This is a genomic window from Hydrogenophaga sedimenti (assembly GCF_051857515.1).
Lineage (GTDB): Bacteria > Pseudomonadota > Gammaproteobacteria > Burkholderiales > Burkholderiaceae_C > Hydrogenophaga.
The window spans coordinates 109,376-333,450 of record NZ_JBPZHA010000004.1 but is presented as its reverse complement, the minus strand read 5'-3'; the positions used below and the strand labels follow the sequence as shown (position 1 = coordinate 333,450).

Genomic DNA, 224,075 nt, shown 5'->3' with positions numbered 1-224,075 from the left:
CCTTTTCGTGCGTAGTGCATCTGCGTCACGTTGGCGCCCGCCTTGGCGCGCAGGGGCTGGCGCTGCAGGCCGGCGGCTTCGGCGCGCAGGGCTTCGATGCGCGCATCGGCCTCATCACCGTGTTTGCCGCCGTCGTCCAGCGCCACCCGGTGGCGGCCCTCGTAGGCCTCGGTGTCGCCGCGCGCGGCCACCCACTGGCTGCGCACCGGCGACAGGCCCTGGCGGATGTCGATGCGGGCCTGCGGGTCGGTGTAGGGCCCCGAGGTGTCGTAGACCGTGACCTGTTCGCCGTTGGTCAGCGCGATCTCGCGCATCGGCACCTGCACGCCGGGCAGCGCGCCAGGCACGTGGACCTTGCGCGACTGGGGAAACGGCTCTCGGGTGAGCGTGAGCAGCTGCTGGAGCTTGTCGGGGGCGTTCATGGGGCGGTCTCCTGTTTGAAAAAGCTGTTGCGAAACGAACAGCTCCGGAGGACCGCCCGGAGGGACCTCGGGCGTGGGCGGCTTCGCCCCATGCACGGGTCCTTCAAGGCAACGCTCTTCTTTCGCCGGTACTAGCCGGATCAAGTTCGCGGGTTCGGTTCTTCAACCATCTCAGCGCCAGACCTTGTAAGGCCGGTGCACCCCGGAGCAGGCGCGCAGTGTAGCGCGGAAATTCTTGAGCCATCTCAATGTCCCTTCGGAAAGGGCCCGCCGGCGCGCCGACCGCGGGCGGTGCTGTGTACGCTGGGCGGCATGCACTGGTTCACCGGAATTCTTCTGTTCGGGGTGGCGATGGCCCTTGCCGTGTCGGGGCTGGGCGTGCTCGGCGCCCGGCGCTGGGCCGGGGCCACGCGCGCCATCCATGCGCGGCTGGACGCACAGCGCCGGGCGACCGGACCGCTCCGCTACGACCCGCGCGAAATCGACCACCTGCCGGCGCCCGTGCAGCGGTACTTCCGCGCCGTGCTCACCCCCGGGCAGCCCCTGGTCACCGCGGTCACCCTGTCACACACGGGCCAGTTCAACATGTCGTCCACCGACGAGCAGTGGAAGCCGTTCACCTCGCGCCAGCGGGTGGTCGTGCAGCGGCCCGGCTTTCTGTGGGACGCCCGCATCGCCATGCTGCCCGGCCTGCCGGTGCGCGTGCACGACAGCTATGCCGGTGGCCAGGGGCTGCTGCGGGCGGCCGTGCTGGGCCTGTTCCGTGTCGCCGATCTGCAGGGCGACGGCGAGCTGGCGCGCGGCGAGCTGATGCGCTTCCTCGCCGAGGCCGCCTGGTACCCCACGGCCCTGTTGCCCAGCCAGGGCGTGCAATGGACCGCGGTGGACGGGGACAGTGCCAACGCCACCCTCACGGACGGCGCACTCTCGCTCACGCTGCTGTTCCAGTTCGACGGGGAGGGCATGGTGCGCTCGGTGTTCGCCCAGGCGCGTGGCCGCATGGTGGGCCGGCAGATCGACATGGCGCCCTGGGAGGGCTCCTGGTCTGACCACCGGCGCGTCGATGGCATGACCGTGCCCTTCGCCGGCGAGGTCGCCTGGCTGCTGCCCGAAGGCCGCAAGACCTACTGGCGCGGCACCGTCACCGCGCTCGGCTATGAGTGGTCGGCCTGAACCGCCCGCGCGGGACGGCCCTGGCGCCGCTGCAATCCCTTGATGGCTTCGAACCAGACCACGCTCAGCACCCCCAGCCCGCAGGCCGCGGCCAGTTCGTGCGCCGGCAGCGGTGCAAAACGCAGCAACCCGACGACCCAGGGGATGTAGAGGGCCGCCAGCAGCATGGCCAGCGCCATGCCCACGACCCCCCAGAGCATGGCGTTGGGCGCGCGCAGCGTGACCCAGACCGGGGCGGTCGCCGAGCGGTTGGAAAAGATCAGCGACAGGTTGCCCACCACCAGCGTGGCAAAGGCAAAGGCGCGGGCCTCTTCTTCGGGCAGGCGGGGTGCGGCCCAGGCGAAGGCACCCAGCACGACCGCCAGCACGCCCAGTCCCTGCAGCAGCGCGAACCACAGGCTCAGGCCGCCGAACAGCGGCGCGCGGGCGTCGCGGGGCGGTCGCTGCATCACGTCACGGTCGGCGGGCTCGTTTTCAAAGGCGATCGAACAGGCGGGATCGATGATGAGTTCGAGAAAGGCGATGTGCATCGGGAACAGCAGCGAGGGCCAGCCGAACAGCACCGGCAGCAGGGCCATGCCGGCGATCGGCACATGCACCGCGAGCACGTAGGACATGGCCTTGCGCAGGTTGTCGAAGATGCGCCGCCCCAGCCGCATGGCGCGCACGATGGCGGCGAAGTCGTCGTCCACCAGCACCAGCGAGGCCGATTCGCGCGCCACGTCGGTGCCGCGCTGGCCCATCGCCACACCCACGTGCGCGGCCCGCAGCGCGGGGGCGTCATTCACGCCGTCGCCGGTCATGGCGACGATCTCGCCACGCGCCTTCAGGGCCTGCACGATGCGCAGCTTCTGCTCGGGCGCGATGCGGGCGCAGACGCTCACGCGGGCCATGCGCTCGCTCAGCGCGGTGTCGTCGAGCGTGGCCATCTCGTCGCCCGACAGCACCTCGGCCCCGGAGCCCGCCAGCCCGGCCTGCTGCGCAATCGCCAGGGCGGTCGCCGGGTAGTCGCCGGTGATCATCACCACGCGGATGCCCGCGGCGCGGCACTCGGCGATGGCGGCCGGCACCTGCGGCCGCACCGGGTCGGCCAGCCCCAGCAGGCCGACGAAAGTGAAATCGAAATCGTGTTCGCCTTCGGGCCAGTCCTGGCCCTCGAACGTGCCGCTGGCCACCGCGAGCACGCGCAACCCTTGGGCGGCCAGGCCGTCCACCACGCTGGCGATGTGGGCCCTCTGCGCGCTGTCGAGGTGGCACAGGTCCATCACCGCCTCGGGAGCCCCCTTGGCCGCGACCGTCTGCGTGGCACCGTCCGATGCCGCCCACACGTGCGACATCGCGCGCAGCGCCGGGCTCAGCCCGTAGGTCTGCACCAGACGCCAGTCGCGGTGCAGGTGTTCGGTGCCGGCGAGGAAGCGTTCGCCGAGCTGGTGGAACGCCTTCTCCATCGGATCGAAGGGGTCCACCACGCTCGCCAGGATCGAGAACTCGACCAGCGTGTGGAAGGCCTCGGGCAGCGGTACGTTGTCCAGCGACGCCAGCGCCAGCCGGTCCGGCAGCGCCGCGCCACCGGCGGCCAGGTGCGTCACCGCCATGCGGTTGCCGGTGAGGGTGCCGGTCTTGTCGCTGCACAGCACGGTGGTCGCGCCCAGGGTCTCGATCGCGTTGATGCGCCGGGTGAGCACCCCTTCCCTGGACAGGCGGCGCGCGCCCAGCGCCGGGAACACGGTCATCACCACCGGGTATTCCTCCGGCAGCATCGCCATCGCCAGCGCGATGCCGGCCAGCACCGCCTGCAGCCAGTCGCCGCGCACCAGGCCATGGACCACCACCAGGGCCAGGCTCAGCACCAGCGCCAGCAGGGCGAGGTTGCGCACCAGCCGGGTGGTCTGTTTCTGCAGCGGCGAGGTTTCGTGGCCGACCTGGCCGAGCGCGCTGCCGATGCGGCCGATCTCGCTGCGCGCGCCGGTGGCGGTGACGCGTGCCAGCGCGTGGCCCTGCACGATCAGCGTGCCGGCGTACACCGTGGGCAGGTCGTCGCCGCCGGGGCGCGCGCCGCGGCCGGACGCAGAGGCCGGCGCCTGCGCCAGTTCGACCGCCAGGGCCGCGCGCTTGCCCACCGGCACCGCTTCCCCGGTCAGCAGCGACTCGTCGGCCTGCACGCCGTCGGCCGACAGCAGCAGGGCGTCCGCCGGGACCCGGTCGCCCTCGCTCAGTTGCAGCAGGTCGCCACGCACCACGTCGCTGCCGGCGATGCGCTGCGGTGTGCCGTCGCGGATCACCAGCGCGCGCGGGCTGGTCAGGTCGCGCAGCGCCTCGATGGCGCGTTCGGTCTTGCCTTCCTGGTACAGCGTCAGTCCCAGCGTGATCACCACGAAGGCGAGCAGGGTCAGGCCCTCCCGCAGATCGCCGAACACCAGGTAGAGCGAGGCCGCGGCCAGCAGGAGCAGGAACATGGGCTCGCGCGCCGTCTCGACCGCGATGGACAGCAGGCTGCGGCGTTGCCCGCCGGGCAGCACGTTGGCGCCGTCCCGGGTCAGGCGCTGTGCCGCTTCGGCCGCGGTCAGGCCGGTGGTGATGTCGGCGTCGTGGGTGTTCGTGGTGTTCAAGAGTCGCTCGCGGGTTCAGGGCCAGCAGTGGCGCTGGCGCGTGGAATCTTGCTCCAGTGTGCACCCGGGCCGGTGTGCTGTCGAACCGCCGTGGCTGCCGTTCTCGCCCACGTTCCGGGTGCCGTTCTACCCCCGGCGCCAAGACAGCACCATGTACTTTGTCGCCACTGCGATCCAGGGCACTTCGTTCGGCGAAGCCCTGGCTTCGCGAGCTCGGCGGCCTGCTGGCTTTGCAGACGCGCTGAGGAACTGCCTGCATGGTGACTACCTTATGCTCTACGAGTCTTCCGAACAGGCAGGGAAATCATGTCCAGGGAACCCATGCGCAGCAACACCATGACCGAAGCCGATACCTGCCGGGTGCATGTCACCCCGAGGCTGGTGGAAGCCGGCTGGGCCACCGAGCCCAGCTTCATGGGCGAACAACGCAGCTTCACCAATGGCCGGATCGTGGTCGCCGGTGGCGTGGTGCGCCGGGGGCCCCAAAAGCGGGCCGACTACCTGCTGTTCTACCGGCGCGACTTTCCCCTGGCCGTGGTCGAAGCCAAGGAAACCAGCCTGCCCGCCGAAAACGCCGTGCAGCAGGCGCGCGAATACGCTGAAATTCTTGGCCTCAAGTTCGCTTACGCCACAAACGGCCTGCGCATCATCGAGATCGACTACACCACCGGCACCGAGCGCGAGGTGGACCGCTACGCCACGCCCGACGAACTCTTCGCCCGGCTCAGCGCCGCCGCGCAGTGGCCGCAAAGCGCAGCGGCGCACCTGCTCGAACCCTTCAACCTCGCGGCCGGCAAAGTGCCGCGCTACTACCAGCAGATCGCCATCGACCGCGTGATCGAAGCCATCTTGCTCGGGCAGCCGCGCGTGCTGGCCACGTTGGCCACCGGCACCGGCAAGACCTGCGTGGCCTTCCAGGTCTGCTGGAAGCTCTGGAGCAGCCGCTGGAACCGCACCGGCGAGCACCGCCGTCCCAAGATCCTGTTCCTGGCCGACCGCAACATCCTGGTGGACGATCCCATGGCCAAGATGTTTGCGCCCTTTGGTGACGCCCGGCACAAGGTTGCCAGCAGCGATCTCAGCCAGGGGCGTGACATGTACTTCGGCATCTACCAGGCGCTCACGACCGCCAGCGAAGACGTGTTCCGCCAGTACCGGCCCGACTTCTTCGACCTCATCGTCATTGACGAATGCCACCGCGGCTCCGCCCGCGACAACAGCGCCTGGCGCACCGTGCTCGACCACTTCGAGCCAGCCGTCAAGTTCGGCATGACCGCCACCCCCCTGCGTGAGGAAACCCGCGACAGCTACGCCTACTTCGGCAACCCGGTCACCACCTACAGCCTGCGCCAGGGCATCGAAGACGGCTTCCTCGCTCCCTACCGCGTACACCGCGTCATCACCACCGTGGACGCCGCTGGCTGGCGCCCCGGCAAAGACGAACTCGACCGCTACGGCCGCGAGGTGCCCGACGACGAATACCAGACCAGGGACTTCGAGCGCGTGGTCGCCCTGCGCGCGCGCACCCGCGCCATGGCCCGCCACCTGAGCGACTTCCTCAAAGGCACCGACCGTTTCGCCAAGACCATCGTGTTCTGTGTCGACCAGGAACACGCCGCCGAAATGCGCCAGGAACTGCTCAACCTCAACCGCGACCTCGTCCAGCGCTACCCCGACTACGTCTGCCGCGTCACCGCCGACGAAGGCGCCATCGGCCTCACGCATCTCGCGAACTTCCAGGACGTCGACAAACCCACCCCGGTCATCCTCACCACCTCGCAACTGCTCACCACCGGCGTGGACGCCGAAATGGTCAAGAACGTGGTGCTGGCCCGCGTGGTCGGCTCACGGTCCGAGTTCAAGCAGATCATCGGGCGCGGCACCCGGCTCAAGGTCGATTACGGCAAGGAATACTTCAACATCATCGACTTCACCGGCACCGCCACTCGCCACTTCGCCGATCCCGATTTCGACGGCGAACCCGCCCGCATCGAAGAAGTGCTGCTGGACGAAGAGGGCCACCAGGTACAGGTCATCGCACAGATCGAGCCTGCCGCCGATGACGTGCCCGGGGACGCCGACGCCGTGTGGGCGCCGCGCGAAGAACAGATGGGCCCTGGCGCAGGCCATCTGCTCGGCGAGCCACCCGCCGAACCGCGCAAGTTCTACATCGACGGCGGTGAGGTCGAGGTCATCGGCCACCTCGTCTACGACCTCGACACCGACGGCAAGAAGCTCCAGGTCGTCAAATACACCGACTATTCCGGCCGCGCCGTGCGCACCCTCTACCCGACTCGCGAAGCGCTGCAGTCCGCCTGGGCCAACCCCGACACCCGCCGCGAAGTGTTGCGCGAACTCACCGAACGCGGCATCAGCTTCGAAGAGCTTGCCAACAGCAGCGAACAGCCCGACGCCGACCCCTTCGACCTGCTCTGCCACCTGGCCTGGAACGCGCCCCTGCGCACCCGCCGCGAGCGCGCCGAACAGGCCCGCCGCCGCGTGCAAGACCTGTTTGCCCAGCACGGGGACACCGCCCGCGAAATCCTCTCGCTGATGCTCGACCGTTACATCGAGCGCGGCATCTTCCAGTTCCAGGCCCTCTCCGAACTGATGAAAGTCCAGCCGTTCGACCGCTACGGCAGCCCGGCCGAAATCGCCGTGCGCCATTTCGGCGGCGTCAACGGCATGAAAGACGCCGTCGCCCAGCTGCAGACCGCGCTCTACCCCTGAATAACCAGAAAACCGCACCGATTCCATGGCCAAAGCCAAAGCCCCGCTGACCACCCGCGACAACCTCTCCGCCCTCATCGGCACCGCCCGCAAGATCCTGCGCAAAGACAAGGGCCTCAACGGTGACGTGGACCGCCTGCCCCTGCTCACCTGGGTCATGTTCCTCAAGTTCCTCGACGACCTGGAACTCATGCACGAGCAGGAAGCCCAGCTCGACGGCCGGCGCTACAAGCCCATCATCGAAGCCCCCTACCGCTGGCGCGACTGGGCCGCCCGCGAAGACGGCATCAGTGGCGACGAACTGCTGGCCTTCATCGGCCAGGAAGCCGCCATCCGCACCGACGGCAGTGTCGGCAAAGGCCTGTTCGCCTACCTGCGCGGCCTGGCCGCCACCGGCGACAAAGGCAGCCAGCGCGAAGTCATCGCCAACGTCTTCAAAGGTGTGCAGAACCGCATGGTCAGCGGCTACCTGCTGCGCGACATCCTCAACAAGATCAACGGCATCCACTTCAGCGCCAGCGAAGAGATCCACACCCTCTCGCACCTGTACGAATCCATGCTGCGCGAAATGCGCGACGCCGCCGGCGACGCCGGCGAGTTCTATACCCCGCGCCCCGTGGTGCGCTTCATGGTGCAGGTGAGCGACCCGCGCCTGGGCGAAACCGTGCTCGACCCCGCCTGCGGCACCGGCGGCTTCCTGGTCGAAAGCTACGACCACCTCGCCCCGCAGGTCGCCACGCCCGAACAGCGCCGCAGCCTGCAACGCAGCACCCTGTTCGGGCAGGAAGCCAAGCCGCTGCCCTACATGCTCACGCAGATGAACCTGCTGCTGCACGGGCTCGAAGCGCCGCAGATCGCCTACGGCAACACGCTGGAACGCCGCATCAGCGAAATCGGCCACAGCGACCGCGTGGACGTGATCCTCACCAACCCACCCTTTGGTGGCGAAGAAGAGGTCGGCATCAAGGCCAACTTCCCGCCCAACATGCAGACCGCCGAAACCGCCCTGCTGTTCCTGCAATACATCATGCGCATGCTGCGCGTGGCTGGCGCGCCTGTGCCGGGCAGCCGCAAGACGGCCGAGCGCGGTGGCCGCGCCGCCGTCGTCGTGCCCAACGGCACCCTGTTCGGCGACGGCATCAGCGCCGTCATCAAGCAGGAACTGCTCAAGGAATTCAAGCTGCACACCATCGTGCGCCTGCCCCAGGGCGTGTTCGCGCCCTACACCGACATCCCCGCCAACCTGCTGTTCTTCGAACGCGGTGGCCCCACCGACACCATCTGGTTCTACGAACTTCCCCTGCCCGAAGGCCGCAAAAAGTACAGCAAGACCGCGCCCCTGCAGTACGAAGAATTTGCCCCCGTGCTGGCCTGGTGGAACGCCCGCGAAGAAGGCCCCCACGCCTGGAAAGTCAGCGCCGTCGACGTGGTCGCGCGCGGCCACAACCTGGACTTCAAGAACCCCCACGCCAAGGTCGGCCTCGAACACGCCGACCCGAAGGACCTGATCGCCTCCATGCGCAGCCACGAAGCCGAGGTGGTGCGCCTGCTCGCCGACATCGAAGCCCTGGTCAACGAGGTGCAGACGTGAGCAAGCAAGCCCTGCCGGCAAGTCCGGATCTGGCCGGCTACACCGCCGTCCACGGCGACATCGTTGCCCTGCTCGAAGAAGCCCGCCGCGCCGCCGCGCGCAGCGTCAACGCGCTGATGACGGCCAGCTACTGGGAGATCGGGCGGCGCATCGTTGAACTGGAGCAGGGCGGCAAGGACAGGGCCGAATACGGACAAGCTCTGCTCAAGCGCCTGTCCGCCGATCTGTCCCAGCGCTTTGGTCGTGGATTCTCCGAACGCAACCTGGAGCAGATGCGGCTGTTCTACCTCGCCTGGACGCCTGCGCAGATTTCGCAGACAGCGTCTGCGAAATCGACCCCTGCCCGGATTTCGCAGACAGCGTCTGGGGAACGGGCTTTGCGCGCGATATCCGAGACACCGTCTCGGCATTCGATCGACATCACCGCTCTGGCCCAGGCCTTCCCGCTGCCCTGGTCGGCCTATGTGCGGCTGCTGTCCGTCAAGAACACCGCCGCCCGCCGCTTTTACGAAACCGAAGCCCTGCGCTGCGGCTGGAGCGTGCGCCAGCTCGACCGGCAGGTCAACAGCCAGTTCTACGAACGCATCGCCCTCTCGCACAACAAGGCGGCCATGCTCGAAAAGGCCGAAACCGCCCAACCGGGCGACGCCATCACGCCCGAGCAGGCGCTCAAAGACCCCTTCGTGCTCGAATTCCTCCAGCTCAAGGACGAGTACTCCGAGTCCGACCTGGAAGACGCGCTCATCCAGCACCTGGCCGACTTCCTGCTGGAGCTGGGCGACGACTTCGCTTTTGTTGGCCGCCAGCGCCGCCTGCGGCTGGACGACAGCTGGTTCCGCGTGGATCTGCTGTTCTTCCACCGCCGCCTGCGCTGCCTGCTGGTGATCGACCTGAAGATCGGCAAGTTCAGCCACGCCGACGCCGGCCAGATGCACCTGTACCTGAACTACGCCCGCGAACACTGGATGAAGCCCGGCGAGAACCCGCCCGTGGGCCTGGTGCTGTGCACCAGCAAGGGCGCCAACGAAGCGCGCTACGCCCTCGACGGCCTGCCCAACAAGGTCATGGCCGCCGAATACCAGACCGTGCTGCCCGACGCCCAGTTGCTCGAAGCCGAGCTGGAACGTTCGCGCCGCGAGCTGGAAGCGCGGCGCGTGGGGCGCGGTGGGGATGTGGGGGTGGGGGAATGAAGGCTTGGTCTCTGGTTGCGCTGTCGGACCTGCTGACCCCGGACAACGAACCCGTTGCCGTGCGACAGGACCAGCAGTACCCCAACTTCGGTATCTACAGCTTTGGTCGCGGACTCTTTGCCAAGCCGCCCATTGACGGCATGCAGACCAGTGCGAGCACGCTGTACCGCGTTCGGGCGGGCAATTTCATCTACAGCCGCCTCTTTGCGTTTGAAGGTTCCTACGGGCTGGTGGATGAAGTTTTCGATGGCCACTTCATATCGAACGAATACCCCGGCTTCGCCGTGGATCGTTCGCGGCTGGAGCCCGGCTTTCTCAAGTGGTATTTCCAGTGTCCAAACGTCTGGCAGGCGATCGCCATGGGCAGCAAGGGTGTGGGCTCGCGACGCATCCGCGTGCAGCCCGACAAGGTTCTGGCCCATCAAATGCCGCTCCCGCCGCTGGCCGAACAGCAGACCATCGTCGCTCGCCTCGACGCGCTGGCCGACAAGACCCGGCAGGTGGAAGCGCATCTGGACGCGGTGGAGCGTGACGCCGAACATCTTCTGGCGCTGCAATTCCGTGACGCAATTTCGAATGTCCGGTTTTGCCCTTTGACTCAAGTTGCATCAATCATTCGGAGGCCGGTGGCGATTGATGTATCCCTCAAATACCGGGAGGTAGGAGCGCGTTCGTTTGGCAAGGGTTTGTTCGTGAAACCAGACTTTGACGGTGCAGAGGCCACATGGCAAAAGCCTGTGTGGGTCAAGCAGGGGGACCTGGTGCTGAGCAATATCAAAGCGTGGGAAGGTGCTGTTGCAGTGGCCAACCACCAGCACGACGGGTGTATCGCCTCGCACAGGTACATCACTTGTGAACCAGACCCAGGGCAAGCAACTTCTGGGTTCTTGGCCTACTACCTTCTTTCCGCGGATGGGTTGGAAAAGATCGGACTGGCTTCGCCGGGGACTGCAGATCGCAATCGAACGCTGAGTCTTGGGAATCTCTCAAAAATTGAAGTTCCTGTGCCCGCTTTGAGCGTGCAAAAGAAGTTCAATGAGTTGCAAGCTGAAGTGTCAAAGCTCAAAGCCCGCCACGCCGCCATCCGCGCCGCCAACGCTGCACTGCTGCCCGCCACGCTCGAACGCGTGTTCGCCCCCGCACCATGACCGTCACCCTCGCCCAGATCCTCCCGTTCCTGCTCACCGCCGTGCTGCTCACGGCCACGCCGGGGCCCGACAACCTCATGGTGTTGGGCGTGGGCGCGTCCAAAGGTCGGCGCCTGGGCATGGCCTTCGGGTTGGGTTGTGCCACCGGATGCCTGAGCCACACCGTGTTGGCGGCGCTGGGTGTGTCGGCGGTGCTGGCGGCGTCGCCCGTGGCGTTCACGGCCCTGCGGGTGCTCGGTGGCGGTTACCTCGTCTGGCTGGGCATCGGCGCGCTGCGCAGCCGCGGTGGTGCCGGTGTGGCCGCTGCGCCAGAGGGCAGCACGGGTGAAACGTCGCTCTCGCGCCAGTTCCTCAAGGGCATGCTGGCCAACGCCATCAATCCCAAGGTGGTGCTGTTCTTCCTGTCGTTCCTGCCGCAGTTCGTGGTGCCGGCGCAGGGCCATGTGCCGCTGCAGATGGCGGTGCTGGGTCTGGTGTTCACGCTGCAGGCGGCCGTGCTGTTCGGCGCGCTGGGCTGGTTCGCCGGCGGCATCGGCCAGTGGCTGCAGCGCCGGCCGCGCGCCGGCCTGTGGCTGGACCGCGTGAGTGGCGTGGTGTTCGTCGGGCTGGGGGTGCGGATGGCGCTGTCGCGCTGACCCGGATCTGCCGGTGACGGCGGGCCGTCGGCCTCAGGCCACCGGTGGTTTGAACTTCGCTCGCGCGGCCGCCACCTTGGCGCGCGCATGGCAACCCGGTTCGTGGTCGTTCACCAGGCCCATGGCCTGCATGAACGCGTAGGCGGTGGTCGGGCCGACGAATGCCCAGCCGCGCTTCTTGAGGTCTTTGGACATGGCCACGGACGCGGCGTGGGTGGAGACCGTCTGCGGCGCGGCGAGGGTCGCGGGGTCGGGCTCGAAGCGCCAGAAGTAGGCGCCCAGCGAACCGAACTCCTTCACCAGCGCCTGCGCGCCGGCCGCGTTGCGGATGACGGCCTCGATCTTGCCGCGGTGGCGCACGATGCCTTCGTCCTGCAGCAGGCGTTCCACGTCCCTGGGGCCGAAGGCGGCGATGCGGTCGAAGTCGAAACCGAGGAAGGCGAGGCGGAAGTGTTCGCGTTTGCCCAGGATGGTGCGCCACGAGAGGCCCGACTGAAAGGCTTCGAGACAGACCTTCTCGAACAGGCGCCGGTCGTCCGCGACCGGGAAGCCCCATTCGGCGTCGTGGTAGGCCGGGAATTCGGGGGCACCGTCGCACCAGCGGCAGCGGGGCAGGCCGTCGCCAGCATGGGGTCCAGGGGGGGAATGGCTCATGGTGGGGCTCCTTGTGGCGCAGTGTCGCTCAGGCTTGCAGGCGCGGGGTGACGAGCGCGGCCAGCCACTGCATGAACACCTGCACCCGCTGCGGCAGGTGGCGCCGGTGGGCGTAGACGATGGACACCGGCAGCGGAGCGGCCCGCCAGCGCGGCAGCACCTCCACCAGCCGCCGCGCCTGCAGGTGGGCGCGCATGCCGGCCTCGGGCACCTGGATGATCCCCAGGCCGGCCAGCGCGGCCGCTTCGTAGGCGGCCGTGGTGTTGACGGTCAGCGCGCCCTGCATGGGCAGCGCGTGCACCGCCCCGTCCGCGTCCACGTGCTCGAAACCCTCGGGCCGGCTGCCCAGCGTGGACACGTAGTGCACCAGGCGGTGCGAAGCGAGGTCGGCCAGCGTACGGGGTTTGCCATGGGCCTTGAGATAGGCGGGGCTGGCCAGATTGACCATGCGGTAGCTGCCCAGGGGCCGCGCGACCAGGCTGGAGTCGGCCAGCCGCCCGACGCGCAGCACGCAGTCAAAACCTTCGCGCACCAGATCCACCCGGCGGTCCACCGAAGACAGCTCGATCTCCAGCGCCGGGTGCTCGGCCAGGAAGCGCGGCAGCGCGGGGATGACCAGTTCGTGCGCCAGGGTCTGCGGCATGTCCACGCGCAGCCGGCCCCGCAGGCTGCGGGGTTCGTCCTGGAACAGCCCGCGCAATTCGTCGATGTCGGCCAGCAGATCCTGCGCGCGCTCGTGCACGACCCGACCGTCCTGCGTGAGCTGCACGCGGCGTGTGGTCCGGTGCAGCAGGCGGGTGCCGAGCTCGGCCTCGGCCTCGCGCACGGCGGCGGACACGCTGGTGCGTGGCAGGCCCAGCTGGTCGGCGGCGGCGCTGAAGCTGGCCAGGTCGGCCACGCGCACAAAGACGCGCAACGATTCGGTGAGGTTCATGTGGCTCGATTGGATGGATTTTTTGCACAGTCTAGACAGAAGCATGTGGTTTATCAAAGAGAAGTCGATCAATAGACTGCCTCCCTGTTCCATCCACCGCTTCAAAGGACTTCCCCATGACCTCCCGAAAAATCGCGCTCGTCACCGGTGCCAGCCGCGGCCTGGGCCGCAACGCCGCACTGCGGCTGGCCGGACGCGGCCACGACCTGATCGCCACCTACCGCCAGGGCGCGACCGACGCCCGGACCCTGGTGCAGGAAGCACAGGCCCTGGGCGCGCGCGCCGTGGCCCTGCCGCTGGACCTGGGCGACAGCGCGGGCTTTGCGGGCTTTGCCGACGCGGTGCGGGCCGCGCTGCGCGACCACTGGCAACGCGACACCTTCGATGCCCTGCTCAACAACGCGGGCAGCGGGTCCTATGCCACGTTTGCCACCACCACCGAGGCGCAGTTCGACGAGATGCTGCGCATCCATCTCAAGGGACCGTTCTTCCTGACGCAGGCACTGCTGCCCCTGATCGCGGACGGTGGCCGCGTCGTCAACGTGTCGTCGGGGCTGACGCGTTTTTCCCTGCCCGGTTACGCGGCCTACGCGGCCATGAAGGGCGGTGTGGAGGTGCTCACGCGTTACCTGGCGCTGGAGCTGGGTGCGCGCCGCATCGCGGTCAACACCGTGGCGCCCGGGGCAATCGCCACCGACTTCGGGGGCGGCGCCGTGCGCGACAACCCGCAGCTCAACGGCCTGATCGCTTCACAGACGGCGCTGGGGCGCGTGGGCGCGCCGGACGACATCGGGCCGGTCATGGCCGCGCTGCTGTCGGACGATCTGGGCTGGGTCAACGGGCAGCGTGTCGAGGTCTCGGGCGGCATCCATCTCTGACGCGGGAGCGGCGGGCTGTCAGCGGCCCAGGCCACGTCAGCCGTGGATCGCGCCATTCGCTGCCGTGAACCCCGCGTCGGGCGAGAGGGTGAAGCAGAACGTGGCGCCCTGACCGGGCGCCGCGTTCACCAGGATCCGGCCGCCGTGGCGCTCGACGATGCGCCGCACCGTGGCCAGACCGACGCCCGTGCCCTGGAACTCGCTTTGCTGGTGCAGGCGCTGGAAGGGCTCGAACAGGCGGTGGGCCTTGATCATGTCGAAGCCGGCGCCGTTGTCGCTGACGCAGAAGCCCCACTGGCCCGAGAGTTCGCCTTCGTACACGCGGATGCGCGGGGCAGCGGTCTTGCCGGTGTATTTCCAGGCGTTGTCCAGCAGGTTGACCAGCAGGGCTTCGGTCAGGCTGGCGTCGCCGTCGGCGACCAGGCCCGGCTGCACCTCGAACCAGACGTTTCGCGCCGGGTCGGTGGCCGCCAGTTCCTGCAGCCGGCGCGTGGCCATGGCCGAGAGATCGACCCTTTCGCGGTGCAGCGGCGCCTTGGCGTAACGCGAGAGGGCGAGCAGGCCTTCGATGAGCTCGGCCATCTTCTGCGTGCCCTGCCGGATGCGCTGCAGGTAGCTCCGGCCTTCGTCGTCGAGCCGCTCGGTGTAACCGCTTTCGAGGATCTGTGCGAAGCCGTTGACCGACCGCAGGGGCGCGCGCAGGTCGTGGCTGACCGAGTAGGCGAAGCTGTCGAGGTCGCGGTTGGCGGCGCTGAGTTCGGCGGTGCGCTCCTGCACGCGCTGCTCCAGTTCGGCGTTCAGGCGCAGCACTTCCTGCTCGGCGCGCTTGCGTTCGGTCAGGTCCAGCACGTGCGACACCCGCTTGACCGCATGGCCCTCGGCGTCGCGCAGCACGGTGACGTCGATCAGCACCGGGAAGATGCGGCCGTCGCGCGCGATGTGCTCGCTTTCGAAGATGCAGTGGTCCTGGGTGTCGAGGGCCGACAGCACGATCTGCAGGTCGGTGTGGCAGCGCAAGGGATACAGGGTCTCGACGGGTGCGCCGGTGAGGTCCCCGGGCGCGTAGCCGCGCTGCCGGGAGAACGCGGGGTTGGCTGCGATGACGGTGTTGGTGACGGCGTCGGACACCAGCAGGCCGACCTCGGAGCGTTCGAAGGCTTCGGCCCAGAGGTGCAGGCCGGCTTCGGCCTGGCGCCGCTCCGTGAGGTCGTGGAACGAGACCAGCAGCCCGTCTTTCATGGCGATCGCGCTGGTTTCGACGATGCAGATCTCGTTGCCCTGCCGGTGCACGGCGTATTCGCCGCCGGGCAGCTCGACCCGTTCCTGGCCCATGGATTGCCGGGCCCTCTGCCACTGGGCCTGTGCCTTGGCGCGCTGGGAGGGATCGGGGTAGGCCAGCCGGAACCAGGTGTCGACGTGGTCGATCTGGTGGCGCCCGTAGCCGAACAGCGAGGCGAAGCGGGCGTTGGTGTTGAGGACACGGCCGTCGGGGCCGATGAAGGCCAGGGCCACGGGAGCGTGTTCGAACAGCAGCTCGAAGCGCTCGCGGCTCTCGCGCAGGGCATTGACCAGATCGGTGAGCGAGCGGGTGAACACCGCCACCTCGCCGTCGCCGTGCGGCTCGGGCAGGGGGCCCATCAAGCCCTGTGCGTCCAGTTGCTGCGCGGCCTCGCTCACGCGCTCCAGCGGCCGCATCTGGCGACCGACAAGGTGCCACATCAGCAGCGAGAACACCATGGTGACCACCATGCCGCACAGTACCGTGATCAGCGCCAGCCGGTTGGCGCCGATGAACGCCACGTCTTCGGCCGCACGGATCACCACCGTCCAGCCCAGCCCCGGAAACAGGCCCGAGCCGCCGGCCGGGGCCGCGGTGGTCAGGTAGCGGCCGCCATCGGGCCAGGTCTCCAGGCGGGTGTCCATCCGGCCACTGGCGCTCTCGCGCAGCGATGCCAGCGCACCGAACGGGGTGCGCATGGCCGGGACCCCCGGGCTGCCGACGATCACCCGTCCTTCGCGGTCGAACAGGAGCATTTCCAGGCGCTCGTCCTCGACCGAGGCCAGGAGCTGGGCACGCAGCTCGTAGGCCCAGTCCAGGCTCAGGTGGGCCGCCAGCACCCCGATGAACTGGCCGTCCTTGTCGAGTACCGGCAGCGACACGTCCAGCAGCCGCATCGGCAGTTCGTCCCAGCGGGCGGGCGGCAGCAGCTTGGCCAGCAGCGTGGCTTCGTGGGCGCCTTCGAAATACAGCCCCTGGCTGCCCTGCACGAACCAGCTGCGCTGGGGCACCTGGGCGCCGGCCAGGCGCGGCTCGGTGCTGGCGATGATGGTGCCGTGCACGTCGGTCAGGCCGACCCAGGCATAGACCGGGTAGGTGTGCTGCATCTCCAGCAGCGCGGCCTGCTTTTCCTGCACGCTGCGGGCCGGATTGCGGATGCGTTCCAGGCGCGAGAGGAACTGCATTTCCTTGCCGCGGCTCTGCATGTCGTGGGCCATCTGGGTCGACATGCGGGTGGCCAGGTGGCGCTGCAGGGTGAACGCGTCCTGCTCGATCTGCGAGCGCGTCAGGTGACCGACGATCAGGGTGAAGCCGGCGACGCTGGCCAGTGCCAGCACGCCGATCAGGAGCACGACCTGGAACCGCAGGCTGTTTCTGTAGTTACGCAACAACGCGAGCCTCTTGTCGCTGGATTTCCCGGATGGCGGGACCACCGGGGGCGGGGGCGCGGAGCTTGTCGGGTCTGCCGGCCAGTCTGACCCATCATAGGCAGGAAACCACAGGGCAATCAGGGGAAAAGGGGCCGGGGTCGGTGTTTTGTCGCGCTTGGGCCGGCGCTCACAGGCCGCTTCAGGCGGCTTCCCGTTGCAGCCGGCTGATCATGAACTCGGCCGCCTCCAGGATGTGACGCCGCGCCAGCCGCTCGGCGGTCTCGCCGTCGCCGGCCGCCACGGCGGCCAGCATGGCCTCGTGCTGGTCCCAGATGTCGCGCGGCTTGTCGTCGCGCATCAGGACCGCGCCCATGACGCGCTGGGTCTGGGTCCAGTGGGTTTCCATCGACGGCGCCACCAGCGGGTTGCCCGAGAGCGAGTAGATGACGTCGTGGAAGGCCATGTCGGCGGCAATCATCTCGCTGTAGGAGCCGCCGGCCACGGCCTTGCGCCCGGCGCGGATCAGGGCCGGACCGCGCGCCGCGGCCGCCTTGGCGTTGTGTTGGGCGGCGCAGCGGAAGGCCAGCCCTTCGATCACCGCGCGCACCTCGTACATGTGGCGCACGTGCTGCAGGTCCAGCGGCGCCACCTGCAGGCCCCGGCCGGGGGCGTCGATCAGCACGCCTTCCTTGCGCAGCACGGTCAGGGCCTGCTGCACCGGCTGGCGCGAGATGCCCAGCTGCTGCGCCAGCTGCTCCTGGATGATGCGTTCGCCCGGTCGCAGCTGGCCCGAGGCGATGCTGGAGAGGATCGAGCGGTGGACCTGCTCGACCAGGCTGGGAGCAGATTGCAGGGGTTTCATGGGCCCCATGGTAGTGGGCCTTGGGTGGTTGGCGCTCAGGAACCTGCCCGCCAGCGCCGCTCCGCCTCGTCCCAGGCCCCCAGCGCCTGCAGGTCGGGCACCCAGGCCAGGCCGCTCTTGGCGTCGGACGACGCGGCCTCGGGCGTGACGATCACGTCCAGCAGGGCGGGCCGGCCGGCGCGCAGCTCGGCCAGCGCGCGGGCGATGGCGGCGTCCAGTTCGTCGGCCTTCTCCACCCGCTCGCCGTGCATGTGGAAGGCGCGCGCCATGGCGGCGTGGTCGGCGAACTGCAGGTGGGTGCCGACCACCTTGCCGTGCGTCTCCTGCTGGTCGCGCACCTCGATCGCCCACGAACCGTTGTTGGCCACCACGATCAGCACCGGCGCTTTCTGCCGCACGGCGGTGTCGATCTCCATGGCGTTGAAGCCGAAGGCGCCGTCGCCGGTGGCGACCACCACGGTGCGGCCCGGGCAGGCCAGGCTGGCGGCGATGCCAAACGGCGTGCCGACACCGATGCAGCCCAGCGAGCCGGGGTCGAGGTAGGTGCTGGCGGGCAGCCCGACGCGCGCGAACGAGAGGAAGTCGCCACCGTCGGCGACCACGATGGCGTCGGCCGGCAGGGCCTCGCGCAGCGCGGCCAGCACGCGGTTGGGGTGCAGGCGGCCGTCGCTGCCGTTGGGGGCGTCCTTCATGGACTGCGCGAGCTTGGCCGAGCGCTGGCGGTGCTGCTGGCGCAGGCCGGCGAGCCAGGCGCCGTCGCTGGCGGGCGGTGTGGCGGGGGCGGCGTCGAGCATGGCCTGCAGCGCCAGGCCGGGGTTGGCCAACACCTCGACCGCGCCGCGCCGGTTGTCGCGCAACTCGGCGGCGGTGTCCGCGATGCGCAGGAATTTCGCGTCGCCAAAGATGGCGGGTGAACCGAAGGCGAGCTGGAAGTCCAGCCGGCGGCCGACCGTGATCACCAGGTCGGCCTGGCCCATGACCGAGCCGCGCATGGCCGCGACCACGCTGTGGTGGTCGTCGGGCACCAGGCCCTTGCTCTCGCCGGTGTCGAGGTAGGCGGCGCCGGTTTTTTCGAGCAGGGCACACAGGGCCGGGCCGGCACCGCGCGCGCCGCGGCCGCTGATGAACAGCGGGCGTTTCGCAGCCCACAGCAGCTCCACCGCGGCCTGCACCGCCTGCGGGTGCGGTGGCGCAGGCAGGGCGGCGGGCGACGCGAACACCTCGGGCAGCTGCATCGGCACCGCCACGTCGGCGCGCAGCGTGTCGATGGGGAAGTCGAGGTAGACCGGGCCGGGTTCGCCGGCCTCGCCCAGCGCGCGCGCCGTGGCCTCGGCCAGTTCCTGCGGCACCAGGTCGGGGTGGCGCACGGTGCGGGCGTAGCGGGTGAGGCTGCGCACGAGATCGGTGTGCACGATGTCCTGCAGCGCGCCGCGGTTTTCCTGCGGCGTGGGCGGCAGGCCCGAGAGCACCAGCACCGAGGCCTTGGCGACGTGGGCGTTGGCGATGCCGGTCATGGCGTTGGTGACGCCCGGACCGGCCGTGACCAGGGCCACGCCGAGCCCGCCGGTCAGCTGCGCCTCGGCGTGCGCCATGTAGACCGCGGCGCGTTCGTCGCGCACGTCCACGATGCGGATGCCCTCGGCGTCCAGCCGCATCCAGATCGGCATGATGTGCCCGCCGCACAGGGCGTAGACGCGCTGGACGCCGCGCGCCTTGAGGAAACGGGCGATGACGGCGGCGGCGGACTGTTCGCCGATCGGGGGTGGGGCCATGGTTTGTCTCCGGGGGGATTGACGTTGACTGAATTCTGAATTCAGAATTCGGAAAAATCAACCCATCCCACCCAACCGCTTTCACTTCGGAGACAGACCATGGGCCAGTTGCTCACCATCGCCGACGCCGTCGCCACCCACGCGCGGCTGACGCCCCACAAGCTCGCCGTGCGCGATTCGCACCGGCGCCTGAGCTACGCCGAATGGGACGCGCGCGCCACGCGGCTGGCCGCCGGGCTGCTCGGCCTGGGCCTGGCCAAGGGCGACCGCGTGGCCGTGATCGCGCACAACCGGCTGGAGTGGATGGAGATCTACGCCGGCATGGCGCGCGCCGGGCTGCTGGTGGTGCCGCTGAACTTCCGCCTGACCGGGCCGGAGATCGCCTACATCCTGGGCCACGCCGAGGTCGGCGCGGTGGTCGCGGGGCCGGGCTTCTGCGCGACGGTCGATGCCGTGCGCGGCGAGCTGAGCGTTCCGCAGGACCGCTTCATCGCGCTGGGCGCCGAGGAGGTGCCCGACGGCTGGACCGGTTACGAAGCGCTGCTGGACGGTGCCGACACGGCGATGCGCCTGCCCGAGGTCGGCCCGCAGGACCACTGCGCGCTGATGTACACCTCAGGCACCACCGGCCGGCCCAAGGGCGCGATCCGGGCGCACGGCGGCAGCACCCTGATCGCGCTGGCCACCGCACTGGAGATGGGCTTCACGCGCGACGACACGGCGTTGCTGGTGATGCCGCTGTGCCACGCCAACTCGCTGTACTTCGGCACCACCTTCGTGCACCTGGGCGCGACCATCGTGATCGACGACCGCCCCAGCTTCGACCCCGAGGCGGTGATGCAGACGCTGGCACAGGACCGCGTGACCTTCACCTCGCTGGTGCCCACGCACTACATCATGATGCTGTCGCTGCCCGCCGACGTGAAGCGCCGGTACGACCTGAGCGCGGTGGGCAAGCTGATGATTTCGTCGGCCCCGGCGCGGCCCGACACCAAGCGCGGGATCATGGAGCTGTTCCCCAACGGCCAGCTGTACGAGCTCTACGGCTCGACCGAGGCCGGCTGGGTGACGCTGCTGCGGCCCGACGAGCAGCTCAGCAAGCTCGGCTCGGTGGGCCGCGAATGGGCGGGCAGCGGCGCGATCCGCCTGCTCGACCACGAGCGCAAGGAGGTGGCCGACGGCGAGGTGGGCGAGCTGTTCTCGCGCACCGCCTATGTGTTCGAGGGCTACTGGCGCAACCCGGAGAAGACGGCCGAGGCGATGGACGGACTGTCGTGTTCGGTGGGCGACATGGCAAGGCGCGACGAAGACGGCTACATCTGGCTGGTCGACCGCAAGAGCAACATGATCATCAGCGGCGGCGAGAACGTGTACCCCTCGGAGGTCGAGGGCGTGATCGGCCAGCACCCGGCGGTGCGCGACGTGGCGGTGGTCGGCGTGCCGCACGAGAAGTGGGGCGAGACGCCGCTGGCGGTGGTGGTGCTGAAGCAGGGCATGGGCGCGACCGAGGCCGAGCTGCGCGACTGGTGCCGCGAGCGCATGGCCGGTTTCAAGTGCCCGGCGCGGGTGGTCTTTGCCGACGATACCGAGATGCCGCGCACGGCGACCGGCAAGGTGTTGCACCGCGTGCTGCGCCAGCGCTTCACCACCTCTTGAGGCACAGGAGCGCCGTCCCGGACGGCGTCTTGTCCTACACGTCCACGCGGCCGATTCCGATGCGGGCGGGCAGGGAGGGTTCCTAGACTGAAGTCACCCGGCGGGAGGAAAGAAAGTCCGCCGCAGGCCTTCAACCCACGCTCCGCGTGAGCAACTTCAGAGGAACCCCATCATGAACAAGAGCAAGCTGAACCGCATGGCACTGGTGGTGGCGACCGTCACCCTGGCGTCCGCCGCGGGTGCGCAGACGGTCGACAACTGGAAGAGTGGCAACGGCGACCAGGTCTGGCGCAACGGCACCGGCGAACTCTGCTGGAGAAACAGCTACTGGACGCCGGCCACGGCCCACCCCGACTGCGACGGTGCGATCAAGCCGCCCCCGCCCGCCCCGGTGGCCCAGGCGCCCGCTCCGGCCCCGGAACCTGCACCGGCTCCCGTGCCCGCACCCCCGCCGCCGCCCGCACCGGCCCCGATCCAGTCGATGAGCTTCCAGGCCGAAACCCTGTTCGACTTCGACAAGTCCGTGATCAAGCCGACCGGCAAGACCGCGCTCGATGGCCTGGTGGCCGAGCTGTCCAAGGTGAATGTCGAAACCCTGATTGCGGTGGGCCACACCGACGCGATCGGGACCGACGCCTACAACCAGGCGCTGTCGATCCGGCGGGTGGAAGCCGTGAAGGCCTATCTGGTGAGCAAGGGCGTTCCCGCGGACCAGATCAAGACCGAGGGCAAGGGTGAATCGCAGCCGGTGGCGTCGAACCAGACCCGCGACGGCCGGGCCCAGAACCGCCGCGTCGAGATCGAGGTGGTGGGCACCCGCAAGCCCTGACGTCCGGCAGCGGTTTTGCACGGGGGCATCGCGCCAGGGGCGCGGTGCCCTTTTCCGTGTCCGCGGGTCAGGCCGCCGAGCGCCCCTCGACCAGCTTCACGACAGCCCACAGCACCCGGTTGGCGGGCGTGGGCACGCCCAGCGCCTCACCCCGGCGCACCACGTAGCCGTTGAGGAAGTCGATCTCGCTGGGCTTGCCGCGCATCAGGTCCTGTGCGGTGGAGGAGTATTGCGAGGGCATGGTTTCGGCGATGCGGCGCACGGCCAGTTCGACATCGCCCGGCAGGGTCACGCCGTCGGCCGCCGCGACCGCCCGGCACTCGGCGACCACGTCGCGCATGATGGCCGGCACGCCGGGCTGCTTGACCAGTTCCCCGTAGACGATGTGGCCCACGGCCGAGAGCGCGTTGTAGGCGCAGTTGAGGATCAGCTTGGCCCAGAGCGCGCCGCGCACGTTGTCGCTGACCTCGGTCGGCACGCCGGCGGCGATCAGGGCCTGTGCGACCGCAGCGCTGCTGGGCGAGGGCTCGATCACCAGTTCGCCGCGCCCGTGGTGGCGCAGGTGGCCGGGGCCGGCCATCTCGGTCGCCACATAGACCACGGCGGCGGCCACCTCCACACCGGGCAGCACCGCGCGCAGCCGCTCGGCGTTGTCCACGCCGTTCTGCAGGCACAGCACCAGGGCGCCGGGTTTCAGGTGCGGCCGAATCTGCCCGCCCGCGCTCTCGGTGTCGGGCGACTTCACCGCGAACAGCACCAGGTCGGCACCGGCCACCGCAGAGGCCTCGGTGCTGGCCGACACCGGCACGGTTTCGTCGAAGCGCTGGGTCTGCATGCGCAGCCCCAGCGCGTTGAAGACCTGCACGTGCTGCGGCCGGCCGATCAGCGTGACATGGTGGCCGGCACGGGCCAGCATGCCGCCGTAGTAGCAGCCGACAGCGCCGGCGCCGAGCACGGCAACACGAAGAGGGGAGGGGTTGGCGGTGGTCATGCAGGCATTCTAGGAACGAACGCCGCGAGGATGGAGACGGTCCGGCGCCGGGCCGCCCCAAGCCGGGCCAGCCCCCTTGGGGGGCCGCGCCCCGCGCAGCGGCGGAGCGTGGGGGCTCAGATCCCCAGGAGCTTCGAGATCGCCGCGATGTGGGCCGGCGTCGGCTTCTCGGACGGCATTTCGTCTTCTGCCGCGCTGGCGTCTTCGTGGGCCTGGATCGCGGCGACCATCGCGTACTGGTTCTCCCACGACAGGGTCTTGCCTTCGGGGCACATGTCGCGCAGCGTGCCGAACCAGTAGTAACCGTCCTTGCCGCCGAACAGCTTGTCGATGCCGCCGGCGTCGCCGGACTTCAGGCCGGCGCCGCTGAGAATGAGCTTGAGTTTGTGGTGCGAGACGGCGTAGTGCATGGGTGGAGCAGGGTGCAGGGAAAAGTCGGCGATTGTACGAAGGGCGCCACTGCGGGTGCGCCCCGCTTTACGGCTGGCATCGCCCTTGCTACAACGAAACATCGCCATCTCATGGCTTTGACCAGGTGCATGCCCATGTCCGCAGACGCTTCTTCTTCCGCCGGTGACCTGCCTGAAACGGCACAGACGCCGCACCCGCGCCACATCCGGCTCACCTCGCACTCCGGCGGCTTCGGGGCGTTGCCCATCGTCTGGGGTGCGGCCACGGCGCGCGAACGCGGGCCGGTGGTGGGCACCACGCTCAACGTGTCGAACCGCAACGTGATCGGCACCCACAGCGGCAGCTACAGCGTCTACCGCGCGCTGGCCGTGGCGGCGGGGGCGCTCAAGCGCGAACACCGCGCCGACCTGACCAACACCGCGCCCACCGACGTCATCGGTCCCTACCCGCAGTGGGCCGACCCGGGCAAGATCGTCAGCATGGACCCCTGGGGCGCGGTGATCGCCGACGTGTATTCGAACGAGCTGGAGGCGGGCTACGACATCCGGCCGACGATTGCCGTGACCAAGGCGCACGTGATCCTGCCCGAGGTGATCGACGCGCTGCAGAAGGGGCGGCTCCAACCCGATGGAAAGTTCCTCACGGCGGGCGGCGCGGCCGTGGTGACCAAGGTGGCGGTGGAGCCGGTGTGGTACCTGCCGGGCGTGGCGAAGCGCTTTGGCTGCACCGAGGCGGTGTTGCGCCGCGTGCTGTTCGAAGAGACCGGCGGCATGTACCCCGAGCTGGTCACGCGCTCCGACCTCGAAGTCTTCCTGCCACCGATCGGCGGGCAGACGGTCTACATCTTCGGCAACCCGCGCGACCTGGCCGACCCGTCGGTGACGCTGACAGCGCGCGTGCACGACGAGTGCAACGGCTCGGACGTGTTCGGCTCCGACATCTGCACCTGCCGGCCCTACCTCACGCACGCGATCGAAGAGTGCATCCAGGGCGCGCAGCGCGGTGGTGTGGGGCTCGTGTCCTACTCGCGCAAGGAGGGCCGGGCGCTCGGCGAGGTGACCAAGTTCCTGGTCTACAACGCGCGCAAGCGCCAGGTGGGCGGGGACACGGCCGACCAGTATTTCGCGCGCACCGAATGCGTGGCCGGCGTGCAGGACATGCGCTTCCAGGAGCTGATGCCCGACGTGCTGCACTGGCTGGGCATCACCAAGATCCACCGGCTCGTCTCCATGAGCAACATGAAGTACGACGCCATCACCGGCTCGGGCATCGAGGTCGGCGAGCGCATCAACATCCCGGACGAACTGATCCCCGCCGACGCGCGGGTGGAGATGGACGCCAAGATGGCGGCGGGCTACTTCACGCCCGGCGTGGTGCCCGACGCCGAGGAACTCAAGATCGCCAAGGGCCGGGGGCTCGCTTGATCACGGACACCCACACACCCGCCGGCGCGGCCCACACGCTGCGCTCCACCACCGCCGTGCGCGAGCGCTCGGGCCAGCTGCTGGCCCGTGCCCGCGCGGGCGAATCCGGCTGTTTCGCGGTCAACGACGGCGCGCTGGCGCTGGCCGCCAGCACCGTGGCCGAGCTCACCCGCGCGCGCTTCCCCGACGGGCGCATCCCGTACCACAGCCGCTGGCGGCACTTCGAGGCCGGCGGCGTGGACCGCGCGGGCCAGCTCGACGCGCTGCTGGGCCCGGTGGACGCGGCGGCCCGCGCCCGCGCGCAGATCGACCTGGCGCTGGTGAGCGTGCTGCTCGACGCCGGTGCCGGCCCGCAATGGCGCCACCACGAGGCCGCCAGCGGCCAGGGCTTCGCGCGCTCCGAAGGCCTGGGGGTGGCGAGTTTCCATGCGTTCACCGCGGGCCTGTTTTCCAGCGACCCGGCGCAGCCGCTGCGGGCGGACGCCGCCGGCCTGGCCGCGCTCACGGCGGCGCGCCTCGGGGTGGCGTTTCAGGTGACCGAGGACAACCCGCTGGTGGGGCTGGAGGGCCGCGCCGCGTTGCTGCGCCACCTGGGCGCGGTGATGGCCGTGCAGCCGGCGGTGTTCGGCTTGGCCGGACGGCCCGGTGGCCTGTTCGACGCGCTCACCGCGGACGGCGCCGGCACGGTGGCGGCGCACGCCATTCTGGTCCTGCTGCTGGACACGCTCTCGGGCATCTGGCCGGCGCAGAACACCATCGGCGATCAGGCGCTCGGCGACTGCTGGCGGCACCCCGCGGTGCAGGGTGAGGGCCTCACCGCCGGCTGGGTGCCGTTCCACAAGCTCTCGCAGTGGCTCACGTATTCGCTGCTGGAGCCGTTCGAATGGGCCGGCGTGCGCGTGACCGGGCTGGACGCGCTGACCGGCCTGCCTGAGTACCGCAACGGCGGCCTGCTGATCGACGCCGGCGTGCTGCGCCCGCTGCCCGCCGACTGGGCCACGCGGCCCTGGCAGGCGGGCGACGAATTCATCGTCGAGTGGCGCGCGCTCACCGTGGCGCTGCTCGACGAGCTGGCGCCGCTGGTGCGCACCGAGCTGGGCCTGAGCGCCGACCAGATGCCGCTGGCCTGCGTGCTCGAAGGCGGCACCTGGGCCGCGGGCCGCCTGCTGGCCCAGCGGCTGCGCGACGGCCTGCCGCCGCTCAACATCGTCAGCGACGGCACGGTTTTCTGATTCCCTTCACACAACAACACCGAGGCCCCACCATGAGCAACGTCCACCTCATCGACCACCCGCTGGTGCAGCACAAGCTCACGCTGATGCGCCGCAAGGACGCGAGCACCAACAGCTTCCGCCGCCTGCTCAACGAACTGTCCCTGCTCATGACCTACGAGGTCACGCGCGACATGCCGATGCAGGACATCCAGATCGAGACGCCGCTGGAGACCATGACCGCCAAGGTCATCGACGGCAAGAAGCTGGTCTTCGTGTCCATCCTGCGCGCGGGCAACGGCATCCTGGAGGGCATGCTCAACGTGGTGCCGGGCGCGCGCGTCGGTCACATCGGCCTCTACCGCGACCCCAAGACGCTGACCGCGGTCGAGTACTACTTCAAGATGCCTTCGGACATGCACGAGCGCGACGTGATCGTGGTCGACCCGATGCTGGCCACCGGCAACTCGGCCATCGCGGCCATCGACCGCCTCAAGGAGACGCGGCCCAAGTCGATCAAGTTCGTCTGCCTGCTGACCTGCCCCGAGGGCCTGGCCGCGCTGCAGAAGGCGCACCCCGACGTGCCGATCTACACCGCGGCGATCGACCGCCAGCTCAACGAGCACGGCTACATCCTGCCCGGCCTGGGCGACGCAGGCGACCGCATCTTCGGCACCCGCTGAGCGCGGCGTATGCTGGCGCCCGACCCTGGAGAACCCCGACCATGCCCAGCCCGCAGACCCTGCTGATGTTCGCCGCCGCCTCGCTGGCGCTGGCGGTGATTCCCGGCCCCACCATGTTGCTGGCGCTGTCCAACGGCATGGGCGGCGGCATGCGCCGGGCCGTCTGGGGCATGGCCGGAGCCATCCTGGGCAGTGCGCTGGTGATCGCGGTCGTGGCGGTGGGCCTGGGCTCTCTGCTCGCGGCCTCGGCCACGCTGTTCGAGGCGTTGCGCGCCGTGGGCGTGCTCTACCTGCTGTGGCTGGCGGTGCAGCTCTGGCGCAGCCCGCCGCTGGACGTGCGCGATGCGCTGGCCCACGTGCCGGGGCAGCAGGCGCAGGGCCGTGCGGCCTTCGTGCGCAGCCTGCTGGTGGCGCTGTCCAATCCCAAGTCGCTGCTGTTCTTCGCCGCCTTCCTGCCGCAGTTCATCGACCCGGCCCAGGCCCTGGCACCGCAGTACGCGGCGCTGGGTGGGCTGTTCGTCGCCATCGACGCGCTGGTGATGGTGGCCTACGCCCTGGCCGGGCGGCAAGCGGTGCGCTGGCTCTCGGGCGATGGCCTGCGCTGGCTGCACCGCGGCTGCGCGGTGGGTATGGGCCTGCTGGCCGTCCTGCTGGCGGGCTACCGCCGACATGCCGCCTGACCGGAAGCCGCCATGCTCGACCTGCTGATCACCCACGCGACCCTGCCCGACGGCCGCACCGACATGTCGGTCGCGGTGCAGGACGGCCGCATTGTCGACGTGAGCGAGGGCCTGCGGGCGCCGGCGCACGAGACGCTCGACGCCGCCGGCCAGCTGCTCTCGCCGCCGTTCTGCGACCCGCACTTCCACATGGACGCGACGCTGAGCTACGGCCTGCCGCGGGTGAACCAGAGCGGCACGCTGCTGGAAGGCATCGCGCTCTGGGGCGAGCTCAAGCCGCTGCTGACCGAAGAGGCACTGGTGGAGCGGGCGCTGACCTACTGCGACTGGGCGGTGGCCAAGGGCCTGCTGGCGATCCGCAGCCATGTGGACACCAGCGACCCGAGCCTGGTGCCGGTGCGGGCGATGCTCGAAGTGAAAAAACGTGTGGCGCCGTATCTGGATCTGCAACTGGTCGCTTTCCCGCAGGACGGCGTGCTGCGTTCCCCGGGCGGCTTCGACAACCTCAAGCGTGCGCTGGACCTGGGCGTGGACGTGGTCGGCGGCATCCCGCATTTCGAACGGACCATGAGCGAGGGCGCGGCCAGCGTGAAGCTGCTGTGCGAACTCGCCGCCGAGCGCGGCCTGCCGGTGGACATGCACTGCGACGAGAGCGACGACCCGCTCTCGCGCCACATCGAGACGCTGGCGTTTGAAACCCAGCGCCTCGGCCTGCAGGGCCGCGTCACAGGCTCGCACCTCACCTCCATGCACAGCATGGACAGCTACTACGTGAGCAAGCTGATCCCGCTGATCGCCGAGGCCGGCGTGAGCGCGGTGGCCAACCCGCTGATCAACATCACGCTGCAGGGCCGGCACGACAGCTACCCGAAGCGCCGCGGCATGACGCGCGTGCCCGAGCTGATGGCCGCCGGCGTGACCGTGGCCTTCGGCCACGACTGCGTGATGGACCCCTGGTATTCGCTGGGCAGCGGCGACATGCTGGAGGTGGCCCACATGGGCCTGCATGTGGCGCAGATGACCAGCCAGGCCGGCATGCGCCAGTGCTTCGACGCGGTGACGGTGAACGCCGCCAAGGTGATGGGCCTGGGCGGCCACGGCATCGAGGCCGGGAAGGACGCGAGCTTCGTGCTGCTTCAGGCGCGCGATGCGGTGGACGCGATCCGCCTGCGCGCGACGCGGCTGAAGGTCTGGCGCCAGGGGGTGCTGCTGGCGCAGACCGCGCCGGCCCAGGCGCAGCTGTCGCTGCCCGGCCGGCCGGACCACACCGCCTTCACGCCGGCGCGAGCAGGCGGCGGCTGATCTCGTCGTCGGTCAGTCCGGCCACATCCACCCGCTTGGTGCGGCCCGAGGCGCCCAGTTCGATGGTGATGGCCGACTTGGGCACATCGCAGACATCGGACAGAAAGGCGATCAGCGCCTTGTTGGCCGCGCCGTCGACCGGCGGTGCCTTGAGCTGGATCTTGGGCTTGCCGTCGTGCAGGCCGACGCACTGCGTCTGCTTCGCGCCGGGCTGGCAGTAGACAACGATCCGGCCCATGCTGCGGGATCAGCTCTTCTTGACGAACTCGGACTTGAGCTGCATCGCGCCGAAGCCTTCGATCTTGCAGTCGATGTCGTGGTCGCCCTCGACCAGGCGGATGTTCTTGACCTTGGTGCCGACCTTGATGACGGCCGACGAGCCCTTGAGCTTGAGGTCCTTGACCAGGGTCACGCTGTCGCCGTCGGCGAGCAGGTTGCCGAACGCGTCTTTCCAGACCTTGGCGGCTTCGGCGGGTTCGTCGCCACCGGTCTTGCTCCACTCGTGGGCGCATTCGGGGCAGATGAGCAGGTCACCGTCTTCGTAGGTGAAGGCGGACTGGCATTTCGGGCAGGGGGGCAGGGACATGAGGGCTTCTTGTGCGGTGTTCGCGCGGTGCGCGCAGGCCGACACTGTACCCGCGCCTCTGTCCGCGAAGCCTCAGGCCTCCTGCAGCCGGTAGGGCATCTGCTTGTCCAGCGTGTCCTGTTCGCGGAACTGGCGCGGCGACTGGCCGGTGGTGCGCTTGAACACCTTGGAGAAGCCGAAGGCGTCCTGGTAACCCACGGCCTGCGCGATCTGCTCCAGCGTCTGGCGGGTCTCGGACAGCAGCTGGACCGCCTTCTGCATGCGCAGGGTGCGCAGGTGGTTCAGCGGCGTGTCGCCCAGCGCGCCGCGGAAACGTTCGGCCAGGGCCGAGCGCGAAAGACCGACCTGCTGGCCCAGTTCTTCCAGCGTCCAGCCATGGGCGAGGTTGCCGTGCATGAGGGTGATGACCTGGCGGATCTGGCGGTCGGCGATGGCCTGATGCCAGCCCGGTGTGTCCTGCTGCTCGCGCTGAGCGATCTCGCGCAGCGCGAAGGCGAACAGCGCGTCCAGCAGACCGTGGGTGACGGAAGCGGCGCCCAGGTCCTGGTCGCTGAGCTCGCGGTCGAGCAGGCCGATGGTCAGCGGCAGGGCCGAGAGCTGGGGCAGGCTGCCGGCTCGCAGCACGAACCACGCCGGCAGGCCGCGCAGGAAGGGGTGCAGCGGGTCGTGCCAGAGCTGGTAGGCCGCGCTGATGACCTGGGTGGGTCCGCTGTCGGGCACTGGCGTCTGGTCGTCGCCGGCGAAGCGCGCGATCGGCACGGTGGTGCTCTGCCGGGGCGGCTGGCGGTCCAGCGAGAGCAGGTGCACGCAGCCGCGCGCCATCAGCACCAGGTCGCCGGCCTGCAGCTCGATCGGTTCGTCCAGGTTGGGCGCGTGCACGAAGGCCCGGCCGCGCGTGACGGTGTGCAGCCCGAAGCTGCGGTCGCAGGGGAAACGCAGCGCGGCCTCGGGCGTGAGCGCGTGCAGGTCGAGCAGGCGCCGTCGCAGGCCGGCGACATGGAGGATGTCGGAAAGGATGTCCATGGGCGGGATTTTATGGACGATCAGACATGAATGGTGGAATTTCATGCATTCCAGTTTTTCCGGCGGGAAAACACACTGGGGCCCTTCCATCACACACCAAGGAGTTTCCAGATGACCACCACCCTCGTGATCGGCGCCAGCGGCCAGATCGGTGCCACCCTAGCCGACCTGCTCGCCGCCCAGGGCCAGACCGTGCGCCGCGCCACCAGCCGCGCGCCTTCCCGACCCGGCGACGTCCAGGTCGACATGGCCACCCGCGAAGGCCTGGCCGCGGCGCTGGCCGGCGCCGACCAGCTGTTCCTGATGTGCCCGCCCGGTTTCGCCAACCAGCACGAGCTGCTGATCCCCGCCATCGACGCGGCCCAGGCCGCGGGCGTGCGCAAGGTGCTGATGCTCTCGGCGATGGGCGCCAACGCCGACGACAGCATCCCGCTGCGCCGCGCCGAGCTGCACCTGGAGCGTTCGGGCCTGGCCTGGAACGTGATCCGGCCCAACTGGTTCATGCAGAACTTCCACACCTTCTGGCTGCACGGCATCCAGACCCAGGGCCAGATCTTTCTGCCGGTGGGCCACGCCAAGGGCAGCTTCATCGACACGCGCGACATCGCCGCCGTGGCGGCGAAGCTGCTGTCGTCGGACGACTTCGTGAACGCAGCGCACGACCTGACCGGCAGCGAGTCGCTGGACCACACGCAGGTCGCGGCCATCCTGTCGGCGGCGGCGGGCCGGACCATCGGCTACACCGACATCCCCCAAGACGCGATGCGCCAGGGCCTGCTGGGCGCTGGCCTGCCGGCGGACTATGCCGAGTTCCTGCTGGTGATCCTCGGTGCCTTCAAGGCGGGCTATTCGGAACGCATCACCGATGGCGTGCAGCGCATCACCGGGAAGGCGCCGATCCGGCTCGAACAGTACGCGCAGGACTTCAAGGCCCACTGGGCCTGAGCCCCCGGCAAGGGTCGGAAATCCGTTTTCCGGGCCGCGGGCGGGGTCGGATTTCCGTTCGCCACCGTGGCCTGAACGCCGGTTTTCCGGGGAAAAACCGGCGCGCAGGGGCCCGGTCTACGGGTTAACACCGACTGGCACGCGCCTTGCGCCATGGGCTGCACACTGCGCCCATGAAGCACCTGCGCCTGCTCCCCCTTCTGCTGCTCCTGACCCTGACCGCCCGGGCCGAATCCTCCAGCCTGCTGACGCTGGAGAAGATCTCGCGCACCGGCACGATCAGCCTCGGCCACCGCGAGTCGTCGGTGCCGTTCTCCTATTACGACAACAAGCGCCAGGTGGTCGGCTACTCGCACGACCTGATGCTGGCCGTGGTCGAGCGCATCCGCCGCGAACTCAAGCTGCCGGCGCTGGCCGTCAAGCTGGTGCCGGTCACCTCGCAGAACCGGATTCCGCTGGTGCAGAACGGCTCGGTTGATCTGGAGTGCGGCTCCACCACCCACAACCGCGACCGCGAGCGCCAGGTGGCGTTCTCGGTGTCGATCTTCCAGACCAGCTCCCGCCTGCTGACGCGGCGCGACTCGGGTGTCCAGGAACTGGCCGACCTCAAGGGGCGCCGCGTCGCGGTGACCGCCGGCACGACCAGCGAGCGCTCGCTGCTGCTGCACAGCGAGTCCACCGGCCACCGCTTCGACATCGTGACCGTCAAGGACCACGGCGACGGCTTCAACCGTGTGCAGGAAGGGCGCGCCGAGGCCTTTCTGATGGACGAGGCGATGCTCTACGGCCTGCGCGTGCGGGCCGACCGCCCCGACGACTGGCGCGTGGTCGGGGCGCCGATGGCGGCCGAGGTCTATGCCTGCATGTTGCGCAAGGACGACCCCCGCTTCAAGGCGCTGGTGGACCGCGGCCTGACCGACCTGATGGTCTCGGGCGAGGCGCTGAAGATCTACCGCCGCTGGTTCCAGTCGCCGATCCCGCCCAAGGGACTCAACCTGAACTGGCCCGCGCCCGAGCCCCTGCTGGAGCTGTACCGCTCGCCCAACGACCGCCCGCTGGGCTGACATCTTTTCCGTTCTCTTTTTTTCACCCACCCCAAGGAGTCACCATGAAGAAAACCCTGATCGCCGTCGCCGCCGTGCTGGCCGCCTCCGCCGCCGTCGCGCAGACCGCCGACACGCTCAAGAAGATCAAGGACAGCGGCAGCATCACCCTGGGTGTGCGCGAATCCTCCGGTCTGTCCTACACCATCGGCAACGGCAAGTACGTCGGCTTCCACACCGAGATGGCCGAGCGCGTGATCGCCGACCTGCAGAAGCAGCTGGGCCTGGCCAAGCTGGAAGTGAAGTACCAGCCGGTGACTTCGCAGAACCGCATTCCGCTGGTGCAGAACGGCACCGTGGACCTCGAGTGCGGCTCGACCACCAACAACGCGGCCCGTCAGAAGGACGTGTCCTTCGCCATGACCACCTACGTCGAGGAAGTGCGCATCGCCGTCAAGGCCAACTCGGGCATCACCTCCATCGCCCAGCTGGCCGGCAAGAAGGTCGCCACCACCACCGGCACCACCTCCGTCCAGACCCTGCGCAAGCACGAGCGTGCGACCAACGTGAACTTCGAGGAAGTGTTCGGCAAGGACCACGCCGACAGCTTCCTGCTGCTCGAATCGGGCCGCGCCGACGCCTTCGTGATGGACGGCTCGATCCTGGCCGCCAACATCGCCAAGTCCAAGGCCCCGGCCGACTACAAGATCGTCGGCGAAGTGCTGTCGGTCGAGCCGATCGCCTGCATGCTGCGCAAGGACGACACCGCCTTCAAGAAGGCCGTGGACGACTCCATCAAGAACCAGATCAAGGACGGCTCGCTGACCAAGCTGTACGACAAGTGGTTCATGCAGCCGATCCCGCCGGCCAACGCCAAGATCGGCCTGCCGCTGTCGGACGCCACCAAGGCCGCCTGGGCCGCGCCGAACGACAAGCCGATGGAAGACTACGCGAAGAAGTAAGGCCCCCACGCTCCGCCGCTGCGCGGGTCGCTGCCCCCCGAGGGGGCTGGGCCTGCCTTGGGGCGGCCCGGCGGCGGGCCCGGCGTACCCCCACGCTCCACCGCCGCACGGGTCGCTTTTTCTAGAACAAGGAATTCACCATGAGCACATGGGATTGGCAGGTGTTCTGCAAGGACACCATCGATGGCGAGGTCAGGCCCAGCTGTTTCGGCGCGGGCGGTGACATCACCTACCTGGACTGGTTGCTCTCGGCCTGGGGCTGGACGCTGTCCGTGGCCCTGCTGGCGCTGGTCATCGCGCTCGTGGTCGGTTCGGTCATGGGCATCTTCCGCACCACGCCGAGCAAGGCGCTGGTGGCGATCGGCAACGCCTGGACCGAGCTGTTCCGCAACATTCCGCTGCTGGTGCAGGTGTTCCTTTGGTACCACGTGCTGCCGTCGCTGATCCCGGCACTCAAGAGCTTTCCCAGCTTCATCCTGGTGGTGTTCGCGCTGGGCTTCTTCACTTCGGCGCGCATCGCCGAGCAGGTGCGCGCGGGCATCCAGAGCCTGCCCAAGGGCCAGCGCTACGCCGGGCTGGCGATGGGCCTGACGCTGCCCCAGACCTACCGCTACGTGCTGCTGCCGATGGCCTTTCGCATCGTCATCCCGCCGCTGACCAGCGAGAGCATGAACATCATCAAGAACTCGTCGGTGGCCTTTGCGGTCTCCATCGCCGAGCTGACCATGTTCGCCATGCAGGCGCAGGAAGAGACCTCGCGCGGCATCGAGGTCTACCTGGCCGTGACCGGCCTGTACTTCATCTCCGCCTTCGCCATCAACCGCATCGCCCTGTTCATCGAACACCGGGTGCAGGTGCCCGGCATGATCGGAGGCCACTGACATGAACCTCGACTTTTCGTTCCTGAACTGGGACGTGCTCACGGGCTTCGTGCTCAAGGGCCTGGTCTTCTCGGTGCAGCTCACGCTGGTGGCCATGATCGGCGGCATCGCGCTGGGCACGGTGCTGGCGCTGATGCGGCTGTCGGGCAAGAAGTGGCTGGTGATGCCGGCCGCCTTCTACGTCAACACCCTGCGCTCGATCCCGCTGGTGATGGTGATCCTGTGGTTCTTCCTGCTGATCCCGCTGATGATCGGCAAGCCCATGGGCGCGGAGCTGTCGGCCATCATCACCTTCACGGTGTTCGAGGCGGCCTATTACTCCGAGATCATGCGCGCCGGCATCCAGAGCGTGCCCAAGGGCCAGGTGCACGCCGGCTACGCGGTGGGCATGACCTATGGACAGACCATGCAGCTGATCGTGCTGCCGCAGGCCTTCCGCAACATGCTGCCGGTGCTGATGACCCAGACCATCATCCTGTTCCAGGACACCTCGCTGGTCTACGCGATCGGCGCCTACGACCTGCTCAAGGGCTTCGAGGTCGCGGGCAAGAACTTCAACCGCCCGGTCGAGACCTACCTGGTCGCTGCCGTCGTCTATTTCGTCATTTGTTTCTCGCTGTCGATGCTGGTGCGTCGCCTGCAGAAGAAGATTGCCATCATTCGCTGAGCGGCTGGAGAAGAACCATGATCGACATCAAGAACGTTTCCAAGTGGTACGGCAGCTTCCAGGTGCTGACCGATTGCACGACCTCGATCCAGAAGGGGGAGGTGGTGGTGGTCTGCGGTCCTTCGGGCTCGGGCAAGTCCACGCTGATCAAGACCGTCAATGCGCTGGAGCCCTTCCAGAAGGGCGACATCATCGTGGACGGCACCAGCATCGCCGACCCGAAGACCAACCTGCCCAAGCTGCGCAGCCGCGTGGGCATGGTGTTCCAGCACTTCGAGCTGTTCCCGCACCTGACCGTGACCGAGAACCTGACGCTGGCACAGATCAAGGTGCTGGGCCGCAACGCCGACGAGGCCAAGACCCGGGGCCTGAAGATGCTCGACCGCGTGGGCCTGATGGCGCACAAGGACAAGTTTCCCGGCCAGCTCTCGGGTGGCCAGCAGCAACGCGTGGCCATCGCCCGCGCGCTGTCGATGGACCCGATCGTGATGTTGTTCGACGAGCCGACCTCGGCGCTCGATCCCGAGATGGTCGGCGAGGTGCTGGACGTGATGGTGCAGCTGGCCAACGAAGGCATGACCATGATGTGCGTGACCCACGAAATGGGCTTCGCGAAGAAGGTCAGCCACCGCGTGATCTTCATGGACGCGGGCAAGATCGTGGAAGATTGCCGCCGCGACGAGTTCTTCGGCAACCCCGACGCCCGTTCGCCGCGCGCCAAGGACTTCCTCTCCAAGATTCTTCAGCATTGAACCGGCCCCCCGACGCCCCGCAGGACACCACTGGCCACGCCGCCCTGACGCCCGGAGCCGCCCCCGCGGGCGCCGGGTGGGGCCGGCTGGTGCGCCGGGCGCTGCTGCTGCTGCTCGGGGTGGCCCTGGTCGCGCTGGCCGGGGTCGGGGTCTACCAGCGCAGCTTTGCGCAAGGGGAGCACAGCCTCAAGGCCGCCACCAACAGCCGGCTGGACCTGTTCGCCTCGGTGGTCGAGGCGCGTGTGCGCCGGCTGGAACCGGTGCCGGCCACCATCCAGCTCAACCCGACCGTGCTGGCGCTGCTGCGGGCGCCGGACCCGGCGCGTGAGCGGGCGGCCAACGACTACCTGGCCCGCCTGAACGCCCACCTGGGCAGCGTGGCGGTCTATGTGCTCGATGTGCGCGGCGTCGTGCTGGCCTCGAGCAACCTCACCGAGCGCGACGACAGCCTGCTGGGCGAAGACGTGTCGTACCGGCCGTATTACCTCGAAGCGCTGGCGGGCCGCTCGACCCGCCACTTCGCCATCGGCAGCGGCGGCCAGGCGGGCTACTTCGCCTCGCACCCGATCTACGACGGCCCGCGGGTGCTGGGCGTGGCGGCGATCAAGATCGGTCTGGACGCGCTGGAGCAGACCTGGCCGATGCTGGCGGCGCCGGCCCTGGTGGCCGACGCCAACCAGGTCGTGATCCTGTCTTCGCAGCCCGCCTGGCGCTACACCTCGCTGTCCCCGCTGCCCGCCGAGCGCCGGGTCGACCTGCAGCTGGCGCGGACCTACGGCGCGCTGCGGGTGCCACAGTTTCCGATCGAGGTGATGCTCTCGGTCGACGAGGACACGCAGGAGGTGCAGGGCGCCGTCTCGGGCGACGAGGCGCGGCACCGCAACGCGCTCGGCGCGGGCGGCAACCGGGCCGGGCACCTGGTGCTCGGGCGTTCGCTGGACGGCATGGACTGGCGCGTGCTGATCTTCGCCAGTCTGGCCGCGGTGCGGCAGCAGGCGCTGATCGACGGCGTGGGCGGTGCGGTCACGGCGGCGTTCCTGATCCTGCTGGCGCTGTACTGGACCCAGCGGCGGCGGATCGAGAAGGAGCGTCTGGCCTCCCGGCGGCTCCTGGAGCAGGCCAACGCCGAGCTGGAACACCAGGTCGGCCTGCGCACGCAGGAACTCACCGACACCAACGAGCAGCTGCGGCGCGAGGTCGCCGAGCGCGAGCAGACCGAGAAGACCCTGCGCGCCGCGCAGGACGAGCTGGTGCACGCCGGCAAGATGGCGGTGCTGGGCCAGCTGGCCGCCAGCATCACGCACGAGCTGACCCAGCCGCTGGGCGGCATCCGCACGCTGGCGGGCAACGCGGCCGAGTTCATGCGCCGCGGCAACCACGGCGCGGCGCAGGACAACCTGTCCATCGTCGCGCGCCTGGTCGAGCAGATGGCGCGCATCATCGACCCGCTCAAGAGCTTCTCGCGCAAGTCCAGTGCCTCGCCCGGTGCGACCGACGTCGGCCGCGTGGTCGAGCAGGCGCTGTTCCTGTTCCAGTTGCGCCTGCGCCACGACCAGGTGCGGGTGGACAACCGCTGCGAGCCCGGCTGCTGGCATGGCTGGTGCGACGCCAACCGGCTGGAACAGGTGCTGGTCAACCTGGTCGGCAACGCGCTGGACGCGATGCGCGAATCGGGCGAGCGCGTGCTGACCCTGACCGCCGAGCGCCGCGAGCAGGGCGGCGTGCCGGTGGTGGCGCTGGAAGTGCGCGACAGCGGCAAGGGCCTGAGCGAGACCGACCTGCAGCGCCTGTTCGAACCCTTCTACACGACCAAGCCCAGCGGGGTCGGCCTGGGGCTGGGCCTGGCGATCTGTCGCGACCTTGTCGCAGAATTCGGCGGTGACCTGCAGGCGCACAACCACCCCGACGGCGGGGCCTGCTTCGTCCTGACCGTGCCCGTGGAACCGCCCGTCGACACCCCGACCCCGACCCGATGAACTCCTCCCTGACCGTTTTCCTGGTCGAAGACGACACCGATCTGCAGCTGGGCTGCGTGCAGGCCCTGCAACTGGCCGACATCGACGTGCGCGCCTTCGGCTCCGTCGAGGCTGTGCTGCCGCACCTGAGCCCCGGCATGGCCGGCGTGGTCGTGACCGACATGCGCCTGCCCGGCGCCGACGGCATGGCGCTGATCGAAGAAGCGCGCGACATGGACCCGGACCTGCCGGTCATCATGATCACCGGCCACGGCGACGTGAACCTGGCGGTGCAGGCGATGCGCAGCGGCGCCTACGACTTCATTCCCAAGCCGTTCTCGCCCGAGCAGCTGGTCGAGGTGGTGCAGCGCGCGCTGGACAAGCGCCGCCTGACGCTGGAGGTCGCCAACCTGCGGCGCGCGCTCACGCTCAGCGAAGGCCTGGAAGGCAAGCTGGTCGGCCACGCGCCCGCGATCGCCCGCGTGCGCCAGCTGATCACCGAGATCGCCGATTCGCCGGTCGACGTGCTGATCCGCGGCGAGACCGGCACCGGCAAGGAGGTGGTGGCGCGGGCGCTGCACGACCACTCGCGCCGCCGCAACGCGCCCTACGTCGCGCTCAACTGCGGCGGCCTGCCCGACAGCCTGCTCGACAGCGAGCTGTTCGGCCACGAACCCGGCGCCTTCACCGGCGCACAGAAGCGCCGCATCGGCCGCATCGAACACGCCAACGGCGGCACCCTGTTCCTCGACGAACTGGAAAGCATGCCGATGGGCGTGCAGGTCAAGCTGCTGCGCGTGCTGCAGGAGCGCTGCATCGAGCGCCTGGGCTCGAACCAGAGCATCCCGGTCGACGTGCGCGTGGTCGCCGCCACCAAGGACGACCTGCTGGCGCGCGCGCAGCAGGGCAGCTTCCGCGCCGACCTGGTGTACCGGCTCAACGTGGTCAACATCGAACTGCCCGCGCTGCGCGAACGGCGCGAAGACATCCCCATGCTGCTGGAGCACTTCATGCTGCTGGCGGCCAGCCGCTACGACCGCCCCGAGCCGCGCCTGTCGCCGGCCCAGCTGCGCCAGCTGATGGCGCGCGACTGGCCGGGCAACGTGCGCGAGCTGCGCAACGTGGCCGACGCGCTGGTGCTGGGCGTCGGGCCGCAATGGGTGTCGCCGCACGCGGCGCCCGCCGGGTCGACCGGCGGCGACGGCGAACCCAGCCTGTCCGAGACGGTGGACCAGTTCGAGCGCAACCTGATCGCCGACGCGCTGGAGCGCCACGCCGGCAATGTGGGCCAGACCGCCAAGGCGCTCAACGTGCCCAAGACGACCCTGGTCGACAAGATCCGCAGGCACGGCCTGCGGTAGGGGCCGGAGATGTCCGACCTGGGGCGGAGCGACCGCATCACCGAGACCTTCGACGGGTATTCGCTGACGGGGCGGTACCTCCATGCGGCGTCTACTGGAGGGTGTGACCTGCTGGCCATTCATGGGGCGCGGTCCGACCATCTGCGGTTGGACCCCTTGCTGCTGCCGTTGCGTGCCGCGGGGGTCGGAAGCCTGGGGTTCGACCTGTCGGGGCATACCGGGCGCTCGCCCCTGGCCATCACGGAGACATCGCTGGCCAACAACCTTCGCGAAGCCTTGCGCTTTGCCCGGCTGCTGGGCTCCCGCCTGGACACGGTGTTCGGTCACAGCCTGGGCGGGGCGCTGGCGATGAAGGTGGCCGAGCAGTGCGGACAGGCGGTCCGGACCTTGATCCTCAGTGGCCCGGCGCTTTACCCGGAGGCCGCTTTCGCGGTGGCGCACTACGGGCCGGCGTTCACCAGGGCGATCTCGACACCCTATGGCTTCATGGATTCCCCCTCGCTGACGTTCCTGCGGCGTTTCACAGGTCGGGTGATCCTGATCACCGGGCAATACGACGGCCTGCCCGCCGACCAGCACGGCGGTGTTGGCGGTCGCTCGGCGGGGCTGGTCGAGGTTCCGGAGGGCCCGGGATTGCGCCGCACGGTCTACAGCCCCATTCCGGCGGAGGTGTTCGAGGCGATCCGGGAGGCGGCTGGAGACCGGCTCAGCGAGATCGTGCTCGACGGCTGCGACCACAAGGTCTTCCCGCACCTCGCCGATCACCCGGCGGTGGCCTGTTCTCTGGCGCAGCGGCTCCAGCAGCTGATGGCCGGTGGCCAGCCTGCTGCAGGTTGCCGCATCGCGACCAGCGGCGCCGCGCAGACCCTGTAGCGGGTTGCCGGATCGCTGCTCAGCCCATCAGGCTGCGCAGCACCTCTTCGGCGGTCGCTGGCGCGTTCATCGCCTCGGGTCGACCGCCCGACTGCGCCACCGCGTCGCGCAGCGCCTCGAACACGCTGATGGCCAGCATGAAGGGTGGTTCGCCCACGGCCTTGCTGCCGTGCACGTTGTCCTCGCGGTTCGCCTCGGGCCAGAGGTCGACCTGGAAGTGCGCCGGGACGTCGCCGCTGGTCGGGATCTTGTAGGTGCTGGGGGCGTGGGTCTGCAGCAGGCCCTTGCCGTTCCAGACCAGCTGCTCGGTCGTCAGCCAGCCCATGCCCTGCACGAAGCCGCCCTCGATCTGGCCGATGTCGATCGCCGGGTTGATGCTGCGGCCCACGTCGTGCAGGATGTCCACCTTCAGCACGCGGCTCTCGCCGGTCAGGGTGTCGATCGCGACCTCGCTCACCGCCGCGCCGTAGGCGAAGTAGTAGAACGGCCGGCCCAGCATGGTGGTCTTGTCGTAGTGGATCTTGGGCGTGCGGTAGAAGCCGTCGCTCCAGAGCTGGATGCGGTTGGCGTACGCCGCGCCCACCACGTCTTCCCAGCGGCGGGTGGTCTTTTCCGTGATGACCTGGCCGCCAGCGAAACGCACCGAACCCGCGCCCACACCGTCCAGCCCGGCCACGAAGGCCGCGAGGTTCTGCCGCACCTGGCGCGCCGCGAACTGGGCGGCGCGACCGTTCAGGTCGGTGCCGCTGCTGGCCGCGGTGGCGCTGGCGTTGGGCACCTTGCTGGTGTCGCTGGCGGTGGACAGCACGCGCTCGAACGGCACGCCCAGCTCGTCGGCCACGATGGCTGCGACCTTGGTGTTCAGGCCCTGGCCCATCTCGGTGCCGCCGTGGTTCACCTGCACGCTGCCGTCGGTGTAGACGTGGACCAGCGCGCCGGCCTGGTTGAACAGCGTGGCGGTGAAGCTGATGCCGAACTTGACCGGCGTGAGCGCGATGCCTTTCTGGATGACGGGGCTCTGCGCGTTGAAGGCCCGGATCTGCTCGCGCCGCTCGCGGTAGCCGCTGGTCAGCGCCAGCTGCGTCATCAGCGGTTCAAGGATGTTGTCTTCCACCGTCATCTGGTAGTGGGTGACGTTCCGGTCCTTGATGCCATAGAGGTTGCGCAGCCGCACGTCCAGCGGGTCCTGGTCCAGCGCGCGAGCGATGTCGCCCAGGATGCGTTCGATCACGATCACGCCCTGCGGACCGCCGAAGCCGCGGAAGGCGGTGTGGCTCTGCGTGTTCGTCTTGCAGCGGTAGGAATGGACCGCGACGTCTTCGAGGAAGTAGGCGTTGTCGGCGTGGAAGATGGCGCGGTCGGCCACCGGGCCCGAGAGGTCGGCCGAGAAGCCGCAGTTGGCCAGCATCTCCAGCTCCAGCCCGCACAGCAGGCCGGTGTCGTCGAAGCCGACGCGGTAGTGGTAGGCGAAGGGGTGGCGCTTGCCGGTGACCATGAAGTCGTCGTCGCGGTCCAGCCGCAGCTTGACGGGGCACTTGAGCTGGTTCGCGGCGATGGCGGCCCAGACCGCGAGGTGACCTGCCTGCGTTTCCTTGCCGCCGAAGCCGCCGCCCATGCGCCGGCATTCCACCGTGACCGCGTGGTTGGCCAGGCCTAGCGCGTGCGAGACCCAGTGCTGCACTTCGCCCGGGTGCTGGGTGCTGCTGTAGACCCACCACTGCTGCTGTTCCAGCGGCAGCACGTAGGCGATCTGGCCTTCGAGATAGAAGTGTTCCTGGCCACCGACCTCGAACGCGCCTTCCAGCTGGTGCGGGGCACGCTTCAGGGCCGCTGTCGCGTCGCCGCGCTTCACGTGCACCGGCGGCAGCACGTAGCTTTCCAGCGCGTGGGCTTCGTGCACGGTGAGCACCGGGGCCAGTGCTTCGATGTCCCACTTCACCAGCCGCGCCGCGCGGCGTGCGGTCATCACGTCGTCGGCCACGATGAGCCCGCCGACCTGGCCAAGGAACTGCACCGTGCCCTGCGCGAACACCGGTTCGTCGTGCGCGAAGGCGGCGAGCATGGTGTCGCCGGGGATGTCATCGGGGCCGATGAAGGCGCGCACGCCGGGCAGGGCGAGCGCGGCGCTGGCGTCGATGCCCCGGAGCGTGCCGTGCGCCACCGGCGAACACACCGGCGCGGCGTGCAGCGTGCCGCGCACCTCGGGAATGTCGTCGATGTAGGTCGCGGCACCGGCCACCTGGGCACGGGCGCTTTCGTGAAACCGGGAGACCCCCGCCGCCGGTGCGACCGCAGCGTTGTCCACCACAAGCTTGAGATCCGGTGCGTTCATGCCAGGGCCTCCACGGTCTTGAGGCTGTCGAGATTGATGCCCTGCAGGCCCTGGCTCTCCAGCCAGAAGCGCTGCAGCAGGTTGCCCAGCACGGTCTGCCGGTAGGCGGCGCTGGCGCGCATGTCGCTGATGGGCTGGAACTCGGCGCGCAACGCGGCGGCGCCCGCCATCACGGTGTCGGCGGTCCAGGGCTGGCCGAGCAGGGCGGCTTCGGTCTGGCGGGCCCGGGCGGGCGTCGCGGCCACGCCGCCGGCGCCGATGCTCACCTGCTGCACCACGCCGGCCTTGACGGTCATCTGGATCGCGAGGCAGACGGCGGAGATGTCGTCGTCAAAGCGTTTGCTGATCTTGTACACACGTTCGGTGGCATGCCCCGTCGGCCGCGGCACCTTGATCCAGCACAGCAGCTCGTCGGGTCGCATCACGTTCGTGCGGTAGCCGGTGTAGAGGTCTTCCAGCCGCAGCTCGCGGTGGGCGATCTCGCCGCCCGCCTTGGTCTTTTTCCAGCGCATCAGCACCACGCTGGCACCCAGCGCGATCAGCAGCGGCATCGAATCCCCGATGGGCGAGCCGTTGGCCACATTGCCGCCCAGCGTGCCCGAGTTGCGCACCGGCAGGCCGGCGAAGCGCTGACCGAAGGTCTGCAGCTGGGGCCGTTCCTTCACCAGGGCCGCGAAGGCGTCGGTCAGGGTGACGGCGGCGCCGATGGCGATGTGGTGCGGGTAGGTTTCCACTCGCCGCAGTTCGCGTGCGGCGGTCACGTCCAGCACCTGCGGGAAGCGCTTGTGCATCTTCGTGACCCACAGGCCGACGTCGGTGGTGCCGGCCACGACCTGGGCCCTCGGGTGGGCGGCGCGGGTCTGCAGCAGTGTGGCCAGTGTGCGCGGGCGCAGGTAGCTGGTGTCCTTGTCCGCTGGCTTCTTCAACTCCTTGAGTGCCGCCACCGTCGCCGCTTCGTCCACGGCGCAGCCGGCGGGCAGGGGCAGCGAACCCATCTGCTGCGCCGCGTCCAGGATCGGCCGGTAGCCGGTGCAGCGGCACAGGTTGCCGGAGAGGTCCACCTGCGCCTGCTCGCGGGTGATGTTCTTTCCGCCGTTCGTGTTCTGGTACATCCCGAACAGGCTCATGACAAAGCCCGGCGTGCAGAAGCCGCACTGGCTGCCGTGGCACTGCACCATGGCTTCCTGACTGGGGTGCAGTTCACCCGAGGGCGAAACAATGTCTTCGGCGGTGAACACCGCCATGCCGTCCACCGAATGCGCCAGCCGGATGCAGCTGTTGATGGCCTTGTATTGCAGCCTTCCGTCCACGGCCTCACCCAGCACCACGGTGCAGGCGCCGCAGTCGCCTTCGCCACAACCCTCCTTGGTCGCGCTCAGGTGCAGGTCTTCGCGCAGCACTTCCAGCAGGGTGCGGTCGGGCGCCACGCCAGGCACGGTCACGGCCTCGCCGCGGCGCAGGAATCTCAGGGTTTGTCCGGAGTTGGGAGCATTCATGCGGGGCAGCATAGCGCCAGGCTGCGTGGCACAACATATGCTCAGGCATATGGCGAGAATGCCGGAACCCCCATCCGCAAGCATGATGCAAGGGTATGAAATACATGTCCATGTTCGACAAGATTGACCTGCACCTGATCCGCGTGCTGCACACGGTCCTGACCGAGCGCAGCGTGTCGCGGGCGGCGTTGCGGCTGGGCATGCACCAGCCGGCGGTCAGCGCGGCGCTCAAGCGCCTGCGCGAACTGGCCGGGGACCCCCTTCTGGTGCGTTCGGGCGCCAGCATGGTGCCCACTGTCGCCGGCCTGCGCATGATCGAACCGGCGGCCGGCATCCTGCGCAGCGCCGAGATGCTGTTCTCCGACGCCCGGGCCTTCGACCCGGCGACCGCGACCCACAGCTTCAGCCTGGCCGCCAGCGACTACCTGGACCCGCTGTTCCTGCCCCAGCTGGTGACCCAGATCAAGGCCAGCGCGCCGCACTGCGGCATCGAGATCCATCCGCTGTCGGCCGACGCCGACTACCGCTCGCACCTGGCCCAGGGCCAGTACGAGGTGGTGATCGGCAACTGGCCCAAGCCGCCGGAAGACCTGCACCTGGGCCGTCTGTTCGGCGACGAGGTGGTGAGCCTGGTGGCCAGCCACCACCCGGCGGCGCGCCGGGGCTGGGACATCGACGCCTGGCTGGCGGCCGAACACATCGCCCCGACGCCGACCCACCCCGGCGCCCGGGGCTTCATCGACGAACACCTGGACAGCCAGGGCCTGTCGCGCAACATCGTGGCCCGCTGCCCGCACTTCGGGCTGATCCCGGCCATGGTGGCCGGCAGCCTGCTGGTGCTGACCACGGGCCGCCAGTACGCCGAGCGCTTCACCGCGTCGTTGCCGGTGCAGGTGCTGGCCTGCCCGGTGCCGTTCCCGCGCATGATGTATTACCAGCTCTGGCACGAGCGCACCCACACCTCCAGCGCCAGCCGCTGGCTGCGCGAGCAGATCAAATCGGTCGCGGCCTCGCTGCGCCGGCCCGAAGCGCAGGCGGATGCGGCATGACAATGGCAGCTTTGCCCCGAACAACAAGAAGGAGATCGCCTTGACGACCCCCCGACTGCAACTGACCGGCATCACCAAGCGCTACCCCGGTGTGGTGGCCAACAGCAACGTCTCGCTCTCCGTCGCGCCTGGCGAAATCCACGCGGTGCTGGGCGAGAACGGCGCCGGCAAGTCCACGCTGATGAAGATCATCTACGGCTCGGTCAAACCCGACGAAGGTGCGGTGATGTTCAACGGTCGCCCGGTGCACATCCGCAACCCGCAGGAAGCGCGGGCGCTGGGCATTAGCATGGTGTTCCAGCACTTCTCGCTGTTCGACACCATCACGGTGGCCGAAAACGTCTGGCTGGGTCTGGACAAGTCGCTCACCCTGGCCGAGGTGACGGCCAGCATCGACGCCACGGCGGCGGAGTACGGACTGGACATCGACCCCAAGCGCCCGGTGCACACGCTGTCCGTCGGCGAGATGCAGCGGGTCGAGATCATCCGTGCGCTGCTGACCAGCCCGCAGCTGCTGATCCTGGACGAGCCGACCTCGGTGCTGACGCCACAGGCGGTCGAAAAGCTCTTTGTCGTTCTGAAGAAGCTCGCGTCCGAAGGCTGCTCGATCCTCTACATCAGCCACAAGCTGCACGAGATCCGCGAACTCTGCACCGCCTGCACCGTGTTGCGCGGCGGTCTGGTCACCGGGGTCTGCAACCCGCAGAACGAAAGCAACGCCTCGCTGTCGCGCCTGATGATCGGCGCCGAACCGCCCGCGCTGCAGGCGCGTGCGCTCAACGCCGGGGCGGCGGTGCTGGAGGTCCAGGGGCTGACCCTGGCCAGCGGCGACCCCTTTGGCACCGACCTGGCGGGCATCGCGCTGACGGTGCGCGCCGGCGAGGTGGTCGGCATCGCCGGCGTCTCGGGCAACGGCCAGGCCGAGCTGCTCTATGCGCTCTCGGGCGAAGACACCCACGCGCCCGCCGGCAGCGTCCGGGTGGGAGGGCAGGACGCTTCCCGGCTGCCGCCGGGCCGGCGCCGCGCGCTCGGCCTGCATTTCGTGCCCGAGGAGCGGCTGGGCCGCGGTGCGGTGCCGACGCTGTCGCTGGCGCACAACCTGCTGCTCACGCGCCGCGACACGCTGGGCCGGGGCGGATGGCTGCGGCTGGGTGCGCTCAAGGCGCAGGCCGAGGACATCATCGCCCGCTACAAGGTCAAGGCCAACGGGCCCGGCGCGGCGGCCAAGTCGCTCTCGGGCGGCAACCTGCAGAAATTCATCGTCGGTCGCGAGATCGAAGCGAAGCCGAAGCTGCTGATCGTCAGCCAGCCGACCTGGGGCGTCGACGTCGGCGCCTCGGCCCAGATCCGCAGCGAGATCCTCGCGCTGCGCGACGCGGGCTGCGCGGTGCTGGTGGTGAGCGAGGAACTGGACGAGCTGTTCGAGATCAGCGACCGGCTGCACGTGATCGCCAAGGGGCGGCTCTCGCCCCCGATCGATCGCGCCAGGGCGACGGTGGAACTGATCGGCGAATGGATGTCGGGCCTCTGGGACGGCGCGAACCACAACCACAAGGAGAGCGCGCATGCTGCGGCTTGAAGTCCGTCCCCAACCCTCGGCTCGCTGGGGCTACGCCTCGCCCTTGCTGGCGCTGACCATCACCGTGGTCATCGGTGTGATCCTGTTTGCGCTGCTGGGCAAGGACCCGGTGCGCGGCCTGCAGGTGTTTTTCTGGGAACCGCTCAAGAGCACCTACGCGCTGACCGAACTGATGGTCAAGGCCACCCCGTTGCTGATCATCTCGCTCGGGCTGGCGGTGTGTTTCCGCTCCAACGTTTGGAACATCGGCGCCGAGGGCCAGTACGTCGTCGGCGCGATCTTCTCGGCCGGCGTGGCACTGTCGGCCGGGCCGGACACCGGGCGCGGCGTGGTGGTGCTGATCCTGCTGGCGGGGATGTTCGGCGGCATGCTCTGGGCCGGCATCACGGCGCTGCTGCGCGACCGCTTCAACGCCAACGAGATCCTGGTCAGCCTGATGCTGGTCTATGTGGCGATCCAGGTGCTCAACTACCTGGTCTACGGGCCTTGGAAGGACCCGCTGGGCTACAACTTCCCGCAGACCAAGACCTTCGACGCGGTGACCCAGATTCCCAAGCTGGTGCAGGGCACGCGGCTGAACATCGGCCTGCTGCTGGCGCTGGCCGGCGTCGCCGGTGCCTGGCTGTTCCTGTTCCGCACCTACGCCGGTTTCGCGCAGATCGTCGGCGGCCTGGCGCCCGCCGCCGCGCGTTACGCGGGTTTCTCGTCGCGCAAGGCCCTGTGGGTGGCGCTGCTGACTTCGGGCGCGGCCGCCGGTCTGGCGGGCGGGCTGGAGGTGGCCGGGCCGATCGGCCAGCTCACCCCCTATGTGCCGATGGGCTACGGCTTCGCGGCCATCATCGTGGCCTTTGTCGGCCGCCTGCACCCGGTGGGCATCGTGTTCTCGGCCATCCTGATGAGCATGTTCTACATCGGCGGTGAACTCGCGCAGTCGCGCATGGGCCTGCCCAAGTCGATCACCGGCGTGTTCCAGGGGCTGCTGCTGTTCGCGCTGCTGGCCTGCGACACGCTGATCGCCTACCGCGTGGTCTGGAAGAAGTAAGAAGGAGACGCTGACATGGATTCCACCGCTCTCCTCATTGCCGCCTCGCTCAACGCCGGCACCGTGCTGGCGATCGCTTCGCTGGGCCTGCTGATCAACGAAAAGGCCGGCATCGTCAACCTCGGCGCCGAGGGCATGATGCTGTGCGCCGCGCTGGCGGGTTTTGCCGCCGTGGTGCACACCGGCAGCCCGCTGCTGGGTTTTGCCGCCGGCATGCTGGTCGGCGCACTGCTGGCCGCGATCTTTGGCGTGCTGGTGATCTGGCTCAACACCAACCAGTACGCGACCGGGCTGGCGCTGACGCTGTTCGGCGGAGGCTTCTCGGCGTTCGCCGGCACCAGCTACGTGCAGGCCAAGCTGAACACCACGCCGGCGACACCGATTCCGGTGCTGTCCGACATTCCGTTCCTGGGCGCTGCGCTGTTCCGCCACCACCCGATGGTCTATGTGTGCATGGCGCTCATGGCCGGCCTGATCTGGTTCCTGTGGCGCACACGCGCAGGGCTGGTGCTGCGCAGCGTGGGCGAGAGCCCCGAGTCGGCGCACGCGCTGGGTTATCCGGTGCGCCGCATCCGTTTCCTGGCGGTGATCGCCGGTGGCGCGCTGTGCGGCCTGGCGGGTGCCTATGTGTCGACCGCCTACACGCCGCTGTGGGTCGAGGGCATGATCGCCGGCAAGGGCTGGATCGCGCTGGCACTGACCACCTTCGCGACCTGGCGCCCGGCACGCGTGTTGCTTGGTGCCTACCTGTTCGGTTTCGTGACCATGCTGCAGTTCCACCTGCAGGGCATGGGCGTCAATGTGCCCAGCCAGTTCCTGACCATGATGCCGTACCTGGCGACCATCGTGGTGCTGGTTCTGATCTCGCGCAACCCGACCTGGATCCGCATCAACATGCCCGCGTCGATCGGGAAACCGTTCTATCCGGGTTCATAATTTCCCTTTCACCCCAACCCACCAAGAGGTTTTCATGACCGACCTGAACAAACGCTCCCTCATCAAGCTCGCGGCGCTCACCGCCGTGGCCAGCGCGGCCCTGATCGGCTGCGGCAAGAAGGAAGAAGCACCTGCGGCTCCCGCTCCTGCACCGGCCCCGGCCGCGGCGGCTCCCGCACCCGCCGCTGAGCCCTTGAAGGTGGCGTTTGCCTACGTCGGCCCGGTCGGCGACGGCGGCTGGACATTCGCGCACGACAACGCCCGCAAGGCGCTGGAGGCCGAGTTCGGCGACAAGATCAAGACCAGCTTCGTCGAAGGCGTGCCCGAAGGCCCCGACGCCGAGCGCGTGATGCGTGACCTGGCCGGCCAGGGCAACAAGGTCATCTTCGGCACCACCTTCGGCTACATGGAGCCCATGCTCAAGGTCGCGCCCGAGTTCAAGGACGTGAAGTTCGAGCACGCCACCGGCTACAAGACGGCCGAGAACATGCGCACCTACGACAGCCGCACCTACGAAGGCGCGTACATGGCCGGCGTGATCGCCGGTTCCATGACCAAGACCAACACGCTGGGCGTGGTGGCCTCGATCCCAATTCCCGAAGTGATCCGCAACATCAACAGCTTCACCTTGGGCGCCCAGTCGGTGAACCCCAAGGTCAAGACCAAGGTGGTCTGGGTCAACGGCTGGTTCGATCCGCCGAAGGAAACCGAAGCCGCGACCTCGCTGATCAACGGCGGCGCCGACGTGCTGATGCAGAACACCGACTCGCCGGCCGTGCTCAAGACCGCCGAAGAAAAGGGCAAGCGCGCCTTCGGCTGGGATTCCGACATGACCGCCTACGGCCCCAAGGCCCACCTGGCCTCGTCCGTCATCAACTGGGGGCCGTACTACAAGAAGGCCGTCAAGGACGCGCTGGAAGGCACCTGGGCCACCGGCGGCGTCTGGTGGGGCGTGAAGGAAGGCGCGATCGACATCGTCTCGATCGCCGCCGACGTGCCGGCCGAAGCCAAGGCCAAGATCGACACCGTCAAGGCCGGTCTGAAGGATGGCTCCTTCGCGATCTGGAAGGGCCCGATCGTGGGCCAGGACGGCAAGGAAGTGCTGGCCAAGGACGTGGTCGCCGACGACAAGTTCCTGGGCGGCATCAAGTTCTACGTCAAGGGCGTGGAAGGCAAGCTGCCGAACTGAGGCACACCCCTGCGCCGCTTCGCGTCTTCCCCCCAGGGGGACCACACCAGTGGCCCGGCAGAGCCGGTTCCACGGTGTGTGCTGGCCTGAAGGCACGCGCGCCGGCAACGTCTCAGCGCCGCTGCACCCGCAGCGGCGTTTTTCTTTGGAGGTTCCATGATCGAGCGACAACTCTGGCACCCGTTGATTGCGGGGATTCATCTGCGGGACGATCCGGTGGCGGTGGAGCTGCTGGGGCAGGCGCTGGTGCTCTGGCGCGAGCCGGGGCACGAAGGCGCCGCCGGGTTGGTGCATGCTTGGGCCGACCGCTGTCCGCACCGCGGGGCCAGGCTCTCTCTCGGGCGTGTGCTCAACCACCTGCACGGCGCGCGGCTGGAGTGCCCCTACCACGGCTGGCAGTTCGCGGGCGAGGTGGCGGCGCGCCAGGGACACGGCGAGCCGGTGGCCGTGGGGCGCAGCGTGCACGTGCCGGCCGCGCCGGCGTTCGAGCCACCCGCCGCGCACTGCGTGGAGGTGTTCGAGGCGCAGGAGCGCCATGGTCTGGTCTGGGTGCGGCTGGAACGGGCGGACCGGTCTGTGGTGCCGGCCGCTCTGTGCGAGCCGCCGCTGTTCGACGCCTGGAATGACCCGGTGTGGCGCCAGGTGCTGTGCGGGCCGTACGAGGTGGGGACCAGCGCGCCGCGTCTGGTGGAGAACTTCCTGGACCTGAGCCATTTCGGCTTCGTGCACGAGGGCTGGCTGGGCGCGCGCAGCCACGCGCAGGTCGAGACCGGACGGGTCGACGAAAGCCCCGAGGGTGTGAAGGCGCGCGAATGCAAGGCCTGGCAGCCTCGGGCCTATGCGGGCGCGGAGGATGGCGCCTGGATCGCCTACCGCTACGACGTGCCGCACCCATTTGCCGCCATCCTGCGCAAGGATGCGGCCGAAGGCGACCCGGTGAGCAACGCGATCGCGCTGTTCATCCGCCCCGATGGCCCCGAGGCCTGCACCGCCTGGTTCACGATGGCGACCCTGGGCGACCTCTCGGACGACGAAGAGTTGCGCGAGTTCCAGAACGCGGTGTTCGCTCAGGACCGGCCGGTGGTGGAATCGCAGCAGCCCAAGCGTCTGCCGATCGGCAAGGACGGCCCCGTCGGGGAGGTCCACGGCCCGGCCGACCGCATGTCCAGCGCCTACCGGCGCTACCTCGCACGCCTGGGGATGTCGCTGGGTGTCTGCTGAACGAAAAGGAAACTCCATGAATGCCATCGAACTCGCGCGAGCGATTCCCAAGGCCGAGCTGCACATCCACATCGAAGGCTCGCTGGAGCCGGAGCTGATCTTTGCGCTGGCGCAGCGCAATGGCGTGGCTTTGAGCTATCCCAGCGTGGAGGCGCTGCGCGCGGCCTACGCCTTCACCGACCTGCAGAGCTTCCTGGACATCTACTACGCCGGCGCCAGCGTGCTGCTGACCGCGCAGGACTTCCACGACATGGCCTGGGCCTACTTCCTGCGCGCCAGGGCCGACCACGTCCTGCACACCGAGCTGTTCTTCGACCCACAGACCCACACGGCGCGCGGCGTGCCGATCGCGGCGGTGATCGAGGGGCTGACGGGCGCCTGCCGCCAGGCCGAGGCCGAACTCGGCATCAGCTCGGCGCTGATCCTGTGTTTCCTGCGCCATCTGAGCGAAGAGGATGCGTTCGCCACGCTGGAAGCCGCACTGCCTTACCGCGAGCACTTCATCGGCGTTGGCCTCGATTCGAGTGAGCTGGGGCACCCGCCATCGAAGTTCCAGCGCGTCTTCGCGCGCTGCCGCGAACTGGGGCTGAAGCTGGTCGCACACGCCGGCGAGGAGGGGCCGCCAGCCTACATGCGCGAGGCGATCGACCTGTTGCAGGTGCAGCGCATCGACCACGGCGTGGCCGTGATGCAGGACGCCGCACTGATGGCGGAACTGGCGCGTTCGCGCATGCCGCTGACGGTGTGCCCGCTGTCCAATCTCAAGCTGTGCGTGGTGAAGGACCTGCGCGACCACCCGCTCAAGAAGATGCTCGACGCCGGGCTGTGCGCCACGGTCAACTCCGACGACCCGGCCTATTTCGGCGGCTACATGAACGCGAACTTCGAACAGACCGTGCAGGCGCTTCAACTCAGCCGCGAGGACGTGATCCGGCTGGCGAAGAACAGTTTCGAGGCCAGCTTCGTCAGTGAAGAGCGGCGGACGGCCTGTCTGGAAGAACTGGAGCGCGTGACCGCGGCCTGATCCGCTCCGGTAAAATCTCAGGCAGCGAGCCGGTGCTTCCCCGGCTCGCTTCTTTTTGTCCCCCGGAAGCCATGTAGAGGACCACCATGTACAAAAACCTCGCAGCCGCACTCGCGGCCGCCTGTTTTTTCTCCCCCGCTTTTTCCCAACCGCCGGCCCCGCCGGTCAAGGCTGCCTTCGTCTACGTCGCACCGTTGACCGACGCGGGCTGGGTGCGCCAGCACGACCAGGGCCGCCTCGCGGTCGAGGCCGCCTTGCCCGGTCAGGTCAAGACCACGTTCGTCGAGAACGTGGCCGAAGGCCCGGATGCCGAGCGCGTGATCCGTGACCTGGCGATGCAGGGCAACCAGATCATCTTCACGCCCAGCTTCGGCTACATGGAGCCCACGCTCAAGGTGGCCCAGGAGTTTCCGGGCGTGAAGTTCGAGTCGGTCACCGGTTTCAAGACGGCACCCAACGTGGCCGCGTCCAACGCGCGCTACTACGAAGGCCGCTATCTCGCCGGCATCGCCGCAGGGCGGATGGCGACGCAGGCCGGCTATGTCGCCGGTTTCCCGATTCCCGAGGTGATCCAGGGCATCAACGCCTTTGCCCTGGGCATGCGCTCGGTCAACCCCAAGGCCACCGTGCGCGTGGTGTTCCTGGGCGAGTGGTTCAACCCACCGCGCGAGCGCGACGCTGCGCTGAGCTTGATGAACCAGGGCGCCGAAGTGCTGGCGTTCCACACCGGCTCCAACGCGGTGATGGTGGCGGCGCAGGAGCGCGGCAAACTCGCCGTGGCCTACCACTCCGACATGCGCAAGGTCGCGCCCGACGCGCAGGTGGCGGCGGTCACGCACCAGTGGGGCGACTACTACACGCGCCGCGTCAAGGCGGTGCTGGACGGCAGCTGGAAAAGCGGCCAGGTGTGGGGCGGTGTGCGCGAGGGCATGATCCGCGTCGACAGCTTCGGCAGCAAGGTGCCCGCCGCCGTGCAGGCCGAGGTGCAGAAGCGGCAGGCCGAGATGGCTGCCGGCAAGCTGGCGGTGTTCACCGGTGGCCAGCACGGCGTGAAGGACAACGAAGGCAAGACCGTGATCGCTCCCGGACAGTCGCTGCAGGACGAGGCCATCCTCGGCATGAACTGGTTTGTCGACGGTGTGATTGGCAAGATCTCGCGCTGAAGCAGGACACGGTTGTGTGACAGGTTGCACGGCCCGATGAGGGTTATGCAACAGGCGGTATGCGCGGCACTGGCGTGGCGGATAAGCTTCGCCGGTGATGAAAGCCTACCGCGCTGCACTGCTCCGATTCGGCGACGACCACCAACCCCTGTATGAATCCGACGGCCTGCTGGTCGTCGGGCCCGATGCGCATGGCCGCAAGGTAGTGCGCGCCGTCGGCGACCACGACACGCTGATCGACCGCTTTGCCGGTGTGGCGGTGGAAGACCTTCGAGGGCATCTGATTGCACCGGGCTTCATCGACCTGCACGTGCATTACCCGCAGACCGACGTGATCGGTGCGCCCGCAGCCGGCCTGCTGCCCTGGCTCGAGAACTACACCTTTCCCCACGAATCGCGCTTCGCCGACAAGGACTACGCACGCGGCGTGGCCGAGTTCTTCTTCGACGAGCTGGCGCGCCACGGCGTCACCACCGCGCTGACCTTCGCCACCTCGCACCCTGCGTCGGTCGACGCCGCGTTCGACGCGGCGCAGGCAAGGGGTCTGCGCTTCATCACCGGTAAGGTGCTGCAGGACCGTCACAGCCCCGACGGCGTGCGCGACCAGACCGAGCAGAGCCTGATCGACACCGAAGCACTGATCCGGCGCTGGCACGGCGTGGACCGGCTGGGCTACGCCATCACCCCGCGCTTTGCGCCCACCAGCAGCGAGGCGCAACTGCGTGGTGCGGGCGAGCTGGCGGCCAAGTACGGCGACGTGTGGATCCAGTCGCATGTGGCCGAAAACCACGATGAGGTGCGCTGGGTGGCCGAGCTGTACCCGCAGGCGCGCAGCTACTTGGGGGTGTACGGCGACTTCGGCCTGCTGCGCGAGCGTGCCGTCTACGCCCATTGCATCCACCTGGATGCGCACGACCGGCTTCTCATGCGTGAAACCGGCACGGCCGCGGCCGTCAGTCCCACCAGCAACCTTTTCCTGGGCAGCGGCTTCTTCGACTACGCCGCGGCCGACGCGGCCGGCATGCGCTACGGCCTGGCCAGCGATGTGGGCGGCGGGACCAGCTTCTCGCCCTTCCACACCATGATGGCCGCCTACTACGTGGGGCGCGAAGGGCACACCAAGCCGGGGCTGAGTCTCTCGCCGGGCCAGCTCTGGTGGCAACACACGGCGGGCGCCGCGCGCGCGCTCGGTCTGGACGGCGTGGTCGGCAACCTGCAGCCGGGCCACGAAGCCGACTTCGTGGTGCTGAACCCGAAGGCCACGCCACTGCTGGCGCGCAAGACGGCGCAGGCCGGCAGCCTGGATGAGCTGCTGTTCGCGCTGATCGTGCTGGGCGACGACCGGGTCGTGGTGCGCGCTCACACGGCGTGATGTCTGGAGACGGCGCCGGGTGCGCCGTCCTTACAATTGCGGGCTATTCACGGAGCACGCAGCATGAGCATCAAGAGCGACAAATGGATCCGCCGCATGGCCGAGCAGCACGGCATGATCGAGCCTTTCGAGCCGGGCCAGATCCGGCAGAACGCCGCGGGCCAGAAGATCGTCAGCTACGGCACCAGCAGCTACGGCTACGACATCCGCTGCGCGCCCGAATTCAAGGTCTTCACCAACATCCACAGCACCGTGGTGGATCCGAAGAACTTTGACGAGAACAGCTTCGTGGACATCAACAAGGATGTCTGCGTGATCCCGCCCAACAGCTTTGCGCTGGCCCGCACGATGGAGTATTTCCGCATCCCGCGCAGCGTGCTCACCATCTGCCTGGGCAAGAGCACCTACGCCCGCTGCGGCATCATCGTCAACGTCACTCCCTTCGAGCCTGAGTGGGAGGGGTATGTGACGCTGGAGTTCTCCAACACCACACCGTTGCCGGCCAAGATCTACGCCGGTGAAGGCTGCGCCCAGGTGCTGTTCTTCGAGAGCGACGAGGTCTGCGAGACCAGCTACAAGGACCGCGGCGGCAAGTACCAGGGCCAGGTCGGCGTCACCCTGCCCAAGACCTGAGCGCTTGCTTTTGGCCGGAAAGGCCCTATTTCTGCCTTGATATTTGTCAGGCAGTCTTCACGCGCGCCAGATAAAATTAGGGAGATCTCTCGATTCGGCGCCGGAATGCGGCGAAATTGAGGCCTCACATGGTGCCCGCCAGCCGGGTGTTAGCTCCTACCGACCCAGAATGTCCGACCCGAACGTCCACGCCTTGCCCCCCGAGCCGATTCCGCTCGGGCAGCCCCTGCCGCACCGCAAAGTGATCCGCGGCTGGCTGACACCGATCGCCGAGCAACGCACGGCGCTGGGCATCGTGCTGCTGGCTGTCGACTGGGCGGTGTTCCTGGCCCTGATCGTCGGGACGGTGCTGCTGGACGCCTGGTGGGCCAAGCTGCTGTGCGGCCTGGTCGCCGGCTTTGTCATCGGCCGCCTGTTCATCATCGGCCACGACGCCTGCCATCAGAGCTACACCCCGCACCGCGGCCTCAACCGCATCCTGGGCCGCATCGCGATGATGCCCTCGCTCACCCCCTACAGCCTGTGGGAAGTCGGGCACAACGTCGTGCACCACGGCTACACCAACCTCAAGGGTGTGGACTTCGTCTGGGCGCCGCTGACCCGCGAAGAGTTCGATGGCCTCAAGCCCGGTCGCCGTTTCATGGAGCGCATCTACCGCAGTGGCTGGGGCCCAGCGCTGTATTACCTGGTCGAGATGTGGTGGAACCGCATGTACTTCCCGCGCAAGACCTACATGGGCACCAACCGCCCGGAGTTCACGCGCGACGGCGTGCTGGTGACGGTCTATGCCGTGCTGTGGATCGCCGCCCTGATCGGCGCCGCCTACGGCACCGGCCAGTCGGCCTGGGCACTGGTGGGCTATGGCTTCGTGGTGCCGTTCCTGTTCTGGAACGCGATGATCGGTTTCGTGGTCTACGTGCACCACACGCACACCGCCGTGCAGTGGCACGACGACAAACACGCCTGGGCCAGGGCGGCTCCCTTCGTCTCGACTACGGTGCACCTGACCTTCCCGATGAAGATCGGCGCCCTGATGCACCACATCATGGAGCACACCGCCCACCATGTGGATATGAGCGTGCCGCTGTACAAGCTCAAGAACGCGCAGAAGCTGCTGGAAGACACGCTGCCCGGCCGCATCATCATCCAGCGCTTCTCCTGGCGCTGGTACTTCGAGACCGCGCGCAAGTGCAAGCTCTACGACTTCACGCGCCGCTGCTGGACCGACTTCCAGGGCCGCCCGACCAGCGACTTCAAGCCCGCGGTGGCCTGAAGACCACAGCTCCGGTACTTTCGCAAGCGCTGCCTCGGCAGCGCTTTTTGTTGCTGCTTTCGTTTGCATAATGCAGCGTTGGCCCCGACGCTGGTGGCCCGAGGAGCGCACAGATGAAATGGGAAAACAACCGCCAGTCGGACAACATCGAAGACCGCCGCAGCGAGAGCGGCGGCATGGGTGGCATGTTCGGTGGTGGAGGTGGTGCGCCACGCCGTGTGGGTGGCCGGGGCATCGGTTTCGGCACCATCGTGATCGCGCTGCTGGCCAGCTGGATCTTCGGCATCAATCCGCTGACCGTGCTGGGCGTGCTCGGCGGTGGCGGTGACCTGGCGCCCGACTCGGCCCAGACCGCGCCCGCGCCATCGGGCAGGACCGACAAGCCCGACGACGAGATGGGACGGTTCGTGTCCTCGGTGCTGGCCGGGACCGAAGACGTCTGGACCACGCTGTTCCAGCAGAGTGGCAGCCAGTACGAGAAGCCGCACATGGTGCTCTACCGCGGTGTCACGCCCACCGCCTGCGGCACCGGTCAGTCGGCCATGGGGCCGTTCTACTGCCCGGGCGACCACAAGGTCTACATCGATCTGGCGTTTTACGACACCATGCGCCGCCAGCTCGGCGCGCCGGGCGACTTTGCCCAGGCCTACGTGATCGCGCACGAGGTCGGCCATCACGTGCAGAACCTCACCGGGATTTCCGGCAAGGTCGAGCAGGCCAGGCAGCGTGTGAGCGAGCGCGAGTACAACGCGCTGTCGGTGCGGCTGGAGCTGCAGGCCGACTGTTTTGCCGGCATCTGGGCGTTCCACAACCACAAGAGCAAGGCGATCCTGGAGCCGGGTGACGTCGAGGAAGCGCTCAATGCCGCGGCGGCCATCGGCGACGACACACTGCAGAAACGCAGCCAGGGTTATGCGGTGCCCGACAGTTTCACCCACGGCACCAGCGAACAGCGCCAGCGCTGGTTCCACAAGGGACTGGAAGCGGGCAACGTCCAGGCCTGCGACACCTTCAACACGCGCCAGCTCTGACCCTGTCCCGGCGGTCTGGGGGAGACCCTTGGCGGCGGCCTTGTAAGTGGCATCTGGGCCTGAAAGGGTCAAAGTGAGACAATAAGGGGCTAACCCGAAAGTCCATGACCCAATCCTTTTCCGAACTCCAGCTCTCTCCCAACCTTGCCCGCGCCATTGCGGAGATGGGCTACGAGAGCATGACGCCCATCCAGGCAGAGGCCATTCCGGTCGTGCTGCAAGGGCGTGACGTGATGGGTGCCGCGCAGACCGGCACCGGCAAGACGGCGGCCTTCTCGCTGCCGCTGCTGCAGCGCATGCTCAAGCACGAGAACGCCTCCACCTCCCCCGCCCGCCATCCCGTGCGCGCCCTGGTGCTGCTGCCCACGCGCGAGCTGGCCGACCAGGTGGCCGACCAGATCAAGCAGTACGCCAAGTACACCCAGCTGCGCAGCACCGTGGTGTTTGGCGGCATGGACATGAAGCCGCAGACGCTGGAGCTCAAGAAGGGCGTCGAGGTGCTGGTGGCCACGCCGGGCCGGCTGCTGGACCACATCGAGGCCAAGAACGCGGTGCTCAACCAGGTCGAGTACGTGGTGCTCGACGAGGCCGACCGCATGCTGGACATCGGGTTCCTGCCCGACCTGCAGCGCATCCTGAGCTACCTGCCCAAGACCCGCACCACGCTGCTGTTCTCGGCGACGTTCTCGCCCGAAATCAAGCGCCTGGCCGGCAGCTACCTGCAGGACCCGATCACCATCGAGGTCGCGCGTTCCAACGCCACGGCCTCGACCGTGGAGCAGCACTTCTACCGCGTCGACGACGACGACAAGCGCGCCGTGCTGCGCCAGATCGTGCGCGAGCGAGGCGTGACGCAGGCCTTCGTGTTCGTCAACAGCAAGCTCGGTTGCGCCCGCCTGGCGCGTTCGCTGGAGCGCGACGGTCTCAAGACCACGGCGCTGCACGGCGACAAGAGCCAGGACGAGCGCCTGAAGGCGCTGGACGCGTTCAAGCAGGGCCAGGTCGATCTGCTGGTCTGTACCGACGTGGCCGCGCGCGGCCTGGACATCAAGGACGTGCCGGCGGTGTTCAACTTCGACATCCCGTTCAACGCCGAAGACTATGTGCACCGCATCGGCCGCACCGGTCGCGCCGGCGCCTCCGGCCTGGCCGTCTCCTTCGTGAGTGGCAAGGACACGCGCCTGATGGGCGACATCGAGAAGCTGATCGGCAAGAAGTTCGAGCTCGAAGCGGTGGAACTGGAGGCCGACAAGCGCCCGGCCGGCCGTTTCAACGACGGGCAGCGCGCCTGGCGCGAGGGCGATGCGGGCAACGCCGAAGGCCCGCGCGATGGCGGGCGTGAAGGCCGCGAAATCCGCGAAGCGCGCCAGAGCCGCGAAGGCCGTTCCAGCCGCGAGGACCGGGCCGCCGACCGCCGCCCGATGCGGCCTGCGCGCGCGCCGGCCGATCCGCTGTTCGACAAACCTTACGAACCGACACCGGCCAACGACGCCAAGCCGGCGTGGGAAGAGGCGGCGCCCAAGCCGAGCCGCCTCTCGCCGAACATCAAGACGCGCAAGAAGGTGGCTGCGCTGTTCAAGCCGACCGAGAGCACCCCGACGGAAAACGCCTGAGCGTTGGCTCAGGCCAGCCCGGGTTTCTGGGCCTGCTCGCAGCGTACGTGGATGCGTTCCACGCCGCCGGTACCGATCCGAGCCGCCGTCAGGCAACCGCCCCAGACGCAGCCTGTGTCCAGCGCCAGCAGGTCGCTGCGATGCACATCGCCCAGGGTCGACCAGTGGCCGAATGCGATCCGTTCGCCGCCGCTGCGCCGGTCGGGCACCTCGAACCAGGGCATGAACCCCTCGGGTGCCGACGCGGCGCTGTCCTTGGTCTCGAACTCCATCACGCCATCGGAGCTGCAGAACCGCAGCCGGGTCAGCGCATTGACGATCACGCGCAGGCGGTCCAGGCCCCGCAGATCGTCGCTCCAGCGGTCCGGGCGGTTTCCGTACATGTTGTGCAGGAACACGCCCCAGTCCGGTCCCCGCAGTTCGTTTTCCAGTTCCCGGGCCAGCGCCAGCGTCTGCGCCGCGTCCCATTGCGGCAGCGCGCCCGCGTGCACCATCAGCCAGCCCTGCACCTGCAGCGCCATCGGTCGCTTGCGCAGCCAGTCGAGCAGCGGGTCCCGGTCGGGTGCCTGCAGGATGTCGTCCAGCGTGTCGCTGCGGTGCGGCTTGCGCACGCCGTGTGCGACCGCCAGCAGGTGCAGGTCGTGGTTGCCCAGCAGGCAGTCCGCCGCGCCGTCGAGCGCCACCATGCGCCGCAACACCGCCAGCGATTGCGGGCCACGGTTGACCAGGTCGCCCAGGAGGACCAGGGTGTCGCGGCTGGGTGAAAACGCGATTTCGTCGAGCAGGCGGCCCAGGGCCGCGTCGCAGCCCTGCACATCGCCGATCAGGTAAAGTGCCATCGCCCGATTATGGATACCCTGCTCATCATCTTCCTCACCCTGCTCAACGGCGCGTTCGCGATGTCCGAGATGTCGCTGGCGGCCAGCCGCAAGGCCAGGCTCACCGCGATGGCCGAGGCGGGCGACAAGGGCGCGCAGACCGCGCTGCTGCTGCTGGAGCACCCGACCCAGTTCCTGTCGTCGGTGCAGGTGGGCATCACCTCGATCGGCATGCTCAACGGCATCGTGGGCGAGGCCGCGTTCAGCGATGGCGTGGCGGCGTCGCTGGTGGGCTGGGGTCTCGCGGCGCGCACCGCCGAGGCCGTGGCGACCGGCATCGTGGTGGCGGTCATCACCTTCGTGACCATCGTCTTCGGCGAACTGGTGCCCAAACGCATCGGCCAGCTCTATCCGGAAACCGTGGCGCGCTGGGTGTCGCGGCCCATGGCTTTCGTGGCCAAGGCGGCCAAACCCTTTGTCTGGTTGCTGACGCACACCACGCAGTGGGTGCTCAAGCTGCTGCGCATCGACACCAATGCGCAGCAGTTCGTGACCGAAGAAGAAATCAACGCCAGCCTGGAGGAGGGGGTGGACGCCGGCATCATCGAGGCGCACGAGCACCAGATGGTGCGCAACGTGTTCCTGCTCGACGACCGGCAGCTGATTTCGATCATGGTGCCGCGCGCCGACATCCGCTGGCTCGACGCGTCGGACAGCGTGGAGCATGGGGCGGCCCGGGCCTGGTCCGACGGGCACTCGTGGTACCCGGTGTGCCGTGGCGGACTCGACGATGTGGTCGGGGTGATCCATCTGCCGCGCCTGCTGGCGCTGCGCGAGTCGAATGCGGCGGGAACCATCGGTGAGCACGCGCAGCCCGCCACCTTCGTGCCCGAGACGCTGACGGGCATGGAACTGCTGGAGCAGTTCCGCGCCCGCGCCACGCGCATGGCCTTCGTGGTCGACGAGTACGGCGTGGTGCAGGGCCTGATGACGCCGCTGGACCTGCTCGAAGCCATCACTGGCGAGCTGTCGCCGGAGCGGCCGGTCGACGCCTGGGCGACCCGGCAGGACGACGGCTCCTGGCGGGTCGATGGCGCGATGCCGGTGGCCGAGCTCAAGGCCCGGCTGGACATCGACGAACTGCCGGAAGAAGACCGCGGCCGCTACAACACCGTGGCGGGCCTGATGCAGAGCGTGGCCGGCGAACTGCTGGCACAGGGCGACCACATCGACTGTGCGGGCTGGCGCTTCGAGGTGATCAAGCTCGAAGGGCGTCGCATCGACCAGGTGCAGATCCGCACGCTCGCCCACACCCTCAGCGGTGCGTGAACAGCCACTCCCGGAACGCCTGCGCCGCCGCCGACAGACGCTTGCCGCGCGGCACCACGACATGCCAGCGGCGGATCAGCGGAAAGCCTTTCACATCCAGCTGCACCAGTTCGCCCAGCGCGAGTTCGGCCGTCACCGTGTGCGCTGACAGCACGGCCAGACCCAGGCCGCCGGCCACAGTCTGCTTGATCGCCTCGTTGCTGCCCACCTCCAGCCGGTTCTTCAGCGTGATGCCGTGCGTCGCGAAGAATTTTTCGGTGGTCAGCCGTGTGCCCGAGCCGGCCTCGCGCAGGATGAAAGGCTCGTCCCTGAGGCGCGCGGGCGCGATGCGTTGCCGGCCCACCAGCGGATGTCCGGGTGGCGCCACCAGCACCAGCGGGTTGTCGGCAAACGGCTCGCTCAGCACGTCCAGCTGCTCGGGTGGCTGGCCCATGATGTAGAGATCGTCCTGGTTGTTCGCCAGGCGTTGCAGCAGGTTCTCGCGGTTGCCCACCACCATGGCGACGTCGATGCCGGGGTGCGCTGCGCAGAAGCCGCCCAGCAGCTTGGGCACCGTGTACTTCACCGTGGTCAGGATGGCCAGCTTGAGGCTGCCGCGCTCGATGCCCTGCAAGGCCGACAGGTCTTCCGAGAGCCGTTCCAGCCGCGCCTGGATGTCGCCGCAGGCCTCGGCCAGGGCCTGACCCGCCGCCGTCAGGTAGATCTTCTTGCCCAGTTGCTCGAACAGCGGCTGACCCACGGTTTCCGACAGCTGCTTGACCTGCAGCGAGAGCGTGGGCGGCGAGAGGTGCAGGGCCTCGGCCGCGCGCGCGAAGCTGTTGTGCTGCGCGACCGCGTGAAAGATGCGCAACTGGTGAAGGGTGGCGTGGCGCAGGTTCAAGATGGCCTCATATTGTTTTGAAAATCAAAACGTCATCGTAAGAACATTTTACTTTTATTTATTGTTGATCCGCCCAAAAATCCGTCCCATTCCATCCAACACAAGGAGCAATGCAGATGGCGACGAAGACCTACAACGCGGGCGTCAAGGAATACCGCAGCACGTACTGGGAACCCCACTACACCCCCAAGGACACCGACATCCTGGCGTGTTTCAAGATCACGCCGCAGGCCGGCGTGGACCGCGAGGAAGTGGCCGCCGCCGTGGCCGCCGAGTCGTCCACCGGCACCTGGACCACGGTCTGGACCGACCTGCTGACCGACCTGGACTACTACAAGGGCCGCGCCTACCGCATCGAGGACGTGCCCGGCGACGACACCTGCTTCTACGCCTTCGTGGCCTACCCGATCGACCTGTTCGAAGAAGGTTCGGTGGTCAACGTGCTGACTTCGCTGGTGGGCAATGTGTTCGGTTTCAAGGCCCTGCGCGCCCTGCGGCTGGAAGACATCCGCTTCCCGATCGCGTACGTGAAGACCTGCGGCGGCCCGCCCCACGGCATCCAGGTCGAGCGCGACATCATGAACAAGTACGGCCGCCCGCTGCTGGGCTGCACCATCAAGCCCAAGCTCGGGCTCTCGGGCAAGAACTACGGCCGCGCCGTGTACGAATGCCTGCGCGGTGGCCTGGACTTCACCAAGGACGACGAGAACGTCAACAGCCAGCCCTTCATGCGGTGGCGCCAGCGCTTCGACTTCGTGCAGGAAGCCATCGAGAAGGCCGAGCGCGAGACCGGCGAGCGCAAGGGCCACTACCTGAACGTGACCGCGCCCACGCCCGAAGAGATGTACAAGCGCGCCGAGTACGCCAAGGAGTTGGGCTCGCCGATCATCATGCACGACTACCTGACCGGTGGCCTGTGCGCCAACACGGGGCTGGCCAACTGGTGCCGCGACAACGGCATGCTGCTGCACATCCACCGTGCCATGCACGCCGTGCTCGACCGCAACCCGCACCACGGCATCCACTTCCGCGTGCTGACCAAGGTGCTGCGCCTCTCGGGCGGCGACCACCTGCACTCCGGCACCGTGGTGGGCAAGCTCGAAGGTGACCGCGCCTCCACCCTGGGCTGGATCGACCTCATGCGCGACGCGTTCATCAAGGAAGACCGCAGCCGCGGCATCTTCTTCGACCAGGACTTCGGCTCCATGCCCGGCGTGATCCCGGTCGCCTCCGGCGGCATCCACGTCTGGCACATGCCGGCGCTGGTCAACATCTTCGGTGACGACTCGGTGCTGCAGTTCGGTGGCGGCACGCTGGGCCACCCCTGGGGCAACGCCGCCGGCGCCGCCGCCAACCGCGTCGCGCTGGAAGCCTGCGTCAAGGCACGCAACGAAGGCGTGGCGGTGGAGAAGGAAGGCAAGGCCGTGCTGAGCGAGGCCGCCAAACACTCGCCCGAACTCAGGATCGCCATGGAAACCTGGAAAGAGATCAAGTTCGAGTTCGACACGGTCGACAAGCTCGACCTGGCCCACAAGTGATCACGCCCCACCGATTCTGAAAGGACACACACCATGAGCATGCAGGACTACCACAGCCGCCTCTCCGACCCCGCCAGCCGCAAGTTCGAGACCTTCTCGTACCTGCCCGCGATGACCACCGAAGAAATCCGAAAGCAGGTGGAATACCTCGTGAAGAAGGGCCTGAACCCGGCCATCGAACACACCGAGCCGCAGTACCTGATGGACTCCTACTGGTACATGTGGAAGCTGCCCATGTTCGGCGAGACCGATGTGGACAAGGTGCTGGCCGAGTGCGAGGCCTGCCGCCAGGCCAACCCCGACAACCACGTGCGCCTGATCGGCTACGACAACTTCAAGCAGTCGCAGGGCGCTTCGATGGTCATCTTCCGGGGAAAAACGGTCTGATGGTTGACCTCTCCGCGCCGCGCTCCGAAGAGCGGGGCGCGGGGTGGCTGACGCAGTGAGGTCAAGGGGGAGACGGCCGCAGGCCGGCGGAGGACACGAACGGAGTCGGCCGCCCCGTGCCACGCGGTGCAGGCCAACGAAGTACAGGAGACGAACATGAGCAACACCATCGACGCCTACAGCGTCGCGCAACAACCCTACTACCGCCCGGTGGCCGACGAGGTCGAGCTGTTCGAGGCGGCCTATTCGGTGCGCATGCCCATGATGCTCAAGGGCCCCACCGGCTGCGGCAAGACCCGCTTCGTCGAGCACATGGCCTGGAAGCTCAACAAGCCCCTCATCACCGTCGCCTGCAACGAAGACATGACGGCCAGCGACCTCGTCGGCCGCTTCCTGCTCGACGCCAACGGCACCCGCTGGCAGGACGGCCCGCTGGCCACCGCCGCGCGCCACGGCGCCATCTGCTACCTCGACGAAGTCGTCGAAGCGCGGCAGGACACGACGGTGGTGATCCACCCGCTGACCGACAACCGCCGCGTGCTGCCGCTGGAGAAGAAGGGCGAGCTGGTCAAGGCCCACCCCGACTTCCAGATCGTCATCTCCTACAACCCGGGCTACCAGAGCCTGATGAAGGACCTGAAGCAGTCGACCAAGCAGCGTTTCGGCGCGCTCGATTTCAACTACCCCGAACACGCTGTCGAAGCCGAGATCGTGGCGCACGAAACCGGCGTGGGTCTGGACGTCGCCGGCAAGCTGGTCGGCATCGCCGAGCGCGCACGCAACCTCAAGGGCCACGGCCTGGACGAGGGCATCTCCACCCGCATGCTGATCTACGCGGGCAGCCTGATTGCCCAGGGCGTGGCCGCGCAGGCCGCCTGCCGCGTGGCCCTGGTGCGCCCGATCACGGACGATCCGGACATGCGCGATGCGCTGGATGCAGCCGTCGCGACGTTCTTCTGATACGGCAGGCTTCGCCATGAGCGTCCACCTCCACGACCACGCCGAGTGGACCGACCCGCTGGAGCCCTCCTCGCGCGAGCTGCTGGAGCGTTGCTGGCCGGATGCGACCAAGGTGTTCTCCGCGCGCGGGCTGGACAACTACGTCAAGGGTGCCGCCGCGTTGCGCGGCCTGGGCCGGGGCCACGAGCTGGTCAACGCCTGGATCGATGGCGCGCCGCAGGTGGCGCAGGAGATCGGCGAGGACGTGGTCGGTGAACTGGCGACCACCGCGCTGCTGCTCTCGTCCAAGACCTCCGGATCGGTGATCGAGCTGGTGCTGGCGACCGCGCCCACTGCCGCACGCCGCCTGGCCGATGGCGCGCTGTTCCTGCAGTACCTGCAGTTCCTCAACACGCTCGTGGCGCAGGCGCCGCGCGGCCTGCGGCCCATGCTGGGGCAGCTCGACGCGCTGTTCGGCCAGCTCACACTCGGCGGTCTGCGGCGCTGGGCCACCTGGGGTGCGCAGGCGCACCGCACGAACTATGAGGAACAGATCGCCTACTTCGGCCTGCAGTCCAAAGAGTCGCTGGCCATGCTGCAGAAGGAGCGCAAGGGCACGCTGCTGGTGGACGTGCAGCGGCGCATCAACATGTACCTGCGTGCGCTCTGGGGCCGCGACTTCTACATGCGCCCCACGGCCGGGGATTTTGAATCCCGCGACGGCTACCGCCCCTTCATCGAGGACCACTTCATCCACCTGCCCGACGCCTACGACGCGATCGAAGGCAATGCCGGCAACGTGGACGCCACGCAGCTGTACCGCGCCGCCGCCGCGCACGCCGCTGCGCATCTGGTGTTCACGCGCCGGCCGATCTCGGCCGAGTCGCTCAGCCCCTGGCAGATGGCGCTGATCGGCCTGGTGGAGGACGCGCGGGTGGAAGCGCTGACGCTGGCGCGTTTTCCCGGCCTGCGTCCGCTCTGGGCGCAGCTGCACACCGCGCAGGCTGCGCAAAACCAGACGGCCGGTGACTGGCTGAACCGCCTGGCGCGCGCGCTGCTCGACCCGGCCTTTGAAGACGCGCATCCCTGGATCGCGCAGGGCCGCGCGCTGCTGGCCGAGGCCTTGCCGCGCATGCAGACCGATCCGCACGACCCCACCGTGTCCTGGGAGATCGGCGTGCAGCTGGCACACCGCTACCGCGAGTTCACGCAAGGCCCGAGCTTCCAGCCGCGCACCGACCTGCAGAGCGCGGCCTACCGCGACGACAACCGCTACTTCTGGGCCTTCGACGGCTTCGACTTCGAGCGCTCCATCGCGGCCGGTTACGAACCGCCGCAGCAGCTGCGCAAGCAGGTCAACCTGATGGAATTCGTCAACGAGCTGGAGGTCGAAGGAGCGGGCGACGACGCGCAGGAGGTCTGGGTGCTTGGCACCGAACTCTTCCCCTACGAAGACCTGGGCGTGTCCTTCAATGAAAGCGAAGGCCGCGAGCCGGTGTTGCCGCCGGTGCACTACGGCGAGTGGGACCACCTGATCCAGCTCGAACGCCCGGCCTGGGCCACGGTGCAGGAGCGCCGCCCCAGGGCCGGCGACGCGGCGGTGATCGACGGCATCCTCACTGAACACCGGCGCCTGATCGGCCGCATGAAACACATCCTGGACGCGATGCAGCCGCAGGGCGTGCAGCGCATCCGCCAGCTCGAAGACGGCGACGAGATCGACCTCAACGCCGCGCTGGCCTCGGTGATCGAGATGCGCATGGGGCGCCAGCCCGACCCGCGCATCATGATGCGCAGCGTGCGCAAGACGCGTGACATCTCGGTCCTCGTCTTGCTCGATCTCTCTCAATCGACGAACGACAAGGTCGCGGGCCAGGAGCACACGGTGCTGGAACTCACGCGCGCGGCCTGCGCGCTGCTGGCCGACGCGATCCAGAAGGTGGGCGACCCGTTCGCCATCCACGGCTTCTGCTCCGACGGCCGGCACGACGTGAACTACTGGCGCTTCAAGGACTTTGACCAGCCCTACGACGCGCTGGCCAAGGCCCGCCTGGCCGGCATGGAAGGGCAGCTCTCCACCCGCATGGGCGCGGCCATCCGCCACGCCACCGCCGCGCTGAAGGCGCAGCGCAGCGGCAAGAAGCTGCTGCTCGTCATCACCGACGGCGAACCGGCCGACGTGGACGTGCGCGATCCGCAGTACCTGCGCCACGACACCAAAAAGGCGGTGGAAGAAGCGGGCCGCCACGGGGTCATCACCTACTGCATGAGCCTGGACCCGCGCGCCGATCAGTACGTGCGCCGTATCTTCGGCGAGCGCCACTACCTGGTGGTGGACAAGGTCGAACGACTGCCCGAAAAACTGCCGGTGCTGTACGCTGGCCTGACGCGATAACCCGGAACCCCACCATGAGCATGATCCACAGCCGCCAGCAGACCTACGCCGGCATCGCCCACGAAGAGCACCACGGCATGACCATGACCGGGCGCATCGTCCGCGACGCCTGGGTGTTCGGCCTGCTGCCCGAGGGCGATGGTTTTGCGGGCAAGAGCGCGGGCGATCTGCAGAACCTGTTCGAGGCCGTGCACAAGGCCTGGGAGCGCTACGGCCAGTTGCCCAGCCGCCTGCCAGCCGAACTGGCGCAGCGCCACGAGCGCATCCACGCCGAAGCGGTGACGCGGGCCAGATCGATGGGCTGGGACGCCGAGCTGGGCGACGACGACTGAGGCCGCTGTCCCGCGCCAAGCGCTGGATGCGGGCCAGCGCCCGGCACGCCAGCGCACGCGCTGCGGCTATGCTCGGCAGCTCCCCGCCGACCTCGACCCAGCCTCCTCATGACCGCCCGCCTGATCCGCTTCAACAAACCCTATGGCGTGTTGAGCCAGTTCACGGCCGAGGGCAAGTGGCGAGGCCTCAAGGACCACATTCACCTGCCCGGCGTCTACGTGGCCGGGCGGCTGGACGCCGACAGCGAAGGCCTGCTGCTGCTCACCGACGATGGCCAGTTGCAGGCCCGCATCGCAGACCCGCGGTTCAAGATGGAGAAGACCTACTGGGTGCAGGTGGAGGGCCTGCCCGGTGAAGCCGCGCTGGCGGCGCTGCGCAGCGGCGTGGTGCTCAACGACGGCCCCACGCTGCCCGCCAGAGCGCGCCTGCTGGAGCCGCCCCCGGTGGTGTGGGAGCGCCACCCGCCCATCCGCGAGCGCAAGGCCATCCCCACCGCGTGGATCGAACTCATCATCCGCGAGGGCCGCAACCGCCAGGTGCGGCGCATGACCGCCGCGGTGGGTCATCCCACGCTGCGGCTCATCCGCGCGGCCATCGGGCCACACACGCTTGAGGGTCTGGCGCCCGGCGCCTGGGCGGAGTGAGTCGCCGGTCGGGTCGCGCAGTCAGGCGGCGCGACGCGGTGCCAGGTGCACGCCCGCCAGCATGCAGCGCACCGAGCCGCCCGCCAGTTCGATGGTCGGCACATCCAGTGGCAGCAGCCGGGCCGACTGTTCGATGGCGCGGCGCTGGTGGTCCGTGAGGCACGCGGCGGCGCGGGCCGACAGCGCGAGCACGCGGCCGTTCGGTGTGGACAGCTCGATCGCGTTGCCCGCGAAGTCGGCCACCTGCTGCTGCGTGATGGGCAGCACCTCGCGCCCGGTTTCTTCCAGCCGCTGGCGCAGCTCCTGCGCGCGGGCGCGGTCGGTGATGGCGTCGAGCGCGACCAGCGCGAACTGTGTGGCGATGCACATCAGCACGTTGGTGTGGTAGATCGGCCGGCCCTGTGTGTCGGCGGTGTCGAACACCAGCGGCTCGTAGTTGAAGTGCGTCGCGAAATGTTCGAGCGCGACCGGGTCGGCGCGGTGCGAGCGCGCGGTGAAGGCGATGCGCGCCAGGTGGTCCAGCACCATCGCGCCCGTGCCTTCGAGGAACAGGCCGTCGTGTTCGAGCCCGCTGTAGTCGATCACGTCCTGCACGCGGTAGTGCTGCTTCAGAAATTCCAGCACGTCGCTGCGCCGCTCGCGCCGGCGGCTGGGGTTGAACATGGGGTAGACCGCCACGTGCCCGCCCGGGTGGGTGGAGAACCAGTTGTTGGGGAACACCGAGTCGGGCGTCTGGTCGCGACCGTCGTCGTCGAACAGGTGCACCGCCACGCCCGCGCTGCGCAGCGTGTCGGCGGCGCGGCTCACTTCGTCGAAGGCGCGTTGCGCCACTTCGTCGGCGGGCCGGTCGGGTGAACGCTGGAAACCGTTGTCTGCCGCGGTCTCCGGGTTGGGCCTGAAGTGGCGCGGGCGGACCATCACCACCGCCGGCGGCGCCTGGATGGACATGGGCTGGGCCGTGCGGGGCAGGGCGGTGGTGGCGTCCATCAGGCGCCCACCTTGGTGGTTGCCCCCGCGGCCACGGGCGCGCGCAGCGTGCCGAACAGGTTCTTGGGGTCGGCCAGCTGCGGGATCAGCGCGATGCGCTCACCCAAGCCCAGCCTTTCGGCGGTCTGCTGCATGAAGCGCAGGGCGGAGAAGTCTTCGAGCGCGAAGCCGACCGAGTCGAACACGGTGACCTGCCCGGCGCTGTCGCGTCCGGCGCGTTCGCCACGCAGCACCTGCCAGAGTTCGGTGACGGCGAAGTCCGCCGGCTTGTGCTGGATCTCGCCCTCCACGCGCGACTGCGGTTCGTACTCGACGAAGACCTTGGCGGCGTCGAGGATGTCGCCGTGCAGCTCGGTCTTGCCCGGGCAGTCGCCGCCCACGGCGTTGAGGTGCATGCCGGGCTCGATCATGTCGGGCGTGAGGATCAGCGCCATCGCCTTGTCGGCGGTGACGGTGGTCACGATGTCTGCGCCCCTGACCGCTTCGGCCGTGCTCTGACACACCGTGATCCGCAGGCCGCTGCCTTGCAGGTTGGCCACCAGCTTGGCGCTGGCGGCCGGGTCCACGTCGTACAGGCGCAGGTCGGTGATGCCGACCAGGTGCTGGAAGGCCAGGGCCTGGAACTCGCTCTGCGCGCCATTGCCGATCAGCGCCATCACGCGGCTGTCGGGGCGGGCCAGGGTCTTCGCGGCCAGGGCCGACATGGCGGCGGTGCGCAGCGCGGTGGTCAGCGTGAGCTCGCTCAGGAACAGCGGCGCGCCGGTGTCCACGTCGGCCAGCACGCCAAATGCCATCACGGTCGACAGGCCCAGGCGGGTGTTGCCGGGGTGGCCGTTGACGTACTTGAAGCTGTAGCGGTGGTCGTCGGCCACGGGCATGAGCTCGATCACGCCGCCGGCCGAGTGCGCGGCCACGCGGGCGGTCTTGTCGAAGTCGGCCCAGCGCCCGAAGTCGGCGCGGATGTTGGCGGCGATGGCTTCGATGCTGGCGGCCACGCCGTGGCGGCGCACCAGTTCGGCGGCTTCGGGGGCACCCAGGTACAAGGTGCCGGCTTCGACGAAGCGGGCGAGGTCGGGGTTGTGGACAGTGGTTTTCATGGTCGTCTCCGGCAAAAGCCCAGGCAATGACTGGGGGAGCAGGCAGTGTGCGGGCCGGTGATGGCAATGAAAAGTGGCAACTCTTTATGAAAATGGCAGAAAATCTGTCATTTCGGTAGGCCTGAATGGCGTTTTGATCATGGATGACCTCGACCAGCAACTCATCGCCCTGCTGCGGCAGGACGCCCGCCTCTCGGTGGCCGACCTGGCGCACAAGCTCAGGGTCTCGCGCGGCACCGTCACCAACCGGCTGCGCAAGCTCGAAGACACGCAGGTGATCGTGGGCTACACGGTGCGCCTGAAACCCGAAGCGCAGACCGAACGCATCCGCGCCTGGATGGGCGTGCTGGTCGAGGGCAACCAGACGCGGCTGGTGATCGCCAGCCTGCTGGGCGAACCGGCGGTGGCGGCGCTGCACGACACCAACGGCCGCTGGGACCTGCTGGCCGAGCTGGAGGTGGGCTCGATGGCCGAGCTGTCCCAGGCGCTGGAGCGCATCCGCCTGGTCAGCGGCATCCGCGGCACGGAGACCAGCATCCTGCTCAACAGCTACCGCTGAGACAAAAAAAAACCGGCCGAAGCCGGGCGAAGAGTACCGCCTCGCGCGTTCAGTTGCCGACGCGCGACGCGAGATCGTCCAGACCGGTGTGGCGCACATGGCCCGGGGCGTCGTCGGCGCCACGGGTGCGGGTGCGGGTGTGACCCGGGGCGTCATCGGCGCCGCGGGTGCGGGTCCGCGTCTGGCCCGGGGCGGTCACGCTGCCCTGGGTGGTCTGTCCGGGGGCGTTCACCGTGCCGATGGTGTTCAGGCCCGGGGCGGTGAGGGTGCCGCGACCGCGCACGCGGCCGTCGCTGTCGTCCGGTGCATCCGCCACACCGTTGTCTTCCACGCCACGGGGCCGGTCGCGGCCGCTGATGTGACCGTCGGCGTGGTGGTTCGGGCCGTCGTCGGTGCCGCGGCCACGGCCGCGGTCGTCGCTGCTGGTGGTGGTGGTGCTCGAGGACGAGGAACTGCTGGAGGAGGTCGAGCTGGAGGTCGTGGCGCTGCTGGACGAGCGGGAGTCGTCGCTGCTACGGCCCCGGCTTTCGCTCGAACCGGAACGGCCGCTGCTGTCCGAGCCCGAACGCCCGCCGCTGGAAGAGCCCGAGGAGCCGCCGCCCGACGAACCTCCGCTGGAAGAGCCGCCACTCGAGGCGCCGCCGCCGGAAGAGCCGCCGCTCGATGAACCGCCGCTGGAAGAACCCGAGGAACCACCTTTGCCGCTGCCCGAGTTGGAGCCGCCGCCGGAGCTGCCGCCGGAGCTGGAGCCGCCGCCCGAGGCCGACGAACCGCCCGAGGAACCCCCGGAAGAGCCGCCCTTGGAATCGCCGCCCTTGCCGCTGCCGCTGTTGCTGCCGCCGGAGGACGAGCCGCTGGAACCGCCGCCGCTGCCGGAGCTGCCCGAACCACCGTCTTTGGCCAGCACGGTTGCGGAAGCCATGGCCAGCGCCACGGCGGTGATGAGGGTCGCGAGATGGGTCTTCTTGAAGGTGACCATGGTTTTCTCCTGAGGTGTGTGTGAACGGGGAACTGATCTGTATGTGTGGGAAGTTTTCTCACGCATGGCGGCATTTTGGGTGGGAAAATTTCCCACGTCAAGTGTTTGTGTGAATTTTTCCCACATGAAGTGTTAAACTTCGTGTCATCCCCTCCAGAGCCCGCCGGTCCCAGCCATGTCTGCCTCTCCCGAACCTTCTGCTGCCCTGCGCGGCGCCGCACCCGGTGGCCCTTCGCCTGCGCTGGTGCGGGCACTGCGCAAGCTGCTGCGTCCGCTGGTGCGCCTGATGCTGGCGCACGGCATCACCTATCCCTATCTGTCGGACCTGCTCAAGGGACTGTTCGTCGAGGTGGCGGAGCAGGACTTCCGGCTGGACCACAAGCCGCCCACGGACAGCCGCGTGAGCCTGGTCAGCGGCGTGCACCGCAAGGACGTGGCACGGCTGCGCAGCCTGCTGGACAGCGCGGAGCCCATCGAACCGTCGGTGGTGCCGCGCGGCGCCCAGCTGGTGGCGCACTGGATGGGGCAACCCAAATACCTGCTGGAAGACGGCAGCCCGCGGCCGCTGGCACGGCTGGTCAGCGAAGGTGGCGAGCTGTCGTTCGAGGCGCTGGTCACCAGCGTGAACAGCGACATCCGCTCGCGCGTGGTGCTCGACGAATGGCTGAGCCTGGGGGTGGTGCACCTCGATGAAGTCGGGCGCGTCTGCCTGAACACCGCAGCCTTCGTGCCCACGCACGGCGCCGACGAAAAGGCCTTCTACCTGGGCCACAACCTGCACGACCACGCGGCCGCCGCGGTGCACAACCTGCTGGCCGGCAAGCCGCCGTTCATGGAGCGCAGCGTGCACTACAACGCGCTGACCCCGGCCTCGGTCGAGAAGCTCAACAAGATGTCCGAGCAGCTGGGCATGAAGGCCCTGCTGGCGATCAACAAGGCTGCGATGGACGCCGAGACCCAGGACCAGGCGGCCGCCGAGGCCGGTGGTGCCGCGGCCGACCAGCGCTTCACCTTTGGCACCTATTTCTTCACCGAGCGTGTCGCCGATGAGCCCGCCGGCGAGCCGACCCAGGGAGGCCGCGCGCCATGACGCTCTCGCTCGCGCTGCGCCGGCTGGGCGCACTGGTGCCCCTGTTGGCGCTGGTGGCCTGCGGCACGGTGGCCAATGCGCCCCAGACGCCCGGCGCGGCCGCGTGCAGCGTCGCTTCGCTGACCAACCCGGCAAAGATGGCGCCCGGCCTGGGCGGCAGCGGGGCGCCGGTGGCGCGGGGGCCGGACCCCGGTGGCATCGGCGGGACGGGGCAGCCCTTGCAGGCGGCGGTGGGCAACGGCCTGGGCGGCACCGGCGCACCGGTGGTGGCGCAGGGCGGCGGCAGTGGCATCGGGGGCACCGGCAAACCGCTGGCCTCGGGCGACAAGGGGCTGGGCGGTACCGGCATCGTGGGTGTGGTGACCGGCTTTGCCAGCATCTGTGTCAACGGTGTCGAGGTGGAATACGACCCGTCGACGCCGTTGGAGCGCGACGGGGAAGCCGCGTCCCTCTCGGCGCTCGACGTCGGACAGCTGGTGGCCTTGCAGGCCAGCGGCGAGGGCGACCAGTTGCGCGCCAGCCGCGTGGTGGTGATCGACGCGGCGGTCGGTCCCCTGACCGCGGTCGACCTGTCCACGGGCCGGTTCGCGGTCATGGGCCAGCCGGCCCTGGCGCTCGAAAAAGGCGACCTGCAGGGGCTGGCGGCCGGCGACTGGGTGCGGGTCAGCGGGCAGCGCGTGCACAGTGGCGAGATCCGTGCGACGCGGGTGCAGCGGGTCGCGACCCCGGCGAAGGCTTTCGTGTCCGGCACCTATGCGGTGGCGGGTGTTGCCGGGCTGTCCGTGGGCGGAACGCCACTGACGGTCGCCGACCTGCCGCCGGGTCTGCGCGAAGGGCAGGAGGTGGGCGTCAGCGGCGACTGGGAAGCCGGCCGTCTGCGGGTGCGCGAGTGGCGCATCCAGCCCACGCGCCAGGCGCTGGACGGCACCCGCGACGTGCTGCTACAAGGCTATGTGCACGGTCTGCGTGGTGGCGAACTGCAGCTGGGCTACGAATCGCTCCGGCTCGACGACAAGGTGAAGGTGTTCGGCGGCAACCTGCAGTCGCTGAAGGTGGACCAGTCGGTGCAGGTGCGGGCGCGTGTGGACGAGCAGCACCGCTTGACGGTGCAGCGCATCGAGCTGCGGACGGAGGGCCGGCGCGGCGAGTTCGTGCGTTCGTCCACCGCCTCGGCACCAGCGACCGCCGCCTCGGCAGCCATCCTTTCGACCACCCCGGCGGCGACCGGCAGCTCGGGCGGCGATGCCTCCGGCGGCAATGCCTCGCGCAATGGCGTCTCGGACGATGGCGGAGGCCGGGGCCGTGGTGGCAGCGGGTCTTCGGGCAGTGGCTCGTCCGGCAGCGGCCGTGGAGGTTCTTCTGGTGGCAGCGGTTCGTCGGGCAGCAGTGGTTCCTCGGGCGGCAGCGGCTCGTCGGGTGGCTCGTCCGGAGGCTCTTCTGGCAGCGGTTCCTCTGGCAGTGGGTCGTCCGGCAGCAGTGGCTCATCGGGCAGCGGCTCCTCGGGCAGCAGTGGCTCATCGGGCAGCGGCTCCTCGGGCAGCAGCGGTTCTTCGGGGAGCAGTGGCTCCTCGGGCAGCAGCGGATCGTCCAGCGGGAGCGGGTCTTCGGGCAGCAGTGGTTCTTCGGGCGGCGATTCCGGTGGCGACTCCGGGCGTGGTCGCAACCGCGGCGGACGCAACTGAAGGATTCAGGGCCGCGCGGCGATCGCGACCTGCCACCAGGCCGGCAGCAGCCGGCGCACCTCGGCCCGCGCATAGCGGTCGTCCAGCAGCCAGACCACGCCGCGGTCCTGCTCTGAACGGATCACGCGCCCGGCCGCCTGCACCACCTTCATCACGCCGGGAAACAGGTAGGTGGCGTCGTGGCCGTTGCCGGTCAGCGCCTGCAGCCGCTCGCGCATGCGCTCGTTGTCGGCGTTGACCTGCGGCATGCCCAGCGTCGCGATGAAGGCGCCCACCAGGCGCTCGCCCGGCAGGTCGATGCCCTCGCCGAACGCACCGCCCAGCACGGCGAAACCGATGCCGCGGCCGCCGTCGGCGAAGCGGGCGATGAAGGCGTCGCGGTCGGCCTCGGCCATGCCCCGGGTCTGTGACCAGACCGGGATGTCGGTGGTGGTCTGGCCCAGGCGCTGCAGCGCGCGGTCGAGGTAGTCGAAGCTGCTGAAGAACGCCAGGTAGTTGCCCGGCCGCTCGTGGTACTGCGCCGCGATCACCTGCACCAGCGCGTCCAGCGAACGCTCGCGGTCGCGGTAGCGGGTCGAGATCCAGGGTGCGATGCGCACCTGCAACTGCTCGGCCGCGAACGGCGAGGGCAGGTCGATGTGTGCTGTGTCCTCGGGCAGGCCAAGCATGGAACGGATGTGCCCGACCGGGGCCAGCGTGGCGGAAAACAGCGTGGCGCTGCGCGCACCCTGCCAGCGCTCCTGCAGCCAGGGGCCGGGCACCACGTTGCGGATGCGCAGGGTCGGCAGGCGCCGCCCGCGCCCGCCGGGCGCCGCGGCCCAGGGGCCGGCTTCGCACAGCGAGTGCTCGCCGAACTGTTCGGCGATGCGCACGAAGTGCATCGCCTCGAAAGCCCACAGCAGCAGCGGCGCGTCGGCTGCGGTGTCGCGGGCCGTCGCGAGCTGTTCGGTGATGGCGGCGGCGGTGTTCTGCAGCGTGGTCAGCCAGTCGGCCGGCACGCCCCCGGGCAGCGGCGTGGCGTCGCTGTCCGGCGTTTCCAGCTCGCGCGCCAGCGCACTCCAGCGCCGGTGCAGCGTGTCCATCGCCCTTCTGACATCGGGCGGTGCGCTGTGGCGCAACCGAAGGAACTCGTTCGCGTCGAGCGTGGCGCTGTACATCTTGCGGGCCCGCTCGATCAGGTTGTGCGCCTCGTCGACCAGCAGCGTGACCTGCCAGCCTTCTTCCTGCGCCAGCGCGAACCAGTGCGCGCCCACATCGAACCAGTGGTTGTAGTCGCCCACCAGCACATCGCTCCAGCGCTGCATCTCCTGCCCGAGGTAGTAGGGGCAGATGCCGTGCGCCAGGGCGGTCTCGCGCAGCGTGTCGCGGTCCAGCCAGGCGGTCTGCGCCGCGGCCGCGCGCGCGGCGGGCAGGCGGTCGTAAAAGCCCCTGGCCAGCGGGCAGGACTCGCCATGACAGGCCTTGTCGGGGTGTTCGCAGGCCTTGTCGCGCGCAACCCGCTCCAGCACCCGCAGCGGCAGGCGCTGCGGCGCACCCAGGCGCGCCAATCCGTCCAGCGCGAGCTGGCGCCCGGTCGTGCGCGCGGTCAGGAACAGCAGGCGGTCGGTGTGCTGGGACGGAGCGGCACGCAGGCCGCCGAACAGGGTGGCCAGGGTCTTGCCGATGCCGGTCGGCGCCTGCGCCAGCAGGTGGCGGCTGCGGACCTGGGCGCGGTAGACATCGGCGGCCAGTTCACGCTGGCCCGGCCGGAAGGCGTCGAACGGAAAGGCGAGCGCCGACAGTGCCGCATCGCGCTGGCGGCGGTGCGCCTGTTCCGCGCGCGCCCAGTCCAGGTAGCGCCGGCACAGGTCGCCGAAGAAGGCCTGGAGTTCTTCCGCACTGCAGGACTCGCTGAGCACCGTCTCCTGGCCGCTGTCGATGTCGAAGTACACCAGCGCCACCTCGATGTGCGCCAGCCCGAGCTGCTCGCACAGCATCCAGCCGTACACGCGGGCCTGCGCCCGGTGCAGCGCCTGGTGGTTGGGCGGCACCAGGCCCGCGTCGCCGCGCCGGGTCTTGATCTCTTCGACCCGCTTCGCGACGCTGTCGAAGCCGTCGGCGCGGCCCTGCACCGTCAGCGGTCCGTGCCGCGCGCTCAGCGGCACTTCGCGCTGGTAGCCGGCGGCGCGCCGGGCGGTCACGGTCTGGTGGCCGGCGATGCCTTCGGTGCCGGTGGGCGAGGGCGTGAAGCGCAGGTCGAGGTCGCCGCTGCGGGCGGTGAAGTGGCAGAGTGTGCGCACCGCGACCAGCAGCGGCTCGTCCGTCAGGAAAGCCGCCTCGGCGGCGGCAGGAGGGGAGGCGGGATCGGTCACGGGGCGTCGGCCTGATTGACAGCGATGGTACTGGATATATAGTCAGTCCCCCGTGCCAGAAAGCCCCGACGCCCTCCCCCCCATCGGCCGTGTGCACCACCGCCGTCTGCGCGAGATCCACCGCTCGGCCGGCTGGCCTTGCCAGGACATGGTCGAGGTCGAACTGCTGGCCGCCGGCCTGCTGGAGCGCCAGCTGGACGAGGGGCGCGAGCGGCTGCGCGTGACCGATGCCGGCATCCAGCTGCTCGCGCGCGTGTTCGCCGGCAACAAGGCCGCGCGCTCGGCGCACGAGGCCCTGGTCGAGCAGGTGGCCACCGCGATGGCTCGGGCCGGGCGCCTGGCCTGGCGCGGGCTGGCGCTGCGGGTGGCGCTGCCGATGGAGTTGCTGCTCGGCGAACCCGCCGACCTGGTGGTGCAGGAGCCCCGCCCCGCGGGCTTGTGGACCGAGCTGGCCGCACCCGAGCCGCCACCGGCGCACGGCTGGTGCATGGCCTGCCCCGACGTGTTCTCGATCCGGCACAGCTCGGTTGAGGCCTACCTCGAGCCGGTGGTGCACGAGATCAAGGTGCACCGATCCGACCTGCTGGGCGACCTCAAGCGGCCAGCCAAGCGCGCGGCCTACCTGGGGATGGCCGGCGCCTGCTGGTACGTGCTGGGCGAAGACGCGAAGGGGCGGCCGATCGGCGGGCCCGAAGAGATCCCGCCGGAATGTGGCGTGATGCTGGTCGAGCGCGGCGTGCTGCGGGTGGCCCGCGAGGCGCCCCGGCGCGCGATGGAGCGGCTGCCGTTCCACGTCTGGATGGCACTGGCCAAGGCCGGACCGGCCTGGCGCGAGGACGACGCGCCGCAACAGGCCCTTTGACCGGGAGGCCGGCCAGCGCCGGCTACAATCGCCGGGTCATTGGGGAGTAGCCGCTCTTCACCCCGAAGAGGTTTGCGTCAACACACTTGTCCGTTCCAGGACATGGCGCCGACAGTCCCGCACCTGGCAAGACCTTTGACCACGATGCCCCGCATGAGGCCGGGGGTGCGTCGTGGTCAAACGCGTTCTGCGCCGGCCCGTGAAAGATCCCATGCTGGAATCCCTCTTCGTCTCCACCGGTGTCGTTGCCCTGGCCGAAATCGGCGACAAGACGCAACTGCTCGCCTTCATCCTCGCGGCCCGCTTCAAGAAGCCGCTGCCCATCATTGCCGGCATCCTGCTGGCGACCATCGTCAACCACGGCCTGGCCGGTGCGCTGGGCGCCTGGATCACGGCCAACGTCAGCCCCGAGGTGCTGCGCTGGGTGCTCGGCGCCTCGTTCATCGGCATGGCGATCTGGACCCTGATTCCCGACAAGATCGAGGAAGAAGAAACCCAGGTCGCGCAGAAGCTGGGCGTGTTCGGCGCCACGCTGATCACCTTCTTCCTGGCCGAGATGGGCGACAAGACACAGATCGCCACGGTGGCGATGGCGGCGCACTATGCGACGCCGCTGCTGGTGGTCATCGGCACCACGCTGGGCATGCTGATCGCGGACGTGCCGGCGGTGTTCGTCGGCGACCGCCTGGCCAACAAGATCCCGATGAAGCTGGTGCACTCGATCGCCGCCGGCATCTTTGCGGTGCTGGGCGTGGCGACCCTGCTGGGGGCGGGCAGCCGCCTCGGCTTCTGACTTTCTGACGGCTCCCTGGCGTGACCCTGTGATAGCCTCACGCCGACTTTTGTAACGGAGTGTTTGCATGGATGTCGCTGGCGGTTGGCGTCGGTCTCCGGCGGTGAAGGACATCACCGCCGGCCTGCGGTGCTGGCCCATCATCAGTTTCATGGCGCTCAGCGACGTGCGCGCCCGCTACAAGCGCAGCGTGCTCGGCCCGCTGTGGCTGACGCTGGGCACGGCCTTCGGCTCCATCGGCCTGGGCCTGCTCTGGAGCGAGCTGATGCACATCCCGGCCGCGCAGTTCGTGCCGACCCTGACGGCCGGTCTGATCCTCTGGCAATTCATTGCCGGTGTGCTCAGCGAATCCAGCACCGTGTATGCGCGCCAGTCGTCGGTGATCCGCAACCTCAGCCTGCCGCTGTCGATCTACCCGCCTCAGCTGGTGCTGCGGCACGTGGTGAACCTGCTGCACAACCTGCCCATCCTGCTCGTCGTGGGGTTGCTGTACGGCTTGCCCGTGGGGTGGGCCACGCTGCTGGTGGTGCCGGCGCTGTTGCTTCTGGTGCTGAACCTCTACTGGGTCTGTGTGGTGGTGAGCATCCTGGGTGCGCGCTTTCGCGACCTGGAGCACATCATCGGCGCCGTGCTGCCGCTGCTGATGTTCATCAGCCCGGTGTTCTACCGGCCCAACTACCTGCCGTTCAGCGAGAAGATCCTCTGGTTCAACCCGCTGTCGCACGCCATCGAGCTGGTGCGTTCGCCCCTGCTGGGCCACGCGCCACCGATGTTCGTGGTCTGGGCCAACCTGGGAGCGCTGGCCGCCGGCCTGGCGCTGGCGTTCTGGCTCTTCAACGACAAGCGCGACCGCATCGCGTTCTGGATCTGAGCATGGCAAGACTGACGCTCCGGAACGTGACGGTGCAATACCCGATCTACAACAGCCGCAGCTTCTCGCTGCGCAACCAGATCCTGCGCGTGAGCACCGGCGGGCGCATCGAGCGCGACGCCGGACAGGTCAGCGTGGTGACGGCGCTCAAGGACGTGTCCTTCGACCTGCGCGATGGCGACGCGGTGGCGCTGATGGGCCACAACGGCGCCGGCAAGAGCACCATGCTGCGCACGCTGGCGGGGGTCTACACGCCGATCTCTGGCAGCATCGAACGCCAGGGCCGTGTCTCCACCATGCTCGAACTCGGGGCCGGCATCGACGGCGAACTCTCGGGCTACGAGAACATCACGCGCATGGGCGTGCTGCTGGGCATGAGCCTGAAGGAAATCGAGGCCCATGTGGCCGACATCGAGACCTTCTGCCAGCTCGGCGACTTCCTTCGCCTGCCGGTGCGGACCTATTCCTCGGGCATGTCGACGCGGCTGATGTTCGCGGTGGCGACCACGGTGCAGCCGGAAATCCTGCTGGTCGACGAGATCTTCGGCATGGGCGATGCCGAGTTCCAGGTCAATGCCAAGCGGCGCATGGAGAGCCTGATCCAGAAGGTCGGCATCTTCGTCTTCGCGACCCACAACGACGAACTGATCGAGCGCTACTGCAACCGCTTCTTCCGGCTGGAGCATGGCACGGTGCGCGAGATGAGCCGGGCCGAAGCCCTGGCGGCCCACTACGCGGCCACCGGCCGGCAGTGAGCACGTCGGGGATCAGTAGTGCGGCGGCAGCTCGTCGCGCAGGCTGCGAAAGCCCGGCGGCTGCGAATCGTCCTGGTGTTGCCGCAGCCGGCTGACCTCGTGGATCAGCATGGCGATCTGGTCGTGCTGCTTGACCACCATGGTGTTGAGCGTGTCGACCAGGTCTTCCAGGTAGCTGATCTTGATCTCCAGCTGCGCCAGGCGTTCGTCGGTGTCGGCGCTCATGCCGGCAGGAAACCTTCGACCGAGAGGTAGCGCTCGCCGGTGTCGTAGTTGAAGCCGAGCACGCGGGCGTTGGCCGGCAGCTCGGGCAGTTTCTGCGCGATGGCCTGCAGCGTGGCGCCAGAGGAAATGCCGACCAGCATGCCTTCTTCGCTCGCACAGCGGCGGGCCATTTCGCGCGCGGGCTCTGCGTCGACCTGGATCACGCCGTCGAGCAGCTCGGTCTTGAGGTTGCCTGGGATGAAGCCGGCGCCGATGCCCTGGATCGGGTGGGGCGAGGGGGCGCCACCCGAGATCACCGGCGAGGCGGTGGGCTCGACCGCATACACCTTGAGCTGCGGCCACTGGGCCTTGAGCACCTGGGCGCAACCGCTGAGGTGGCCGCCAGTGCCGACACCGGTGATCAGCACGTCCAGGCCCTCTGGGAAGTCGGCCAGGATTTCCTGCGCCGTGGTCTTGGCATGCACCGCGATGTTGGCCGGGTTGTCGAACTGCATCGGCATCCAGGCGCCGGGCGTGCTGGCCACGATCTCCTGTGCGCGGGCGATCGAGCCTTTCATGCCCTTTTCACGCGGCGTCAGATCGAAGCTGGCGCCGTAGGCCAGCATCAGGCGGCGGCGCTCGACGCTCATGCTGTCGGGCATCACGAGGACCAGCTTGTAGCCCTTGACGGCGGCGACCATGGCCAGGCCGATGCCGGTGTTGCCCGAGGTGGGCTCGACGATGGTGCCGCCGGGCTTGAGGGCCCCCGAGGCTTCGGCGTCTTCCACCATCGACAACGCGATGCGGTCCTTGATCGAGCCGCCCGGGTTGCTGCGTTCGGACTTGATCCACACCTGCTGGCTGGCGCCGGCGAACAGGCGGTTGATGCGGATGTGCGGCGTGCCGCCGATGGTCTGGAGGATGTTCTGGGCTTTCATGTCGGGTCCTTGGGTTGAAGGTCGATGGAGGCGGAGTTCATGCAGTATCGCAGCCCGCTGGGCGCAGGGCCATCTTCAAACACGTGGCCCAGGTGGGCACCGCACTGGCTGCACACGGTCTCGGTGCGCACCATGCCGTGGCTGCGGTCGGTGATCTCGGTGATGGCGCCGGGAATCGCCTTCCAGAAACTGGGCCAGCCGCAACCGGCGTCGAACTTGGTGCCCGAGTCGAACAGGTGGTTGCCGCAGCAGACGCAGTGGTAGCTGCCGTCGGCCCAGACTTCCTCGTACTTGCCGGTGAAGGGTCGTTCGGTGTGGGCACGGCGGGTCACCTCGAACGCGGCCGGTTCGGCGCCCTTCTCGGCCAGCAGGGCGCGCCATTCGGCCTCGGTCTTCTGGATCGGAAATTGGCTCATGTGCGGCTCCGGTTGGTGGTGTCTGGGGTGGGACCGTATTGTCGCTCCGGGGTGGTTTCAGGCATGATGTGGGGTTTGAAAACGAACGACCGTTCTTTTTTTATCAAGCCAAGGAGACAACCCCCATGCTGGGCCAGATGCAAAGCCAACCGCTGCTGATTTCCAACCTCATCGTCCACGCCGACCGCCACCACCACGGCACCGAAATCGTCTCGCGCCGCGTCGAGGGCGACATCCACCGCACCACCTGGGGCAACATCGCCGCCCGCGCGCGCCGCGTGGCCAATGCACTGGACAGCCTGCACCTGGGATTCGGCGAGCGCGTCGGCACGCTGGCCTGGAACGGCTACCGCCACCTGGAGCTGTATTTCGGTGTCAGCGGCTCGGGTCGCGTGCTGCACACGCTCAACCCGCGCCTGCACCCCGAGCAGCTGGTCTGGATCGTCAACCACGCCGACGACCGGGCCCTGTGTTTCGACATGACCTTCCTGCCGCTGGTGCAGGCGGTCTGGAGCAAGTGCCCGGGCGTCAAGCACTGGATCGCGCTGTGCGATGCCGACAAGCTGCCGGCCGACACCGGCATCCCCAACCTGCGCAGCTACGAAGCCTGGGTCGGCGGCGCCGACGACACCTACACCTGGCCCGAGTTCGACGAGAACTGCGCGTCCAGCATGTGCTACACCAGTGGCACCACCGGCAACCCCAAGGGCGCCGTGTATTCGCACCGCTCCACGCTGCTGCACGCCTACGGCGCGGCGCTGCCCGATGCGCTGGGCTGCTCGGCGCGCGATTCCATCCTGCCCGTGGTGCCCATGTTCCACGTCAACGCCTGGGGCCTGCCGTACTCCGCGGCGGCGGTCGGCTGCAAGCTGGTCTTCCCCGGCCCGGCGCTGGACGGCAAGTCGGTCTACGAACTGATCGAGGGCGAGAAGGTGAGCATGGCCGCGGGTGTGCCCACGGTCTGGCAGATGCTGCTGGGCCACATGCAGGCCAACGGGCTGAAGTTCAGCACGCTCAAGCGCACCGTGATCGGTGGTTCGGCCTGTCCGCCGGCCATGATCAACGCCTTCAACGACCAGTACGGTGTCGAGGTGTTGCACGCCTGGGGCATGACCGAGATGTCGCCGCTGGGCACCGTGTGCACGCTCAAGAATTCGCAGGTCGTGCTGCCGGCCGACGAGAAGCTCAAGGTGCGCCTGAAGCAGGGTCGCAGCGTGTTCGGCGTCGACATGAAGATCGTCGACGAACTGGGGGTGGAGCAGCCCTGGGACGGCAAGGCCTACGGCGACCTGCTGGTGCGTGGTCCCTGGATCATCGCGAGCTATTTCAAGGGTGAGGGTGGTGACCCGCTGCAGTACGACAAGGCCGGCCGGGGCTGGTTCCCGACCGGTGACGTCGCGACCATCGACGCCGACGGCTTCATGCAGATCACCGACCGCAGCAAGGACGTGATCAAGTCCGGCGGCGAGTGGATCAGTTCGATCGACGTCGAGAACATCGCCATGGCCCACCCGGCGGTGGCGATGGCGGCCTGCATCGGCATGAAGCATCCCAAGTGGGACGAACGCCCGATCGTGGTGGTGGTGAAGAAGCCCGGCACCGAGGTCACGCGCGAGGAACTGCTGGCCTTCTACGAGGGCAAGATCGCCAAGTGGCAGATCCCGGACGACGCGGTGTTTGTCGATGCGATCCCGCTGGGCGCGACCGGCAAGATGCAGAAGATGACGCTGCGCCAGCAGCTCGCCGACTACAAGCTGCCGACGCTCTGAGTGCGGGGGCTCGTGGACCCTTGCCGGCCCACGAGCCACATGCCGGTCGCGATCGTGGCCAGCGTGATGCCGTAGAACACCATCTGCATGCCCGAGGGCTGCGGGTCGTAGCCGATCAGGCCGTGCAGCAGCGTGCCCAGCGCCGATGAATCGGAGAGCAGGGCGCTGGTGTCCCACAGCGGGGTCGCCAGGCTGGGCAGCACGTCGGCCTGCACCAGCAGCCGCGCCACCTGCGAGGCCATGCTCGCCGCGAGCAGCAGCACCAGGACGCCGGCGGCGCCGAAGAACCACCGGAGCGGGATGCGCAGCATGCCGGCGTAGAGCAGGCCACCGACCAGGGCGCCCGCTGCGATGCCGGCTGCGCCGCCGGCCAACGTGTCGCGCAGGCCGTTTTCGCTGCTGGTGGCCACGCCGTACAGGAACAGCACCGTCTCCGCGCCTTCGCGCAGCACGGCCAGCGCCACCACCAGGAAGATCGCGGAATGCGCCTTGTTGCCGTCCTGGATGGCCTTGGCCATGTTCTTCACGTTCATCGCCATCTCGCGGCCGTGGCTGGACATCCAGATGTTGTGCCAGGCCAGCATGCACACCGCCAGCATCAGCACGCCGGCGTTGAACAGTTCCTGTCCGGCGCCATCGGCCCAGTTGGAAATCGCACCCATGCTGGAGGCGACCGCCACGGCGCCCAGCAAGCCGGCGATGAGTCCCGCACCCATCCAGCGTTCACGCCGCGGAATGCCGCGCGTGGCCGCGGCCATCACACCGATGATGAGGGCGGCTTCCAGCGATTCGCGGAAAACGATGAGTGCAGCGGCGAACATGGGGGGCGCTCCGGGGATGTGCGCTTATTCGGCGACGATGGTGCCTTGGGCACCGGCTTCCTTCTCGTGGAACTCTTCGACGAAGTTGTAGCGGCCGGGCTTGAGCGGGCCGAGGTGGACGACGGCCGAGGACTTGGCGGGAATGACCTTCTCGCGGCTCAGTGGCTTGCTCTCGAATTCGGCGGGCGTGCCGTCGTTGTTGACCACCTTCAGGTCGAACTTCTTGCCGGCCGGCACCTTGACTTCCTTGGGCGAGAAGACGTGGTTGTCGATGGTCAGCGTGATCACGTCGTCCGCGGCCATGGCGGAGGAGGCTGCGCAGAGGGACAGGGCGGCGAGCGCGAATTTCATGGGGACGTTCCTGGAGGGTTCAAGAGAATGGGAGAGGGGAAACAGGCTTCATGAGAATGACAGTGATTATCATTATATGTGTCTGATGCCATGGATGCAAAAGCGGCCGCAGCCTGGCGCCGGTGCTACGGAACTGAAAGCAGAGTCGCCTGCGCGATAGCGCCTAGGGCATTCCCTGAGCGTGCTGCCGGGGTCCGACGCTACGCTGACGCCTTCCCTTTCTCCAGGAGATGTCACGTGAAGTTCGCACACCAGTCTGTTGCCGCTGCCGCTCTCGTCTTGGCCTTCGGTGCCGCCCACGCCCAGAAGGGTGAAACCGTCAAGATTGCCTGGATCGATCCGCTCTCGGGCCTGATGGCGCCGGTCGGCTCCAACCAGCTCAAGAGCTTCCAGTTCTTCGCCGAGAAGTTCAGTGCCAACAACCCCGCCGGCGTGAAGTTCGAGGTCATTGGCCTGGACAACAAGCTCAGCCCGGCCGAAAGCCTGAACGCGTTCAAGGCCGCGCTGGACCAGGGTGTGCGCTACATCACCCAGGGCAATGGTTCGTCGGTGGCCGGTGCGCTGATCGATGCCGTCAACAAGCACAACGAGCGCAACCCGGGCAAGGAAGTCATCTTCCTGAACCACTCGGCCGTGGACCCCGACTTCACCAACAGCAAGTGCAGCTACTGGCACTTCCGCTTCGACGCCGACACCTCGATGAAGATGGAGGCGCTGACCACCTTCATGAAGGACAAGCCCGACGTCAAGAAGGTCTACCTGCTCAACCAGAACTACTCGCACGGTCAGCAGGTCGCCAAGTTCGCCAAGGAAACCCTGGCCCGCAAGCGCCCCGACGTGCAGATCGTCGGCGAAGACCTGCACCCGCTGGCCCAGGTGCGCGACTTCTCGCCCTACATCGCCAAGATCAAAGCCTCCGGCGCCGACACCGTGATCACCGGCAACTGGGGCTCCGACCTCGCGCTGCTGGTCAAGGCCGCCAACGAAGGTGGCTACACCGGCAAGTTCTTCACCTACTACACCGGCGTGACCGGCACGCCGACCGCGCTGGGTACCGCCGCCGAAGGCCGCGTGTTCCAGATCGCCTACAACCACTACAACATGGGTGGGCAGGTTGGAAAGTGGGCCGATGAATTCAAGACCAAGTTCAACGACGACTTCTACACCGGCTCGGTGATCCACATCTACAACGCGCTGGGCAGCGCCATGGCCAAGGCCAAGTCGACCGACCCGGTGAAGGTGGCCGCGGCGCTGGAAGGCATGAAGTTCAACAGCTTCAGTGGCGAGGTCGAAATGCGCAAGCTGGACCACCAGCTGCTGCAGCCGCTGTTCCTGACGGTCTGGCAGAAGGCCGACAAGAAGTACCCGTACAGCCCGGAAAACACCGGCATGACGCTGGCCCCGGTCAAGGAGTTCCCGGCCTACATCTCCAGCACGCCCACCAGCTGCCAGATGAAGCGGCCTGGATAAGGAGTCACCCCCGCGCCGCTTCGCGTCACCCCCTCCAGGGGGCAACGCGTTGCGGCCCGGCGGAGCCGGTTCCGCCGCGTTCTGGATGCAGGCACTTTGCTCCGCCCATGTGCTGGGTTGGATGATGTGAAACCAGTGCTCCTGACGGGCCATACTCGGCCTGCCTTCGCTTACCTTCCCCCAACCGATTCGCCCTCGAAAGGCCATTCATGGAGTTCTTCATCATCTCCATGCTCAACGGCGTGAGCTACGGCTTGCTGCTGTTCATGTTGAGCTCGGGGCTGACGCTCATCTTCAGCATGATGGGCGTGCTCAATTTCGCGCACGCCAGCTTCTACATGATCGGTGCCTACATCGGCTACACGGTGTCGAGCCTGATCGGCTTCTGGCCCGCGCTGATCGTCGCGCCGCTGGCGGTCGGTGTGCTGGGAGCGCTGTTCGAGCGGCTGTCGCTGCGCAAGGTGCACAAGTTCGGCCATGTGCCCGAGCTGCTCGTGACCTTCGGCCTGTCGTACATCGTGCTGGAGCTGGTGCAGCTGATCTGGGGCCGCACGGCGGTCGAGTTCACCCCGCCCGAGGCCCTGCGTGGCCCCGCCTTCACGCTGGTGCACCACGCGACCGAGGGCCTGCACCTGGTCATGGGCGCCGCCAGCCAGGCGGCCTGCAGCGCCGAGGGTGTGATCTGCACACCGTTCCCGGCCACGCGCGCTTTCATGATGGGCATCGCGGTGCTGATGCTGGTGGCGCTGTGGCTGCTGCTCACGCGCACCCGCATCGGTCTGGTGATCCAGGCCGCGCTCACGCACCCGGAAATGGTCGAGAGCCTGGGCCACAACGTGCCGCGCGTGCTGATGATGGTGTTCGGTGCGGGCACCGGCCTGGCCGGTCTGGCCGGCGTGATCGGCGGCAGCACCTTCGTGACCGAGCCGGCGATGGCCGGCACCGTGGGATCGGTGATCTTCGTGGTGGTGGTGGTCGGCGGCATGGGCTCGCTCTCGGGAGCCTTCCTGGCCTCGGTGCTGATCGGTGTGATCCAGACCTTTGCGGTGGGGCTGGACCACTCGTTCGTCAGCGTGGCGCAGCAGCTGGGCTGGACCCTGTCGGCTGCGGCACAGAACAGCTCGGTGCTCAAGCTCACGCTGTCGCAGGTCGCGCCGATCCTGCCGTATCTGTTCCTGGTGCTGATCCTGATCTTCCGGCCCAAGGGTCTTCTCGGGACGCGCGAAGGGTAAGCCGACATGTCCAAGCAGTACTACGAATTCAAACCCTGGAACGTCGGGCGGTGGGTCATCTGGTCGCTGTTCGCGCTGGTCCTTCTGGTGGCACCCAGGGTGTTCACCAGCAGCCTGTCGGTGACCATGCTGGCGCAGATGGGCATCGCGATCATCGCCTGCCTGTCCTACAACATCCTGCTCGGGCAGGGCGGCATGCTCAGCTTCGGGCATGCGGTCTACACCGGTCTCGGGTCCTATGTCGCCATCCACGCGCTCAATGCGGCCGCCGGTGGCTCCTGGCCGATTCCGGTCAGCCTGGTGCCGATCGTCGGTGGTTTCGCGGGGCTGTTCTTCGCGATCCTGTTCGGCTATGTGACGACCAAGAAGGCCGGCACGCCGTTCGCGATGATCACGCTGGGCATGGCCGAGCTGGTGTTCGCGATGTCGCTGATGTTCTCGGACTTCTTCGGCGGTGAGGCCGGTGTCTCGGGCAACCGGGTGATCGGTGAGCCCTTCCTGGGCATCAGCTTCGGTCCGCCGATCCAGGTCTATTACCTGATCGCGCTCTACACCTTCGTCTGCGTGGCGCTGATGTTCGCCTTCACCCGCACGCCGCTGGGCCGCATCCTGAACGCGGTGCGCGACAACCCCGAGCGGGTCGAGTTCATCGGCTACAACACGCAGAAGGTGCGCTACCTCGCGTTCATGATCGCCGGCTTCTTCGCCGGCATCGCGGGCGGCCTGGGTGCCCTCAACTTCGAGATCGTGACGGCCGAGGTGGTGGGGGCCGCGCGCTCGGGCGGTTACCTGCTGTTCACCTTCCTGGGCGGCGCGACCTTCTTCTTCGGTCCGATCATCGGCGGCGTCCTGATGGTGCTGGCGGCCGTGCTGCTGTCGGAGTTGACCAAGGCCTGGCTGCTCTACCTGGGCCTGATCTTCCTGTTCATGGTGATGTACGCGCCGGGCGGCATCGCCAGTCTGATCATGATGAACCTGCGTGTGGCCTCGTTCGGGCGGCTGCGCGAGATCTGGGTGGCCTACCTGGCGCTGGGCGTGACGGCGTTGCTGGTGCTGCTGGGTGCCGGGTCGATGGTCGAGATGATCTACCACCTCAAGCTCAATGCCGCCATGGGCGACTCGGTGAAATACCTGGGCGTGGAGCTCAACACCAAGGCCGGGGCGACCTGGTTCGGCGCGCTGTTCGTGACGCTGACCTGCCTGGGCGTGTTCGAGATCGCGCGCCGGCATTTCACCGCCCAGTGGTCGGCGATCCAGACCGACATCGAAAAAGAGATCAAGCGCCGGGAGACGGAATGAGCATCACCCCCCACGCCGCCAACCCCGAGCGGTTCGACCAGGGCATGAGCCATGTGCACGCGGGCGGATACGCCCTCGAACTGCGCGACCTGCGCAAGAGCTTCGGCAAGACCGAGATCATCCGCGGTGCCAACCTGGCGGTGCGCGCCGGCGAGCGCATCGCCATCATCGGCCCCAACGGCGCGGGCAAGTCCACGCTGTTCAACCTGATCTCGGGCCGCTTCGCGCCCACCAGCGGCGAGGTGCTGCTCAACGGCACCCGCATCGACGGCAGGAAGCCGTTCGAGATCAACCGCCTTGGCCTCTCGCGCAGCTTCCAGATCACCAACATCTTCCCCAAGCTCAGCGTGTTCGAGAACCTGCGCTGCGGCGTGCTGTGGAGCCTGGGTTACCGCTACACGCTGTTCCGCTTTCTCGCCGACCTGACCGACGCCAACGAACGGGCCGAAGAACTGATGCGCATGATCCGGCTCGACAAGAAGCGCGACACGCTGGCGATGAGCCTGACCTACGCCGAACAGCGCGCGCTGGAGATCGGCATCACCATCGCCGGAGGCGCCAACGTGATCCTGCTGGACGAACCCACGGCCGGCATGAGCAAGAGCGAAACCAGCCGCTTCATCGACCTGATCCGCGAGGTGACGGTGGGCAAGACCCTGCTGACGGTGGAACACGACATGGGCGTGGTGTTCGGCCTGGCCGACAAGATCGCGGTGGTGGTCTACGGCGAGGTGATCGCCTTCGACACGCCCGAGGCGGTGCGCGCCAATCCGAAGGTGCAGGAGGCCTATCTCGGATCGGTGCTGGCCGACCAGCAGGCCGCCGAGGCCGGGCATTGAAGGAGGCCCCGACATGCTGAACATCGAGAACCTCCACGCCTACTACGGCAAGAGCCATGTGCTGCACGGCGTGAGCTTTGGCGTCGGGCAGGGCGAGATCGTCGCGCTGCTGGGCCGCAACGGCTCGGGCCGTTCCACCACCGCCAAGGCCATCATGGGTCTGGTCGACTGCGAAGGCCGCATCGACTGGAAGGGCCAGCCCATCCGCGGCAAGAAGCCCTTCGAAGTCGCCCACCTGGGCATTGGCTACGTGCCCGAGAACCGCGACATCTTCCCCAAGCTCACGGTGCACCAGAACCTGCTGCTGGGCCAGAAAGGCAAGGGCAAGGGCGCGCGCTGGAGCTTCGACGACATGTACGCCATGTTCCCGCGCCTCAAGGAGCGCCAGCACACCGAGGCCGGCGTGCTCTCGGGCGGCGAGCAGCAGATGCTGACCCTGTGCCGCACGCTGATGGGTGACCCCGATCTGATCATCATCGACGAGCCGACCGAGGGCCTGGCGCCCAAGATCGTGGAGCTGGTGGGCGAGTACCTGCAGAAGCTCAAGGCGCGCGGTCTCTCGGTGCTGCTGATCGAGCAGAAGCTCACCATCGCGATGAACATCTCGGACCGTGCCCTGGTGATGGGCCACGGCAGCATCGTGTTCGAAGGCACGCCGGACGGCCTGCGCGCAGACCCCTATACCCGGAAAGAGTGGCTGGAGGTCTGAGTGACCCGCTGGCGACAAGCGGCGCTTGCCGCAGCGCACAATTTTCCTAAAATCGCACGACCGTTCGTTTTTGAATCGTTTTTCCGCTTCACCCCAGAGGAGATTCCATGACCGCTGAGTACCAGGTCCACGGCGATGTGGCCGTCATTTCGCTGAACAACCCGCCGGTCAACGGCCTGGGTCTGTCCACCCGCCAAGCCATCGTCGACGGGCTGGAGAAGGCCGAGAACGACCCGGCCGTCAAGGCCATCGTGCTGACCGGCGCCGGCAAGGCGTTTTCGGGCGGTGCCGACATCCGCGAGTTCGGTTCGCCCAAGGCGATCCAGGAACCCAACCTGCTCTCCGTCATCGTCCGCGTCGAGAACACCACCAAGCCGGTGATCGCGGCCGTGCACAGCGTCTGCATGGGCGGCGGCCTCGAACTCGCTCTCGGTGCGCACTACCGCATCGCCGCCCCCGGCTGCAACGTGGCCCTGCCCGAGGTCAAGCTGGGCCTGATCCCCGGCGCTGGTGGCACGCAGCGCCTGCCGCGCGTGCTGGGCGTCGAAGCCGCGCTGAACATGATCGTCGGCGGCGAGCCGGTCAAGAGCGAGATGCTGGCTCAGCTGCCGGGTCAGAAGCTGTTCGACAAGCTGGCCGCCTCGCCCGAAGCGCTGGCCGAAGAAGCGCTGGCCTTCGCCCGCGAGATGGCCGCCAAACACGCCGACGGCTCGGCCTTCCCGCTGGTGCGCAATCTGCCTTGCAAACACAAGGACGGCGACGCCTACTTCCAGTTTGCGCGCAACATGGTCAAGGGCATGGCCAAGAACTTCCCGGCGCCCGCCAAGTGCGTGGACGCGGTCGAAGCCGCGACCAAGAAGAAGTTCAACGACGGCATGGTGTTCGAGCGCGAGATCTTCATCAATCTGATGTGGACGCCCGAGTGCAAGTCGCTGCGCCACCTGTTCACGGCCGAGCGCGCCGCCAGCAAGATCCCCGACGTGCCGGAAGACACGCCCAAGCGCGACATCCAGTCGGTGGCCGTGATCGGCGCCGGCACCATGGGCGGCGGCATCACCATGAACTTCCTCAACGCCGGCATCCCGGTGAAGATGCTGGAGATGAAGCAGGAGGCGCTGGACCGCGGCATCGCGACCATCCGCAAGAACTACGAAGCCCAGGTCAAGAAGGGCAAGCTCAAGCAGGACAAGTACGAGCAGCGCATGGGCCTGCTCTCCACCACGCTGAGCTACGACGATCTGGGTGCGGCCGACCTGGTGATCGAGGCCGTGTTCGAAGAGATCGGCGTCAAGGAAGCGGTGTTCAAGGAACTCGACCGCGTGATGAAGCCCGGCGCCATCCTGGCCTCCAACACCTCCACGCTGGACGTCAACAAGATCGCGAACTTCACCAAGCGTCCGCAGGACGTGGTGGGCATGCACTTCTTCAGCCCCGCCAACGTGATGAAGCTGCTGGAAGTGGTGCGTGGTGACGCGACCGCCAAGGACGTGCTGGCCACCGTGATGGCCATCTCCAAGAAGATCAAGAAGACGGCCGTGGTCTCCGGCGTCTGCGACGGCTTCATCGGCAACCGCATGATCGAGCAGTACGGCCGCCAGGGTGGCTTCCTGCTCGACGAAGGCTGCACGCCCGAGCAGGTGGACAAGGCGATGGAGAAGTTCGGCATGGCCATGGGCCCGTTCCGCATGGGCGACCTGGCCGGCAACGACATCGGCTGGGCGATCCGCAAGCGCCGCTACCAGGAAAAGCCGGACATGAAGTACAGCAAGACCGCCGACCTGCTGTGCGAGAAGGGCCGCTTCGGCCAGAAGACCGGCGCCGGCTGGTACGACTACGTGCCGGGCAAGCGCGACGCGATCCCGAACGCCGAGGTGGTGAAGATGATCGAGGACCACCGGGCCGCCGCCGGCATCACGCCGCGCAAGATTTCCGACGAAGAGATCGTGCAGCGCCTGGTGTTCAGCCTGGTGAACGAAGCCGCGCACATCCTGGAAGAGGGCATCGCCAACAAGGCCAGCGACATCGACGTGGTCTACATCTTCGGTTACGGCTTCCCGGTCTACCGCGGCGGCCCGCTGAACTACGCCAACGAAGTCGGCCTGTTCAACGTGGTCCAGGCCATGAAGCGCTTTGCGAAGAACCCGCTGGACGACGCGAAGTTCTGGACGCCTGCCCCCCTGCTGGCCAAGCTGGCCGCAGAGGGAAAAACTTTCTGATGACCGCACGAATCAAGATTTGAGGAACCCATCATGACCAACGCCGTCATCGTCTCCACCGCCCGCACACCCCTGACCAAGAGCTGGAAGGGCGCTTTCAACATGACCCACGGCGCCACGCTCGGCGGACACGCCGTGCAGCACGCCGTGCAGCGCGCCGGCATCGACGCTTCGGAAGTCGAAGACGTGATCATGGGTTGCGCCAACCCCGAGGGCGCGACGGGCGCCAACATCGCGCGCCAGATCGCGCTCAAGGCCGGCCTGCCGATCACGGTATCCGGCATGACCGTCAACCGCTTCTGCTCGTCCGGCCTGCAGACCATCGCCCTGGCCGCGCAGCGCATCATCGCCGGCGAAGGCTCGGTGTATGTGGCCGGTGGCGTGGAAAGCATCTCCTGCGTGCAGCAGGAAATGAACGTGCACATGCTCAAGGACCTCGCGCTGGAGAAGATCAAGCCTGAGATCTACTGGAACATGCTGCAGACCGCCGAACAGGTGGCCAAGCGCTACGGCATCGGCCGCGACGCGATGGACGAGTACGGCGCCGCCAGCCAGCAACGTGCCACGGCCGCGCTGGAAGCCGGCCTGTTCAAGGCCGAGATCGCGCCCATCACCGTGACCGCCGGCGTGGCCGACAAGGTCATGGGTCTGATGACCAAGCAGGTCACGGTCGAGAACGACGAAGGCATCCGCGCCGGCACCACCAAGGAAGGCATCTCCGGTCTGCGTTCGGCCCTGCCGGGCGGCCTGGTCACGGCCGGCAACGCCAGCCAGTTCAGCGACGGCGCCGGTGCCTGCGTGCTGATGGACGAGACCCTGGCCGAAAAGCGTGGCCTGCAGCCGCTGGGCCGCTTTCTGGGCTTCGCGGTTGCCGGCTGTGAGCCCGACGAAATGGGCATCGGCCCGGTGTTCGCCATCCCCAAGGTGCTCGCGCGCCTGGGCCTGAAGGTCAGCGACATCGACCTGTGGGAACTCAACGAAGCGTTTGCGGTGCAGGTGCTGTACTGCCGCGACAAGCTGGGCATCCCGGCCGACCGCCTGAACGTCAACGGCGGCGCCATCGCCGTGGGCCACCCCTACGGCGTGTCGGGCCAGCGCCTGACCGGCCATGCGCTGATCGAAGGCAAGCGCCGCGGCGCCAAGCGCGTCTGCGTGACCATGTGCATCGGCGGCGGCATGGGCGCTGCCGGGGTTTTCGAGGTTCTCTGAACATGGCGGAGCCGGTCACGGTCAGCCCCGAGGTCTTCCTCGCCATGGGCCGCGAGGTCCTGGCGAAGCAGCCGTTTTCGGTGCTGATCGGTGCCGAGCTGGCCGCACTCTCGCCCGGGCGCTGCGAGCTGCACGTCCCGGTGTCGGAGTCGGTCAAGCAGCAGTTCGGTTTCGTGCATGGCGGCGTGGTGAGCTACGCCGCCGACAACGCGCTGACCTACGCGGGCGGTACCGCGCTGCGGGTGCCGGTGGTGACCTCGGAGTTCAAGATCAACTACTTGCGCCCCGCCATCGGCGAGCGCCTGATCGCGCGCGCCGAGGCCGTGCACACCGGCAAGACGCAGGCGGTCTGCCGCTGCGACGTGTTCGTGGTGCAGAACGGCGAGGAGAAGCTCTGCGCGGTGGCACAGGGCACCATCGCGGCCCTGCCGCCGGCCGCTCCGGCCCCCTGACGCGGAGCACCCGGACGTGAACCCCTACCGGATCGGCGCAGGCGCAGGCTACGCCGGGGACCGGATCGACCCGGCCCTGGACCTGGCACAGCGCGGGCAGCTCGATGCGCTGGTGTTCGAGTGCCTGGCCGAACGCACCATCGCTCTCGCGCAGTTGCGCCGCCGCGCCGACCCAGATGCGGGCTTCGATCCGATGCTGATGGCCCGCATGCGGGCGGTGCTGCCGGCCTGCATGGCGCAGGGCACGACGGTCATCACCAACATGGGTGCGGCCAACCCGCTGGCGGCCGGCCACGCGGTGCTGGCGGTGGCGCGCGAACTGAAGCTGCCGCGCCTGCGGGTGGCGGTGGTGCTGGGCGACGACGTGCTCGACTGGGTGCGGCAGCACGATGCGCCGCTGCTGGACAGCGCCGACACGGTGCGATCGCTGGATGGCCGGCTGATCTCCGCCAACGCCTACCTGGGTGCCGACGCCCTGCTGCCGGCGCTGGCGGCGAAGCCCGATGTGGTCATCACCGGGCGCGTGGCCGATCCCTCGCTGTTTCTCGCACCGCTGATGCAGCACTTCGGCTGGGCCCACGACGACTGGCACCGGCTGGGCCAGGGGCTGGTGGTCGGGCACCTGCTGGAATGCGCGGCGCAGGTCAGCGGCGGTTACCTGGCCGACCCGGGCCGGGTGGACGTGCCCGACCTGCACCGGGTGGGCTTTCCGCTGGCCGAGGTGCAGGCCGATGGCCGTGCGGTCATCACCAAGCTGCCGGGCACCGGCGGTCGTGTGGACCGGCTGGGCTGCACAGCGCAGCTCCTGTACGAAGTCGAAGACCCGGCGGCCTACCTGCAGGCCGATGTGACCGGCGACTTTTCCCGGGTTCGCTTCACCGAAGCGGGCAGCGACCGGGTGAGCGTGACCGGTGCCACCGGCCATGCGCGCCCCGACCGGCTCAAGGTGACGCTCGGGTACGCGGACGGCTTCATCGGCGAAGGCCAGATTTCCTACGCCGGTCCGGGTGCGCGTGGGCGGGGTGAGCTGGCGCTGGAGATTCTGCGGCATCGGCTGGCAGACGCTGCTTTGTCGCCATCGCTCGCGGGGCTCGAACAGCGCGCCGAGCTGATCGGTGTCAACGCCATGCATGGCCCGGCACTTGGCGCGGACCGCGAGCCTTACGAGGTGCGCGTGCGGCTGGCGGTGCGCTGCGACAACCGAGCCCAGGCCGAGCGCGTGGGCCACGAGGTCGAAGCGCTGTACCTCAACGGTCCGGCGGCCGGCGGCGGCGTCACGCAGTCGGTGCGTGAGGTGGTCGCGGTGGCGTCGATGCTCATTCCGCGCGAGGCGGTGCGGCCCCGCTGCGAGATCCTGGAGTGGATGGCATGAACCCGCCCCCACGCATCCTGCGCGACATCGCGCTCGCCCGCTCGGGCGACAAGGGCAACCGCGCCACGCTCAGCGTGATCGCGCTGGACGCCGCCGACTTTCCGGTCATCGACCGCTGGCTGACGGCCGAACGGGTGCGCCTCCATTTCGAGGGCCTGGTCCATGGCGCCGTCGATCGCTACCCGCTGCCGCAGCTGTCGGCGGTGCACTTCGTGCTGCATGATGCCCTGGCGGGCGGCGTCACGCGGTCGCTGGCACTGGACGCGCACGGCAAGACCTTGAGCGCGGCGCTGCTGGACATGCCGTTGCCCGAATGAGTTCCGTTTGACACCACATACGAGGAGACACCCCATGCGTTCACTGACCCGAGTCCTGGCCACGGCGGCCGCCGCACTGGCCTGCACCGCCGCGCTGGCGCAGACCTACCCCGACCGGCCGATCAAGGCCGTGGTGCCGTTCGCCGCCGGCAGCGCCACCGACCAGATCGGCCGCGCCTTCGCGCAGAAGATGCAGGAAGCGCTGGGCCAGCCCATCGTGATCGACAACAAGCCGGGCGTGAACGGCATGCTGGGCGCGGACGCGGTGGCCAAGGCCGCACCCGACGGTTACACCCTCCTGATCGGCACCAACAGCACCAATGCCGCACTCAAGAGCCTGATGAAGCAGCTGCCCTACGACCAGGACAAGGCCTTCGCGCCGGTGGCCTACATGGGCTCGGTGCCGCTGATCATCGCGGTGCACCCGGACGTGCCGGCCAAGACGCTCAAGGAACTGGTGGCGATGGCCAAGGCCAAGCCGGGAAGTGTCAACTTCGCCAGTGCCAGCACCTCGCAGCTGGTGTCGACCGAGATGTTCGCCGGCATGGCCGGCATCGAACTGACCAACGTGCCCTACAAGAGCGGCCCGGCCGCGATGACCGACCTGATCGGTGGCGTGGTGCAGATGTTCAGCGCCGACTTCGCCGTCATGCTGCCGCAGGTCAAAGCGGGCAAGGTGCGTGGCCTGGCGGTGACTTCGACCAGGCGTTCGGCGGCGGTGCCCGACATTCCCACCGTGAACGAGGCGCTGGGCATCAAGGACTACGAACTGATCGCCTACTTCGCGATGTACGTGCCCGCCGGCACCCCCGCCGACGTGGTCGCCAAACTCAACCGGGCGGCGAACGCCGCGGCCAACAGCAAGGAGGTGCAGGAGAAGTTCGCCGGCATCGGCTTTGCGGTGGAGCCCGGCACGCCGGAGGACCTGGCCAGACGCGGTGTGAGCGAGACCGCCAAGTGGGCCAAGGCCATCAAAGACGCCAAGATCGAACCGCAATAAGACCTGACCTCCGACCATGAGCCTGCGCCCCACCATCGATTTCCTGCTCAACGACTGGCTGTCCGTCGAGCGCCTGAACCAGCGCGAACGCTTCGCCGACCACAGCCGCGAGACCTTCGACGCGGTGCTCGACACCTGCGAGCGCATCGCGCGCGAGAAGTACGCACCGTTCAACCGCGTGGTGGACACGCAGGAGCCGCACTTCGACGGCGAGAAGGTGATCCTGCCGCAGGCCACGCACGACGCGCAGAAGGCGTACGCGGAGAGCGGCATGCTGAGCGCCGCACAGGACTACGACATCGGCGGCATGCAGCTGCCCTACACCGTGGAGGCGGCGGCCAACGCCTTCTTCGCCATGGCCTCGGTCAGCATCGGATCGGGCATGCTCACCACCGGCAACGCCAACCTGCTGATGAAGCACGGCACCGAGGCGCAGAAGCGCGTGTTCGCGCTCAACGAGTTCGGCGGGCGCTTCTCCGGCACCATGTGCCTGAGCGAGCCGCAGGCCGGTTCGTCGCTGAGCGACGTGGCGACCCGCGCCGTGCCGGACGGGGAGGGCTTCGAGACCGATCCGCTCGGTCCGCGCTACCGGCTCAAGGGCAACAAGATGTGGATCTCGGCCGGCGAGCACGAGCTGACCGAGAACATCATTCATCTGGTGCTGGCCAAGATCCCCGATGCACACGGCAAGCTGGTGCCGGGCACGCGCGGCATCTCGCTCTTCATCGTGCCCAAGAAGCTGGTCGACACCGAAGGTCAGCTGACCGGCGAACGCAACGACGTGGCGCTGGCGGGACTGAACCACAAGTGCGGCTGGCGCGGCACGACCAACACGCTGCTGAACTTCGGCGAGGGCAAGTACCCGGTGCGCGGCGGTGCCGGCGGTGGCCTGGATGGCGCTGGTGCCGGCGCCGTGGGCTACCTGGTCGGCGAGCCCGGCAAGGGCCTGTACTGCATGTTCCACATGATGAACGAGGCCCGCATCGGCGTCGGCCTGGCCGCGACCATGCTGGGCATGGCGGGCTACCACGCCTCGCTGGACTACGCGAAGAACCGGCCGCAGGGTCGGCCGATCTCCTCCGGCGGAAAAGACGCCGCGGCGCCGCAGGTGCGGATCATCGAACACGCCGACGTCAAGCGCATGCTGCTGGCGCAGAAGAGCTATGCCGAAGGTGCGCTGGCGCTGGAGCTGTACTGCGCCCGTCTGGTCGACGAGCAGCACACCGGTGCGCCCGAGGCGGCCGACGACGCGCGCCTGTTGCTGGAGGTGCTGACGCCGATCGCCAAGAGCTGGCCCAGCGAGTGGTGCCTGGAGGCCAACTCGCTGGCGATCCAGGTGCATGGTGGCTACGGCTACACGCGCGATTTCCCGGTCGAGCAGTACTGGCGCGACAACCGCCTGAACATGATCCACGAGGGCACGCACGGCATCCAGGGCATGGACCTGCTGGGTCGCAAGGTGCTGATGGAGAACGGCAAGGGCCTGCAGCTGCTGGCCGGCCGTGTCAACGCCACCATCGAACGTGCGATCCAGATCCCCGAATTCGCTGCGCACGCCAGCGCCCTGGGCCAGGCGCTGCAGGCCGTGGGCGCGACCACCAAGGCCGCCTGGGCCACGGCGAATCCGACCGAGGCGCTGGCCAACGCCGTGCCCTACCTGCAGGCCTTCGGCCACACGGTGCTGGCCTGGGTCTGGCTCGATGTCGCCCTGGCCGCGCACGCCGCGGCCGACAGCAGCGCACGCACCGGCCGCCTGGCCGCGGCGCGCTTCTTCTTCCACTACGAGCTGCCCAAGATCGGCGCCTGGCTGCAGGTGGTGCGCGAGCGCGACCTGACTTGCGCCGGGCTGGCCGAAGACGCTTTCTGATTTCCCACCATTCCAAGGAGACATCCATGACACGCACCATTCCCCAACTCTTTGACCTCAAGGGCAAGACCGCCCTGGTGACCGGCGGCTCGCGCGGCCTGGGCCTGCAGATGGCCCACGCCCTGGGCGAAGCCGGCGCCCGCGTCGTGATCAGTTCGCGCAAGGCCAGCGACCTCGAAGAGGCCACAGCCGAACTGCAGGCCGCCGGCATCGACGCGCGCTGGATCGCCGCCGACTGCCAGCACGAGGAAGACATCCGCCGCCTGGTCAGCGAGACGCTGCAGCGCGCGGGCGACGTCGACATCCTGGTCAACAACGCCGGTGCCGCCTGGGGCGCGCCCGCCGAGGACCATCCGCTCGAAGCCTGGGACAAGGTGATGAACCTGAACGTGCGCAGCTACTTCTTCCTGAGCCAGCTGATCGCCAAGGCCAGCATGATCCCGAAGAAGCGAGGCAGCATCATCAACACCGCCTCCATCGCGGGCCTGGGCGGCAACCCCTCGGGCATGAAGACGATTGCCTACAACACCTCCAAGGGCGCCGTCATCAACTTCACCCGCGCGCTGGCCGCCGAATGGGGCGAACATGGCATCCGCGTCAACGCGATCTGCCCGGGCTTCTTCCCGAGCAAGATGACCGCCGGCACCTTGAAGGCCATGGGCGAGGAGCAACTGGCCGCCCATGCGCCGCTGCGCCGCCTGGGCGACGACGAAGACCTCAAGGGCCTGACCGTGCTCTACGCCTCCGACGCCGGCAAACACATCACCGGCCAGTGGCTGGCGGTGGATGGCGGGGTGTCGGTGATCACCGGGGGCTGACCCTTCCCTGCCTGCGGGGGTCGCCCGCAGGTCGTGACTTTTGGCACTCCCCGGGACCCGGGACGGCGTGATGAACTCCGTCCCATCCACGATCCCGGGAGCCATTGTCATGAAGCCATTCTTCGGTGCCGCCGCCGCTGCGGCAGCCCTTCCTGCCCTGCGGCGCGTGTGCCTCTGGGGCGCGCTGGCCGCGACCCTCGGGCTCGCCGCTTGCGGGGGCGGCGCTGCCGCCGATTCCCCCAGCCCGGTGGCGGAGAGCAAGACCCAGGGGCTGACCAGCCAGCAGGCCGGGGCGCTGGCCGGCCTCAACCGACAGACGCTGGCGGCTGCAGCGATCGATTCGGACACCGGGACCGCACCCGCGGCGGCGCCCGAGCGCAAGGCCTTCGTGAAGGTCACGATGTACCGCTTCTACAACACGCGGACCGGTGCCCACTTCTACACCGTCAGCACCACCGAGCGCGACAACATCCAGGCCACCCTGCCGTATTTCACCTACGAAGGCGCGGCCTACGAGGTGTACGGGCAGGCGGCAGCCGGGCTGAGTCCGGTCTACCGCTTCTTCAACCGGAACACGGGCACCCATCTCTACACCATCAGCGAAACCGAGAAATCCGCGATCCTGGCCAACTACCCGTACTTCTCGCTCGACGGTGTCGCGTTCTACGCCAGCACGACCCAGCAATCGGGCATGCGCCCCGTCTACCGCTTCTACCAGACCGTCGGTGGCTTCCATTTCTACACCGCCAGCGAGACGGAAAAGAACAGCCTGCTCGGCGCGGGCAACGGCTACAGCCTGGACGGTCCCGCCTACTACATCCCGGTGCCGCAGATCACGTGCACGCCGCCACTGGTGCCCAACAGCGATGGCACCGCCTGTGTGAATCCGCCGCCCACCTTGCCGGCGGGGTCCTACCTGGACAACCGGCTGACGGGCCGGTGGCAATACATCACGACCTTCCTGGACGGCACCCAGTACGGCAGCTTCTACACCTTCGGCGCCAACGGCTACTTCGACTACACCCTGATCTACAAGGGCCCGACCGCCAGCTGCATCGCGTTCCGCCAGGCCGTCGCCTACCACCAGGGCAGCTACGGTGTGGTGGGGTCCATCAGCGACGCGGCCAACGCGGGCAGGATATACCTGCTCGACACGGCCAACTATGTGGAGTACACCCGCTGCAACGGCGTGGTCGAGCGGGTGCCATGGCAGGGGTCGCAACCGCACTTCCATTGGGCGGGCTTCTCGGGCGGCTTGCTCTACACCAACCACACCGACGACGCGCAGGTCGCCAACACCGGCAATCTGGGGCACGTCAAGACACAGTGATTTCCTGACTCCGAAGGGACAGCGGCAGCCCCGAATGGCTGTATCGTTGTCCCATGAAATTCGAAGTCCACATTCCCTTCGTCGAACTGCTCGGCTTTGAGCTGCAGCGGTTCGAGAACGGCGAGGCGCAGATCGGATTCCACTCGAAGCCCGAGCACCAGAACTCGTTCAACGTGGTGCACGGCGGCGCCAGCATGACGCTGCTGGACGTGGTGATGGCGCACGCCGCGCGCTCGGTCGAGCCGGCCATGGGCTGCGTCACCATCGAGATGAAGACCAGCTTCATGCGCCCGGCCAAGGGTGCGATCACGGCGCACGGCAAGCTGCTGCACCGCACCGCCACCATGGCCTTCACCGAAGGCCGCATCGTCGACGCCGCGGGCAAGCTCTGCGCACACGCCACCGGCACCTTCAAGTTCGTGCCGCGCCTGCCGGTCGGCAGGTCCACCCAGCCACTCAACAACCTGCGCACCGACTGAGTAGCGCAGCGCTTTTTCAAAACACGGAGACACACCATGGCCAAGAACCAGCAGATCCTTCTCGACAACCGCCCGCAGGGCGAAGCCACTGTCGGCAACTTCAAACTCGTCACCACCGAGACGCCGCCGCTCAAGGACGGCCAGGTGCTGGTGCGCCACCACTACCTCAGCCTGGACCCGTACATGCGCGGGCGCATGAACGACAGCAAGAGCTACGCCGCCTCGCAGCCGCTGGGCGAGGTGATGATCGGCGGCACGGTCGGCGAGGTGGTCGACTCGCGCCATCCCAAGTACCTGCCGGGTGACCGCGTGGTCGGCATGGGCGGCTGGCAGGAATTCAGCGTGGTCGACGCGGTGCAGCCCGGCGCGCTGCGCAAGGTCGACACCACGCACGTGCCGCTGTCGTACTACCTGGGCGCGGTCGGCATGCCGGGCGTGACCGCCTGGTACGGTCTGGTGAAGATCATCGCGCCCAAGGCCGGCGACACGGTGGTCATCAGCGCGGCCACGGGTGCGGTCGGCAGCGCCTTCGGTGCGCTGGCCAAGGCGCGTGGCTGCCGCGTGGTCGGCATTGCCGGTGGTCCCGAGAAGTGCGCCTATGCGGTCAAGGAACTGGGTTTCGACGCCTGCATCGACTACAAGCAGCACAAGGACATGTACTCGCTGGCCAAGGCGCTCAAGCAGGAGTGCCCCAACGGCATCGACGGCTACTTCGAGAACGTGGGCGGCATGATCCTGGACGCGGTGTTGCTGCGCATGAACGCCTTCGGCCGCATTGCCGTCTGCGGAATGATCGCCGGCTACGACGGCCAGCCGCTGCCGCTGGCCAACCCGGCGCTGATCCTGGTCAACCGCCTCAAGATCGAAGGCTTCATCGTCAGCGAACACATGGAGGTCTGGCCCGAGGCGCTGACCGAGCTGGGCACGCTGGTGGCGCAGGGCAAGCTGCGGCCGCGCGAAACCATTGCCGAAGGCATCGCATCCGCCCCTGAAGCCTTCATGGGCCTGCTCAAGGGCAAGAATTTCGGCAAGCAGTTGGTGAAGCTCATTTAGCCCCCCCCCCTCGCGCCGCCTGCGGCGTCACCCCCCAGGGGACGCCACTGGCGGCCCGGCGGAGCCGGTTCCACGGTGGCCTCGACCGAAGTCACCGCTTTCGTTGGAGGTGTCTTCATGCGTGCGACCCACGAAGTCTTCAACCAGCCTGCGCCGCTGGTGGATGTCAACCTGTTCGAGGGCAACCGGGCGTTGCAGGATGCGCTGCGCTTCAACGCGCCGTCGCTCGACACCGCGCCGCTGCATGCCCTGGGCCAGCAGGTCGGCAGCGCGGAGATGCAGCAACATGCGCGCCTGGCCAATGTGTTCACGCCGCAGCTCAAGAGCCACAGCCGCTTCGGCCACCGCATCGACCAGGTCGAGTTCCACCCGAGCTACCACGCGCTGATGTCGGCGGCCACCGCCGCCGGCCTGCATGGCACCCCCTGGGCGCACACCAGCCGCGACGCCGGGCCGCCCCAAGGCGCGGCAGCCCCCTCGGGGGGCAGCGAACCACACGAAGTGGGGAGCGTGGGGGCGCACACCCTCCGTGCGGCCGCCTTCATGCTGTTCACCGAACTGGAGCCGTCTGTCCTCTGTCCGATCTCGATGACCTACGCGGTCACGCCGGCGCTCAGGGACAACCCGGCGATCTACCGCGACTGGGCGCCGCAGCTCACCAGCCGCGCCTACGACCCGACACTGACGTTGTGGAAGGACAAGACCGGCGTGACCATGGGCATGGGCATGACCGAGAAGCAGGGCGGCTCGGACGTGCGCGCCAACACCACGCAGGCCGTGCCCGATGGCTCGGACGGCTGGGGCCAGCGCTTCAGCGTCACCGGCCACAAGTGGTTCTTCTCGGCCCCGATGTGTGATGCGTTCCTGATCCTGGCGCAGACACCGAGTGGCCTGTCGTGCCTGTTCCTGCCGCGCGTGCTGCCCGACGGTTCGCTCAACCAGTTGTTCATCCAGCGCCTGAAGGACAAGCTGGGCAACAAGGCCAATGCGAGTTCGGAGGTCGAGTTTGCCGGCGCCACCGCCTGGCTGGTGGGCGAAGAAGGGCGTGGCGTGCCGCAGATCCTGGCGATGGGCACCATGACGCGGCTCGACTGTGCCCTGGGCACCAGTGCGCTGATGCGCCACGCGCTGTCGATCGCCGTGCACCACACCCGCCAGCGCTCGGCCTTCGGCAGGAAGCTGGTGGAGCAGCCGCTGATGAAAAACGTGCTGGCAGACCTGGCGCTGGAGTCGGAGGCGGCCACCGCGCTGTCGATGCGGCTGGCGCGCAGCTTTGACCGCGCGGCAGGCGACGAGCACGAACGCGTGATGCAGCGCCTGCTGACCCCGGTGGCCAAGTTCTGGATCTGCAAGCGCGGCAGCTACTTCGCGCAGGAGGCGATGGAGTGCCTGGGCGGCAACGGCTACGTGGAGGAGGGCGGCGAAGGCATCATGGCCCGCATCTACCGCGAGATGCCGGTGAACTCGATCTGGGAGGGCGCGGGCAACATCATGGCGCTGGACCTGTTGCGGGCCCTGCGCAAGGCCGACGCCGCGGCCGCGCTGGCGCACGAACTCGCGCCCGCGCGGGGCCTGCACCCGGCGCTGGACCATCTGGCCGACCGCCTGCCGGTTCGGGTCGAACAGATGGCCAGCGAGATGGAAGCCCGGCGGCTGGCGCAGGACGTGGCGCTGGCGGTGCAGGCGGCCCTGCTGGCCCGGACGGCCCCCTCCGCCGTGTTTGGCGCGTTCTGCGATTCGCGCCTGGGTGGGCGTTGGGGTCTGTGCTTCGGCTCGCTGGGCGAAGGGGCCGATATGGATGGATTGATTGCGCGCGCCCTTCCCCCGTCGGAGGGATGAAACGCCCCGAATTTTTCCGAATTTGATTTCGATCAAGGAGCGACCAACAAGCGCAACCGTATCCCATACGTATTCCATACGCTGTGCTGCATAAATTAGAAAGCTTTGGAGCGCCTGCCATGGGCGCCCGTGTTCTTGCGACGAAAGTTTTCCATATGAGCAGCAACAACCCCCTCGCCGATCGCTTCATTTTCGACGACCCCAAGTACCTGAAGCTCGCGGAAGAAAACGCCGAGCGGTACCAGAACGGTGACCCGTTCCCCAGCATCTATTTCGACAACTTCCTGCCTCTGGATGTGGCGGAAGCGGTCTGGCAGGAGTTTCCGAAGCCCGACCAGGCCGACTGGAACGACCTGCGCCGTCCCGACGAAACCAAGATGCTCTGCGCCGACGAGCGCGAGTTCGGCCCGGTGACCCGCCAGCTGATGTACCAGTTCAACTCCAACGGCTTCCTGGCCTTCCTGGAGAAGCTGACCGGCATCAAGAACCTGATTCCCGATCCCTCGATGTCCGGTGGCGGTCTGCACCAGACCCTGCCGGGCGGCCTGCTCAAGCTGCACGCCGACTTCAACCTGCACAACGAGCTCAAGCTCGACCGCCGCGTCAACATCCTGATCTACATGAACAAGGACTGGCAGGACGAGTGGGGCGGCCACCTGGAACTGTGGGACAAGGACTGCAAGCGCATGGGCAACAAGATTGCGCCGATGTTCAACCGCCTGGGCATGTTCTCGACCACCAGCGAGTCGTTCCACGGCCATCCGGACCCGCTGACCTGCCCGCCCGGCAACAGCCGCAAGTCGATCGCGCTGTACTACTACACCAACGGTCGCCAGAAGACCTCCGAAGCGGATGCGCACACCACCATCTTCAAGGCTCGCCCGGGTGAGCAGTTGGGTGGTCTGCAACTGCACAAGATCCAGGACTGGGTGCCGCCCGTGATCTGGCGCGGCATCCGCGACTGGCGGGCCAAGGCCCAGTTCAAGGGCCAGGCCAAGCGCTGACCGGCGATGAGCGAACAGCACGCATCCCCATCCGTCAACAGCGCGCAGAAATTCGGTGCGCTGATGGCCTTCGCGCTGGCGGTGATGGCTGGCCTGGCGCACTACCGTGGTCACGCCGGTTCGCGCAACATCAGCCTGGCGCTGATGTTCGCCCTGGGCGGGCTGGCGCTGGCGCGTCCAGCGTGGCTGATGCCCGTCGAACGGCTGTGGATGCGGCTGGGCGAAGCGATGGGGCGGGTGGTGCAGCCCATCGTGCTGGGCGCGATCTATTTCCTGCTGATCACACCCGTGGCGCTGGTGGGGCGCCTGTTCGGTCGTGATCCCCTGCGCATGCGACGGCAGTCCGGCGCCAGCTACTGGATCGAGCGCGAAGTGAAGACCATCGATCCCGACTCCTTCAAGCATCCCTACTGACATCCATCGATCCCGGGCGCCTTCACATGTCTTTTTTCTCTGAACTGCTGGCTTTTCTGCGCACCCGCAAGAAGCTCTGGCTGCTGCCGCTGATTCTGGTGATTGTCCTGATCGGAAGCCTGTTGATCCTGGCCCAGGGCTCCGTCCTGGCCCCGTTCATCTACACGTTGTTCTGATCCATGAACATTCTGGGCATTTCCGCCTACTACCACGATTCGGCGGCTTGCCTGGTGATGGGCAACAAGGTGGTGGCTGCGGCGCAGGAAGAGCGGTTCACCCGCAAGAAGCACGACAGCGACTTTCCCTCGAAGGCCGTGGCTTACTGCCTGTCGCAGGCCGGCATTGCGCCGTCGCAGGTCGACCAGGTGGTGTTCTATGACAAGCCGTTCCTGAAGTTCGAGCGCCTGTTCGAGACCTACCTGGCCTTCGCCCCCAGGGGCCTGAAGAGCTTTGCGACCTCGCTGCCGGTCTGGGTCAAGGACAAGCTGTTCCAGCGCCGGGTGATCGAGCAGGATCTGGCGAAGGCGCTGGGCGACAAGGTGGGCTGGGGCGAGCGCCTGCTGTTCTCCGAGCACCACCTGAGCCATGCCGCGAGTGCGTTCTTTCCATCGCCGTACGAACGCGCCGCCGTGCTCACCATGGACGGTGTGGGCGAATGGACCACGACCTCGCTGGCGATCGGCAATGGCAGCGATCTGCAGATTGCCCGCGAAATCCAGTTTCCCCATTCGCTGGGTTTGCTTTATTCGGCCCTGACCTATTACACCGGTTTCAAGGTCAATTCCGGCGAATACAAGGTCATGGGTCTGGCGCCTTATGGCGAACCGCGTTTTGCCAAACTGATCCGTGACCACCTGATCGATGTGAAGGACGACGGCAGCTTCACGCTGGACATGTCGTATTTCAATTACTGCACCGGTCTGACCATGACCAGCGAGAAGTTCCACGATGTGTTCGGCGGCCCGCCGCGCGAACCGGAGTCGGAGCTGACGCAGCGCGAAATGGACCTGGCCGCCTCGATCCAGGCTGTGGTCGAGGACGTGGTCCTCAAGATGGCGCGCAGCCTGGCCAAAGAAACGGGTGAACGCAACCTGTGCCTGGCCGGTGGCGTGGCGCTGAACTGCGTGGCCAACGGCAAGCTGCTGCGCGACGGCAGCTTCGACCATGTCTGGATCCAGCCGGCCGCCGGTGACGCGGGCGGTGCCCTGGGGGCGGCCCTGGCCGTGGCGCACCTGCACAACAAGGCGCCGCGTGCGCTGGTGCCGGGTGGCGACGGCATGGCCGGTTCCTACCTGGGCCCGGCCTACGGCATGGCCGAGATCGAGGCCGGCCTGCAGGGTTCGGTCTACACGGTGCTCGACGACGACGCCATCATCGAGCAGACGGCGCAAGCGCTGGCCAGCGGCAAGGCCATCGGCTGGATGCAGGGACGCATGGAGTTCGGCCCGCGTTCGCTCGGCGGCCGCAGCATCCTGGCCGATCCCCGCTCGCCGCACATGCAGAGGCAGCTGAACCTCAAGGTCAAGTACCGCGAATCGTTCCGGCCCTTTGCCCCCAGCGTGCTGCGCGAAGAGGTGGCCAACTGGTTCGAGCTCGACGGCGACAGCCCCTACATGCTGCTGGTGGCCGACGTGAAGCCGGAACACCGCCGGGCCATGACCGCGGAGGAAGACGCCCTGTTCGGCATCGAGAAGCTCAACGTGCCCCGTTCGAGCATTCCCTCGGTGACGCACGTGGACTACTCGGCGCGCATCCAGACGGTGACCGCGTCGACCAATCCGCGCTACCACGCGCTGATCAAGCGCTTCCAGGAACTCACCGGCTGTCCGGTGCTGGTCAACACCTCGTTCAACGTGCGTGGCGAGCCCATTGTCTGCACGGCGCAGGACGCGCTGCGCTGCTTCATGGGCACCGAGCTGGACGTGCTGGTGGTGGGCAACGCCATCCTGCGCAAGGAAGACCAGCCCGAGAGCCTGCGCGAGAACTACCAGGACCTGTACGAACTCGATTGACCATGGAACAGAAGCCGTCCCGCGTCCGCAACCTGGTCTTCTATGGCATCGCGCTGTCGCCCCTGCTGGCGATCGTGGGCGTGCTGGTCTACTTCACCTTCCTGACCAACGCGTTTCCGCAGGCCTACCGGCAGTACATCCGCAACATCAATTTCGACTGCTTCGATGTGGTGCCCGACCACCGCTACGTCTACCGCATGAAGTCCGGCGAATGCCACTTCAACAACGCGGAGTACAGCACGGTCCAGACCATCGATGCCAATGGCTTTCGCAACGCGAACCCGAAGGTCCCGTATGACGCCAAGGTGGTGCTGCTCGGCGACTCGCACACCTACGGCTTCTCGGTCAACGACGCGGACACGCTGAACGCCCAGCTCAAGAGCCGGCACAACATCGACGCGCTGAATCTGGGGGTGCCGATCTACGCCACCTACCGCGAGCTGGCCGCGGCCGAGGACCACGCGCCCAACGCGCAGGTGCTGGTGCTGCAGTACTGCGAGAACGACCTTGGCGAAAACGCCGAGTACCTGACCCTGCCGGCGGACCAGGAGCCCGAAAACCGCAAGGGCATCCTGCAGAACATCACCCTGGCCAAAGAGGTCTACCACGCCCGCAAGGCCGCGGGAACGCCGCTGGGCGACACCTTCCGGGGCATTGCACAGGTGATCCGCGAGGGGGAGTACGCCAACCGCTGGGAGATGAAGCAGGAAGACCGCACGCGCGACTACGAGGGCGAGGCGCAGGCGTTCTCGGACATCCTGGCGCGGCACATGGACTACCTCAAGGGCCGGCGCCTGATCATCTACGAGTCCTCCAGCTACGGCCGCAACAACACGCGCTTCATGCACTCGTTCACCAAGGTGCTGCGCGAGAGGCTGCCCGAACTGCAGTTCGAAGTGCTGGACGTCACCACCGCGACCAACAAGCACGACTACTTCTGGCTCGACGACCACCCGCGCGCCAGCTTCTACGCCAAGCTGGCCGACATGCTGGCGCCGCACCTCAAGCCGGGCGCCTGACCCGGCCCGTTTCGCTCACTCCTCGGCGTCGACCGGCTCCCCGGACCCTGCCGTTCCGGTGGCGCTGCTGCAGAACTTGTAGCCCACGCCCGGTTCGTTGATCAGGTGGACCGGGTCGGCGGGCCGGTCTTCCAGCTTGGCGCGCAGCTGCGCGATGTACAGCCGCAGGTAGTGGGTCTGCTCGGCGTTGCCCGGCCCCCAGACGGTCGACAGCAGCTGGCGGCGCGGCACCACCTTGTCGGCCGAGCGCACCAGCACTTCCAGCAACTTGAACTCGGTCGGCGTGAGGCGCACCCGCTCGCCCTTGCGGGTGACCGTGTGGCTGCCGGTGTCGATGACCAGGTCGCCGGCTTCAAACACCAGCGGACCACGTGCCGAGGGTTGCCGACGGCGCGCAGCCACCCGGATGCGCGCCATCAGCTCGGGCACCGAGAACGGCTTGACCAGGTAGTCTTCGGCGCCGCGGTCCAGCAGGCGGATGCGGGTGTCCTCGTTGTGCTCGGCCGAGATCACCACCACCGACAGGTTGGCGCGCAGCAGCTCGTCCAGCAGTTGCTCGCCATTGCCGTCGGGCAGGTTCAGGTCGAGCAGCACCACCTGGAAGCGGTCGCGGGCCTGCCGCAGCTGGGCCTGCGCCTCCTGGATCCGGGTGGCCACCACGACTTCATGTCCTTCGAGCTGCAGCGGTTGCAGCAGCGCGCTGCGCAGGCGCGAGTCGTCTTCGATCAGCAGGATGTTCGGCTTCATGAGATCGGTTCTTCTTCGATGATCGGCGGCGGGACGGTCATGGCGGTTTCGCTCGACAGCGGCAGCACACATTCGAACACGGACCCGCCGCCGTCCCGCGGTTTCCAGTGGATTTCGCCGCCGTGGGCCTTGAGGATGGCGCGGCACAGCGCGAGGCCCACACCGGTGCCCATGCGCTGGCGGTTGTCCTCCTCGGGCAGGCTGGGCACCTGCTTGAGGGCGCGCCCGCGCTCGAACACCTGGAACAGGCGCAGCTGCAGGGTCGGTGCGATGCCGGGCCCGCGGTCCATCACGGCGATGTGCAGCATGCGGTCTTCGGTCCAGGCCCGGATGTGCGGCGGTTGCCGTCCCGCGTACGAGCGGGCGTTGTCCAGCAGGTTGTCGAACACCTGGGCCAGCAGGATGGCGTCGCACCGGATCAGCGGCAGGCCCGGGGCCAGGTCGGCGGTGGCGCGCCATTCGGGGTCGCGGGTGCGGAAGCGGTGCAGCACGCTGCCCAGCAGGTCTTCGATCGACTCCCATTCCAGCTGCAGCGAGAACGCCTGGGCGTCCAGGCGGGCCAGCTGCAGCATGTTGCCGGTGACCCGCTTGAGGTGCTCGACCTCGTCGATGATGTTGTCCAGCATGCGCTGTTTCTCGCGCTGGCCCAGTTGCTGTTCGTGGGTCCGCATCTGTGACGCGTGCGACAGGATGGTGGTCAGCGGGGTGCGGTATTCGTGCGACACCGCCGACAGCACCAGGTTGCTGTGCTGGCGCCGGAAGGCCGCCTTGCTGGCGGCGGTCGCCTTGCGGGCCCGCTGGGCCCGTTCCAGCGCCATGCCGAACAGGTTGCACAGGGTTTGTGCCGCGTCCAGATCGGCCCGGGACTTCGCGCCTTCGCTCCGCCAGGTCAGCAGCGCTGCACCCAGGGTCGACTGCTGTCCGGTCAGCGGCAGGCAGATGCCGCGCGGGCCGGCCGACACCGGCGCCTGGCTCGAGATGCACTGCTGCATGGCCGCCAGCTGGGCGTCGTCGAAGGTGCCCCAGTGGGCCGGCTCGCTCTCGCGCGCCGCATCCGGGGGATCGGCGGGGGAGTCCGACACGTCGGCCGCGATGATCAGGCTGACCTGGGCATCGACCATGCTGGTCAGCGCCGAGCCGATGAAGGGCGAGACCTGCGCCGGGTCCTCGCTGCGGTTGAGCGTGTTGCTGACCCCGTTGAGGGTCTTGAGCTGGCCGATGCGCTGCTGCAGCGCCAGACCGACGATGCGCAGCCGCGAGGTCAGGGCACCCACCACCAGGCTCACGCCCAGCGCCACGATCAGGATCACGTCGTGGTGCAGGCCCAGCTTGAACTGCAGGCTGCCGATCGGGGGCGCAAACAGGTAGTTGAAGGCCAGCGCGGCGACCAGGGCAAACACCACGGCCATCAGCGGCGTGACGAACAGCGACGCCAGCGCCGAGGTCAGGATCAGGGTGACCGTGATGGCCGCCAGCCCCAGCTCCAGCGTGTTCTGCATCCAGTCCATGCAGGCGAAGCCGGCGATCCAGACCAGGGCACTGATGACCCAGCGGGGTCTGGCAAGCACACCCCGTTCGACCGACAGCGGGTCGTCCAGCAGGTCCATGAAAGGGCGAAGAATGGCCATGGCTCCTATTGTCGTGGGTGTGACCGCGGATTTTCGCGTTTGATGCACACTGCGGCTGGTCGTCATTCCCGACCCGAGGTACCGCAGACATGGCTTCGATTTTCGTGCCCGAGGGCAGCGTTCCCATCCTTCACCACTACCCGATGTCGCCGTTTGCGGAAAAGGCGCGGCTGATGCTGGGCTTCAAGGGGCTGGACTGGCAGAGCGTCTACATCCCCAGCGTGATGCCCAAGCCGGATGTGGTGGCGCTCACCGGCGGCTACCGCCGCACACCGATCCTGCAGATCGGTGCCGACATCTGGTGCGACACCGCCCTGATCGCCACGGTGCTCGAACACCTCAAGCCGGCGCCGGCGCTGTTTCCCGACGCCGTCAAGGGCGTGGCGCGGATCGTGGCCCAGTGGGCCGACAGCACGCTGTTCTGGGCCTCGATGGGGCACAACCTCGGCCCCAGGGGCGCCGCCGCCCTGTTCGCCAACCAGCCGCCCGAAGCGGCGCAGACCTTTGCCGCCGACCGCGGCGCCATGAGCAGCGGCATGACCCGCGTGCGTCCGGGCGATGCCGCGTCGGCCTACCGCAGCTACCTGCGGCGGCTGGCGCACATGCTGCACGGCCAGTCCTTCCTGCTGGGCGACGCGCCCTGCATCGCCGACTTCGCGGCTTACCACCCGCTCTGGTTCACCCGCCACCTGGTGCCGCCGATGGCCGGCATCCTGGAAGCGACGCCCGAGGTGCTGGCCTGGATGGACCGCATGGCGGCCATCGGCCACGGCAAGCCCACGAAACTCGGTGCCAGCGACGCCATCGCGATCGCGGCCGCCGCCGAGCCCGCCCCCCTGTCGCCCGAGGTGTTCCAGGACGACCACGGCATCGCCCTGGGCAGCCGCGTCACCGTGGCCGCCGAGAGCTTCGGCCCCGAGACCACCGAAGGCATCCTGCTGGCCGCCACCCGCACGCACTACACGCTGGAGCGCCACGACGAACGCGCCGGGCGCCTGCATGTGCATTTCCCCCGCGTGGGCTACGTGCTGCGGGAAGTGCGCGCTTGAGCGGGCCGACGGTTTTCGGTGCGGGTGGCGCCCTGCAGTGGCGCTGCCTGCCGTTCCACGCCATGGGCGCGGACACGCTCTACCGCCTGCTGCGCCTGCGCAGCGAGGTCTTTGTGGTCGAACAGAACTGCCTGTTCCAGGACATGGACGGGCTGGATGCGCAGTGCCTGCATGTGCTGGGCGAAGTGGTGGACGCGCAGGGCGTGGTCCATCTGCACGCGAGCACCCGCCTGGTGCCGCCCGGCGTGTCGTTCGCCGAGGCCAGCATCGGCCGCGTGGTGACCTCGCCGGCGGCTCGCGGCGGCGGCATCGGCCACGCGCTGATGGCCGAGTCGGTGCGGCAGCTGACCGCGCTGTGGAGGCCGCAACCGATCCGCATCGGTGCGCAGGCGCACCTCGAAGCGTTCTACAACCGGCACGGCTTCGTGTCCGACGACAAGCCCTACGTCGAAGACGGCATCCCGCACATCGAGATGCTCAGACCCTGATACCGCCATTCACAGGAGACAACACCCATGATCAACGACTTCAAAGGCAAGACCGCCGTGCTGACCGGCGCCGGCTCCGGCTTCGGGCTGGAGTGCGCCCGCATCGGCGCCCGGCTGGGCATGAACCTGGTGCTGGTCGACGTGCAGCAGGACGCGCTGGACAAGGCCCAGGCCGAGCTGGAAGCCGCCGGCGCGACCGTGCTGGCGCGCAAGGTCGATGTGTCCGACGCCGCGCAGATGGAAGCCCTGGCGCAGGCGGTGCAACAGCGCTTTGGCGCGCCGCACTTCGTGTTCAACAACGCCGGCGTCGGCTCCGGCGGCCTGATCTGGGAGAACTCGGTCAAGGAGTGGAACTGGGTCATGGGCGTGAACGTCTGGGGCGTGATCCACGGGGTGCGCCTGTTCACCCCGATGATGCTGGCCGCCGCCAAGGCCGATCCCGCCTACCAGGGCCACATCGTCAACACCGCCAGCATGGCCGGCCTGCTGACGCCGCCCAACATGGGCGTCTACAACGTCAGCAAGCATGCGGTGGTGAGCCTGACCGAGACGCTGTACCAGGACCTGAAGCTGGTGACCGACCAGATCAGCGCCAGCGTGCTCTGCCCGTACTTCGTGCCCACCGGCATCAACAAGAGCGAGCGCAACAAGCCGGCCGACATGGCCGACGAGAAACCGACGCAGAGCCAGCTGATCGGCCAGGCCATGACCGACAAGGCGGTCGGTTCGGGCAAGGTGACGGCCACGCACATGGCCGAAGCGGTGTTCCACGCCATCGGCCACGACCAGTTCTACATCTACAGCCACCCCAAGGCGCTGGGCAACGCGAAGTCGCGTTTCGACGCCATCGTCGCCGGCACCAACCCGCCCGACCCGTTCGCCGAACGGCCGGAGATCGGCGTGGGTCTGCGGCAGGCGCTGCGCGCGGGCTGAGGGGCGCCATGGACGGCGTCGGTCACGCGCTGTTCGACACCGCCATCGGCACCTGCGGCATGGCCTGGGGGCCGGCGGGCATCACGGCGGTGCAACTGCCCGAGCCCACGCCGGAGGGCACGCGCCAGCGCATGCTGCGGCACCTGCCGGCGCCCGTCCCCGAGGGCGATCCACCGCCTTCGGTGCAGTCGGCCATCACCGAGCTGAAAGCGGCCTTGCGCGGCGAGCGACCGGCCGACCTGCGCCACCTGCCGCTGGACATGTCGCGTCTCACACCCTTCCTGCAGCGGGTCTACGAGCGCGCCCGCGCGATCCCGCCCGGCCAGGTGATGACCTACGGCGAACTGGCCACCGAGCTGGGCGACAAGGGTCTGGCCCGCGCCATCGGTCAGGCCATGGGCGCCAACCCGTTCGCGCCCGTCGTGCCCTGCCACCGCGTGCTCGCGGCGGGCGGCCAGCCCGGCGGTTTCTCCGCCAGCGGCGGCGCCATCACCAAGTGGCGCCTGCTGGAGATCGAGGGCTACCAGCCTGGCGGCGGGCCCTCGCTGTTCGACTGACGCCCGCAGGCTGCCGCGCAGGGTTGTTCCGGGCCCGCCGGGCGGCGTTCCGGCCGCGCCGCGACAATCCCCCGATGCTTTCGCGTTACCTCAAGATGGCCCTGGTGCTGGGCCTGCTCTCTGCCATCGGCCCCTTCGCCATCGACATGTACCTGCCCGCGCTGCCCGACATCGGGCGCAGCCTGGGGGCAGAGGTTGGGCCGGTCCAGCTCACCCTCACCGCGTTCTTTCTTTCCATCGGCCTGGGGCAGTTGCTCTACGGCCCGGTGTCCGACATGGTGGGCCGCAAGCCGCCGCTGTACGCGGGCCTGGTGCTGTTCGCGCTGGCCAGCATCGGCTGTGCGCTGGCCACCGACATCCACACCCTGGTGGCGCTGCGCTTCCTGCAGGGGCTGGGCGCGGCCGCCGGCATGGCGATCCCGCGCGCCATCGTGCGCGACCTGCACACCGGCGCCGAGGCCGCGCGCCTGATGTCGCTGCTGATGCTGGTGTTCAGCGTCTCGCCCATCCTGGCGCCGCTGGCGGGCAGCGGCGTGATCGCGCTGACCGGCTGGCGCGGCGTGTTCTGGGCGGTGGCGCTGGCGGCGGTGGCCGGGCTGCTGCTGGTGCGCGGTGCGCTGGTGGAAACGCGCAGCGAAGCCGAGCGGGTGGACAGCAGCCTGGGCAGCGCGCTGCGCGGCTACGGCCTGCTGCTGCGCGACGCGCACTTCCTGGGCCTGGTGTTCATCGGCGCCTTCGCGATGGCGGGGTTCTTCGTCTATCTCGCCGGCTCGCCCTTCGTGCTGATCAACCACTACGGCCTCACGCCCACGCAATACAGCCTGGCCTTCGGGGTCAACGCGGCCGCTTTCATCGGCGCCGCGCAACTGACCGGGCCGCTGGGCCGGCGCTTCGGGCTGGCGGCGCTGGCCAAAGGCGCGGTGACCGTCTCCGGGCTGGTGCTGCTCGCGCTGCTGCTGTACTACCTCTCTGGTGGTGACAGCCTGGTGGTGCTGATCGCGCTCAACTTCGTGGCCACGGCCTTCATGGGCCTGGTGATCCCCACCGTGTCGGTGCTGGCGCTGGAAGAGCACGGCGCGATCGCGGGCACCGCGTCGGCGCTGATGGGCACGCTGCAGATGCTCTGCGGCTCGGCCGCCATGGGCGTGGTCGGCCTGTTCGCCAACGGCCTGCCGCTGCCCATGGTGCTGGGCATGGCGACCGGGGGCCTCTCTGCCCTGGCGCTGAGCTGGATCACCTTGCGCAAGCCCGCGCACGGCGCCCCGGTGCAAAGAGTTCGGGGCTAGCCCCCTCAGTCGCCGTCTTGCGAGGCGGCGGCCAGTCCCTCCGCCAGCGCCCGCGCCGACAGCGGCGCACAACCCTCGGCCTTGTTGCTGATCGTGACGTAGGCGTTCTGCCCCGCGCCGGTCACGCCGCGCACCGTGCGCACGATCAGCGCGCGCGTCTCGGCGTCCACGTCGTGGATGCGGTCGTAGGGTTCGTAGGAGCGCTGCGCGTCCTCGTAGCCGTAGGCGCCGTGCAGCGGGTTCAGGTTCCAGCGGCAGACCATCGGCCCGGGCCAGAGCGCGCGCAGGATGGGCAACTGCTCGGCCAGGCGCGGCATCTTGGCGTGCAGGCCCAGGCAGTAGGTGGCGCCGGTCTCCTTGAGCACGGCCGCCAGCTGCGGCGCGATGGCGGGCGAGAGCCACTCCGGGTCGCGCACCTCCACCGCCACCACGCCGTCGGGCGTGGCGCCGCGCACATCGGGCAGCGCCCGCAGCAGGGCGCGCAGCCGCTCCAGCAACAGCGGCAGGCGCTGCAACTGCGAAAACGGCAACGGGCTGAGCTGGAACACCAGCGCGCCCACCTTGTCGCCCAGCCCCGCCAGCGCTGGGGTGATGAACTCCTGCGTCGCCAGCACCGGGTCCAGAAACGCCGTGTTGGGCTGGCGGCCCTGGCCCTGTTCGCCGCGCACCAGCGCGTCCGTCACCAGCGCCGGCGCCTTCACCACGAAGCGGAAATCGTCGGGCACCTGATCCGCAAAGCGCGCGTACTGCCCCTCGGTCAGCGGGCGGTAGAACGACCGGTCAATGCCCACGCAGCGCAGCAGCGGGTGCTGCGCGTAGGCGGTCAGCCCGTTCTTGGCCAGCACTGCCTCGCTGTAAGGCCCTTCGTCCCACACGATGCCGGCCCAGCCCGGGTAGCTCCAGGTCGAGGCGCCCAGGCGGATGCGCGGGTTCAGGCGGGCGGCGAGGGTTCGGGTGGCGTCGTCTGGCGGAAGAAGGTGGACTTCGCTGGAGCGGCGGAGGGGTTTGGTGGGCGCGGTGTCGTCTTCCGCCTCGTCGGGCGCGACCGCAGGCGGCTTCGGGTTGGCCGGTGGAGGTGCCGGCGGTGCGCCGAACAGATCGTCCTGCATGTGTGTCCGGGCCTGCCGCTCACCGGGCTGGCGCGTCTCCTGCGCCGTCCTCAAACGCCGCGCGCACGGCTTCCACCAGCTGGCCGTGCACCCCGTAGAAGACACCGCGTTCTTCAAAGATCGTCGGCAGTTCCTGCCGCAGCTTGCCGCTGACCACCCACTGGCTCTGGTGGAGCGAACGGATGATGCGGTCCGCGTCGGCGTCCGGCATCTCTACCCAGCGCTTGATGGCGGCACGTGCGGCGTCGTGCTGGCGCAGCAGCAGGGCCTCTTGCGCCATCTCGTGTTCCACCGTCTGGCGCAGCAGCTCGCTCAGGTAGCGTGTGTGCGCGGTCAGGTCCAGGTAGCGCCAGACGTGCTGCGCGTCGTCGGACTGCAGGAACTCGAAATTGGTCTCCACCCCATCGGGGCACACCCGGTGCTGCGCGAAGCGGTAGCCGTCGGCATAGGCCTGCATGAACGGCCGGGACACCACCTCCAGCACCTGGTCGTACTGCGCCCGCCCTTTGGCCGAGCCGGCGATCGTGGCCGACACCGGCACCACGATGTTCGGCGGCACCACCTGGTCCGCCGCCAGTAAATGGTTCACCAGAAAGCGGTGCACCCGCCCATTGCCGTCGGCCAGCGGGTGCAGGTAGACAAACGCGAACGACACCGCCGCCGCCCGCGCAACACTGTTGGCGCCTCGCGTGCGCCGTTCGGTCAGCCGCAGCGCGTCCAGCATGCCGGGCACCATGTCTTCGCCCGGCGCGATGTAGTGCACCAGCTGCGCGCGAAAACTGCTCTGCCCCACAAACACGGGCGACTGGCGGACCCCCACCCGCAGCGCGTACGGACCCAGCACCGCCTGCTGCAAGGTCAGCAGGTGATCGGGTGACATGGGGTCGTCCAGCCGGCCGCTGAATTCGCCGATGGCGGCGGCAAAGCGGCGCACCTTGTCGTCCTGGTCGGCCTCGTGCTCCACGGCAAAGCTCGCACGCGACTCCTTGAAGGTCAGCCAGGCCGCGCTGCGCAACAGCAGCTCCGGGCCATAGGTGTCGTCCAGCCGCTGCACGCCGGCCGCCACGTCGTACAGCCAGCCACGATCTGCCTCCGGCTCCAGGTAGACCAGCGGGCAGAACTCCGGCGAGCCGGGCAGGTTGTCGTTCACCCGCCAGCGCCGCACCCGCTCGGGCTGCGGCGCGGCAAGGTACTGCCCGGCGTCGATGGCGTCCACGTAGCCCATGTTGGCCGCCGTGTCGGGCACGTCCAGCCGCCGCCCGGTGAACCACTCATACAAGAAAGCTGTGCGGCGCGCGTAGCGGCCGGTGGGTTCGTCCCGCGCCCAGGCCGCCACCTCGGCGGGGTCCAGCGCGGCAAACAGGCGCGAGAAAAACTCGAAATGCAGCCGCTCGTACTTCAACCCGAACTCGAAATGCCCCCGGAAACTATCGTCCGGCTGGTACTGCGCCGGCCAGGTCAGCACCTCGTGGCCGTCCACCACCTCGCGCTGGCGCACGGACCCCAGGCGGCTGCGGCTGAACAGCGGCTGCACGAGGCGGATGCCGTGGACTTGGGCCAGGCGCTGGAAACCGAGGAAGGTGTCGGCCATGGTGGTGTTTGGATAGGAGGAACACCATTTTGATAGAAAACGGCCAGATTTGTAGAGAAACGTTAGAAATTCGGTCAAGGGGCAGAACGATGCCCTACGCGCTTGTTGCAGGTCACCACCTGTTGAATGTGGGGGCGGCGGTTGCCTGCTTGTGACAAGACGTTGCAGAATGGTCGCTCGAACGCACAACAACCAATTACATTCCAGACCAGAGGAGGGAGGCCATGGTCCATCTACATCCGACGCCGCTGCAAAGCTCGCTCAAATCAGCGGGTTGCGGGCTACGTCGTTGATTTTTGGCGGTAAGGGTTTGCGAGGCGCGTCGCGTAATGTGGGAAGGTCTTGACAGTATCTCTGTGCTCAGATTAGCGATTGTCTGTTTGAGATATTGCCTTTGGGTGTTTACCCCTTGCCGAAAAAGGTAAGACATGAGCCCTGAAATAATTGTTTTATTTTTATGAGGAACGCGCGTATTTAGATCGAATTTTGCGATTTTGATTTTCGCCGAGCTTGGGGTGCTATGATTTGGCTTCACTATTTTGTTTGAATGAATTTGGATTTCGATTTGATGTTGGAGGTTGTATTATGTATTGGTGGGTGACTGTGAAGATGATGATTTTCGATATGAATTTATTTCTAACGGGAGGTGATTTTAATGAGGCTTATGATTGCGTTTTTGTTGCCCGCTTTTTTGCTGGGATGTTCGTCAAAACCTAGTTCCTCGGATGTGAAAGAGGCGCTTTCTAAACAGTTGGTTTCACAATGTAAATTTGCGAAAATTAGTGATGTCAATCTGGATGAAGTGATTCAGCCGGAATTGAGTAACTCCAATAAGGTTGTTGTTAAATATTCTTATGAATTAGGGGTTAAGGTCGACGGTGGGTACGTGGATGATCTTCGCCGTTGGGAAAAGTCGCAAGAAGTTAAAAAACAAATAGGTGAACTATATGATAAACCCGGCGAATCTAAAGTTTTATTGGATAAGTGGATTCACCGAGAAAGGCTTCCGTCAAACGCTTCGAACGAGGAATATGAGGCCGAGGAGGTTGAATCGCGCAGACTGGAACGGCTAGTAGAATTTGAGCGCTATGAGCGCGTTAAGAAATTTGTTGGCTCGACCGATGGGATGTTTGCCCTTGGTGATGATTTTGGTCCTCCTCCGGCCATTAAATTGATCGAAAAAATTAAAGAGCCAGATTTTCCAACCGAATGTATCGACTATTCCCAATCAACACCTTTTGGGCTGCTGCACTCTACTTTGCGACGCGAAGGGCCTGTAAATGCAGTTAATCAATATATCAATGGTGTTTCGGTTAAAATTGCGGCGGAAGGTGTGATGCTCAAGACGGATGCAGGCTGGACTTTCCGTTAGGCATTCTTGGTGGTTTTCGGTTTAAGCTATGGTTGCAATATGGCTTTGGATTTGAGGTTTACCATTTTGACGCGATCGAATAAGGATGTCTGGTGCTTGCTAGGTGTTGTCGAATTTGAAAACACTTGCGCCTAGAGATGATTAATTCGATGTGATCTGCGTCGCTCGCAAATCAGCACCTAATTCTTGGATGAACCTCGTGGAGTCGATCTATCTGCCGACCGAAGATGTGGTGCAAGCACAGGTACTGGTTGATTTGCCGTTCAGTTTTTTAAGTGGCTTGAGGTTCCCCTCTACCCCTGTGGCAAACTCGTCCGCTTCGTTGAAAACCGGGCCGCTGGCGCCCCTTGGGACATGCAGAAAATCATCGCGCAGATCGCGCAAGAGATCAGGGTTGAGCCGCGGCAGGTGCTGGCCGCGGTGGAGTTGCTGGACGGGGGGGCGACGGTGCCTTTCATCGCCCGCTACCGCAAGGAAGTGACCGGCGGGCTGGACGACGTCCAGCTGCGCGAGCTGGAGTACCGCCTGGGTTACCTGCGCGAGCTGGAAGACCGCCGCGCAACCGTGCTCAAGGCCATTGACGAGCAGGGCAAGCTGACCGACGCGCTGCGCGTGGCCATTGCCCAGGCGCCGACCAAGCAGGAGCTGGAAGACATCTACCTGCCGTTCAAGCTCAAGCGCCGCACCAAGGGGCAGATCGCCCGCGAGTTCGGCATCGAGCCGCTGGCCGACAAGCTGTTTGCCGACCCGACGCTGGACCCGCTGACCGAGGCGGCCGCCTTCACCAAGCCGCCCGAGGTGCTGGACGACGGCAAGCCGGGCGCGGACTTCTCGACGCCGCAGGCCGTGCTGGACGGGGTGCGCGACATCCTCTCGGAGCGCTGGGCCGAAAACCCGGCGCTGGTGCAGTCGCTGCGCGAATGGCTGTGGGCCGAGGGCCTGCTGCAGAGCAAGCTGGTGGCAGGCAAGGACGAGAACAACGCCGATGTGGCCAAGTTCCGCGACTATTTTGAATACGACGAGCCGATCGGCCGCGTGCCGTCGCACCGGGCGCTGGCGGTGTTCCGCGGCCGGGCGCTGGAGATCCTGGACGCCAAGCTGGTGCTGCCCGAGATGCCCGAGCCGGGCAAACCATCATTGGCCGAGGGCAAGATTGCGCTGCACCTGGGCTGGAGCCACCAGGGGCGCAAGGCGGACGACCTGATCCGCAAGTGCGTGGCCTGGACCTGGCGCGTGAAGCTGAGCCTCTCGACCGAGCGCGACCTGTTCACCCGCCTGCGCGAGAGCGCCGAGGCGGTGGCGATCAAGGTGTTTGCCGACAACCTGCGCGACCTGCTGCTGGCTGCGCCCGCCGGCCAGAAGGCCGTGATGGGCCTGGACCCGGGCATCCGCACGGGGGTGAAGGTGGCGGTGGTGGACGCGACCGGCAAGCTGGTGGCGACCAACACGGTCTATCCCCATGAACCCAGGCGCGACTGGGACGGTTCCCTTCACACGCTGGCGCTGCTGTGCCGCCAGCACGGCGTGCAGCTGATCGCGATCGGCAACGGCACGGCCAGCCGCGAGACCGACAAGCTGGCCGGTGAACTGATCAAGATGCTGGCCAAGGCGGGCATCGAGGGCGTGCAGAAGGTGGTGGTGAGCGAGGCGGGCGCCTCGGTCTATTCCGCCAGCGAATTTGCCAGCCTGGAAATGCCGGACGTGGACGTGAGCCTGCGCGGCGCGGCGTCGATTGCCCGACGCCTGCAGGACCCGCTGGCCGAGCTGGTGAAGATCGACCCCAAGAGCATCGGCGTGGGCCAGTACCAGCACGACGTGAACCAGAGCGAGCTGGCGCGCACGCTGGACACGGTGGTGGAAGACTGCGTGAACGGCGTGGGCGTGGACCTGAATACGGCCAGCGTGCCGCTGCTGACCCGCGTCTCGGGCCTGTCGGGCTCGGTGGCCAAGGCGGTGGTGCGCTGGCGCGAAGCCAACGGCGCCTTCAGGAACCGCCAGCAGCTGCTGGACGTGACCGGCCTGGGCGCCAAGACGTTTGAACTGGCGGCGGGCTTCCTGCGCATCCGCGATGGCGACAACCCGCTGGACATGACCGGGGTGCACCCGGAAACCTATCCCGTGGTCGAGCAGATCATCGCCAAGACCGGCCAGCCGGTGGCGAACCTGATGGGCCGGGCCGACATGCTCAAGACGCTGCGGCCCGAGCTGTTCGCCAACGAGAAGTTCGGCGTCATCACGGTCAAGGACATCCTGGGCGAGCTGGAAAAGCCGGGCCGCGACCCGCGCCCGGACTTCCAGGTGGCGCGCTTCAACGAGGGCGTGGACGACATCGCCGACCTGCGCGAAGGCATGGTGCTGGAGGGCACGGTGAGCAACGTGGCCCAGTTCGGCGCCTTTGTGGACCTGGGCGTGCACCAGGACGGGCTGATCCACGTGAGCCAGCTGAGCCACAAGTTCGTCAACGACGCGCGCGAGGTGGTCAAGACCGGCGACATCGTCAAGGTCAAGGTGCTGGAGGTCGACGCGGCCCGCAAGCGCATCAGCCTGACCATGAAGCTGGACGCCGCGCCCGCCCGCAAGGACGGCCCGCGCGACAACCGGTTCGAGCCGTCCCGCGGCGGCCCGCTCGGCGGCGACCACGGCCGGGGGCAGGGGAACCACGGTGGCGGCCAGCGCCAGCCCGAACAGGCCGGCGCCATGGCCTCGGCCTTTGCGAAGCTGCAGGGCCTGAACAAGCGTTAAGCCTGTCACGCCGGCCGGGGGGCGGGTTGGCGGGGACTCAAGTCGGGGTCCGGGTGGTCGATAGAGGTGGTGTTCATTCCTCCACCCGAACCTCGGACTTCTGACCATGGAACTCGAAGCCCTGCTCAATTACCCGCGCGCCCTGCCGGCGATGCCGCGCGCTGTGTCGGACCTGCTGGTCGAGATGAACCGGGAGGACCCGAGCCCCAAACGGGTCTCCGAACTCATCGGACGCGACCCGGCCCTCACCACCCGCGTGCTGCGCCTGTCGAACTCGGCGTTTTTCCGGGTCAGCCGCAAGATCGGCAGCGCCGACGAAGCGGTGGCCCTGCTGGGCATGACCCACACGCGCTCGCTGGTGATGGCGGCCGCGCTCGGCGGCAGCTTCAAGAACGTGCCCGGCATCGACCTCAAGCAGTTCTGGCGCTACAGCCTGCAGGCGGCCGAGATCGCGCGTTCGCTCTCCGAGACCCTGCACCAGAACCAGAGCGGCGCGTTCACGGCCGGTCTGATCCACGCCATCGGCATCCTGGTCATGCACATCGCCATGCCCGATCGCATGGCGCCGCTGGACCTCTCGACCTCTCCGCTGGACTTCAACCGCGCCGCGGCCGAAAAGGCGGCGCTGGGCTATTGCTACGCCGAGGTCGGCGCCGGCCTGGTCGAGCGCTGGCAGTTCCCGGTCGAGATGGTGTCGGCCCTGGCCAACCAGATTTCCCCGTTCGAGGGCGAGGCCTACGACCCGCTGGCCGGGGTGTTGCACCTGGCCTCGTGGCGGGCGCGGGCCCAAGAGCTCCAGCTGGACGACAACGGGCTGGCCGCGACGTTCCCGGACATGGTCGGCCTGACGCTGGGCCTGGAGCTGGACAGCGTGCTGGGCAAGGACCCGTCGGAATGGTCGATTTCCCAGGCCCTGGGCGCTTTCATCGGCTGAACGCCGTTCAACCCCTCAAGTCCCGCTCGCGACGGTCGAAACTCTAACCACCCCCTCTCCAACACCACCCAAGGGAACCGCGCCATGCATCTCGATAAATTGCTCAAGCAACCGAATGCCCTGCCGTCCGCACCCAAGGTGGTGCGCAAGCTGATGGAGACCTTCGACAAGGAAGAGGTCGACCTGCTGCAGGCGGCGGCGCTGATCGAGTCCGATCCGGTGCTGACCGCCAAGCTCATCAAGACCGCCAACTCGGCCTTCTTCGGGCTGCACCGTTCGGTCACCAACGCCCGCGAGGCGATGAACATGATGGGCCTGATCAAGGTGCGCGCACTGGTGATCGGCGCGGCCCTGGGCGACGGGTTTCACCGCCTGGGCGGCGTCAACCTCGGCCAGTTCTGGCGCTACAGCATCAACAGCGCCAACCTGTCCCGCTACATCGCGCTGCCGATCCGCATCGACGAAAGCACCGCCTTCACCGCCGGCCTGGTGCACGGCATCGGCGAGCTGGTGATGCACGCCGGCATGCCCGAGGCCATGATCGACCTGGACCGCAGCATTCCCATGCTCGACCTCAAGCGGGCGCGCGCCGAGCGCGGCCTGTTCGGCTACAGCTACGCCGAAGTCGGCGCCGCGCTGGCCCGCGAGTGGAAGTTTCCCAAGAAGATGATCAACGCGATCGAGCACCAGGCCGCGCCGTTCGACAACGACGTCTACGAACCGATTGCCGGCGTGATCCACATCGCTTCGTGGCGCGCGCGGGCCGAAGAGCTGGCGCTGGGCAGCGAGGCCCTGATCAACACCTATCCCGATCCGATCGGTCTGGTGCTGGGCATCGACCCCGACACCGTGATCGGCGAAGAGATTCCGTCGCTGACCCGCACGGTGCAGGAAGACACGGTCGACATTTCCTGAGTCTGCCCCGGGCGCCGGACCACGCGCCCCGGCCGGCGGTTCAGCTCTTGAGCCGCAGCATCATGGTGACCGCGCTGGCAATCGCCTGCTCGATGACCAGCGTCTCGGCAAAGTCCTTGCCGTGCATCAGCGCACCGATCCACTTGCGTTCCGTCAGGGTCTGGTTCCAGCTCGGGTGCTGCGTGGCCGCGACCACGATGCGCCGCAGGTTCTCGCGGTCCGCCTCCGCGATCTGACCCGGACCGAACACCGCGCGCCAGTTGCCCAGCTCGGTGTTCACCCCCAGCTCGGTGAGCGAGGGCACACCGTACAGGGACTTGCGCGACGAGATCGCCAGCGGCACCAGCGCCTTGCTTTCGATGTCCGTCTGGAACTCGCTGTAGCTGGAGATGGCGATTTGCGCCGTGCCCTTGTCCAGCAGGGCGACCGCCTCGCGGCCGCTGGCGGTGGGCAGGTAGCTGAGCCGGTTCAGGTCCAGCCGCAACTGCCGCGCCATCATGCCGGCCAGCATGTGGTCGACCCCGCCCGACGAACCGCCCGTGAACGCCACCGTGCCCAGATCCTTGCGCATCGCGTCGAGCAGCGCGGGCATGGTCGTCAGCTTCGATCCGGCCTTGGCGACCAGCACCATGAAGTCGTTGGTCAGGCGGGCCACGGGCGTCACGCGGGCCAGCGTGACCTCCGGCTTGCCGACCGCGATCGCCCCCAGCATCACCATGCCGCCCACCAGCAGGGCCGAAGGGTCCTGGCTGAACCGCGCGACGAAATCGGCCAGGCCTAGCGTGCCGCCCTTGCCGCCCTTGTTTTCGTACTCGACCTTGCCCGCGAGGCCGGCGGCCTGGATCGAGGCACCGAGCGCCCGGCCGGTCTGGTCCCAGCCGCCGCCCGCGCCGCCGGGGATGTAGATGCGCACCGAAGGCAGGGCGCGCGGGGCCGCGGCGGTCTGGGCCATCAGCGGCGTGGCCGTGCTCCACACGGCGCTGCCCACCGTTCCGGCGATCAACAGGCTTCGACGTTTCATGCGCAGGTCTCCTCCGGTTTGAGGTCAAATGGGCATTTCAGTCACGCCGACTGTCACTCTGCTGTCAGCGGCGTCGGGACTTACCCGGATCACTCAACACCGTCTCCATGTCTTCCTTGCGCCTTTACGCGGGTCCTGCCGCGCTGCGCCACCTGCGCGAACACGGCCTGCGTCCGCAGGACGTGGGTGCCATTCCGGCCGCCGCCGGTGGTCCCAAGGGCCTGATCCTCGGGCCGCTGGACCGTTTCCTGTTCGGCCAGTGGCTGCCGCAGAGCAGCCAGCCGGTCGATCTCATCGGCGCCTCCATCGGCGCCTGGCGCATGGCCACGGCCTGCCTGCAGGACAGCGTCGCCGCGCTCCACCGGCTCGAACGCGACTACATCGCGCAGCACTACGAGCTGCCGCCCGGGCAGAAGACGCCGACCGCCGACCAGGTCAGCGGCCAGTTCGGCCACAACCTGCGGCAGTTCTACGGCGGCCGCATCGCCGAGGTGCTCGGCCACCCGCGCTACCGCCTGCACATCGTCACCTCGCGCGGGCGCCACGTGCTCGCGCAGGAGGGCCGGCTGCGCACGCCGCTGGGCTACGCGGCGGCCTTCGCCGCCAACGCGGTGAGCCGCAAGGCGCTGGGGCACTGGCTGGAGCGCGTGGTCTTCTCGTCGGCCGACGCGGGGGCGATGGCGCCGCTGCCGTTCGACCCGCGCGACTTCCGCACCCGCCAGGTCGCGCTCACCGCCGAGAACTTCATGCCGGCGCTGCAGGCCAGCTGCTCGATCCCGTTCGTGCTGCGCGCGGTGCACCAGATTCCCGGTGCGCCCGCCGGCGCCTACTGGGACGGCGGCATCACCGACTACCACCTGCACCTGCGCTACCGCACGCCCGACGCCTCGCCCATCGTGCTCTACCCGCATTTCCAGCGCGCGGTGGTGCCCGGCTGGCTCGACAAGGCCTGGAAGCGGCGGCATGTCTCCAGCGCCGCGCTCGACCGCATGCTCGTGATCGCGCCCGACCCCGGGTGGGTGCACACGCTGCCCGGCGGCAAGCTGCCCGACCGCACCGACTTCACCCGCCACGGCCAGAACCTCGCGGCCCGCATGAAGGTCTGGAACGGCGCCACCGCCGCCGCCACCGAGCTCGCCGATGAGTTTGCGGCCTGGCTGGCGCGGCCCGACCTGTCGCGGGTCGAAGCGCTCTGAACCGTCCCGCCCAAGGAAAAGAACCATGACCATCGAACTGTCCAAAGAACTGCGCGCCCAGGCCGTCGCGTCCATCGAACGCTATTTCCGCGAACACATGGACGAGAAGATCGGCAACATCGCCGCGGGCGGCCTGCTGGGTTTTTTCCTCGAAGAGATCGGCCCGGTGGTCTACAACAAGGCGGTGGCGGATGTGCAGGAGCGGCTGCAGACGCGCGTCTCGGAGATCGATCTGGAAGTCCACGAAGACGAGTTCCAGTACTGGCGCAAACACGAGCGCCAGGCCCGGGCGCCCAAACGCTAGCGCGCCGCCTAGCCCGCGGGCTGCAGGCGCAGGTAGCGGCCGTACTTGTCGGCCAGATAGCCCTCGGCGTGTTCGAGCATGAAGTAGCGGAAGGCTTCGGCCGAGGGTGAGAGCAGCTTGGAGAGCGTGTGCACCACGTTCCAGGCGCGCACGATGGGCGTGCCTTCGACGTCGAGGATGGCGATCAGGCCGTGTTCGAGTTCGAGGCCGATGGTGTGCAGCGAGAGGAAGCTGATGCCCATGCCGGCCATCACCGCCTGCTTGATGGTCTCGTTGCTGCCCATCTCCATCACCACGCGCGGCTCCATGCGCGATTTCTCCAGGAAGTTCTCCATCGCCGCGCGCGTGCCGGAGCCGCGTTCGCGCAGGATGAACCCGTAGGGGCGCAGGCTCTCGACGGTCGGGTGGCCGATCTTGAGCAGCGGGTGGTCGACCGGCGCGACGAACACGTGCGGGTGCGCCGCGAAGGGCTCGGTGCGGGTGGCCAGCTCCTTGGGCGGCCGGCCCATGACGGCGATGTCCACCTCGTTGCCGTGCAACATCTTCACCAGCTGCTCGCGGTTGCCCACCGCCAGCCGGATTTCCACGCCCTCGTGCTCGCGCTGGAACTGCGCCAGCAGCGGCGGCAGGAAGTACTTGGCGGTGCTGACCATGCCGATGGTCAGCTGCCCGACCTCCACCTGCTTGAGGCGCGCGGCCGCGTCCTCGGCGTCCTTGAGCGTGGCGAGCACCTTGCGCGCGTAGACCAGCATGTATTCGCCCGCGGTCGTGAGCGCGACCTGGCGCCCGTTGCGCTCGAACAGCGGCATCCCGACATGGCCTTCCAGTTCCTTGACCTGCATGGTCACGGCCGGCGGTGTCAGGTGCAGGGCCTCGGCCGCGCGCGCGAAGCTGAGGTGGCGGGCGACCTCGTTGAACACCCGGAGCTGGCGGAAGGTGGCGTTCTTCATTCAGTGATTGCTTAAGTGAAAGTCAATTACTTGTGAATTTACCTTATTTCAACGGCGCCATACAGTCCGCCTCACCCCTGAAATTCCATTGTGTGAAAAAAGGTGAACGGACATGCTCAAGGCCCTGATCTTCGATGTGGACGGCACGCTCGCCGATACCGAAGGCCTGCACCTGGAGGCTTTCAACCACGCTTTCCGTGAGGAAGGGCTGGACTGGCGCTGGGGCGTGGACGAGTACATCCGCCTGCTGGAGATCTCCGGCGGCCGCGAGCGCCTGATGCACCATTGGCGCAGTGTGAACGCCGGTCTCAAGGAGGTCGACAACGGCGCCGTGCAGGACCTGGTCGCTCGGCTGCACGAACTCAAGACCGCCTATTACGAAAGCGCCGTGCTGCAGGGCGCGGTCAGCCTGCGGCCCGGCGTGCTGGCGCTGATGAGCGAAGCGCGTGCCCAGGGCCTGCAACTGGCGATCGCCACCACCACCTCGCCGGTCAACATCGCCGCCCTGCTGCGCACCGCCATCGGCCCCGACTGGCGCGAGCACTTCCTCTCGGTCGGCGACGCCAGCAACGCGCCGATCAAGAAGCCCAACCCGCAGGTCTACATGAAGGTGCTGGCCGAGCTGGGCCTGCGGGCCGCCGACTGCGTGGCCTTCGAAGACTCGGCCAACGGCCTGAAGGCGGCGCTGGCCGCCGGCCTGGACACCGTGATCACCCCCAACCGCTTCACCGCCCACCACGACTTCAAGGGCGCGTTGCGCACCGTCGCCGACCTGACCCAGGTCAGCGTGCCGCGGCTGCGCGAGTGGCACGCCCGCTGAAGACGCCCGCCGAGACCCCCGTTTCCCTCCACCACCGACCACCATGTCCGCCATCCGCATCGCCCCGTCCATCCTCTCCGCCGACTTCGCCCGCCTGGGCGAGGAAGTGCGCGCCATCGAAGCCGCCGGCGCCGACCTGGTGCATTTCGACGTGATGGACAACCATTACGTGCCCAACCTGACCATCGGCCCGCTGGTCTGCGAGGCGATCCGTCCGCACGTGAAGATCGGCATCGACGTGCACCTGATGGTCGAGCCGGTGGACGCGCTGATCCCGCTGTTCGCCAAGGCCGGCGCCAACCTCATCAGCTTCCACCCCGAGGCCAGCCGCCACGTCGACCGCACGCTGCAGCTGATCCGCGACCACGGCTGCAAGGCCGGCCTCGCGTTCAACCCGGCCACGCCGCTCGAATGGATGGACCACGTCATGGACAAGCTGGACCTGGTCCTGCTCATGAGCGTGAACCCCGGCTTCGGCGGCCAGCAGTTCATCCCGTCCACGCTGTCCAAGCTGCGCGCCGCGCGCCAGCGCATCGACGCCTTCGCCGCCGACACCGGCCGCGACATCTGGCTCGAGGTCGACGGCGGCGTCAAGGTCGACAACATCGCGCAGATCGTGGCCGCCGGGGCCGACACCCTGGTCGCCGGCAGCGCCGTGTTCGGCGCGCCCGACAACGACGGCGGCTACCGCAACGTCATGAACACCTTGCGCAGCAACGCTGCCAAAGCCTCCCATTCCTGAAACCCCCGAAAGCTCCCCATGACCACGCGCCGCCGCTTCACGCTCACGCAATACCTGATCGAACAACGCCGCCGCTTTCCCGGTGCCAGCGGCGATTTCAATGCCCTGCTGCTCGACGTGGCGCTGGCCTGCAAGGCCATCGCGCGCTCGGTCGCCTTCGGTGAACTCGGCGGCGTGCTGGGCAATCCGGCGGCCGATGTGGCGACGGCCGTCAACGTGCAGGGCGAGGAACAGAAGCGCCTGGACGTGATCAGCAACGCCTACTTCACCGAGATGACGGAGTGGGGCGGCCACCTCGCGGGCATGGCGTCCGAGGAGATGGACCACCCGTACCAGATTCCCGAGACGCAGCAGCGCGGCAAGTACCTGCTGGTGTTTGATCCGCTCGACGGCTCCTCGAACATCGACGTCAACGTGACCGTGGGCTCTATCTTCTCCATCCTGCGCGCGCCGCAGGACGCGATCGACTCCGGCCGCGACGTGGTCGAGGCCGACTTCCTGCAGCCCGGCACCCAGCAGCTCGCCGCCGGCTACGCGCTCTACGGCCCGACCACCATGCTGGTGCTGACGGTGGGCAACGGCGTGGCCGGGTTCACGCTGGACCCGAACCTGGGCCAGTTCATGCTGACCCACCCGAACCTGCAGATTCCGGAAGACACGCACGAGTTCGCGATCAATGCGTCCAACAGCCGCTTCTGGGAAGCGCCGGTGAAGCGCTATGTGGACGAGTGCCTGGCCGGCAAGACCGGCGCGCGCGGCAAGGACTTCAACATGCGCTGGATCGCTTCGATGGTCGCCGAGGCGCACCGCATCCTGATGCGCGGCGGCATCTTCATGTACCCCAAGGACACCAAGGACCCGAGCAAGCACGGTCGCCTGCGCCTGCTCTACGAAGCCAACCCGGTGGGCATGCTGATCGAACAGGCCGGCGGCCGCGCCAGCACCGGCCGCGAACCGGTGCTGGCCACCCAGCCCACCGCGCTGCACCAGCGCATCGGCCTGGTGTTCGGCAGCAAGAACGAGGTGGAGCGCATCGAGCGCTACCACCGCGAGCCCGCCGCCTACAAGGAAACCAATCCCCTGTTCGCCGAGCGCTCACTCTTTCGCGACTGAACGCGCACCGAATTTTTCATCTCCGGAGACAAAGCCATGTCAGAACGACACCCCATCATCGCCATCACTGGTTCATCGGGCGCCGGCACCTCGACGGTGACCCGCACCTTCCAGAACATCTTCCGCCGCGAAGAGCTCCAGGCCGCGGTCATCGAAGGCGACAGCTTCCACCGCTTCGACCGCAAGGCCATGAAGGCGCGCATGGCCGAAGAAGAGGCCAAGGGCAACCAGCACTTCAGCCATTTCGGGGCCGAGGGCAACCTGTTCGACGAGATCGAGGGCCTGTTCCGCCAGTACGCCACCGACGGCACCGGTCGTTGCCGCAAGTACCTGCACAACGCGGAAGAAGCCGCGCCCTACCAGCAGGAGGCGGGCACCTTCACGCCCTGGGAAGCCATTCCCGACGGCACCGACCTGCTGTTCTACGAAGGCCTGCACGGCGCGGTGAAGACCGACGCCGTGGACATCGCGCAGTACCCCGACCTGCTGATCGGCGTGGTGCCCTCGATCAACCTGGAGTGGACGCAGAAGCTGATCCGCGACAAGACCCAGCGCGGCTACAGCCAGGAGGCGGTGGTCGACACCATCCTGCGCCGCATGCCCGACTACGTGAACTACATCGTGCCGCAGTTCGGCCTGACGCACGTGAACTTCCAGCGCATCCCCGTGGTGGACACGAGCAACCCCTTCATCGCGCGCGACATTCCCAGCGCCGACGAGAGCATGGTGGTGATCCGCTTCGCCAAGCCCAAGGGCATCGACTTCCAGTACCTGCTCAACATGATCAACGGCTCCTGGATGAGCCGGGCCAACACCATCGTGGTGCCTGGCGGAAAGATGGAGATCGCGATGCAGCTGATCTTCACGCCGTTCATCTGGCGAATGATGGAACGGAAAAAGCGCGCCTTCGGCCACGCCTGATCGGAACCGGAGACAACCATGCAGAACCCTTCCCCTGAACTCGCCCGCTCGATGGCGAACGCCATCCGCATGCTCGCCGTCGACGCGGTCGAGAAAGCCAAGTCCGGCCACCCCGGCGCCCCCATGGGCATGGCCGACATCGCCGAGGTGCTCTGGAACCGGCACCTGCGGCACAACCCGGCCAACCCGCAATGGGCCGACCGCGACCGCTTCGTGCTCTCCAACGGCCACGGCTCGATGCTGATCTATGCCTTGCTGCACCTGACTGGCTACGACCTGCCGATGGAAGAGCTGAAGAACTTCCGCCAGCTGCACAGCAAGACCGCGGGCCACCCCGAGGTCGGCATCACGCCCGGCGTGGAAACCACCACCGGCCCGCTGGGCCAGGGCATCAGCAATGCCGTCGGCATGGCGCTGGCCGAGAAGCTGCTGGCGGCCGAATTCAACCGCGATGGTCACCGCGTCGTCGACCACTTCACCTACGCCTTCCTGGGCGACGGCTGCATGATGGAAGGCATCAGCCACGAGGCCTGCGCGCTCGCCGGCACGCTGCGCCTCTCGAAGCTGGTGGCGTTCTACGACGACAACGGCATCTCGATCGACGGCCATGTCGAGGGCTGGTTCACCGACGACACACCGAAGCGCTTCGAGGCCTACGGCTGGCACGTGATCCCCAAGGTCGACGGCCACGATCCGGTGGCCATCGAGGCCGCGCTGGCCGCGGCGAAGCAGCAGGGCGCCCGCGCCGACGGCAAGCCGACGCTGATCTGCTGCCAGACCGTGATCGGCATGGGCTCGCCCAACAAGGCCGGCACGCACGACGTGCACGGTGCCGCTCTCGGCGCGGCCGAGGTGCAGGCCACGCGCGACGCCCTGGGCTGGACGGCGGCGCCGTTCGAGATCCCGCTGGAGATTGCCACGGCCTGGAACGCCCTGGAACGCGGCGCGCAGGCCGAGCGCGAATGGCGCCAGCGCTTCGAGGCCTACCGCACCGCGTTTCCCGCCGAGGCGGCCGAGTTCGAACGCCGCATGGCCGGTGATCTGCTGCCCGCGTTCGCCGAACAGCTGCCGTCGTTGCTCGCCGCCATCGCCGCGAAGCCGGACGCCGTGGCCACCCGCAAGGCGAGCCAGAACGCGCTGGACGTGCTGGCGCCGCTGGTGCCCGAGTTCTTCGGCGGCAGCGCCGACCTCACGGGCTCGAACCTGACCAACTTCAAGGGTTGTGTCAAAGCGGGCAGGGACACCTGGGGCAACCACCTGAGCTACGGCGTGCGCGAGTTCGGCATGGCCGCGCTCATGAACGGCATGGCGCTGCACGGCGGCTTCATCCCCTACGGCGGCACCTTCCTGACCTTCAGCGACTACAGCCGCAACGCCATCCGCATGGCTGCGCTGATGAAGCAGCGCGTGATCCATGTGTTCACGCACGACAGCATCGGCCTGGGCGAAGACGGCCCGACCCACCAGAGCGTGGAGCACGTGCCCAGCCTGCGCATCATCCCGGGCCTGGACGTCTGGCGACCGGCCGACGGACTGGAGACGGCGGTGGCCTGGGCGCACGCGATCGAACGCCGCGACGGCCCGAGTGCGCTGTGCCTCTCGCGCCAGAACCTGCCGCGCGTGGCGACCATCGAACAGACCGCCGCGATCCGCCAGGGTGGCTATGTGCTCAGCGACATGGAGGAACCGCAGGCGGTGATCGTCGCCACCGGCTCCGAGGTCGAGATCGCGCTGGCGGCCCAGGCCGCGCTCGCCCTCGACGGTGTGCGCACCCGCGTGGTGTCGATGCCGTGCTCCAACCTGTTCGACCGCCAGGGCGCGGCCTACCAGGACCGCGTGCTGCCGCTGGCCCTGCCCACCGTGGCGGTGGAGGCTGCGCACCCGGACTTCTGGCGCAAGTATGTGGGCCGCACCGGCGCGGTGATCGGCATCGCCAGCTTCGGCGAATCGGCCCCGGCCAAGGACCTCTACGCGCACTTTGGCATCACGGCCGCGGCGGTGGTGGCGGCGGTGAAAGGGCGGCTTTCGTGAGCGCGTATCCCTTTGACCTGATCCTGTTCGACCTCGACGGCACGCTGGTCGAGACCGCGCCGGAGATTGCCGATGCGGTCAACGACACGCTCACCGCACTCGGACACCCCGCGGTCTCGCAGCAGGAGGTGGACGACTGGATCGGCCACGGCACGCGCGAGCTGCTGATCCAGGCGCTGGCCAGGGTGCTGGACACCCCGGCAGAAACCGTGCGCAGCGCGGAGGCCTTTCCGCGGATCGAAGCCGAGTTCGCGCGCCACTACCAGGCGCGCTGCGGCACCCGCAGCCGGCTCTACCCACACGTGCTGGAGAGCCTGCAGGCCCTGCGCGCCGCGGGGGTGTCGCTGGTGCTGATGACCAACAAGGAAGGGCGCTACACGCAGACGGTGCTGGACGTGCACGGCCTGTCGCCGCTGTTCGACCGGGTCATCAGCGGCGACACGCTGCCGGTGAAGAAGCCCGACCCGGCCGGCGTGCACGACTGCCTGGAGATGTTCGACGTGCTGCAGGCGCGCGCGCTGTTCGTGGGCGACTCCAGCATCGACGTGGCCACCGCGCGCAACGCGGGCATCAGCGTCTGGGCGCTGCCCTATGGCTACAACATGGGCGAACCCATCGAGGCCTGTGCGCCCGACCGGGTGATCCCCGATCTTTCGGCGTTGACCACCCTGCCGGCCCTGCGCGCCAGCGCCGCGCCGGTCTGAACGCCTTTTCTTTTTCCATTTCATTTCGGAGACATCGGACATGGCTATCAAAGTCGGTATCAATGGTTTTGGCCGCATCGGCCGCAACGTGCTGCGCAGCGCGATCCAGAACTTCCCGGACATCGAGATCGTTGCCATCAACGACCTGCTCGAACCCGACTACCTGGCCTACATGCTGCAGTACGACAGCGTGCACGGCCGCTTCAAGGGCACCGTTTCGGTCGAAGGCAACACCCTGGTCGTCAACGGCAAGAAGATCCGCCTGACCGCCGAGAAGGACCCGACGGCCCTGAAGTGGAACGAAGTCGGCGCCGACATCGTGATCGAATCCACCGGCATCTTCCTGGACAAGGCCGGCGGCGAGAAGCACCTGGCCGCGGGCGCCAAGAAGGTGATCTTCTCTGCCCCGTCCAAGGACGACACCCCGATGTTCGTCTTCGGCGTCAACGACAAGACCTACGCCGGCCAGTCCATCATCTCCAACGCCTCCTGCACCACCAACTGCCTGGCCCCCGTGGCCAAGGTGCTGCACGACAAGTGGGGCATCAAGCGCGGCCTGATGACCACCGTGCACGCGGCGACCGCCACGCAGAAGACCGTGGACGGCCCGTCCAACAAGGACTGGCGCGGCGGCCGCGGCATCCTGGAAAACATCATCCCGTCCTCCACCGGTGCCGCCAAGGCCGTGGGCGTGGTGATCCCCGAGCTGAACAAGAAGCTGACCGGCATGAGCTTCCGCGTGCCGACCTCCGACGTGTCGGTGGTCGACCTGACCGTCGAGCTCAACAGCGAAGCCACCTACGAAGAGATCAAGGCCGAGATGAAGGCGCAGAGCCAGGGCGCCTTGAAGGGCGTGCTGGGCTACACGGAAGACAAGGTGGTGGCCACCGACTTCCGCGGCGAGACCTGCACCTCGGTGTTCGACGCCGACGCCGGCATCGCGCTGGACAAGACCTTCGTGAAGGTCGTGAGCTGGTACGACAACGAGTGGGGCTACTCCAACAAGTGCCTGGAGATGGCACGGGTCGTGGCGCGCGGCTGAGGGGAGGGCAGCATGAACTTCCTCCGATTCAGCGAGGTCTGCGCCAGTGGTTTTGCGCGCGGCAAGCGGGTGTTCATCCGCGCGGATCTCAATGTGCCCCTGAACGACAGCGGCGAGATCACCGAAGACACGCGCGTCCGCGCCTCGATCCCGGCGATCCGCATGGCGCTGGACGCCGGTGCGGCGGTGATGGTCACGTCCCACCTGGGCCGACCGACCGAAGGTGTGTTCCGGCCCGAAGACTCGCTCTCGCCGGTGGCACGGCGGCTGTCCGAGTTGCTGGGTCTCGAGGTGCGTCTGGTGCCGGACTGGGTCGACGGCGGCTTCGCGGTCGGCCCGGGCGAGGTGGTGCTGCTGGAGAACTGCCGCCTGAACGTGGGCGAGAAGAAGAACAAGCCCGAGCTGGCCGCCAAGCTGGGCCAGCTGTGCGACATCTTCGTGCACGACGCTTTCGGCACCGCGCACCGCGCCGAAGGCACGACCTACGGCATCGCCGGGACCGCGCCGATCGCCTGCGCCGGGCCGCTGCTGGCGGCCGAGATGGACGCGATTTCGCGCGCCCTGGCCAATCCCCGCCGACCCCTGGTGGCCATCGTCGCCGGCTCCAAGGTCTCGACCAAGTTGAGCATCCTGCAGAGCCTGGCGAAGAACGTGGACGGCCTGATCGTCGGCGGCGGCATCGCCAACACCTTCATGCTGGCCGCCGGTCTGAAGATCGGCAAGAGCCTGGCCGAACCCGACCTGCTGGGCGAGGCCACGGCGGTGATCGCGGCCATGAAGGCGCGCGGCGCCGAGGTGCCGATCCCCGAAGACGTGGTCTGCGCCAAGAGCTTCAGCGCCGACGCCGCCGCGACGGTGAAGGCCGCGACCGAGGTGGACGACGACGACCTGATCCTGGACATCGGCCCGAAGACGGCGGCCAGGCTGGCCGCGCAGCTCAAGGGCGCCGGCACGATCGTCTGGAACGGCCCGGTGGGCGTGTTCGAGTTCGCGGCCTTCGAGGGCGGCACCAGGGCCATTGCCAAGGCGATTGCCGAGAGCAGCGCCTTTTCCATCGCCGGCGGTGGCGACACGCTCGCCGCCATCGCCAAGTACGGCATCGAGAAGGACGTGGGCTACATCTCGACCGGCGGTGGTGCCTTCCTCGAAGTGCTCGAAGGCCGGACGCTGCCGGCGTTCGAGATCCTCGCGCGCCGTGCCGCACCCTGATTTTTTCAATCCAACGGAGACACTTTCATGGCCCTGATTTCCCTTCGGCAACTGCTCGACCACGCGGCAGAACACAGCTACGGCCTGCCGGCCTTCAACGTCAACAACATGGAGCAGGTGCAGGCCATCATGCAGGCCGCCGCGGCCGTGGACAGCCCGGTCATCCTGCAGGGGTCGGCGGGTGCCCGCTCCTACGCGGGCGAGCCCTTCCTGCGCCACCTGATCGCCGCCGCGATCGAGATGTACCCGCACATCCCCGTCTGCATGCACCAGGACCACGGCGCCACGCCCGCGATCTGCGGCCGCTCCATCCAGTCGGGCTTCAGCTCGGTGATGATGGACGGCAGCCTGCTGGCCGACGGAAAGACGCCGGCGAGCTACGAATACAACGTGGCCACGACGAAGCAGGTGGTGGACCTGGCCCACGCTTGCGGGGTCTCGGTCGAAGGTGAGCTCGGTTGCCTGGGTTCGCTGGAGACCGGCAAGGCCGGCGAAGAAGACGGCCACGGCGCCGAGGGCGTGCTGGACCACTCGGCCCTGCTGACCGATCCCGACGAGGCTGCGGACTTCGTGCGCCAGACCCAGGTGGACGCGCTGGCCATCGCCATCGGCACCAGCCACGGCGCCTACAAGTTCAGCAGCAAGCCCAGTGGCAAGGTGCTGCGCATCGACCGCGTGAAGGAGATCCACCAGCGCATCCCCAACGTGCACCTGGTGATGCACGGCTCGTCGAGCGTGCCGGAGGACTGGCTGGCCATCATCAACCAGCACGGCGGCGACATGGGGCAGACCTACGGCGTGCCGGTGGAAGAGATCGTCGAAGGCATCAGGAACGGCGTGCGCAAGGTCAACATCGACACCGACCTGCGCATGGCCAGCACCGGCGCGATCCGCAAGCACCTGGCCGAAGACCGCAAGAACTTCGACCCGCGCAAGTTCTACAAGGAGGCCACCAAGGCGATGCAGGCGATCTGCGCCGCGCGCTACGAAGCCTTCGGCTCGGCAGGCATGGCCAGCAAGATCACCCAGGTGCACAGCCTGGAGACGATGCAGAAGCGCTACGACAAGGGCGAGCTGGCGGCCCGGGTGGCCTGAGCCGCGATCCGCGGGACCAGCCGCGCCCGGGACACGGGGCCGGGCGGCGGCTGCGTTAGATTGCGGTGATGAACCGTCCCCTGCACGCCGATCCCTCCGTCATCGATTCGCGCCAGGCCGCCTGGCGGCTGCTGGTGGCGCTGGGTCTGGTGGTGCTGGGCAACAGCAGCATGTACGTGGTGTCGGTGGTGCTGCCCACGGTGCAGCGCGAGTTCGGTATCGACCGCGCCAGCGCCTCGTTGCCCTACACCTTCATGATGGTCTGCCTGGGCATCGGCGGCATCTGGACCGGCCGCATGGCCGACCGGCACGGCCTGATGAAGGTGCTCTGGGTCGGCGCGCTGGCGGTGGCGGGCGGTTTCCTCTGGGCCGCGCAGTCCGGCAGCATCTGGACCTTCGGCCTCGCGCACGGACTGCTCGGTCTGCTCGGTGGCGCCGCGACCTTCGCGCCGCTGCTGGCCGACACCTCGTTGTGGTGGAACCGGCGGCGCGGCATCGCGGTGGCGATCTGCGCCAGCGGCAACTACATCGCCGGCGCGCTCTGGCCGCCGCTGGTGCAGCACGGCATCGAGACCATCGGCTGGCGCCCCACTTACACGATCATGGGCGTGGTCTGCGGCCTGGGCATGCTGGCGCTGTCGGGCCTCATGCGCCAGCGACCGCCGCAGGCCGCGCCGGTGCCGGTGGATGCGGCCGCTGCCGCGCCGGCCGCAGACCGCAGCCGCCCCTTCGGCCTCCGGCCTTCGCAGGCCCAGTGGTTGCTGTGCGTGGCCGGGGTGGGCTGCTGTGTCGCCATGTCGATGCCCCAGGTGCACATCGTGGCCTATTGCACCGACCTGGGTTATGGCGCGGCGCGCGGTGCCGAGATGCTGTCGCTGATGCTGGCCAGCGGCATCGTCAGCCGGCTGGTGTCGGGCGTCGTCTGCGACCGCATCGGTGGCATCCGCACCCTGCTGCTGGGCTCGGTGCTGCAGGGCGTGGCGCTGCTGCTGTTCCTGCCGTTCGATGGCATGGTGCCGCTGTATGTGGTCTCGGCCCTGTTCGGCCTGTTCCAGGGCGGCATCGTGCCGTCCTACGCCATCATCGTCCGCGAGCACTTCGCGCTGCAGGAAGTGGGCGCCCGGGTCGGCGCGGTGATCATGGCCACGCTGCTCGGCATGGCGCTGGGCGGCTGGCTCTCGGGCTGGATCTTCGACCAGACCGGCAGTTACGACGCCGCCTTCATCAACGGCATTGCCTGGAACCTGCTCAACCTGGCGATCACCGGCTGGCTGTACCGGCGCCTGAGATCAGGCTCCCGCTAGCCACCCGCGGCGGTCCACCGGCGCGCGCGGGGCGGCTGCGTCATGCCAGCGTGTCGGCCCAGATGTTGCGCGCCCAGGCGTGCGCGTACTGGGCTTCGGCCTCGCTGGCGGCGCTGGAGAGGCCACCCGCGCCGGGCACGGTGAGCATGGTCTTCTTCTCGGCGTCGTAGCGGTGCACGCTGCTCACGTGCATGGCGGCCGTGGCGGTCACGAAGCTGTAGCAGGTGTTGGCGTAGAGCGGCTGCGGTGGCGGCGCCTGTCCCTGCAGCAGCGCGACCACGGCCGCGGCGCAGGTCTTGCCGTGCTGGTTGGCCATGTGGCCCGACTTGGGCATGGCCGGTGCGATCTGGATCGCGTCGCCGAGCACGTGGATGTGTTTCGCAGCCTTCGACTCGAAGCTGAGGAAGTCGACCTCGCACCAGCGGCCGTTGGCGGTCGCCAGGCCGCTGCGCACCGCGATGTCGCCGGCCCGCATCTCGGGCAGCACATTGGCGACCGCGGCCCTGACGTCGTCCTGCAGATCGAACTTCAGCGTCAGGGTGGCCGCGTCGACGTCGGCGAGCCGGTGCTTGGGCCGGTATTCGATCAGGCCCGGGTAGTGTTCCGACCAGGCCTGGAGGAACAGGGCCTTCTTCGACACGATGTCGTCGTTGGCGTCGAACACGATGACCTTGCTGCGCGGCTTGGCCTGCTTGAAGTAGCTGGCCACCATGCAGGCGCGTTCGTAGGGGCCGGGCGGGCAGCGGTAGGGCGCGGGGGGAATGGTGAGCGCGTAGACGCCGCCGTCGGGCATGGCTTCGAGCTGGCGCCGCAGCGCCACGGTCTGCGGGCCGGCCTTCCAGGCGTGCAGCACCTTTTCGCGGGCGCCCTCGGCCGACAGGCCGGGCAGCGCGTCCCAGAGGAAGTCGATGCCGGGCGAGAGGATCAGCCGGTCGTAGGGCAGCTCGGCGCCGCCGGCCAGACGGACACGGCGCCGGTCGGTGTCGATCGCGCTCACGCGATCGCGCACGATCCGCACGCCGTGGTGCCGCGCCAGCGCGTCGTACGACAGGGTGATGTCGGCCAGGGCCCTGCTGCCCTGGAGCACGAGGTTGGAGACCGGACAGGAGACAAAGGCCGCCGCGGGTTCGACCAGCGTGACCTCGATGCCGTGGTCGGAGAACAGCCGCAGGTACTTGGCCGCGGTGGCGCCACCAAAGCCGCCACCGACCACCACCACCCGGGGCGGTTGCCCGCCGACCGCGGCGCAACCCGCGAGGCTGGCCGCGCCGGCGACCCTCGCGAGCACCGAACCGGCGCCCAGGCCCTGGACCAGCCGGCGGCGTTGCATGACGGGATGGTTCATTTCGTCTGCCCCGCGAAGTAGGTGGCGATGTCGCGCAGCTGTTCGTCGGTGTAGCCCCTGGACAGCTGGTGCATCAGGGTGGCGCTCTGGCGGCCGTTCTTGAAGTCCAGCAGCTTGTGCAGCAGTTCGTCGCGGTCGCGCCCGGCCAGCGCGGGCATGCCGTCGAGCGCGCGGCCGTCGGTGCCGTGGCAGGTGGCGCAGGCCGCGGCCCAGACGCGCACCTGGGCGACCTCGGCGGTCGCCGTGGCGGCCGTGGCCGCGAGCAGGGTGGCCAGACTCCACCGCAGGACTGGTTTCAAGAGCGTCTCCTTCGCTGCGGCGCCGCGTGGCGCCCGGGGGTGATCAGCATAAACTCCCGACCAGATCATCCCCGGAGTCACCGTGTCGCCCGATCGCCGCCAGGCCCTGAAGACCACCAGCAGCGTGCTGGCCATGCTGGCCACGCACGGCGTCGTGGGCTGGCCGCAGGCGCTTGCGGCCGACGCCCGCGCCGGTTTTGCCGCCGACACGCTGGACGGCGCCCTGGCCGCGCTGGGCAGCCGGCCCGCGACCAGCGGCCAGGTGCAGCTCACCGCACTGGACATCGTCGAGGACGGCAGCGTCGCGCCGGTGCGGGTGGTCAGCCTGCTGCCGGGCACGACCGAGATCCACCTGCTGGTCGAGAAGAACCCGGTGCCGCTGTCGGCCAGCTTCCGTTTTCCGGCGGGCACGCTGCCCGACATCCAGCTGCGGGTGAAGATGGCCGAGAGCAGCCGCGTGGTGGCGGTGGTGCGCGCCGACGGCAAGCTCTACATGGCCAGCAAGCAGACGGCGGTCACCGTCGGCAGCTGCGGAGGATGAGCCGGCCATGAACGAACCGATCAAGATCCGCGCCACGCTGGCCGCCGGTGAGACCACGGTCCGCGTGCTGGTGCCGCACGTGATGGAGTCCGGCAACCGCAAGGACCCGGCCGGCCAGCTCATCCCGGCCCACCACATCACCGACCTGCTGGTCACCCACAACGGCCGCACCGTGCTGCAGGCCGACGTGGGCCCTTCGGTGTCGCGCGATCCGCTGCTGGCCTTCCGCTTCAAAGGCGGCCAGGCGGGCGATCGCATCCGCGTGGAATGGCGCGACAACCGCGGCGGCAGCGGAGCGGGCGAGGCGGCGATCCTGGGCTGAAACCGCCCGTTCCGGCGCTCAGCGTTTGGCGGCCTGCGCCGCGGCGGCATCGGCCGCCATTTTGCGAATCTGCGCCGGGGTGCCGTCCCACATCTCGAAGAAGCCCTCGCTCTGCCTGACCTGTATCCAGGTCGACCAGCGCGTGTGGTCCAGCGCCGGGTCGGTCATGGCGAGGTCCTTCTGTTCGATGCCGATGCTCAGCGAGCCACCTCGCTGGTAGCCCGGCTGGGCCTGCGCCTGCTTCACCGTGGCCTGCACGCGCTGCAGTTCGGCCTGGGTGGCGGGCGGCAGGCTGTAGACCAGCCAGCGGCGGCCCGGGCCGGGCGCGTCCAGACCCAGCGTCGCGACCGAGGAGGTGGTCAGTGTCAGCGGCAGTTTCCGGTCGACCGGCTCGAAGGCACCCGCCACCTTGGGCTTGAGCTGGATCAGCAACTGGGGCGCTGCGCCGGGCGGCGGTGCGATGCGCACGTCGGCCTGGACCGCGACCATGAAATGCGCCGGATTGGCCTCCAGCAACTGGCCGGAGAGCTGGGTCAGTCGCGGGATCGCGCTCAGCGGGATGCCGCCGCAGGCGGTCAGCAGGGCGGCGGCGGACAGCAGCAGGCTGCGGCGGGTCCAGGCCAGGGCGGTGCGGTGTGACATGGTCTTAAAATGATCGTTATCAGATAAAAAATTATTGTAAAACAATAAAAATAGATTCGTCCACCCACCACCGACCGGATCTCCGATGAACGCTTTTCCTTCCGACCGCAAGGCCTTGTCGCTGCAGCGCGTGCGCCGCATCAGCCGCTGGATGGTGGCCGCCTGCTGGGCGCTGCTGGTGGGGCTGCCGCTGGCCCTGGTGTTCTACTGGGCCACGGCCAGCGACGCCATGCTCGCCAGCCATGCCAATCTGCCGCCACCGCTGATCCAGGGGCCGCTGGCGCCCTGGCAGCGGGTGGCCGCGGGCGCGGTGATGGGCGTGCCGCTGGCGCTGCTGCTGGCGGGCGTGTGGCAGGCGCGGCGCTGTTTCGCCATGTTTGCCCAGGGGCAGGTGTTCACGCTGCAGGCGACGGTGCTGCTGCGGCGCTTTGCCGGCTGGGTCGCCTGGGCCGCGCTGGCGGCCCTGCTCTCGGGCGCCGTCACCTCGGTGCTGCTGACGCTGCACAACCCGCCGGGCCAGCGGCAACTGGCCATCGGCATCGGCTCCGACCATGTGTTCACGCTGTTCTTCGCCGGCCTGGTCTGGCTGATGGCGGCGGTGATCGGCGAAGGTCAGACGCTGGCCGAAGAGAACGAGGGCTTTGTCTGATGTCCATCGTTGTGCAACTGGACGTGATGATGGCGCGGCGCAAGGTCCGGTCGCGCGACCTGGCCGAACACATCGGCATCACCGAGGCCAACATGTCCCTGCTCAAGCAGGGCAAGGTCAAGGGCGTGCGCTTCGAGACACTGGAAAAAATCTGCGAATACCTGCAGTGCCAGCCGGGCGACCTGCTGGCCTATGTTCCGGAACACTTGCCGGATGTCGCGCCGGACCCAGGTCCGGCGGTCCCCTGAGCGCGGACAGGGTCAGAAGCGCAGGCCGAGGTTGAGCGAGTAGCCGTTGACGCTGGCGCCGCCGCTGTCGAGGTAGTTCATGTAGTCGACGCTCAGCGAGAGCTTGCTGGTCGGCATCAGCCTAAGACCGCCGCCGTAAGAAAGCTTCTTGTCGGAGCCCGAACCCAGGCCCTGGAAGCTGATCTTGCTGCTGGCCATGCCGACGCGGCCGAACACTTCGACCGGGCCGAGGCCGAATTTCGGCGTGACATACAGCCCGTAGAGCTGATCGACCTTGCCGCTGTACTGGGTGCCGGTGTTGCTGGCGGTGTAGGTGCCCTTGCCGGAATTGAGGCCGCCGATGGCTTCGAGCGCGAATCCGTCGGTGAGCTGCAGCCCGACCAGGCCGCGCACCATGTTCGGGCTGGCGCTGGCGCGCAGGCCGATGACGGGCACCGACAGCTTGAGCGAGAGGTTGGAATAGCCCAGTTCCCCGTACACGCTCTGGGCCTGGGCGGCCGGGCTGCCGAGGGCCGCGAGCAGTGCGGCCGCGGCCAGGAGTTGCTTCTTCATGGGCGCTCCTTGTGCGGGTTGGTCTGGATCGATTCTAGGAGCGCCGCGAGGTTCCCGGGGGCGGCTTTGCGGGGCTGTTCCTTTGTTGCCACACGGCCCGATCCGATAATCGCGACCGAATGCACACCCTTGAACAACTGCGCCATGGCGCCCTGGCCGGCGCCACCCGGCTAGACCTTTCCTGCGGCCTGACCGCGCTGCCCGACGAGGTGCTGGCGCTGGCCGACACGCTGGAGGTGCTCAACCTCAGCGGCAACCGCCTGACCGACCTGCCGGACTGGCTGCCACGGCTGCACCGCCTGAAGGTGGTGTTCGGCTCGGACAACCCCTTCACCACGCTGCCCGAAGTGCTGGGCGAATGCGCCTCGCTGGAAATGGTGGGCTTCAAGGCCTGCCAGATCCGGCAGGTGCCGGTCGCCGCGCTGCCGCCGCGGCTGCGCTGGCTGATCCTGACCGACAACGCGATCGAGACCCTGCCCGATGCCGTGGGCGAGCGCCCCCGCATGCAGAAGCTCATGCTGGCGGGCAACCGGCTGCGGGCGCTGCCCGAGGGGCTGGCGAACGCGCAGCGGCTGGAGTTGTTGCGCATCTCGGCCAACCGTTTCGAGCGGCTGCCGGCCTGGCTGACCGCGCTGCCACGCCTGAGCTGGCTGGCGCTGGCGGGCAACCCGCTGGGCTGGGCCGCGCCGGCGGGCCCCGGGCTGCCATCGATCAACTGGTCGGCGGTGCAGGTGGGCGATTTGCTGGGCGAGGGCGCATCGGGCCGCGCCGTGCGCGCGCGGGTCGCGGGCCATGCCGACGAACTGGCGCTCAAGCTGTTCCGCGGTGCGGTCACCAGCGACGGCCTGGCCGAACACGAAATGGCGGCCAGCGGCTTTGTCGGCGCGCACCCGACGCTGTGCACGCCGGTGGCGAAGCTGCAGGGGCACCCGGAAGGTGCGATGGGCATGTTCCTGCCGCTGATTCCGCCATCGCACACGTTGCTCGCCGGGCCGCCCAGCCTGGACAGCTGCACGCGCGACGTGTATCCCGCCGGCTGGCGCATCGCGGCCGGGCCGGCGCGGCGCCTGCTGCGCGACATGGCCGACGCGCTGGCCCACCTGCACCGCCAGGGCGCGACCCACGGCGACTTCTACGCCCACAACATCCTGTTCGACCCGGCCACCGGCGGGGCCCTGCTCAGCGACTTCGGCGCGGCGGCCCTGCTGCCGGCCGACCAGCCGGCGCTGGCGCGCGCGCTGCAGGCGCTGGAGGTGCGCTCGTTTGGCTGCCTGCTGGAGGAACTCGGGGAAAGACTCGATGTCACACACGGCGAACCGCTGCATGACATGATGGCCGCTCTGGCGCAGGCCTGCATGGCCACCGATCCCGGTGACCGGCCCACCATGGCCGAGGTCGCGCACGATTTGTCCAAGGAGATGGCATGAGTTGGCTGGTGCTGGGTTTGTTGCTGTTTCTGGGCGTGCATTCGGTTGCCATCGTCTCGCCCTCCGGGCGTGACCAACTGGTGGCGCGTCTGGGCGAAGGCCCCTGGAAAGGCCTGTATTCGCTGGTGTCGGCGGTCGGGCTGGGTCTGATCGTCTGGGGCTACGGTCTGGCGCGCGAGAACCCGGTGCTGCTCTACAGCCTGCCCGGTGGCTTCCGCCACCTCGCGGCCTTGCTGCTGTTGCCCGTGTTCGTGCTGCTGCTGGCGGCCTACCTGCCGGGTCGCATCCAGCGCGCGGCGAAGCACCCGATGCTGCTGGCGGTGAAGCTCTGGGCCTTCGCCCACCTGCTGGCGCAGTCCGCGACCGGCGGCAGCCTGGCCGATGTGCTGCTGTTTGGCGGCTTCCTGCTCTGGGCCGTGGCCGACCGCATCTCGCTCAAGCGCCGCGCGCAGGCCGGCGCGTTGCGCACGGTGCCGGCGCTGCCGGCGAGTGCGGCCAACGACGTGATCGCGGTGGTTGGCGGGCTGGCGCTGTATGGGCTCACGGTGATGTGGGCGCACGGGGCGCTGTTCGGGGTTCGACCGTTCGGGTGATTGAAATGACCCCCCTGCGCCGCTTCGCGTCTTCCCCCCTGTCCGGGGGGACGACACCTGTGGCCCGGCGAAGCCGGTTCCACGGTGCCTGCTGGTTGCTGTTGGCCTGTTCTGCAACCGCGTTCGCCGCGACGCCCAGGGTCGAGGTGGTGAGCACCGGGCTGCAGAACCCCTGGGGGCTGGCGTTCATCGACGGAGGCCGCATGCTGGTGACCGAGCGGCCGGGCCGCCTGCGGGTGGTGCAGCCCGACGGCCAGCTGGGCGCGCCGCTGGCGGGGCTGCCGAAGATCGAGGCGGGCGGGCAGGGTGGTCTGCTCGACGTGATCGCCGACAGCCGCTTCGAGCGCAACCGCACCATTTACTTCTGCTTCTCCGAACCCGGGCCGGGCGGCAACTCGACCGCACTGGCGGTGGCGCAGTTGTCGGACGACGCGACGCGGCTGGAGAACGTCAGGACCATCTTCAGCCAGAAGCCCAAGGTGGCCAGTTCGGCGCACTTCGGCTGCCGCATTGTCGAGGCCAGGGACCAGACCCTGTTCCTCACGCTGGGCGAGCGCTTCTCGCGCAAGGACGACGCGCAGAAGCTCGACAACCACCTGGGCAAGGTCGTGCGGCTGCGCAAGGACGGCAGCGCGCCGCCCGACAACCCGTTCGCCACCACGCCGGGCGCGCTGCCGGAAATCTGGAGCCTTGGCCACCGCAACCTGCAGGGCGCGGCCCTCGGCCCGGACGGTCGCCTGTGGACCATCGAACACGGCCCCCAGGGCGGCGACGAAGTCAATCGCCCGGAGGCCGGCAAGAACTACGGCTGGCCGGTCATCACCTACGGCGAGAACTACGGCGGTGGTGCCATCGGCGAGGGCATCACGGCCAAGGCCGGCATGGAGCAGCCGCTGCACTACTGGGTGCCCTCGATCGCCCCCTCGGGCATGGCCTGGGTCACCAGCGAACGCTACGGCAAGGCCTGGGTCGGCAGCATGCTGGTCGGCTCGCTCAAGTTCGGCCACCTGGCGCGGCTGAGCTTCCAGGGCACGAAGCTGGTGAAGGAAGAGAAGTTGCTGCCCAAGCTCGGTGAGCGGCTGCGCGATGTGCGCCAGGGGCCGGACGGCTTCATCTACCTGCTGACGGACGAGTCCGACGGGCGCCTGCTGCGGCTCGTGCCCTGACGCCGCTCTGGCGGCGCATGCATTAACCTCTCTGGGTTTTCCGGGCGCCGCGCCGGGTTCCGCCTTCGGGCCGGGACTTCGGCGCGATTTCACCTGCCGCTTGACCGCAGGCGCGCCCGGGCACGGTTCCCGCACACATTCCATCCACCCTTTCCCTGGATCTGCACCCATGACGAACATCGCCCCTGCCCAAGCCCTGCTGAACACCCTGGACGGTGTGGTGACCTCGGTCATCGACGCCGCCGCCATCGAGACCGACAAGCTGGGGCAGTTCCCCGCCAGCAGCCTGGCCGCGCTGCGCAGCGCCGGCCTGCTGGGCCTGATCAGCGACGCCAGCGTCGGTGGCGCCGGTGGTGACCTGGGCCACGCCAGCAAGGCCGTGCGCCGCATCGCGCAGTCCTGCCCCTCGACCGCCATGATCCTGGCGATGCACTTCAGCGCCGTGGCCGTGATCGAAAAGTTCGGCAACGAAGCCACGCGCAAGGCCGTCGCCGCCGGACAGCACCTGAGCACGCTGGCGTTCTCCGAAGCCGGTTCGCGCAGCCACTTCTGGGCCCCCACCAGCACCGCCCGTGCCGACGGCAGCGACGTGCTGCTCGACGCGGCCAAGAGCTGGGTCACCACCGCCGGCCACGCCGATTCCTACGTGTGGTCCAGCCAGCCGATGGCCGCCGCCGGCGCCAGCACGATCTGGCTGGTGCCGCGCACCAGCGCCGGCCTGACCACCGTGGCGCCGTTCGACGGCCTGGGCCTGCGCGGCAACGCGTCGTCGCCGGTGCGCGCCGAGGGCGTGCGCCTGCCGCAGTCCGCGATGCTGGGTGCCGACGGCACGGGCTTCGACGTGATGATGGGCGTGGTGCTGCCCTGGTTCTCGGTGCTCAACGCCTCGGGTTCGGTGGGCATGATGGAAGGCGCGATCACCCGCGCCGCCGCCCACGTCAACGCCACCCGCTTCGCCCACCTGGGCACCAGCATCGCCGACCTGCCGACCGCCCGCGCCTACATCGCCCGCGCCAAGATCCAGGCCGACAGCGCGGCCGTGTTGCTGGACGACACCGTGGCCGCCATCGCCGGTGGCCGTGCCGACGCGATGCTGCGCGTGCTGCAGGTCAAGGCCCACGCCGCCGAATCGGCCATGCAGGTCACCGACCTGGCGATGCGCGTCTGTGGTGGCGCCGCCTTCCGCAAGGAAGTCGGCATCGAGCGTCTGTTCCGCGACGCGCGCGCCGCGTCCGTCATGGCGCCGACGTCGGACGTGCTGTACGACTTCATCGGCAAGGCCACGCTGGGCATGGACCTGTTCTGAACCCGCCGCACCGACAAGGAAACGACATGTCTCAAACACTGATTCTCGGCGCCGTCGCCTACGCGCCCAAGGTCGTCACCATCTGGGAAGGCTTCAAGGAGTTCTTCGTCCGCCACGGCCTGCCCTTCGACTTCATCCTGTACTCCAACTACGAGCGCCAGGTCGAGGCGCAGTTCAGCGGTGAAGTGCATGTGGCCTGGAACTCGCCGCTGGCCTGGCTGCGCGCCGAGCGCATGGCCAGGGCGCGCGGCGTGTCTGACCAGGTGCGTGCCATCGCCATGCGCGACACCGACTGCGACCTGAGCTCGGTCATCGTGGTGCGTACCGGCGCCGGCATCAACACGCTGGCCGACCTGCGCGGCAAACGCATCGGCGTGGGCGCGATCGACTCGCCGCAGGCCACGCTGATCCCGCTGCAGTGGCTGCGCGAGCAGGGCATCGACCCCGACACGGCCATGACCGTGGTGCGCCACGACGTGCTCGGCGGCAAACACGGTGACCACGTGGGCGGCGAACGCGATGCGGCGCGCGCCCTGGTGGCGGGCGAGGTCGACGCGGCCGTGATGATCGACGGCAACCACCTGGCGTTCACGCAGGAGGGCACGCTGCCCGCCGGCCGCACCACGGTGCTGGCGCGCACGCCGGCGTTCGACCACTGCAACTTCACCACCAGCCCCGGCGCGCCAGCCGAGCTGATGGCGCGCTTCGAGCAACTGATCCGCGCCATGTCGTTCGACGACCCAGTCGTGCGCCCGCTGCTTGAGCTCGAAGGCCTGCGCGAATGGAAGGACGGCCGCACCAGCGGTTACGCCTGGCTGGACCGCGCGGTCGATGCCACCGGCTTCTACGACGCGCAAGGCAACATCACCGCCGATGGATACCACTACTGATCTGTCGACCGCTCCGGTGCTCGACCTGGGCGCGCTGGGCATGGACACCGGTGCCCATGTGCTGGTGGCCCACGCCCTGCGCCAGCGCGACCCGGCCCTGCCGCTGCGCGTGCGCGGCAGCCACCCCGAGTTGGGCGTGCACCTGTCCGGCTGGTGCCGCAAGCGCGGGCTGGCGGTGCAGAGCGTGGATGGCGAACACCGCATCGCGCCCGGCCCGGGCGAAGCCCAGCGCTGGCGTGGCGCGCAGCGGGCCGGCGCGTCCGACCCGGCCGCGGGCGGTGCGGTGGTGTCCCAGCCCAGCGCCCGCTGGGGCGTGGCTGCTCGCGGCGCGCTGGTGGAAGCGGGCGCGCCCGAGTTCCACTTCCCGCTGTCCGAGAAGGCCGCGCTCTGGGCCGACGACGCCGCGCGTCTCTACGCGACCGCCGTCGCCGCGCAATGGGACCCGAACGAGGCCATCGACTGGGCCGCGCCCTTCGAGCTGCCCACCGAGGTGGAAGACGCCGTGGTCCAGGTGATGACCTACCTGGTCGAGAACGAAAACGCCGCCCTGCTGGTGCCCGCGCGTTTTCTCGGTCAGATGCACCCGCACTTCCGCGAGGTGCTGCAGTGTCTGGCGATCACCATCGCCGACGAGGCGCGGCACGTCGAGGTGTTCACGCGCCGCATCGGCCTCAAGGGCCGCGGCCCGGCCCTGTCAACCGCCGGCGCGCAGGCCTCGCTCAAGACCCTGTTCGACGAGCCCGAGTTTTCGGTCGCGTCGTTCCTGCTGTCGGTGCTGGGCGAAGGCACGTTCGTCAACCTGCTGAACTTCCTCAACACCTACGCACCCGACCCGGTCACGCGCCAGATCTGCCGCCTGGCCAGCCGCGACGAAGCCCGCCACGTGGCCTTCGGCATGTCGCACCTGGCCTGGCAGATGGAACAGGACGCGGACCTGAAACACCGCCTGAACGCGGCGGTCGAGCGGCGCTACGACGAGCTGGCCAGCACCGATGGCCTGAACGAAGAAGTGTTCGACGCGCTGATCCTGCTGGCCGCCGGCGCCTTCACGCCCGAGGCCATTGCCGAAGGCTACGAGCGCGTGCAGCGCCTCAAGCAGGAGATGGCCGAAGGGCGGCGCGCGCGCCTGGTCAAACTCGGCTTTGCCACCGAGCAGGCGCAGGCCATGTCCGAACGTCACACCCGCAATTTCATGTGAGCCCCCGATGACCACAACGTCCACCACCCAACCCCGCCTCACCAGCCTCTCGCACGGTGGCGGCTGCGGCTGCAAGATCGCGCCCGGCGTGCTGTCCGACATCCTCAAGGGCACGGCGGCGATGCCGATTCCCAAGGAGCTGCTGGTCGGTATCGAGACCGCCGACGACGCGGCGGTCTACCAGCTCAACGACGAGCAGGCGCTGATCGCCACCACCGACTTCTTCATGCCCATCGTCGACGACCCGTTCGACTTCGGCCGCATCGCCGCCACCAACGCGATCAGCGACGTCTACGCCATGGGCGGCACGCCCATCATGGCGCTGGCCCTGGTCGGCATGCCGATCAGCGTGCTGTCGACGGAGACCATCGGCAAGATCCTCGAAGGCGGACAGAGCGTGTGCCGCGCCGCCGGCATCCCGATCGCTGGCGGCCACACCATCGATTCGGTCGAACCGATCTATGGGCTGGTGGCGCTCGGCCTGGTGCATCCAAAACGTGTCAAGCGAAACGCCGACGCGAAGGTCGGTGACCGCCTGATCCTGGGCAAGCCGCTGGGTGTGGGCGTGCTCTCGGCCGCGCTCAAGAAGGACAGGCTGGGCGCCGACGGCTATGCGCAGATGATCGCGAACACCACCCAGCTGAACACCCCCGGCCCCGACCTGGCGGCGCTGGACGGCGTGCATGCGCTCACCGATGTGACCGGCTTCGGTCTGGCCGGCCACGCGCTGGAGATGGCGCGCGGCTCGAACACCACCGTGCGGCTGGACATGGGCAAGGTGCCGCTGATCGGCGGCGTGCGCGAACTCGCGGCCCAGGGTCTTGTGACTGGCGCCAGCGGCCGCAACTGGGCGGCCTACGGCAACGAAGTCCGCCTGGCCGCATCGCTGCCGCCAGTGGATCAGGCACTCATCACCGACCCGCAGACCAGCGGCGGCCTGCTGGTGGCCTGCGCTCCTGACACCGTGGCGCAGGTGCTGGCGGTGTTCGAGAAACATGGTTTCGCCGCGGCGACCGAGGTCGGCGAGATCGTGGCGGCGCGCGACGACGGCGTGCGCCTGCAGGTAGACTGAATCTTCTGACCCTTCCAAGGAGGTGATCGTGAAACACTGGCTTCGCTCCAACCGCGGCTTCGTCCTCTTCCTGCTCTGCTTCGGCATCTTCCGCACCGCCATTGCCGACTGGAACCCGGTGCCCTCGGGCTCGATGCGGCCGACCATCCTGGAAGGCGACGTGGTCTTCGTCAACCGCATCGCCTACGACCTCAAGCTGCCGCTGACCGAGATCTCGCTGGCCCGGCTCGGCGAGCCGCAGCGCGGCGACATCATCACCTTCAGTTCACCCACCGACGGCACGCGCCTGATCAAGCGGGTGGTCGCGCTGCCGGGCGATGTGGTGGCGATGCAGAACGAGGTGCTGTCGGTCAACGGGCAGGTGGCGCGCTACGAGGGCCTGCAGCCGGCCGAGGAAGCGCTGGCGCCCGGTGTGGTGGTGCGTGCGATGCGCGCGACCGAGTCGGTGCACGGCACCGAGCACGCGGTGCAGTTCCTCGAAGGCGCCAACGGCCGCCACAGCTTCGAGGCGGTCACCGTGCCCGAGGGCCACTACTTTGTGCTCGGCGACAACCGCGACAACAGCGCCGATTCGCGCTACATCGGCTTCGTACCGCGCGAGAAGCTGATCGGCCGCGCGATGCGCGTGCTGGTCTCAGCCGACATCACCGACCGCTGGCAACCGCGCTTCTCGCGCTGGGTCTCGCCGCTGCTCTGACGCCATGGCCGGGGCCGCCGCTCCCGAGGGCTTTGCCGACCACGCGGCCTACATCGCCGCCGCGCCCGACGCTGTGCAGCCCCTGCTGCGCGAGATCCTGGCGCGGGTGCAGGCGCTGATCCCCGACGCCCGGCCCTGCATCAGCTACCAGATGCCCGCGTTCCGGGCCGGGGCTGCGAGCGGAAAGGCCAGGGGCAAGACGCAGGGCAAGGTCTTCTTCTACTGTGCCGCCTTCCAGCGCCACATCGGCGTCTACCCGCCGGTCACCGCCGACACCGCGCTGGTCGAGGAACTCGCGCCCTGGCGCAATGAGAAAGGCAACCTCGCCTTTGCGCTGAACGAGCCCATGCCGTTCGCGCTGATCGAGCGCGTGGCGCTCGCGCTCGCAGCCCAATACGCAGCACCCAGCTCCCGGAGTTCGACATGACCGTACCCCGCATCCTCGTCTTCGACATCTTCGGCACCGTGGTCGACTGGCACGGCTCCATCGTGCGCGAGCTGCGGCAGCGCTTCCCGCAGGTCGATGCCGATGCCTTCGCCATCGCCTGGCGCGCGGGCTACCAGCCGGCGATGGAGGCGGTGCGCTCCGGTGGCCGCGGCTTCGTCAAGCTCGACGTGCTGCACCGCGAAATCCTGGACGGCCTGCTGCCGCGTTTCGGTCTCGCGGCCCTGGACGACGCGCAGCGCGCCGAACTCAACGGCGTCTGGCACCGGCTCGATCCCTGGCCCGACAGCGTCGCCGGCCTCACGCGGCTCAAGGCGCGCTTCACCATCTGCTCGCTCTCCAACGGCAACATCGGCCTGCTCACCGACATGGCCAAGCGCGCGGGCCTGCCCTGGGACTGCGTGCTCAGCGGCGAGGTGTTCCAGGCCTACAAGCCCGACCCGCGCGTCTACCGTGGCGCGGCCGCCGTGTTCGACGCTGCGCCGGGCGAGGTGCTGATGGTCGCGGCGCACCAGGACGACCTCGCCGCCGCACGGGACAACGGACTGCAGACCGCCTACATCGAACGTCCGCTGGAGTTCGGCGTGGCGCACCCGAAAGACGTGTCGCCGGTCGCGGCCAATACCCTGCACGCGCGCGACCTGCTGCACCTGGCCGACCAGCTGGGCTGCTGATCGGCGCCGGACCCGGTCAGGACGTCGACAGCGACGCCTTGATCTGCCGGATGCTGGACACGTCGCCCAGGAACACCTGGATCACGTCCTTCTCCGCGGCGGTCAGGTCCTGGCTCTCCAGCAGCTTTGCTTTCTTCACGATCAGCTCCAGCGCTTCGGCCAGGTGGCCGATCTGCCGGCCGTAGCTGCCGACCCGCGCCAGTGCCCGCTGCTCGACGGCGGGGTTCGACGAGGTGCCGAGGTGGATGTTGAACAGGTGGAACTGCCAGTTGGGCAGGATGGGCTGGTTCAGGCTGGCTGGTGCCAGCTGCCAGGTGAGGGGAACGGTGACTGGCTGCTGCTGCGACATGGAGGACTCCCGTGGTGAGCCGCCGGACGGTGGCGCTCGAACCATACAAGAGCCGTGCCAGCGCGCGCGTGACGCACGCACTTGATGCGGGTCAAGACTTCACCCCGGCAGAGGCCTACAGTGAATTGGTCCCATCCACCCGGAGACACCATCATGGGCTTCCTGCACACCTCCCCCAAAGCCTTGCTCGCCCTGGGCCTGCTGGCCTGTGTCACGGTCGCCTCGGCCCAGCCCAAGGTCACCAACGGCATCCTCACCGACGAAAAAGGCATGAGCCTCTACGTGTGGGACAACGACCTGACCGTGCCGGGCAAGAGTCTGTGCACCGGGCCGTGCACCATCACGTGGCCACCGATGCTCGCGAAGGAGGGTGCCAAGGCCTTCGACGACCACACGCTGCTGGCGCGCGAGGACGGCGCGCTGCAATGGGCACACAAGGGCCGGCCGCTGTACCACTCGGCCAACGACCGGCAGCCCGGCGACCACAAGGGCGACGGCTTTCGGGGCATCTGGCACCTCGTCAGACCCTGAGGTGCCTCAGGCGCCGACGGGCGTGCACAGCTCCACCAGGATGCCGTCCGGGCAGCGCACATAGGACACCACCTGCCCCCAGGGCTTCTGCGAGGGCGCCGCCATCTCGCGCGCACCCGCCGCCACGGCGCGGGCATGGGCCGCCGGCACGTCGTCCGTGACCAGCGCGATCTCGAACCCCAGCGGTTGCGCGGACTGGTCCGCAGGCACATGGCCGCCAGCGAAGTTCAGATCACCGAGCGCATGTGCCGCGAACGAGAGCGTGGTCCCGCCCGTCTCCAGCTCGCCGTAGGTGCCGCTTTCGTGCAGGAAGCGGCGCTGCAGGCCAAAGGCCTGCTCGAAGAAGGCCAGCGAGGCGGCGACTTCGGGGACGTAGACGATGGTGTAGCCGAACTTCATGGGGAACCTCCAGTCATGGCGCCTGGCCCGACGGGCCGCGCCGGTGGGATCACGGGCGCCGGTACTTCGCCACAAACCCGCGGTCGATCCGGTCCTTCCAGCGCCAGGCCCAGCCGCCCTCGGCGTGCAGCGGCCCCCAGCTGGCGATGGCGTGGCCGGCGCCGCAGGAGATCAGGTTGAGGGTGTTCTTCGGCGGGTGGTGGGGCTTGAGCGGCTGGCCGCTGTTGGTGGCCAGCAGATTGTCGGCCAGGGGCGGGCCGGCGCGCACGGCGTAGACGCCGCTCCTGGGATGTGGCTGGTCGACGCGGGCCGAGACGTCGCCGGCCGCGAAGACGTCGGGGTGGCTGGTGCTCTGCTGGAACTGGTTGACCTGCACATGGCCCGACTCGCTGAGCGCCAGGCCGCTGCCCTGCAGCCAGGCGGGGGCGTGGGTGCCGATGGCGAGGATGGGGATGTCGCAGGCGAGCCCGGTGCCGCTGCCCAGCCGCACCACGCCCTGGTCGATGCCGACGCAGGTGTCGCGCAGCACCGTGATGTTCAGCCGCCTGAGCCGCCGCAGCACGCGGGCCTGCAGGCCCGCGGGATAGTTGGCGGCGGGCTCGCCGCCGCCGGTGATGAGGGTGAAGCAGGCGCCGTGGACGCCGGCGCTGCGCAGCCGCTGTTCGGCCGCGAACAGCAGCTCCAGCCCGCCCGCGCCCGCGCCGATCACGGCCACCGACAGGGCGCGTGCCTGCGCCTGTTCGAGCACCCTGGGCCAGTGCGCGGCGAACACTTCGATCGGCCGCACGATCAGCGCATGCGCCGCCGCACCGGGCATCTCGGCCTCCAGCCGCTGGCGGTCGATCACCGCGCCGGTGTCGATCGAGAGGAACTGGTAGGGCAGGTCCGGCGGCAGGATCTCGTCCTGCGAACGGCTCTGGGCCACGGGGCTCAGGCGCACGCGGCGCCCGGCGGTGTCGATGCCGGTGCAGCGGGCGCGGACCCACTTCGCGCCGGCGGCCTTGATCAGGGGTTCGAGCGGGATCTGGCAGTCCTGCTCGCTGTAGTGGCCGGCGACGAAGCCCGGCGTCATGCCGCTGTAGGTCTGGTGCGGGTAGGGCGTGAGGACGGTGACGTCGAGGTCGGCGGGGCGGTTCTGCGCCAGCCGCGAGAGGACATGCACATGGGCATGTCCCGCGCCGAGCAGCAGCAGCTTCTTGATTCCGTGGTGCATGGTGCCCCGATGTTACGGGGTGTGTCGTCAGGGGTTGCTCACGCCCCAGCGCAGCTCGGTGACCCAGCCGGTGCTCTGGCTGGCGGTGTTGTCGCTGTCGGCGCCGAGCAGCACGGTGGCCACCTTGGGCAGTTCGCCGCGCGGGGTCTGTGCGCCCTGCGGCAGCTCGTCGCCGAACAGGGTGATGAAGTCCTGCGCGAGATCGCGGTTCTCGGCGGCCCACTGGCCGGCGGGGGTTTCGCTGCCGCGCAGGCTGATGTAGCGCACGCGGCGCGAGTAGGGGTTGGCGCCCTGCAGGCCGGCGGCGTGGCCGCTGTCCCAGACATAGCAGATGGTCGCGGCGGGCAGGGCTTCGCCGCTGACGCTGCGCGCCAGCCGCAGCACGGTGCGCTCGACGAAGGGCACACGGTCCAGCGGGTGGTCGAACATGGCACAGACCTTGAGCGCGGCATCGTCGCCGGCCTTGGTCGTGAGGTCGGGCGCTGCCTTGCCGCCCGCGAGCGGCTGGTCGAGCCGCCAGCGCCACGACAGGCGTGCGGGCGCGGCGTCCCTGAGGTCGTGCACCAGGGTGCCGTAGGACGAGGCCGTCACCACCTTGACCGCCGGCTGGCCGTCGACCTTGCCGGCCTCGAACAGGGTGGGCGGGATGTCGGCCTTCTTCTTCGGGAAGCCGACATAGCGCCAGCCGGCGTGGAGCGCGCCGTCGGGCTGCACCAGCGGCGGCAGGGTCTGGGCCTGGGCTTGCTGCATGGCCAGCAGCAGGGCGGCGACCGGCAGGCAGCGAACGAAACGGCGGTTCATGAGCGCCTCCAGTCGTGGTACTGCTTCACCCAGGCCAGCAGCTTCTGGGGCTGGTGCGCGCGCTTCCATTCGCCGGCCGCGTACTTGTTGGCCTCGGCCAGCGTGGGGTAGGTGTGGATGGTGCCCAGGATCTTGTTCAGGCCCAGGCCGTGTTTCATGGCCAGCACGTATTCGGCCAGCAGGTCGGCCGCGTGCGTGCCGACGATGGTCACGCCCAGGATGGTGTCCTTGCCCGGCACGGTGAGCACCTTGACGAAGCCGCGGGCCTCGCTGTCCGCGATGGCGCGGTCGAGGTCGTCGATGCCGTACTTCGTGACTTCGTACGGGATGTTCTTCTCTTTGGCGTCCTGCTCGTTCAGGCCCACGCGCGCGACCTCGGGGTCGATGAAGGTGGCCCAGGGGATGACCGAGTAGTCGGCCTTGAATTTCTTGAAATCGCCGAACAGCGCGTTGACCGCGGCGTACCAGGCCTGGTGCGCGGCCACGTGGGTGAACTGGAACGGCCCGGCGACGTCGCCCGCCGCGTAGATGTTCGGGTAGAGGGTCTGCAGGTACTCGTTGGTCTCGATGGTGCGGCCGGTCGGGATGCCCAGGTCTTCCAGGCCGTAGCCGGTGAGCCGCGCCACGCGGCCGACGGCGCAGAGCAACTGGTCGAAGGCCAGGCGCTTCTCGACGCCGCCGTGCTCCACCACCAGGATCTTTTCCCCGCCCACCACCTCGCAGCGCAGCGCCTTGTGCCCCGTGAGCACCGCGACGCCATCGGCTTCGAGGGCGGCCTTCGCCAGCGCGCTCACTTCCGCGTCTTCGCGCACCATGAGGCGCGGTGCCATTTCCACCTGCGTCACCCGCGAGCCCAGGCGCGCGAAGGCCTGTGCGAGTTCGCAGCCGATCGGGCCGCCGCCGAGCACCACGAGGCGCCCGGGCACCTCGTCGAGCTGTGCGAAGGTCTCCCACAGCGTGTCGCTGGTGACGTAGCCGACGTCGTCGAGACCCGGCAGCGGCGGCACGAAAGGCCTTGCGCCGGCCGCGATCACGGTGCTGCGTGCGGTCAGCCTCTGCGTCCCGCCGCCATTCAGCGCGATCTCCACCGTCCACGGGTTCACCAGCTTCGCGTGACCCTGCAGCACCTCGACGCCCAGGCCGGTGTAGCGCTCCACGCTGTCGTGCGGCTCGATCGCGCGGACGACGTCCCGGATGCGTTGCATCACGGCCCGGAAGCTGAAGGCGGGCACGGCGTCGCCCAGGCCATAGTTCGACGCGTGGCGCATCTGCTGCGCCAGCTTGGCGCTGCGGATCAGCGCCTTGCTCGGCACGCAGCCGTAGTTCAGGCAGTCGCCGCCCATCTTGTGGGCCTCGACCAGCGTGACCCTGGCCTTCACGGCGGCGGCGATGTAGGCCGAGACCAGCCCACCCGCGCCCGCTCCGATCACGATCAGGTTGCGGTCGAAGGATTTGGGCCGCACGCCGGCCCACGCCGCATAGACCTGGCGCTTCTGCACCGCCTCGACGAGCTTGCGGGCGATCAGCGGGAACAGGCCCAGCAGCACGAAGCTGCCCAGCAGGCCGGGGCTGAGGATGCCGCGCAGCGACTGGAGCTGCCCGAGCTGCGTGCCTGCGTTCACATAGACCGCGGTGCCCGCGAGCATGCCCAACTGGCTGACCCAGTAGAAGGTGCGGGTCTTCATCGCCGTCAGGCCCATCAGCAGGTTGATCACGAAGAAGGGCACGACCGGGATCAGGCGCAGCGTGAACAGGTAGAAGGCGCCGTCCTTGCGGATGCCCTGGTCGATGTCGACCAGCCGCTGGCCGAAGCGCGCCTGCACGCTGTCGCGCAGCAGGAAGCGCGCGGTGAGAAAGGCCAGCGTGGCGCCGATGCTGGAGGCGAACGACACCAGCAGCAGGCCCCAGCCCAGGCCGAAGATCGCGCCGCCGGCCAGCGTGACGATGGTGGCGCCGGGCAGCGAGAGCGCGGTGACCGCGACATAGACCAGGAAGAAGCCCGCCGCCAGCAGCAGTGGCTGCTGTTCGCGCAGCGCGGACAGAGAGGCCTGGCTCGCGCGCAGGAAGTCGAGGCTGAAGAAGCGGCCGAGGTCGAACGCGAAGAAGGCCGCGATGCCCAGCAGCACGGCAACCAGCAACAGGATTTTTCGGGTGGACAAGGCGGCTCCAGCGGGTGGGGAACACTAACGCAGTTTGTGGTCGGTCGCTGGCGTGAAGGTTTTCTTACGCCGCCGGTGCCGGCGCGTCCGCCCGCGCAGCCTGCTCGCACAGGTAGTCCAGCAGGCGCTCGGCGGCTGGCGTGAGGTCGCCGTGGCGGCGGTAGCAGATCGCAAACTCGCGGTGAGCCCATTCGTTCAGCAGCGGGATGATGCGCACCTGCCCGGCCGAGACGTAGATCTCGCTGACCTGTCGCGGCACCACGCTGATGCCCAGGCCCGCGGCCACCACGCGGAACGCGGCGTCGAAGTTGGACACCACGACGCGGTAGCTCATGTGTCGGCCCGCCCTGGCGGCGGCGCGGCCCAGCATGGTGTGGACCGCGGTGGAGGGCGGCAGGCCCACGTGCTCGTGGGCCAGGGTGTCCTCGAAGTGCAGGGCCTCGTGCTGCGCCAGCGGATGGTCCAGCGGCACCGCCAGGGTCAGCTCGTCGCGCCGGTAGGGCCGGTGTTCCAGGCCGCCAAAGTCGATGCTGCTCCAGCACACGCCCAGCGAGGCCACGCCCTCGCGCACGGCGGCCACGATGTCCTTGGAGAAGCGCTCCTCGATGTCGACCTTGATGTCCTGGTGCTCGGGCACGCGCATGAAGGCCGTCAGGTCGTCGAGCAGCGATTCGGCGATGGCGGAGGCGCTGGCCACCACCCGCACCTGGCCCTTGATGCCGCCCTTGAACGCGGCCATGTCGGCCTCGATGCGGTCGAGCGTGAAGAGCAGGGTGCGCGCGTGCTCCAGCAGCGCGCGGCCGGCCGGGGTGGGCACGGCGCCGCGCCGCCCGCGCACCAGCACCTGCGTGCCCACCGTGTCCTCCAGCTGCGCGATGCGTTTGCTGATGGCCGACGGTTCGATGTGCTCCTGCGCCGCGGCGTCCTTCATGTTGCCGTGGTCGCACACGGCCACCAGCAGGCGCAGCGATTTGATGTCGAGGTCTCGCACCGGGAAAACCCTTGTATTAAGTTCCGTTTCGGAATTTATCGGCTTCCAAAACACCACTCACGGATGAGTTGGGAAATCATAAACTGCACTCCCGACACCACCAACCCCTGTTTGGAGCCCCCGCAATGTCCCACCTGCCCACCCGTGCCGTGATCCGCGAAGTCGGTCTGCGCGATGGCCTGCAGAGCATCCAGACCACCGTGCCGACCGCGCACAAGTGCGAGTGGATCGCCGACGCTTTTGCCGCCGGCCAGACCGAGATCGAGGTGGGTTCCTTCGTGCCGCCGAAACTGCTGCCGCAGCTGGCCGACACCGCCGAGGTGCTGGCCTTTGCGAAGACGCTGCCGGGCCTGAAGGCCAGCGTGCTGGTGCCCAACCTCAAGGGCGCCGAGCGCGCCATCGACGGCGGCGCGCACCTGATGATCCTGCCGCTGTCGGCCAGCCACGCGCACAGCCTGGCCAACCTGCGCAAGACGCCCGACGAGGTGGTGGACGAAATGAAGCGCATCCGCGCCGCGCGCGACGCGGCCGGCAGCCAGACGCTGATTGAAGGCGGCGTGGGCACGGCCTTCGGCTGCACCATCCAGGGTGAGGTGAAAACCAGCGAAGTGCTGCGCCTGATGCAGGCCCTGCTGGACGCCGGCGCCGACCGCGTGAGCCTGGCCGACACCGTGGGCTATGCCGACCCAAACACGGTGCGAGATCTATCCGAACAGGCACTGAAGATCGCCGGCGACCGCTTCTGCTGCGGCCACTTCCACGACACGCGTGGCCTGGCGCTGGCCAACGTCTACGCGGCACTCGAAGTGGGCGTGACCCGCTTCGATGCCTCGCTGGCCGGCATCGGCGGCTGCCCGCACGCGCCCGGCGCCAGCGGCAACGCGGCCAGCGAAGACCTGGCTTTCATGCTGCAGGCCTGCGGCGTGACGACCGGCATCGATATCGATCAACTGCTGGCGCTGCGCGCCAAGGTGGTGGGCTGGCTGCCGGGTGAACCCACCCACGGCGCGCTCTGGCGCGCCGGCCTGCCGAAGACGGCACCGGTGGCCGCCGCCGCCCACTGAACCTGTTTCCCTTCCAACGAACCGAACACCCACCATGCCCACCGAATCCACCGGCCTGCCCCTCGAAGGCGTGCGCGTCATCGAATTCACCCACATGGTCATGGGCCCGACCTGCGGCATGATCCTGGCCGACCTCGGCGCCGAGGTCATCAAGGTCGAGCCGCCCGGCGGCGACAAGACGCGCAGCCTGCCGGGCCTGGGCATCGGCTTCTTCCGCAGCTTCAACCGCAACAAGAAGAGCGTGGTGCTCGATATCCAGACCGAAGAGGGCCTGGCCACCGCCAAGGAACTGATCGGCCAGTGCGACGTGCTGCTGGAGAACTTCCGGCCCGGCCTGATGGACAAGCTGGGCCTGGGCAGCGAGGCGCTGCGCGCGCTGTTCCCGCGCCTGATCTACGTCTCGCACAAGGGCTTCCTGCCCGGCCCTTACGAGAGCCGGCTGGCGCTGGACGAGGTGGTGCAGAACATGGCCGGCCTGACCTACATGACCGGTCCGGTGGGCCGCCCGCTGCGCGCGGGCAGCTCGGTCAACGACATCATGGGCGGCATGTTCGGCGCCATCGGTGTGCTGGCCGCGCTGCGCGAACGCGACCGCAGTGGTGGCACCGGCAAAGGCCAGGAGATCCAGAGCGCGCTGTTCGAGAACTGCGTGTTGCTGGCCTCGCAGCACATGCAGCAGTTCCAGATGACGGGCGAAGCAGCGCCACCGTTCCCCTCGCGCATTTCGGCCTGGAGCGTGTACGACACCTTCACGGTGGCCGGTGGCGAGCAGCTGTTCGTCGGTGCCGTGAGCGACAAGCAGTTCGCGACGCTGTGCCAGGTGATCGATCGCCCCGACCTCGCCGACGACCCGGCGCTGGCGACCAACGCGCAGCGTGTCGCCGTGCGTCCCGACCTGTTGAAAAAGCTGGGCGAGACCCTGCAGCACCTGGACCTGGAGACCCTGTGCGCGAAGCTGCAGGCCGCGGGCCTGCCCTACGCCAAGGTGGTGCGTCCGGACCAGCTGGTGCACGACGAACACCTGATCGCCAGTGGTGGCCTGGTGCCCATGGGCACCGAGGACGGCGGCGAGACCCAGGTCGTGCTGCTGCCGCTGCTGATGGGCGGTCGCCGGCCCGGCGTGCGCCACCCGCTGCCGGCGATCGGTGAGCACACCGATGAGGTGCTGGGCCGCCTCACCAAGGCATCCGCCTGAGCTTTTGCCCGTTTTCCGAACCACACAACACCAGGAGACCTCCATGACCAAGACCTTCCAGCGCCGCACCCTCATCACCCTGGCCTCGGCCTGCCTCTTTGCCGCGGCGCCCGCCTGGGCACAATCCGGCGCGCCGCTGCGCGTGATCCTGCCGGTGGGTGCCGGCTCCGGGGTGGACACCATCGTGCGCGCCGCGCAGAACGCGCTGTCCAAGGCGCTCGGCCAGTCCGTGGTGATCGAGAACCTGCCCGGCGCCGGTGGCATCACCGGCACCTCGGCCCTGGTCAAGGCCGCGCCCGACGGCAACACCGTGGCCTTCATCTCCAACAACCACGCGGTCAATCCCAGCGTGTTCAAGACCATGCCCTACGACAGCCTGAACGACATCACGCCCATCAGCGTGGTCGGGGGCTCGCCCTTCGTGCTGGTGGTCAACCCGGCCAAGGTGCCGGTCAAGAACGTCAAGGAGATGCAGGCGCTGCTCAAGGGCAAGCCCGGCGGCTTCAACATGGGCTCGTCGGGCAACGGCACGATCATCCACCTGGCGGGCGAGATGTTCGTCGACGCGCTGGACGTGCAGGTGCAGCACATCCCCTACAAGGGCATGGGCCCGATGCTGACCGACATCATCGGCGGGCAGGTCGAGTTCGGCGCCGCGGCCGTGCCGGCCGCCCAGGGCCATCTCGCATCGGGCCGGCTCAAGGCGATCGGCGTGATGGGCAAACAGCGCGTGGCCTCGCTGCCGGACGTGCCGACCATCGCCGAACAGGGCTTCCCCGATGTCGACATCGCCGGCTGGTTCGCGGTCATCGGCCCCAAGGGTCTGCCGGCGGCCCAGGTGGAGCGCCTGCACAAGGGGGTCGTGGCGGCCTTCAACGATCCCGAGGTCAAGGCGGCCATGGCCAAGCAGGACAACATCATCAACCCGACCACGCCGGACGCCGCCGCCAGGTTCCTGAAGGTCGAGCAGGACCGCTACGCGCGCCTGGTCACCAAGGCCAACATCAAGCTGGACTGAGCGGTGGCCCTCTACGCACTGGACGACAAGGCGCCCCGGCTGGCGCCCGGTGCCTGGGTGGCCGAGTCGGCCCAGGTGGTGGGTGACGTGACCCTTGGTGAGGGCGTCGGCGTGTGGTTCGGGGCGGTGGTCAGGGCCGACAACGAGCCGATGCACATTGGCGCGGGCAGCAACGTGCAGGAGTCCGCGGTGCTGCATTCCGACCCCGGCTTCCCGCTGGCCATCGGCGAGAACGTGACCGTGGGCCACCAGGCCATGCTGCACGGTTGCACCATCGGCGACGGCTCGCTGATCGGCATCGGTGCGGTGGTGCTCAACGGCGCGGCGATCGGCAGGCACTGCCTGGTGGGGGCCGGCGCGCTGGTGACCGAAGGCAAGGTGTTTCCCGACGGCAGCCTCATCGTCGGCAGCCCTGCGGTGGTCCGGCGCCCGCTCACACCCGAGCAGATCGCGGGCCTGGCCGCCAGCGCGGCGCACTACCGGGAGAACGCGCAGCGTTTTGCGCGGGGCCTGCGGCGCCTGGACTAGCCTGACCGGATCTTCCCGGGGCGTCGGGTGGCCGTGCCAGATAATCCCCGACATGTCCGGTTTCTCCCGTCTCCTGCGTTGGCTGCCCTTGGTGCTGCTGGGCGGCCTGATTGCCTACGTGGTGATCGCACAGCCCTTCGACTGGCACGCGGTGCTGCACCACATCGTCACCATGTCGCCGCTGCTGTGGGCGCAGTTGCTGGGCGTGTTCGTGGTCTGTTATGCGGCGCGCATCTGGCGCTGGGTGGTGTTCACGCGCGCGGTGGGCGTCGAGGTGCCGCTGTGGCGCAACGCGGTGATCTACATGTCGGGCTTCGGCATGGGGCTGGTGCTGCACAAGGCCGGCGAGGCGATGCGGGTGCTCTACCTGCGGCCCTACGGCATGAGCTACGCCAACGGTGTTGGCGCCTTTCTGGCCGACCGGCTGCTGGACATCCTGATCGCCGGCATCCTGGCCTGCTCGGGCATCGCGCTGTTCACCGGCCATTCCGACTGGGCGGTGGCGGCGACGGCGGTGTGTCTGGTCGCGATGTGGGTGCTGCGCTCTTCGCTGGCGCGCGAGTTCGTGCGGCGCCTGCCGCTGGGCCGCCTCTCGGCCTATGCGCACGAGGGCATGCACGCGATGTCGGTGCTGCTCTCGGGCACCACGCTGCTTCGCGCGGTGTTGCTGAGCGTGGCGACCTGGTGCGCGCAGGGCTCGGCCCTGTATTTCGCGCTGAAGGCGATGGGCTCGCCGGTGGACTGGACGCTGGCGGTGTCGGCCTATTCGATCGGGCTGTTCGCCGGTGCCGCGGCCATCGTGCCGGGTGGCCTGGGCGCGGCCGAAGCCGCGATCATGCTGCTGCTGGTGAGCAAGGGCGTCGACAAGGAGGTCGCGCTCGCCGCCGCCGTGGTCGGTCGCGGTGTGCCGCAGTGGGCCGGCATGTTGACCGGGCTGCTGTGCATGGCCTTCCTCGGTTCGGCGGTCGAACCGTCCGCGAGCGAGGCCAAGCCGACGGAACCGGTCGAGCCGGTCTGAGGGAACGGCTAGCGCAGGCGCTGCCAGCCCCAGCCGATGCGCAGCGCGGTCGTGACCGCGCACAGGGCCGCGAAGCCATAGGCCAGCGCCGGGAACCACGCCGGCCACAGGCACATGGCGGCGAAGGTGGCGATGGTCTCGGTCGCCTCGGTCAGTCCGCCGAGAAAGTAGAAGCTCTTGCCCGGCAGGGAGGTGTCGGTGAGCTGCCGCTTTTCCGCCAGCACCGCGAAGGCCAGGAAGCTGCTGCCGGTGCCGATGAAGCTGGCCAGCAGCACGGCGGCCGGCAGCGCATGGCGCAGCGGGTCGGCGACGGCGAAGGCCAGCGGGATCGCGGCGTAGAACAGGAAGTCCAGCGTGATGTCCAGAAAGCCGCCGCGGTCGGTCGGCTGCGTGGCCCGGGCCACCGCACCGTCCAGGCCGTCGAGCAGGCGCGAGAGCAGCAGCAGCCCCAGCCCCGCCAGCGGGTGCTGCAGCGCGATCGCCAGCGCCGCGGCCATGCCCGCCGCAAAGCCCGCGAGGCTGACCGTGTCGGCGCCGATGCCCATGCGCACCAGCACCGCCGCCGCGCGGTTCAGTGCCGGCCGCAGTGCCGCCTGCACCGCCTTATCCAGCATGGTCCAGCTCCACCACGCGTGCAGGGTCGGCGATGTCGGCCCGGTCGTGCGTGACCAGGATGGCGGGAATCTGGCGCACCCGGATCTGGCCGAACACGAAGGCGCGGAACTGTTCTCGCAGCGCCGTGTCCAGGCGCGAGAACGGTTCGTCCAGCAGCAGGGCGCGCGGCTGGGCAAGCAGGGCGCGCATCAGCGCGATGCGCGCGCGCTGGCCGCCCGAGAGCGTGGCGGGGTCGCGGTCACCGAAGCCGCCGAGCCCCGCCTCATCGAGTGCCTGTTGCACCTGCGCCTGCCGCGCGGCAGGCGGTCCGGGTGGAACGGCGAACCGCAGGTTTTCGGCCACCGTCATGTGGGCGAACAGCAACGGGTCCTGGAACAGCAGGCCGATGCCGCGCCGCGCGGTCGGTCGCTGGCCGAGGTCTTCGCCGTCCAGGGCGACGGAACCCTCGAAACGCAGCGGTGCCGTGCCCTCGGCCACCTGGTCCAGCGTGCCGGCGATCGCGGCCAGCAGCGAACTCTTGCCGCAGCCGCTCGGGCCCATGAGGGTGAGGATTTCGCCCGGCCCGACCTGCAGGCGCAACTCCTGCAGCAGACAGCGGCCGGGGCTGCCGAGGCGGTGAAGGTGGACCGAGAGTGTCATGGCCTGCCGACTGTAAAGCGGCGCGGCCGCCCGACCCACGCGGCGAGCGCGAACGCCAGCACCGGCAGCCCGAACTGCAGGCCGGCGTAGGCACTGGTGAGCGAGCGTTGCGCACCGGCCGCCAGCGTGACCGCTTCGGTGGTCACGCTGGAAAAACGCCCGGCGCCGACGTAGAGCGTGGGCAGGTACTGCGCCACGCTGACCGCAAAGCCGACGGCGGCCGTGGCGGCCAGCGCGCGGCGCAGCAGCGGCCACTTGACCGCCACCAGGAAGCGCCAGCGGCCGTGGCCCAGGCTGGCGCTCACGGCCGCCAGCCGCGGGTCGACGCCAAGGTAGGCGGGAGAGAGCGTGAGCAGGGCGTAGGGCAGCACCATCACCGTGTGCGCGAACAGCAGGCCGCTCCATTGGCCCTCCGCGTGCGCCCACAGCGCGCCCCGGTACAGGCCCACGACCCAGAGCACGCCGGGCAGCACCAGCGGCAGGCAAAGCAGCGGCCGCAGGGCCTGGTCCCAGCCGCGCGGCGCCAGCTCCAGCCAGGCCACGCACCAGAGCAGCGCCAGCAGGCTGCTCGCCAGCGCAAGCACCAGGGTGACACCCACGGTGCCGCCGCTGTGCCAGACGCTCAGCCAGGCTTCGGCGGTCAGCGCCTCGGGCCAGAGCGCCGGAAAGGCCCAGACGCCAGCCACGCTGCCCACGGCGAGCGCCGCCAGCACCGCGAGGTACAGGCCGGTCAGCAGCGACCAGGCCGGTGTGAGACGCGAGGAAGGTTCATGGGGCGCTGCACCGCGCCGGCCACCCGTGCGAGCCCGCCGAGGCATCTGCCGCACGGCGAGCGCCGCGACCAGCACCGCCAGCGCCAGCACGCCGCCGGCCGCCGCGCCGCGGGCGTTGACCGTGAGGTCCGCGTCCTGCAGCCATTGCCAGGCCAGCACCGCCTGCGTCGGTGGCGAGGCCGGGCCGATCACCAGCGCCATGTCGACCACGGTCAGTCCGTAGGCCAGCACGGCCAGCAGCGGCCAGTGCAGCCGCGGTGCGAGCTGCGGCCAGACCACGCACCACCAGGCGCGCAGGGGCGCGTAGCCCAGGGTCTGCGCCAGCGCGTGCTCGGCGCGCCAGCGGCGGCGCAGGTCGTCGCGCTGCAGCTGCGTCGCCGCGGCCCAGAGCAGGAAGGGGATTTCCTTGGCGACCAGAGCGAGGATCAGCCCGAGGCCCCACGGGTCCTGTGTCGTCGGCCAGGGCGGCGGCAGGGTGAATCCGGTGAGCCAGGGTGAGAACGCGCGCAGCAGCCAGCCGCTGGGCGAGAGCAGGAACACCAGGCCAATGGCGAAGGCCGCGTGCGGCGTCGCCAGCATCCACGGCAGGCCGCGCAGCCAGCGGTCGAGCGAGCGGTGCACGAAGCCCTGGGCCAGCAAATGCGCCGCCCCCCACCAGGCCAGCGCGGTCGAGGCCAGTCCGGTCCAGAGGCTCAGGCCCAGCGCATGCAGCCATTGCGGGTCGTCCCCCAGTGCGGCCCAGGCCGCAGCGTCCAGCAGACTGGCCAGCGACCAGCCGGCCACGGCCAGCATCGGCAGGCCAGCGAGCAACAGCAGGGTCAAGGCCATCACCAAGGGCAGGCGGGTCATGGCGTCCCGGATTGACCCAGCTGCGCGGGGGTGCTCATGAATACCTTCGCAGCCACTCCTTCTCGAGCGGCTCGACCCAGGCCGCGTGCGGCTCGGGCAGCGTCGGCGCGGTCACGGCGACCTGACCGGGCAGCGGCTGCGAGGGGAACAGGGCGCGCTCGGCGGCGGGCAGCTTCGTGAGGTCGAGCACGGTCGGATCGCCCCACTGCGCGATGTCGGCCTTGCGCGCCTGCGCCCGGGCCGAGAGCAGGAAGTTGGCGACCACCTGCGCGCCCGCAGCGGCCCTGGCGTTGTACGGAATCGCGACGAAGTGCGTGTTGCCGATCGTGCCTTTGGCGAACTGCCAAGCCGACACTGTGGGCGCGAGGCGTTTGGCGGCGATCTCGTTGGCCGGTTCGTTGGGGTTGAAGGTCAGCGCCAGCAGCAGCTCGCCGTCGCTCATCATCTGGCGGATCGCGGCCGGGTTCTGCGGGAACTGCTTGCCACCGCGCCAGAGTTGCGGGTGCAACGCGTCGAGGAATTGCCAGAGCGGGGCGGTCACGCGCTCGAAGTCGCTGGCGACCGGTGGCCGGGACAACACCGACGCATCGGTCACGTGCTCGCTCAGCGCCTGCTTGACGAAGGTGGTGCCGGTGAAATCCGGCGGGCGCGGGTAGCTGATGCGCCCGGGCTGGCGGCGCGCGAGCGCGAGCAGCTCGGCCATGTTCTGCGGCGGCTGTGGCAGGCGCTTGCTGTCGGCGTAGAGGGTGAACTGCGCCATGCCCCAGGGCGATTCCAGGCCCTCGGTCGGCACCGAGAAGTCGTTGCGCGTGGTCGGCTTGCCGGTGGTGTCGACATACCGGAAGTTCGGCAGCGCCTCGGCCCAGGGGGCCAGCAGCAGGGCTTCGCGCTTCATGGCCGCGAAGTTCTCGCCGTTGATCCAGATCAGGTCGACGGTGCCATCGCCGGACTGGCGGCCGGCGGCCTTCTCGGCGCGCACGCGCTTGACCACATCCGCCGCGTCGCTGATCTTCACGTGTTCCAGCGTGAGGCCGTGTGAGGCCTTGAGTTCCGCCGCCGCCCACTGGATGTAGGCGTTGATGCGGTCGCTGCCGGCCCAGGCGTTGAAGTACACGGTCTGGCCGCGCGCGGCCTTCTCGAGGTCGGTCCAGGCGGTCGCGGGCCTGGTGGCGGTCTGGGCGAAGGCCGGCGCGAGGCTGCCGGCGCCGAGTGCGCCGACGGCTTGCAACAGGCTGCGGCGGCGCAGGACGGGGGCGGAATGCTTCAATCGGTTCTCCGGAGTCGGTACGGACGGCCCGAGCTTAGCGCGTGCTGCCCAGGCCCAGGCGGCGCGCCAGAATGGGCCCGAACACCAGATGGTCCAGCGACCAGTGGCCCACGCCGTGCAGCGCCAGCGCCGCCAGCAGCACGCCCCAGGTGATGTGCTGCTGCAGGGCGGCGGGCGCGATGTCGGGCAGGCTGATGGCCGCCACCACGTTGACCACGCTCAGACCCAGCGCGGCAAAGCGCCCGCCCAGGCCCAGGAGCAGCAGCACCGGCAATACCAGCTCGCCGCCGGTGCCCATGACGGCCGCCAGTTCCGGCGGCAGCAGCGGCACCCGGTATTCGTCGTTGAACAGCAGCAGCGTGGTGTCCCAGTCGCGGATCTTGGTCAGGCCCGAGAGAAAGAACACCTGCGCCAGGTAGGCGCGGGCGGCCAGCGTGGCGAGGTCGGTCGCGGACTGCAGCAACTGCTGGCTGGCGCGCAGCCAGGTGGGGGCGGTGTTCATCGTGGGTCTCCGGGTCGGGGCATGGGTGGTGAACGTTGGGCTGCGCCAAGCACGACGCCGTCTGCCACGGCGTTGTGGAGCCAGGCGGTGAGGTCGAACGCCGTGCCGGTGGTGTTGGCGACCTCGCCGGCGCCGTCGAGCGCGCGCGGCAGATCGGCGCCCGCCAGGAGCAGGCGCAGCAGGGCGGCGGCGGGCGCGTCGATGGCGGCGACCCGCGGACGCAGGCCGGCGCGCCAGACCAGGGCGATCTCGTTCACCGGCTCCCGGCAGCGGCGCCAGGCCTCGTCCAGCGTGGGCGTTCCGCCAAGGTGTGCGTTGACGATGCTGGCCACCGGCCAGTGGCTCTGCACCACCAGCAGTCTGGGCACCAGTCGCAGCGTCAGCCCGGCGGGGTCGGGGGCTTGCAGCAGGGCAAAGCTGGCGGGGTCGACCCGGGCGTCGTCGGCCGCGGCCGCGCGGTGCAAGGCCCACTCGACGCGCGCCACGTCCGCCAGCCAGGGCAGGCCGGCGAGTTGGGGGTCGTCCTGCACGAAGGCGGGCAGGGCATCGCCCCAGCGCGCGATGTCGCCGCGTTGCGGCGGGTGCCGGTGCCAGAGCGCGCGCGCCAGCATGGCGAAACTCTCGACCCCGAGCACGGCGCACACGACCGGGTAGGCCGCCTGCAGCGCGCGTTCGGCCAGCGCGTGACCGTTGGCGCGGTAGGCGAGAAGACCGCGCGCCGACTGGGCGTGGCGGTGATCGATCAGCGACGCCAGGCGTGCGGAGGCTTCGTGTGCCATCGGTGAAGCCGGGAGCGCGAACAGGGTATCGAGCAGCGCCTGCTGCGCGGAGGCCAGGGCGGTGGGCGGGTTCATGCGGGCACCGCCGTGCGCTGTCTGTCCAGGGCACCGGTGCCGACCTCGCGGGCGCGTTGCGCTTCATCGAGCAGCACGGACAGCGGAGGGACCTCGGTGTCCCACTCGATCAGCGTGGGCACCGCGCCGAAGCGCCGCACCGCCTGCGCGTACAGCGACCAGACCTCGGGGCACACGCGGCTGCCGTGGTCGTCGATCACGATGTCGCCCATGTCCGCGTGGCCGGCGAGATGCAGTTCCGCGACCGCTGCGGGATCGATGGCGTCCAGCCAGTCCCTGGCATCGGCCAGGGGATCGCCGGTTTCACCGCGCAGCGCGGCGTTGCGGGTGTTCACATAGATGTTGTTGACGTCGACCAGCAGGCTGCAGCCGGTGTGCCGCGCGAGCGCGTTGAGGAAGGCCGGTTCGTCCATGTCGGCCTCGCGCCAGCGCAGGTAGGCCGACAGGTTCTCGACCGCGATGGGGCGCCGCAGGCGCTCCTGCACCCGCTGCACATTGGCGCACATCACGGCCAGCGCTTCGCGGGTGTTCGGCACCGGCAGCAGGTCGGCCGCGTGCAGCAGGGCGCCGCTGCCCGCCGGGCCGCGGGCAAAGCTGGCGTGGTCGCTCACGCGCACCGGGTCGATGGCCTCGACCAGGCGCGCCAGCTGCGACAGATGTTCTTCATCGATGCCCGTCGCCGATCCCAGCGACAGGCCGACGCCGTGCAGGCTGACCGGATAGCGCGCGCGCCCTTCGCGCAGCACGGCCAGCGCCGCACCACCCGAAGCGAAGAAGTTCTCGGAATGCACCTCGATGAAATCCAGCGCGGGCGCCTGTTCCATCAGGTCGGCGTAATGCGGGTGGCGCCACCCGATGCCCACGGGCACGGCGTCCGGCTGGCGGTGTGCGGGGGTGTGCATCGGCGTGGCGCTCACGAGGATGGACCGTGGCCGATCAGGACTTCTTCATGCCCATCTTGGCGTCGTCCATCGACATGCCGCCCATGGTCTTGCAGGTGCCGGCGGGCACGTACTTCCATTCGTCCTTGCCCATGTCGACCTTGGACTGGCCGGCGCAGGAGTGCGAGCCCGAGAGGTTGGCGCAGTCGTTCTGGCCGGCCTTGGCGATGCCGAAGCACTTTTCCTTGGCGGTGTCCTGTGCCATCGCGGGCGACGACAGCAGGGCGAGGGACATCAGGGAGGTGGCGGCAGCAGCGATCAGGTTGCGTTGGTTCATGGTGGTGACTCCTGTGAGTGGGTGGAAGTGACAACCGCCGGATCGGACATCCATCACCGCGCGGTTGAGTGTCTGTCTGTGCTCAGGCGGACTTCTTACAGGCCGGGCCGAAAATTTTTTTGAGCGCGCGGACCGACGGAGACCGGCAGGCTTTCCGTACACTGGCGCCCACCGCTCCATCCACCATGACCCTGATGCCACCGTCCGACCTCGAGCAAGCCCTGGTGGGCCACCGCGCCTACCTGCTGCGCTTTGCGCGGCTGCAGCTGCGCAACGAGGCCTGGGCCGAGGACGCGGTGTCGGAGACGCTGCTGGCGGCGCTGGCCAGGCCACAGGCGTTCGAGGGACGTTCGCAGCTGCGCACCTGGCTGACCGGCATCCTCAAGCACAAGATCGTCGACGCGCTGCGTCTGCATAGGCGCGAGGTGTCGGCCGGTGGCACCTCGGAGGACGAGGAGGCCGAGCCGATGGACCTTATGCCGTTTGCCGCCGACGGCCACTTCGCGCAGATGCCCGCCGAATGGGGCAACCCCGAGCAGGACCTGAGCCGTCAGCAGTTCATGGTGGTGCTCGACGCCTGTACCGAGAAGCTGCCACCGATGCAGGGACGGCTGTTCCTGATGCGCGAGTGGCTGGAGCTCTCCAGCGAAGAGATCTGTAAGGAGCTGGACCTGACCCCGACCAACCTCTACGTCCAGTTGCACCGGGCCCGTTTGCGCCTGCGCGAGTGCCTGGAGCTCAACTGGTTCGCCCGGAGCCGCGCCGCATGAAGCCCTTCTACCCGTTTCGCCGCACCTGCAAGGAAGCTGCTGCGCTGATCATCGCCCGCGAAGACCGGGCGCTGCCGCTGGGCGACCGCATCGGCCTGCGCCTGCATCTGGCCATGTGCAAGGCCTGCCCGAACTTCGAGCGTCAGGTGCTGACCATGCGCAACGCCATGAAGCAGTGGCGCAACTACCGCGAAGACGTCTAGTTCAGCAGCGCCTGGGCAAACTCTTTCGCGTCGAAGGTTTCGAGGTCTTCGAGCTTTTCGCCCACACCGATGAAGTAGATCGGCACCGGCCGTTCGCGCGCGATCGCACAGATCACGCCGCCCTTGGCGGTGCCGTCGAGCTTGGTGATCACCAGGCCGGTCAGGCCCAGCGCGTCGTCGAAGGCCTTGACCTGCATCAGCGCGTTCTGCCCGGTGTTGCCGTCGATGACGAGCAGCACTTCGTGCGGCGCCGTGGCGTCGGCCTTCTGCACCACGCGCTTGATCTTGCGCAGCTCCTCCATCAGGTGCAGCTGCGTCGGCAGGCGCCCGGCCGTGTCGACCAGCACCACGTCGCGGCCGCGCGCCTTGCCGGCGGACACCGCGTCAAAGCTCACGGCGGCCGGGTCGCCGCCTTCCTGCGTGATGATTTCCACCGTGTTGCGGTCGGCCCAGACCGCGAGCTGCTCGCGCGCCGCGGCGCGGAAGGTGTCGGCGGCCGCCAGCAGCACGCTCGCGCCTTCGTGGGCCAGGTGGCGCGTGAGCTTGCCGATGGAGGTGGTCTTGCCCGCGCCGTTGACGCCCGCGACCATGATCACGGTGGGCTTGTGTTCGCCGATTACCAGCCGCTTCTGCAGCGGCGCCAGCAGGTCGGCGATGGCGTCGGCCAGCAGGCCCTTGACGGCGGCGGGGTCGGTGGTCTTGCTGTCCTTGACCCGCTTTTTGAGGTCGGCCAGCAGGTGCTCGGTCGCCTTGACGCCGGTGTCGGCCATCAGCAGCGCGGTTTCCAGTTCCTCATACAGCGCGTCGTCGATCTGCGTGCCGGTGAAGACCGTGGCGATGCTCGACCCGGTCTTGCGCAGGCCGGCCTTGAGCTTGTCCAGCCAGCCCTTGCGCTCGGGGGCCGGCGCCGGTGCGACGGGCGCCGCAACAGGAGCGGGCACCACGGCCGCGGCGACCGGCGCGGGCGCGGCCACCGAGTTGGGAGCGGGCGCCGGGGCCTGGACCGGTTCGGGGGCGGGGGATTTTTTTCGGAAGAACGAGAACATGTTTCAATCTCTGGAATCCACAGGATTCTATGAAACGAACTTTCACCACCCTGATGCAGGCCCTTCCCGGCCGCGCTGCGGGCAGCGTCCTGCTGCTGGCGGCCACGTTGTTCAGCCCGCTGGCCGGCGCCGCCGAGACCGCCCGCAGCTTCACCCTCTCCAACGGCATGACCCTGATCGTGCAGCCCGACCGGCGCGCGCCGACCGTGGTGCACATGCTCTGGGTGCGGGTCGGCGCGATGGACGAGGTCGACGGCACCTCGGGCGTGGCCCACGTGCTGGAACACATGATGTTCCGCGGCACGCCCACAGTGCCGCCGGGCGAATTCTCGCGCCGCGTCGCGGCTCTGGGCGGGCGGGAAAACGCCTTCACCGGTCGCGACTCGACCGCGTTCTACCAGCAGGTGCCGACCAGCAATCTCGAGGCGGTGATGCGGCTGGAGGCCGACCGGTTCCAGAACAACCAGTGGAAAGACGAAGAATTCAAGCGCGAGATCGAGGTGGTCAAGGAGGAGCGCCGCCAGCGCACCGACGAGTCGCCCCGCGCGCGCCTGTACGAAGCCTTTTCCGCGATGAGCTTCCAGGCCCACCCTTACCGCCGCCCGGTGATCGGCTGGATGAGCGACCTGGACGCGATGGTGCCGCAGGACGTGCGCGATTTCCACCACCGCTGGTACGTGCCCGCCAATGCCGCCGTCGTGATCGCCGGGGACGTCGAGGTGGAGAAGGTGCGGGCGCTGGCCGAGTCGGTCTACGGCAAGATCCCGGCCCGGCCGGTGCCGGTGCGCAAGACCACCAGCGAGCCGGCGCAGGAAGGCCAGCGGCGGATGGAATACCGCGCCGCGACCGAGCAGGCAACGCTGACCATGGCCTGGCCGATGCCGCGCCTGACGGACCCCGCGGCGAAGGACGCCCAGAACCGCGATGCGCTGGCCCTGATGGTGCTGTCCGCGGTGCTCGACGGTTACGGCGGCGCGCGCCTGGACCGCGCCCTGGTGCAGGGACTGGCCGGCGCCCGGGTGGCCGACAGCGCCGGCGCCGGCTTCGGGCCCCTGGGCCGTGGCCCGGCGCAGTTCACCCTGTCCGGGGTGCCGGCCGCCGGGGTCGAGACGTCGGTGGTGGAAACGGCCTTGCTGGGCGAGCTGGACCGGGTGGTCCGCCAGGGAGTGAGCGAGTCCGAGCTGCAGCGGGTCAAGACCCAGTGGGCGGCGGGCGAGATCTACAAGCTCGACTCGGTCTACAACCAGGCGCAGGAACTGGGCACCTGGTGGGTCAACGGTCTGGGCGTGGACAGCCCCGAGCAACTCATGGCCGGGCTGCGCAGCGTGAGCGCCGAGGAGGTCCGCTCGGTGGCCCAGCGGCTGTTTCCACAAGACCGGATGAGCGTGGGCGTGCTGGTGCCCGATCCCGGCAAGCGATTGCCCGCGGCCCCCGCCGGCCCCCGTCCCGCCCTGGGTCGCCACTGACCGGATGCGCCACACCATGCCCAACACCTTCCGTTCTTCCCTGGTGCACCGCCTGCGGCCCGCGCTGGCCGCCCTGGGGCTGGCCCTGACGCCGCTGCTGGCCCAGGCCGCCATCCCGATCCAGCACTGGACCCACGCCAGCGGCGCTCGGGTCTATCTGGTGCAGAGCCCGACCATTCCGATGCTGGACGTGCAGATCGATCTGGACGGTGGCACGCGCCGCGATCCGGCCGACCGGGCCGGTCTGGCCAGCGCCACCGCCTCGATGCTGTCGGCCGGTGTGGCCGCCCGCGACGGCCAGCCGGCGCTGGACGAAAACGCGCTCAGCGGCGCCTGGGTCGACCTCGGGGCCCAGATGGGCAGCAACGCCAGCGGGGACCGCTTCAGCGTTTCGCTGCGCACCCTGACCGACCCCGACCTGCTGGAAAAAGCCGTGGCGCTGGCGGCGCGGCAGCTGCTGTCGCCCGACTGGACCGCCTCGGTATGGGAGCGCGACCGCCTGCGCTGGCTGGCCTCGCTCAAGGAGGCCGAGACCCGGCCAGGCACCCTGGCCGGCCGGGCGTTTTCGCAGGCGGTCTACGGCGACCACCCTTATGGCCGCGAAACCACCGCGGCCACGCTGAACGCGATCTCGGTCGACGACATGCGCGCCTTCTACCGGCGCCACATGGCCGCCTGCCGCGCGCAGGTCAGTCTGGTGGGGGCCATCGACCGCGCGGCCGCCGAGCGCATCGTGGACCGCTTCATGGCAGCGCTGGCGCCCAACGGCTGCGAGCCGCTGGCCGCGGTGCCCGAGGTTGCGCCGCTGACCAAGGCGGTGGATCAGCGATTGCCGTTCGACGCCGCGCAGGCGCAGGTGCTGATCGGCCAGCCGGGCCACCGCCGCAACGATCCCGACTTCTTTCCGCTGTTCGTGGGCAACTACATCCTGGGCGGCGGTGGCTTCGTGTCGCGCCTGACCACCGAGGTGCGCGAGAAGCGTGGCCTGAGCTATAGCGCCTACAGCTATTTCGCGCCCGGGCTGCACGCGGGTGCGTTCCAGGTCGGGCTGACCACGCGCCCGGACCAGGCGGCGCAGGCCGTGTCGGTGGCACAGGACGTGGTGCGCCGCTTCGTGGCGGAGGGGCCGACCGAGGCCGAACTGAAGGCGGCCAAGGACTTCCTGATCAATGGATTTGCGCTGCGCTTCGACAGCAACCGCAAGCTGCTGGACAACGTGGCCAACATCGCCTGGAACGGATTGCCGCTGGACTACCTGGAAACCTGGACCGGCAAGGTGCAGGCCGTGAGCACGGCCGACATCCGGCGCGCCTTCGCACGGGTGTTGCAACCCGGGCGCATGGTGACCGTGGTCGTGGGCGCGAAGCCCTGAGTGGTTAAGCTCGGCGCATGAGCAAACCAGCCCCCCGTCCCGCCACCCAGGCCGCCCACGAGGTCCGCATCATCGGCGGGCAGTGGAAACGCAGCAAGCTGCCGGTGGCCGACCGGCCCGGCCTGCGGCCCACGCCCTCACGCGTGCGCGAGACGCTGTTCAACTGGCTCGGGCAGGACCTGAGCGGCTGGCGCTGCGTCGATGCCTTTGCCGGCACCGGTGCGTTGGGGCTGGAAGCGGCGTCGCGCGGTGCGGTCGAAGTGCTGCTGGTGGAGCAGGACCCGGTGTTGTGCAAATCCTTGCAGGCGACGGCGCAGCGGCTCAAGGCCGAGGGTGTGCGCGTGGAGCGGGGCGAAGGCGTGGCTGCGTTGCGCCAGCGCGCCGGCCGGGCGCTGGACCTCGTGTTCCTCGATCCGCCGTTCGGCGAGGACGGCAACGAGCCGCTGTTCGGCGCCGCGTTGCAGGCGGCCCGGCAGGCCGTCGGCGAACAGGGGCTGATCTACCTGGAGGCCCCGCGGGCCTGGTCCGACGACGAACTGGCGCAGATCGGCCTGCAGGCCCACCGCCACGGCAAGGCCGGCATGGTGCATTTCCACCTGCTGCGGCCCCTCGCGCCGCAGTGACAAGGCCGCGCCCGGGGGCTGCACTGGCAGACCTTGGCCGATAATCCGGGCCATGCCTGCCCACACCACGTCCACCCGCCGCATCGCGGTCTACAGCGGTACCTTCGACCCCTTGACCCTGGGCCATGAGGACGTGGTGCGCCGTGCCGCCGGTCTGTTCGACGAGCTCATCCTCGCGGTGGCCGTGGCCCACCACAAGAAGACGCGCTTCACGTTGAAGGAGCGTATGGAGATGGCCGCCGAGGCGCTGGCCGGCCTGCCGGTGCGCGTGCTGCCGTTCGAGGGACTGATCATGGACTTCTGCCGCGGGCAGGGCGCCTGCGCCGTCGTGCGCGGCATCCGCAACATGACGGATTTCGACTACGAGGCGCAAATGGCGGCCATGAACCGCAAGCTGCTGCCGACCGTCGAGACGGTGTTCCTGCTGCCGCAGGCCGAGTTGCAGTGCATCTCCAGCACCCTGGTGCGCGAGATTGCCACGCTCGGTGGCGATGTGTCGCAGATGGTGAGTCCGGTGGTGGCCGATCTCCTGACGCCGCGTCCATTGCAAGCCTGAGGACGACACCATGGCCCTGACGATCACCGCCGAGTGCATCAACTGCGACGTCTGCGAGCCCGAGTGCCCGAACCAGGCGATCTCGATGGGCGAAGACTATTACCAGATCGACCCGAACCGCTGCACCGAATGCGTCGGGCACTTCGACGAGCCGCAGTGCGTGCAGGTCTGCCCGGTCGAATGCATCCCGGTCGACCCGGCCCACGTTGAGAACCACGAGACGCTCTGGCAGAAATACCAGCGCCTGCAGGCGGCCGGTCAGTCGCTGGCGTCGCCGGGGCCTTCGGTCGTCTTGCCGCCGTCGGCCGGCTGAGCGGTCGTCGGGTCCGGTTTCGCCGGCCGCGGCGGCTTCGGCCGTGGTGGTTTGCTGGTGTGGATCAGGGCGGTGGCCTTGTCCATCTCGCCGGCGATCAGGTGCGGCAGCGCTTTCAGTGAACGGTCCAGCGCTTGGGCGATGGCGATGCGGTCGTCGGGTGACGGTTTCTTGAGCACCCAGTTCGCGACCTCGTTCTTGTTGCCGGGATGGCCGATGCCGATGCGCAGGCGCCAGTATTCGGGGTTGCCCAGCTGCGCATGGATGTCGCGCAGGCCGTTGTGGCCCGCATGGCCGCCCCCTTTCTTGAGCTTGGCCTCACCGGGGGGCAGGTCCAGCTCGTCGTGCACCACCAGCACTTCCTCAGGCGCGATCTTGAAGAAGCGGGCGAGCGAGGCGACCGACTTGCCCGAGAGGTTCATGTAGGTCTGCGGTTCGACCAGCCAGACACTCTGGCCACCCACGTTGGCCCGCGCGACCAGGCCGAAATGCCCGCGCTCCATCTGCAGCGAGGTCTTGAGCAGGCGGGCGGCCTCGTCCACAAACCAGAAGCCGGCGTTGTGGCGGGTCTGTTCGTATTCAGGGCCGGGATTGCCCAGGCCGGCGATGAGTTTGATCATGGCGTCGGATTATCGGGGGGCAGAAAACACAAAGGCCCGCACGGGGCGGGCCTTTGGGAGAAGAGCACAAGAATTACTTCTTGCCCTTGCCCTTCTTCTTGTCGTCGGCAGCAGCGGCGACGGGAGCGGCCACCACTTCTTCCACCGGCTCGACGACGGTGGCGATGGTGATGTCCTTGCGGCCGTGGGTCACGATCTTCACGCCGGCGGGCAGCTTGATGTCGCCGGTGTGGAGGGTGGCGCCCTTCTCGACAGCGCTCAGGTTCACTTCAATGAACTCCGGCAGCTGCATGGCCAGGCACTCGATCTCGATCTCGGTCACGATGTGGTTGACCAGGCACTTGTCGTTCTTGACGGCCGGCGAGTTCTCTTCGCCCACGAAGTGCAGCGGCACCTTCTTGTGCAGGCGGGTCTTTTCGTCGACGCGCTGGAAGTCCACGTGCAGGACTTGCGGCCTGTAGGGGTGGTACTGCACATCGCGCAGCAGGACCTTCTGGACCTTGCCAGCGAGTTCCATGTCCAGGATGGAGGCGTGGAAAGCTTCCTTCTTCAGGGCGTGCCACAGCGCGTTGTGATCGACTTCGATCGTCACGGGCGTGGTGTCACCACCGAAAACGATACCGGGCGCGCGACCGGTGATGCGCAGACGGCGGCTCGCACCCGTACCCTGCTTGGCGCGCTCAAAAGCGACAAATTGCATGACTGACTCCGTTGGAGGGGTTCCGCGACCAGAACGCCTCAGTTTGAAAAAGGCCGCACCACGTGGCGCAGCCCACTTTTTGTTGCCTCAGCTCAGAACAGGTTGTCCTGATCGGCAAACAAACTCATGACCGACTCGCCCGAGGCAATGCGCGCGATGGTTTCGGCCATCAGCGGCGCCACGGAGAGCTGGCGGATCTTGGCGCAGGCCTGGGCGGCCTGCGACAGGGGAATGGTGTTGGTCACGACGACTTCGTCCAGGGCAGAGCCCTTGGCGATGCGGTCGATGGCCGGGCCGGAGAAGATGGCGTGCGTGCAGTAGGCGTAGACGTGCTTGGCGCCACGTTCCTTGAGCACCTCGGCGGCTTTGACCAGCGTGCCGGCGGTGTCGATCATGTCGTCCATGATCACGCAGTTGCGGCCGTCGATGTCACCGATCACGTGCATCACTTCCGACACGTTGGCCTTCGGGCGGCGCTTGTCGATGATGGCCATGTCGCAGTTGAGCTGCTTGGCCAGCGCCCGGGCGCGCACCACGCCACCGACGTCGGGCGACACGACCAGCAGGTCGGGATAGTTCTTGGTGCGCAGGTCACCCAGCAGCACGGGAGACGCGTAGATGTTGTCGACCGGGATGTCGAAGAAACCCTGGATCTGGTCGGCGTGCAGGTCCATCGTCAGCACGCGGTTGACGCCCACGGTCTGCAGCATGTTGGCGACCACCTTGGCAGAGATCGGCACGCGGCTGGAGCGCGGACGGCGGTCCTGGCGGGCATAGCCGAAGTAGGGGATCACGGCCGAGATGCGTGCGGCAGAGGCCCGCTTGAGCGCGTCGACCATGATGATGAGTTCCATCAGGTTCTCATTGGTCGGTGCGCAGGTGGACTGGACGACGAAGACGTCGCGGGCACGCACGTTCTGGGTGATCTCGACCGTCACCTCGCCATCGGAGAAACGGCCGACATTGGCGGCTCCGAGCTGGGTGTTGAGGTGTTGCGCGATCTCGGCGGCCAGCACCGGATTCGCATTGCCGGTGAAGATCATGAAATCAGGGGGCTGAACTTGCATGGTGTTCCCAGCGGCTTCAACGGCCAGTGCACTGGCCGACAGCGGCGAAGCCGCTGTGTGAGGTGGTTCAATAAAACGGGTGGCAGGGGAGGAAGGACTCGAACCCTCGCATGCTGGAATCAAAATCCAGTGCCTTTACCAACTTGGCGACTCCCCTACTCAGGACACCTGTGCGGCTTGCCTTTCGGCTTACCACGCAGACAACCCAAAAATGTCGCAGGTCACGCATCCGCTGCCCGGACTGCGAGTCACCGATTTTAATCGGAACACCAGCCCAGCAATGGATGTGCATCCATGTTGCCGCATTCACGAACCGTCCAGCCTTGTGGAGCGCCGGAAAGATCCGCTGCCTGCGGCAGCTGTGCAAACACCGCGGTACCCGATCCGGTCATCCGTCCACGCAGGCCGCGGGAAGAAAGCCACTCCAGGCATCGCACCACGTCGGGACACAGAACCTGTGCCACCGGCTGCAGATCGTTGTGACCGAAATCCAGAATTTTCCGGAGATCGAAGGCGATGCAAGCATCGCCTTTGCATTGATCTGCTGTGGTGTTTGCAGCAAAGCCTTGGAGTATAGCAGTTTTTGTGGCGCGTTGCAGTTCTGGCGCACTGAAAATGGCCTGAGTGGATGCGCCCGCGTCTGGTTTCACGACAACAAACCGGGCGGAAGCCAGCGAAATCGGTGTCAGCCGCTCGCCCACGCCTTCGACCCATGCGTTGCGGCCGCCGATGAAGAACGGCACGTCGGCGCCCAGTTTGAGGCCGATGGCCGCCAGTTCGTGGCGCTTCAGGCCCAGGTTCCAGAGGCGGTTGAGCGCCAGCAGGCAGGTGGCCGCATCGGAAGAGCCGCCGCCCATGCCGGCTTCGGCGGGAATGCGCTTTGTCAGACGGATGTGAGCGCCCGCAGTGCATCCCGTGGCCTGTTGCAGCGCGCGGGCGGCGCGAACGCACAGGTCGACCTCGGGCAATGCCAAACCGGGTGTTGCGTCTTCGCGGCTGATCTGACCACCGTCGCGCCGCTCGAAATCGAGGGCGTCGCACCAGTCGATCAGCATGAAGACCGATTGCAGCAGGTGATAGCCGTCGTCGCGCCGGCCCACGATGTGCAGGAACAGGTTCAGCTTGGCAGGTGCCGGGACGTTGAGCAGCTGCCTGGAAGAGATGTCGGGAGGGTTCATGGCTCGAAGACCAGCCGCAGCTCGGCGGTGGGCAGGGGTTGCAGCCTCCGGGCGACGATGCGTCCTTCTGGCTGGCGGCTCAGGTCGGCTTCCCAGCCGCTGGCCGGCGCCTGCCGGCCCTGCAGCCAGTCGAACAGCGCCGCCACCGGCACGGCGCCACCGGCCAGTTCGGTCGACAGGGCGTCGAGTGTGGGGCGTTGCGTGACGCGGTCACCCTGCTGCAGCTCGGCGCCCTGGCGGGACCAGCGCAGGCTCGCCAGCCGCTGCCCCAGCGGCGAATGGATCTGGAGTTCGCCTTCGCCGGCCGTGCCCTGCAGCTCGAAACCGGCCGACCAGTTTTCCACCGGGTCGTTCTGGATGGTCAGCGCGAAGCGGCCCGTCCACGACGGGAACTGTTCGCGGGAAGGCGAGCGGGTGGGGGCAGCACAGGCGGACAGCAGCACCGCCACGCCGATGAGCCCGGCGGCGCGCAGGCAGGCGCGCCGGGTCCGCGACAGGCTCATGGTTTGACGCGCAGGCGCTGCAGCGTGCCTTGCAGGGTCTCGTTGTCGGCCGCCAGGAGCAGGCCTTCGCGCCAGATCTTCAGTGCCTGCTCACGTTCGCCGCTGGCCCAGAGCACTTCGCCCAGGTGGGCGGCAATTTCGGCATCGGGGCGCTTTTCGAACGCGTCCTTGAGCACCTCGCGGGCCTTCTGCATCTCGCCCTGCTTGAACAGCACCCAGCCCAGGCTGTCGCGGATGTAGGCGTCGTCCGGCGCCATGGCCACGGCCTTCTCGATCAGCTGGCGGGCCTCGGACAGCCGCTGGCCACGGTCGGCCAGCGAATAGCCCAGGGCGTTGTAGGCGTGGTGGTGGTCGGGCTTGAGCGCGATCACCTGGCGGAACAGGCGCTCCATGTCGTCGATGCGGTTGATCTTCTCGGCCATCATGGCCTGGTCGTAGATCAGATCGGTGTCCTTGGGGAAGCGCACGACCGCTTCGCCGTAGACGTCGTACGCCTTCTGCCATTCCTTGAATTCGCGCAGCAACTGGGCTTCGGCGACGAACTTCAGGCGCGCATCCTCGGGGCGGCGCTCCGGGTGGTTGCGCAGCAGGGCCCTGGCCTTGGCCATCTGGCCCTGGTGCGCCAGCAGCGAAGCACGCCGCATCTGCGCCGCCATGATGTCGTCGGCGTTTTCGATGCGGTCGAGCCAGGCGTTGGCGGCGGCGTAGTCCTTCTGCTGTTCGGCGATCTGGGCCATCAGCAGATAGCCCTGGGTCAGGCCACGCGCGGAGCGTTCGTCCCCGGCCTGGCGGGTCAGCGACATGTAGTTCTGCACCGATTGCGTCGCGGCCGGCAGGCGCTTGTCCTGCACCTGCAGCGTGGCCAGCAGCAGCCAGGGCTCGGGTGCATCCGGCTGGATGCGGGTCAGGTTCTCCAGCAGCGACCGGGACTCGGCCTGGCGTTGCAGGTCGAACAGCAGGCGGGCATAGGCCAGGGCCACCATGTTGGCTCCACCCGGTGCCGGCGGGCTGGCTTTGAGCTGTCCCTTGACGATCGATTCGGCGGCGGTCAGTCCTTCCTCGACCAGGTCGATGGCCAGCAGGGCGGGATAGGGCGACGCCGGTTCGGCCGCGTGGCCGTTGCGCGCCGAGGTCAGGGCCTGTGTGTTCTGGTCGGCCGCCATTTCCATCAGACCGATGGTGGTCCAGGCGGCGGCGGCATGCTGGGGCTGCTTGAGGGTGGGGGCCAATGCCTCGCGCACGACCTGAAGGGCGGCGGCCTTGTCGGGCGCGCGGGCGTAGATCTGCGGAATGGCGTTGATGGCCTCGTTGCGCGCGGGCAGCGGCGCCTGCTCGACCAGGCGCCGCAACACGGGCGCGGTCTCGCTGACGCGGTTGAGGGCCAGCAGGATCTGCAGTTCATAGCGGTCGGCGTCGGGCGAGACGGCGATCGCCTGCGACCAGGCCCGTGCTGCGGTCAGGGCCGCATCGCCCGACCGTGCCTGCAGCGCGATCTCGACCGCCCGGCGGAACAGCACGGGGTCGTTCTGCTTGCGGGCCGCGTCGAGGATCAGCGAGTAGCCGGTGCCCGGCTCGCCGCTGGACACGTTCAGCTCGCCCAGCAGCAACTGGTAGAACAGCGGCGCACTCAGGTTGGAGTTCTCGACCGGCGGCTCGGTTGCCGCCTTTTCTTCCTGGGCCCAGCCAGGCGCCGCGGACATCAGAAGGCCCAGCCCCAGCAGGCCGGACAGCAGCTTGCGCACGGGCGGACGCAGTGCTTGTTGGGGGCCAGGGGCGTGCAATGTGTTCATCGGGTCATGATAATGGAACGGTCTGTGCCGACGAGGCTGGGAGTCGTTCTCCCGCCCGGGCGTTCCCGAGAAAGCCAGGAAATTCCAGCGATGCCCGAATTGCCCGAGGTTGAAGTCACCCGCCGCAGCTTTGCCGACCGCATCGCCGGTGCGCGGATCGAGGCCGTCGCGCTGGGCAAGCCGTTGCGCTGGCCGCTGGGGTGCGAGCCGAACGAGCTGACCGGTCGCCAGGTCGTGTCGGTCGGCCGGCGCGGCAAATACCTGTTGTTGCACCTGGACCAGGGGTTGTTGCTGCTGCACCTGGGCATGTCCGGCAGTCTGCAGTTCGCGCCGGTCTTGCCGCCGCCGGGCGTGCACGACCATTTCGACCTGCGCACCAGCAAGGGGGTGCTGCGGCTGCACGATCCGCGCCGCTTCGGTGCCGTCGTGCATGCCCGGTCGCTCGACGACCCGCGCGCCCACAAGCTGCTGTCGGGGCTCGGCGTCGAGCCGCTGGAGGCCGGATTCGATCCCCTGGTGTTCCACCGCGGCCTGCGCCTGCGGCGCGCCAGCATCAAGCAGGTCCTGCTGGCGGGCGATCTGGTGGTGGGGGTCGGCAACATCTATGCATCCGAGGCGCTGTTTCTTGCCGGCATCCGGCCGACGGTGCGCGCAGACCGGCTGAGCGCGGCACGTGCCACGCGTCTGCACGGCGCGGTCATCAGCGTGTTGCAGCGGGCACTGGCGATGGGCGGCAGCACCTTGCGCGACTTCTCGGCGGCCGACGGGCAGAGCGGGTATTTCCAGATGGATGCGATGGTGTACGGCCGGGATGGCCAGCCCTGCCGCACCTGCGAGACGCCCATCCGGCTGTTGCGCCAGGGGCAGCGTTCGACTTATTTCTGCCCCGGCTGCCAGAAAGCCTGAGAACAAGGCCCGGGGCTGCCGGGGTGCGATGCTATATTGACCGGATTCACTCATTTGCGGACCATGAGCTTCAACCAGGAACTCGACGACCACGGCGCCTGGCGCAGACAGTTTGCGCTGCGGCTCAAATTGATGTCCGAATGGCTGCGTGACCATGAGCTGCTGGAGGCCGGGGTTCGGGAGCGGCTGGACCAGCTGCAGTCCCAGGTCCGCAACGACAAGATCATGGTGGCCTTCGTGGCCGAGTTCTCGCGCGGCAAGTCCGAGCTGATCAATGCCATGTTCTTTGCTGGCTACGGTCGCCGCATCATGCCCGCCAGCGCCGGCCGCACCACGATGTGTCCGACCGAGCTGGCCTACGAGTCCGACATCCCGCCCTGCCTGCGCCTGCTGCCGATCGAGACGCGGCTGCAGTCCAAGTCGCTGCTGGACTGGCGCAATGCGCCGGACAAGTGGGAGCGTGTCGACCTCGATGTGAACGACCCGCAGCAGCTGGCCCGCGCCATCCAGAAGGTGGCAGAGGTGCGGCGCGTGAGCCGCTCCGAGGCCGCGTCGCTGGGTTTCTGGAACGAGGAACTGCCCGACGACAACCCGATGGTGGGGGCCGATGGCTTGATCGAGGTGCCGAAGTGGCGCCATGCGCTCATCAACATGGCGCACCCGCTGCTCAAGCAGGGGCTGGTGATCCTGGACACCCCGGGGCTGAACGCGATCGGTGCCGAGCCGGAACTGACGGTGAGCCTGCTGCCGCAGGCGCATGCCGTCGTGTTCATCCTGGCGGCCGACACGGGCGTGACCAAGTCGGATCTGGCGATCTGGCGCCAGCACATCGCGGGGCTGCCCGAAGGCCAGGCCAGCCGCCTGGTGGTGCTCAACAAGATCGACACCATGTGGGACGCGTTGAGCACGCCCGAGCAGGTGCAGCTGCAGATTGCTTCGCAGCGCACCGACTCGGCCGACGTGCTGGGCCTGTCGCCGCTGCAGGTGATTCCGGTGTCGGCGCAGAAGGGCCTGCTGGCCAAGGTCGGGCGTGACGAGAAGCTGCTGGCGGCCAGCAACCTGATGGAGCTGGAGGTGGCGCTGGGCGTCGACCTGCTCGGCCAGCGCCGCAAGATCCTGGCAGGCGCCGTCGCCGGTGCCGTGCAGGCGCTGCGCCAGGAGACCGGCCAGCTGGTGCACACCCGTGCGCGTGATCTGGTGGAGCAGATCCAGGAGCTCGAAGGCCTGCGCGGAAAGAACACCAGCGTGATCAAGCAGATGCGTCTGCGCATCGAGCAGGAGCAGGCGGAATTCGACGCCAGCGGCGCCAAGATCCAGGCGGTGCGGTCGGTGCACCTGCGGCTGCTCAAGGACCTGTTCACGCTGCTGGGGCACTCGCAGCTCAAGACCCGCGTCACCGAGCTGGCGCGCACGCTCAAGCAGCCGGGCATCAAGCTCGGCGTGCGCCGCGCCTATGGCACGACCTTTGACCATCTGCGGGCCGACCTGATGCGCGCGGACCAGCTGGCTGGCGAGATCCAGTCGATGCTGGAGGGCAGCTTCAAGAGCCTGAATGCCGAGTACAGCTTCTCGCTGCAACCGCCCACGCCGCCCCAGCTGCAGCAGTACCTCAAGGACCTCGATCTGATCGAGAAAAGCCATCTGCAGTACCTGAGCCTGGGCAATGCCTTGCGGCTGGCCCAGCCGGAGTTCGGTGAGCGCCTGGCGCGCGCGCTGATGAGCCGCCTGCGCGTGGTCAACGACACAGCGGTGAACGCGGTCGAGCTGTGGAACAAGTCCGCGGCTGCCCAGCTGGACGCGCAGCTGCGTGAGCGGCGCCGCAACTTCAGCCGCCGCATCGAGGCGGTTTCGCGCATCCAGCAGGCGGCCAGCGGGCTGGACGAACGCATCCGCGAGCTGCAGTCGCAGCAGACCGAGCTGCACCTGATGGAAGCCAAGCTCGCCGAGCTGACCGAGCAGCTGCTGGCGCCGGTCGAAGAAGACACCGCCGAAGCCGTCGCGGCATGAGCCCGCCGGTGCGGGACCTGCGGCGCTTCGCGCCGGCCCTGATCCGCTGGCAGCGCGAAAGTGGCCGCCATGGCCTGCCCTGGCAGGGCACGCGAGATCCCTACCGCGTCTGGCTCTCCGAGATCATGTTGCAGCAGACGCAGGTCGCGGCCGTGATCGGCTATTACGACCGTTTTCTGCTCCGTTTTCCGGACGTGCGCTCTCTGGCCGCCGCGACCTCGGATGAGGTGATGGCGCAGTGGAGTGGCCTTGGCTACTACAGCCGGGCGCGCAACCTGCACCGCTGCGCGCAGCAGGTGGTGGAGATTCACTGCGGGGTGTTTCCTGTCCAGGCGGCGGAACTGGAGCAGCTGCCGGGCATCGGCGCCTCGACCGCTGCGGCGATTGCCGCCTTCTGCCACGGCGAGCGGATCTCGATCGCCGACGGCAATGTGCGCCGGGTGCTCAGCCGTTTGCTGGCCTTTGGCGGCGACCTTTCGGCGGCTGGTCCGCAGCGCGAGATGTGGGACCTGGCGCAATCGCTGCTGCCAGCATCGCCGGTGCCACAAGACATGGTGGCGTACACGCAGGGGCTGATGGACCTGGGTTCGGGCGTCTGCTCGCGGACGCGGCCTTCCTGCGAGAAGTGTCCGGTGGCCGACCTGTGCGCCGCGAAACATCAGGGCACGACGGACCGGTACCCGGTCAAGACCCGCAAGGTCGCGCGCCGCCACGAAAGCTGGTGGCTGCTGGTGCTGCGGCGCTCTGTTGCCGGTGGTTCGGCGCAGGTCTGGCTGGAGCGGCGGCCGGCGAAGGGCATCTGGGCCGGTTTGTTCTGTGTGCCGGTGCTGGCCGATGAGGCGGCGGCCCTCGCCGTTGCCGGTGTGGACCCGGCAGCGGCGCAAGCCCTGCCGGCGGTGTCGCATGCGCTCACGCACCGCGAGTTGCGGCTGCATCCCGTGCTGGTGGATGTGGCGCCGGGCGGTCCGTGGCCGGTCTCGACGGAGGGGCAGTGGGTGGCGCTGGACAACCTCGCGGCCTGCGGTCTGCCAGCCCCGGTGCGTGCGCTGCTGGAGCGGCTGCCCGCCTGAGGCGGCGGCCGGTCAGTGGGCGGGAGGGGTGGATGCCGCCCGTGCCGCCACGGGCCAGCTGTCGAGCTCGCGGTGCCGCAGGCGTGTCGCCCATTCGGCAGAAAACGCCTTGGCCAGCTGCTCGACCAGGTAGACGGAACGGTGCTGCCCGCCGGTGCAGCCGATGGCGACGGTCACGTAGCTGCGGTGGTCCCGCAGCATCTGGGGCAGCCAGTGGCGCAGGAAGCCGCCGATCTGCTGCTCCATCTGGGCCACTTCCGGCTGGATGGCCAGGAAACCGGCGACCGGGGCGTCGCGCCCGGTGAGCGGACGCAGCAGCGGTTCGTAGTGCGGGTTGGGCAGCATGCGCACGTCGAACACGAAGTCGGCGTCCATCGGAATGCCGCGCTTGAACGCGAACGACTCGAAGACCAGGGTCAGCGGCACCTGCTGCACGCCGAGCACGTCCTTGATCTGGCTGCGCAGTTCGGCCGCGCGGATCAGGCTGGTGTCGAGCACCAGGGCCTGGTCCCGCAGTTCGGAGAGCAGCTCGCGTTCGTATTCGATCGCGTCGGTCAGCGCGCGGTGCTCGTCGTCGGAGGTCTTGAGCGACAGAGGGTGCCGGCGGCGGGTCTCGGAGAAGCGCCTGACCAGGGTGTCGGTGGTCGCATCGAGAAACACCGTGGTCAGGTGGATGGTCATGCCCGGCTGGTGCCGGATCGCGGCCAACCGCGCGGGCAGCCCGGGCAGCGAGGCAGCGCTGCGCACGTCCATGGCGATGGCGACCTTGCTGGCGCGGTGGCTCTGTTCCAGCGCGATGAAGGAGGCCAGCAACTCGGGCGGCAGGTTGTCGACGCAGTAGTAACCCAGGTCTTCGAGGGCGGTGAGGGCGATCGACTTGCCCGAACCGGACATGCCGGTGATCAGCACCAGTTCAAGGATCTCCTGCGCGCGGGGCGTTGCGGTGGCGGTGTTCATGCGGCGAGCAGCTCACGGGCGTGGGCGAGCGAGACTTCGGAGCGGTCGTTGCCGCCGAGCATGCGCGCCAGTTCGGCGACGCGCACTTCGTCGGTGATCGCGGACACGGTGCTATGGGTGGTGGTGCCGCTCAGGCGTTTGCTGACCAGCAGGTGGTGGTCGCCACAGGCCGCGACCTGGGGCAGGTGGGTCACGGCCAGCACCTGGCGGTCGCGGCCGAGCTGCCGCAGCAGCTGCCCCACGGTGTGGGCCACGGCACCGCCGATGCCCGAGTCGACCTCGTCGAAGATCAGGGTCGGGGCCTGCCCCAGCTGGCTGGTGACGACCGAGATCGCCAGCGCGATGCGCGAGAGTTCGCCGCCCGAGGCGACCTTGCCGACAGGGCGGGCGGCGACACCGGCATGGCCGGCGACGAGGAATTCGACCTGTTCCCAGCCGTGGGCCTGCGGCTCGTCCAGCTTCTGCAGTGCGACCTCGAAACGGCCACCCTGCATGCCCAGCGTCTGCATCGCTGCGGTGACGGCTTTCGAGAGCTTGGGCGCGGCCTGTTGCCGCTGCTTGCCCAGGCGGGCCAGTTCGGTGTCGAAGGACTTCCAGGCGCCGCGTTCGGCGGCCTTGAGCGCATCGAGGTCCATGGCCTGGCCAACGCCCTCAAGTTCTTTTTTCCAGCCTTCCAGCAGCTCGGCCAGTTCCTCTGGCGGGCGGCGGTAGCGGCGCGCGAGCGACAGCCATTGCGACAGCCGCTGATCGAGTGCCTCAAGTCCGCTCGGGTCGAGATCGGTGTCGCGTTCGTAGTGGTGCAGGCTGCGCACCGAGTCCTCGACCTGCGCGAGCGCCGCCTGCAGGGCTTCGATGGGGCCGTTGAACATCGGCTCCAGGTGTGCCTGGCCCTGCAACAGGCCCAGCGCGCGGTGGATCAGGGCGGCTGCGCTGCCTTCGTCGTCGTCCAGCGCAGCGGCCGCGCTGCGGGCCGCGTCCTGCAGCCCCTGCGCGTTGGCCATGCGGCTGTGTTGGGCGTTGAGTTCTTCCCATTCGCCGGCGCGCGGCTGCAGTTTGTCCAGTTCGCCGATCTGCCAGGACAGCCGGTCGCTTTCCTGCTGCAGGGTGTTCTGGCGCTCGGTCGCGCTTTCCAGCGCCTTGCGGGCCTGGCGCCAGGCGCCCCACAGTGCCGCCGCGGTCGAGGTGTCGACGCCGGCGTAGGCGTCGAGCAGGCCGCGCACCGCGTCGGCCCGGGTCAGGCTCTGCCAGGCGTGCTGCCCGTGGATGTCGACCAGGTGGTCGGCCAGGATCTTGAGCTGAGCCATGGTGGCCGCGCTGCCGTTGATCCAGCCGCGGCTGCGGCCCTCGGTGTCGACCGTGCGGCGCAGCAGCAAGGCGTCGTCGGCCTGGAAGCCTTGCTCGTCGAGCCATGGCTTGAGCGAGGCCGGCGTGTCGAACTCGGCAGCCACTTCGCAGCGGGGGGCGCCTTCGCGCACCACGCCGCTGTCGCTGCGGGCGCCCAGGGCCAGCTGGAGCGCGTCGATGAGGATGGATTTGCCGGCGCCGGTTTCGCCCGTGAGCACGTTGAAGCCCTGGTCCAGTTCGAGGTCCAGGGCGGGCACGATGACGAAATCACGCAGGACGATGCGTCGCAGGCTCATGGGCGATTCGGAACAAACGGAGGTTGAGAGCCCCGTATTCTGAACGCTCTCACGCGCCTTCGTTCCAGTGCAGCTTCTTGCGCAGGGTGTCGAAGTAGCTCCAGCCCAACGGATGGAGCAGGCGCAGTGTGTGTTCCGAGCGCCGGACCACGATGCGGTCGCCGTGCAGCAGGCTGGTGAGCGACTGCATGTCGAAGTTGGCGCTGGCGTCCTTGCCCGAGACGATCTCGACCGCCACCTCGCAATGCGCAGGCAGCACGATGGGGCGGTTGGACAGGGTGTGCGGTGCGATCGGCACCATGATCCAGCCGCCGACGGCCGGATGCAACAGCGGGCCGCCGGCCGAGAGCGAATAGGCGGTGGAACCGGTGGACGAGGCGATGATCAGGCCGTCGGCGCGCTGGTTGGCCACGAAATGGCCGTCGACCTCGACCCGCAGCTCGATCATGCTGGCCACGCCGCCGCGGTTGACCACCACGTCGTTGAGCGCCGTGGCCTCGAACACGCAGCGCCCGTCGCGCCAGACGCTGGCGGCCATCAGCGCGCGGGGGTCTTCCTCGAACTCGCCGCGCAGGATGGCTCGCAAGTTGTCGCGGTAGCTCTCCAGCGGAATGTCGGTGATGAAGCCCAGGCGCCCCTGGTTGATGCCCACCAGCGGCACACCGTAGCGAGCCAGCTGCCGTCCGATGCCCAGCATGGTGCCGTCGCCACCGATCACCAGCGCCAGGTCGATGGTCTTGCCCATCGCCGGCACATCCAGCGCCGGGTACTGCAGCAGGCCGGTGTTGAGCGCGGTTTCCTGTTCCAGCGAAACCTCGCAGCCTTCGTCGTGCAGGAACTCGGCCAGCTCTTCCACCACCTTGCGAGAACCCGGTGCCTGGTATTTGCCGACCACGGCAACGTGTGCGAATCGCTGGCGTTTCCCCGGTGAGGGGGCCGCTTGGCGGCTGGAATCTGGCTGGGTCATGCACAAATTACAACATAGGGGGCCGCTGTGTCTCGCCCCCCACAAACCCTTGCTCCGTGCGGGACCGCGCAAGGGTGTGTGGTCCGTAAAATGAAGCCATGCTGGACGATCGCTCCAAACTCCTTCTCAAGACCCTGGTCGAGCGCTACATCGCCGACGGCCAGCCGGTGGGCTCGCGCACGCTGGCCAAGGCGGCCGGCATGGAGCTGTCGCCGGCGACCATCCGCAATGTGATGAGCGACCTGGAAGAGCTGGGTCTGATCGCCAGTCCCCACACGTCCGCAGGCCGCATTCCCACGGCGCGCGGCTACCGGCTGTTCGTCGACACCATGCTCACAGTGCGGCGCGACGGATTCGCGAGCGCGCAGAGCATGGGGTCGGCCGGCATCGAGGCCGGTGACCAGCCGCAACGCGTGATCAGCCATGCCGCCCAGATGCTGTCGAGTCTGTCGCAGTACGTGGGCGTGGTGATGGCGCCGCGCCGCGCCTCTGTGTTTCGCCACATCGAATTCCTGAGCCTGTCGGACCGCCGTGTGCTGGTCATCCTGGTGTCGCCCGACGGCGATGTGCAGAACCGGATCATCCATACCCAGGTCAGCTTCAGTCAGTCCCAGTTGCTGGAGGCCGCCAATTTCCTCAATGCCCACTACGCGGGCCTGACGATGGAAGAGGTGCGCGGCCGGCTGCGCAACGAGGTTGAAGCCTTGCGCGGCGAAATCGCCTCGCTGATGCAGGCGGCCGTCGACATCGGCGCCGAAGCCGACACCCAGCAGGAGGACGTGGTGGTGTCGGGCGAGCGCAACCTGCTGTCGGTGAGCGAGTTCTCCAATGACATGGGACACCTGCGACAACTCTTCGACCTGTTCGAGCAGAAGACCCAGCTGATCCGCCTGATGGACGTGTCGTCGCAGGCCGATGGCGTGCGCATCTACATCGGCGGGGAGAGCCATGTCGTGCCGTTCGAGGATCTTTCGGTGGTCACCGCGCCGTATGAGGTGGATGGTCAGGTGGTGGGCACACTGGGCGTGATCGGGCCACAGCGCATGCCCTACGACCGCATGATCCAGATCGTCGATGTGACCGCCAAACTGGTGAGCAACGCGCTGAGCCACAAGTAGAACCGGGCCGCACACCGCGCCGCGATGCGGTCTCTGCCCCCCTACAATCCGGGCCTTGTCGGGCCGTTAGCTCAGTTGGTCAGAGCAGAGGACTCATAATCCTTTGGTCGTTGGTTCAAGCCCAACACGGCCTACCAAAAAACCGTGCTACAATGCATGTCTTCGCGGCTGTAGCTCAGCTGGATAGAGTACTTGGCTACGAACCAAGGGGTCGTGGGTTCGATTCCTGCCAGCCGCACCAAACGAAAAGCCCGCAGCCACAAGCTGCGGGCTTTTTTCTTTTCCGCTCCGAAACGTTCTCTTCGAGCCGTTCTTCCATGAGCAAAGCATTCACCCGCGAAACCGACTCCGACGCAGACGACGAGCTGCCCGAACCGGCGGTGCTGCCGACCGGGGTGAACTACATCACCCGGGCGGGTTACGACCGCCTGCGTGCCGAGTTGATGGCGCTGATCGACGAAGAGCGGCCACGCATCGTCGAGATCGTGCACTGGGCTGCGAGCAACGGTGACCGGTCCGAGAACGGCGACTACCTCTACGGCAAGAAGCGCCTGCGCGAAATCGATCGCCGCATCCGTTTCCTCACCCGCCGGCTCGAAATTGCCGAGGTGGTGGACAGTTCGCTGCACCATGGTGGCGACCAGGTGTTTTTCGGCGCCACCGTGACCTATGCGGACGACGATGGCAAGGAGACCACGGTGACCATCCTCGGTGTCGACGAGGCCGAGAGCGCGCGTCACGAGATCAGCTGGGTGTCGCCGGTGGCGAGAGCCTTATTGAAGGCCAGGGTCGGTGACCTGGTGCGTCTGGTGGTGCCTGGCGGCAGCCAGGAACTGGAAGTCCTGGCCGTCAGCTATCCGGCGCCCGCAGCCTGAGCCGGCGCGTCAGGCGGCCCGGAACCGCTGGGCCTTGATCACCGAGGGGGTGCGCTTGAGGCTGCGCAGCACCTCGGCCAGGTGTCCCCGGTCACGCACCGCGATCGAGAAGCGGATGTCGGTGGCGGTCTGGGCCGGTTCATCGCCCATGTCGACGTGGGTGATGTCGGCTTCGGCCGCCGCGATGGCCGAGGCCACCCGCGCCAGCACACCCTTGCCATCGGCCACGGTCACCACCACGGTGGTCTCGAACGGCCGCACCGGTTCGTCGGCCCATTCGACCTGCAGGAAACGCTCGCCATCGCGCGCCAGCAGGCGCCGGCCGGTCGGGCAGTCGTCGGAGTGCACGATCAGGCCTTCGCCTCGGCCAAGGTACCCGACGATGCGGTCACCGGGAATCGGCTGGCAGCAGCGCGCGTATTGCACCGACAGGCCTTCGCTGCCGTCCAGGCTGACCACACCCTGCGACACCGACTCGTCCTGCCCGGCGGCGTAGCGCTCGGTGCTGATGAGCACGGCATCAGGCTTGAGGCCGGTTTCGGACAGCAACACAGCCAGCTTCTTGCCGACCATGCTGGCGATGCGTTTGCCCATGCCGATGTCGGACAGCAGCTCTTCGCGCGACTTGTTGCCGGTGAAGCGCAGCAGCTTGTCCCAGGTGGCCTTGTGTTCGCCGTCTGCGGTCGGCAGGCTGGCGATGCCTTCGGAACGCAGTGCCTGCTCCAGCATGCGTTCACCCAGCTGGTGCGATTTTTCCTGCGCCAGGGTCTTGAGGTGGTGGCGGATCTTGGAGCGCGCGCGACCGGTCTTGACGAAGGACAGCCAGGCCGGATTGGGTTCGGCGTTCTCCGCGGTGACGATCTCGACCACGTCGCCGTTGGACAGTTCGGTGCGCAGTGGCCGCTGCTCGCCGTTGATGCGGGCGGCGACGGCGCGGTTGCCGACGCCGCTGTGGATGGCGTAGGCGAAGTCCATCACCGTGGCGCCACGCGGCAGCGCCAGGATCTTGCTCTGCGGCGTGAAGACATAGACCGCATCGGGGAACAGGTCGATCTTGATGTGGTCCCAGAACTCGCTGGCGTCGTGGGTCTCCTGCTGGATGTCCAGCAGCGACTGCAGCCACTGAGTGCCCAGGCGCTGCGTGGTGTCGCTGCCTGGCTCGTTGGCCTTGTAGAGCCAGTGGGCGGCCACGCCGGACTCTGCCACCACGTCCATGGCGTGCGTGCGCAGCTGGAACTCGATGTTGGTGCCGAACGGGCCGATGAGGGTGGTGTGCAGCGACTGGTAGCCGTTGACCTTGGGAATGGCCACGTAGTCGCGGAATTTGCCCGGCACCGGCTTGTAGAGCTGGTGCAGCAGACCCATGCCGGTGTAGCAGTCGGTCAGGTCGGGCACGACGATGCGGAAGCCGTAGATGTCGGTCACCTGCGAGAACGACAGGTGCTTGCTGTCCATCTTGCGGTAGACCGAATACAGCGTCTTCTCGCGGCCGACGATGCGCACGGACATGCCCTGGCGAGCGAAGGCGCCCTCGACCTCGCGCTGCACACGGGCGATCAGGTCCTTGCGGCGGGTGCGGGACTTGTTCAGCGCCTTGGACAGGATCTCGTAGCGCCAGGGGTGCAGGAAGCGGAACGACAGGTCCTGCAGCTCGCGGTAGGTGAAATTCAGGCCCAGGCGGTGGGCGATCGGCGCGTAGATTTCCAGCGTCTCGCTGCTGATGCGCTCCCACTTGCTGCGGGGCATGTCGCCCATGGTCCGCATGTTGTGGGTGCGGTCGGCCAGCTTGATCAGGATGACCCGCACGTCCTTGGCCATCGCCAGCAGCATCTTGCGGAAGGACTCGGCCTGGTTCTGCTCGCGCGTGTCAAAGGCCAGCTTCTCCAGCTTGGTCAGGCCGTCGACCAGATCGGCCACTGGTGCGCCGAAGCGCTCGACCAGCTCGGTCTTGCTGACGCCGCAGTCTTCCATGGCGTCGTGCATCAGCGCCGCCATCAGGGCCTGCGCGTCGAGCTTCCATTCGGCGCATTGCGCCGCGACGGCGATCGGGTGGGTGATGTAGGGATCGCCGTTCTTGCGCAACTGGCCCAGATGGGCCTCGTCGGCGAAGCGGTAGGCGCGCCGGATGTTCTCGATGTCGGCCGCGCCGAGGTACTCCAGCCGGCCCAGCAGGGCAGCAAAGCTCGCCGCTGCCGCGCCGTGGGCGGCGGGGTGGGCCTGCGGTGCAGGGGGCGAGAGGCTGCCGGGCGCGGCGGTGGTGGTCATCCCGCTACTGTAGCCTGAGGCGCATCACCTCGCAGGGGGCACGAGGATCGTCGGGCGCGCTTCGGGCAGCTTCTCGGGGTAGTCCAGGCTGTAGTGCAGGCCGCGGCTTTCGCGCCGCAGCATGGCCGACATCACGATCAGGTCGGCGACCTGGACCAGGTTGCGCAGCTCCAGCAGGTCTCGGGTGACGTGGAACTGGGCGTAGAACTCCTGGATTTCACCCTGCAGCAGGGCAATGCGGTGCGCCGCGCGCTCCAGCCGCTTGTTGGTGCGCACGATGCCCACGTAGTCCCACATGAAGCGGCGCAGCTCGTCCCAGTTGTGCGAGATCACGACCTGCTCGTCGGCGTCCTTGACCCGGCTGGCGTCCCAGAGGGGGATCTCGGGCCGGGCGGCCGCAGGCGCGGTGTGGATCGCCTTCACGGCAGCCTGCGCGAACACCATGCACTCGACCAGCGAGTTGCTGGCCAGGCGGTTGGCGCCGTGCAGGCCGGTGCAGGTGGTTTCGCCGACGGCATACAGGCCGTCGATGTCGGTGCGGCCCGACAGGTCGGTGACCACGCCGCCGCAGGTGTAGTGCGCGGCCGGCACGACCGGGATCGGCTCCCTGGTGATGTCGATGCCCAGCTCGGCGCAACGCGCCAGGATGTTGGGGAAGTGCTCCCGCAGGAACTCGGGGCTCTTGTGCGAGATGTCCAGGTGCACGCAGTCCAGCCCGTGCTTCTTCATCTCGTAGTCGATGGCGCGGGCCACGATGTCGCGCGGCGCCAGTTCGGCGCGCGGGTCGTGGTCGGGCATGAAGCGGTGGCCGCCCAGGTGCGGCGGCAGCTTGAGCTGGCCGCCTTCGCCGCGCACCGCCTCGGTGATGAGGAAATTCTTGACGTGCGGGTGGTAGAGGCAGGTCGGGTGGAACTGGATGAATTCCATGTTGCCGACCCGGCAACCGGCGCGCCAGCCGGCCGCGATGCCGTCGCCGGTCGCGGTGTCGGGGTTGGTCGTGTAGAGATACACCTTGCCGGCGCCGCCGGTGGCCAGGATGGTGTGCGGCGCGTTGAAGGTTTCGACCTCGTCGCGGTCCACATCCAGCACATAGGCGCCGTGGCAGCGCAGGGTGCCGTCGCCGGGCTTGTGGCCGGGCAGCTTGGCGTCGGTGATCAGGTCCACCAGCATGTGGTTCTCGAAGAACGTGATGCCGGGGGTCTTGCGGGCCAGGTTGCTCAGCGTGGTCTGCACGGCGGCGCCGGTGGCGTCGGTGGCGTGCACGATGCGGCGGTGGGTGTGGCCGCCTTCGCGGGTCAGGTGCAGCTCGCCGTTCTCGGTCGAAAACGGCACGCCCAGTTCCTGCAGCCAGGCGATCGCGCCGGGCGCATTCTCGACCGTGAACTGTGTCGCTTCCAGGTCGCACAGGCCTGCGCCGGCGACCAGGGTGTCGTCCACGTGGGACGCGTAGCTGTCGCCTTCGGCCAGCACCGCGGCGATGCCGCCCTGCGCCCAGTTGCTGGAGCCGTCGGAGATGCCGCGCTTGGTCACCACGGCCACGCGGTGCGTGGGGGCCAGCTTGAGGGCAGCGGTCAGGCCGGCCAGGCCGCTGCCGATGATGAGGACGTCGAAAGAATGGGTGGTCATGATGCGGGGGTGTAGGCCAGGCGCACGTAGATGGGTGCGAAGGCTTCGGCCTGGGTCAGTTCGATCAGGGTTTCCTTGGCCAGTTCAAGCATGGCGATGAAGGTGACCACCATCACCTGCGCGCCGCGCGAGGGATCGAACAGGTCGCCGAATTCGACGAACTTGCGACCCTGCAGCTGGCGCAGCACGATGCTCATGTGCTCGCGCACCGAAAGTTCTTCGCGGCTGATCTTGTGGTGCTGGACCAGCTTGGCGCGTTTCATGATGTCGCGCCAGGCCGACTGCAGGTCCACCGCGCTCACCTCGGGGAAGCGGGGCTGCAGCGCCTGCTCGACATAGATCTGTGCGCGCAGGAAGTCGCGGCCGTACTGCGGCGCATCCGCCAGGCGCTGGGCCGCCAGCTTCATCTGTTCGTATTCGAGCAGGCGGCGCACCAGCTCGGCGCGCGGGTCTTCGGCTTCTTCGCCCTCGGCCGTCTTCTTCGGCGGCAGCAGCATGCGCGACTTGATCTCGATCAGCATGGCCGCCATGAGCAGGTATTCGGCCGCGAGTTCGAGGTTGCTGGAACGGATTTCGTCCACGTAGCTCAGGTACTGCCGCGTGACTCCCGCCATCGGGATGTCGAGGATGTTGAAGTTCTGCTTGCGGATCAGGTAGAGCAGCAGGTCCAGCGGGCCTTCGAAGGCTTCGAGGAACACCTGCAGGGCGTCGGGCGGGATGTAGAGGTCCCGCGGCATGGAGAACAGCGGCTCGCCGTACAGGCGCGCCAAGGCCACCTGGTCGATCACCTCGGGCAAGACGGCATCCAGCCCCTCCGGGGCCGCGTCAAGCGTGCCGGCCTCGTTGCTCATCGCGGGTTCGGGTCAAGCCGGCTCAGTGCGGGTCCGGTTTGGTCTGGTAGACGTAGGGCTGCTGGGGCACGCTGGCGGCCTGCGCCTGGGCCTGCAGGTCGCGGTCGACCGCCTGGTCCCACAGCAGGGCACGGCCTTCGCGCTGGCCCTGTTCCAGTTCGGGGCGGCTGGCCTTGAGCTGGTCGATGAATTGCGTCGCGTCGGAGGTGTAGTGGGGGCGGCCGAAGATGTTCATGTCGGGGTTGCGCGGAGGCGATGACAGCAGAATCCGCTGATTTTACCGGTCCGGGTGCTCAGGCGTGCCCGGCGCCAGTGTTCTCGCCCCGCAGGCGGGCGCCAAAGCCGGAGCGTTCGATCAGCGAGTTCGGCTGGGGGTTGAGGTGGTTGAGCACCAGCTGGCCGCCGCGTTTGCCGACCAGCTTGTGCAATTGCTCCAGGGCATCCAGTCCGGACGTGTCGAGCGAAATCAGCTGGCCGGCATCCAGCTCGACCCGGACCCCGGCCGGCGATGTCTCCACCACCGACACGATCGGATCGATCTTGGACACAGCGCCGAAAAACAGCGAGCCATAGAGACGGAACTGCACCAGGCCCGGATGCTGCTGCGGCAGCGGATCGGCGCGGAAGATGTCGCTCTGGCGGCGCACGAACAGCAGGCAGGCCAGCACCAGACCCAGCTCGACCGCCACCGTCAGGTCGAACACGATGGTCACCAGGAAGGTCGACAGCATCATCAGCCGGTAGTGGTTGCTGAAGTGCCTGAGGCGGCCGAATTCGCGCCATTCCCCCATGTTCCAGGCCACGAACAGCAGAACGCCGGCCAGCACCGCCAGCGGAATGTGCTGCGCCAGCGGCGCTGCGATCAGCACCACGGCCGCCAGCGTGGCCGCGTGCACGATGCCCGCGATGGGCGATACCGCGCCGGAGCGGATGTTGGTCACGGTGCGGGCGATGGTGCCGGTGGCCGGCATGCCGCCGAAGAACGGCACCACGAAGTTCGCCACGCCCTGGGCCATCAGTTCCTGGTTCGGGTCGTGCTTGGGGGTGTCGCTGAGCTGGTCGGCCACCCGCGCACAGAGCAGCGATTCGATGGCGCCCAGCAGCGCGATCGTCAGCGTCGGCGTGACCAGCTGCTTGGCGGTCTGCCAGGAGAACTCGGGCAGAGCCAGCGCCGGCAGGCCTTGCGGAATGCCGCCGAAACGGGTGCCGATGGTCTCGACCGGCAGCTTCATGGCCCAGGCCAGCAGCGACAGCGTGACCAGGGCGACCACCGGCGCGGGCAGCCGCGAGGTGGCCTTGAGCGCGCTCATGGTGTCGACCTGTTCGAGCTGGCGGCGGAACTGCGAGTCCACCGCCCACAGCCGCGGCCAGACAAACAGGCCGATCACGCACAGCGCGCCGAGCCCGAAGGCGTAGGGATTGAAGCTGCCGAGGTGGTGCGCGATGGTGCCGATCTGGCTGAAGAAATCGCCCGGCATCTTGGCAATGTCCAGCCCCAGCCAGTCGCGCACCTGCGACAGCGCGATCAGCACCGCGATGCCGTTGGTGAAGCCGATCACCACGCTCACCGGCACATAGCGCACCAGGGTGCCGAGCCGGAACAGGCCGAGCAGAAACAGCAGAACGCCCGCGCTGGCGGTGGCGATCAGCAGGTTGGCCACGCCGTAGCGCTCTACGATGCCGTAGACGATGACGATGAAGGCGCCGGCCGGGCCGCCGATCTGCACCGAGGTCCCGCCCAGGGCCGAGATCAGGAAGCCGGCGATGATGGCCGTCCACAGTCCGGCTTCGGGTTTGAGGCCGCTGGCAATCGCAAAGGCCATGGCCAGCGGCAGGGCGACGATGCCGACCGTGGCGCCCGCGCCCATGTCGCGCCCGAGCTTCTCGCCGTTGTAGCCACGAAGGTCTTGCAGCAGTCGCGGCCGGAACGGCGCCAGCGGGGGCAGGTTGTTCAGCATCGGCAAATGTTACTGCGTGATACGGACCCGGATGCCGCACAGATCAAGGCTTGTGCAGGTTTACACTGGATTTTTCACTGTCCGGTGTTCACCATGCACTCAATGACACTGACGATGCGGGAGCGGATTCGCACGGGCCTTTGCCTGGTCTTCACCCTGCTGGCGCTCGCCGCCTGCGACCAGCGCGCCATCGGCGAGCTCGAGGAAGGCGTGTCGACCGAAGCCGATGTGAAGGAAAAATTCGGGCCGCCCGAAGCAGTCTGGGACGGGCCGGACGGCGCACAGATCTACGAGTACAACCGCCAGCCGGCGGGCTACCAGAACTACCAGATCACCATCGGGCCGGACGGCAAGATGGCGGCGCTCAAGCAGGTGCTCAACCCGCGCACCTTCGCGCAGATCCAGCCGGGCATGCCGATGGAAGCGGTGCGCAAGCTGCTGGGCAAACCGATGAAGATCACCACCTACGACCTGAAGAAGGAAACGCACTACGACTGGCGCTGGCGCGACGGTCCGAACGAGAGCGATTCCAAGGTCTTCACGGTGGTGTTTAACCCCGACCTGCGGGTGCTGTCGACGATGAGCGTGCCCGATCCCGATCTCGACCGGGCACGCTGAGTCTCAGTGGATGCGCATGCCGGGCGTCGCGCCCGGCCAGGGCTGCAGCACGTGGATGCCGGGCTGTGCCTTTTCATCGGCGTGGCTGGCGGCCAGCACCATGCCTTCGCTGACGCCGAACTTCATCTTGCGCGGCGCCAGGTTGGCGACCATCACGGTCAGCTTGCCTTCCAGGTCTTCCGGCTTGTACATGCTGGCGATGCCGCTGAACACGTTGCGCGTGCGGCCTTCGCCCACGTCCAGCGTCAGGCGCAGCAGCTTGGTCGAGCCTTCGACCGCTTCGCACTTGACGATCTGCGCGATGCGCAGGTCGACCTTGGCGAAGTCGTCGATGGAGATGGTCGGGGCGATCTCTTCGCCACCCGGCACGGTCTTGGGTTCTTCGGGGGCCGGCGGCGGCTCGAACAGGGCGTCGAGCTGCTTGATGTCCACCCGCTGCATCAGGTGCTGGTAGGCGCCGATGGCATGACCGGCACCCAGCAGGCGGCCGGCGTCGGCGAAGGTCAGCGGCGCGACCTGCAGGAAGGCTTCCACGTTCTCGGCCAGCGCTGGCAGCACCGGCTTGAGGTAGAGCGAGATCAGGCGGAAGGCTTCGATGCAGGTGCTGCACACGTCCTGCAGACGGCCGTCCATGCCGTCCTGCTTGGCCAGTTCCCAGGGCTTGTTCTGGTCCACGTAGGCGTTCACCCGGTCGGCCAGTTGCATGATTTCGCGCAGGGCCTTGCCGTATTCGCGCTCGGCGTACAGCTCGGTCACCGTGGGGGCCAGGCTCTGCAGGTGGTCCAGCAGCGCGTCGCCGTCGGCCGACACGGTTCCCAGCTTGCCTTCAAAGCGCTTGGCGATGAAACCGGCCGCGCGCGAGGCGATGTTGATGTACTTGCCCACCAGGTCGCTGTTGACGCGCAGCATGAAGTCGTCGCGATTGAAGTCCACGTCTTCGTTCTTGCCCGACAGCTTGGCCGCCAGGTAGTAGCGCAGCCACTCGGGGTTCATGCCCAGGTCCAGGTACTTCAGCGGGTTCAGGCCGGTGCCCCGGCTCTTGCTCATCTTCTCGCCGTTGTTGATGGTGAGGAAGCCGTGCACGAACACCTTGTTGGGCACCTTGCGGCCGCTGAACTTCAGCATCGCGGGCCAGAACAGGGTGTGGAAGGTGATGATGTCCTTGCCGATGAAGTGGTACTGCTCGGTGGCGGGGTCGGCCATGAAGGCGTCGTAGTCGCGGCCGGTCTTGCCAAAGTAGTTCTTGAGCGAGGCCAGGTAGCCGATCGGCGCGTCCAGCCAGACGTAGAAGTACTTGCCCGGGGCGTCGGGGATTTCGATGCCGAAGTAGGGCGCGTCGCGGCTGATGTCCCAGTCGCCCATCTTGGGCTTGCCGTCTTCGCCGGGCTCGATCCATTCGCTGATCTTGTTGAGCACTTCGGGCTGCACCGCGCCGCTCTGCGTCCACTGGTCCAGGAAGGCCAGGCAGCGCGGGTCGGACAGCTTGAAGAAGAAGTGCTCCGAATTCTTCAGCACCGGCGTGGCGCCGGACAGGGCCGAGTACGGGTTTTTCAGCTCGGTGGGCGCATAGACGGCACCGCAGACTTCGCAGTTGTCGCCGTACTGGTCTTTCGCGCCGCACTTGGGGCATTCGCCCTTGATGAAGCGGTCGGGCAGGAACATGTTCTTCTCGGGGTCGAAGAACTGTTCGATGGTGCGGGTCTCGATCAGGTCGTTGGCCCGCAGGTCGCGGTAGACGGCCTGGGCCAGCTCGTGGTTTTCCGGGCCGTCGGTGCTGTGCCAGTTGTCAAAACCGATGTGGAAGCCGTCCAGGTAGGGCTTGCGGCCGGCGGCGATGTCGGCCACGAACTGCTGCGGTGTCTTGCCGGCCTTTTCGGCCGCGATCATGATCGGCGCGCCGTGCGTGTCGTCGGCGCAGACGAAATGCACCTCATGGCCCTGCATGCGCTGGAACCGCACCCAGATGTCGGCCTGGATGTATTCCATGATGTGGCCGATGTGGAAATGGCCGTTGGCGTAGGGCAGGGCGGTGGTGACGAACAGGCGTCGCTGGCTCATGGCGAGATTCTTTCTGCAAGGTAACCCGCAATTTTAGGCGGGGCATGCCGACACCGTTAGACTTCGGTCCGATTCTTCATACCCCCACCCCCGTTCCCCGGAGAGCCCGTTCCATGGCCGTCGACACCCAAGCGCTGCTTGCCGCCCTGCAGGCGGTCACCGATCCCAACACCGGCAAGGACTTCGTGTCCACCAAGGCGCTAAAGAACCTGCAGGCCGACCACGGCGATGTGTCCTTCGACGTGGAGCTGGGTTATCCCGCCAAGAGCCAGATCCCGGCCCTGCGCCGCGCGCTCATCGAGGCCGCCCGGTCGGTGCCCGGTGTGGAAAACGTGTCGGTCAACCTGTCGGTCAGGATCGTGGCGCACGCGGTGCAGCGCGGCGTGCAGCTGCTGCCCAGCGTCAAGAACATCATCGCCGTCGCCTCGGGCAAGGGCGGCGTGGGCAAGAGCACCACCGCCGTGAACCTGGCGCTGGCGCTGGCCGCCGAGGGTGCCCGGGTCGGCATCCTGGACGCCGACATCTACGGCCCCAGCCAGCCCATGATGATGGGCATCGAGGGCCGGCCCGAGAGCACCGACGGCAAGACCATGGAACCGCTGGAAAACCACGGGATCCAGGTCAGCTCCATCGGCTTCCTGGTCGACAAGGACGAGGCCATGATCTGGCGCGGCCCCATGGCCACCCAGGCGCTGGAGCAGCTGCTGCGCCAGACCAACTGGAAGGATCTGGACTACCTGATCGTCGACATGCCGCCGGGCACCGGCGACATCCAGCTCACGCTCAGCCAGCGCGTGCCCATCACCGGCGCGGTGATCGTGACCACGCCGCAGGACATCGCCCTGCTGGACGCGCGCAAGGGCATCAAGATGTTCGAGAAGGTGGGCGTGCCCATCCTGGGCATCGTCGAGAACATGGCGGTCTACTGCTGCCCGAACTGCGGTCACACCGAACACATCTTCGGTGCCGAAGGCGGCAAGAAGATGGCGGCCGAGTACGGCATGGACTTCCTGGGCGAGCTGCCGCTGAACATGAGCATCCGCGTGCAGGCCGACAGCGGCCGGCCCACCGTGGTGGCCGACCCCGACAGCGAGATCGCCGGCATCTACCGGACGGTGGCGCGCCAGGTGGCGATCAAGATCGCGGCCCGCGCCAAGGACTTTTCCAGCAAGTTCCCGTCGATCAAGATCTCCAAGGACACCTGATCAGTAGCGCAGGCGCCCTTCGGCGTCGATGATCGCCAGCTCCACGTAGTCGGAGCCGTTGTGTGATTGCGGGGAATACCGGGCCGTGAAGCGGCCGAAGGCGATTTCCCCCGCGCCTTCCATGGTCCGCACGAAACTGGCCGTGCTCAGGTCGCGCCCGGTGCGGCGCAGGCCTTCGACCAGCAGCCTTGCATGTACGAAGCCCTCGAACTGCGAGGCCGAGGGTTGGGCGGCGGTCGACTTTGCCGACAGCAGCTTCTGGTACTCGGCCACCACCGGGATGGTGGTGTTGCGCAGCGAAGGCATGATCTGCGCGAGGATGATGCCGCGCGCCTTGTCCTTGAGTTCGCGGTTGATCACGTCCAGGCTGGCGACCGAATAGCCGTAGAACACCGGGCGAGCCGACGTGGCCAGCACCGCCTTGGCGTAGCTGGGAAAGGTCAGGCCGGCGGTGCCCACGATCACGGCCTGTGGATTGGCCTGCGCGGTGGCGACGGCCGCCGCCGCGAAATCGGGCGCGGCGGGGTCGACCTTGATCTCCGCCACCAGCGGCAGGTTCTCGGCCGCCGAAGCCTTCCTGATTTCGCCCAGCAGCGTCTTGCCCAGACCGTCGTCCTGGTAGAAAAAAGCCACCCGCTGGACGCCGAGCTGCTTGAGCTGGGTGACGATCTTCTCGGTTTCGCTGGCGTAGCCCGCCCGCACATGGAACAGGTAGGGGTTGGCGCCTTCGCGCAGCGAGGAGGCGCCCGTCACCGGACCGAACAGCACGGTCTTCGACTCCTTGAGCAGCGGCAGCACGGCGGCCGTCTGGGCGGTGCCGGTGCTGTTGAACAGCATGAAGACCTTCTGCTCCTCGATCAGCTTGCGGGTGTTCTCCACGGCGCGCCTGGGGTCGAAGGCGTCGTCGATCGTGGTGAAGCTGATCTTGCGGCCGTGGATGCCGCCAGCCGCGTTGACGGCGTCGAACAGCAACCGTGCGCCCTCGCCGTACTGGACGGTCTGCGGTCCCAGCGGACCGGTCAGCACCTGGGAGGCACCGAGCCGGATTTCCGTCGCACTCACCCCGTCGTCGCCCGCGAACGCGGTCGTGGCCAACAGCCAGACACACGCGCCGATCCACCGCTTCACCATGCCGTCTCCTTTGTATGTGGTGTGATGACGGGAGTTTGGTTATGTTGAAAAACCAATGCAAGCGGCCCGGCACCGGGTTTTCCCGGGACCGGGCCGGAGCGGCCGATGGGCGGTGGTGCAGCGGGAATCAGTGGCTGACGAACAGCCGCTGGTTCTCCAGCTCGCGCAGCTTGAAGCGCTGGATCTTGCCGGTGGCGGTCTTGGGCAGCTCGCTCACGAACTCGATGAAGCGCGGGTATTTGTAGGGCGCGAGCTTCTCCTTCACGAAGGCCTGCAGCTCGGCCTCGGTGGCCTGCTGGCCGGGCTTGAGCACCACGAAGGCCTTGGTCTTGGTCAGGCCCTCGCCGTCGTTCTTGCCGATCACCGCCACCTCCAGCACCGCCGGGTGCTGCACCAGCGTGGCCTCGACCTCGAACGGGCTCACATAGATGCCGCTGACCTTGAGCATGTCGTCGTTGCGGCCGGCGTAGGTGTAGTAGCCGTCGGGGTCGCGCAGGTACTTGTCGCCGCTCTTGGTCCAGTTGCCCTGGAAGGTGTCGCGCGACTTGCCGCGGTTGTTCCAGTACATCAGCGCGGCGCTCGGACCCTGGATGTAGAGGTCGCCGATCTGGTTGTGGGTGGTGACGACGCTGCCGTCTTCGTCGCGCAGCTGCACTTCGTAGCCGGGCACGGCCTTGCCGGTGGTGCCGTAGCGCACGTCGCCGGGCTTGTTGGACAGGAAGATGTGCAGCATCTCGGTCGAGCCGATGCCGTCGATGATTTCGCAGCCGAAGTGCGCGGTCCAGCGCTCGCCGATGTCGCGCGGCAGCGCCTCGCCGGCCGACGAGCACAGGCGCAGCGACACCGCGCTTTTGGCCGGCAGGTCGGGCGCGGCCAGCATGCCGCCGTAGCCGGTGGGCGCGCCGTAGAACACGGTCGGCTGGTGCTGCGTCATGCGCTGGAAGCAGGCCTGCGGCGTGGGCCGTTCGGCCATCAGCACCACGCTGGCGCCGACCGACAGCGGGAACGACAGCGCATTGCCCAGGCCGTAGGCGAAGAACAGCTTGGCGGCCGAGAACACGACATCGCTTTCCCTGAGCCGAAGCACGTCCTTGCCATACAGCTCGGCCGTCCAGTAGAGGTTGGCCTGGGTGTGCACCGTGCCCTTGGGGGCGCCGGTGGAGCCGCTGGAATAGAGCCAGAACGCGGGTTCGTCGCCATGCGTGTTGGCGCCGGCGCCCGGCGCGGTGGACGCCACCAGCGTCGCCCAGTCGTGCGCGCCCTCGGGCAGCGGGTCCTTGCTGCGCGAGACGATCAGCTGTTTCACTTCGTGCCGGCCATCGGCCAGCGCGGTCTGCAGCGTGGGCAGCAGCAGGCCCGACACCAGCGCGGCCTGTGCGCGGCTGTCGGCCAGCATGTAGGCGTAGTCCTTGGCGGTCAGCAGGGTGTTCACGCACACCGGCACCACGCCCGCGTGCAACGCCCCCAGGAAGCTCACGATCCAGTCGCTGCTGTCGTGCATCAGCAGCAGCACGCGGTCTTCGCGGCGCAGGCCCAGCGCGGTCAGCGCGGCCGAGCAGCGCTGCACCTGGTCGGCCAGCTGGCCGTAGGTGAGGGTGCCCGCGTCGTCGATCAGCGCGGTCTTGTCGCTGCGACCGGCGTTGACCTCGATCAGATGGCGAGCGAAGTTGAATCGGTCCGGCGGCGGGGCGGTTTCTTTGTGGCTCATGGCTTGTCTCCTGTCGTGGTGTCTCTGTCGGACATCAGGGCTTGAACGGTACGCCCGAGGCGGCCAGTGCGTCGAGTGCCGCGCTGCTGGCCTGCACCGCGCTGCGGCGGTGGTAGAAGCCCAGCGCGCGCAGGCCGCCCAGTTCCTCACCGCCGCCGGCGCGGCCGGGGCCACCGTGCAGGCTCATGGGCATCACGTTGCCGTGGCCGGTCTGGCTGGCGGCGACATCGGGGCTGATGGCGTGCACACGGCCGTGGCTGTCGGCCAGTTCGGCGGCGGCGCGGGCAATGAAGACCGGGTCTTCGCTGTAGACCGACACCACCAGCGAGCCCTCGCCACGGCGGATCAGGTCCCAGGCCTCGTCTTCGTCTTCGTAGGCCATCAGGGTCGCCACCGGGCCGAACACCTCGACCTCGTGCAGCAGCTTGGCCTGTCCCGGGTCGCGGTGGCCGAGCAGGGTGGGGGCGACACAGGCCGACACGGTGGGGTCGGCATCGACCAGGGCGGTCTCGCTGCCGTCGTGCAGCACCAGGGCTTCGTGGCAGAGTGCCTCGATGCCGTGCAGCACGCTGCGCTTCTGTTCCAGGCTGACCAGCGCGCCCATGCGCACCCCTTCGTTGCGCGGGTTGCCCACCGTGATCTTGGCCAGCTTGGCGGAGATCGCATCGGCCGCTGCGTCGAACAGTTCCAGCGGCACGAAGATGCGGCGGATCGCGGTGCACTTCTGGCCGCTCTTGACCGTTATCTCGCGCACCACCTCGCTGACCAGCAGGTTGAAGGCTTCGCTGCCTTCGGTGGCGGACGGATCGAGCAGCGCGCTGTTGAGGCTGTCGGCCTCGATGTTGCAGCGCACGGAGCGCTGTGCCACGGCCGGGTGGCTGCGGATCAGGCGCGCCGTCTCGGCCGAGCCGGTGAAGCTCACCACGTCGAACGGCTGCAGCTGGTCCATCAGGTGCGCGGACGAACCGCAGATCACCGACAGCGCGCCGGCCGGCAGCACGCCCGCATCGACCACGTCTTTCACCATGCGCTGCGTCAGCCAGGCGGTCGCGGTGGCGGGCTTGACGATCACCGGCACGCCCGACAGCAGGGCGGGCGCGGCCTTTTCCCACAGGCCCCAGCTCGGGAAGTTGAAGGCGTTGATGAACAGCGCCACACCGCGCGTGGGGTTGAGCACGTGCTGGGTCTGGAACAGCGGGTCCTTGCCCATGCGGATGCGCTCGCCGTCCAGCAGGCATTTCGCGTCGCCGAGGGCCTCACCCTGTTTCGCGTAGGTGCCCAGCGTGAAGATGCCGCCGTCGATGTCGACCGCCGAATCGTTCTTGGTGGTGCCGCAGTTGGCGGTGGCGATCTCGTAATAGGCGTCGCGGTGGGCCTGCAGGACCTTGACTACCTCGCCCAGCAGCGCGGCGCGCTGTCGGTAGGTCAGGGCCCGCAGGGCGCTGCCGCCGGTGTCGCGGGCGAAGTGGAAACCCTCGGCCAGGTCCAGCCCGGTGTTGTCGACCCGCACCAGCGGCGTGCCCAGCACGGGGTCCTTGAGGGTGGTGCCATGGCCAGACCCGGTCTGCCAGCGGCCGGCCAGGAAGTTCGGAAGCAGGGGGGTGTCGTTGTGGGGCATGGCGGTGGGAGGATGCAGCGGTTTGCGTAAACGCCGTGGTCGCGGCGGCGGAATGACGGTATAAATGCACTATCTTGCGTCCCGGTCAGTATGCAGTAAAGTGCATGTTTGTGGGATCGCCAAAGCCTAGGGTTTTCCCGAGGCAGACCCCGGATCAGACGAAAGGCGCGCACCCATGGTCGCCAGCGACACCCTCACCGTCAACCCCTCCGCCCCGGCCGAGGAGGCCGAAGAACGCCACCCGTTCCTGGTGGCGCTGGGCGAGCGCGTGCGCAACCTGCGCTCGCGCAAGGGCATGACGCGCAAGGCCGTGGCGATCGCGGCCGACGTGTCCGAGCGGCATCTCGCCAACCTCGAATACGGCACCGGCAACGCCTCCATCCTGGTGCTGCTGCAGGTGGCGCAGGCGCTGCACTGCTCGCTGGCCGAACTGATCGGCGATGTGAGCACCTCCTCACCGGAATGGCTGCTGATCCGCGAGCTGCTGCAGGGCCGCAACGAGGCCGACCTGCGCCGTTCGCGGCTGCAGCTGGCCGAGCTGCTGGGGGCCAGCGGCGGGGTGGATACGCAGGGCCGGCTGGCGCGTGTGGCGCTGATCGGCCTGCGCGGCGCGGGCAAGTCCACGCTGGGCCAGCGCCTGGCGGACGACCTGGGGTTTCCGTTCATCGAACTGAGCCGCCAGATCGAGCAGTTCGCCGGCTGCAGCATCAGCGAGATCCACAACCTGTATGGCGCCAACGCCTACCGCCGCTATGAGCGCCGCGCGCTGGAAGAAGCGATCCAGATCTACCCCGAGGTGGTGATCGCCACGCCCGGTGGCCTGGTGGCCGATTCGGCCAACTTCAACCTGCTGCTGCAGCACTGCACCACGGTCTGGCTGCAGGCCGACGCCAGCGACCACATGGGCCGGGTGGCGGCGCAGGGCGACATGCGCCCCATGGCCGCCAGCCGGGAGGCGATGGAAGATCTCAAGCGCATCCTGGAAGGGCGCGCCGCGTTCTACTCGAAGGCCGATCTGGCCTTCAACACCAGCGCCCAGCCGCTGGAACAAAGCTTCACCCTGCTGCGCCGGCAGGTGCGGGAGCTGCTGCACCTGCCCGCCTGAACCGCTCATCGGTTGTGGGCCTACATGCACAAAAATGCATTTGACTGCATCCCAATTCATGCACTATGATGCATGTCATCGGATGCCAGACCGGCATCACGTTGCCACCCCAGGAGACAACACCATGACCGCCACCGCCCCCCGCGTCGACTACCAGACCCACCCTTCGCGCTACCAGCACGTCAAGCTCGGCTTTGACGGCGCCGTCGCCACGCTGTCGCTGGCCATCAACGAAGACGCCGGCATCCGCCCCGGCTACAAGCTCAAGCTCAACAGCTACGACCTGGGCGTGGACATCGAGTTGCACGACGCGCTGCAGCGCATCCGCTTCGAGCACCCGGAAGTGCGCACCGTGGTGGTGACCAGCCTGAAAGACCGCGTGTTCTGCTCGGGCGCCAACATCTTCATGCTGGGCCTGTCGACCCACGGCTGGAAGGTCAACTTCTGCAAGTTCACCAACGAGACCCGCAACGGCATCGAAGACTCGTCGCGGTACAGCGGCCTGAAGTTCGTCGCCGGCCTCAACGGCGCCTGCGCCGGTGGCGGCTACGAGCTGGCCCTGGCCTGCGATGAAATCGTGCTGGTGGACGACCGCAGCAGCTCGGTGAGCCTGCCCGAGGTGCCGCTGCTGGGCGTGCTGCCCGGCACCGGCGGTCTGACCCGCGTGACCGACAAGCGCCATGTGCGCCACGACCTGGCCGACATCTTCTGCACCAGCGTCGAAGGTGTGCGCGGCCAGAAGGCCGTGGACTGGCGCCTGGTCGACGCGATCGCCAAGCCCGCCGTGTTCCAGCAGGCGGTGCGCGAGCGCGCCGAGCGTCTGGCCGCCGGCAGCACCCGCCCGGCCGGTGCCCAAGGCGTGGAACTGACCCCGCTGAACCGCAGCATCGAAGCCGACCGGCTGGCCTACACGAACGTCACGGTCGAGATCGACCGCGCCAAGCGCGTCGCCACCTTCACCGTCAAGGCCCCGCAGGGCGCCCAGCCGACCGACGTGGCCGGCATCGAGGCCGCGGGCGCCAGCTGGTACCCGCTGCAGATGGTGCGCGAGCTGGACGACGCCATCCTGCACATGCGCACCAACGAACTGGAGATCGGTTCCTGGCTGCTCAAGACCGTGGGCGATGCCGCCGCGGTGCTGGCCAACGACGCGCTGATGCTGGCCCACAAGGACCACTGGTTCGTCAACGAAACCATCGGCCACCTGCGCCGCACGCTGGCGCGCCTGGACGTGTCCTCGCGCTCGCTGTTTGCGCTGATCGAGCCGGGCTCGTGCTTCGCCGGCACGCTGGCCGAGCTGGCCTTCTGCGCCGACCGCAGCTACCAGCTGGTGCTGCCCGACGAGCCGGCCAAGCAGCCCACGCTGACGCTGAGCGAGATGAACTTCGGTTTCTTCCCCATGGTCAACGACCAGTCGCGCCTGCAGCGCCGCTTCTACGAAGAGGTGCCCGCCATGGAAGCCGCGCGTGGTGCCATCGGCCAGGCGCTGGATGGTGACGCCGCCGTGAAGCTGGGCCTGGTGACCGTCGCGCCCGACGACATCGACTGGGCCGACGAGATCCGCCTGGTGCTGGAAGAGCGCGCCGCCATGTCGCCCGACGCCTTGACCGGCCTGGAAGCCAACCTGCGTTTCGCGCAGAAGGAAAACATGGCCACCCGCATCTTCGGCCGCCTCACCGCCTGGCAGAACTGGATCTTCCAGCGCCCCAACGCCGTCGGCGAAAAGGGTGCGCTCAAGGTCTACGGCAAGGGCGACAAGGCCCAGTTTGATTTCAACCGCGTCTGAACCCGTCCCACGATCCATCCACCCGCAGGAGCCAAGCCATGTCGAGCATCAACTACAGCGAGAAGATCCCCAACAACGTCAACCTCAGCGAAGACCGCACGCTGCAGCGCGCGCTGGAACACTGGCAACCCAACTACCTTCAGTGGTGGAACGACATGGGTCCGGACGGCTCGCAGAACTTCGACGTCTACCTGCGCACGGCGGTCAGCGTCGATCCGCAGGGCTGGGCGCAGTTCGGCCACGTGAAGATGCCCGACTACCGCTGGGGCATCTTCCTGAATCCCGCCGAACAGGACCGCAAGATCCACTTCGGTGACCACGTGGGCGAAGCCGCCTGGCAGGACGTGCCTGGCGAACACCGCGCCAACCTGCGCCGCATCATCGTGACGCAAGGCGACACCGAGCCGGCGTCGGTCGAGCAGCAGCGCCACCTGGGCCTGACCTGCCCGAGCCAGTACGACCTGCGCAACCTGTTCCAGGTCAACGTGGAAGAGGGCCGCCACCTCTGGGCCATGGTCTACCTGCTGCACAAGTACTTCGGCAAGGACGGCCGCGAAGAAGCCGAGGCCCTGCTGGAGCGCAACAGCGGCAACGCCGACAACCCGCGCATCCTGCAGGCCTTCAACGAGAAGACGCCCGACTGGCTGAGCTTCTTCATGTTCACCTACTTCACCGACCGCGACGGCAAGTTCCAGCTGTGTGCGCTGGCCGAGTCCAGCTTCGACCCGCTGGCCCGCACGACGAAGTTCATGCTGACCGAAGAAGCGCACCACATGTTCGTGGGCGAATCCGGCGTGGGCCGTGTGATCCAGCGCACCGTCAACGCGATGAACGAGCTCAAGACCGACGACGTGGGCAAGCTGCGCGCGGCCGGCGTGATCGATCTGCCGACGATCCAGCGCTACATCAACTTCCACTTCTCGGTGACGATCGACCTGTTCGGCGCCGACCAGTCGTCCAACGCCGCCACCTTCTACAGCTCGGGCCTGAAGGGCCGCTACGAAGAAGGCAAGCGCAGCGACGACCACCTGCTCAAGGGCAACACCTACAAGATCCTGTCGGTGGAAGACGGCAAGCTGCTGGAGAAGGACGTGCCGATGCTCAACGCGCTCAACGAAGTGCTGCGCGACGACTACATCAAGGACTCGGTCGGCGGCGTCGAGCGCTGGAACCGGATCATCGAGAAGGCCGGTGTCGACTTCCGCCTGAAGGTGCCGCACAAGGCCTTCCACCGCAACATCGGCAGCCTCGCCGGTGTCAAGGTCAGCCCGGACGGCCGCGTGGTGCCGGACCACGAGTGGAACCAGAAGGTCGAGGAATGGCTGCCGTCCGACACCGACCGCGCCTACGTCGGTTCGCTGATGGGCCGCGTGACCGAAGCCGGCAAGTTCGCCAACTGGATCGCGCCGCCGGTCATGGGCATCAACCGCCAGCCGGTCGATTTCGAATACGTCCGCTTCAACTGACCTGTCAGCAAGCTGCCTGTGCTCCAACGCTCGCGAGCCCCGCGAGCGTGAGCCCGGATGGCTGGCGCAGTGAGGTAAAAGGAAGAGCCGGCCGCAGGCCGGCGGGGGACACGAACGGAGCCAGTCACCCGGGTTCACGCGGTGCCACGAAGTCACAACAAAACAGACAATAGAGCGTCAACACAGGAAGCCGGAGACCGAAGATGAACGCCCCCGCCGAAGCCATCATCAAGCAGCACGTGATCGACCCCGAGATCTGCATCCGCTGCAACACCTGCGAATCGATCTGCCCGGTGCAGGCCATCACCCACGACTCACGCAACTACGTGGTCGACGTCAGCAAGTGCAACTGGTGCAACGACTGCATCTCGCCGTGCCCCACCGGCTCGATCGACAACTACCGCCGGATGCCCAAGGCCCGCACCTACTCGATCGAAGAACAGCTGGGCTGGGACGAACTGCCGACCGAGCTCTCGGGTGCCGAACTCGCCGCCCTGGCCGGTGACGCCAGCGACACGCCCGCCGCCGAAGCACAGACGGTCGAGGCCGCCGCGCCTGCCGCCGACCCGAGCGGCCAGACGGCGTTCAACTCCGCCCAGTACGGCGCCAGCATCCCGCCCTGGAGTGCGGCCCACGCCTACGCCAACCTCTACGGCCCCAAGGCCGCCGCCAAGACGGTGACCGCGACCGTCACCGGCAACCTGCGCGTCACCGCCGTCGGCAAGGACTACGACACGCACCACATCGTGCTGGACTTCGGGGCCATGCCGTTCCCGGTCCTCGAAGGCCAGAGCATCGGCATCGTCCCGCCCGGCCTCGATGAAAAGGGCAAGCCGCACCACGCACGCCAGTACAGCATCGCCAGCCCGCGCAACGGCGAGCGCCCCGGCCACAACAACCTCTCGCTGACCATCAAGCGCGTGCTCGAAGACCATTCGGGCAAGCCGGTGCGCGGCGTCGCCAGCAACCACATGTGCGACCTGCAGGTCGGCGACACGGTGCAGGTGATCGGCCCCTTCGGCACCAGCTTCCTGATGCCCAACCACCCGAAGTCCAGCATCGTGATGATCTGCACCGGCACCGGTTCGGCGCCGATGCGCGCCATGACCGAATGGCGCCGGCGCCTGCGCGCCAGCGGCAAGTTCGAGGGCGGCAAGCTGATGCTGTTCTTCGGCGCACGCACGCAGGAAGAGTTGCCGTACTTCGGCCCGCTGCAGAGCCTGCCCAAGGATTTCATCGACACCAACTTCGCCTTCAGCCGCACCGCCGGACAGCCCAAGAAATACGTGCAGGACGCGATGCGCGAACGCGCGGCCGACCTGGCCGCGCTGCTGCAGGACCCCAACGCCTGCTTCTACGTCTGCGGTCTCAAGGCGATGGAAGAGGGCGTGGTGCTGGCGCTCAAGGACATCGCCACGGGTGCCGGCCTGAACTGGGACGAAGTCGGCGCCGCGCTCAAGCGCGAAGGCCGGCTGCACCTCGAAACCTACTGAGTCGCACTGGCCGCCGTGGCCCCCGCGGCGGCCGTGACCTTGCGCAGGGCCTGCTCCACCACCGGCCGGGCGTCGACCGGCCGCAGCCAGCGCTTGGCCATCAGCTTCTCGCAGCTGCGGCGCGTCATGGTGTGCGCGCGGCCACCCTGGCTGGTGAACATGAACAGGCTGGCCTTCTGGCTGCTCCAGACCAGCTGAGCCCGCAGCCACTCGCCACCCGAGAACAGATCGACCCAGCTGCCCTGGGTCAGCCGGAACAGCATGCTCGATGCTTCGAGGGCGTCCGCGGCGGCTTCTCCGGCCTGCGTGGCGTCCAGCGGTGCGTGGGAAGAGTCCGCCGGCTCCGTGGTCATGAGCGGCATGGTTTCGCTGAAGCCGGCGCTGGCGAGTTCGCGCGCGCCGATCCAGGGCTGGACGGCCGGGGTCGGCTTCTGCTGCTCGGGCGAAGCCGGCGCCAGCAGCGTCTCCAGCGCCTGCTGGTCTTCCGGCGTCCGCTCCGGTTCGGGCGCGGCGGCGTGTCCGTCCACCCGCGCCCGCGCGCGCCGCAGCCGCAGCACCGGCTCGTGCAGCTTGAGCAGGGCGTCGAAAAACGTCGAGGTTTCTTCGGGTGACTTGCCCAGGCTCTCCAGACCCTGGCGCAGGGTCATCAGCATGCCCGGCACGATCTGGAACAGCTGATTGGGCTGGCGCAGAGTCACCTGGCTGCGCGTGCTCCAGAGCAGGTGGCTGATGACCTTGCGGTAGCCCAGCGGGTCGGGCCCCTTGTCGGGGTGTCGCAGTTCCGCCGAGGCAATGACCAGCGACCAGGACCCGTACAGGAAGTCGAGCACGATGCCGGGGGCGTCGTAGATGTCGGGGCGGTGGCTGATTTCCCAGGCGATCTGGTCGGCCAGCTCCTGCCGCCGCTCGGCGTGGTTCAGGGCCTCCAGCTGCCGCTGCTTGCGGTGTTCCTCTTCCTCGTCGTCGCGGACCCACAGCGCCTTCAGGGTGTCCAGCGCCTCGGCGAACGGCCCGGCTTCGGCCGAACCGCTGGCGTTGAGCGCGCGGACCTGGTCGCGCACCGGGTCGAAAAATGCCTCGAATCCGGGCGAGAACTCGTCGTTGTAGCGGAAGCTGCGCTGCGCCACCGACTCGATCCACAGCCGCGCCGGGTGGTCGCTGCGGCTGAAGTAGCGGGGCTCCGCCATCGCCAGGCGCAGCAGCGCGGGCTCCAGCGCGACCACCGCCTCGCGCACCGGCGCCAGCAGCAGCGGATCGCCCGAGACCTGTGCGACCAGCTTGCGCACCACGTCCAGACCCACCGCCTGCGACACCTTGTCGGCCTGGTGCTTGAGCTCCAGCAGGACGCGCGAGCGCTCGTGCGGTGCGGCGTATTCGCCCCACTGTCCGGCGTCCAGCGGCGTGGCGACGTCGACCGGTCGCGCCGGCCGGTCCACCGCCGGCAGGTTCCGGTAGCGCAGCCGCTGCTCTTCCAGTTCCGCAGCGTCGGGCTGCGGCAGCTTGGCGAGCACGTCGACATGGTTCAGCTCCTGCCGGACCTGCTCGTAGTAGGCGTTGTCCAGCCGGTGGTCGAACACCCCTTGCTGACCTTCCATGAAGGCCTGCAGCACGTCGTGCTGCAGCGGTGTCTGCGCCTTCGCCAGGTCTTTCATGCGCAGCGACATCGGCTGCGGCGGTGCGTCGCCGGCGGGAGACAGGGCCATGCGCGAGGACGTTTCGCCGCCATGGCCATCTTCGAGCCAGCCCCGCGTCGACACGTGCGTGCCGGGCGCGGTGTCGGCCACCAGCCGGATGCGGTATCCCGCCTCCTGCACCCGGGCCTGCTGCAGCATGCGGGCGATGTCTGCATACAGCTTGCTCAGTTCGATCGCCAGCGGGGCGGCGATCTTCTGCATCCAGAGGCTGCGCAGCTGCACGTCGGGCTCGCGCTCGTTCATCAGGTCGCGCAGCGCCCGCACGAACACCGAGGGCCGCAGGGGGTTCTTTTCGGCATGCACCGTGTCCAGGCCGATGAGCGAGCTGATGCGGGCGTCGACCATGGACAGCGCCTGCTCGACCACCGGCATCAGGGCCTGCAGCATGCGGGCCGATTCCAGCGATTCGTTGACCGAGCTGTCGTCGACCAGAGACAGCAGCGAAGAGTCCGACATGCGCGCCAGCGACGAGGTCGGCCCTTCGTGGCCGGCGTGCTGGAAGGCCTGCTGCAGGCGCTGCGGGAACTGCACGGTCAGGTGGCTGCGCTGGCGCTCCAGGTTCCACCAGGCCCGCGCCAGCAACGCCCGCTGCACCACCTCGCGGCCCTGGTTTTCCGCGTCCTGCAGGATGAGCACCGCCGCGTCCAGGCTGCGTCCCAGCAGGGCGGGTGCTTCCCGGAGCACCCGCTCGAAGCACTGGTCGAGCAACGACGGGTCGGCAGACATGGCTTGGGGGTGGGGGGAAAGATCCTGGTGGCGCGCAATAAATCACGATAAGGGTACACCGCCGCGTCTTCATCCGGGCGCGCCGGCCGGGTCACTCAGGCCGCTGATGCGCCCGTCCGTCGCCTTGGCGTACAGTGCATTCTCCTTATGCAAACCGATGCAAACGTTTCTCCTACAGGCGCAGGCCGTCCGTCCCTGCCGGTGGACGTGGTGATGCGCCGCGAGCCGGTCACCGGTCCGATGGCGCGCTGGCAGTCCTGGCGCTGGGTGCTGGCCGATGTGCTGCCGGCGGGAGCGCCGCTGGAGTCCGTCGGCCACCCGGCGCCTGCGGCCGCGCCACAGGAGGTGCAGCCGCTGCCGGGGGCGGTCGCGGTCGACGGTGCGCGCTACTGGCTGCACGCAGGGCTTCTGGTGACGCTGTTTCGCGACGACGCCGAAGGCTACTTTCTCAACCTCAACAGCCCGCAACCCTGCTTCTGGGTGTTCTGGCGGGCCGACGACGAACAGCTGCTCGAGGGCGAGCCGGTGGCCGTGCCGCAGATCGTCACGCTCAGCTACCACGACGCCGGTCGCTGGCTCGACGCGCAGGAGAAGGTCGACCAGGTCCCCGCGCCGCCCGCGGTGGTCGACTGGCTGCGCGCCTTCGTCGATGCCCACCACCAGCCCGAAGCCAAGCGCCGCCGGCGCCCCGAGAGTTTCAAGCCGCTGACCGACCGCTTTGGTCAGCCGGTGCGCATCTCGACCGAAAAACTCCCGCCCGGCCCGGGCCAGCAGGGTGGCGGCCATGGCGGCTGACGAGAGCGACAGCTTCTTCTCGCGCTGGTCGCGCCGCAAGGTGCAGGTGCGCAGTGGCGCGCCAGTGCCCGAAGCCCCGCCCCCGGTGGCGGTGCCCGCCGTTGTGCCTGCCCAGCCTGCCGTTCCCGCGCCGCCGGTGGACGCAGCGCCCGCGCCGCCGCCGCCCACCCTCGAAGACACCGAGTCCCTCACGCCCGCGTCCGACTTCAGCCGCTTCGTGGCCAGAGACGTTGCGCCCGAGGTGCGCAATGCCGCGGTGAAGAAGCTGTTCGCCGACCCGCACTTCAACGTGATGGACGGGCTGGACATCTACATCGACGATTATTCGAAACCCAGCCCGCTGTCGGCCGCCGACATGGCGAAGATGGTCAGCGCCCAGTTCCTGAAGCTGGTGGACGACCCCGAAGACAAAGACAGGAAGCCGGCTGCGGCCGATCCCGCCGTGGCCCCCGAAGCCACGACGGACGGCGCCAGCGTCGATGCCCCAACGGCCACCGAAGACACCCGCGCACCAGACGCGGCAGAACCCGAAGAGACCCCCGATGACCACGCTGATCTGCAACTGCAACCAGACCATGCCCCTGGACGCCAAGGCCCTGGGCCGGGCGCTGGATGAAGACCTGACCCTGCACACCACGCTGTGCCGGCGCGATGCGCCCGCGTTCCAGAAAGCCTGCCGCGGCCGCGATGAACTGGTGGTGGCCTGCACGCAGGAACGCCGCCTCTTCAGCGAACTCGCCGACCAGACCGAAGGCGCGGTGGCCCTGCAGGAGCGGCCGATCCGGTTCGTCAACATCCGCGAGACCGGCGGCTGGGGCCGCGAGGCCGCGCAGGCCACGCCCAAGATGGCGGCGCTGCTGGCCGCGGCCCGCCTGCCCGAGGCCGAGCCGGTGCCCACCGTGACCTACACCAGCGAAGGCCGCCTGCTGATCATCGGCCCGCTGGAGCAGGCCGAAGCCATGGCTGCGCTGGTGAACGACGCGCTGGACGTGACCCTGCTCGCCACCGGCGGCAGCGGCATGCAGGCGCGGCAATACCCGGTGCTCGCCGGCCAGCTGCAGAGCCTGCGCGGCTGGCTTGGCGCGTTCGACGTGGTGGTGAGCAGCCGCAACCCGATCGACCTCGACCTCTGCACGCGCTGCAACGCCTGCGTGGCCGCCTGCCCCGAAGGCGCCATCGGCCTCGACTACCAGGTGGACCTGTCGCTGTGCCAGTCCCACCGCGCCTGCGTCAAGGCCTGCGAGGCCGTGGGCGCGATCAACTTCCAGCGCGACGCTCAGGAGCGCGAGCAACAGTTCGACGTCGTGCTCGACCTGCGCGCCGCTCCCGCCTTCACCCAGCACGCGCTGCCGCAGGGTTATGTGCACCTGCCGCCGTCGGCCGATGCGCTGGCCCAGGTCCGCGCGGTCACGCAGCTGCGCGACCTCGTCGGCGAGTTCGAAAAGCCGAAGTTCTTCACCTACAAGCAAAGCCTCTGCGCCCACGGCCGCAATCAGAGCGTGGGCTGCAACGCCTGCGTGGACGTGTGCTCGGCCTCGGCGATTGCCGGTGACCTGAAGCGCAACCAGATCGTCGTCAACCCCAACCTCTGCGTCGGCTGCGGCACCTGCACCACCGTCTGCCCGACCGGCGCGCTCAGCTACGCCTACCCGCGCGCCAGCGAGCAGGGCGTGAAGCTGCGCACCCTGCTGGCCACCTACGCCAAGGCCGGCGGCAAAGACGCCGCCCTGCTGCTGCACAGCCAGGAAGCCGGTGCCGCGCTGGTGAATGACCTGGGACGTCTGGCACAGCTGGACAAGACCGTGCGCGGCGTGCCCGCGCGCGTGATCCCGCTGCCGCTGTGGCACACCGCCTCCACCGGCATCGACCTCTGGCTCACCGCCTTCGCCTATGGCGCGCGCCAGGTCTGGGTGCTGATGACCGGCGAAGAAGCGCCGCAGTACCACGAGGCCCTGCGCGCGCAGATGGCGGTGACCGAGGCCGTGCTGCAGGGCCTGGGCTATGGCGGCCGGCACTTCAAGCTGATCGAGGTGCGCGATGCGCGCGACCTGGCGGCGCTCGACGCCGAACTGGCCGAGGCACCCTCACAGGGCGTGGAGCAGCGCGCCAGCTTCGCGCTGCTGGGCGACAAGCGCGGCACGCTCGACCTCGCGCTGGGCCATCTGCTGGGCGACAGCGCCGGCCGCGCCGCGCGCACGAAAGACGCCGCCATTGCGCTGCCCGCGGCCTCGCCTTTTGGCAGCCTGAACGTCAACCGCGACGCCTGCACCCTGTGCCTGAGCTGTGTCAGCGCCTGTCCGGCCGGTGCGCTGCAGGACAACGCCGAGCGCCCGCAGCTGCGCTTCATCGAAAAGAACTGTGTGCAGTGCGGCCTGTGCGCCACGACCTGTCCGGAAGACGCCATCACCCTGCAGCCGCGCCTGCTGCTCGGCGACGAACGCCGCCAGCCGCGCGTGCTCCACGAAGCGCAGCCCTACCAGTGTGTGCGCTGCGGCAAACCCTTTGGCACGCTCAAGGGCATCGAGGTCATGCTCGCCAAACTCAGCGGCCACGCCATGTTCCAGGGCGAGGCGCTGGAGCGCCTGAAAATGTGCGGCGACTGCCGCGTGGTGGACATCTACACCAACCCGGGCGAGACCCGCATCACCGATCTGTGAACCCCATGACCGACCCCACTCCCGTGTCCTCCGCCCTCGACGAAGAAACCGCCCGCGCCGAGGTCTACGGCTTGCTGGCCGCACTGTATTACGCGCCGCCCGGCCCCGAGCTGCTGGCCCAGCTGCGCGTGGCCGTGACCGACGCGCCCGCGGCCGGTGGTTTCCTGGAAGAACCGTGGCGGCAGCTGGTGGGCAGCGTGCGCGAGCTCGGCGACGCACAGGTGGCCGACGAATACGACGCCCTGTTCGGCGGTGTCGGCAAGCCCGAGGTGTATCTGTTTGGTTCGTACTACCTCAGCGGCTTCCTCAACGAAAAGCCGCTGGCCGCGTTGCGCGGCGACCTGGCCGCCCTGGGCCTGGCACGCGACGAAGCCATGTCCGAAACCGAAGACCACTTCGCCTGCGTGTGTGAAGTGATGCGTTACCTGATCGCCGGCGACGACGTGGAAATCGCCAACCTCACCCAGCAGCAGAAATTTTTCAGCGCCCACGTGCAGCCCTGGGCCACCCGGATGTGCGACGCCATCACGGCCCACCCCAAGGCAAGGTTCTACGCCGCGCTGGCGGCGTTCACGGCCGCGTTCGTCAGCGTGGAGACGCAGGGGTTTGATCTGATGTGGTGAGAGAAGGGCTGCTGCGCGCGTGAGCCTATGCGTGAGGGAGCCTGAACACGGCCACGGCGGCCACCAGCTGCTGGGCCTGGCCTTTCAGGTTCTCGGCCGCGGCAGCACTCTCTTCCACCAGCGCGGCGTTTTGCTGCGTCGCCCGGTCCATCTTCGTCACCGCTTCGCCCACCTGTGCCAGGCCGGCGCTTTGTTCCACGCTGGCGGCGGTGATTTCGCCCATGATGTCGGTCACGCGCCGGATGCTGCCGACGACTTCCGTCATGGTCTCTCCCGCCTTGTCCACCAGCGCCGAGCCTTGCTCCACACGGTCGACACTGGCGGTGATCAGGCTCTTGATTTCCTTGGCCGCCTCGGCGCTGCGCTGGGCCAGGTTGCGAACCTCGCCGGCCACCACCGCAAAGCCACGGCCCTGCTCACCCGCTCGCGCAGCCTCCACCGCCGCATTGAGCGCCAGGATGTTGGTCTGAAACGCGATGCCATCGATCACGCTGATGATGTCGGCAATCTGCTTGCTCGACTCGTTGATGCCCTTCATGGTGTCGACCACCTGGGCGACGACCGCGCCGCCCTGGATGGCCACGGTCGATGCGCCTTGTGCGAGCTGGTTCGCCTGCTTGGCGTTGTCGACGTTCTGCTTGACGGTCGCGCTCAGTTCTTCCATGGACGCGGCGGTTTCCTCGAGGGAGCCCGCCTGCTGCTCGGTGCGTTGGCTGAGATCGTTGTTGCCCTGCGCAATCTGCACGCTGGCCGTGGCCACGCTGTCGGCGTTGATCTGCACGCCGCGCACAACGCCCGAGAGGTTGGCCTGCACACGCGACATGGCTTCGAGCAGGCGAACCGTCTCGTCGTTGCCCGCCACATGCACCTTGGCCGTGAGATCGCTTTGCGCCAGGCGGTCGGCCACCGCCACCGCATGCGCCATCGGCGATGTCATCCGGCGCGCCATCCAGAGCGCGGCGATCATCATGCCGATCGTCACCAGACAAAGGGCTGCCGCAATCGCCAGCTGAACCTGCTTGACGCTGGACTTGGCCTGCTCGTTCAGCGCTTCTCCCGTGCTGCCGATGATCCCGGACAGCGCCTCCATCTTGTCTTCCAGTTCGGAAAACGCGGCTTGAAGCCCGGGCAGTTCGCTGCGTGCAGCCTCGACGTTGCTGCTGGACGCCTGGACCACGCGCCGGGCCGCCTCGATGTATTTGGTCACCAGCGGCCGGGCCGCCGCCTCGGCGTCGCGCGACGCGTTGCTCAGCGGCAGGCTGCGCAACTTGTCCAGCGCCGCGATGAAGGTCTTGGCGTGGTCCTGCAACCCACTCTCTGCCTCGGCAATCTGCGCCTTGTCCTTTTCCAGCGCGCCGATGTAGGCCAGCTGCGCGTCGCCCCGGATGGCGTCGTGCATCATGTCCGCCTCCTGACTCGACTGCAGCGCGACGCCGGCCAGCACCGCGTCGTCGATGGAGCCGCCGAGCCGGCTCGACGCAAAAAGCCCGATGCCTCCGACCAGGGCAGCCAGAACGGCGCCGGCCATGCCCAGGCCGAGAATTTGTGTGCGCAACTTCATGTTTGTGCTTTCAACGTCCGGCGGCATTGCCACGGATCCTGAACAAGTATCGACGGACGGGGTCGTGTGCTTGAACTGAACACCGGAACGAATACATGCCTGTTCGGCGGATTGGTCATCCCCCACCGGGACGGCCATCCCGCGTCTTCACCGCCTCTGGCGCTTGCGGCTCGGTCAGCAGCCGCACGCTGAACACCGCGCCGCGCTGGCCGTCGACCCGATTGCCCGCGCCGATGCCGCCGCCATAGCGCTCCACCAGGCCCAGGCTGATCCACAGGCCCAGGCCGTTGCCGTCGTTCTTGGTCGTGAAGAAGGGGCGGAACAGGCGCTCTGCCACGCCGGGGGCCAGGCCGGTTCCGGAGTCTTCGACGCGCAGCAGCGCGCCGCGCGCGCCGTGTTCGTCGGTCCAGTCCTCGGTGATCAGCCGCAGCGTGCCGCCCTGCGGCATGGCCTGGATGGCGTTGATGAGCAGGTTGATGATGACCTGCTGCAGCTCCTGCCGGTTGAAGCCCACGCGCTGCGTGGACCGCAGCTCGCGCGCCACTTCGATGCGGGTCTGCGCCAGCAGGTGCGCCACCAGCACCAGGCAGTCGTGCACGGTCTGGTTGAGGTCCAGCGCTTCCACGTAACCCGCGTATTCGGTGGGCCGCGCGTACTGCAGCAGCTGGGTGACGATCAGGCGCATGCGCTCGACCTGTTCGTCCAGCAGCTTGAGTTCGGCCTTCACCGGCTGGGCGTGACTGCCCAGCGTGTCGCGGATCAGGTCGAGGTTGCCCTGCATGACCGCGATCGGGTTGTTGATCTCGTGCGCGATGCTGGCGGTGAGCTGGCCGATGGCGGCGAGCTTCTCGCTCTTGACTAGCTGCTGCTGCGCCAGCTGCAGCGAGGCGTTGCTGGCCTCCAGTTCGCGCGTGCGCTCGGCCACCTTGTGGTCCAGCTCCTCGCCCCAGCGGCGCAGGGCGGTGGTCTTGTCGTCGATCACGTCCAGCAACTGGTCGAGGTGGCCTGCGAGGGCGCCGAGTTCGTCGCGCGCCGGCAGCTGGCCCACGCGCGCCGCGGCCTCGCCGTCTTCCACACGCTGCATGGTGCGGTTCATCTGCTGCACCGGTCGGAAGATGCTGCGCGCCCAGCGCACCGAGAACCATGCCGAGACCGCCATCACCGCGAGGAAGATCAGGCCCATGAGCGCCAGCATGGCGTGGCGCACCCAGCGGAAGGGCGATTCCAGGAAACCGACGTAAAGCATGCCCACGCGCTGCCCCGCGGCGTCCCGCAACGGCTCGTAGGCCGAGACGTACCAGTCGTTGACGACGAAGGCGCGGTCGAGCCAGGTCTGGCCCTGGGTCAGCACGCGTTCGCGCACGGTCTGCGAGACGCGGGTGCCGATGGCGCGCTGGTCCTGGAACAGGCGCACGTTGGTGGTGATGCGCACGTCGTCCAGGAACAGCGTCGCCGTGCCTTCGCTGCCGAAGGGCAGGGCACCTTCGGGGTAGACGATGCGGTTGATGTGGTCGATCAGGTCCAGGTTCTGGTTGAGCAGCAGGCCGCCGACCAGCAGGCCCTGCGGCTGGCCGCCGGCGTCCAGCACGGGCTGCAGCGCCAGCACCACCAGGGCGCGGTCTTCGATGCTGCGCGCGTCGGGCGCGGCGTTGCGCGTGGCGACCAGCGGGATGTGCAGGCGCGGCAGCAACTGCGGCGCGAGGGCGGCGAGCTCGTCGCGCGAGAGGCGCACCAGCTGCGCCGATCGGGGCAGCGCAGGCGCACTGGCGGGCGGGAGCAGGGTCGCGACACTGGCCGGCAGGGTGTCGCGTGACCCGTCGGTGCGGTAGAACAACAGGAAGTCCAGCCCCAGCTCCAGCCGGTCGGCGCTGAGCCGGTCCGTCAGTGCCGCGCCGTCCAGCGCCTGCAGCAGGCGCTGCGAACGGGCGACGCCGCGGGTGCCGCTGCCCACTTCGGCGAGCACCTGGTCGAAGTAGCCGCGCGCCACGGCGAGGTCGCTGCGCACCTTGGTGATCAGCAGGCGGTCGTAGGTGACGCTGCTCCACACCGTGATCGCCAGCACCAGCAGGGGGAACACCACCAGCAGCGGCAGCAGCGCCATGGCCAGCAGCTTGTTGCGCACCGAGGTGGCGAGCCAGCGGGGCGTGGGCAGCTTCATCAGCGGCCGAAGTCGTGCAGGGACGCGGGACCGGCCAGGCTCCACTCGGCCACACGCCGCTCCAGCGTGCGGCGCGAGACGCCCAGCAGCTCGGCCGCGCGGGTCTTGTCGCCCTGCACCGAGTCGAGCACCGAGAGGATGTGCAGCTTCTCCATGGTCGCCAGGTCCATGGTGCCCGCGCTGGCCGGCCGCGGCGCGCGCGGTGTTTCGCCGGGGTAGAGCGCCGAGACATTGAGCGCGCCGAGGATGAGCGAGCGCTCGATCAGGTTGCGCAGCTCGCGCACATTGCCCGGCCAGCCGTATTGCGCGAGGAAGTCCATTTCCTGCGCGCTGATCTGCAGCGGCGGCACGCCCAGGGCCGGCGCCAGCTGCTCCATGAAGTGCTGCACCAGGGCCGGAATGTCGGCCTTGTGCTCGCGCAGCGGTGGCAGCGTCAGTTCCACCACCTGCAGGCGGAAGTACAGGTCCTTGCGGAAACGGCCGGCCGCGACTTCGTCGGCCAGGCGGCGGTTGCTCGCCGCCATGATGCGCAGGTTCAGCGGCACCAGCTGTTCGCTGCCCACCGGCCGGATCTTCAGGTCTTCGATCGCGCGCAGCAGGGTGGCCTGGATCGGCAGCGGCAGTTCGGCCACTTCGTCGAGGAACAGGGTGCCGCCCTGGGCATAGTGGAACAGGCCTTCGCGCGCGCGGGTCGCGCCCGTGAACGCGCCGCGCGCATGGCCGAAGAGTTCGCTCTCGATCAGTTCGGGCGAGACGGCGGCGCAGTTGACCGGCACGAAGGGGCCGTCGCTGCGGGCGCTGAGGGAGTGCAGTTCGCGCGCGACCAGCTCCTTGCCGGTGCCGGACTCGCCCTGCAGCAGCACTGTGCTGTCGACGGCGGCGACCCGCTCGACCGAGGCGCGCAGCGCGGCGATGGCGGGCGAATCACCGACCAGGGCGTCGCGCTGGCGGCGGGCGCCCGCGACGGCGCGCCGCAGCACGTAGTTCTCGCGCCGCAGGCGGGCGCGCTCGTGGCACTGCTTGACCGCGTTGAGGATCTGCGGGACGCGGAAGGGCTTGAGGATGAAGTCCGACGCACCGGCGCGCAGCGCCTCGATGGCGGTGTCCAGGTCGGCAAAGGCGGTGATGAGGATGACCTCGCCGGTGTAGCCCTGTTCGCGCAGGTCCTTGAGCCAGGCCACGCCGTTCTGGCCGGGCAGCG

At 68.3% G+C, this 224,075-nt stretch carries 208 protein-coding genes, 3 tRNA genes and 2 riboswitches (2 of these 213 running past the window's edge); of the genes, 138 read left to right on the top strand and 73 right to left on the bottom strand.

Features of this window, described 5'->3' with window-relative positions:
- Window positions 1-422 carry the start of a phosphomethylpyrimidine synthase ThiC gene (gene thiC / locus ACS5NL_RS08855; RefSeq protein WP_439353363.1) on the bottom strand. Its footprint begins 1,471 nt before the window's first position, so 422 of the gene's 1,893 nt are visible here — the first part of the coding sequence; it begins with the start codon at window positions 420-422; its stop codon lies beyond the left edge, outside the window.
- A 100-nt stretch (window positions 423-522) separates the two neighbouring features.
- Window positions 523-637, bottom strand: a riboswitch (TPP riboswitch).
- Window positions 638-734: 97 nt separating this feature from the next.
- On the opposite strand from thiC, the gene ACS5NL_RS08850 reads away from it, so the two are divergent.
- Window positions 735-1,595 carry a DUF6920 family protein gene (locus tag ACS5NL_RS08850; RefSeq protein WP_439353362.1) on the top strand — a complete coding sequence of 287 codons (861 nt, stop codon included), beginning with the start codon at window positions 735-737 and terminating at the stop codon, window positions 1,593-1,595.
- Here the strand turns inward: ACS5NL_RS08850 and ACS5NL_RS08845 are convergent.
- Window positions 1,577-4,204 (bottom strand): cation-translocating P-type ATPase, encoded by a 2,628-nt coding sequence (locus tag ACS5NL_RS08845; protein WP_439353361.1) that lies wholly within the window; start codon window positions 4,202-4,204, stop codon window positions 1,577-1,579. The genes ACS5NL_RS08850 and ACS5NL_RS08845 overlap by 19 nt on opposite strands.
- A gap of 321 nt (window positions 4,205-4,525) precedes the next feature.
- On the opposite strand from ACS5NL_RS08845, the gene hsdR reads away from it, so the two are divergent.
- From hsdR to ACS5NL_RS08820, 5 genes are read left to right on the top strand one after another with little or no spacing between them, the layout of a single operon-like run.
- Window positions 4,526-6,934 carry an EcoAI/FtnUII family type I restriction enzme subunit R gene (hsdR, locus tag ACS5NL_RS08840; protein WP_439353478.1) on the top strand — a complete coding sequence of 803 codons (2,409 nt, stop codon included), beginning with the start codon at window positions 4,526-4,528 and terminating at the stop codon, window positions 6,932-6,934.
- Between the two features lie 25 nt (window positions 6,935-6,959).
- Window positions 6,960-8,525 carry a class I SAM-dependent DNA methyltransferase gene (locus ACS5NL_RS08835; RefSeq protein WP_439353360.1) on the top strand — a complete coding sequence of 522 codons (1,566 nt, stop codon included), beginning with the start codon at window positions 6,960-6,962 and terminating at the stop codon, window positions 8,523-8,525.
- Window positions 8,522-9,715, top strand: a complete 1,194-nt coding sequence (locus ACS5NL_RS08830) for a PDDEXK nuclease domain-containing protein (RefSeq protein WP_439353359.1) — start codon at window positions 8,522-8,524, stop codon at window positions 9,713-9,715. The genes ACS5NL_RS08835 and ACS5NL_RS08830 overlap by 4 nt, the downstream gene beginning before the upstream one ends.
- Window positions 9,712-10,863: a restriction endonuclease subunit S domain-containing protein gene (locus tag ACS5NL_RS08825; RefSeq protein ID WP_439353358.1), complete on the top strand. Its 1,152-nt coding sequence runs from the start codon at window positions 9,712-9,714 to the stop codon at window positions 10,861-10,863. Before ACS5NL_RS08830 ends, ACS5NL_RS08825 begins: the two co-directional genes overlap by 4 nt.
- Window positions 10,860-11,498 (top strand): LysE family translocator, encoded by a 639-nt coding sequence (locus ACS5NL_RS08820; RefSeq protein WP_439353357.1) that lies wholly within the window; start codon window positions 10,860-10,862, stop codon window positions 11,496-11,498. The genes ACS5NL_RS08825 and ACS5NL_RS08820 overlap by 4 nt, the downstream gene beginning before the upstream one ends.
- A 33-nt stretch (window positions 11,499-11,531) precedes the next feature.
- On the opposite strand, the gene ACS5NL_RS08815 is transcribed toward ACS5NL_RS08820, so the two are convergent.
- The gene (locus tag ACS5NL_RS08815; RefSeq protein WP_439353356.1) at window positions 11,532-12,152 is read right to left on the bottom strand and encodes a DNA-3-methyladenine glycosylase I; all 621 of its coding nucleotides are present in this window, start codon (window positions 12,150-12,152) and stop codon (window positions 11,532-11,534) included.
- 28 nt (window positions 12,153-12,180) lie between these two features.
- Window positions 12,181-13,086: a LysR family transcriptional regulator gene (locus ACS5NL_RS08810; protein ID WP_439353355.1), complete on the bottom strand. Its 906-nt coding sequence runs from the start codon at window positions 13,084-13,086 to the stop codon at window positions 12,181-12,183.
- Between the two features lie 116 nt (window positions 13,087-13,202).
- Between ACS5NL_RS08810 and ACS5NL_RS08805 the strand changes: the two genes are divergently transcribed.
- On the top strand, window positions 13,203-13,964 hold the full coding sequence (locus ACS5NL_RS08805) for an SDR family NAD(P)-dependent oxidoreductase (protein ID WP_439353354.1): 762 nt from the start codon (window positions 13,203-13,205) through the stop codon (window positions 13,962-13,964).
- A 36-nt stretch (window positions 13,965-14,000) separates the two neighbouring features.
- Here the strand turns inward: ACS5NL_RS08805 and ACS5NL_RS08800 are convergent, their stop codons facing one another.
- From ACS5NL_RS08800 to ACS5NL_RS08790, 3 genes are all read right to left on the bottom strand, one after another.
- Window positions 14,001-16,634 (bottom strand): sensor histidine kinase, encoded by a 2,634-nt coding sequence (locus tag ACS5NL_RS08800; RefSeq protein ID WP_439353353.1) that lies wholly within the window; start codon window positions 16,632-16,634, stop codon window positions 14,001-14,003.
- Between the two features lie 178 nt (window positions 16,635-16,812).
- Window positions 16,813-17,475, bottom strand: coding sequence for a GntR family transcriptional regulator (locus ACS5NL_RS08795; protein WP_439353352.1), 663 nt, complete (start codon window positions 17,473-17,475; stop codon window positions 16,813-16,815).
- A 35-nt stretch (window positions 17,476-17,510) separates the two neighbouring features.
- Entirely contained in the window at window positions 17,511-19,247 is a 1,737-nt protein-coding gene (locus ACS5NL_RS08790; RefSeq protein ID WP_439353351.1) for a 2-hydroxyacyl-CoA lyase, read from the bottom strand.
- A 99-nt stretch (window positions 19,248-19,346) separates the two neighbouring features.
- Between ACS5NL_RS08790 and ACS5NL_RS08785 the strand changes: the two genes are divergently transcribed.
- Window positions 19,347-20,903, top strand: coding sequence for a class I adenylate-forming enzyme family protein (locus ACS5NL_RS08785; RefSeq protein ID WP_439353350.1), 1,557 nt, complete (start codon window positions 19,347-19,349; stop codon window positions 20,901-20,903).
- Window positions 20,904-21,075: 172 nt separating this feature from the next.
- Window positions 21,076-21,732 (top strand): outer membrane protein OmpA, encoded by a 657-nt coding sequence (gene ompA / locus ACS5NL_RS08780; protein WP_439353349.1) that lies wholly within the window; start codon window positions 21,076-21,078, stop codon window positions 21,730-21,732.
- 67 nt (window positions 21,733-21,799) lie between these two features.
- Here ompA and ACS5NL_RS08775 read toward each other — a convergent pair whose 3' ends face one another.
- Together ACS5NL_RS08775 and ACS5NL_RS08770 are read right to left on the bottom strand one after the other, a co-directional pair.
- Window positions 21,800-22,723, bottom strand: coding sequence for a ketopantoate reductase family protein (locus ACS5NL_RS08775; protein ID WP_439353348.1), 924 nt, complete (start codon window positions 22,721-22,723; stop codon window positions 21,800-21,802).
- A gap of 116 nt (window positions 22,724-22,839) precedes the next feature.
- A complete protein-coding gene (locus tag ACS5NL_RS08770) occupies window positions 22,840-23,133 on the bottom strand; it encodes a hypothetical protein (RefSeq protein ID WP_439353347.1) in 294 nt (97 codons plus the stop codon).
- A gap of 135 nt (window positions 23,134-23,268) precedes the next feature.
- Here ACS5NL_RS08770 and ACS5NL_RS08765 point away from each other — a divergent pair, with 135 nt between their 5' ends.
- From ACS5NL_RS08765 to ACS5NL_RS08745, 5 genes are read left to right on the top strand one after another with little or no spacing between them, the layout of a single operon-like run.
- On the top strand, window positions 23,269-24,558 hold the full coding sequence (locus ACS5NL_RS08765; RefSeq protein ID WP_439353346.1) for a GTP cyclohydrolase II: 1,290 nt from the start codon (window positions 23,269-23,271) through the stop codon (window positions 24,556-24,558).
- Complete coding sequence (locus ACS5NL_RS08760; RefSeq protein WP_439353345.1) at window positions 24,555-25,790, top strand: URC4/urg3 family protein; 1,236 nt, start codon at window positions 24,555-24,557, stop codon at window positions 25,788-25,790. The genes ACS5NL_RS08765 and ACS5NL_RS08760 overlap by 4 nt, the downstream gene beginning before the upstream one ends.
- A gap of 32 nt (window positions 25,791-25,822) precedes the next feature.
- Complete coding sequence (upp, locus tag ACS5NL_RS08755) at window positions 25,823-26,452, top strand: uracil phosphoribosyltransferase (protein WP_439353344.1); 630 nt, start codon at window positions 25,823-25,825, stop codon at window positions 26,450-26,452.
- A 41-nt stretch (window positions 26,453-26,493) separates the two neighbouring features.
- Entirely contained in the window at window positions 26,494-27,132 is a 639-nt protein-coding gene (locus ACS5NL_RS08750; protein ID WP_439353343.1) for a LysE family translocator, read from the top strand.
- A gap of 12 nt (window positions 27,133-27,144) precedes the next feature.
- The gene (locus ACS5NL_RS08745; RefSeq protein WP_439353342.1) at window positions 27,145-28,434 is read left to right on the top strand and encodes an amidohydrolase family protein; all 1,290 of its coding nucleotides are present in this window, start codon (window positions 27,145-27,147) and stop codon (window positions 28,432-28,434) included.
- On the opposite strand, the gene ACS5NL_RS08740 is transcribed toward ACS5NL_RS08745, so the two are convergent.
- The 3 genes from ACS5NL_RS08740 to ACS5NL_RS08730 form a co-directional block, all read right to left on the bottom strand.
- The gene (locus ACS5NL_RS08740; protein WP_439353341.1) at window positions 28,406-28,672 is read right to left on the bottom strand and encodes a DUF167 domain-containing protein; all 267 of its coding nucleotides are present in this window, start codon (window positions 28,670-28,672) and stop codon (window positions 28,406-28,408) included. The two genes, ACS5NL_RS08745 and ACS5NL_RS08740, sit on opposite strands and share 29 nt — an antisense overlap.
- Before the next feature lie 9 nt (window positions 28,673-28,681).
- On the bottom strand, window positions 28,682-29,020 hold the full coding sequence (locus tag ACS5NL_RS08735; RefSeq protein WP_439353340.1) for a zinc ribbon domain-containing protein YjdM: 339 nt from the start codon (window positions 29,018-29,020) through the stop codon (window positions 28,682-28,684).
- A 72-nt stretch (window positions 29,021-29,092) separates the two neighbouring features.
- Window positions 29,093-30,043 (bottom strand): AraC family transcriptional regulator, encoded by a 951-nt coding sequence (locus tag ACS5NL_RS08730; protein ID WP_439353339.1) that lies wholly within the window; start codon window positions 30,041-30,043, stop codon window positions 29,093-29,095.
- A 111-nt stretch (window positions 30,044-30,154) separates the two neighbouring features.
- On the opposite strand from ACS5NL_RS08730, the gene ACS5NL_RS08725 reads away from it, so the two are divergent.
- From ACS5NL_RS08725 to ACS5NL_RS08685, 9 genes are all read left to right on the top strand, one after another.
- Window positions 30,155-30,988 (top strand): NmrA family NAD(P)-binding protein, encoded by an 834-nt coding sequence (locus ACS5NL_RS08725; RefSeq protein ID WP_439353338.1) that lies wholly within the window; start codon window positions 30,155-30,157, stop codon window positions 30,986-30,988.
- Between the two features lie 173 nt (window positions 30,989-31,161).
- On the top strand, window positions 31,162-32,052 hold the full coding sequence (locus ACS5NL_RS08720) for a transporter substrate-binding domain-containing protein (RefSeq protein ID WP_439353337.1): 891 nt from the start codon (window positions 31,162-31,164) through the stop codon (window positions 32,050-32,052).
- 44 nt (window positions 32,053-32,096) lie between these two features.
- On the top strand, window positions 32,097-32,993 hold the full coding sequence (locus tag ACS5NL_RS08715; protein WP_439353336.1) for an amino acid ABC transporter substrate-binding protein: 897 nt from the start codon (window positions 32,097-32,099) through the stop codon (window positions 32,991-32,993).
- A 140-nt stretch (window positions 32,994-33,133) separates the two neighbouring features.
- The gene (locus ACS5NL_RS08710; RefSeq protein WP_439353335.1) at window positions 33,134-33,874 is read left to right on the top strand and encodes an amino acid ABC transporter permease; all 741 of its coding nucleotides are present in this window, start codon (window positions 33,134-33,136) and stop codon (window positions 33,872-33,874) included.
- Window position 33,875: 1 nt separating this feature from the next.
- Window positions 33,876-34,541, top strand: a complete 666-nt coding sequence (locus tag ACS5NL_RS08705; RefSeq protein WP_439353334.1) for an amino acid ABC transporter permease — start codon at window positions 33,876-33,878, stop codon at window positions 34,539-34,541.
- 17 nt (window positions 34,542-34,558) lie between these two features.
- Complete coding sequence (locus ACS5NL_RS08700) at window positions 34,559-35,293, top strand: amino acid ABC transporter ATP-binding protein (protein ID WP_439353333.1); 735 nt, start codon at window positions 34,559-34,561, stop codon at window positions 35,291-35,293.
- Entirely contained in the window at window positions 35,290-37,269 is a 1,980-nt protein-coding gene (locus ACS5NL_RS08695; protein ID WP_439353332.1) for a sensor histidine kinase, read from the top strand. The genes ACS5NL_RS08700 and ACS5NL_RS08695 overlap by 4 nt, the downstream gene beginning before the upstream one ends.
- Window positions 37,266-38,609 (top strand): sigma-54-dependent transcriptional regulator, encoded by a 1,344-nt coding sequence (locus ACS5NL_RS08690; protein WP_439353331.1) that lies wholly within the window; start codon window positions 37,266-37,268, stop codon window positions 38,607-38,609. Before ACS5NL_RS08695 ends, ACS5NL_RS08690 begins: the two co-directional genes overlap by 4 nt.
- Window positions 38,610-38,618: 9 nt before the next feature.
- Window positions 38,619-39,482, top strand: a complete 864-nt coding sequence (locus ACS5NL_RS08685; protein ID WP_439353330.1) for an alpha/beta fold hydrolase — start codon at window positions 38,619-38,621, stop codon at window positions 39,480-39,482.
- A 19-nt stretch (window positions 39,483-39,501) separates the two neighbouring features.
- Here ACS5NL_RS08685 and xdhB read toward each other — a convergent pair whose 3' ends face one another.
- Both xdhB and xdhA read right to left on the bottom strand, forming a co-directional pair.
- Window positions 39,502-41,814, bottom strand: a complete 2,313-nt coding sequence (gene xdhB, locus ACS5NL_RS08680) for a xanthine dehydrogenase molybdopterin binding subunit (RefSeq protein WP_439353329.1) — start codon at window positions 41,812-41,814, stop codon at window positions 39,502-39,504.
- Window positions 41,811-43,310: a xanthine dehydrogenase small subunit gene (xdhA, locus tag ACS5NL_RS08675; protein WP_439353328.1), complete on the bottom strand. Its 1,500-nt coding sequence runs from the start codon at window positions 43,308-43,310 to the stop codon at window positions 41,811-41,813. Before xdhA ends, xdhB begins: the two co-directional genes overlap by 4 nt.
- 95 nt (window positions 43,311-43,405) lie before the next feature.
- Between xdhA and ACS5NL_RS08670 the strand changes: the two genes are divergently transcribed.
- The 13 genes from ACS5NL_RS08670 (at window position 43,406) to ACS5NL_RS08610 (ending at window position 58,435) form a co-directional block, all read left to right on the top strand.
- Window positions 43,406-44,359 (top strand): LysR family transcriptional regulator, encoded by a 954-nt coding sequence (locus ACS5NL_RS08670; RefSeq protein WP_439353327.1) that lies wholly within the window; start codon window positions 43,406-43,408, stop codon window positions 44,357-44,359.
- Window positions 44,360-44,399: 40 nt separating this feature from the next.
- Window positions 44,400-45,938: an ABC transporter ATP-binding protein gene (locus tag ACS5NL_RS08665; protein ID WP_439353326.1), complete on the top strand. Its 1,539-nt coding sequence runs from the start codon at window positions 44,400-44,402 to the stop codon at window positions 45,936-45,938.
- Window positions 45,925-46,980: an ABC transporter permease gene (locus ACS5NL_RS08660; RefSeq protein ID WP_439353325.1), complete on the top strand. Its 1,056-nt coding sequence runs from the start codon at window positions 45,925-45,927 to the stop codon at window positions 46,978-46,980. The genes ACS5NL_RS08665 and ACS5NL_RS08660 overlap by 14 nt, the downstream gene beginning before the upstream one ends.
- A 15-nt stretch (window positions 46,981-46,995) precedes the next feature.
- Complete coding sequence (locus ACS5NL_RS08655; protein ID WP_439353324.1) at window positions 46,996-47,916, top strand: ABC transporter permease; 921 nt, start codon at window positions 46,996-46,998, stop codon at window positions 47,914-47,916.
- A 34-nt stretch (window positions 47,917-47,950) separates the two neighbouring features.
- The gene (locus tag ACS5NL_RS08650; RefSeq protein ID WP_439353323.1) at window positions 47,951-49,105 is read left to right on the top strand and encodes a BMP family ABC transporter substrate-binding protein; all 1,155 of its coding nucleotides are present in this window, start codon (window positions 47,951-47,953) and stop codon (window positions 49,103-49,105) included.
- Window positions 49,106-49,261: 156 nt separating this feature from the next.
- On the top strand, window positions 49,262-50,326 hold the full coding sequence (locus tag ACS5NL_RS08645) for a Rieske 2Fe-2S domain-containing protein (RefSeq protein ID WP_439353322.1): 1,065 nt from the start codon (window positions 49,262-49,264) through the stop codon (window positions 50,324-50,326).
- Between the two features lie 16 nt (window positions 50,327-50,342).
- Window positions 50,343-51,350, top strand: coding sequence for an adenosine deaminase (locus ACS5NL_RS08640; protein ID WP_439353321.1), 1,008 nt, complete (start codon window positions 50,343-50,345; stop codon window positions 51,348-51,350).
- An 86-nt stretch (window positions 51,351-51,436) separates the two neighbouring features.
- Complete coding sequence (locus ACS5NL_RS08635; RefSeq protein ID WP_439353320.1) at window positions 51,437-52,513, top strand: BMP family ABC transporter substrate-binding protein; 1,077 nt, start codon at window positions 51,437-51,439, stop codon at window positions 52,511-52,513.
- Window positions 52,514-52,610: 97 nt separating this feature from the next.
- The gene (gene guaD, locus ACS5NL_RS08630; RefSeq protein WP_439353319.1) at window positions 52,611-53,885 is read left to right on the top strand and encodes a guanine deaminase; all 1,275 of its coding nucleotides are present in this window, start codon (window positions 52,611-52,613) and stop codon (window positions 53,883-53,885) included.
- 63 nt (window positions 53,886-53,948) lie between these two features.
- A complete protein-coding gene (gene dcd / locus ACS5NL_RS08625) occupies window positions 53,949-54,518 on the top strand; it encodes a dCTP deaminase (RefSeq protein ID WP_439353318.1) in 570 nt (189 codons plus the stop codon).
- Window positions 54,519-54,687: 169 nt separating this feature from the next.
- A complete protein-coding gene (locus ACS5NL_RS08620; RefSeq protein ID WP_439353317.1) occupies window positions 54,688-55,791 on the top strand; it encodes a fatty acid desaturase in 1,104 nt (367 codons plus the stop codon).
- 113 nt (window positions 55,792-55,904) lie between these two features.
- Window positions 55,905-56,822, top strand: a complete 918-nt coding sequence (ypfJ, locus tag ACS5NL_RS08615; protein ID WP_439353316.1) for a KPN_02809 family neutral zinc metallopeptidase — start codon at window positions 55,905-55,907, stop codon at window positions 56,820-56,822.
- Between the two features lie 104 nt (window positions 56,823-56,926).
- Window positions 56,927-58,435, top strand: a complete 1,509-nt coding sequence (locus ACS5NL_RS08610; RefSeq protein ID WP_439353315.1) for a DEAD/DEAH box helicase — start codon at window positions 56,927-56,929, stop codon at window positions 58,433-58,435.
- 8 nt (window positions 58,436-58,443) lie between these two features.
- On the opposite strand, the gene ACS5NL_RS08605 is transcribed toward ACS5NL_RS08610, so the two are convergent.
- On the bottom strand, window positions 58,444-59,274 hold the full coding sequence (locus ACS5NL_RS08605; protein ID WP_439353314.1) for a symmetrical bis(5'-nucleosyl)-tetraphosphatase: 831 nt from the start codon (window positions 59,272-59,274) through the stop codon (window positions 58,444-58,446).
- A gap of 9 nt (window positions 59,275-59,283) precedes the next feature.
- On the opposite strand from ACS5NL_RS08605, the gene ACS5NL_RS08600 reads away from it, so the two are divergent.
- Window positions 59,284-60,582 (top strand): hemolysin family protein, encoded by a 1,299-nt coding sequence (locus ACS5NL_RS08600; RefSeq protein ID WP_439353313.1) that lies wholly within the window; start codon window positions 59,284-59,286, stop codon window positions 60,580-60,582.
- Here ACS5NL_RS08600 and ACS5NL_RS08595 read toward each other — a convergent pair.
- A complete protein-coding gene (locus tag ACS5NL_RS08595; protein WP_439353312.1) occupies window positions 60,569-61,462 on the bottom strand; it encodes a LysR family transcriptional regulator in 894 nt (297 codons plus the stop codon). The two genes, ACS5NL_RS08600 and ACS5NL_RS08595, sit on opposite strands and share 14 nt — an antisense overlap.
- Window positions 61,463-61,578: 116 nt before the next feature.
- Here ACS5NL_RS08595 and ACS5NL_RS08590 point away from each other — a divergent pair, with 116 nt between their 5' ends.
- The 6 genes from ACS5NL_RS08590 to ACS5NL_RS08565 all read left to right on the top strand — a co-directional run bounded on the left by ACS5NL_RS08590 (window position 61,579) and on the right by ACS5NL_RS08565 (window position 67,698).
- Window positions 61,579-63,000, top strand: coding sequence for a form I ribulose bisphosphate carboxylase large subunit (locus ACS5NL_RS08590; RefSeq protein WP_439353311.1), 1,422 nt, complete (start codon window positions 61,579-61,581; stop codon window positions 62,998-63,000).
- Window positions 63,001-63,033: 33 nt separating this feature from the next.
- Window positions 63,034-63,387, top strand: a complete 354-nt coding sequence (locus ACS5NL_RS08585; protein WP_439353310.1) for a ribulose bisphosphate carboxylase small subunit — start codon at window positions 63,034-63,036, stop codon at window positions 63,385-63,387.
- Window positions 63,388-63,543: 156 nt separating this feature from the next.
- A complete protein-coding gene (locus ACS5NL_RS08580; protein ID WP_439353309.1) occupies window positions 63,544-64,347 on the top strand; it encodes a CbbQ/NirQ/NorQ/GpvN family protein in 804 nt (267 codons plus the stop codon).
- A 16-nt stretch (window positions 64,348-64,363) separates the two neighbouring features.
- On the top strand, window positions 64,364-66,721 hold the full coding sequence (locus ACS5NL_RS08575; protein WP_439353308.1) for a nitric oxide reductase activation protein NorD: 2,358 nt from the start codon (window positions 64,364-64,366) through the stop codon (window positions 66,719-66,721).
- Between the two features lie 14 nt (window positions 66,722-66,735).
- Entirely contained in the window at window positions 66,736-67,053 is a 318-nt protein-coding gene (locus ACS5NL_RS08570) for a hypothetical protein (RefSeq protein WP_439353307.1), read from the top strand.
- A gap of 108 nt (window positions 67,054-67,161) precedes the next feature.
- Window positions 67,162-67,698, top strand: a complete 537-nt coding sequence (locus tag ACS5NL_RS08565) for a pseudouridine synthase (protein WP_439353306.1) — start codon at window positions 67,162-67,164, stop codon at window positions 67,696-67,698.
- A gap of 21 nt (window positions 67,699-67,719) precedes the next feature.
- Here the strand turns inward: ACS5NL_RS08565 and ctlX are convergent, their stop codons facing one another.
- Window positions 67,720-68,685, bottom strand: coding sequence for a citrulline utilization hydrolase CtlX (ctlX, locus tag ACS5NL_RS08560; protein ID WP_439353305.1), 966 nt, complete (start codon window positions 68,683-68,685; stop codon window positions 67,720-67,722).
- Window positions 68,685-69,782 (bottom strand): ornithine cyclodeaminase, encoded by a 1,098-nt coding sequence (gene ocd, locus ACS5NL_RS08555; RefSeq protein ID WP_439353304.1) that lies wholly within the window; start codon window positions 69,780-69,782, stop codon window positions 68,685-68,687. The genes ctlX and ocd overlap by 1 nt, the downstream gene beginning before the upstream one ends.
- A 139-nt stretch (window positions 69,783-69,921) precedes the next feature.
- Between ocd and ACS5NL_RS08550 the strand changes: the two genes are divergently transcribed.
- Window positions 69,922-70,341 (top strand): Lrp/AsnC family transcriptional regulator, encoded by a 420-nt coding sequence (locus ACS5NL_RS08550; protein WP_439353303.1) that lies wholly within the window; start codon window positions 69,922-69,924, stop codon window positions 70,339-70,341.
- 49 nt (window positions 70,342-70,390) lie between these two features.
- On the opposite strand, the gene ACS5NL_RS08545 is transcribed toward ACS5NL_RS08550, so the two are convergent.
- The gene (locus ACS5NL_RS08545; RefSeq protein ID WP_439353302.1) at window positions 70,391-71,320 is read right to left on the bottom strand and encodes a hypothetical protein; all 930 of its coding nucleotides are present in this window, start codon (window positions 71,318-71,320) and stop codon (window positions 70,391-70,393) included.
- Between the two features lie 175 nt (window positions 71,321-71,495).
- On the opposite strand from ACS5NL_RS08545, the gene ACS5NL_RS08540 reads away from it, so the two are divergent.
- Window positions 71,496-72,410 (top strand): DUF6502 family protein, encoded by a 915-nt coding sequence (locus tag ACS5NL_RS08540; protein ID WP_439353301.1) that lies wholly within the window; start codon window positions 71,496-71,498, stop codon window positions 72,408-72,410.
- Window positions 72,407-74,092, top strand: coding sequence for a DUF5666 domain-containing protein (locus ACS5NL_RS08535; protein WP_439353300.1), 1,686 nt, complete (start codon window positions 72,407-72,409; stop codon window positions 74,090-74,092). Before ACS5NL_RS08540 ends, ACS5NL_RS08535 begins: the two co-directional genes overlap by 4 nt.
- A 5-nt stretch (window positions 74,093-74,097) precedes the next feature.
- Here ACS5NL_RS08535 and ACS5NL_RS08530 read toward each other — a convergent pair whose 3' ends face one another.
- The gene (locus ACS5NL_RS08530; RefSeq protein WP_439353477.1) at window positions 74,098-76,383 is read right to left on the bottom strand and encodes a helicase C-terminal domain-containing protein; all 2,286 of its coding nucleotides are present in this window, start codon (window positions 76,381-76,383) and stop codon (window positions 74,098-74,100) included.
- A 151-nt stretch (window positions 76,384-76,534) separates the two neighbouring features.
- Between ACS5NL_RS08530 and ACS5NL_RS08525 the strand changes: the two genes are divergently transcribed.
- The 4 genes from ACS5NL_RS08525 to ACS5NL_RS08510 all read left to right on the top strand — a co-directional run bounded on the left by ACS5NL_RS08525 (window position 76,535) and on the right by ACS5NL_RS08510 (window position 79,724).
- Complete coding sequence (locus tag ACS5NL_RS08525) at window positions 76,535-77,305, top strand: hypothetical protein (protein ID WP_439353299.1); 771 nt, start codon at window positions 76,535-76,537, stop codon at window positions 77,303-77,305.
- Window positions 77,306-77,334: 29 nt separating this feature from the next.
- Window positions 77,335-77,503: riboswitch (yybP-ykoY riboswitch) on the top strand.
- Window positions 77,504-77,519: 16 nt separating this feature from the next.
- Entirely contained in the window at window positions 77,520-78,098 is a 579-nt protein-coding gene (locus ACS5NL_RS08520; protein WP_439353476.1) for a TMEM165/GDT1 family protein, read from the top strand.
- Window positions 78,099-78,165: 67 nt separating this feature from the next.
- Window positions 78,166-78,969 (top strand): ABC transporter permease, encoded by an 804-nt coding sequence (locus tag ACS5NL_RS08515; RefSeq protein ID WP_439353298.1) that lies wholly within the window; start codon window positions 78,166-78,168, stop codon window positions 78,967-78,969.
- A 2-nt stretch (window positions 78,970-78,971) separates the two neighbouring features.
- Window positions 78,972-79,724, top strand: a complete 753-nt coding sequence (locus ACS5NL_RS08510; RefSeq protein ID WP_439353297.1) for an ABC transporter ATP-binding protein — start codon at window positions 78,972-78,974, stop codon at window positions 79,722-79,724.
- A 12-nt stretch (window positions 79,725-79,736) separates the two neighbouring features.
- On the opposite strand, the gene ACS5NL_RS08505 is transcribed toward ACS5NL_RS08510, so the two are convergent.
- From ACS5NL_RS08505 to msrB, 3 genes are read right to left on the bottom strand one after another with little or no spacing between them, the layout of a single operon-like run.
- On the bottom strand, window positions 79,737-79,949 hold the full coding sequence (locus ACS5NL_RS08505) for a SlyX family protein (protein WP_439353296.1): 213 nt from the start codon (window positions 79,947-79,949) through the stop codon (window positions 79,737-79,739).
- Window positions 79,946-80,866 (bottom strand): cysteine synthase A, encoded by a 921-nt coding sequence (gene cysK, locus ACS5NL_RS08500; protein ID WP_439353295.1) that lies wholly within the window; start codon window positions 80,864-80,866, stop codon window positions 79,946-79,948. Before cysK ends, ACS5NL_RS08505 begins: the two co-directional genes overlap by 4 nt.
- On the bottom strand, window positions 80,863-81,282 hold the full coding sequence (gene msrB / locus ACS5NL_RS08495) for a peptide-methionine (R)-S-oxide reductase MsrB (protein WP_439353294.1): 420 nt from the start codon (window positions 81,280-81,282) through the stop codon (window positions 80,863-80,865). Before msrB ends, cysK begins: the two co-directional genes overlap by 4 nt.
- A 125-nt stretch (window positions 81,283-81,407) precedes the next feature.
- On the opposite strand from msrB, the gene ACS5NL_RS08490 reads away from it, so the two are divergent.
- Complete coding sequence (locus ACS5NL_RS08490; RefSeq protein ID WP_439353293.1) at window positions 81,408-83,051, top strand: 3-(methylthio)propionyl-CoA ligase; 1,644 nt, start codon at window positions 81,408-81,410, stop codon at window positions 83,049-83,051.
- Here ACS5NL_RS08490 and ACS5NL_RS08485 read toward each other — a convergent pair.
- Window positions 83,030-83,872, bottom strand: a complete 843-nt coding sequence (locus ACS5NL_RS08485; protein WP_439353292.1) for an FTR1 family iron permease — start codon at window positions 83,870-83,872, stop codon at window positions 83,030-83,032. The two genes, ACS5NL_RS08490 and ACS5NL_RS08485, sit on opposite strands and share 22 nt — an antisense overlap.
- A 24-nt stretch (window positions 83,873-83,896) precedes the next feature.
- Complete coding sequence (locus ACS5NL_RS08480; protein ID WP_439353291.1) at window positions 83,897-84,223, bottom strand: cupredoxin domain-containing protein; 327 nt, start codon at window positions 84,221-84,223, stop codon at window positions 83,897-83,899.
- Window positions 84,224-84,460: 237 nt separating this feature from the next.
- Between ACS5NL_RS08480 and ACS5NL_RS08475 the strand changes: the two genes are divergently transcribed.
- The 22 genes from ACS5NL_RS08475 (at window position 84,461) to ACS5NL_RS08370 (ending at window position 108,173) form a co-directional block, all read left to right on the top strand.
- A complete protein-coding gene (locus ACS5NL_RS08475) occupies window positions 84,461-85,693 on the top strand; it encodes a branched-chain amino acid ABC transporter substrate-binding protein (RefSeq protein WP_439353290.1) in 1,233 nt (410 codons plus the stop codon).
- 209 nt (window positions 85,694-85,902) lie between these two features.
- A complete protein-coding gene (locus ACS5NL_RS08470; RefSeq protein WP_439353289.1) occupies window positions 85,903-86,925 on the top strand; it encodes a branched-chain amino acid ABC transporter permease in 1,023 nt (340 codons plus the stop codon).
- A 6-nt stretch (window positions 86,926-86,931) separates the two neighbouring features.
- Window positions 86,932-88,224 (top strand): branched-chain amino acid ABC transporter permease, encoded by a 1,293-nt coding sequence (locus ACS5NL_RS08465; RefSeq protein ID WP_439353288.1) that lies wholly within the window; start codon window positions 86,932-86,934, stop codon window positions 88,222-88,224.
- A gap of 44 nt (window positions 88,225-88,268) precedes the next feature.
- Entirely contained in the window at window positions 88,269-89,063 is a 795-nt protein-coding gene (locus ACS5NL_RS08460) for an ABC transporter ATP-binding protein (protein ID WP_439353475.1), read from the top strand.
- 13 nt (window positions 89,064-89,076) lie between these two features.
- Window positions 89,077-89,772, top strand: coding sequence for an ABC transporter ATP-binding protein (locus ACS5NL_RS08455; protein ID WP_439353287.1), 696 nt, complete (start codon window positions 89,077-89,079; stop codon window positions 89,770-89,772).
- 107 nt (window positions 89,773-89,879) lie between these two features.
- Complete coding sequence (locus tag ACS5NL_RS08450; RefSeq protein WP_439353286.1) at window positions 89,880-91,988, top strand: 3-hydroxyacyl-CoA dehydrogenase NAD-binding domain-containing protein; 2,109 nt, start codon at window positions 89,880-89,882, stop codon at window positions 91,986-91,988.
- A 33-nt stretch (window positions 91,989-92,021) separates the two neighbouring features.
- The gene (locus tag ACS5NL_RS08445; protein WP_439353285.1) at window positions 92,022-93,197 is read left to right on the top strand and encodes an acetyl-CoA C-acyltransferase; all 1,176 of its coding nucleotides are present in this window, start codon (window positions 92,022-92,024) and stop codon (window positions 93,195-93,197) included.
- Between the two features lie 2 nt (window positions 93,198-93,199).
- Window positions 93,200-93,649 carry a PaaI family thioesterase gene (locus ACS5NL_RS08440; protein WP_439353284.1) on the top strand — a complete coding sequence of 150 codons (450 nt, stop codon included), beginning with the start codon at window positions 93,200-93,202 and terminating at the stop codon, window positions 93,647-93,649.
- Window positions 93,650-93,665: 16 nt separating this feature from the next.
- Window positions 93,666-95,021: an acyclic terpene utilization AtuA family protein gene (locus ACS5NL_RS08435; protein ID WP_439353283.1), complete on the top strand. Its 1,356-nt coding sequence runs from the start codon at window positions 93,666-93,668 to the stop codon at window positions 95,019-95,021.
- A complete protein-coding gene (locus tag ACS5NL_RS08430) occupies window positions 95,018-95,338 on the top strand; it encodes an AtuA-related protein (protein WP_439353282.1) in 321 nt (106 codons plus the stop codon). The genes ACS5NL_RS08435 and ACS5NL_RS08430 overlap by 4 nt, the downstream gene beginning before the upstream one ends.
- Window positions 95,339-95,372: 34 nt before the next feature.
- Window positions 95,373-96,338, top strand: a complete 966-nt coding sequence (locus ACS5NL_RS08425) for a Bug family tripartite tricarboxylate transporter substrate binding protein (protein ID WP_439353281.1) — start codon at window positions 95,373-95,375, stop codon at window positions 96,336-96,338.
- A 16-nt stretch (window positions 96,339-96,354) separates the two neighbouring features.
- Complete coding sequence (locus ACS5NL_RS08420) at window positions 96,355-98,205, top strand: acyl-CoA dehydrogenase (RefSeq protein WP_439353280.1); 1,851 nt, start codon at window positions 96,355-96,357, stop codon at window positions 98,203-98,205.
- 26 nt (window positions 98,206-98,231) lie between these two features.
- On the top strand, window positions 98,232-99,023 hold the full coding sequence (locus tag ACS5NL_RS08415; protein WP_439353279.1) for an SDR family oxidoreductase: 792 nt from the start codon (window positions 98,232-98,234) through the stop codon (window positions 99,021-99,023).
- A gap of 109 nt (window positions 99,024-99,132) precedes the next feature.
- Window positions 99,133-100,353, top strand: a complete 1,221-nt coding sequence (locus tag ACS5NL_RS08410; protein WP_439353278.1) for a hypothetical protein — start codon at window positions 99,133-99,135, stop codon at window positions 100,351-100,353.
- A 53-nt stretch (window positions 100,354-100,406) separates the two neighbouring features.
- The gene (locus ACS5NL_RS08405) at window positions 100,407-100,832 is read left to right on the top strand and encodes a PaaI family thioesterase (RefSeq protein ID WP_439353277.1); all 426 of its coding nucleotides are present in this window, start codon (window positions 100,407-100,409) and stop codon (window positions 100,830-100,832) included.
- Window positions 100,833-100,868: 36 nt separating this feature from the next.
- The gene (locus ACS5NL_RS08400; protein ID WP_439353276.1) at window positions 100,869-101,885 is read left to right on the top strand and encodes an NADP-dependent oxidoreductase; all 1,017 of its coding nucleotides are present in this window, start codon (window positions 100,869-100,871) and stop codon (window positions 101,883-101,885) included.
- A 117-nt stretch (window positions 101,886-102,002) separates the two neighbouring features.
- On the top strand, window positions 102,003-103,724 hold the full coding sequence (locus tag ACS5NL_RS08395; protein WP_439353275.1) for an acyl-CoA dehydrogenase family protein: 1,722 nt from the start codon (window positions 102,003-102,005) through the stop codon (window positions 103,722-103,724).
- A 155-nt stretch (window positions 103,725-103,879) separates the two neighbouring features.
- Window positions 103,880-104,728 carry a 2OG-Fe(II) oxygenase gene (locus ACS5NL_RS08390; RefSeq protein ID WP_439353274.1) on the top strand — a complete coding sequence of 283 codons (849 nt, stop codon included), beginning with the start codon at window positions 103,880-103,882 and terminating at the stop codon, window positions 104,726-104,728.
- Window positions 104,729-104,734: 6 nt separating this feature from the next.
- Window positions 104,735-105,142 (top strand): SxtJ family membrane protein, encoded by a 408-nt coding sequence (locus ACS5NL_RS08385; RefSeq protein ID WP_439353273.1) that lies wholly within the window; start codon window positions 104,735-104,737, stop codon window positions 105,140-105,142.
- A gap of 26 nt (window positions 105,143-105,168) precedes the next feature.
- Complete coding sequence (locus tag ACS5NL_RS08380; RefSeq protein ID WP_439353272.1) at window positions 105,169-105,318, top strand: DUF5989 family protein; 150 nt, start codon at window positions 105,169-105,171, stop codon at window positions 105,316-105,318.
- A gap of 3 nt (window positions 105,319-105,321) precedes the next feature.
- Window positions 105,322-107,154 (top strand): carbamoyltransferase family protein, encoded by a 1,833-nt coding sequence (locus ACS5NL_RS08375; protein WP_439353271.1) that lies wholly within the window; start codon window positions 105,322-105,324, stop codon window positions 107,152-107,154.
- Window positions 107,155-107,156: 2 nt separating this feature from the next.
- Window positions 107,157-108,173, top strand: a complete 1,017-nt coding sequence (locus tag ACS5NL_RS08370; protein WP_439353270.1) for an SGNH/GDSL hydrolase family protein — start codon at window positions 107,157-107,159, stop codon at window positions 108,171-108,173.
- Window positions 108,174-108,188: 15 nt separating this feature from the next.
- Here ACS5NL_RS08370 and ACS5NL_RS08365 read toward each other — a convergent pair whose 3' ends face one another.
- Window positions 108,189-108,920 carry a response regulator gene (locus ACS5NL_RS08365; protein ID WP_439353269.1) on the bottom strand — a complete coding sequence of 244 codons (732 nt, stop codon included), beginning with the start codon at window positions 108,918-108,920 and terminating at the stop codon, window positions 108,189-108,191.
- Window positions 108,917-110,548, bottom strand: coding sequence for a sensor histidine kinase (locus tag ACS5NL_RS08360; protein ID WP_439353268.1), 1,632 nt, complete (start codon window positions 110,546-110,548; stop codon window positions 108,917-108,919). Before ACS5NL_RS08360 ends, ACS5NL_RS08365 begins: the two co-directional genes overlap by 4 nt.
- A gap of 89 nt (window positions 110,549-110,637) precedes the next feature.
- On the opposite strand from ACS5NL_RS08360, the gene ACS5NL_RS08355 reads away from it, so the two are divergent.
- The 5 genes from ACS5NL_RS08355 to ACS5NL_RS08335 all read left to right on the top strand — a co-directional run bounded on the left by ACS5NL_RS08355 (window position 110,638) and on the right by ACS5NL_RS08335 (window position 114,861).
- Complete coding sequence (locus ACS5NL_RS08355; protein WP_439353267.1) at window positions 110,638-111,597, top strand: glutathione S-transferase family protein; 960 nt, start codon at window positions 110,638-110,640, stop codon at window positions 111,595-111,597.
- Window positions 111,594-112,085, top strand: coding sequence for a GNAT family N-acetyltransferase (locus ACS5NL_RS08350; RefSeq protein ID WP_439353266.1), 492 nt, complete (start codon window positions 111,594-111,596; stop codon window positions 112,083-112,085). The genes ACS5NL_RS08355 and ACS5NL_RS08350 overlap by 4 nt, the downstream gene beginning before the upstream one ends.
- A gap of 27 nt (window positions 112,086-112,112) precedes the next feature.
- Complete coding sequence (locus tag ACS5NL_RS08345) at window positions 112,113-113,018, top strand: SDR family oxidoreductase (protein WP_439353265.1); 906 nt, start codon at window positions 112,113-112,115, stop codon at window positions 113,016-113,018.
- Window positions 113,019-113,026: 8 nt separating this feature from the next.
- Complete coding sequence (locus ACS5NL_RS08340) at window positions 113,027-113,575, top strand: methylated-DNA--[protein]-cysteine S-methyltransferase (RefSeq protein ID WP_439353264.1); 549 nt, start codon at window positions 113,027-113,029, stop codon at window positions 113,573-113,575.
- Between the two features lie 74 nt (window positions 113,576-113,649).
- The gene (locus ACS5NL_RS08335) at window positions 113,650-114,861 is read left to right on the top strand and encodes a multidrug effflux MFS transporter (protein ID WP_439353263.1); all 1,212 of its coding nucleotides are present in this window, start codon (window positions 113,650-113,652) and stop codon (window positions 114,859-114,861) included.
- Between the two features lie 5 nt (window positions 114,862-114,866).
- Here the strand turns inward: ACS5NL_RS08335 and ACS5NL_RS08330 are convergent, their stop codons facing one another.
- Window positions 114,867-115,970, bottom strand: a complete 1,104-nt coding sequence (locus ACS5NL_RS08330; RefSeq protein WP_439353262.1) for a DUF72 domain-containing protein — start codon at window positions 115,968-115,970, stop codon at window positions 114,867-114,869.
- A 19-nt stretch (window positions 115,971-115,989) separates the two neighbouring features.
- Window positions 115,990-117,561, bottom strand: a complete 1,572-nt coding sequence (locus tag ACS5NL_RS08325) for a Fic family protein (protein WP_439353261.1) — start codon at window positions 117,559-117,561, stop codon at window positions 115,990-115,992.
- Window positions 117,562-118,225: 664 nt separating this feature from the next.
- Between ACS5NL_RS08325 and ACS5NL_RS08320 the strand changes: the two genes are divergently transcribed.
- From ACS5NL_RS08320 to ACS5NL_RS08305, 4 genes are all read left to right on the top strand, one after another.
- Complete coding sequence (locus tag ACS5NL_RS08320) at window positions 118,226-118,933, top strand: hypothetical protein (protein WP_439353260.1); 708 nt, start codon at window positions 118,226-118,228, stop codon at window positions 118,931-118,933.
- Between the two features lie 354 nt (window positions 118,934-119,287).
- On the top strand, window positions 119,288-121,675 hold the full coding sequence (locus ACS5NL_RS08315; RefSeq protein ID WP_439353259.1) for a Tex family protein: 2,388 nt from the start codon (window positions 119,288-119,290) through the stop codon (window positions 121,673-121,675).
- 106 nt (window positions 121,676-121,781) lie between these two features.
- Window positions 121,782-122,609 (top strand): HDOD domain-containing protein, encoded by an 828-nt coding sequence (locus ACS5NL_RS08310; protein ID WP_439353258.1) that lies wholly within the window; start codon window positions 121,782-121,784, stop codon window positions 122,607-122,609.
- Window positions 122,610-122,693: 84 nt separating this feature from the next.
- The gene (locus tag ACS5NL_RS08305; protein WP_439353257.1) at window positions 122,694-123,524 is read left to right on the top strand and encodes an HDOD domain-containing protein; all 831 of its coding nucleotides are present in this window, start codon (window positions 122,694-122,696) and stop codon (window positions 123,522-123,524) included.
- A 40-nt stretch (window positions 123,525-123,564) separates the two neighbouring features.
- Here the strand turns inward: ACS5NL_RS08305 and ACS5NL_RS08300 are convergent, their stop codons facing one another.
- Entirely contained in the window at window positions 123,565-124,545 is a 981-nt protein-coding gene (locus ACS5NL_RS08300; protein WP_439353256.1) for a Bug family tripartite tricarboxylate transporter substrate binding protein, read from the bottom strand.
- A gap of 107 nt (window positions 124,546-124,652) precedes the next feature.
- Here ACS5NL_RS08300 and ACS5NL_RS08295 point away from each other — a divergent pair, with 107 nt between their 5' ends.
- Complete coding sequence (locus ACS5NL_RS08295) at window positions 124,653-125,741, top strand: patatin-like phospholipase domain-containing protein (protein ID WP_439353255.1); 1,089 nt, start codon at window positions 124,653-124,655, stop codon at window positions 125,739-125,741.
- Between the two features lie 25 nt (window positions 125,742-125,766).
- The gene (locus tag ACS5NL_RS08290; protein ID WP_439353254.1) at window positions 125,767-126,045 is read left to right on the top strand and encodes a DUF2164 domain-containing protein; all 279 of its coding nucleotides are present in this window, start codon (window positions 125,767-125,769) and stop codon (window positions 126,043-126,045) included.
- Between the two features lie 8 nt (window positions 126,046-126,053).
- Here the strand turns inward: ACS5NL_RS08290 and ACS5NL_RS08285 are convergent, their stop codons facing one another.
- Entirely contained in the window at window positions 126,054-126,995 is a 942-nt protein-coding gene (locus ACS5NL_RS08285; RefSeq protein WP_439353253.1) for a LysR family transcriptional regulator, read from the bottom strand.
- Window positions 126,996-127,107: 112 nt separating this feature from the next.
- Between ACS5NL_RS08285 and ACS5NL_RS08280 the strand changes: the two genes are divergently transcribed.
- The 10 genes from ACS5NL_RS08280 to ACS5NL_RS08235 all read left to right on the top strand — a co-directional run bounded on the left by ACS5NL_RS08280 (window position 127,108) and on the right by ACS5NL_RS08235 (window position 137,976).
- Window positions 127,108-127,815 (top strand): HAD-IA family hydrolase, encoded by a 708-nt coding sequence (locus ACS5NL_RS08280; RefSeq protein ID WP_439353252.1) that lies wholly within the window; start codon window positions 127,108-127,110, stop codon window positions 127,813-127,815.
- Window positions 127,816-127,858: 43 nt separating this feature from the next.
- Window positions 127,859-128,557: a ribulose-phosphate 3-epimerase gene (gene rpe, locus ACS5NL_RS08275; protein ID WP_439353251.1), complete on the top strand. Its 699-nt coding sequence runs from the start codon at window positions 127,859-127,861 to the stop codon at window positions 128,555-128,557.
- An 18-nt stretch (window positions 128,558-128,575) separates the two neighbouring features.
- Window positions 128,576-129,670, top strand: coding sequence for a class 1 fructose-bisphosphatase (locus tag ACS5NL_RS08270; RefSeq protein WP_439353250.1), 1,095 nt, complete (start codon window positions 128,576-128,578; stop codon window positions 129,668-129,670).
- 36 nt (window positions 129,671-129,706) lie between these two features.
- Complete coding sequence (locus ACS5NL_RS08265; RefSeq protein ID WP_439353249.1) at window positions 129,707-130,591, top strand: phosphoribulokinase; 885 nt, start codon at window positions 129,707-129,709, stop codon at window positions 130,589-130,591.
- 18 nt (window positions 130,592-130,609) lie between these two features.
- A complete protein-coding gene (gene tkt, locus ACS5NL_RS08260; protein ID WP_439353248.1) occupies window positions 130,610-132,622 on the top strand; it encodes a transketolase in 2,013 nt (670 codons plus the stop codon).
- Complete coding sequence (gph, locus tag ACS5NL_RS08255) at window positions 132,619-133,326, top strand: phosphoglycolate phosphatase (protein ID WP_439353247.1); 708 nt, start codon at window positions 132,619-132,621, stop codon at window positions 133,324-133,326. The genes tkt and gph overlap by 4 nt, the downstream gene beginning before the upstream one ends.
- Before the next feature lie 40 nt (window positions 133,327-133,366).
- On the top strand, window positions 133,367-134,368 hold the full coding sequence (gene gap, locus ACS5NL_RS08250) for a type I glyceraldehyde-3-phosphate dehydrogenase (RefSeq protein WP_439353246.1): 1,002 nt from the start codon (window positions 133,367-133,369) through the stop codon (window positions 134,366-134,368).
- 12 nt (window positions 134,369-134,380) lie between these two features.
- A complete protein-coding gene (locus ACS5NL_RS08245) occupies window positions 134,381-135,577 on the top strand; it encodes a phosphoglycerate kinase (RefSeq protein ID WP_439353245.1) in 1,197 nt (398 codons plus the stop codon).
- A gap of 27 nt (window positions 135,578-135,604) precedes the next feature.
- On the top strand, window positions 135,605-136,672 hold the full coding sequence (fba, locus tag ACS5NL_RS08240) for a class II fructose-bisphosphate aldolase (protein WP_439353244.1): 1,068 nt from the start codon (window positions 135,605-135,607) through the stop codon (window positions 136,670-136,672).
- 68 nt (window positions 136,673-136,740) lie between these two features.
- Window positions 136,741-137,976 carry an MFS transporter gene (locus ACS5NL_RS08235; protein ID WP_439353243.1) on the top strand — a complete coding sequence of 412 codons (1,236 nt, stop codon included), beginning with the start codon at window positions 136,741-136,743 and terminating at the stop codon, window positions 137,974-137,976.
- A 40-nt stretch (window positions 137,977-138,016) separates the two neighbouring features.
- On the opposite strand, the gene ACS5NL_RS08230 is transcribed toward ACS5NL_RS08235, so the two are convergent.
- Together ACS5NL_RS08230 and ACS5NL_RS08225 are read right to left on the bottom strand one after the other, a co-directional pair.
- Complete coding sequence (locus ACS5NL_RS08230) at window positions 138,017-139,306, bottom strand: FCSD flavin-binding domain-containing protein (RefSeq protein ID WP_439353474.1); 1,290 nt, start codon at window positions 139,304-139,306, stop codon at window positions 138,017-138,019.
- Window positions 139,307-139,317: 11 nt separating this feature from the next.
- Window positions 139,318-139,620, bottom strand: coding sequence for a c-type cytochrome (locus ACS5NL_RS08225; RefSeq protein WP_439353242.1), 303 nt, complete (start codon window positions 139,618-139,620; stop codon window positions 139,318-139,320).
- A gap of 82 nt (window positions 139,621-139,702) precedes the next feature.
- On the opposite strand from ACS5NL_RS08225, the gene soxY reads away from it, so the two are divergent.
- Both soxY and soxZ read left to right on the top strand, forming a co-directional pair.
- A complete protein-coding gene (soxY, locus tag ACS5NL_RS08220; RefSeq protein ID WP_439353241.1) occupies window positions 139,703-140,161 on the top strand; it encodes a thiosulfate oxidation carrier protein SoxY in 459 nt (152 codons plus the stop codon).
- A gap of 7 nt (window positions 140,162-140,168) precedes the next feature.
- A complete protein-coding gene (gene soxZ / locus ACS5NL_RS08215; protein WP_439353240.1) occupies window positions 140,169-140,483 on the top strand; it encodes a thiosulfate oxidation carrier complex protein SoxZ in 315 nt (104 codons plus the stop codon).
- An 18-nt stretch (window positions 140,484-140,501) separates the two neighbouring features.
- On the opposite strand, the gene ACS5NL_RS08210 is transcribed toward soxZ, so the two are convergent.
- Entirely contained in the window at window positions 140,502-141,125 is a 624-nt protein-coding gene (locus ACS5NL_RS08210) for a hypothetical protein (protein ID WP_439353239.1), read from the bottom strand.
- An 85-nt stretch (window positions 141,126-141,210) separates the two neighbouring features.
- On the opposite strand from ACS5NL_RS08210, the gene ACS5NL_RS08205 reads away from it, so the two are divergent.
- Window positions 141,211-141,774 (top strand): DUF2975 domain-containing protein, encoded by a 564-nt coding sequence (locus tag ACS5NL_RS08205; protein WP_439353238.1) that lies wholly within the window; start codon window positions 141,211-141,213, stop codon window positions 141,772-141,774.
- A complete protein-coding gene (locus ACS5NL_RS08200; RefSeq protein WP_439353237.1) occupies window positions 141,774-142,022 on the top strand; it encodes a helix-turn-helix domain-containing protein in 249 nt (82 codons plus the stop codon). The genes ACS5NL_RS08205 and ACS5NL_RS08200 overlap by 1 nt, the downstream gene beginning before the upstream one ends.
- Before the next feature lie 12 nt (window positions 142,023-142,034).
- On the opposite strand, the gene ACS5NL_RS08195 is transcribed toward ACS5NL_RS08200, so the two are convergent.
- Window positions 142,035-142,574: an outer membrane beta-barrel protein gene (locus ACS5NL_RS08195; protein ID WP_439353236.1), complete on the bottom strand. Its 540-nt coding sequence runs from the start codon at window positions 142,572-142,574 to the stop codon at window positions 142,035-142,037.
- 119 nt (window positions 142,575-142,693) lie between these two features.
- On the opposite strand from ACS5NL_RS08195, the gene ACS5NL_RS08190 reads away from it, so the two are divergent.
- The 10 genes from ACS5NL_RS08190 to ACS5NL_RS08145 all read left to right on the top strand — a co-directional run bounded on the left by ACS5NL_RS08190 (window position 142,694) and on the right by ACS5NL_RS08145 (window position 152,042).
- Window positions 142,694-144,001, top strand: coding sequence for a leucine-rich repeat-containing protein kinase family protein (locus tag ACS5NL_RS08190; protein ID WP_439353235.1), 1,308 nt, complete (start codon window positions 142,694-142,696; stop codon window positions 143,999-144,001).
- The gene (locus tag ACS5NL_RS08185) at window positions 143,998-144,594 is read left to right on the top strand and encodes an NnrU family protein (protein ID WP_439353234.1); all 597 of its coding nucleotides are present in this window, start codon (window positions 143,998-144,000) and stop codon (window positions 144,592-144,594) included. The genes ACS5NL_RS08190 and ACS5NL_RS08185 overlap by 4 nt, the downstream gene beginning before the upstream one ends.
- Before the next feature lie 101 nt (window positions 144,595-144,695).
- Window positions 144,696-145,760 (top strand): PQQ-dependent sugar dehydrogenase, encoded by a 1,065-nt coding sequence (locus tag ACS5NL_RS08180; protein ID WP_439353233.1) that lies wholly within the window; start codon window positions 144,696-144,698, stop codon window positions 145,758-145,760.
- Window positions 145,761-145,929: 169 nt separating this feature from the next.
- Window positions 145,930-147,066: an acyl-CoA dehydrogenase family protein gene (locus tag ACS5NL_RS08175; RefSeq protein WP_439353232.1), complete on the top strand. Its 1,137-nt coding sequence runs from the start codon at window positions 145,930-145,932 to the stop codon at window positions 147,064-147,066.
- 26 nt (window positions 147,067-147,092) lie between these two features.
- Window positions 147,093-147,956 (top strand): phosphate/phosphite/phosphonate ABC transporter substrate-binding protein, encoded by an 864-nt coding sequence (locus tag ACS5NL_RS08170; RefSeq protein WP_439353231.1) that lies wholly within the window; start codon window positions 147,093-147,095, stop codon window positions 147,954-147,956.
- Window positions 147,940-149,154, top strand: a complete 1,215-nt coding sequence (locus ACS5NL_RS08165; protein WP_439353230.1) for a ferritin-like domain-containing protein — start codon at window positions 147,940-147,942, stop codon at window positions 149,152-149,154. Before ACS5NL_RS08170 ends, ACS5NL_RS08165 begins: the two co-directional genes overlap by 17 nt.
- 7 nt (window positions 149,155-149,161) lie before the next feature.
- Window positions 149,162-150,226 (top strand): selenide, water dikinase SelD, encoded by a 1,065-nt coding sequence (selD, locus tag ACS5NL_RS08160; RefSeq protein ID WP_439353229.1) that lies wholly within the window; start codon window positions 149,162-149,164, stop codon window positions 150,224-150,226.
- A gap of 28 nt (window positions 150,227-150,254) precedes the next feature.
- On the top strand, window positions 150,255-150,923 hold the full coding sequence (gene lepB / locus ACS5NL_RS08155) for a signal peptidase I (RefSeq protein WP_439353228.1): 669 nt from the start codon (window positions 150,255-150,257) through the stop codon (window positions 150,921-150,923).
- 4 nt (window positions 150,924-150,927) lie between these two features.
- Window positions 150,928-151,350: an iron chaperone gene (locus tag ACS5NL_RS08150; RefSeq protein WP_439353227.1), complete on the top strand. Its 423-nt coding sequence runs from the start codon at window positions 150,928-150,930 to the stop codon at window positions 151,348-151,350.
- Complete coding sequence (locus ACS5NL_RS08145) at window positions 151,347-152,042, top strand: haloacid dehalogenase type II (RefSeq protein WP_439353226.1); 696 nt, start codon at window positions 151,347-151,349, stop codon at window positions 152,040-152,042. The genes ACS5NL_RS08150 and ACS5NL_RS08145 overlap by 4 nt, the downstream gene beginning before the upstream one ends.
- Window positions 152,043-152,058: 16 nt before the next feature.
- On the opposite strand, the gene ACS5NL_RS08140 is transcribed toward ACS5NL_RS08145, so the two are convergent.
- Entirely contained in the window at window positions 152,059-152,391 is a 333-nt protein-coding gene (locus ACS5NL_RS08140) for a hypothetical protein (protein WP_439353225.1), read from the bottom strand.
- Between the two features lie 153 nt (window positions 152,392-152,544).
- Here ACS5NL_RS08140 and ACS5NL_RS08135 point away from each other — a divergent pair, with 153 nt between their 5' ends.
- Window positions 152,545-152,922, top strand: a complete 378-nt coding sequence (locus ACS5NL_RS08135; protein ID WP_439353224.1) for a COG4315 family predicted lipoprotein — start codon at window positions 152,545-152,547, stop codon at window positions 152,920-152,922.
- 6 nt (window positions 152,923-152,928) lie between these two features.
- Here the strand turns inward: ACS5NL_RS08135 and ACS5NL_RS08130 are convergent, their stop codons facing one another.
- The 5 genes from ACS5NL_RS08130 to ACS5NL_RS08110 all read right to left on the bottom strand — a co-directional run bounded on the left by ACS5NL_RS08130 (window position 152,929) and on the right by ACS5NL_RS08110 (window position 158,485).
- On the bottom strand, window positions 152,929-153,321 hold the full coding sequence (locus ACS5NL_RS08130; protein WP_439353223.1) for a VOC family protein: 393 nt from the start codon (window positions 153,319-153,321) through the stop codon (window positions 152,929-152,931).
- 49 nt (window positions 153,322-153,370) lie between these two features.
- On the bottom strand, window positions 153,371-154,534 hold the full coding sequence (locus ACS5NL_RS08125; RefSeq protein ID WP_439353222.1) for an FAD-dependent oxidoreductase: 1,164 nt from the start codon (window positions 154,532-154,534) through the stop codon (window positions 153,371-153,373).
- A gap of 27 nt (window positions 154,535-154,561) precedes the next feature.
- The gene (locus tag ACS5NL_RS08120; protein WP_439353221.1) at window positions 154,562-155,335 is read right to left on the bottom strand and encodes a DUF3047 domain-containing protein; all 774 of its coding nucleotides are present in this window, start codon (window positions 155,333-155,335) and stop codon (window positions 154,562-154,564) included.
- Window positions 155,332-157,494 carry a dihydrolipoyl dehydrogenase family protein gene (locus ACS5NL_RS08115; protein WP_439353220.1) on the bottom strand — a complete coding sequence of 721 codons (2,163 nt, stop codon included), beginning with the start codon at window positions 157,492-157,494 and terminating at the stop codon, window positions 155,332-155,334. The genes ACS5NL_RS08120 and ACS5NL_RS08115 overlap by 4 nt, the downstream gene beginning before the upstream one ends.
- A gap of 64 nt (window positions 157,495-157,558) precedes the next feature.
- The gene (locus tag ACS5NL_RS08110) at window positions 157,559-158,485 is read right to left on the bottom strand and encodes a LysR family transcriptional regulator (protein ID WP_439353219.1); all 927 of its coding nucleotides are present in this window, start codon (window positions 158,483-158,485) and stop codon (window positions 157,559-157,561) included.
- Between the two features lie 125 nt (window positions 158,486-158,610).
- Here ACS5NL_RS08110 and ACS5NL_RS08105 point away from each other — a divergent pair, with 125 nt between their 5' ends.
- The 5 genes from ACS5NL_RS08105 to ACS5NL_RS08085 are packed head-to-tail and all read left to right on the top strand — an operon-like array spanning window position 158,611 to window position 163,308.
- A complete protein-coding gene (locus ACS5NL_RS08105) occupies window positions 158,611-159,549 on the top strand; it encodes a hydroxymethylglutaryl-CoA lyase (RefSeq protein WP_439353218.1) in 939 nt (312 codons plus the stop codon).
- A 34-nt stretch (window positions 159,550-159,583) separates the two neighbouring features.
- Window positions 159,584-160,744 carry a CaiB/BaiF CoA transferase family protein gene (locus ACS5NL_RS08100; RefSeq protein ID WP_439353217.1) on the top strand — a complete coding sequence of 387 codons (1,161 nt, stop codon included), beginning with the start codon at window positions 159,584-159,586 and terminating at the stop codon, window positions 160,742-160,744.
- Window positions 160,745-160,787: 43 nt separating this feature from the next.
- A complete protein-coding gene (locus ACS5NL_RS08095) occupies window positions 160,788-161,762 on the top strand; it encodes a Bug family tripartite tricarboxylate transporter substrate binding protein (RefSeq protein WP_439353216.1) in 975 nt (324 codons plus the stop codon).
- A 3-nt stretch (window positions 161,763-161,765) separates the two neighbouring features.
- Entirely contained in the window at window positions 161,766-162,290 is a 525-nt protein-coding gene (locus ACS5NL_RS08090) for a gamma carbonic anhydrase family protein (protein WP_439353215.1), read from the top strand.
- Window positions 162,291-162,342: 52 nt separating this feature from the next.
- Window positions 162,343-163,308, top strand: coding sequence for a lysylphosphatidylglycerol synthase transmembrane domain-containing protein (locus ACS5NL_RS08085; RefSeq protein WP_439353214.1), 966 nt, complete (start codon window positions 162,343-162,345; stop codon window positions 163,306-163,308).
- Between the two features lie 8 nt (window positions 163,309-163,316).
- Here the strand turns inward: ACS5NL_RS08085 and ACS5NL_RS08080 are convergent, their stop codons facing one another.
- Genes ACS5NL_RS08080 through ACS5NL_RS08045 form a run of 8 tightly spaced genes read right to left on the bottom strand, consistent with a single transcriptional unit; the run spans window position 163,317 to window position 170,025 of the window.
- Window positions 163,317-163,922, bottom strand: a complete 606-nt coding sequence (locus tag ACS5NL_RS08080) for a CDP-alcohol phosphatidyltransferase family protein (RefSeq protein WP_439353213.1) — start codon at window positions 163,920-163,922, stop codon at window positions 163,317-163,319.
- Window positions 163,912-164,562: an ATP-binding cassette domain-containing protein gene (locus ACS5NL_RS08075; RefSeq protein ID WP_439353212.1), complete on the bottom strand. Its 651-nt coding sequence runs from the start codon at window positions 164,560-164,562 to the stop codon at window positions 163,912-163,914. The genes ACS5NL_RS08080 and ACS5NL_RS08075 overlap by 11 nt, the downstream gene beginning before the upstream one ends.
- A complete protein-coding gene (locus ACS5NL_RS08070) occupies window positions 164,559-166,184 on the bottom strand; it encodes an ABC transporter permease family protein (RefSeq protein WP_439353211.1) in 1,626 nt (541 codons plus the stop codon). The genes ACS5NL_RS08075 and ACS5NL_RS08070 overlap by 4 nt, the downstream gene beginning before the upstream one ends.
- Before the next feature lie 34 nt (window positions 166,185-166,218).
- Entirely contained in the window at window positions 166,219-167,451 is a 1,233-nt protein-coding gene (locus ACS5NL_RS08065) for an ABC transporter substrate-binding protein (protein ID WP_439353210.1), read from the bottom strand.
- Window positions 167,452-167,485: 34 nt separating this feature from the next.
- Window positions 167,486-167,953 (bottom strand): DoxX family protein, encoded by a 468-nt coding sequence (locus tag ACS5NL_RS08060; protein WP_439353209.1) that lies wholly within the window; start codon window positions 167,951-167,953, stop codon window positions 167,486-167,488.
- The gene (locus tag ACS5NL_RS08055) at window positions 167,950-168,807 is read right to left on the bottom strand and encodes an HvfC/BufC family peptide modification chaperone (protein WP_439353208.1); all 858 of its coding nucleotides are present in this window, start codon (window positions 168,805-168,807) and stop codon (window positions 167,950-167,952) included. Before ACS5NL_RS08055 ends, ACS5NL_RS08060 begins: the two co-directional genes overlap by 4 nt.
- A complete protein-coding gene (gene bufB / locus ACS5NL_RS08050) occupies window positions 168,804-169,709 on the bottom strand; it encodes an MNIO family bufferin maturase (protein ID WP_439353207.1) in 906 nt (301 codons plus the stop codon). The genes ACS5NL_RS08055 and bufB overlap by 4 nt, the downstream gene beginning before the upstream one ends.
- Before the next feature lie 34 nt (window positions 169,710-169,743).
- Window positions 169,744-170,025 (bottom strand): BufA1 family periplasmic bufferin-type metallophore, encoded by a 282-nt coding sequence (locus ACS5NL_RS08045; protein ID WP_439353206.1) that lies wholly within the window; start codon window positions 170,023-170,025, stop codon window positions 169,744-169,746.
- A gap of 194 nt (window positions 170,026-170,219) precedes the next feature.
- Between ACS5NL_RS08045 and ACS5NL_RS08040 the strand changes: the two genes are divergently transcribed.
- Together ACS5NL_RS08040 and ACS5NL_RS08035 are read left to right on the top strand one after the other, a co-directional pair.
- Window positions 170,220-170,795 carry a sigma-70 family RNA polymerase sigma factor gene (locus ACS5NL_RS08040; protein ID WP_439353205.1) on the top strand — a complete coding sequence of 192 codons (576 nt, stop codon included), beginning with the start codon at window positions 170,220-170,222 and terminating at the stop codon, window positions 170,793-170,795.
- Complete coding sequence (locus ACS5NL_RS08035; RefSeq protein WP_439353204.1) at window positions 170,792-170,998, top strand: zf-HC2 domain-containing protein; 207 nt, start codon at window positions 170,792-170,794, stop codon at window positions 170,996-170,998. Before ACS5NL_RS08040 ends, ACS5NL_RS08035 begins: the two co-directional genes overlap by 4 nt.
- Here ACS5NL_RS08035 and ftsY read toward each other — a convergent pair.
- On the bottom strand, window positions 170,995-172,044 hold the full coding sequence (gene ftsY, locus ACS5NL_RS08030; protein ID WP_439353203.1) for a signal recognition particle-docking protein FtsY: 1,050 nt from the start codon (window positions 172,042-172,044) through the stop codon (window positions 170,995-170,997). The two genes, ACS5NL_RS08035 and ftsY, sit on opposite strands and share 4 nt — an antisense overlap.
- 29 nt (window positions 172,045-172,073) lie before the next feature.
- Here ftsY and ACS5NL_RS08025 point away from each other — a divergent pair, with 29 nt between their 5' ends.
- From ACS5NL_RS08025 to ACS5NL_RS08005, 5 genes are read left to right on the top strand one after another with little or no spacing between them, the layout of a single operon-like run.
- Complete coding sequence (locus ACS5NL_RS08025) at window positions 172,074-173,510, top strand: M16 family metallopeptidase (protein WP_439353202.1); 1,437 nt, start codon at window positions 172,074-172,076, stop codon at window positions 173,508-173,510.
- A gap of 4 nt (window positions 173,511-173,514) precedes the next feature.
- Window positions 173,515-174,882 carry a M16 family metallopeptidase gene (locus ACS5NL_RS08020; protein WP_439353201.1) on the top strand — a complete coding sequence of 456 codons (1,368 nt, stop codon included), beginning with the start codon at window positions 173,515-173,517 and terminating at the stop codon, window positions 174,880-174,882.
- 17 nt (window positions 174,883-174,899) lie between these two features.
- A complete protein-coding gene (gene rsmD / locus ACS5NL_RS08015; protein ID WP_439353200.1) occupies window positions 174,900-175,505 on the top strand; it encodes a 16S rRNA (guanine(966)-N(2))-methyltransferase RsmD in 606 nt (201 codons plus the stop codon).
- A gap of 52 nt (window positions 175,506-175,557) precedes the next feature.
- Window positions 175,558-176,061 (top strand): pantetheine-phosphate adenylyltransferase, encoded by a 504-nt coding sequence (gene coaD, locus ACS5NL_RS08010; RefSeq protein WP_439353199.1) that lies wholly within the window; start codon window positions 175,558-175,560, stop codon window positions 176,059-176,061.
- A 10-nt stretch (window positions 176,062-176,071) separates the two neighbouring features.
- Window positions 176,072-176,374, top strand: a complete 303-nt coding sequence (locus tag ACS5NL_RS08005) for a YfhL family 4Fe-4S dicluster ferredoxin (RefSeq protein WP_411365521.1) — start codon at window positions 176,072-176,074, stop codon at window positions 176,372-176,374.
- On the opposite strand, the gene pth is transcribed toward ACS5NL_RS08005, so the two are convergent.
- From pth to ACS5NL_RS07970, 7 genes are all read right to left on the bottom strand, one after another.
- Complete coding sequence (pth, locus tag ACS5NL_RS08000; RefSeq protein ID WP_439353198.1) at window positions 176,320-176,994, bottom strand: aminoacyl-tRNA hydrolase; 675 nt, start codon at window positions 176,992-176,994, stop codon at window positions 176,320-176,322. The two genes, ACS5NL_RS08005 and pth, sit on opposite strands and share 55 nt — an antisense overlap.
- 73 nt (window positions 176,995-177,067) lie before the next feature.
- Window positions 177,068-177,694 (bottom strand): 50S ribosomal protein L25/general stress protein Ctc, encoded by a 627-nt coding sequence (locus ACS5NL_RS07995; RefSeq protein WP_439353197.1) that lies wholly within the window; start codon window positions 177,692-177,694, stop codon window positions 177,068-177,070.
- A gap of 92 nt (window positions 177,695-177,786) precedes the next feature.
- Complete coding sequence (locus ACS5NL_RS07990; protein ID WP_411365524.1) at window positions 177,787-178,761, bottom strand: ribose-phosphate pyrophosphokinase; 975 nt, start codon at window positions 178,759-178,761, stop codon at window positions 177,787-177,789.
- Window positions 178,762-178,841: 80 nt separating this feature from the next.
- Window positions 178,842-178,918, bottom strand: a tRNA-Gln gene (locus ACS5NL_RS07985).
- Between the two features lie 100 nt (window positions 178,919-179,018).
- On the bottom strand, window positions 179,019-179,939 hold the full coding sequence (gene ispE / locus ACS5NL_RS07980) for a 4-(cytidine 5'-diphospho)-2-C-methyl-D-erythritol kinase (protein ID WP_439353196.1): 921 nt from the start codon (window positions 179,937-179,939) through the stop codon (window positions 179,019-179,021).
- Window positions 179,936-180,442, bottom strand: coding sequence for a lipoprotein insertase outer membrane protein LolB (locus ACS5NL_RS07975; protein ID WP_439353195.1), 507 nt, complete (start codon window positions 180,440-180,442; stop codon window positions 179,936-179,938). The genes ispE and ACS5NL_RS07975 overlap by 4 nt, the downstream gene beginning before the upstream one ends.
- Window positions 180,439-182,232: a tetratricopeptide repeat protein gene (locus tag ACS5NL_RS07970; protein ID WP_439353194.1), complete on the bottom strand. Its 1,794-nt coding sequence runs from the start codon at window positions 182,230-182,232 to the stop codon at window positions 180,439-180,441. The genes ACS5NL_RS07975 and ACS5NL_RS07970 overlap by 4 nt, the downstream gene beginning before the upstream one ends.
- 90 nt (window positions 182,233-182,322) lie before the next feature.
- On the opposite strand from ACS5NL_RS07970, the gene mutM reads away from it, so the two are divergent.
- From mutM to mutY, 3 genes are all read left to right on the top strand, one after another.
- The gene (mutM, locus tag ACS5NL_RS07965) at window positions 182,323-183,138 is read left to right on the top strand and encodes a bifunctional DNA-formamidopyrimidine glycosylase/DNA-(apurinic or apyrimidinic site) lyase (protein WP_439353193.1); all 816 of its coding nucleotides are present in this window, start codon (window positions 182,323-182,325) and stop codon (window positions 183,136-183,138) included.
- Between the two features lie 63 nt (window positions 183,139-183,201).
- A complete protein-coding gene (locus ACS5NL_RS07960) occupies window positions 183,202-185,145 on the top strand; it encodes a dynamin family protein (protein ID WP_439353192.1) in 1,944 nt (647 codons plus the stop codon).
- The gene (gene mutY, locus ACS5NL_RS07955) at window positions 185,142-186,215 is read left to right on the top strand and encodes an A/G-specific adenine glycosylase (RefSeq protein ID WP_439353191.1); all 1,074 of its coding nucleotides are present in this window, start codon (window positions 185,142-185,144) and stop codon (window positions 186,213-186,215) included. Before ACS5NL_RS07960 ends, mutY begins: the two co-directional genes overlap by 4 nt.
- A gap of 12 nt (window positions 186,216-186,227) precedes the next feature.
- Here mutY and rapZ read toward each other — a convergent pair whose 3' ends face one another.
- The 3 genes from rapZ to ACS5NL_RS07940 are packed head-to-tail and all read right to left on the bottom strand — an operon-like array spanning window position 186,228 to window position 189,779.
- Complete coding sequence (gene rapZ, locus ACS5NL_RS07950; RefSeq protein WP_439353190.1) at window positions 186,228-187,172, bottom strand: RNase adapter RapZ; 945 nt, start codon at window positions 187,170-187,172, stop codon at window positions 186,228-186,230.
- Window positions 187,169-188,812, bottom strand: coding sequence for a DNA repair protein RecN (gene recN / locus ACS5NL_RS07945; RefSeq protein ID WP_439353189.1), 1,644 nt, complete (start codon window positions 188,810-188,812; stop codon window positions 187,169-187,171). The genes rapZ and recN overlap by 4 nt, the downstream gene beginning before the upstream one ends.
- A 49-nt stretch (window positions 188,813-188,861) precedes the next feature.
- Entirely contained in the window at window positions 188,862-189,779 is a 918-nt protein-coding gene (locus tag ACS5NL_RS07940; RefSeq protein WP_439353188.1) for an NAD kinase, read from the bottom strand.
- Window positions 189,780-189,877: 98 nt separating this feature from the next.
- On the opposite strand from ACS5NL_RS07940, the gene hrcA reads away from it, so the two are divergent.
- From hrcA to greB, 4 genes are all read left to right on the top strand, one after another.
- The gene (gene hrcA / locus ACS5NL_RS07935) at window positions 189,878-190,897 is read left to right on the top strand and encodes a heat-inducible transcriptional repressor HrcA (protein WP_439353187.1); all 1,020 of its coding nucleotides are present in this window, start codon (window positions 189,878-189,880) and stop codon (window positions 190,895-190,897) included.
- Window positions 190,898-190,957: 60 nt separating this feature from the next.
- A tRNA-Ile gene (locus tag ACS5NL_RS07930) sits at window positions 190,958-191,034 on the top strand.
- A gap of 27 nt (window positions 191,035-191,061) precedes the next feature.
- Window positions 191,062-191,138 (top strand) — tRNA-Arg (locus ACS5NL_RS07925).
- A 76-nt stretch (window positions 191,139-191,214) separates the two neighbouring features.
- A complete protein-coding gene (gene greB / locus ACS5NL_RS07920; protein WP_439353186.1) occupies window positions 191,215-191,772 on the top strand; it encodes a transcription elongation factor GreB in 558 nt (185 codons plus the stop codon).
- 9 nt (window positions 191,773-191,781) lie between these two features.
- Here the strand turns inward: greB and ACS5NL_RS07915 are convergent, their stop codons facing one another.
- From ACS5NL_RS07915 to ACS5NL_RS07895, 5 genes are read right to left on the bottom strand one after another with little or no spacing between them, the layout of a single operon-like run.
- The gene (locus ACS5NL_RS07915) at window positions 191,782-194,037 is read right to left on the bottom strand and encodes a RelA/SpoT family protein (protein ID WP_439353185.1); all 2,256 of its coding nucleotides are present in this window, start codon (window positions 194,035-194,037) and stop codon (window positions 191,782-191,784) included.
- Between the two features lie 24 nt (window positions 194,038-194,061).
- Entirely contained in the window at window positions 194,062-195,663 is a 1,602-nt protein-coding gene (gene nadB / locus ACS5NL_RS07910; RefSeq protein WP_439353184.1) for an L-aspartate oxidase, read from the bottom strand.
- Window positions 195,660-196,514, bottom strand: a complete 855-nt coding sequence (locus ACS5NL_RS07905) for a segregation and condensation protein A (RefSeq protein ID WP_439353183.1) — start codon at window positions 196,512-196,514, stop codon at window positions 195,660-195,662. The genes nadB and ACS5NL_RS07905 overlap by 4 nt, the downstream gene beginning before the upstream one ends.
- A 22-nt stretch (window positions 196,515-196,536) precedes the next feature.
- Complete coding sequence (locus tag ACS5NL_RS07900; RefSeq protein WP_439353182.1) at window positions 196,537-196,749, bottom strand: DUF3460 family protein; 213 nt, start codon at window positions 196,747-196,749, stop codon at window positions 196,537-196,539.
- Between the two features lie 58 nt (window positions 196,750-196,807).
- Window positions 196,808-198,472 (bottom strand): SulP family inorganic anion transporter, encoded by a 1,665-nt coding sequence (locus ACS5NL_RS07895; RefSeq protein WP_439353181.1) that lies wholly within the window; start codon window positions 198,470-198,472, stop codon window positions 196,808-196,810.
- A 102-nt stretch (window positions 198,473-198,574) separates the two neighbouring features.
- On the opposite strand from ACS5NL_RS07895, the gene bamE reads away from it, so the two are divergent.
- Window positions 198,575-199,090 carry an outer membrane protein assembly factor BamE domain-containing protein gene (bamE, locus tag ACS5NL_RS07890; RefSeq protein ID WP_439353180.1) on the top strand — a complete coding sequence of 172 codons (516 nt, stop codon included), beginning with the start codon at window positions 198,575-198,577 and terminating at the stop codon, window positions 199,088-199,090.
- A 3-nt stretch (window positions 199,091-199,093) separates the two neighbouring features.
- On the opposite strand, the gene metG is transcribed toward bamE, so the two are convergent.
- A complete protein-coding gene (gene metG / locus ACS5NL_RS07885; RefSeq protein WP_439353179.1) occupies window positions 199,094-201,148 on the bottom strand; it encodes a methionine--tRNA ligase in 2,055 nt (684 codons plus the stop codon).
- Between the two features lie 113 nt (window positions 201,149-201,261).
- Between metG and apbC the strand changes: the two genes are divergently transcribed.
- Window positions 201,262-202,353: an iron-sulfur cluster carrier protein ApbC gene (apbC, locus tag ACS5NL_RS07880; protein ID WP_439353178.1), complete on the top strand. Its 1,092-nt coding sequence runs from the start codon at window positions 201,262-201,264 to the stop codon at window positions 202,351-202,353.
- Here apbC and ACS5NL_RS07875 read toward each other — a convergent pair whose 3' ends face one another.
- From ACS5NL_RS07875 to ACS5NL_RS07865, 3 genes are all read right to left on the bottom strand, one after another.
- A complete protein-coding gene (locus ACS5NL_RS07875) occupies window positions 202,354-203,484 on the bottom strand; it encodes an ABC transporter substrate-binding protein (RefSeq protein WP_439353177.1) in 1,131 nt (376 codons plus the stop codon). It lies immediately after the preceding gene.
- A 127-nt stretch (window positions 203,485-203,611) separates the two neighbouring features.
- Window positions 203,612-205,192 carry a benzoate-CoA ligase family protein gene (locus tag ACS5NL_RS07870; protein ID WP_439353176.1) on the bottom strand — a complete coding sequence of 527 codons (1,581 nt, stop codon included), beginning with the start codon at window positions 205,190-205,192 and terminating at the stop codon, window positions 203,612-203,614.
- A gap of 34 nt (window positions 205,193-205,226) precedes the next feature.
- Window positions 205,227-206,810 carry a 3,4-dehydroadipyl-CoA semialdehyde dehydrogenase gene (locus ACS5NL_RS07865; RefSeq protein ID WP_439353175.1) on the bottom strand — a complete coding sequence of 528 codons (1,584 nt, stop codon included), beginning with the start codon at window positions 206,808-206,810 and terminating at the stop codon, window positions 205,227-205,229.
- A 175-nt stretch (window positions 206,811-206,985) separates the two neighbouring features.
- Here ACS5NL_RS07865 and ACS5NL_RS07860 point away from each other — a divergent pair, with 175 nt between their 5' ends.
- From ACS5NL_RS07860 to boxA, 4 genes are all read left to right on the top strand, one after another.
- A complete protein-coding gene (locus ACS5NL_RS07860; protein ID WP_439353174.1) occupies window positions 206,986-207,915 on the top strand; it encodes a helix-turn-helix transcriptional regulator in 930 nt (309 codons plus the stop codon).
- A 124-nt stretch (window positions 207,916-208,039) separates the two neighbouring features.
- On the top strand, window positions 208,040-209,701 hold the full coding sequence (boxC, locus tag ACS5NL_RS07855) for a 2,3-epoxybenzoyl-CoA dihydrolase (protein WP_439353173.1): 1,662 nt from the start codon (window positions 208,040-208,042) through the stop codon (window positions 209,699-209,701).
- 38 nt (window positions 209,702-209,739) lie between these two features.
- A complete protein-coding gene (boxB, locus tag ACS5NL_RS07850; protein ID WP_439353172.1) occupies window positions 209,740-211,167 on the top strand; it encodes a benzoyl-CoA 2,3-epoxidase subunit BoxB in 1,428 nt (475 codons plus the stop codon).
- Between the two features lie 203 nt (window positions 211,168-211,370).
- The gene (gene boxA / locus ACS5NL_RS07845) at window positions 211,371-212,660 is read left to right on the top strand and encodes a benzoyl-CoA 2,3-epoxidase subunit BoxA (RefSeq protein ID WP_439353171.1); all 1,290 of its coding nucleotides are present in this window, start codon (window positions 211,371-211,373) and stop codon (window positions 212,658-212,660) included.
- Here boxA and ACS5NL_RS07840 read toward each other — a convergent pair.
- Window positions 212,654-215,080 (bottom strand): DUF1631 family protein, encoded by a 2,427-nt coding sequence (locus ACS5NL_RS07840; protein ID WP_439353170.1) that lies wholly within the window; start codon window positions 215,078-215,080, stop codon window positions 212,654-212,656. The two genes, boxA and ACS5NL_RS07840, sit on opposite strands and share 7 nt — an antisense overlap.
- A gap of 147 nt (window positions 215,081-215,227) precedes the next feature.
- On the opposite strand from ACS5NL_RS07840, the gene ACS5NL_RS07835 reads away from it, so the two are divergent.
- From ACS5NL_RS07835 to ACS5NL_RS07820, 4 genes are read left to right on the top strand one after another with little or no spacing between them, the layout of a single operon-like run.
- Window positions 215,228-215,875: a DUF3305 domain-containing protein gene (locus ACS5NL_RS07835; protein ID WP_439353169.1), complete on the top strand. Its 648-nt coding sequence runs from the start codon at window positions 215,228-215,230 to the stop codon at window positions 215,873-215,875.
- Window positions 215,865-216,491 (top strand): DUF3306 domain-containing protein, encoded by a 627-nt coding sequence (locus ACS5NL_RS07830; RefSeq protein ID WP_439353168.1) that lies wholly within the window; start codon window positions 215,865-215,867, stop codon window positions 216,489-216,491. Before ACS5NL_RS07835 ends, ACS5NL_RS07830 begins: the two co-directional genes overlap by 11 nt.
- Window positions 216,451-218,532, top strand: a complete 2,082-nt coding sequence (locus tag ACS5NL_RS07825) for a 4Fe-4S binding protein (protein ID WP_439353473.1) — start codon at window positions 216,451-216,453, stop codon at window positions 218,530-218,532. The genes ACS5NL_RS07830 and ACS5NL_RS07825 overlap by 41 nt, the downstream gene beginning before the upstream one ends.
- Window positions 218,533-218,537: 5 nt before the next feature.
- Entirely contained in the window at window positions 218,538-219,155 is a 618-nt protein-coding gene (locus ACS5NL_RS07820; RefSeq protein WP_439353167.1) for a TorD/DmsD family molecular chaperone, read from the top strand.
- A gap of 25 nt (window positions 219,156-219,180) precedes the next feature.
- On the opposite strand, the gene ACS5NL_RS07815 is transcribed toward ACS5NL_RS07820, so the two are convergent.
- The 3 genes from ACS5NL_RS07815 to ACS5NL_RS07805 all read right to left on the bottom strand — a co-directional run.
- The gene (locus ACS5NL_RS07815; protein WP_439353166.1) at window positions 219,181-220,716 is read right to left on the bottom strand and encodes a methyl-accepting chemotaxis protein; all 1,536 of its coding nucleotides are present in this window, start codon (window positions 220,714-220,716) and stop codon (window positions 219,181-219,183) included.
- A 115-nt stretch (window positions 220,717-220,831) separates the two neighbouring features.
- Complete coding sequence (locus ACS5NL_RS07810; protein ID WP_439353165.1) at window positions 220,832-222,874, bottom strand: sensor histidine kinase; 2,043 nt, start codon at window positions 222,872-222,874, stop codon at window positions 220,832-220,834.
- On the bottom strand, window positions 222,874-224,075 hold the 3' portion of the coding sequence (locus tag ACS5NL_RS07805; protein WP_439353164.1) for a sigma-54-dependent transcriptional regulator. It continues 214 nt past the right edge of the window; the window shows 1,202 of its 1,416 coding nt (coding positions 215-1,416); the start codon falls outside the window, past its right edge; the stop codon is at window positions 222,874-222,876. Before ACS5NL_RS07805 ends, ACS5NL_RS07810 begins: the two co-directional genes overlap by 1 nt.

Coding starts and splice junctions, on each gene's coding strand:
- ACS5NL_RS08340 (WP_439353264.1), top strand. CDS start 113,027: ATGGACGGCGTCGGTCACGCGCTGTTCGACACCGCCATCGGCACCTGC.
- ACS5NL_RS08510 (WP_439353297.1), top strand. CDS start 78,972: ATGGCAAGACTGACGCTCCGGAACGTGACGGTGCAATACCCGATCTAC.
- ACS5NL_RS08605 (WP_439353314.1), bottom strand. CDS start 59,274: ATGGCACTTTACCTGATCGGCGATGTGCAGGGCTGCGACGCGGCCCTG.
- ACS5NL_RS08640 (WP_439353321.1), top strand. CDS start 50,343: ATGAATGCCATCGAACTCGCGCGAGCGATTCCCAAGGCCGAGCTGCAC.
- ACS5NL_RS08120 (WP_439353221.1), bottom strand. CDS start 155,335: ATGAACCGCCGTTTCGTTCGCTGCCTGCCGGTCGCCGCCCTGCTGCTG.
- ACS5NL_RS07810 (WP_439353165.1), bottom strand. CDS start 222,874: ATGAAGCTGCCCACGCCCCGCTGGCTCGCCACCTCGGTGCGCAACAAG.
- ACS5NL_RS08535 (WP_439353300.1), top strand. CDS start 72,407: ATGACGCTCTCGCTCGCGCTGCGCCGGCTGGGCGCACTGGTGCCCCTG.
- ACS5NL_RS08245 (WP_439353245.1), top strand. CDS start 134,381: ATGAACTTCCTCCGATTCAGCGAGGTCTGCGCCAGTGGTTTTGCGCGC.
- ACS5NL_RS08315 (WP_439353259.1), top strand. CDS start 119,288: ATGCAGAAAATCATCGCGCAGATCGCGCAAGAGATCAGGGTTGAGCCG.
- ACS5NL_RS08565 (WP_439353306.1), top strand. CDS start 67,162: ATGACCGCCCGCCTGATCCGCTTCAACAAACCCTATGGCGTGTTGAGC.
- ACS5NL_RS08020 (WP_439353201.1), top strand. CDS start 173,515: ATGCGCCACACCATGCCCAACACCTTCCGTTCTTCCCTGGTGCACCGC.
- apbC (WP_439353178.1), top strand. CDS start 201,262: ATGGCCGTCGACACCCAAGCGCTGCTTGCCGCCCTGCAGGCGGTCACC.
- ACS5NL_RS07840 (WP_439353170.1), bottom strand. CDS start 215,080: ATGTCTGCCGACCCGTCGTTGCTCGACCAGTGCTTCGAGCGGGTGCTC.
- ACS5NL_RS08360 (WP_439353268.1), bottom strand. CDS start 110,548: ATGGCCATTCTTCGCCCTTTCATGGACCTGCTGGACGACCCGCTGTCG.
- ACS5NL_RS08280 (WP_439353252.1), top strand. CDS start 127,108: ATGCTCAAGGCCCTGATCTTCGATGTGGACGGCACGCTCGCCGATACC.
- ACS5NL_RS08835 (WP_439353360.1), top strand. CDS start 6,960: ATGGCCAAAGCCAAAGCCCCGCTGACCACCCGCGACAACCTCTCCGCC.
- ACS5NL_RS08420 (WP_439353280.1), top strand. CDS start 96,355: ATGAGCCTGCGCCCCACCATCGATTTCCTGCTCAACGACTGGCTGTCC.
- ACS5NL_RS08305 (WP_439353257.1), top strand. CDS start 122,694: ATGCATCTCGATAAATTGCTCAAGCAACCGAATGCCCTGCCGTCCGCA.
- ACS5NL_RS08385 (WP_439353273.1), top strand. CDS start 104,735: ATGAGCGAACAGCACGCATCCCCATCCGTCAACAGCGCGCAGAAATTC.
- ACS5NL_RS08545 (WP_439353302.1), bottom strand. CDS start 71,320: ATGGTCACCTTCAAGAAGACCCATCTCGCGACCCTCATCACCGCCGTG.
- ACS5NL_RS08070 (WP_439353211.1), bottom strand. CDS start 166,184: ATGACCCGCCTGCCCTTGGTGATGGCCTTGACCCTGCTGTTGCTCGCT.
- ACS5NL_RS08425 (WP_439353281.1), top strand. CDS start 95,373: ATGCGTTCACTGACCCGAGTCCTGGCCACGGCGGCCGCCGCACTGGCC.
- ACS5NL_RS08460 (WP_439353475.1), top strand. CDS start 88,269: ATGAGCCATGTGCACGCGGGCGGATACGCCCTCGAACTGCGCGACCTG.
- ACS5NL_RS07825 (WP_439353473.1), top strand. CDS start 216,451: ATGCCCCTGGACGCCAAGGCCCTGGGCCGGGCGCTGGATGAAGACCTG.
- ACS5NL_RS08540 (WP_439353301.1), top strand. CDS start 71,496: ATGTCTGCCTCTCCCGAACCTTCTGCTGCCCTGCGCGGCGCCGCACCC.
- dcd (WP_439353318.1), top strand. CDS start 53,949: ATGAGCATCAAGAGCGACAAATGGATCCGCCGCATGGCCGAGCAGCAC.
- ACS5NL_RS07870 (WP_439353176.1), bottom strand. CDS start 205,192: ATGAGCCACAAAGAAACCGCCCCGCCGCCGGACCGATTCAACTTCGCT.
- ACS5NL_RS08620 (WP_439353317.1), top strand. CDS start 54,688: ATGTCCGACCCGAACGTCCACGCCTTGCCCCCCGAGCCGATTCCGCTC.
- ACS5NL_RS08465 (WP_439353288.1), top strand. CDS start 86,932: ATGTCCAAGCAGTACTACGAATTCAAACCCTGGAACGTCGGGCGGTGG.
- rsmD (WP_439353200.1), top strand. CDS start 174,900: ATGAGCAAACCAGCCCCCCGTCCCGCCACCCAGGCCGCCCACGAGGTC.
- ACS5NL_RS08660 (WP_439353325.1), top strand. CDS start 45,925: ATGCTGCGGCTTGAAGTCCGTCCCCAACCCTCGGCTCGCTGGGGCTAC.
- rapZ (WP_439353190.1), bottom strand. CDS start 187,172: ATGAACACCGCCACCGCAACGCCCCGCGCGCAGGAGATCCTTGAACTG.
- xdhB (WP_439353329.1), bottom strand. CDS start 41,814: ATGAACGCACCGGATCTCAAGCTTGTGGTGGACAACGCTGCGGTCGCA.
- ACS5NL_RS08485 (WP_439353292.1), bottom strand. CDS start 83,872: ATGTTCGCCGCTGCACTCATCGTTTTCCGCGAATCGCTGGAAGCCGCC.
- upp (WP_439353344.1), top strand. CDS start 25,823: ATGAGCAACGTCCACCTCATCGACCACCCGCTGGTGCAGCACAAGCTC.
- ACS5NL_RS08210 (WP_439353239.1), bottom strand. CDS start 141,125: ATGTCACACCGCACCGCCCTGGCCTGGACCCGCCGCAGCCTGCTGCTG.
- ACS5NL_RS08365 (WP_439353269.1), bottom strand. CDS start 108,920: ATGAAGCCGAACATCCTGCTGATCGAAGACGACTCGCGCCTGCGCAGC.
- ACS5NL_RS07865 (WP_439353175.1), bottom strand. CDS start 206,810: ATGCCCCACAACGACACCCCCCTGCTTCCGAACTTCCTGGCCGGCCGC.
- ACS5NL_RS08785 (WP_439353350.1), top strand. CDS start 19,347: ATGGGCCAGTTGCTCACCATCGCCGACGCCGTCGCCACCCACGCGCGG.
- msrB (WP_439353294.1), bottom strand. CDS start 81,282: ATGAGCCAATTTCCGATCCAGAAGACCGAGGCCGAATGGCGCGCCCTG.
- gap (WP_439353246.1), top strand. CDS start 133,367: ATGGCTATCAAAGTCGGTATCAATGGTTTTGGCCGCATCGGCCGCAAC.
- ACS5NL_RS07995 (WP_439353197.1), bottom strand. CDS start 177,694: ATGCAATTTGTCGCTTTTGAGCGCGCCAAGCAGGGTACGGGTGCGAGC.
- ACS5NL_RS08820 (WP_439353357.1), top strand. CDS start 10,860: ATGACCGTCACCCTCGCCCAGATCCTCCCGTTCCTGCTCACCGCCGTG.
- ACS5NL_RS08370 (WP_439353270.1), top strand. CDS start 107,157: ATGGAACAGAAGCCGTCCCGCGTCCGCAACCTGGTCTTCTATGGCATC.
- nadB (WP_439353184.1), bottom strand. CDS start 195,663: ATGACCACCCATTCTTTCGACGTCCTCATCATCGGCAGCGGCCTGGCC.
- ACS5NL_RS08075 (WP_439353212.1), bottom strand. CDS start 164,562: ATGACACTCTCGGTCCACCTTCACCGCCTCGGCAGCCCCGGCCGCTGT.
- ACS5NL_RS08205 (WP_439353238.1), top strand. CDS start 141,211: ATGAACGCTTTTCCTTCCGACCGCAAGGCCTTGTCGCTGCAGCGCGTG.
- ACS5NL_RS08175 (WP_439353232.1), top strand. CDS start 145,930: ATGACGAACATCGCCCCTGCCCAAGCCCTGCTGAACACCCTGGACGGT.
- ACS5NL_RS08570 (WP_439353307.1), top strand. CDS start 66,736: ATGAGCATGATCCACAGCCGCCAGCAGACCTACGCCGGCATCGCCCAC.
- ACS5NL_RS08650 (WP_439353323.1), top strand. CDS start 47,951: ATGACCGACCTGAACAAACGCTCCCTCATCAAGCTCGCGGCGCTCACC.
- ACS5NL_RS08700 (WP_439353333.1), top strand. CDS start 34,559: ATGATCGACATCAAGAACGTTTCCAAGTGGTACGGCAGCTTCCAGGTG.
- ACS5NL_RS08770 (WP_439353347.1), bottom strand. CDS start 23,133: ATGCACTACGCCGTCTCGCACCACAAACTCAAGCTCATTCTCAGCGGC.
- ACS5NL_RS08580 (WP_439353309.1), top strand. CDS start 63,544: ATGAGCAACACCATCGACGCCTACAGCGTCGCGCAACAACCCTACTAC.
- mutM (WP_439353193.1), top strand. CDS start 182,323: ATGCCCGAATTGCCCGAGGTTGAAGTCACCCGCCGCAGCTTTGCCGAC.
- ACS5NL_RS08195 (WP_439353236.1), bottom strand. CDS start 142,574: ATGAAGAAGCAACTCCTGGCCGCGGCCGCACTGCTCGCGGCCCTCGGC.
- ACS5NL_RS08735 (WP_439353340.1), bottom strand. CDS start 29,020: ATGTCCCTGCCCCCCTGCCCGAAATGCCAGTCCGCCTTCACCTACGAA.
- ACS5NL_RS08310 (WP_439353258.1), top strand. CDS start 121,782: ATGGAACTCGAAGCCCTGCTCAATTACCCGCGCGCCCTGCCGGCGATG.
- ACS5NL_RS08395 (WP_439353275.1), top strand. CDS start 102,003: ATGCGTGCGACCCACGAAGTCTTCAACCAGCCTGCGCCGCTGGTGGAT.
- ACS5NL_RS08355 (WP_439353267.1), top strand. CDS start 110,638: ATGGCTTCGATTTTCGTGCCCGAGGGCAGCGTTCCCATCCTTCACCAC.
- ACS5NL_RS08295 (WP_439353255.1), top strand. CDS start 124,653: ATGTCTTCCTTGCGCCTTTACGCGGGTCCTGCCGCGCTGCGCCACCTG.
- ompA (WP_439353349.1), top strand. CDS start 21,076: ATGAACAAGAGCAAGCTGAACCGCATGGCACTGGTGGTGGCGACCGTC.
- ACS5NL_RS08085 (WP_439353214.1), top strand. CDS start 162,343: ATGTCCGGTTTCTCCCGTCTCCTGCGTTGGCTGCCCTTGGTGCTGCTG.
- ACS5NL_RS08730 (WP_439353339.1), bottom strand. CDS start 30,043: ATGGACATCCTTTCCGACATCCTCCATGTCGCCGGCCTGCGACGGCGC.
- ACS5NL_RS07820 (WP_439353167.1), top strand. CDS start 218,538: ATGACCGACCCCACTCCCGTGTCCTCCGCCCTCGACGAAGAAACCGCC.
- ACS5NL_RS08600 (WP_439353313.1), top strand. CDS start 59,284: ATGGATACCCTGCTCATCATCTTCCTCACCCTGCTCAACGGCGCGTTC.
- ACS5NL_RS08670 (WP_439353327.1), top strand. CDS start 43,406: ATGAAATACATGTCCATGTTCGACAAGATTGACCTGCACCTGATCCGC.
- bufB (WP_439353207.1), bottom strand. CDS start 169,709: ATGCACACCCCCGCACACCGCCAGCCGGACGCCGTGCCCGTGGGCATC.
- ACS5NL_RS08285 (WP_439353253.1), bottom strand. CDS start 126,995: ATGAAGAACGCCACCTTCCGCCAGCTCCGGGTGTTCAACGAGGTCGCC.
- ACS5NL_RS08490 (WP_439353293.1), top strand. CDS start 81,408: ATGCTGGGCCAGATGCAAAGCCAACCGCTGCTGATTTCCAACCTCATC.
- ACS5NL_RS07895 (WP_439353181.1), bottom strand. CDS start 198,472: ATGCTGAACAACCTGCCCCCGCTGGCGCCGTTCCGGCCGCGACTGCTG.
- ACS5NL_RS08515 (WP_439353298.1), top strand. CDS start 78,166: ATGGATGTCGCTGGCGGTTGGCGTCGGTCTCCGGCGGTGAAGGACATC.
- ACS5NL_RS08320 (WP_439353260.1), top strand. CDS start 118,226: ATGATTGCGTTTTTGTTGCCCGCTTTTTTGCTGGGATGTTCGTCAAAA.
- ACS5NL_RS08150 (WP_439353227.1), top strand. CDS start 150,928: ATGGCCGGGGCCGCCGCTCCCGAGGGCTTTGCCGACCACGCGGCCTAC.
- ACS5NL_RS08590 (WP_439353311.1), top strand. CDS start 61,579: ATGGCGACGAAGACCTACAACGCGGGCGTCAAGGAATACCGCAGCACG.
- ACS5NL_RS08100 (WP_439353217.1), top strand. CDS start 159,584: ATGCCCACCGAATCCACCGGCCTGCCCCTCGAAGGCGTGCGCGTCATC.
- ACS5NL_RS08740 (WP_439353341.1), bottom strand. CDS start 28,672: ATGGGCCGGATCGTTGTCTACTGCCAGCCCGGCGCGAAGCAGACGCAG.
- ACS5NL_RS08715 (WP_439353336.1), top strand. CDS start 32,097: ATGAAGAAAACCCTGATCGCCGTCGCCGCCGTGCTGGCCGCCTCCGCC.
- ACS5NL_RS07975 (WP_439353195.1), bottom strand. CDS start 180,442: ATGAGCCTGTCGCGGACCCGGCGCGCCTGCCTGCGCGCCGCCGGGCTC.
- ACS5NL_RS08390 (WP_439353274.1), top strand. CDS start 103,880: ATGAGCAGCAACAACCCCCTCGCCGATCGCTTCATTTTCGACGACCCC.
- ACS5NL_RS08765 (WP_439353346.1), top strand. CDS start 23,269: ATGTCCGCAGACGCTTCTTCTTCCGCCGGTGACCTGCCTGAAACGGCA.
- ACS5NL_RS08335 (WP_439353263.1), top strand. CDS start 113,650: ATGCTTTCGCGTTACCTCAAGATGGCCCTGGTGCTGGGCCTGCTCTCT.
- ACS5NL_RS08705 (WP_439353334.1), top strand. CDS start 33,876: ATGAACCTCGACTTTTCGTTCCTGAACTGGGACGTGCTCACGGGCTTC.
- ACS5NL_RS08380 (WP_439353272.1), top strand. CDS start 105,169: ATGTCTTTTTTCTCTGAACTGCTGGCTTTTCTGCGCACCCGCAAGAAG.
- ACS5NL_RS08035 (WP_439353204.1), top strand. CDS start 170,792: ATGAAGCCCTTCTACCCGTTTCGCCGCACCTGCAAGGAAGCTGCTGCG.
- ACS5NL_RS08135 (WP_439353224.1), top strand. CDS start 152,545: ATGGGCTTCCTGCACACCTCCCCCAAAGCCTTGCTCGCCCTGGGCCTG.
- ACS5NL_RS08055 (WP_439353208.1), bottom strand. CDS start 168,807: ATGAACCCGCCCACCGCCCTGGCCTCCGCGCAGCAGGCGCTGCTCGAT.
- ACS5NL_RS08690 (WP_439353331.1), top strand. CDS start 37,266: ATGAACTCCTCCCTGACCGTTTTCCTGGTCGAAGACGACACCGATCTG.
- ACS5NL_RS08025 (WP_439353202.1), top strand. CDS start 172,074: ATGAAACGAACTTTCACCACCCTGATGCAGGCCCTTCCCGGCCGCGCT.
- ACS5NL_RS08685 (WP_439353330.1), top strand. CDS start 38,619: ATGTCCGACCTGGGGCGGAGCGACCGCATCACCGAGACCTTCGACGGG.
- ACS5NL_RS07860 (WP_439353174.1), top strand. CDS start 206,986: ATGGTCGCCAGCGACACCCTCACCGTCAACCCCTCCGCCCCGGCCGAG.
- ACS5NL_RS07875 (WP_439353177.1), bottom strand. CDS start 203,484: ATGGTGAAGCGGTGGATCGGCGCGTGTGTCTGGCTGTTGGCCACGACC.
- ACS5NL_RS08170 (WP_439353231.1), top strand. CDS start 147,093: ATGTCTCAAACACTGATTCTCGGCGCCGTCGCCTACGCGCCCAAGGTC.
- ACS5NL_RS08400 (WP_439353276.1), top strand. CDS start 100,869: ATGGCCAAGAACCAGCAGATCCTTCTCGACAACCGCCCGCAGGGCGAA.
- boxB (WP_439353172.1), top strand. CDS start 209,740: ATGTCGAGCATCAACTACAGCGAGAAGATCCCCAACAACGTCAACCTC.
- ACS5NL_RS08270 (WP_439353250.1), top strand. CDS start 128,576: ATGACCACGCGCCGCCGCTTCACGCTCACGCAATACCTGATCGAACAA.
- ACS5NL_RS08130 (WP_439353223.1), bottom strand. CDS start 153,321: ATGAAGTTCGGCTACACCATCGTCTACGTCCCCGAAGTCGCCGCCTCG.
- ypfJ (WP_439353316.1), top strand. CDS start 55,905: ATGAAATGGGAAAACAACCGCCAGTCGGACAACATCGAAGACCGCCGC.
- ACS5NL_RS08445 (WP_439353285.1), top strand. CDS start 92,022: ATGACCAACGCCGTCATCGTCTCCACCGCCCGCACACCCCTGACCAAG.
- ACS5NL_RS07815 (WP_439353166.1), bottom strand. CDS start 220,716: ATGAAGTTGCGCACACAAATTCTCGGCCTGGGCATGGCCGGCGCCGTT.
- ACS5NL_RS08430 (WP_439353282.1), top strand. CDS start 95,018: ATGAACCCGCCCCCACGCATCCTGCGCGACATCGCGCTCGCCCGCTCG.
- fba (WP_439353244.1), top strand. CDS start 135,605: ATGGCCCTGATTTCCCTTCGGCAACTGCTCGACCACGCGGCAGAACAC.
- ACS5NL_RS08185 (WP_439353234.1), top strand. CDS start 143,998: ATGAGTTGGCTGGTGCTGGGTTTGTTGCTGTTTCTGGGCGTGCATTCG.
- ACS5NL_RS08060 (WP_439353209.1), bottom strand. CDS start 167,953: ATGAACACCGCCCCCACCTGGCTGCGCGCCAGCCAGCAGTTGCTGCAG.
- ACS5NL_RS07990 (WP_411365524.1), bottom strand. CDS start 178,761: ATGCAAGTTCAGCCCCCTGATTTCATGATCTTCACCGGCAATGCGAAT.
- ACS5NL_RS08145 (WP_439353226.1), top strand. CDS start 151,347: ATGACCGTACCCCGCATCCTCGTCTTCGACATCTTCGGCACCGTGGTC.
- ACS5NL_RS08450 (WP_439353286.1), top strand. CDS start 89,880: ATGACCGCTGAGTACCAGGTCCACGGCGATGTGGCCGTCATTTCGCTG.
- ACS5NL_RS08345 (WP_439353265.1), top strand. CDS start 112,113: ATGATCAACGACTTCAAAGGCAAGACCGCCGTGCTGACCGGCGCCGGC.
- ACS5NL_RS08805 (WP_439353354.1), top strand. CDS start 13,203: ATGACCTCCCGAAAAATCGCGCTCGTCACCGGTGCCAGCCGCGGCCTG.
- ACS5NL_RS08720 (WP_439353337.1), top strand. CDS start 31,162: ATGAAGCACCTGCGCCTGCTCCCCCTTCTGCTGCTCCTGACCCTGACC.
- ACS5NL_RS08165 (WP_439353230.1), top strand. CDS start 147,940: ATGGATACCACTACTGATCTGTCGACCGCTCCGGTGCTCGACCTGGGC.
- ACS5NL_RS08815 (WP_439353356.1), bottom strand. CDS start 12,152: ATGAGCCATTCCCCCCCTGGACCCCATGCTGGCGACGGCCTGCCCCGC.
- metG (WP_439353179.1), bottom strand. CDS start 201,148: ATGAGCCAGCGACGCCTGTTCGTCACCACCGCCCTGCCCTACGCCAAC.
- mutY (WP_439353191.1), top strand. CDS start 185,142: ATGAGCCCGCCGGTGCGGGACCTGCGGCGCTTCGCGCCGGCCCTGATC.
- ACS5NL_RS08040 (WP_439353205.1), top strand. CDS start 170,220: ATGCCACCGTCCGACCTCGAGCAAGCCCTGGTGGGCCACCGCGCCTAC.
- ACS5NL_RS08795 (WP_439353352.1), bottom strand. CDS start 17,475: ATGAAACCCCTGCAATCTGCTCCCAGCCTGGTCGAGCAGGTCCACCGC.
- rpe (WP_439353251.1), top strand. CDS start 127,859: ATGTCCGCCATCCGCATCGCCCCGTCCATCCTCTCCGCCGACTTCGCC.
- ACS5NL_RS08775 (WP_439353348.1), bottom strand. CDS start 22,723: ATGACCACCGCCAACCCCTCCCCTCTTCGTGTTGCCGTGCTCGGCGCC.
- ACS5NL_RS08410 (WP_439353278.1), top strand. CDS start 99,133: ATGAAGCCATTCTTCGGTGCCGCCGCCGCTGCGGCAGCCCTTCCTGCC.
- ocd (WP_439353304.1), bottom strand. CDS start 69,782: ATGAAAACCACTGTCCACAACCCCGACCTCGCCCGCTTCGTCGAAGCC.
- ACS5NL_RS08585 (WP_439353310.1), top strand. CDS start 63,034: ATGAGCATGCAGGACTACCACAGCCGCCTCTCCGACCCCGCCAGCCGC.
- ACS5NL_RS08125 (WP_439353222.1), bottom strand. CDS start 154,534: ATGCACCACGGAATCAAGAAGCTGCTGCTGCTCGGCGCGGGACATGCC.
- ACS5NL_RS08290 (WP_439353254.1), top strand. CDS start 125,767: ATGACCATCGAACTGTCCAAAGAACTGCGCGCCCAGGCCGTCGCGTCC.
- ACS5NL_RS08190 (WP_439353235.1), top strand. CDS start 142,694: ATGCACACCCTTGAACAACTGCGCCATGGCGCCCTGGCCGGCGCCACC.
- greB (WP_439353186.1), top strand. CDS start 191,215: ATGAGCAAAGCATTCACCCGCGAAACCGACTCCGACGCAGACGACGAG.
- ACS5NL_RS07960 (WP_439353192.1), top strand. CDS start 183,202: ATGAGCTTCAACCAGGAACTCGACGACCACGGCGCCTGGCGCAGACAG.
- ACS5NL_RS08080 (WP_439353213.1), bottom strand. CDS start 163,922: ATGCTGGATAAGGCGGTGCAGGCGGCACTGCGGCCGGCACTGAACCGC.
- ACS5NL_RS08810 (WP_439353355.1), bottom strand. CDS start 13,086: ATGAACCTCACCGAATCGTTGCGCGTCTTTGTGCGCGTGGCCGACCTG.
- coaD (WP_439353199.1), top strand. CDS start 175,558: ATGCCTGCCCACACCACGTCCACCCGCCGCATCGCGGTCTACAGCGGT.
- ACS5NL_RS08235 (WP_439353243.1), top strand. CDS start 136,741: ATGAACCGTCCCCTGCACGCCGATCCCTCCGTCATCGATTCGCGCCAG.
- ACS5NL_RS08440 (WP_439353284.1), top strand. CDS start 93,200: ATGGCGGAGCCGGTCACGGTCAGCCCCGAGGTCTTCCTCGCCATGGGC.
- ACS5NL_RS08105 (WP_439353218.1), top strand. CDS start 158,611: ATGTCCCACCTGCCCACCCGTGCCGTGATCCGCGAAGTCGGTCTGCGC.
- ACS5NL_RS08230 (WP_439353474.1), bottom strand. CDS start 139,306: ATGCAACGCCGCCGGCTGGTCCAGGGCCTGGGCGCCGGTTCGGTGCTC.
- ctlX (WP_439353305.1), bottom strand. CDS start 68,685: ATGGACGCCACCACCGCCCTGCCCCGCACGGCCCAGCCCATGTCCATC.
- ACS5NL_RS08330 (WP_439353262.1), bottom strand. CDS start 115,970: ATGCAGGACGATCTGTTCGGCGCACCGCCGGCACCTCCACCGGCCAAC.
- cysK (WP_439353295.1), bottom strand. CDS start 80,866: ATGAAAGCCCAGAACATCCTCCAGACCATCGGCGGCACGCCGCACATC.
- boxA (WP_439353171.1), top strand. CDS start 211,371: ATGAACGCCCCCGCCGAAGCCATCATCAAGCAGCACGTGATCGACCCC.
- recN (WP_439353189.1), bottom strand. CDS start 188,812: ATGAGCCTGCGACGCATCGTCCTGCGTGATTTCGTCATCGTGCCCGCC.
- ACS5NL_RS08455 (WP_439353287.1), top strand. CDS start 89,077: ATGCTGAACATCGAGAACCTCCACGCCTACTACGGCAAGAGCCATGTG.
- ACS5NL_RS08005 (WP_411365521.1), top strand. CDS start 176,072: ATGGCCCTGACGATCACCGCCGAGTGCATCAACTGCGACGTCTGCGAG.
- ACS5NL_RS08045 (WP_439353206.1), bottom strand. CDS start 170,025: ATGAACCAACGCAACCTGATCGCTGCTGCCGCCACCTCCCTGATGTCC.
- ACS5NL_RS08140 (WP_439353225.1), bottom strand. CDS start 152,391: ATGTCGCAGCAGCAGCCAGTCACCGTTCCCCTCACCTGGCAGCTGGCA.
- ACS5NL_RS08470 (WP_439353289.1), top strand. CDS start 85,903: ATGGAGTTCTTCATCATCTCCATGCTCAACGGCGTGAGCTACGGCTTG.
- ACS5NL_RS07970 (WP_439353194.1), bottom strand. CDS start 182,232: ATGAACACATTGCACGCCCCTGGCCCCCAACAAGCACTGCGTCCGCCC.
- ACS5NL_RS08635 (WP_439353320.1), top strand. CDS start 51,437: ATGTACAAAAACCTCGCAGCCGCACTCGCGGCCGCCTGTTTTTTCTCC.
- hrcA (WP_439353187.1), top strand. CDS start 189,878: ATGCTGGACGATCGCTCCAAACTCCTTCTCAAGACCCTGGTCGAGCGC.
- ftsY (WP_439353203.1), bottom strand. CDS start 172,044: ATGTTCTCGTTCTTCCGAAAAAAATCCCCCGCCCCCGAACCGGTCCAG.
- ACS5NL_RS07915 (WP_439353185.1), bottom strand. CDS start 194,037: ATGACCACCACCGCCGCGCCCGGCAGCCTCTCGCCCCCTGCACCGCAG.
- ACS5NL_RS07900 (WP_439353182.1), bottom strand. CDS start 196,749: ATGAACATCTTCGGCCGCCCCCACTACACCTCCGACGCGACGCAATTC.
- ACS5NL_RS08480 (WP_439353291.1), bottom strand. CDS start 84,223: ATGAAATTCGCGCTCGCCGCCCTGTCCCTCTGCGCAGCCTCCTCCGCC.
- bamE (WP_439353180.1), top strand. CDS start 198,575: ATGACACTGACGATGCGGGAGCGGATTCGCACGGGCCTTTGCCTGGTC.
- ACS5NL_RS08750 (WP_439353343.1), top strand. CDS start 26,494: ATGCCCAGCCCGCAGACCCTGCTGATGTTCGCCGCCGCCTCGCTGGCG.
- ACS5NL_RS08325 (WP_439353261.1), bottom strand. CDS start 117,561: ATGGCCGACACCTTCCTCGGTTTCCAGCGCCTGGCCCAAGTCCACGGC.
- ACS5NL_RS08710 (WP_439353335.1), top strand. CDS start 33,134: ATGAGCACATGGGATTGGCAGGTGTTCTGCAAGGACACCATCGATGGC.
- tkt (WP_439353248.1), top strand. CDS start 130,610: ATGCAGAACCCTTCCCCTGAACTCGCCCGCTCGATGGCGAACGCCATC.
- guaD (WP_439353319.1), top strand. CDS start 52,611: ATGAAAGCCTACCGCGCTGCACTGCTCCGATTCGGCGACGACCACCAA.
- ACS5NL_RS08300 (WP_439353256.1), bottom strand. CDS start 124,545: ATGAAACGTCGAAGCCTGTTGATCGCCGGAACGGTGGGCAGCGCCGTG.
- hsdR (WP_439353478.1), top strand. CDS start 4,526: ATGCGCAGCAACACCATGACCGAAGCCGATACCTGCCGGGTGCATGTC.
- ACS5NL_RS08095 (WP_439353216.1), top strand. CDS start 160,788: ATGACCAAGACCTTCCAGCGCCGCACCCTCATCACCCTGGCCTCGGCC.
- ACS5NL_RS08610 (WP_439353315.1), top strand. CDS start 56,927: ATGACCCAATCCTTTTCCGAACTCCAGCTCTCTCCCAACCTTGCCCGC.
- selD (WP_439353229.1), top strand. CDS start 149,162: ATGACCACAACGTCCACCACCCAACCCCGCCTCACCAGCCTCTCGCAC.
- ACS5NL_RS08265 (WP_439353249.1), top strand. CDS start 129,707: ATGTCAGAACGACACCCCATCATCGCCATCACTGGTTCATCGGGCGCC.
- ACS5NL_RS08505 (WP_439353296.1), bottom strand. CDS start 79,949: ATGAGCGCCGACACCGACGAACGCCTGGCGCAGCTGGAGATCAAGATC.
- ACS5NL_RS07940 (WP_439353188.1), bottom strand. CDS start 189,779: ATGACCCAGCCAGATTCCAGCCGCCAAGCGGCCCCCTCACCGGGGAAA.
- ACS5NL_RS08375 (WP_439353271.1), top strand. CDS start 105,322: ATGAACATTCTGGGCATTTCCGCCTACTACCACGATTCGGCGGCTTGC.
- ACS5NL_RS07830 (WP_439353168.1), top strand. CDS start 215,865: ATGGCGGCTGACGAGAGCGACAGCTTCTTCTCGCGCTGGTCGCGCCGC.
- pth (WP_439353198.1), bottom strand. CDS start 176,994: ATGATCAAACTCATCGCCGGCCTGGGCAATCCCGGCCCTGAATACGAA.
- ACS5NL_RS08725 (WP_439353338.1), top strand. CDS start 30,155: ATGACCACCACCCTCGTGATCGGCGCCAGCGGCCAGATCGGTGCCACC.
- ACS5NL_RS07835 (WP_439353169.1), top strand. CDS start 215,228: ATGCAAACCGATGCAAACGTTTCTCCTACAGGCGCAGGCCGTCCGTCC.
- ACS5NL_RS08850 (WP_439353362.1), top strand. CDS start 735: ATGCACTGGTTCACCGGAATTCTTCTGTTCGGGGTGGCGATGGCCCTT.
- ACS5NL_RS08825 (WP_439353358.1), top strand. CDS start 9,712: ATGAAGGCTTGGTCTCTGGTTGCGCTGTCGGACCTGCTGACCCCGGAC.
- ispE (WP_439353196.1), bottom strand. CDS start 179,939: ATGAACCCTCCCGACATCTCTTCCAGGCAGCTGCTCAACGTCCCGGCA.
- ACS5NL_RS08575 (WP_439353308.1), top strand. CDS start 64,364: ATGAGCGTCCACCTCCACGACCACGCCGAGTGGACCGACCCGCTGGAG.
- xdhA (WP_439353328.1), bottom strand. CDS start 43,310: ATGAATGCTCCCAACTCCGGACAAACCCTGAGATTCCTGCGCCGCGGC.
- ACS5NL_RS08790 (WP_439353351.1), bottom strand. CDS start 19,247: ATGGCCCCACCCCCGATCGGCGAACAGTCCGCCGCCGCCGTCATCGCC.
- boxC (WP_439353173.1), top strand. CDS start 208,040: ATGACCGCCACCGCCCCCCGCGTCGACTACCAGACCCACCCTTCGCGC.
- ACS5NL_RS08645 (WP_439353322.1), top strand. CDS start 49,262: ATGATCGAGCGACAACTCTGGCACCCGTTGATTGCGGGGATTCATCTG.
- ACS5NL_RS08550 (WP_439353303.1), top strand. CDS start 69,922: ATGGATGACCTCGACCAGCAACTCATCGCCCTGCTGCGGCAGGACGCC.
- ACS5NL_RS08745 (WP_439353342.1), top strand. CDS start 27,145: ATGCTCGACCTGCTGATCACCCACGCGACCCTGCCCGACGGCCGCACC.
- soxZ (WP_439353240.1), top strand. CDS start 140,169: ATGAACGAACCGATCAAGATCCGCGCCACGCTGGCCGCCGGTGAGACC.
- ACS5NL_RS07905 (WP_439353183.1), bottom strand. CDS start 196,514: ATGAGCAACGAGGCCGGCACGCTTGACGCGGCCCCGGAGGGGCTGGAT.
- ACS5NL_RS08415 (WP_439353279.1), top strand. CDS start 98,232: ATGACACGCACCATTCCCCAACTCTTTGACCTCAAGGGCAAGACCGCC.
- ACS5NL_RS08655 (WP_439353324.1), top strand. CDS start 46,996: ATGGATTCCACCGCTCTCCTCATTGCCGCCTCGCTCAACGCCGGCACC.
- ACS5NL_RS08405 (WP_439353277.1), top strand. CDS start 100,407: ATGAAATTCGAAGTCCACATTCCCTTCGTCGAACTGCTCGGCTTTGAG.
- ACS5NL_RS08200 (WP_439353237.1), top strand. CDS start 141,774: ATGTCCATCGTTGTGCAACTGGACGTGATGATGGCGCGGCGCAAGGTC.